General features: G+C 49.6%; 222 protein-coding genes, 9 tRNA genes, 3 rRNA genes, 1 other RNA gene, 4 pseudogenes, 5 riboswitches and 2 other annotated features (2 of these 246 only partly in view). Of the genes and pseudogenes, 40 read left to right on the top strand and 199 right to left on the bottom strand.

Annotation, left to right across the window (positions count from 1 at the left end; all coding sequences use genetic code 11):
- The 17 genes from secE to gltX all read right to left on the bottom strand — a co-directional run.
- Positions 1-176: the 5' portion of a preprotein translocase subunit SecE gene (gene secE / locus DESRU_RS01500; protein ID WP_013840358.1), read on the bottom strand. 178 nt of this gene lie to the left of the window's left edge; the window shows 176 of its 354 coding nt (coding positions 1-176); it begins with the start codon at positions 174-176; its stop codon lies off the left edge, out of view.
- A gap of 105 nt (positions 177-281) precedes the next feature.
- Positions 282-431, bottom strand: coding sequence for a 50S ribosomal protein L33 (gene rpmG / locus DESRU_RS01495; RefSeq protein WP_013840357.1), 150 nt, complete (start codon positions 429-431; stop codon positions 282-284).
- 414 nt (positions 432-845) lie between these two features.
- A complete protein-coding gene (tuf, locus tag DESRU_RS01490) occupies positions 846-2,048 on the bottom strand; it encodes an elongation factor Tu (protein WP_013840356.1) in 1,203 nt (400 codons plus the stop codon).
- Between the two features lie 462 nt (positions 2,049-2,510).
- A tRNA-Met gene (locus tag DESRU_RS01485) sits at positions 2,511-2,587 on the bottom strand.
- Between the two features lie 7 nt (positions 2,588-2,594).
- Positions 2,595-2,670: transfer RNA gene (locus DESRU_RS01480), tRNA-Thr, on the bottom strand.
- 3 nt (positions 2,671-2,673) lie between these two features.
- Positions 2,674-2,749, bottom strand: a tRNA-Met gene (locus DESRU_RS01475).
- A gap of 75 nt (positions 2,750-2,824) precedes the next feature.
- Positions 2,825-2,910 (bottom strand) — tRNA-Tyr (locus DESRU_RS01470).
- 9 nt (positions 2,911-2,919) lie between these two features.
- Positions 2,920-2,995, bottom strand: a tRNA-Thr gene (locus DESRU_RS01465).
- Between the two features lie 198 nt (positions 2,996-3,193).
- Positions 3,194-3,844, bottom strand: a complete 651-nt coding sequence (sigH, locus tag DESRU_RS01460; RefSeq protein WP_013840355.1) for an RNA polymerase sporulation sigma factor SigH — start codon at positions 3,842-3,844, stop codon at positions 3,194-3,196.
- A 195-nt stretch (positions 3,845-4,039) separates the two neighbouring features.
- On the bottom strand, positions 4,040-4,552 hold the full coding sequence (locus tag DESRU_RS01455; RefSeq protein WP_041275519.1) for an NYN domain-containing protein: 513 nt from the start codon (positions 4,550-4,552) through the stop codon (positions 4,040-4,042).
- 8 nt (positions 4,553-4,560) lie between these two features.
- Positions 4,561-5,292: a 23S rRNA (guanosine(2251)-2'-O)-methyltransferase RlmB gene (gene rlmB, locus DESRU_RS01450; protein WP_187290601.1), complete on the bottom strand. Its 732-nt coding sequence runs from the start codon at positions 5,290-5,292 to the stop codon at positions 4,561-4,563.
- A gap of 247 nt (positions 5,293-5,539) precedes the next feature.
- Positions 5,540-5,704 (bottom strand): hypothetical protein, encoded by a 165-nt coding sequence (locus DESRU_RS01445; RefSeq protein WP_013840352.1) that lies wholly within the window; start codon positions 5,702-5,704, stop codon positions 5,540-5,542.
- Between the two features lie 6 nt (positions 5,705-5,710).
- Positions 5,711-6,460: an FAD-dependent thymidylate synthase gene (gene thyX / locus DESRU_RS01440; protein ID WP_041275255.1), complete on the bottom strand. Its 750-nt coding sequence runs from the start codon at positions 6,458-6,460 to the stop codon at positions 5,711-5,713.
- 211 nt (positions 6,461-6,671) lie between these two features.
- Positions 6,672-7,082 (bottom strand): Mini-ribonuclease 3, encoded by a 411-nt coding sequence (locus tag DESRU_RS01435; RefSeq protein ID WP_013840350.1) that lies wholly within the window; start codon positions 7,080-7,082, stop codon positions 6,672-6,674.
- Positions 7,083-7,085: 3 nt separating this feature from the next.
- The gene (gene cysS / locus DESRU_RS01430) at positions 7,086-8,546 is read right to left on the bottom strand and encodes a cysteine--tRNA ligase (protein ID WP_013840349.1); all 1,461 of its coding nucleotides are present in this window, start codon (positions 8,544-8,546) and stop codon (positions 7,086-7,088) included.
- A gap of 1 nt (position 8,547) precedes the next feature.
- Positions 8,548-9,234 (bottom strand): serine O-acetyltransferase, encoded by a 687-nt coding sequence (gene cysE / locus DESRU_RS01425; RefSeq protein WP_013840348.1) that lies wholly within the window; start codon positions 9,232-9,234, stop codon positions 8,548-8,550.
- A gap of 151 nt (positions 9,235-9,385) precedes the next feature.
- Complete coding sequence (gltX, locus tag DESRU_RS01420) at positions 9,386-10,834, bottom strand: glutamate--tRNA ligase (protein WP_013840347.1); 1,449 nt, start codon at positions 10,832-10,834, stop codon at positions 9,386-9,388.
- Positions 10,835-11,054: 220 nt separating this feature from the next.
- Here gltX and DESRU_RS01415 point away from each other — a divergent pair, with 220 nt between their 5' ends.
- On the top strand, positions 11,055-11,387 hold the full coding sequence (locus tag DESRU_RS01415; RefSeq protein WP_013840346.1) for a hypothetical protein: 333 nt from the start codon (positions 11,055-11,057) through the stop codon (positions 11,385-11,387).
- A gap of 230 nt (positions 11,388-11,617) precedes the next feature.
- On the opposite strand, the gene DESRU_RS01410 is transcribed toward DESRU_RS01415, so the two are convergent.
- The 5 genes from DESRU_RS01410 to DESRU_RS01390 form a co-directional block, all read right to left on the bottom strand.
- Entirely contained in the window at positions 11,618-13,315 is a 1,698-nt protein-coding gene (locus DESRU_RS01410; RefSeq protein WP_013840345.1) for a glutamine--tRNA ligase/YqeY domain fusion protein, read from the bottom strand.
- Between the two features lie 124 nt (positions 13,316-13,439).
- Positions 13,440-13,916 carry a 2-C-methyl-D-erythritol 2,4-cyclodiphosphate synthase gene (ispF, locus tag DESRU_RS01405; protein ID WP_013840344.1) on the bottom strand — a complete coding sequence of 159 codons (477 nt, stop codon included), beginning with the start codon at positions 13,914-13,916 and terminating at the stop codon, positions 13,440-13,442.
- A 70-nt stretch (positions 13,917-13,986) separates the two neighbouring features.
- Positions 13,987-14,682, bottom strand: a complete 696-nt coding sequence (gene ispD, locus DESRU_RS01400) for a 2-C-methyl-D-erythritol 4-phosphate cytidylyltransferase (protein WP_013840343.1) — start codon at positions 14,680-14,682, stop codon at positions 13,987-13,989.
- A complete protein-coding gene (locus tag DESRU_RS01395) occupies positions 14,675-15,814 on the bottom strand; it encodes a PIN/TRAM domain-containing protein (RefSeq protein WP_013840342.1) in 1,140 nt (379 codons plus the stop codon). The genes ispD and DESRU_RS01395 overlap by 8 nt, the downstream gene beginning before the upstream one ends.
- Positions 15,815-15,931: 117 nt before the next feature.
- A complete protein-coding gene (locus tag DESRU_RS01390; RefSeq protein ID WP_013840341.1) occupies positions 15,932-16,408 on the bottom strand; it encodes a CarD family transcriptional regulator in 477 nt (158 codons plus the stop codon).
- A 191-nt stretch (positions 16,409-16,599) separates the two neighbouring features.
- Between DESRU_RS01390 and DESRU_RS01385 the strand changes: the two genes are divergently transcribed.
- A complete protein-coding gene (locus tag DESRU_RS01385) occupies positions 16,600-16,995 on the top strand; it encodes a nucleoside triphosphate pyrophosphohydrolase family protein (protein WP_013840340.1) in 396 nt (131 codons plus the stop codon).
- Positions 16,996-17,065: 70 nt separating this feature from the next.
- On the opposite strand, the gene disA is transcribed toward DESRU_RS01385, so the two are convergent.
- The 19 genes from disA to DESRU_RS01290 all read right to left on the bottom strand — a co-directional run bounded on the left by disA (position 17,066) and on the right by DESRU_RS01290 (position 40,151).
- Positions 17,066-18,151: a DNA integrity scanning diadenylate cyclase DisA gene (gene disA / locus DESRU_RS01380; RefSeq protein WP_013840339.1), complete on the bottom strand. Its 1,086-nt coding sequence runs from the start codon at positions 18,149-18,151 to the stop codon at positions 17,066-17,068.
- 11 nt (positions 18,152-18,162) lie between these two features.
- A complete protein-coding gene (gene radA / locus DESRU_RS01375) occupies positions 18,163-19,515 on the bottom strand; it encodes a DNA repair protein RadA (RefSeq protein ID WP_013840338.1) in 1,353 nt (450 codons plus the stop codon).
- 211 nt (positions 19,516-19,726) lie between these two features.
- Positions 19,727-22,174 carry an ATP-dependent Clp protease ATP-binding subunit gene (locus DESRU_RS01370; protein WP_013840337.1) on the bottom strand — a complete coding sequence of 816 codons (2,448 nt, stop codon included), beginning with the start codon at positions 22,172-22,174 and terminating at the stop codon, positions 19,727-19,729.
- A gap of 11 nt (positions 22,175-22,185) precedes the next feature.
- Positions 22,186-23,256 (bottom strand): protein arginine kinase, encoded by a 1,071-nt coding sequence (locus tag DESRU_RS01365; RefSeq protein ID WP_013840336.1) that lies wholly within the window; start codon positions 23,254-23,256, stop codon positions 22,186-22,188.
- 12 nt (positions 23,257-23,268) lie between these two features.
- Positions 23,269-23,781, bottom strand: a complete 513-nt coding sequence (locus DESRU_RS01360; RefSeq protein WP_013840335.1) for a UvrB/UvrC motif-containing protein — start codon at positions 23,779-23,781, stop codon at positions 23,269-23,271.
- Between the two features lie 21 nt (positions 23,782-23,802).
- Positions 23,803-24,267: a CtsR family transcriptional regulator gene (locus DESRU_RS01355; protein WP_013840334.1), complete on the bottom strand. Its 465-nt coding sequence runs from the start codon at positions 24,265-24,267 to the stop codon at positions 23,803-23,805.
- A gap of 464 nt (positions 24,268-24,731) precedes the next feature.
- Positions 24,732-27,332: an ATP-dependent chaperone ClpB gene (gene clpB / locus DESRU_RS01350; protein WP_013840333.1), complete on the bottom strand. Its 2,601-nt coding sequence runs from the start codon at positions 27,330-27,332 to the stop codon at positions 24,732-24,734.
- A 30-nt stretch (positions 27,333-27,362) separates the two neighbouring features.
- Positions 27,363-27,662, bottom strand: a complete 300-nt coding sequence (locus DESRU_RS01345) for a chaperone modulator CbpM (RefSeq protein ID WP_013840332.1) — start codon at positions 27,660-27,662, stop codon at positions 27,363-27,365.
- Between the two features lie 2 nt (positions 27,663-27,664).
- Positions 27,665-28,663 carry a DnaJ C-terminal domain-containing protein gene (locus tag DESRU_RS01340; protein ID WP_013840331.1) on the bottom strand — a complete coding sequence of 333 codons (999 nt, stop codon included), beginning with the start codon at positions 28,661-28,663 and terminating at the stop codon, positions 27,665-27,667.
- Between the two features lie 35 nt (positions 28,664-28,698).
- Complete coding sequence (gene dnaK, locus DESRU_RS01335; RefSeq protein ID WP_013840330.1) at positions 28,699-30,582, bottom strand: molecular chaperone DnaK; 1,884 nt, start codon at positions 30,580-30,582, stop codon at positions 28,699-28,701.
- A 445-nt stretch (positions 30,583-31,027) separates the two neighbouring features.
- Positions 31,028-31,102: transfer RNA gene (locus DESRU_RS01330), tRNA-Asn, on the bottom strand.
- Positions 31,103-31,120: 18 nt separating this feature from the next.
- Positions 31,121-31,237, bottom strand: a 5S ribosomal RNA gene (gene rrf, locus DESRU_RS01325).
- 59 nt (positions 31,238-31,296) lie between these two features.
- Positions 31,297-34,235: ribosomal RNA gene (locus tag DESRU_RS01320) — 23S ribosomal RNA — on the bottom strand.
- A gap of 108 nt (positions 34,236-34,343) precedes the next feature.
- Positions 34,344-34,419: transfer RNA gene (locus DESRU_RS01315), tRNA-Ala, on the bottom strand.
- A gap of 122 nt (positions 34,420-34,541) precedes the next feature.
- A tRNA-Ile gene (locus DESRU_RS01310) sits at positions 34,542-34,618 on the bottom strand.
- Between the two features lie 246 nt (positions 34,619-34,864).
- Positions 34,865-36,394 (bottom strand): 16S ribosomal RNA (locus DESRU_RS01305).
- Together the 16S, 23S and 5S rRNA genes with 3 tRNA genes alongside form the textbook arrangement of a ribosomal RNA operon.
- 464 nt (positions 36,395-36,858) lie before the next feature.
- On the bottom strand, positions 36,859-38,385 hold the full coding sequence (gene lysS / locus DESRU_RS01300) for a lysine--tRNA ligase (protein WP_013840329.1): 1,527 nt from the start codon (positions 38,383-38,385) through the stop codon (positions 36,859-36,861).
- Positions 38,386-38,408: 23 nt separating this feature from the next.
- Entirely contained in the window at positions 38,409-38,882 is a 474-nt protein-coding gene (gene greA / locus DESRU_RS01295; RefSeq protein ID WP_013840328.1) for a transcription elongation factor GreA, read from the bottom strand.
- Positions 38,883-39,077: 195 nt separating this feature from the next.
- A complete protein-coding gene (locus DESRU_RS01290) occupies positions 39,078-40,151 on the bottom strand; it encodes a shikimate 5-dehydrogenase (protein ID WP_013840327.1) in 1,074 nt (357 codons plus the stop codon).
- On the opposite strand from DESRU_RS01290, the gene DESRU_RS20670 reads away from it, so the two are divergent.
- Positions 40,125-40,364: a hypothetical protein gene (locus DESRU_RS20670; protein ID WP_187290600.1), complete on the top strand. Its 240-nt coding sequence runs from the start codon at positions 40,125-40,127 to the stop codon at positions 40,362-40,364. The genes DESRU_RS01290 and DESRU_RS20670 overlap by 27 nt on opposite strands.
- Here DESRU_RS20670 and dusB read toward each other — a convergent pair.
- Together dusB and DESRU_RS01280 are read right to left on the bottom strand one after the other, a co-directional pair.
- On the bottom strand, positions 40,344-41,303 hold the full coding sequence (dusB, locus tag DESRU_RS01285; protein ID WP_013840326.1) for a tRNA dihydrouridine synthase DusB: 960 nt from the start codon (positions 41,301-41,303) through the stop codon (positions 40,344-40,346). The genes DESRU_RS20670 and dusB overlap by 21 nt on opposite strands.
- Positions 41,294-42,091 (bottom strand): type III pantothenate kinase, encoded by a 798-nt coding sequence (locus DESRU_RS01280; RefSeq protein WP_013840325.1) that lies wholly within the window; start codon positions 42,089-42,091, stop codon positions 41,294-41,296. The genes dusB and DESRU_RS01280 overlap by 10 nt, the downstream gene beginning before the upstream one ends.
- A gap of 224 nt (positions 42,092-42,315) precedes the next feature.
- Here DESRU_RS01280 and DESRU_RS01275 point away from each other — a divergent pair, with 224 nt between their 5' ends.
- The 3 genes and pseudogenes from DESRU_RS01275 to ablB all read left to right on the top strand — a co-directional run bounded on the left by DESRU_RS01275 (position 42,316) and on the right by ablB (position 45,607).
- Entirely contained in the window at positions 42,316-42,972 is a 657-nt protein-coding gene (locus DESRU_RS01275; protein WP_013840324.1) for a nitrite/sulfite reductase domain-containing protein, read from the top strand.
- A gap of 234 nt (positions 42,973-43,206) precedes the next feature.
- Positions 43,207-43,348: riboswitch (cyclic di-AMP (ydaO/yuaA leader) on the top strand.
- A gap of 174 nt (positions 43,349-43,522) precedes the next feature.
- Positions 43,523-44,762: pseudogene (gene kamA, locus DESRU_RS01270) on the top strand (lysine 2,3-aminomutase).
- 2 nt (positions 44,763-44,764) lie between these two features.
- Positions 44,765-45,607: a putative beta-lysine N-acetyltransferase gene (gene ablB, locus DESRU_RS01265; protein ID WP_013840323.1), complete on the top strand. Its 843-nt coding sequence runs from the start codon at positions 44,765-44,767 to the stop codon at positions 45,605-45,607.
- A 30-nt stretch (positions 45,608-45,637) separates the two neighbouring features.
- Here ablB and DESRU_RS01260 read toward each other — a convergent pair whose 3' ends face one another.
- From DESRU_RS01260 to DESRU_RS01250, 3 genes are all read right to left on the bottom strand, one after another.
- Positions 45,638-46,213 (bottom strand): biotin transporter BioY, encoded by a 576-nt coding sequence (locus DESRU_RS01260; protein WP_013840322.1) that lies wholly within the window; start codon positions 46,211-46,213, stop codon positions 45,638-45,640.
- Between the two features lie 74 nt (positions 46,214-46,287).
- Positions 46,288-47,274 (bottom strand): biotin--[acetyl-CoA-carboxylase] ligase, encoded by a 987-nt coding sequence (locus tag DESRU_RS01255; protein ID WP_013840321.1) that lies wholly within the window; start codon positions 47,272-47,274, stop codon positions 46,288-46,290.
- Between the two features lie 316 nt (positions 47,275-47,590).
- On the bottom strand, positions 47,591-47,983 hold the full coding sequence (locus tag DESRU_RS01250) for a hypothetical protein (RefSeq protein WP_013840320.1): 393 nt from the start codon (positions 47,981-47,983) through the stop codon (positions 47,591-47,593).
- A 177-nt stretch (positions 47,984-48,160) separates the two neighbouring features.
- On the opposite strand from DESRU_RS01250, the gene bioB reads away from it, so the two are divergent.
- Complete coding sequence (gene bioB, locus DESRU_RS01245) at positions 48,161-49,135, top strand: biotin synthase BioB (RefSeq protein ID WP_013840319.1); 975 nt, start codon at positions 48,161-48,163, stop codon at positions 49,133-49,135.
- Between the two features lie 19 nt (positions 49,136-49,154).
- Here the strand turns inward: bioB and nadC are convergent, their stop codons facing one another.
- From nadC to DESRU_RS01210, 7 genes are all read right to left on the bottom strand, one after another.
- Positions 49,155-50,036 (bottom strand): carboxylating nicotinate-nucleotide diphosphorylase, encoded by an 882-nt coding sequence (nadC, locus tag DESRU_RS01240; protein WP_013840318.1) that lies wholly within the window; start codon positions 50,034-50,036, stop codon positions 49,155-49,157.
- 13 nt (positions 50,037-50,049) lie between these two features.
- The gene (gene nadB, locus DESRU_RS01235; protein ID WP_013840317.1) at positions 50,050-51,633 is read right to left on the bottom strand and encodes an L-aspartate oxidase; all 1,584 of its coding nucleotides are present in this window, start codon (positions 51,631-51,633) and stop codon (positions 50,050-50,052) included.
- Positions 51,634-51,683: 50 nt separating this feature from the next.
- Entirely contained in the window at positions 51,684-52,607 is a 924-nt protein-coding gene (gene nadA, locus DESRU_RS01230; RefSeq protein ID WP_013840316.1) for a quinolinate synthase NadA, read from the bottom strand.
- Between the two features lie 108 nt (positions 52,608-52,715).
- Positions 52,716-53,099, bottom strand: coding sequence for an aspartate 1-decarboxylase (gene panD, locus DESRU_RS01225; protein ID WP_013840315.1), 384 nt, complete (start codon positions 53,097-53,099; stop codon positions 52,716-52,718).
- Between the two features lie 2 nt (positions 53,100-53,101).
- A complete protein-coding gene (gene panC, locus DESRU_RS01220; RefSeq protein ID WP_013840314.1) occupies positions 53,102-53,947 on the bottom strand; it encodes a pantoate--beta-alanine ligase in 846 nt (281 codons plus the stop codon).
- Positions 53,948-53,958: 11 nt separating this feature from the next.
- The gene (gene panB / locus DESRU_RS01215) at positions 53,959-54,756 is read right to left on the bottom strand and encodes a 3-methyl-2-oxobutanoate hydroxymethyltransferase (protein ID WP_238446340.1); all 798 of its coding nucleotides are present in this window, start codon (positions 54,754-54,756) and stop codon (positions 53,959-53,961) included.
- A complete protein-coding gene (locus DESRU_RS01210) occupies positions 54,644-55,675 on the bottom strand; it encodes a Rossmann-like and DUF2520 domain-containing protein (protein WP_013840312.1) in 1,032 nt (343 codons plus the stop codon). Before DESRU_RS01210 ends, panB begins: the two co-directional genes overlap by 113 nt.
- A 378-nt stretch (positions 55,676-56,053) precedes the next feature.
- On the opposite strand from DESRU_RS01210, the gene DESRU_RS01205 reads away from it, so the two are divergent.
- Both DESRU_RS01205 and DESRU_RS01200 read left to right on the top strand, forming a co-directional pair.
- On the top strand, positions 56,054-56,563 hold the full coding sequence (locus DESRU_RS01205) for a DUF1648 domain-containing protein (RefSeq protein WP_013840311.1): 510 nt from the start codon (positions 56,054-56,056) through the stop codon (positions 56,561-56,563).
- 47 nt (positions 56,564-56,610) lie between these two features.
- Positions 56,611-58,071 (top strand): CCA tRNA nucleotidyltransferase, encoded by a 1,461-nt coding sequence (locus DESRU_RS01200; RefSeq protein WP_013840310.1) that lies wholly within the window; start codon positions 56,611-56,613, stop codon positions 58,069-58,071.
- A gap of 513 nt (positions 58,072-58,584) precedes the next feature.
- On the opposite strand, the gene folK is transcribed toward DESRU_RS01200, so the two are convergent.
- The 3 genes from folK to folP are packed head-to-tail and all read right to left on the bottom strand — an operon-like array spanning position 58,585 to position 60,642.
- Positions 58,585-59,088 (bottom strand): 2-amino-4-hydroxy-6-hydroxymethyldihydropteridine diphosphokinase, encoded by a 504-nt coding sequence (gene folK / locus DESRU_RS01195; protein ID WP_013840309.1) that lies wholly within the window; start codon positions 59,086-59,088, stop codon positions 58,585-58,587.
- Between the two features lie 5 nt (positions 59,089-59,093).
- Positions 59,094-59,459, bottom strand: a complete 366-nt coding sequence (gene folB, locus DESRU_RS01190; RefSeq protein ID WP_013840308.1) for a dihydroneopterin aldolase — start codon at positions 59,457-59,459, stop codon at positions 59,094-59,096.
- Complete coding sequence (gene folP, locus DESRU_RS01185; RefSeq protein WP_013840307.1) at positions 59,449-60,642, bottom strand: dihydropteroate synthase; 1,194 nt, start codon at positions 60,640-60,642, stop codon at positions 59,449-59,451. The genes folB and folP overlap by 11 nt, the downstream gene beginning before the upstream one ends.
- A gap of 147 nt (positions 60,643-60,789) precedes the next feature.
- Between folP and DESRU_RS01180 the strand changes: the two genes are divergently transcribed.
- The gene (locus DESRU_RS01180; RefSeq protein WP_238446338.1) at positions 60,790-62,616 is read left to right on the top strand and encodes an HMA2 domain-containing protein; all 1,827 of its coding nucleotides are present in this window, start codon (positions 60,790-60,792) and stop codon (positions 62,614-62,616) included.
- Between the two features lie 58 nt (positions 62,617-62,674).
- Here the strand turns inward: DESRU_RS01180 and DESRU_RS01175 are convergent, their stop codons facing one another.
- The gene (locus DESRU_RS01175) at positions 62,675-63,154 is read right to left on the bottom strand and encodes a hypothetical protein (RefSeq protein WP_238446337.1); all 480 of its coding nucleotides are present in this window, start codon (positions 63,152-63,154) and stop codon (positions 62,675-62,677) included.
- 66 nt (positions 63,155-63,220) lie between these two features.
- Between DESRU_RS01175 and DESRU_RS01170 the strand changes: the two genes are divergently transcribed.
- From DESRU_RS01170 to DESRU_RS01160, 3 genes are read left to right on the top strand one after another with little or no spacing between them, the layout of a single operon-like run.
- Complete coding sequence (locus DESRU_RS01170) at positions 63,221-63,979, top strand: hypothetical protein (protein WP_238446410.1); 759 nt, start codon at positions 63,221-63,223, stop codon at positions 63,977-63,979.
- Entirely contained in the window at positions 63,976-64,461 is a 486-nt protein-coding gene (locus DESRU_RS01165; protein WP_013840303.1) for a CBO0543 family protein, read from the top strand. Before DESRU_RS01170 ends, DESRU_RS01165 begins: the two co-directional genes overlap by 4 nt.
- Before the next feature lie 19 nt (positions 64,462-64,480).
- On the top strand, positions 64,481-65,062 hold the full coding sequence (locus tag DESRU_RS01160) for a CBO0543 family protein (protein WP_013840302.1): 582 nt from the start codon (positions 64,481-64,483) through the stop codon (positions 65,060-65,062).
- A gap of 23 nt (positions 65,063-65,085) precedes the next feature.
- On the opposite strand, the gene DESRU_RS01155 is transcribed toward DESRU_RS01160, so the two are convergent.
- The 5 genes from DESRU_RS01155 to DESRU_RS01135 all read right to left on the bottom strand — a co-directional run bounded on the left by DESRU_RS01155 (position 65,086) and on the right by DESRU_RS01135 (position 68,096).
- Positions 65,086-65,607 (bottom strand): nitroreductase family protein, encoded by a 522-nt coding sequence (locus DESRU_RS01155; protein WP_013840301.1) that lies wholly within the window; start codon positions 65,605-65,607, stop codon positions 65,086-65,088.
- 68 nt (positions 65,608-65,675) lie between these two features.
- Entirely contained in the window at positions 65,676-66,089 is a 414-nt protein-coding gene (locus DESRU_RS01150; protein ID WP_013840300.1) for a PaaI family thioesterase, read from the bottom strand.
- 5 nt (positions 66,090-66,094) lie between these two features.
- Positions 66,095-66,907: an ATP-dependent sacrificial sulfur transferase LarE gene (gene larE, locus DESRU_RS01145; RefSeq protein ID WP_013840299.1), complete on the bottom strand. Its 813-nt coding sequence runs from the start codon at positions 66,905-66,907 to the stop codon at positions 66,095-66,097.
- Positions 66,908-67,078: 171 nt separating this feature from the next.
- Positions 67,079-67,648: a cyclase family protein gene (locus DESRU_RS01140; protein ID WP_013840298.1), complete on the bottom strand. Its 570-nt coding sequence runs from the start codon at positions 67,646-67,648 to the stop codon at positions 67,079-67,081.
- Entirely contained in the window at positions 67,638-68,096 is a 459-nt protein-coding gene (locus DESRU_RS01135; protein ID WP_013840297.1) for a MarR family transcriptional regulator, read from the bottom strand. Before DESRU_RS01135 ends, DESRU_RS01140 begins: the two co-directional genes overlap by 11 nt.
- 216 nt (positions 68,097-68,312) lie before the next feature.
- Here DESRU_RS01135 and DESRU_RS21590 point away from each other — a divergent pair.
- From DESRU_RS21590 to DESRU_RS01115, 6 genes and pseudogenes are all read left to right on the top strand, one after another.
- Positions 68,313-68,792: pseudogene (locus tag DESRU_RS21590) on the top strand (IS110 family transposase); the annotation flags it as partial.
- A gap of 377 nt (positions 68,793-69,169) precedes the next feature.
- Positions 69,170-69,361: pseudogene (locus DESRU_RS21585) on the top strand (IS110 family transposase); the annotation flags it as partial.
- A gap of 57 nt (positions 69,362-69,418) precedes the next feature.
- Positions 69,419-69,541: a hypothetical protein gene (locus DESRU_RS21580; protein ID WP_337998881.1), complete on the top strand. Its 123-nt coding sequence runs from the start codon at positions 69,419-69,421 to the stop codon at positions 69,539-69,541.
- A gap of 309 nt (positions 69,542-69,850) precedes the next feature.
- Complete coding sequence (locus DESRU_RS01125) at positions 69,851-70,330, top strand: PH domain-containing protein (RefSeq protein ID WP_013840296.1); 480 nt, start codon at positions 69,851-69,853, stop codon at positions 70,328-70,330.
- Positions 70,320-71,801: a PH domain-containing protein gene (locus DESRU_RS01120; protein WP_013840295.1), complete on the top strand. Its 1,482-nt coding sequence runs from the start codon at positions 70,320-70,322 to the stop codon at positions 71,799-71,801. The genes DESRU_RS01125 and DESRU_RS01120 overlap by 11 nt, the downstream gene beginning before the upstream one ends.
- Positions 71,802-71,832: 31 nt before the next feature.
- On the top strand, positions 71,833-72,792 hold the full coding sequence (locus tag DESRU_RS01115; RefSeq protein WP_013840294.1) for a transporter substrate-binding domain-containing protein: 960 nt from the start codon (positions 71,833-71,835) through the stop codon (positions 72,790-72,792).
- 88 nt (positions 72,793-72,880) lie between these two features.
- Here the strand turns inward: DESRU_RS01115 and DESRU_RS01110 are convergent, their stop codons facing one another.
- From DESRU_RS01110 to DESRU_RS00915, 38 genes are all read right to left on the bottom strand, one after another.
- Positions 72,881-73,714, bottom strand: coding sequence for an FAD/NAD(P)-binding protein (locus tag DESRU_RS01110; RefSeq protein WP_013840291.1), 834 nt, complete (start codon positions 73,712-73,714; stop codon positions 72,881-72,883).
- A gap of 22 nt (positions 73,715-73,736) precedes the next feature.
- A complete protein-coding gene (locus DESRU_RS01105; protein ID WP_013840290.1) occupies positions 73,737-74,741 on the bottom strand; it encodes a 4Fe-4S dicluster domain-containing protein in 1,005 nt (334 codons plus the stop codon).
- A gap of 17 nt (positions 74,742-74,758) precedes the next feature.
- Positions 74,759-75,703, bottom strand: a complete 945-nt coding sequence (locus tag DESRU_RS01100; RefSeq protein ID WP_013840289.1) for a 4Fe-4S dicluster domain-containing protein — start codon at positions 75,701-75,703, stop codon at positions 74,759-74,761.
- A gap of 13 nt (positions 75,704-75,716) precedes the next feature.
- Complete coding sequence (locus DESRU_RS21210) at positions 75,717-76,139, bottom strand: hydrogenase iron-sulfur subunit (RefSeq protein WP_013840288.1); 423 nt, start codon at positions 76,137-76,139, stop codon at positions 75,717-75,719.
- A 233-nt stretch (positions 76,140-76,372) separates the two neighbouring features.
- The gene (locus tag DESRU_RS01085) at positions 76,373-79,402 is read right to left on the bottom strand and encodes an FAD-dependent oxidoreductase (RefSeq protein ID WP_013840293.1); all 3,030 of its coding nucleotides are present in this window, start codon (positions 79,400-79,402) and stop codon (positions 76,373-76,375) included.
- A gap of 173 nt (positions 79,403-79,575) precedes the next feature.
- Positions 79,576-80,847: a (Fe-S)-binding protein gene (locus DESRU_RS01080; protein WP_013840292.1), complete on the bottom strand. Its 1,272-nt coding sequence runs from the start codon at positions 80,845-80,847 to the stop codon at positions 79,576-79,578.
- A 41-nt stretch (positions 80,848-80,888) separates the two neighbouring features.
- Positions 80,889-81,722 (bottom strand): FAD/NAD(P)-binding protein, encoded by an 834-nt coding sequence (locus DESRU_RS01075; RefSeq protein WP_013840291.1) that lies wholly within the window; start codon positions 81,720-81,722, stop codon positions 80,889-80,891.
- Between the two features lie 22 nt (positions 81,723-81,744).
- Positions 81,745-82,749: a 4Fe-4S dicluster domain-containing protein gene (locus DESRU_RS01070; protein ID WP_013840290.1), complete on the bottom strand. Its 1,005-nt coding sequence runs from the start codon at positions 82,747-82,749 to the stop codon at positions 81,745-81,747.
- Positions 82,750-82,766: 17 nt separating this feature from the next.
- Positions 82,767-83,711 carry a 4Fe-4S dicluster domain-containing protein gene (locus tag DESRU_RS01065; RefSeq protein ID WP_013840289.1) on the bottom strand — a complete coding sequence of 315 codons (945 nt, stop codon included), beginning with the start codon at positions 83,709-83,711 and terminating at the stop codon, positions 82,767-82,769.
- A 13-nt stretch (positions 83,712-83,724) separates the two neighbouring features.
- Positions 83,725-84,147 (bottom strand): hydrogenase iron-sulfur subunit, encoded by a 423-nt coding sequence (locus DESRU_RS21205; protein ID WP_013840288.1) that lies wholly within the window; start codon positions 84,145-84,147, stop codon positions 83,725-83,727.
- Between the two features lie 233 nt (positions 84,148-84,380).
- Positions 84,381-87,410: an FAD-dependent oxidoreductase gene (locus DESRU_RS01050; RefSeq protein WP_013840286.1), complete on the bottom strand. Its 3,030-nt coding sequence runs from the start codon at positions 87,408-87,410 to the stop codon at positions 84,381-84,383.
- 635 nt (positions 87,411-88,045) lie between these two features.
- A complete protein-coding gene (locus DESRU_RS01045) occupies positions 88,046-88,267 on the bottom strand; it encodes a hypothetical protein (protein ID WP_041275253.1) in 222 nt (73 codons plus the stop codon).
- A 201-nt stretch (positions 88,268-88,468) separates the two neighbouring features.
- Positions 88,469-88,981, bottom strand: coding sequence for a type 1 glutamine amidotransferase domain-containing protein (locus DESRU_RS01040; protein WP_013840284.1), 513 nt, complete (start codon positions 88,979-88,981; stop codon positions 88,469-88,471).
- Between the two features lie 77 nt (positions 88,982-89,058).
- Complete coding sequence (locus DESRU_RS01035; protein ID WP_013840283.1) at positions 89,059-90,279, bottom strand: MFS transporter; 1,221 nt, start codon at positions 90,277-90,279, stop codon at positions 89,059-89,061.
- A gap of 230 nt (positions 90,280-90,509) precedes the next feature.
- On the bottom strand, positions 90,510-92,213 hold the full coding sequence (locus tag DESRU_RS01030) for a formate--tetrahydrofolate ligase (RefSeq protein WP_013840282.1): 1,704 nt from the start codon (positions 92,211-92,213) through the stop codon (positions 90,510-90,512).
- Positions 92,214-92,309: 96 nt separating this feature from the next.
- Positions 92,310-92,714, bottom strand: coding sequence for a thioesterase family protein (locus DESRU_RS01025; protein ID WP_013840281.1), 405 nt, complete (start codon positions 92,712-92,714; stop codon positions 92,310-92,312).
- A 97-nt stretch (positions 92,715-92,811) separates the two neighbouring features.
- Positions 92,812-93,261 (bottom strand): nucleoside-diphosphate kinase, encoded by a 450-nt coding sequence (ndk, locus tag DESRU_RS01020; RefSeq protein ID WP_013840280.1) that lies wholly within the window; start codon positions 93,259-93,261, stop codon positions 92,812-92,814.
- 55 nt (positions 93,262-93,316) lie between these two features.
- Positions 93,317-95,143, bottom strand: coding sequence for an ATP-dependent zinc metalloprotease FtsH (gene ftsH / locus DESRU_RS01015; protein ID WP_013840279.1), 1,827 nt, complete (start codon positions 95,141-95,143; stop codon positions 93,317-93,319).
- A 77-nt stretch (positions 95,144-95,220) separates the two neighbouring features.
- On the bottom strand, positions 95,221-96,645 hold the full coding sequence (gene tilS / locus DESRU_RS01010; protein ID WP_013840278.1) for a tRNA lysidine(34) synthetase TilS: 1,425 nt from the start codon (positions 96,643-96,645) through the stop codon (positions 95,221-95,223).
- 279 nt (positions 96,646-96,924) lie between these two features.
- Complete coding sequence (gene spoIIE, locus DESRU_RS01005; RefSeq protein ID WP_238446336.1) at positions 96,925-99,396, bottom strand: stage II sporulation protein E; 2,472 nt, start codon at positions 99,394-99,396, stop codon at positions 96,925-96,927.
- A gap of 77 nt (positions 99,397-99,473) precedes the next feature.
- On the bottom strand, positions 99,474-100,364 hold the full coding sequence (locus DESRU_RS01000; protein WP_013840276.1) for a Ppx/GppA phosphatase family protein: 891 nt from the start codon (positions 100,362-100,364) through the stop codon (positions 99,474-99,476).
- Positions 100,365-100,698: 334 nt separating this feature from the next.
- Entirely contained in the window at positions 100,699-101,097 is a 399-nt protein-coding gene (locus tag DESRU_RS00995; RefSeq protein ID WP_013840275.1) for a S1 RNA-binding domain-containing protein, read from the bottom strand.
- An 87-nt stretch (positions 101,098-101,184) separates the two neighbouring features.
- On the bottom strand, positions 101,185-101,631 hold the full coding sequence (locus DESRU_RS00990) for an FtsB family cell division protein (protein WP_013840274.1): 447 nt from the start codon (positions 101,629-101,631) through the stop codon (positions 101,185-101,187).
- Positions 101,628-101,864: a helix-turn-helix transcriptional regulator gene (locus tag DESRU_RS00985; protein ID WP_013840273.1), complete on the bottom strand. Its 237-nt coding sequence runs from the start codon at positions 101,862-101,864 to the stop codon at positions 101,628-101,630. The genes DESRU_RS00990 and DESRU_RS00985 overlap by 4 nt, the downstream gene beginning before the upstream one ends.
- A 163-nt stretch (positions 101,865-102,027) precedes the next feature.
- Positions 102,028-102,600 (bottom strand): spore cortex biosynthesis protein YabQ, encoded by a 573-nt coding sequence (yabQ, locus tag DESRU_RS00980; protein ID WP_238446335.1) that lies wholly within the window; start codon positions 102,598-102,600, stop codon positions 102,028-102,030.
- A gap of 6 nt (positions 102,601-102,606) precedes the next feature.
- The gene (gene yabP, locus DESRU_RS00975) at positions 102,607-102,891 is read right to left on the bottom strand and encodes a sporulation protein YabP (RefSeq protein ID WP_013840271.1); all 285 of its coding nucleotides are present in this window, start codon (positions 102,889-102,891) and stop codon (positions 102,607-102,609) included.
- A gap of 170 nt (positions 102,892-103,061) precedes the next feature.
- Positions 103,062-103,577, bottom strand: coding sequence for a hypothetical protein (locus DESRU_RS00970; protein WP_013840270.1), 516 nt, complete (start codon positions 103,575-103,577; stop codon positions 103,062-103,064).
- On the bottom strand, positions 103,577-104,836 hold the full coding sequence (locus DESRU_RS00965) for an HD domain-containing protein (RefSeq protein ID WP_013840269.1): 1,260 nt from the start codon (positions 104,834-104,836) through the stop codon (positions 103,577-103,579). The genes DESRU_RS00970 and DESRU_RS00965 overlap by 1 nt, the downstream gene beginning before the upstream one ends.
- 346 nt (positions 104,837-105,182) lie before the next feature.
- A complete protein-coding gene (locus DESRU_RS00960) occupies positions 105,183-106,130 on the bottom strand; it encodes a SpoIID/LytB domain-containing protein (protein ID WP_013840268.1) in 948 nt (315 codons plus the stop codon).
- Between the two features lie 115 nt (positions 106,131-106,245).
- A complete protein-coding gene (locus DESRU_RS00955) occupies positions 106,246-106,488 on the bottom strand; it encodes an RNA-binding S4 domain-containing protein (RefSeq protein ID WP_013840267.1) in 243 nt (80 codons plus the stop codon).
- Positions 106,489-106,517: 29 nt separating this feature from the next.
- Positions 106,518-106,844 carry an HU family DNA-binding protein gene (locus tag DESRU_RS00950; RefSeq protein ID WP_187290635.1) on the bottom strand — a complete coding sequence of 109 codons (327 nt, stop codon included), beginning with the start codon at positions 106,842-106,844 and terminating at the stop codon, positions 106,518-106,520.
- Between the two features lie 90 nt (positions 106,845-106,934).
- Positions 106,935-108,461 (bottom strand): bifunctional methyltransferase/pyrophosphohydrolase YabN, encoded by a 1,527-nt coding sequence (gene yabN, locus DESRU_RS00945; protein ID WP_013840265.1) that lies wholly within the window; start codon positions 108,459-108,461, stop codon positions 106,935-106,937.
- A gap of 308 nt (positions 108,462-108,769) precedes the next feature.
- Positions 108,770-109,330, bottom strand: coding sequence for a stage V sporulation protein T (gene spoVT / locus DESRU_RS00940; protein WP_013840264.1), 561 nt, complete (start codon positions 109,328-109,330; stop codon positions 108,770-108,772).
- Between the two features lie 132 nt (positions 109,331-109,462).
- Positions 109,463-110,488, bottom strand: a complete 1,026-nt coding sequence (locus DESRU_RS00935) for a peptidylprolyl isomerase (RefSeq protein WP_013840263.1) — start codon at positions 110,486-110,488, stop codon at positions 109,463-109,465.
- Between the two features lie 63 nt (positions 110,489-110,551).
- Entirely contained in the window at positions 110,552-114,061 is a 3,510-nt protein-coding gene (mfd, locus tag DESRU_RS00930; RefSeq protein ID WP_013840262.1) for a transcription-repair coupling factor, read from the bottom strand.
- A 230-nt stretch (positions 114,062-114,291) separates the two neighbouring features.
- A complete protein-coding gene (locus tag DESRU_RS00925; protein WP_013840261.1) occupies positions 114,292-114,699 on the bottom strand; it encodes a hypothetical protein in 408 nt (135 codons plus the stop codon).
- 251 nt (positions 114,700-114,950) lie between these two features.
- Positions 114,951-115,514: an aminoacyl-tRNA hydrolase gene (gene pth / locus DESRU_RS00920; protein ID WP_013840260.1), complete on the bottom strand. Its 564-nt coding sequence runs from the start codon at positions 115,512-115,514 to the stop codon at positions 114,951-114,953.
- A gap of 61 nt (positions 115,515-115,575) precedes the next feature.
- Positions 115,576-116,214, bottom strand: coding sequence for a 50S ribosomal protein L25/general stress protein Ctc (locus DESRU_RS00915; RefSeq protein WP_013840259.1), 639 nt, complete (start codon positions 116,212-116,214; stop codon positions 115,576-115,578).
- 214 nt (positions 116,215-116,428) lie between these two features.
- On the opposite strand from DESRU_RS00915, the gene DESRU_RS00910 reads away from it, so the two are divergent.
- Entirely contained in the window at positions 116,429-117,376 is a 948-nt protein-coding gene (locus DESRU_RS00910; RefSeq protein ID WP_013840258.1) for a PRC-barrel domain-containing protein, read from the top strand.
- Between the two features lie 91 nt (positions 117,377-117,467).
- Here the strand turns inward: DESRU_RS00910 and DESRU_RS20490 are convergent, their stop codons facing one another.
- From DESRU_RS20490 to ispE, 14 genes are all read right to left on the bottom strand, one after another.
- Entirely contained in the window at positions 117,468-117,647 is a 180-nt protein-coding gene (locus DESRU_RS20490) for a hypothetical protein (protein ID WP_013840257.1), read from the bottom strand.
- A gap of 396 nt (positions 117,648-118,043) precedes the next feature.
- The gene (locus DESRU_RS00905; RefSeq protein ID WP_013840256.1) at positions 118,044-118,463 is read right to left on the bottom strand and encodes a ferritin family protein; all 420 of its coding nucleotides are present in this window, start codon (positions 118,461-118,463) and stop codon (positions 118,044-118,046) included.
- Positions 118,464-118,551: 88 nt separating this feature from the next.
- Entirely contained in the window at positions 118,552-118,797 is a 246-nt protein-coding gene (locus DESRU_RS00900) for a hypothetical protein (RefSeq protein ID WP_013840255.1), read from the bottom strand.
- A 176-nt stretch (positions 118,798-118,973) separates the two neighbouring features.
- Positions 118,974-119,714, bottom strand: coding sequence for a UPF0280 family protein (locus DESRU_RS00895; protein ID WP_013840254.1), 741 nt, complete (start codon positions 119,712-119,714; stop codon positions 118,974-118,976).
- A gap of 1 nt (position 119,715) precedes the next feature.
- Positions 119,716-120,117: an NIL domain-containing protein gene (locus DESRU_RS00890; RefSeq protein WP_013840253.1), complete on the bottom strand. Its 402-nt coding sequence runs from the start codon at positions 120,115-120,117 to the stop codon at positions 119,716-119,718.
- Positions 120,118-120,137: 20 nt separating this feature from the next.
- Positions 120,138-121,337: a homocysteine biosynthesis protein gene (locus tag DESRU_RS00885; RefSeq protein WP_013840252.1), complete on the bottom strand. Its 1,200-nt coding sequence runs from the start codon at positions 121,335-121,337 to the stop codon at positions 120,138-120,140.
- 88 nt (positions 121,338-121,425) lie between these two features.
- A riboswitch (SAM riboswitch) is annotated at positions 121,426-121,538 on the bottom strand.
- A 96-nt stretch (positions 121,539-121,634) separates the two neighbouring features.
- The gene (locus DESRU_RS00880; protein WP_013840251.1) at positions 121,635-121,847 is read right to left on the bottom strand and encodes a hypothetical protein; all 213 of its coding nucleotides are present in this window, start codon (positions 121,845-121,847) and stop codon (positions 121,635-121,637) included.
- Between the two features lie 835 nt (positions 121,848-122,682).
- Entirely contained in the window at positions 122,683-123,630 is a 948-nt protein-coding gene (locus DESRU_RS00870) for a ribose-phosphate diphosphokinase (protein WP_013840250.1), read from the bottom strand.
- Positions 123,631-123,745: 115 nt separating this feature from the next.
- Positions 123,746-125,110, bottom strand: a complete 1,365-nt coding sequence (gene glmU / locus DESRU_RS00865) for a bifunctional UDP-N-acetylglucosamine diphosphorylase/glucosamine-1-phosphate N-acetyltransferase GlmU (RefSeq protein WP_013840249.1) — start codon at positions 125,108-125,110, stop codon at positions 123,746-123,748.
- A gap of 272 nt (positions 125,111-125,382) precedes the next feature.
- Entirely contained in the window at positions 125,383-125,637 is a 255-nt protein-coding gene (gene spoVG, locus DESRU_RS00860) for a septation regulator SpoVG (RefSeq protein WP_013840248.1), read from the bottom strand.
- A 115-nt stretch (positions 125,638-125,752) separates the two neighbouring features.
- Positions 125,753-126,967 (bottom strand): threonine ammonia-lyase, encoded by a 1,215-nt coding sequence (ilvA, locus tag DESRU_RS00855; RefSeq protein ID WP_013840247.1) that lies wholly within the window; start codon positions 126,965-126,967, stop codon positions 125,753-125,755.
- A 32-nt stretch (positions 126,968-126,999) separates the two neighbouring features.
- On the bottom strand, positions 127,000-127,782 hold the full coding sequence (locus DESRU_RS00850; RefSeq protein ID WP_013840246.1) for an NTP transferase domain-containing protein: 783 nt from the start codon (positions 127,780-127,782) through the stop codon (positions 127,000-127,002).
- Positions 127,775-128,467 carry a GntR family transcriptional regulator gene (locus DESRU_RS00845; protein WP_013840245.1) on the bottom strand — a complete coding sequence of 231 codons (693 nt, stop codon included), beginning with the start codon at positions 128,465-128,467 and terminating at the stop codon, positions 127,775-127,777. Before DESRU_RS00845 ends, DESRU_RS00850 begins: the two co-directional genes overlap by 8 nt.
- Positions 128,468-128,549: 82 nt before the next feature.
- Positions 128,550-129,407: a 4-(cytidine 5'-diphospho)-2-C-methyl-D-erythritol kinase gene (ispE, locus tag DESRU_RS00840; RefSeq protein ID WP_013840244.1), complete on the bottom strand. Its 858-nt coding sequence runs from the start codon at positions 129,405-129,407 to the stop codon at positions 128,550-128,552.
- A 197-nt stretch (positions 129,408-129,604) separates the two neighbouring features.
- Between ispE and DESRU_RS00835 the strand changes: the two genes are divergently transcribed.
- Positions 129,605-130,180: a L,D-transpeptidase family protein gene (locus tag DESRU_RS00835; RefSeq protein WP_013840243.1), complete on the top strand. Its 576-nt coding sequence runs from the start codon at positions 129,605-129,607 to the stop codon at positions 130,178-130,180.
- A gap of 157 nt (positions 130,181-130,337) precedes the next feature.
- On the opposite strand, the gene DESRU_RS00830 is transcribed toward DESRU_RS00835, so the two are convergent.
- The 18 genes and pseudogenes from DESRU_RS00830 to DESRU_RS21685 form a co-directional block, all read right to left on the bottom strand.
- Positions 130,338-130,784: a DMT family transporter gene (locus DESRU_RS00830; RefSeq protein ID WP_013840242.1), complete on the bottom strand. Its 447-nt coding sequence runs from the start codon at positions 130,782-130,784 to the stop codon at positions 130,338-130,340.
- A gap of 148 nt (positions 130,785-130,932) precedes the next feature.
- A complete protein-coding gene (locus tag DESRU_RS00825; RefSeq protein ID WP_238446333.1) occupies positions 130,933-131,184 on the bottom strand; it encodes a heavy-metal-associated domain-containing protein in 252 nt (83 codons plus the stop codon).
- A gap of 149 nt (positions 131,185-131,333) precedes the next feature.
- The gene (locus DESRU_RS00820; protein WP_013840240.1) at positions 131,334-132,416 is read right to left on the bottom strand and encodes a S8 family peptidase; all 1,083 of its coding nucleotides are present in this window, start codon (positions 132,414-132,416) and stop codon (positions 131,334-131,336) included.
- 36 nt (positions 132,417-132,452) lie between these two features.
- Positions 132,453-132,989, bottom strand: a complete 537-nt coding sequence (locus DESRU_RS00815; protein WP_420536356.1) for a hypothetical protein — start codon at positions 132,987-132,989, stop codon at positions 132,453-132,455.
- Between the two features lie 99 nt (positions 132,990-133,088).
- On the bottom strand, positions 133,089-133,316 hold the full coding sequence (locus DESRU_RS00810; protein WP_013840238.1) for a hypothetical protein: 228 nt from the start codon (positions 133,314-133,316) through the stop codon (positions 133,089-133,091).
- 192 nt (positions 133,317-133,508) lie between these two features.
- A complete protein-coding gene (locus DESRU_RS00805) occupies positions 133,509-133,808 on the bottom strand; it encodes a YbaB/EbfC family nucleoid-associated protein (protein ID WP_013840237.1) in 300 nt (99 codons plus the stop codon).
- 14 nt (positions 133,809-133,822) lie between these two features.
- Positions 133,823-134,137, bottom strand: a complete 315-nt coding sequence (locus DESRU_RS00800) for a YbaB/EbfC family nucleoid-associated protein (RefSeq protein WP_238446332.1) — start codon at positions 134,135-134,137, stop codon at positions 133,823-133,825.
- A 6-nt stretch (positions 134,138-134,143) separates the two neighbouring features.
- Positions 134,144-134,851 (bottom strand): hypothetical protein, encoded by a 708-nt coding sequence (locus tag DESRU_RS00795; RefSeq protein ID WP_013840235.1) that lies wholly within the window; start codon positions 134,849-134,851, stop codon positions 134,144-134,146.
- 151 nt (positions 134,852-135,002) lie between these two features.
- Positions 135,003-136,055, bottom strand: a complete 1,053-nt coding sequence (locus DESRU_RS00790) for a DUF3794 domain-containing protein (RefSeq protein ID WP_013840234.1) — start codon at positions 136,053-136,055, stop codon at positions 135,003-135,005.
- A 28-nt stretch (positions 136,056-136,083) separates the two neighbouring features.
- Complete coding sequence (locus DESRU_RS00785; protein WP_013840233.1) at positions 136,084-137,721, bottom strand: DUF3794 and LysM peptidoglycan-binding domain-containing protein; 1,638 nt, start codon at positions 137,719-137,721, stop codon at positions 136,084-136,086.
- A 190-nt stretch (positions 137,722-137,911) separates the two neighbouring features.
- Positions 137,912-138,859 (bottom strand): CAP domain-containing protein, encoded by a 948-nt coding sequence (locus DESRU_RS00780; protein ID WP_013840232.1) that lies wholly within the window; start codon positions 138,857-138,859, stop codon positions 137,912-137,914.
- A gap of 3 nt (positions 138,860-138,862) precedes the next feature.
- Positions 138,863-139,000, bottom strand: a riboswitch (cyclic di-AMP (ydaO/yuaA leader).
- Positions 139,001-139,206: 206 nt separating this feature from the next.
- Complete coding sequence (locus tag DESRU_RS00775) at positions 139,207-140,211, bottom strand: chymotrypsin family serine protease (RefSeq protein ID WP_013840231.1); 1,005 nt, start codon at positions 140,209-140,211, stop codon at positions 139,207-139,209.
- Positions 140,212-140,276: 65 nt separating this feature from the next.
- On the bottom strand, positions 140,277-141,194 hold the full coding sequence (gene yabG / locus DESRU_RS00770) for a sporulation peptidase YabG (RefSeq protein WP_013840230.1): 918 nt from the start codon (positions 141,192-141,194) through the stop codon (positions 140,277-140,279).
- Positions 141,195-141,873: 679 nt separating this feature from the next.
- Positions 141,874-142,961: pseudogene (locus DESRU_RS00765) on the bottom strand (metal ABC transporter permease); the annotation flags it as partial.
- A complete protein-coding gene (locus DESRU_RS00760; RefSeq protein WP_013840227.1) occupies positions 142,945-143,868 on the bottom strand; it encodes a metal ABC transporter permease in 924 nt (307 codons plus the stop codon). The gene DESRU_RS00760 and the pseudogene DESRU_RS00765, both read right to left, overlap by 17 nt.
- Position 143,869: 1 nt before the next feature.
- Positions 143,870-144,622: a metal ABC transporter ATP-binding protein gene (locus DESRU_RS00755; RefSeq protein ID WP_013840226.1), complete on the bottom strand. Its 753-nt coding sequence runs from the start codon at positions 144,620-144,622 to the stop codon at positions 143,870-143,872.
- Between the two features lie 15 nt (positions 144,623-144,637).
- On the bottom strand, positions 144,638-145,579 hold the full coding sequence (locus tag DESRU_RS00750; RefSeq protein WP_013840225.1) for a metal ABC transporter solute-binding protein, Zn/Mn family: 942 nt from the start codon (positions 145,577-145,579) through the stop codon (positions 144,638-144,640).
- Between the two features lie 35 nt (positions 145,580-145,614).
- On the bottom strand, positions 145,615-145,749 hold the full coding sequence (locus DESRU_RS21685; protein WP_420536357.1) for a FeoA family protein: 135 nt from the start codon (positions 145,747-145,749) through the stop codon (positions 145,615-145,617).
- Positions 145,750-145,893: 144 nt separating this feature from the next.
- On the opposite strand from DESRU_RS21685, the gene DESRU_RS00745 reads away from it, so the two are divergent.
- Positions 145,894-146,391 carry a metal-dependent transcriptional regulator gene (locus DESRU_RS00745; RefSeq protein ID WP_013840224.1) on the top strand — a complete coding sequence of 166 codons (498 nt, stop codon included), beginning with the start codon at positions 145,894-145,896 and terminating at the stop codon, positions 146,389-146,391.
- Positions 146,392-146,997: 606 nt separating this feature from the next.
- On the opposite strand, the gene DESRU_RS00740 is transcribed toward DESRU_RS00745, so the two are convergent.
- The 17 genes from DESRU_RS00740 to DESRU_RS21410 form a co-directional block, all read right to left on the bottom strand.
- Positions 146,998-147,468 (bottom strand): ribonuclease H-like YkuK family protein, encoded by a 471-nt coding sequence (locus DESRU_RS00740; protein ID WP_013840223.1) that lies wholly within the window; start codon positions 147,466-147,468, stop codon positions 146,998-147,000.
- 230 nt (positions 147,469-147,698) lie between these two features.
- Complete coding sequence (rsmA, locus tag DESRU_RS00735) at positions 147,699-148,577, bottom strand: 16S rRNA (adenine(1518)-N(6)/adenine(1519)-N(6))-dimethyltransferase RsmA (protein ID WP_013840222.1); 879 nt, start codon at positions 148,575-148,577, stop codon at positions 147,699-147,701.
- Between the two features lie 274 nt (positions 148,578-148,851).
- Positions 148,852-149,499 carry a thiamine phosphate synthase gene (gene thiE, locus DESRU_RS00730; protein WP_041275251.1) on the bottom strand — a complete coding sequence of 216 codons (648 nt, stop codon included), beginning with the start codon at positions 149,497-149,499 and terminating at the stop codon, positions 148,852-148,854.
- A 5-nt stretch (positions 149,500-149,504) separates the two neighbouring features.
- Positions 149,505-150,125, bottom strand: a complete 621-nt coding sequence (gene thiF / locus DESRU_RS00725; protein ID WP_041275250.1) for a sulfur carrier protein ThiS adenylyltransferase ThiF — start codon at positions 150,123-150,125, stop codon at positions 149,505-149,507.
- Between the two features lie 8 nt (positions 150,126-150,133).
- Positions 150,134-151,234: a 2-iminoacetate synthase ThiH gene (thiH, locus tag DESRU_RS00720; protein ID WP_041275511.1), complete on the bottom strand. Its 1,101-nt coding sequence runs from the start codon at positions 151,232-151,234 to the stop codon at positions 150,134-150,136.
- 10 nt (positions 151,235-151,244) lie between these two features.
- On the bottom strand, positions 151,245-152,018 hold the full coding sequence (locus DESRU_RS00715; RefSeq protein ID WP_041275510.1) for a thiazole synthase: 774 nt from the start codon (positions 152,016-152,018) through the stop codon (positions 151,245-151,247).
- A gap of 4 nt (positions 152,019-152,022) precedes the next feature.
- On the bottom strand, positions 152,023-152,223 hold the full coding sequence (gene thiS / locus DESRU_RS00710; RefSeq protein WP_013840217.1) for a sulfur carrier protein ThiS: 201 nt from the start codon (positions 152,221-152,223) through the stop codon (positions 152,023-152,025).
- Complete coding sequence (locus DESRU_RS00705) at positions 152,207-152,857, bottom strand: MtnX-like HAD-IB family phosphatase (RefSeq protein WP_013840216.1); 651 nt, start codon at positions 152,855-152,857, stop codon at positions 152,207-152,209. Before DESRU_RS00705 ends, thiS begins: the two co-directional genes overlap by 17 nt.
- 20 nt (positions 152,858-152,877) lie before the next feature.
- Positions 152,878-154,176 (bottom strand): phosphomethylpyrimidine synthase ThiC, encoded by a 1,299-nt coding sequence (thiC, locus tag DESRU_RS00700; RefSeq protein WP_013840215.1) that lies wholly within the window; start codon positions 154,174-154,176, stop codon positions 152,878-152,880.
- 39 nt (positions 154,177-154,215) lie between these two features.
- Positions 154,216-155,031, bottom strand: a complete 816-nt coding sequence (thiD, locus tag DESRU_RS00695; RefSeq protein WP_013840214.1) for a bifunctional hydroxymethylpyrimidine kinase/phosphomethylpyrimidine kinase — start codon at positions 155,029-155,031, stop codon at positions 154,216-154,218.
- Between the two features lie 93 nt (positions 155,032-155,124).
- Positions 155,125-155,222: riboswitch (TPP riboswitch) on the bottom strand.
- A 27-nt stretch (positions 155,223-155,249) separates the two neighbouring features.
- Complete coding sequence (locus DESRU_RS00690; RefSeq protein ID WP_013840213.1) at positions 155,250-156,011, bottom strand: ABC transporter ATP-binding protein; 762 nt, start codon at positions 156,009-156,011, stop codon at positions 155,250-155,252.
- A complete protein-coding gene (locus tag DESRU_RS00685) occupies positions 156,008-157,006 on the bottom strand; it encodes an ABC transporter substrate-binding protein (RefSeq protein WP_013840212.1) in 999 nt (332 codons plus the stop codon). The genes DESRU_RS00690 and DESRU_RS00685 overlap by 4 nt, the downstream gene beginning before the upstream one ends.
- Positions 157,007-157,008: 2 nt before the next feature.
- The gene (locus DESRU_RS00680; RefSeq protein WP_013840211.1) at positions 157,009-157,767 is read right to left on the bottom strand and encodes an ABC transporter permease; all 759 of its coding nucleotides are present in this window, start codon (positions 157,765-157,767) and stop codon (positions 157,009-157,011) included.
- 28 nt (positions 157,768-157,795) lie between these two features.
- Positions 157,796-158,083, bottom strand: coding sequence for a thiamine-binding protein (locus DESRU_RS00675; protein WP_013840210.1), 288 nt, complete (start codon positions 158,081-158,083; stop codon positions 157,796-157,798).
- On the bottom strand, positions 158,065-158,736 hold the full coding sequence (locus DESRU_RS00670) for a thiamine diphosphokinase (protein ID WP_013840209.1): 672 nt from the start codon (positions 158,734-158,736) through the stop codon (positions 158,065-158,067). Before DESRU_RS00670 ends, DESRU_RS00675 begins: the two co-directional genes overlap by 19 nt.
- Before the next feature lie 87 nt (positions 158,737-158,823).
- A riboswitch (TPP riboswitch) is annotated at positions 158,824-158,927 on the bottom strand.
- A 69-nt stretch (positions 158,928-158,996) separates the two neighbouring features.
- Positions 158,997-159,929, bottom strand: a complete 933-nt coding sequence (locus tag DESRU_RS21415; RefSeq protein WP_013840208.1) for a 3D domain-containing protein — start codon at positions 159,927-159,929, stop codon at positions 158,997-158,999.
- A gap of 144 nt (positions 159,930-160,073) precedes the next feature.
- Positions 160,074-160,907, bottom strand: a complete 834-nt coding sequence (locus DESRU_RS21410) for a 3D domain-containing protein (RefSeq protein ID WP_013840207.1) — start codon at positions 160,905-160,907, stop codon at positions 160,074-160,076.
- 211 nt (positions 160,908-161,118) lie between these two features.
- On the opposite strand from DESRU_RS21410, the gene DESRU_RS00655 reads away from it, so the two are divergent.
- Entirely contained in the window at positions 161,119-162,123 is a 1,005-nt protein-coding gene (locus DESRU_RS00655; RefSeq protein WP_013840206.1) for a DUF3794 domain-containing protein, read from the top strand.
- Between the two features lie 78 nt (positions 162,124-162,201).
- Here the strand turns inward: DESRU_RS00655 and DESRU_RS00650 are convergent, their stop codons facing one another.
- The 5 genes from DESRU_RS00650 to DESRU_RS20110 form a co-directional block, all read right to left on the bottom strand.
- On the bottom strand, positions 162,202-162,852 hold the full coding sequence (locus tag DESRU_RS00650) for a cyclase family protein (RefSeq protein ID WP_013840205.1): 651 nt from the start codon (positions 162,850-162,852) through the stop codon (positions 162,202-162,204).
- 161 nt (positions 162,853-163,013) lie between these two features.
- The gene (cobO, locus tag DESRU_RS00645) at positions 163,014-163,544 is read right to left on the bottom strand and encodes a cob(I)yrinic acid a,c-diamide adenosyltransferase (protein ID WP_013840204.1); all 531 of its coding nucleotides are present in this window, start codon (positions 163,542-163,544) and stop codon (positions 163,014-163,016) included.
- Positions 163,537-164,319, bottom strand: coding sequence for a TatD family hydrolase (locus DESRU_RS00640; RefSeq protein ID WP_013840203.1), 783 nt, complete (start codon positions 164,317-164,319; stop codon positions 163,537-163,539). Before DESRU_RS00640 ends, cobO begins: the two co-directional genes overlap by 8 nt.
- 203 nt (positions 164,320-164,522) lie before the next feature.
- Positions 164,523-166,073, bottom strand: a complete 1,551-nt coding sequence (metG, locus tag DESRU_RS00635) for a methionine--tRNA ligase (RefSeq protein WP_013840202.1) — start codon at positions 166,071-166,073, stop codon at positions 164,523-164,525.
- A gap of 39 nt (positions 166,074-166,112) precedes the next feature.
- Positions 166,113-166,361, bottom strand: a binding site (T-box leader).
- A gap of 72 nt (positions 166,362-166,433) precedes the next feature.
- A protein-coding gene (locus DESRU_RS20110; RefSeq protein ID WP_143758727.1) for an IS3 family transposase occupies positions 166,434-167,782 on the bottom strand; the annotation gives its coding sequence in 2 pieces (ribosomal slippage) (positions 166,434-167,329 and positions 167,329-167,782; 1,350 coding nt in all).
- 197 nt (positions 167,783-167,979) lie between these two features.
- Between DESRU_RS20110 and DESRU_RS00615 the strand changes: the two genes are divergently transcribed.
- Entirely contained in the window at positions 167,980-168,234 is a 255-nt protein-coding gene (locus DESRU_RS00615; protein ID WP_013840199.1) for an AbrB/MazE/SpoVT family DNA-binding domain-containing protein, read from the top strand.
- A gap of 70 nt (positions 168,235-168,304) precedes the next feature.
- Here the strand turns inward: DESRU_RS00615 and rsmI are convergent, their stop codons facing one another.
- From rsmI to DESRU_RS00585, 6 genes are read right to left on the bottom strand one after another with little or no spacing between them, the layout of a single operon-like run.
- Complete coding sequence (gene rsmI, locus DESRU_RS00610) at positions 168,305-169,201, bottom strand: 16S rRNA (cytidine(1402)-2'-O)-methyltransferase (protein ID WP_013840198.1); 897 nt, start codon at positions 169,199-169,201, stop codon at positions 168,305-168,307.
- Complete coding sequence (locus tag DESRU_RS00605) at positions 169,188-169,499, bottom strand: initiation-control protein YabA (RefSeq protein WP_013840197.1); 312 nt, start codon at positions 169,497-169,499, stop codon at positions 169,188-169,190. Before DESRU_RS00605 ends, rsmI begins: the two co-directional genes overlap by 14 nt.
- A complete protein-coding gene (locus tag DESRU_RS00600; RefSeq protein ID WP_013840196.1) occupies positions 169,474-170,322 on the bottom strand; it encodes a PSP1 domain-containing protein in 849 nt (282 codons plus the stop codon). Before DESRU_RS00600 ends, DESRU_RS00605 begins: the two co-directional genes overlap by 26 nt.
- A complete protein-coding gene (gene holB / locus DESRU_RS00595; RefSeq protein ID WP_013840195.1) occupies positions 170,312-171,319 on the bottom strand; it encodes a DNA polymerase III subunit delta' in 1,008 nt (335 codons plus the stop codon). The genes DESRU_RS00600 and holB overlap by 11 nt, the downstream gene beginning before the upstream one ends.
- Entirely contained in the window at positions 171,312-171,935 is a 624-nt protein-coding gene (gene tmk / locus DESRU_RS00590; RefSeq protein WP_013840194.1) for a dTMP kinase, read from the bottom strand. The genes holB and tmk overlap by 8 nt, the downstream gene beginning before the upstream one ends.
- A 33-nt stretch (positions 171,936-171,968) precedes the next feature.
- Positions 171,969-173,426 carry an aminotransferase class I/II-fold pyridoxal phosphate-dependent enzyme gene (locus DESRU_RS00585; protein ID WP_420794896.1) on the bottom strand — a complete coding sequence of 486 codons (1,458 nt, stop codon included), beginning with the start codon at positions 173,424-173,426 and terminating at the stop codon, positions 171,969-171,971.
- A 150-nt stretch (positions 173,427-173,576) separates the two neighbouring features.
- Between DESRU_RS00585 and DESRU_RS00580 the strand changes: the two genes are divergently transcribed.
- Complete coding sequence (locus DESRU_RS00580; protein ID WP_013840192.1) at positions 173,577-173,846, top strand: hypothetical protein; 270 nt, start codon at positions 173,577-173,579, stop codon at positions 173,844-173,846.
- Here the strand turns inward: DESRU_RS00580 and DESRU_RS00575 are convergent.
- Entirely contained in the window at positions 173,801-173,989 is a 189-nt protein-coding gene (locus DESRU_RS00575; RefSeq protein ID WP_013840191.1) for a sigma factor G inhibitor Gin, read from the bottom strand. The two genes, DESRU_RS00580 and DESRU_RS00575, sit on opposite strands and share 46 nt — an antisense overlap.
- A gap of 251 nt (positions 173,990-174,240) precedes the next feature.
- Here DESRU_RS00575 and DESRU_RS00570 point away from each other — a divergent pair, with 251 nt between their 5' ends.
- Genes DESRU_RS00570 through DESRU_RS00550 form a run of 5 tightly spaced genes read left to right on the top strand, consistent with a single transcriptional unit; the run spans position 174,241 to position 179,599 of the window.
- The gene (locus tag DESRU_RS00570; RefSeq protein ID WP_013840190.1) at positions 174,241-175,350 is read left to right on the top strand and encodes a GerAB/ArcD/ProY family transporter; all 1,110 of its coding nucleotides are present in this window, start codon (positions 174,241-174,243) and stop codon (positions 175,348-175,350) included.
- Positions 175,351-176,976, top strand: a complete 1,626-nt coding sequence (locus DESRU_RS00565) for a spore germination protein (protein ID WP_013840189.1) — start codon at positions 175,351-175,353, stop codon at positions 176,974-176,976. It abuts the gene before it with no gap.
- Between the two features lie 3 nt (positions 176,977-176,979).
- Positions 176,980-178,200: a Ger(x)C family spore germination protein gene (locus tag DESRU_RS00560; RefSeq protein ID WP_013840188.1), complete on the top strand. Its 1,221-nt coding sequence runs from the start codon at positions 176,980-176,982 to the stop codon at positions 178,198-178,200.
- Positions 178,201-178,213: 13 nt separating this feature from the next.
- Complete coding sequence (locus tag DESRU_RS00555) at positions 178,214-178,459, top strand: hypothetical protein (protein ID WP_013840187.1); 246 nt, start codon at positions 178,214-178,216, stop codon at positions 178,457-178,459.
- A gap of 54 nt (positions 178,460-178,513) precedes the next feature.
- Positions 178,514-179,599 carry a GerAB/ArcD/ProY family transporter gene (locus tag DESRU_RS00550; RefSeq protein ID WP_013840186.1) on the top strand — a complete coding sequence of 362 codons (1,086 nt, stop codon included), beginning with the start codon at positions 178,514-178,516 and terminating at the stop codon, positions 179,597-179,599.
- Positions 179,600-179,697: 98 nt separating this feature from the next.
- Here DESRU_RS00550 and DESRU_RS00545 read toward each other — a convergent pair whose 3' ends face one another.
- From DESRU_RS00545 to dnaX, 9 genes are all read right to left on the bottom strand, one after another.
- Entirely contained in the window at positions 179,698-179,949 is a 252-nt protein-coding gene (locus tag DESRU_RS00545) for a 4Fe-4S dicluster domain-containing protein (RefSeq protein ID WP_013840185.1), read from the bottom strand.
- 15 nt (positions 179,950-179,964) lie between these two features.
- On the bottom strand, positions 179,965-180,531 hold the full coding sequence (locus DESRU_RS00540; RefSeq protein ID WP_013840184.1) for a 2-oxoacid:acceptor oxidoreductase family protein: 567 nt from the start codon (positions 180,529-180,531) through the stop codon (positions 179,965-179,967).
- Positions 180,524-181,297, bottom strand: coding sequence for a thiamine pyrophosphate-dependent enzyme (locus DESRU_RS00535; RefSeq protein ID WP_013840183.1), 774 nt, complete (start codon positions 181,295-181,297; stop codon positions 180,524-180,526). Before DESRU_RS00535 ends, DESRU_RS00540 begins: the two co-directional genes overlap by 8 nt.
- A 33-nt stretch (positions 181,298-181,330) precedes the next feature.
- Entirely contained in the window at positions 181,331-182,416 is a 1,086-nt protein-coding gene (locus DESRU_RS00530; RefSeq protein ID WP_013840182.1) for a pyruvate flavodoxin/ferredoxin oxidoreductase, read from the bottom strand.
- Positions 182,417-182,494: 78 nt separating this feature from the next.
- Complete coding sequence (locus DESRU_RS00525) at positions 182,495-183,166, bottom strand: P-loop NTPase family protein (RefSeq protein ID WP_013840181.1); 672 nt, start codon at positions 183,164-183,166, stop codon at positions 182,495-182,497.
- 296 nt (positions 183,167-183,462) lie between these two features.
- Positions 183,463-183,726 (bottom strand): pro-sigmaK processing inhibitor BofA family protein, encoded by a 264-nt coding sequence (locus tag DESRU_RS00520; RefSeq protein WP_013840180.1) that lies wholly within the window; start codon positions 183,724-183,726, stop codon positions 183,463-183,465.
- Between the two features lie 261 nt (positions 183,727-183,987).
- Positions 183,988-184,593: a recombination mediator RecR gene (gene recR, locus DESRU_RS00515; protein WP_013840179.1), complete on the bottom strand. Its 606-nt coding sequence runs from the start codon at positions 184,591-184,593 to the stop codon at positions 183,988-183,990.
- Between the two features lie 238 nt (positions 184,594-184,831).
- Positions 184,832-185,149, bottom strand: a complete 318-nt coding sequence (locus DESRU_RS00510) for a YbaB/EbfC family nucleoid-associated protein (protein WP_013840178.1) — start codon at positions 185,147-185,149, stop codon at positions 184,832-184,834.
- Between the two features lie 25 nt (positions 185,150-185,174).
- Positions 185,175-186,818, bottom strand: a complete 1,644-nt coding sequence (gene dnaX / locus DESRU_RS00505) for a DNA polymerase III subunit gamma/tau (protein ID WP_013840177.1) — start codon at positions 186,816-186,818, stop codon at positions 185,175-185,177.
- Between the two features lie 233 nt (positions 186,819-187,051).
- Between dnaX and DESRU_RS00500 the strand changes: the two genes are divergently transcribed.
- Positions 187,052-188,188 (top strand): DUF362 domain-containing protein, encoded by a 1,137-nt coding sequence (locus DESRU_RS00500; protein WP_013840176.1) that lies wholly within the window; start codon positions 187,052-187,054, stop codon positions 188,186-188,188.
- Positions 188,189-188,235: 47 nt separating this feature from the next.
- Here the strand turns inward: DESRU_RS00500 and DESRU_RS00495 are convergent, their stop codons facing one another.
- From DESRU_RS00495 to DESRU_RS00490, 3 genes are all read right to left on the bottom strand, one after another.
- Positions 188,236-189,906, bottom strand: coding sequence for a nucleoside kinase (locus tag DESRU_RS00495; protein WP_013840175.1), 1,671 nt, complete (start codon positions 189,904-189,906; stop codon positions 188,236-188,238).
- 148 nt (positions 189,907-190,054) lie between these two features.
- Positions 190,055-190,319: signal recognition particle sRNA large type (gene ffs, locus DESRU_RS20105), an RNA gene on the bottom strand.
- A gap of 20 nt (positions 190,320-190,339) precedes the next feature.
- Positions 190,340-190,431, bottom strand: a tRNA-Ser gene (locus tag DESRU_RS00490).
- Between the two features lie 269 nt (positions 190,432-190,700).
- On the opposite strand from DESRU_RS00490, the gene DESRU_RS00485 reads away from it, so the two are divergent.
- Positions 190,701-193,175: a sigma 54-interacting transcriptional regulator gene (locus DESRU_RS00485; RefSeq protein ID WP_013840174.1), complete on the top strand. Its 2,475-nt coding sequence runs from the start codon at positions 190,701-190,703 to the stop codon at positions 193,173-193,175.
- A 1-nt stretch (position 193,176) separates the two neighbouring features.
- Here DESRU_RS00485 and DESRU_RS00480 read toward each other — a convergent pair whose 3' ends face one another.
- From DESRU_RS00480 to DESRU_RS00435, 10 genes are all read right to left on the bottom strand, one after another.
- Positions 193,177-194,076, bottom strand: coding sequence for an alpha/beta fold hydrolase (locus tag DESRU_RS00480; RefSeq protein WP_013840173.1), 900 nt, complete (start codon positions 194,074-194,076; stop codon positions 193,177-193,179).
- A gap of 137 nt (positions 194,077-194,213) precedes the next feature.
- Positions 194,214-195,119, bottom strand: a complete 906-nt coding sequence (locus DESRU_RS00475) for an NAD(P)-dependent oxidoreductase (protein WP_143758725.1) — start codon at positions 195,117-195,119, stop codon at positions 194,214-194,216.
- A gap of 22 nt (positions 195,120-195,141) precedes the next feature.
- A complete protein-coding gene (locus tag DESRU_RS00470; protein ID WP_013840171.1) occupies positions 195,142-196,575 on the bottom strand; it encodes an MFS transporter in 1,434 nt (477 codons plus the stop codon).
- Positions 196,576-196,715: 140 nt separating this feature from the next.
- Positions 196,716-197,876, bottom strand: a complete 1,161-nt coding sequence (locus tag DESRU_RS00465; protein WP_013840170.1) for a UxaA family hydrolase — start codon at positions 197,874-197,876, stop codon at positions 196,716-196,718.
- 8 nt (positions 197,877-197,884) lie between these two features.
- The gene (locus DESRU_RS00460) at positions 197,885-198,163 is read right to left on the bottom strand and encodes a UxaA family hydrolase (RefSeq protein WP_013840169.1); all 279 of its coding nucleotides are present in this window, start codon (positions 198,161-198,163) and stop codon (positions 197,885-197,887) included.
- 132 nt (positions 198,164-198,295) lie between these two features.
- On the bottom strand, positions 198,296-199,357 hold the full coding sequence (locus DESRU_RS00455) for an Ldh family oxidoreductase (protein ID WP_013840168.1): 1,062 nt from the start codon (positions 199,355-199,357) through the stop codon (positions 198,296-198,298).
- 25 nt (positions 199,358-199,382) lie between these two features.
- A complete protein-coding gene (locus tag DESRU_RS00450) occupies positions 199,383-200,327 on the bottom strand; it encodes a hydroxyacid dehydrogenase (protein WP_013840167.1) in 945 nt (314 codons plus the stop codon).
- A 572-nt stretch (positions 200,328-200,899) separates the two neighbouring features.
- Positions 200,900-202,321 (bottom strand): aldehyde dehydrogenase family protein, encoded by a 1,422-nt coding sequence (locus DESRU_RS00445; RefSeq protein ID WP_013840166.1) that lies wholly within the window; start codon positions 202,319-202,321, stop codon positions 200,900-200,902.
- A 61-nt stretch (positions 202,322-202,382) separates the two neighbouring features.
- On the bottom strand, positions 202,383-203,561 hold the full coding sequence (locus DESRU_RS00440; protein ID WP_013840165.1) for an iron-containing alcohol dehydrogenase: 1,179 nt from the start codon (positions 203,559-203,561) through the stop codon (positions 202,383-202,385).
- 387 nt (positions 203,562-203,948) lie between these two features.
- A complete protein-coding gene (locus DESRU_RS00435) occupies positions 203,949-205,352 on the bottom strand; it encodes a sigma-54 interaction domain-containing protein (protein WP_013840164.1) in 1,404 nt (467 codons plus the stop codon).
- 328 nt (positions 205,353-205,680) lie between these two features.
- Here DESRU_RS00435 and DESRU_RS00430 point away from each other — a divergent pair, with 328 nt between their 5' ends.
- The 7 genes from DESRU_RS00430 to lepB all read left to right on the top strand — a co-directional run bounded on the left by DESRU_RS00430 (position 205,681) and on the right by lepB (position 214,115).
- Entirely contained in the window at positions 205,681-207,897 is a 2,217-nt protein-coding gene (locus tag DESRU_RS00430) for a HelD family protein (protein ID WP_013840163.1), read from the top strand.
- A gap of 128 nt (positions 207,898-208,025) precedes the next feature.
- Positions 208,026-209,471, top strand: coding sequence for a DASS family sodium-coupled anion symporter (locus tag DESRU_RS00425; RefSeq protein ID WP_013840162.1), 1,446 nt, complete (start codon positions 208,026-208,028; stop codon positions 209,469-209,471).
- Between the two features lie 293 nt (positions 209,472-209,764).
- The gene (locus DESRU_RS00420) at positions 209,765-210,571 is read left to right on the top strand and encodes an electron transfer flavoprotein subunit beta/FixA family protein (RefSeq protein WP_013840161.1); all 807 of its coding nucleotides are present in this window, start codon (positions 209,765-209,767) and stop codon (positions 210,569-210,571) included.
- A gap of 15 nt (positions 210,572-210,586) precedes the next feature.
- Positions 210,587-211,888 (top strand): electron transfer flavoprotein subunit alpha, encoded by a 1,302-nt coding sequence (locus tag DESRU_RS00415; RefSeq protein ID WP_013840160.1) that lies wholly within the window; start codon positions 210,587-210,589, stop codon positions 211,886-211,888.
- Positions 211,881-213,176: an FAD-dependent oxidoreductase gene (locus DESRU_RS00410; protein ID WP_013840159.1), complete on the top strand. Its 1,296-nt coding sequence runs from the start codon at positions 211,881-211,883 to the stop codon at positions 213,174-213,176. Before DESRU_RS00415 ends, DESRU_RS00410 begins: the two co-directional genes overlap by 8 nt.
- Positions 213,176-213,496 carry a ferredoxin family protein gene (locus DESRU_RS00405; RefSeq protein WP_013840158.1) on the top strand — a complete coding sequence of 107 codons (321 nt, stop codon included), beginning with the start codon at positions 213,176-213,178 and terminating at the stop codon, positions 213,494-213,496. Before DESRU_RS00410 ends, DESRU_RS00405 begins: the two co-directional genes overlap by 1 nt.
- Positions 213,497-213,581: 85 nt before the next feature.
- A complete protein-coding gene (gene lepB / locus DESRU_RS00400) occupies positions 213,582-214,115 on the top strand; it encodes a signal peptidase I (protein WP_013840157.1) in 534 nt (177 codons plus the stop codon).
- Positions 214,116-214,189: 74 nt separating this feature from the next.
- Here lepB and DESRU_RS00395 read toward each other — a convergent pair whose 3' ends face one another.
- The 16 genes from DESRU_RS00395 to DESRU_RS00320 all read right to left on the bottom strand — a co-directional run bounded on the left by DESRU_RS00395 (position 214,190) and on the right by DESRU_RS00320 (position 230,054).
- On the bottom strand, positions 214,190-214,753 hold the full coding sequence (locus tag DESRU_RS00395) for an HD-GYP domain-containing protein (protein ID WP_013840156.1): 564 nt from the start codon (positions 214,751-214,753) through the stop codon (positions 214,190-214,192).
- Positions 214,754-214,847: 94 nt separating this feature from the next.
- On the bottom strand, positions 214,848-216,404 hold the full coding sequence (locus DESRU_RS00390; RefSeq protein ID WP_013840155.1) for a HAMP domain-containing methyl-accepting chemotaxis protein: 1,557 nt from the start codon (positions 216,402-216,404) through the stop codon (positions 214,848-214,850).
- 18 nt (positions 216,405-216,422) lie between these two features.
- Entirely contained in the window at positions 216,423-216,836 is a 414-nt protein-coding gene (locus DESRU_RS00385; RefSeq protein WP_013840154.1) for a chemotaxis protein CheW, read from the bottom strand.
- 105 nt (positions 216,837-216,941) lie between these two features.
- Positions 216,942-217,157, bottom strand: a complete 216-nt coding sequence (locus tag DESRU_RS00380) for a hypothetical protein (protein ID WP_041275248.1) — start codon at positions 217,155-217,157, stop codon at positions 216,942-216,944.
- A gap of 199 nt (positions 217,158-217,356) precedes the next feature.
- Complete coding sequence (locus tag DESRU_RS00375) at positions 217,357-218,799, bottom strand: sigma-54-dependent transcriptional regulator (RefSeq protein ID WP_013840152.1); 1,443 nt, start codon at positions 218,797-218,799, stop codon at positions 217,357-217,359.
- A 125-nt stretch (positions 218,800-218,924) separates the two neighbouring features.
- Positions 218,925-219,149: a hypothetical protein gene (locus DESRU_RS00370; RefSeq protein WP_041275247.1), complete on the bottom strand. Its 225-nt coding sequence runs from the start codon at positions 219,147-219,149 to the stop codon at positions 218,925-218,927.
- Between the two features lie 12 nt (positions 219,150-219,161).
- Complete coding sequence (locus tag DESRU_RS00365) at positions 219,162-220,154, bottom strand: oxidoreductase (protein ID WP_013840151.1); 993 nt, start codon at positions 220,152-220,154, stop codon at positions 219,162-219,164.
- A gap of 379 nt (positions 220,155-220,533) precedes the next feature.
- Positions 220,534-221,511: an alpha-ketoacid dehydrogenase subunit beta gene (locus DESRU_RS00360; protein ID WP_013840150.1), complete on the bottom strand. Its 978-nt coding sequence runs from the start codon at positions 221,509-221,511 to the stop codon at positions 220,534-220,536.
- A 26-nt stretch (positions 221,512-221,537) separates the two neighbouring features.
- Complete coding sequence (locus DESRU_RS00355) at positions 221,538-222,494, bottom strand: thiamine pyrophosphate-dependent dehydrogenase E1 component subunit alpha (protein ID WP_013840149.1); 957 nt, start codon at positions 222,492-222,494, stop codon at positions 221,538-221,540.
- A gap of 167 nt (positions 222,495-222,661) precedes the next feature.
- Positions 222,662-222,994 (bottom strand): arsenate reductase family protein, encoded by a 333-nt coding sequence (locus tag DESRU_RS00350; protein ID WP_013840148.1) that lies wholly within the window; start codon positions 222,992-222,994, stop codon positions 222,662-222,664.
- Positions 222,995-223,035: 41 nt separating this feature from the next.
- Positions 223,036-224,649 (bottom strand): ABC-F family ATP-binding cassette domain-containing protein, encoded by a 1,614-nt coding sequence (locus DESRU_RS00345; protein ID WP_013840147.1) that lies wholly within the window; start codon positions 224,647-224,649, stop codon positions 223,036-223,038.
- A gap of 165 nt (positions 224,650-224,814) precedes the next feature.
- Positions 224,815-225,276, bottom strand: a complete 462-nt coding sequence (locus tag DESRU_RS00340; protein ID WP_013840146.1) for a GyrI-like domain-containing protein — start codon at positions 225,274-225,276, stop codon at positions 224,815-224,817.
- A gap of 66 nt (positions 225,277-225,342) precedes the next feature.
- Positions 225,343-226,275: a helix-turn-helix transcriptional regulator gene (locus tag DESRU_RS00335; RefSeq protein ID WP_013840145.1), complete on the bottom strand. Its 933-nt coding sequence runs from the start codon at positions 226,273-226,275 to the stop codon at positions 225,343-225,345.
- A 64-nt stretch (positions 226,276-226,339) separates the two neighbouring features.
- A complete protein-coding gene (locus tag DESRU_RS00330; protein WP_013840144.1) occupies positions 226,340-227,845 on the bottom strand; it encodes a 2-isopropylmalate synthase in 1,506 nt (501 codons plus the stop codon).
- A gap of 118 nt (positions 227,846-227,963) precedes the next feature.
- Positions 227,964-228,216 (bottom strand) — a binding site (T-box leader).
- 39 nt (positions 228,217-228,255) lie between these two features.
- Positions 228,256-229,179 (bottom strand): DMT family transporter, encoded by a 924-nt coding sequence (locus DESRU_RS00325; RefSeq protein WP_013840143.1) that lies wholly within the window; start codon positions 229,177-229,179, stop codon positions 228,256-228,258.
- Positions 229,180-229,226: 47 nt separating this feature from the next.
- The gene (locus DESRU_RS00320; protein ID WP_013840142.1) at positions 229,227-230,054 is read right to left on the bottom strand and encodes an AraC family transcriptional regulator; all 828 of its coding nucleotides are present in this window, start codon (positions 230,052-230,054) and stop codon (positions 229,227-229,229) included.
- A 282-nt stretch (positions 230,055-230,336) separates the two neighbouring features.
- Here DESRU_RS00320 and DESRU_RS00315 point away from each other — a divergent pair, with 282 nt between their 5' ends.
- On the top strand, positions 230,337-230,686 hold the 5' end (the start) of the coding sequence (locus DESRU_RS00315) for an MFS transporter (RefSeq protein WP_013840141.1). Its footprint extends 853 nt past the window's final position; only the first 350 of its 1,203 coding nucleotides appear in the window; the start codon lies at positions 230,337-230,339; its stop codon lies off the right edge, out of view.

Below are 230,686 nucleotides of genomic sequence, written 5' to 3'. Positions count from 1 at the left end.
CCAGCCCGTTCCGCAAAGGATACCTTTTGCGCCTTTGCAGGCTGGCTTTTGGCCACAGCCTTTGCAGCTTCCCTAGGGGCCGTTTCCTTTTTATTATCAGCCCCGCTGGTTTCTTTGGTTGCCGCTATTTCCTTGGCAGCGCTAACCGCTTTAACCTGTTTTTTCTGCACAGCCATCCGAAACGCCACATCCTTACTTTTTATGTTTCACCAGTAGTGCCTCAAATAAAACCCCTCATGGAATGCGGCTCAGGTCACAACATACGGGGTTAAGGGCCCAATCTATCTGGTTTCTTTATGAACTGTATGAGTATGACACCACTTACAATATTTTTTAAGCTCAATCCGGTTGGAATCGTTCTTTTTATTTTTGTTTGTGGTGTAGTTGCGCCGTTTGCATTCGGTGCAAGCCAAAGTTACGCCCACACGCATTGTTGACACCTCCCTAAAAACTAAAGAAAACTTGGCTTCCGCCAAGTCTTGGGCCAAGACCGAAGCCTCGTTGCCCTTATACTGTCACCTTGAAATTTTTGACAGCATAAAAAAGACTTGAACCGACTATGTCCTCTTAATATACCTTAACAAATTTATCACAAGTGATGTTGTATGTCAATAGCTTATGTGACGGAGTCATCCATAACAGTATTTTGTCTCAAATATTGGTTTTTAATACCATTTGCAATTAAACCCACTTTAATAATGATTCTTGTCTTTAACTATTACGCAAGGCTTTCCAATATTGACTTGGTGTCATCATATAAAAAGGGGGCAAGCTGAAAACTCACCCCCTGGTCAAATCTCTACCCTTTTGCAATTAAACCCGCCAAGCGGAACACTAAGTTAAAATTACTCCCGGATACCGGTTACCACGCCGGCGCCTACGGTACGTCCGCCTTCACGAATGGCAAAGCGCAGTCCTTCTTCAATGGCGATGGGGGTAATCAGGTCGATGTCCACTTTGATGTTATCTCCGGGCATTACCATTTCCACGCCTTCCGGCAGGGTTACGATACCCGTCACATCCGTGGTACGGAAGTAGAACTGTGGACGATAGCCGTTAAAGAACGGGGTGTGACGTCCACCTTCTTCTTTGGTCAGCACATACACTTCCGCACTGAATTTGGTGTGCGGTTTGATGCTGCCGGGCTTCGCCAATACCTGGCCACGCTCGATTTCTTTGCGGTCTACACCACGCAGCAGCGCTCCAATATTATCACCGGCCTGAGCATAATCCAGCAGTTTCCGGAACATTTCCACGCCCGTTACTACCGTCTTCCGAGGTTTGTCGCTCAGTCCTACGATTTCAATTTCATCCTGTACTTTTACTTGACCCCGTTCTACACGGCCGGTGGCTACCGTACCACGTCCGGTAATGGAGAACACGTCTTCCACCGGCATCAGGAACGGCTTATCCACGGCACGTTCAGGGGTGGGAATGTAAGCATCTACATTATCCATCAGTTCCCACACTTTGCCGCACCATTCGCACTCCCGTTTGCCGCATCCGCATTCCAATGCTTTTAATCCGGAACCTGCCACGATGGGTGTGTCGTCCCCGGGGAACTCGTAGGAGTTCAGCAGTTCTCTTACTTCCATGTCTACCAGTTCCAGCAGTTCCGCGTCGTCCACCATGTCGGATTTGTTCAGGAAGACTACGATATAGGGAACCCCTACCTGACGGGACAGCAGGATGTGCTCACGGGTCTGGGGCATCGGGCCGTCTGCGGCGGATACTACCAGAATCGCTCCGTCCATCTGGGCTGCTCCGGTGATCATGTTCTTAACATAGTCGGCGTGGCCCGGGCAGTCCACGTGGGCATAGTGACGGTTGCCGGTTTCGTATTCAACGTGGGCGGTGTTAATGGTAATACCCCGTTCACGTTCTTCCGGTGCGTTGTCAATTTCGTCGTAACGTTTTACGGATGCGCCGCCGGCGGTGGACAGCACCACGGTAATTGCTGCGGTCAGGGTGGTTTTGCCGTGGTCAACGTGACCGATGGTTCCAATGTTTACGTGGGGTTTATTCCGTTCAAATTTTGCCTTAGCCATGGAAAATTTCTCCTCCTCCATCAATTTCAAGGTTTGCTAAAAATAGCCGTCATTCCCTACAGTTATTTCACATTGATGCCAATTCTATACCTGTCAACAATTCATAGGAACGATTCGATAAGAAATGGAAAAATCCTGCTTTTATTGGGGATTTTCTTCTTAGTTCCGTTGTTGGCTTTAGCCTTATGCCGCATTTCTCCTTGGTCCTGTTGTTAGCCTGACGGGCATTCCTTGGAGGTCTCGTTGTTACGTAGTATGAATGCACTTTCTTTTAGAACCCAAGCCCAAAGGAAATACTTAAATACGAACAACAAGACCTTAGAGAAAAACAGTATAAGGCTACTAGCAACAGGGCCCCGGATAATTTCAGTATAAGGCAAACAACAGAGCCTCAAAGCAATGCAGTATTAGGCTGCAGTGGCTAAATACAAAAAAACCAGTCCCCTCGGACTGGATGCTGTTTGGTAGCGGCGACTGGATTTGAACCAGTGACCCCACGGGTATGAACCGAGTGCTCTGACCAACTGAGCTACGCCGCCAAAATTTTGGAGCTGCTAACCGGGATTGAACCGGTGACCTTATCCTTACCAAGGATACGCTCTACCTACTGAGCTATAGCAGCATTTGGTTGCGGGAGGGGGACTTGAACCCCCGACCTTCGGGTTATGAGCCCGACGAGCTACCAACTGCTCTATCCCGCGTCAACATAAAATATTATATCACAGGCAAAAGTTCATGAGCAACTAAAATATTATTCCGCCTGCGAAGGGGTGAACTGGTGGAGGGAGAAGGATTCGAACCTTCGAAGTCGTCAGACGGCAGATTTACAGTCTGCTCCCTTTGGCCGCTCGGGAATCCCTCCGTATATAAATGGAGCCGACGATGGGACTCGAACCCGCAACCTGCTGATTACAAGTCAGCTGCTCTACCAATTGAGCTACGTCGGCACAGAATTCGGATCAAACCGCGCAAGAGATATAATAACAGATAAGCATGTTACTGTCAACCATTCACCAAAAGTATTGTCTGGAAATGTTACAGATTTTTAACTTTAAATTTTTTATATTAAATAAAGGTAAATAATATGCCCTTGTAGAATTATTGGCATTAAAATAACCCCGGGGGTCCCGGGGTTGGCTGGCAGATTATACTTCTCGTTTTTCCAGGTATCTCTCAAGCTTTCGTTTGACCCTTTGCAGCGCATTATCAATGGACTTGACATGGCGCTTCAGATCTTCGGCAATTTCCTGGTAGGACTTCCCTTCCAGGTAGGACATTAAAACTTTCCATTCCAGGGAGCTTAGAATTTCACCCATTTTTTCTTCAATGTCGTCAAATTCTTCCCTGCTGATAATCAGTTCCTCAGGGTCGGTAATTTTAGAACCGGAGATTACATCCAGCAGGGTACGATCCGAATCCTCGTCGTAAATGGGTTTGTTTAATGAGACATAAGAATTTAAAGGGATATGCTTTTGCCGGGTGGCGGTTTTGATGGCGGTAATGATTTGCCGGGTGATACATAGTTCCGCAAAAGCCCGGAAGGAAGATAATTTGTCCATTCTAAAATCACGAATGGCTTTATATAAACCGATCATGCCTTCCTGGATAATATCTTCTCTATCTGCGCCGATCAGAAAATACGAGCGGGCTTTGGCACGCACAAAGTTTTTATACTTGTTAATCAAGTACTCCAGGGCCGCATCGTCACCTTCACGAGCAAACTCGACGACATCTTCATCAACCATTACCTGGTAGCCTCCGGAAACTTCCCTTTGTGCATTTGAATTCAAATCCATCGCCCCCGCTTCTTTATCACTAAGCAACTACAAAAAAGAAAAACGACATATCCGTTAATATCACCGGGGTCTGTTTACCCATTGGTTAAATAGTTAATTATTTAAAAAAAGAACGTTCTTAGAGAGTTCCATGAATCATTATATCTTATGTTAAAAAGACTCGTCAAGGTAAAAAAAGTCCAACCCGGACAGGCATCAGTTCTTCCCGCGACGCCATTTTTCCATAATTATCCTGATTTCTCGAGGCAATTTGTCCTCCAGATAGCCTTCTGTGGGATTTTCTTTGTTATAATTCTCCTGTTGCTGTCGATTTATCTGTACGATTTGCTCTCTAAACTCTTTCGGTGTTACCCGAAAAGCCCCGCGGCCAAAAATAATTCTTTGTTCATCCCAATCGGAGGTTACCACATAGACGGTTCCCAGCTTGCCCAAATCCCCCACCAATCTTTCAATCAACGAGTCAGCGGTTTCTCCCTCTTGGGTGTAAAACACCTCAACGCCATGAATAAACTCCGCATGCTCAATGCCGCTTTTAACCAAGTGGGCATCGAAAATCACTTTCACCCGGGCTCCGCTGAAGGCAGCAAAATTGGCTAGGATGTCAATCAGTCTATCCCTGCAATGGTCCAGCCCGCCGGCTTTGATTCCTTCAAAATCCGGCCAGGCGTGAATAACATTATATCCATCCACTACATAAAAATCTTGCACGGACAAACCTACCCTCTCTGGCGTACGACCTCATACACCAATAATGCAGCTGCCACCGAGGCATTTAAGGAGCCTACTTGTCCCAGCATGGGCAGACGGACCAGCATATCGCATCTTTCCTTAAGCAATCTGCCCAGTCCCTTTCCTTCCCCGCCAATCACCAGCAGCAGAGGACCGGTTAATTTAGCCTGCCAAAACAGGTCCGGGCCGTCCATCTCCGCCCCCACAACCCAAAGCCCTTGCTCCTTTAACGAACGAATGGTTTGATCCAGATTGGTTACCCGAGCCACCGGTACATACTCCACCGCTCCTGCGGAAGCTTTGGCCACCGTTGCCGTTAAAGCGACGGATCTGCGCTGAGGGATGATTACCCCGTGCACACCGGCCGCATCACAGGTACGCAGAATCGCCCCCAGGTTATGAGGATCGTTTATTTCATCCAGCATCACCATAAAGGGCTCCTGACCCTTTGACCGGGCAGCACTCAGAATATCCTCCACTTCCACATACTGCTTGGCCGCAGCATAAGCGACAATACCCTGGTGAGGTACGCCGGTTTGTAATTTATCCAGGTACGCCCGGTCAACCGTTTGGATGGGAATGCCTGCTTCCCGGACCATCCTAGTAATTTCTCCCAAAGGTCCGGAAGGGGTTCCTTTGGCCATAATCACCTTATTGATGGGACGCCCTGCCCGAAGTGCTTCACGAACCGGGTTGCGCCCGGCAATGATTTCGCTCACCAGATCGCCTCCTGCTAGTCTTATACTGCCTTTCTCTGAGGTCCCGTTATTAGCCTTATGCTGAAATTCCCCGGGGTCCTGACTTATACTGTTTTGTTTTAGGGTCTTGTTGTTCGTATTTAAGCATTCCTTAGGCTTGGGTTCTAAAAGAAGTGCATTCACACTAACAACGAGACCCCTAAGGAATGCCTGTTAGGCTAACCACAGGACCTAACAGAAATGCAGCATAAGGCTAAATATCCCTAGCCTACAGCTTGGACACCAGATACTTTAAATAAAAGGTTGCAATAACCCCGGCCACAGCAGCAGCCATGCCCAGGAAAATAAGAAGTCTTTTGCGGATAAACACTCCCGTAACCCCTAAAATAAGGGCGACTCCCCAAAGGGTTAAAATCACCAAAGGAAGATTCATATAGGATCACTCTCCGGATTTTATCATCCCGAACTTTTTACGGACCTCAGGCATTTTACCACAGCTAAGCTTTCCTTCCGGGCAGGGACCGGATAAACAACTGGGGCCGGCGTCCCTGAAAATAGTGGGAGCCGCTTCTTTTACCAGCTTCAGCATTTGCTCCGCCAGATTGCGAATTTCCCACTGCGCTCGATTGCAACAACGCAAATCAAAAAAGTGACGCAATTCCCGGGCATTCATGGTTACCACCAGCTTGGTTTCCGCAGCATTGGGCAGTACAAAACGGGCATCCTCATAAGCAACCCTGCCCCCGCCCAGCTTCTGCACCCAACCGTCATACCAGGCTTGAATCCGGGTCATTTGACTTTCAAACTCCGCCACAGCTTCCGGTCCCAGTTGAAGAATGGTCTCCGGAATAATATAATCAAAAATTCCCTGTTTATTCTGCGCTCGCGTTTCACCTACATAACGCTGGGACTGCACACTGAAGCTGGCGATGCGGTGCCGGGTGAGCTGGGCCAGTAGACTCCTGGATACTCCTTCAACACCAAAGGTAAAGGAAATATGCTCAATGGTGGTATAATGTCCCATATCCATCAGTTTTTTAATAAATTGCTGCTGATCCGAATGGATGACATCCTCTGCCAGATCATCAATGCCGGAAGGTGAATAGCACAGCCTGGCAGCCATGGCCACCAGTTTCTCCGGTTCCGGTGTATGCTGTAATAATCGAACTTTCAATGTTGCTTTGGCCACATAACTCTCTCCCTCTAACCTAATAGGCATTCTTCGGATCTTGTTGCTAGACTCATAGGCTGTCTTTAGGGTCCTGTTGTTCGTCTTATCGGTTGTGCCCTTGGTCTTGGTTACCATTACAAACAACAGGACCCTAAAGTATTACCCGCAAGGCTACCAACTGGACCTATGAGCTATTACCCTTAAGTCCAGCAACTAGAGTACCCTTTAGCTACTGACGGCTTATTTCATTCACAGCCATGCTGATGATTTCCCGAACTCTCTCATGACGTTCTTTAAAATATAAATATCCGATCAGGGCTTCCAGGGCTGTGGCATGGCGGTATTCCAGCACACAGGCCCCCTTGGGCGGAGTTCCCGACTTGGCATTTCTGCCCCGGCGCACCACAGCCATTTCTTCTTCGGAAAGTTTATCCTCCAGAGAAAACAACGCCTTGGCCTGGGCCCCGGCACGCACATACTTCACGGCCGTCCGGTGCAGTTGGTTCACTTTAACCATGCCCCGCTGTACTAAATATTCCCTGACCGCCAGTTCATAAACCGCATCCCCAATATAAGCCAGCACCAGGCTTGGACTCTCTTCGGGCTTTATCCCCCGGGGTTCTAAAGATTGGTTATCCAAATCCTACACCTGCTTTTTCCAACGAACTCCCTGGGGAGTGTCTTCCAGGATAATCCCCAGTTCCTTTAAACCGTCGCGAATGGTGTCTGCAGTGGACCAGTCCTTTTTACTGCGGGCCTCCTGCCTGATTTTAATAATCAGTTGCACCAGTCCTTCGGTCAATCCGTCATCCTCGCCGGAAGTTTCCAGGACTAATTTGCCGCTGACCGGATCTTCTTTCAATACTCCTAAAACCCGGTTAAACTCTTTCACCAAATCATGGGCCTGCTCCATGGCCAGCACGGCTTCCGGGGAAATTTTATCGCCCATTCCGTTCACCAAAATATTAATTTCTTTGGCTAATTCAAAAAATACCGAGATCGCCAGGGCGGTATTGAAATCGTCATCCATGGCTTTTTCAAATTCCAGCCGCAGCAGGGTCAGCTTCTCGTGAAAGGAGCTTCCTGCGCCGGCCTCTTCTTCACCGGAAGCAGGCCGTTCCATGGCTTCATAAAGAAGGCGGAGGGCGGTTTTAATTCGTTCAAGCCCGCGTCCGGCCACCGCCAGCTTCTCATCATCAAAATCCAGAGGACTGCGATAATGGGTTGAAAGCAAAAACCACCTGATCACATCCGGGGGGAACTTATCTAAAATCTCCCTGACCAAGAAGAAATTCCCCAGGGATTTAGACATTTTCTCCTGATTCACAGTGATAAATCCGTTGTGCATCCAATAGCGGGCAAAGGGTTGTTTACAGGCAGCCTCGGACTGGGCGATTTCATTTTCATGATGGGGAAAGATTAAATCAAACCCCCCGCCATGGATATCAAATCCGCTGCCAAGATATTTTCCGGCCATGGCCGAGCATTCAATATGCCAGCCGGGGCGTCCGTTGCCCCAGGGGCTTTGCCAGCTGGGTTCTTCCGGTTTAGCCGCTTTCCACAGGGCAAAATCCATGGGGTCCTTTTTCCTGGGATCCACTTCAACCCTGGCTCCCGCCTGCATATCTTCCAGACTTCGTCCGGACAATTTGCCGTAGCCGGGAAAACTACGCACAGAAAAATAAACGTCCCCCTCCACCTCATAGGCATGGCCCCGCTCCTGAAGCAGCTTGATTAAGTTGATAATTTCTTTAATATGTTCGGAAACCTTCGGATACCGGTCCGCCCGGAGTACATTCAACGCGTCGCCATCCACAAAGAATTCATTAATATATTTTTTGGCCAGGGCCAGGGGATCCAGGTTTTCTTTCTTGGCCCGGTTAATAATTTTATCGTCCACATCCGTAAAGTTTTGAATGTAATAAACCTTATAGCCTTTATACATAAAATACCGGCGGACCGTGTCAAAAAACACCAGTGGCCGGGCATTTCCCAAATGAATAAAGTTATAGGTGGTTGGACCGCAGACATACATTTTGACCTGCCCCGGCTCACCGGGAATAAACTCTTCCTTTAATCGGGTCAGCGTGTTGTAAATTTCCATTTTAATCTCCTCGGCCCCCTCCGCTCTCTCGGTGTAAAATATCCTCTGCCGGTTCCAGTTGCTTTACCCGTTGCTCCAGTTTTTCGATGGTGTTCTGCATCTGTGCCAACATATCGGCAATGGGATCCGGCAGTTGGTCATGGCGCAAGTCCTGAACCGGCGATACTTTTTGACCGTCCCGAATCACAATTCTGCCGGGAACGCCCACCACGGTGCAATTGGGCGGAACCGGTTTCAGCACAACCGATCCGGCCCCAATTTTAACATTCTCGCCCACTTGAAAGGATCCCAGCACCTTGGCGCCGGAACTGATGACCACATTGTTGCCGATGGTGGGGTGGCGTTTACCCTTTTCTTTACCCGTCCCACCCAAGGTAACTCCCTGATAGATGGTTACGTTGTCGCCAATCTCGGCGGTTTCCCCGATCACCACACCGGACCCGTGGTCAATAAAGAGACCTTCACCAATCTTGGCCCCGGGGTGGATTTCAATCCCTGTAAGCCATCTGGAAATTTGTGAGAGAAAACGGGCTGTAACAAAAAATTTCTTTTTATACAGGGCATGGGCTACCCGGTGAAACAGGATCGCGTGAAGGCCCGGATAACATAGCAATACCTCAATAACACTTTTTGCCGCAGGATCCCGTTCAAAAACGGCATGAATCTCTCTCTTTATCCGGCCAAACACGCGGTCGCCTCCTTTTTGCTAGTACGGCATTTCTTTGTGTCGTTAGTCTTTGGGGTCATCCTCTGAGGTCCTGTTGCTAGTATGTGATTTACAGGACCCAAGGAAATGCAGCATTAGGCTAGCAACAGGACCCCCAAAAATACCCTTGAGGCTAACGACTAGACGCCCTCAACCGGGCAATGGTACGTTCTTTCCCGAAGATTGGTATGATCTGGTGCAGTTCCGGTCCGTGAATTTTTCCGGTAAGGGCAACCCGTACAGGCATAAAGATCATTTTCCCCTTCAGGCCGGTTTGCTTGCCAACGGCTTTTAATAAAGCCTTGACCGACGCTTCGGTAAGCTCCTCCGCTTCTTCTACCAGTTTAATAGTTGTATTCATAACCAAAGGAATATGTTCCTCTGTAAGAACTTGTTTGGCCTCTTCATCCACCGGCGGCACCTGGTCTTTGAAGAAGATGTCAACATGCAGGGTTATTTCCTGCATATAAGAGATATATTTGCTGGCGATGGCCACCACCTGTGTTAACCATTCCAGTTTTTCAGGCCCAACTTCTCCTTGCAAATATCCCGCTTCTTTTAAATAAGGAATGGCCATTTGCGCCAACCGGTCAACGGGACATTGGCGAATGTAATTGCCGTTCAGCCAGTTGAGTTTATCTAAATCAAATACCGCCGGGCTTTTGGATACTTTATCCAGTGAAAACAATTCAATCATTTGTTGGGTGGTAAAAATTTCTTCCTCTCCACCCGGCGACCATCCCAATAAGCCCAGAAAGTTAACCAGGGCCTCCGGCAGATAACCTAACTGCTGATACTGTTCAATGGAGGTGGCCCCGTGGCGCTTACTCATCTTTGAGCGATCCTTGCCCAGGATAAGAGAAATATGGGCAAACTCAGGGGTTTTCCAGCCCAGGGCTTCATAGATTAACAACTGCCTTGGCGTATTGGACAAATGTTCCTCCGCCCGGACCACGTGGGTAATTTCCATATGGTGGTCATCCACCACCACAGCAAAATTATAAGTGGGAATATTGTCGGATTTCATGATAATGAAATCTCCGATGCCGTTGCAGTCAAATTCCACCTGACCCCGAACCCGGTCATTAACGGTAACAATTTTATTTTCGGGTACCCTAAAACGGAGGACCGGCCTTCTGCCCTCTGCTTCAAGCTTTGCCCGGTCCTCCGGGCAAAGTTCCCGGCAGCGTCCCAGGTACCTGGGCAACTCCCCTTTAGCCATCAGCATTTCCCGCTCGGCGGCCAGATCCTCTTCACTGCAATAGCAAGGATAGGCATGCCCTTGTTCCAACAATTTGCGGGCTAAACCCCTGTAAATTTCCAATCGCTCCGTTTGCCGGTAGGGAGCGTTAGGTCCTCCTACCTGGATGCCTTCATCCCAGTCCATGCCCAGCCAACGCAGGGCATTTAAAATATTCTCTTCCGATTCCCTGGAGGATCTCTCCAGATCGGTATCTTCTATTCTGACCACAAATTGACCCCCGTGGTGCCGGGCAAAAAGCCAGTTAAAAAGGGCTGATCTGGCCCCTCCAATATGTAAAGGCCCCGTTGGACTCGGGGCGAACCGGACCCGTACAGACAAGAATATTTCCTCCTCCAACGATTTATTATCTAGATGGATATTATACCATTTTTGAGTAAAGGCACACAACTTTTTGCAAATTTGCTACCATCTCCCGACATTTACCACTGACAAAAATAAATCATTCTAGTATAATGTTGAGTACAAAGGATTGTGAATTTAGTATCAATCTGAGATCCTTTATTTGGCTGTAAAGATATCATCTGGAAGGAGACTTTTTATGTCCGGACCGAAATTAGCCGATTTAATTGACGAGTATAATGAAATCAAAGGAACCATCCGTTATAAACTCAGCGATAAAAGATTGTTTGACAAAACCATTCCCCAGATTGTTTTATGTGAAAAGTCTGTGGGCCGCTCCCATTTTTCCCTCATTCGTACTGAAGATTTTGAGCTTATTTTCACCTATCAAAACGGTAAAAAGATCCACCGGTCTACGTTGGATCTCAACACCTATCACCCGGTTTATGATACTATTCTCTTTTTAAATTGGGGACCGGATTACTGCGAACTTTACTGGGATGTGGCTCCCGGTTGCTGCGAAAACTTTTAAGCAGGCAAGAAAAACGGGACTCCTTCCATCGGGAAGGGGTCCCGTTTTAAATAGAACGCGGATTTAACGGATTACACGGATTTCAATTTTTAATTAATTCAAATTGAGGAGTTTTTAAAATGGAAAATTATCTTTTGAGATTTATTTTAAATTTTGAACTTTCAATTAGCAAAAAATCCGTGTAAATCCGCGTTCTATTGTTTTTAAATAAGGTTTCCGTCTTTACACCCCTAGCCCTTTTGCATTTTGGCCCAGGAATCCTTTAGGGAAACAATTCGGTTGAACACCAGCGCTCCATCCCTGGAATCAACGGGATCCACATTAAAGTAACCCTGTCTCAGGAACTGGTACCGGCTGCCCGGCAGCGCACCGGCCAGGCTTGGTTCAAGCCAGCAGGAAGTCAGTTTGTCCAAAGAATGGGGATTAAGGTGAGCTTTAAAATCAACGCCGTCTTTCTCTTCATCGGGATTTTCCTTGATAAAGAGGCGGTCATAAAGGCGCACCTCCGCTGGAAGAGCATGGGCGGCGGAAACCCAGTGCAATGTCCCCTTCACCTTGCGCGTCTGTCCGGCAGAACCGCTGCGGGTGTCCGGGTCATAGGTACAGTGCAATTCCATGAGCTCACCGGTTTGCTCGTTTTTAACCACACGCTCGCATTTAATAATATAAGCATGTTTTAAACGAACCTCCGATCCCGGCGACAGGCGGAAGAATTTTTTCGGCGGATTTTCCATAAAGTCTTCCTGTTCAATATAAAGTACCCGGGAAAAGGGTAGCTGACGGGACCCCAACTCGGAATTTTCGGAACTGTATTCCGCTTCCAGCCACTCTACCTGATCTTCGGGATAGTTATCAATAATCACTTTGAGGGGTCTGAGAACAGCCATGACCCGGGGCGCCCGGAAGTTTAAGTCTTCCCTCAGACAGTGTTCCAGCAGGGCGATATCCACCGTACTCACGGCTTTGGCCACCCCGATACGCTCGCAAAAATCCCGGATGGATTCCGGCGTGTAGCCCCGTCTTCTCAAGCCGGATATGGTGGGCATGCGGGGATCATCCCAGCCGGTTACATAGCCCTGTTCCACCAATTCCCGGAGTTTGCGCTTGCTCATAACCGTATAGTTCAGATTCAAACGGGCAAATTCAATCTGCCGGGGCCGCGGATTAAAATTCAAGGCATCCAGAACCCAGTCATATAAAGGACGATGATCCTCAAATTCACAGGTGCAGATGGAATGAGTAATTCCCTCAATGGCATCCGAGAGGGGATGGGCGTAATCATACATGGGATAGATACACCAGTTGTCACCGGTCCGGTGATGGCTTGCCTTCATAATCCGATAAAGGACCGGATCCCGCATATTTAAATTGGGAGAAGCCATATCGATTTTGGCTCTTAAAACTCTGGAGCCTTCCTCAAATTCTCCCGTCCGCATCCGTTCAAATAATTGCAGGTTTTCTTCAACAGAACGGTTGCGATGAGGGCTCTCGATGCCGGGTCGGGTTAAAGTCCCCCGGTATTCGCGTATTTCATCGGCGTTCAGATCACAAACATAGGCCTTGCCGGCCTTGATTAACTGAACAGCGTAGCCGTAGAGTTTTTCAAAATAATCCGAAGCGTAAAAAAGCCTGTCATCCCAGCTAAAACCGAGCCATCGGACATCTTCTTGAATAGATTCTACATATTCCACATCTTCTTTGCTGGGATTGGTATCATCGAAACGCAAATTACACAATCCCCTGTACTCAGCGGCTAAACCAAAATTCAGACAAATGGACTTGGCATGCCCAATATGCAGGTAGCCGTTGGGCTCGGGTGGAAAACGAGTATGAACCTGGCCTGCATGCTTGTTATTTTCCAGGTCTTCATCAATGATGCTTTGAATAAAATTAGATGGCAAAGCAGCTTTGGTGGTTGTGGTTGTCATATTTCCGGCTCCTCTTAATCAAGTTGATCCTAATAAGGTTGGTAAGAGATCCTATTTCAACAAATTCTCCAAAAAATCCTCTTTATTACACTTTGCCCAAAAATAGCATAATGTATTAGGCCCTTTAAGAAATCTTCCGCAGGGTGCAGACAGCGTAAGCCCCCATGCCTTCGCCGCGCCCGGCGAATCCCAGGTTTTCGGTAGTGGTTGCCTTCACATTGATATTTTCCAGTTCTGTCCCCAGCACCCTGGCCAAATTTTCCCTCATGGCCGGAATATAGGAAGCCAGCTTGGGGGCCTGAGCCACTACCACGGCATCTAAATTGTTCACTTCATAATTTGCGGAACCAAGTTTTTCCTTAACCCGGGCCAAAAGCTCCAGACTGGAGATCCCTTTATATCGGGCATCGCTGTCGGGAAAATGCCGGCCGATATCTCCCAGGGCCGCCGCTCCCAGCAGAGCATCCATAATGGCGTGAATGAGTACGTCTGCGTCTGAATGCCCCAGCAGCCCCTGTTCCCAGGGGATGGCTACACCGCCCAAAATCAGGCTTCGCCCCGGTACCAGCTTATGTACGTCATATCCTATACCGATTCGCAAGGGTCAAAACTCTCCTTTTTAGTGCAAACTTTAACTGCCGCCCAGGCAGAAGGGCATTTTGCCTCTATATTTATCCCCTGCGGCGGGATAAAAAGGCCTCGGCCAGCACCAGATCCTCGGGCGTAGTGATCTTAATGTTTTCGTAGCTGCCCGCCACCAGCTTCACCGGCCCGCCCAGAAATTCCACCAGAGCGCAGTCATCCGTGGCCAGCAGCCCTGCCTCTCTGGCCTTTCGGTGAGCCTCCATAATGATCCCGTAGCGAAAAACCTGAGGCGTCTGTACTGCCCACAGGGACTCCCGGGGTGGCGTGCTCTGCACCCAGCCCCGGCAATCCACAACCTTAACGGTATCCTTGAGGGGTACGGCCAGGGCCGCTGCCCCCACTTCCCGGGCCGCTTCAATCACCCGGCTTATTTCTCCGGGCTGAACCAAGGGTCTGGCCCCGTCATGAATCAGCACCAGTTGGGTCTCCCCGGGCAGAAAGGAAAGACCGTTATAAACAGAAGATTGGCGGTGGTCGCCTCCGGGCACCACCGCCATCACCTTTGAAAATGCTTTGCCCGCCAAAATATAATCCCGGCAATAGGCTTCTTCACCGGGTCCCACCACCAGAACAATTCCCTGAATTTCCGGATTGTCCTCCATGGCACGGATGGTACGGGCCAGGATGGGCATATTCCCCAGCATTAAATATTGTTTTTTTATACCCGAACCCATACGGCTACCAATGCCAGCCGCAGGAATTACCGCCATGATATTACCCAATCATGTTCACTCCACTGATCATATGTCCTGCTTCCGCACGTTTGTCGGAATTCTTGGGCTTGGCGAAAATCATGCGGCCGGCCGCTGTCTGCAGGACACTGGTAACCAGAACGCTGACGGTCTGACCGATAAATCGCCGGCCGCCGTCCACCACAATCATGGTGCCGTCGTCCAGATAAGCAACTCCTTGGCCCATTTCTTTACCGTCCTTCACCACGGTAACCGTCATTTCTTCCCCGGGGAGCACCACCGGTTTAATGGCGTTGGCCAATTCATTGATATTCAGCACTTTAACACCCTGTAATTCGGCAACCTTATTTAAGTTGTAATCGTTGGTGACGATCTTGGCCCCCAGCTTCTGGCCCAGTTTCACCAGTTTGGCATCCACTTCCTGGATATCGTCCAAACCTTTCACGTTTTCATAAATCTGAACTTTGATTTCGGCTGATTTTTTCATGGCATTTAAAATATCCAGCCCCCGGCGGCCCCGGTTCCTTTTCAAAAGGTCCGCGGAGTCTGCGATATGGCGGAGTTCGTCCACCACGAAAACGGGCACCAGCAGGGTCCCCTCAATGAAACCGCTTTGGCATAATTCGGCAATTCGCCCGTCAATAATGACACTGGTGTCCAAAACCTTGAGGATTTCTTTTTTGGTTTCTGTTTTAGCCAGCTTTTCTTTCCCAAAACGCGGCAGGCTGGAAAACAAAGCCACAATGTCTTCCCTTTTCTTAACGGCCACCGATAGACCGAGATAGCCTAATAAAAATGTTCCTGCCAGCCAGATGATTTTACCTACCAGTCCCATGGTGGATAAAATCGATCCCAATAAATTTGCAATTATAAGTCCAAAGATAAGTCCTAAAGAACCCATGATCAGGTCCTGAGTGGGAGTTTTGGCCAGATATTGATCCACCACCGTGGTTAACGCCAATCCCCCTTTGATCAGCCAAGGGGCGGCTAACACACCCACCAGAACCCCTACCAGCACGCCCAGGGCGATCATCCCCAGTTCCAGCTGCGGCAAAGCGGCAGGCACCGTTATCAAACGGTTGGTGACAATATAAAGTCCTACCCAGAAGCCTGTACTGCCAAAAAGCAAAACAATTAGCCCATAAAGCGTCTTACGAATCATCTGTTTCACCTCCCTTCCCTCCTATTCACCGGTACTGTAATTATAAATTAAGCAATTTTTTGGTTCAATAACAAAAAAGGACGAATCTTAGGGTAAAATCTCAAAAACACCCGACATTTACGCAAAAACTTCATCAATAAGAGATCGGGCGGTATCTTCTTCTAATTCAGCGGCCAGTACCATTTCACTGATCAAAATTTGTCTGGCGTTTTCAAGCATTTTCCGTTCTCCGGAAGATAAACCCTTTTCTTTGTCCCGGGTTAAGAGGTTGCGCACCACCTCTGCCACCTCAAAAATATCACCGCTTTTAATTTTTTCCAGATTGGCACGATAGCGCCGGTTCCAGTTGGTGGACATCACCGTGGTTTGCCCCTGCAAAACCCCGATAACGGTTTTAATTTCCTCCGGATCAATAATTTCTCTCAGGCCAACGTCCCCGGAATTATTGATGGGAATCATTACTTTCATATCCCCAATGGGCAAACGCAAAATATAATACTGTCTTTTCTCACCCAATACCTCTTTTTCCTCGATGGCCTCGATGACTCCGGCTCCGTGCATAGGGTACACAACTTTGTCCCCGATTTTAAACAAGGCCAACCCTCCCTAAGGATATGTTATAAAAAGTATAGCATAAAACACATTTACTGTCAAAAAACATATATTTTAGCACAGCCATATACCTCTGTCAATAACCATTTTATTACATATTGGGCCGTTTGACAAAGACCCTTCCGGGTAGCTATAATTGCTGTAACGGAGAGTTAAAAGGAGTGGTCCGGCAAATGAAAGACTTGCTTTGCGATCAGTTTCAAAATACCGTTTCAGAAATGATGCTTTGCCACAGAAGTATTTTGGATGTATTGGCCAAGGTCCAGGAATCCGGCGCCAGAGTCCAGCGGTCGGTGGTGCAGTCAGTAACCTCCTGTGGATGCCAGAAAATTAACGCCAATAAAAAATCCATTCCCGAGGATGCTACTCTGGTGGACCTGAAAAGTCTTTTGGATTCCCACCTTTCCGGCGAACTTTGCAGTCATTGCCGGGAGAACATTGAAACAGAGATTGGTCGTTCCCTGTTCTATATGACCGCCCTCTGCAATCTGCTTGATTTAAACCTGTACGATATTTTCATCAAAGAACACAAACAACTTGAAATTCTAAGGGGGTATACGCTGACATAAATTGATTTAAAAACCAAATTCTCAGTTTTTTCATACAAATAATTCAGGGCGTGGCTTAAGCCACGCCTTTTTACTGTTTGCTATACCTGTCTTTGAGCAGCATTTCCCGGTAGCGCAGCAGACCCTCCCGAATGGAGCGGGCCCGGGCTTCCCCGATTCCTTCCACTTCATCCAGCTCCGGAATGGAAGCGGAGAGAATGGTTTTTAGGTTTTGGAACGTCAGCACCAGATTCTCAATAACGGGCAGCGGCAACCGGGGGATTTTCTTCAACACACGATAGCCCCGGGGAAAAACACCCTGATCCAGCACACTGGCACTGCCCGGGTAGCCCAAAGCCCTGGCAATTAAAACCAGATCCAGCAGATCTTCCGCCGGCCAACTGCCGATGACTTTCAAAATACTCTCGGGGGTTTTTTCGCCCAGGGTGGTGGCGTAATCCTGAATAACCATGAGTCCCTCTTCTTCAACGGAAGCCACCAACTCTTCCATCTGCATGGCAATCAGGCGCCCCTCCACCCCCAGTTCGCTGATGTACCGATCGATTTCTTTTTTGACCCGCAAAACCATCTCAATCCTTTGGATGGAACGGGTTACATCATACAGGGTAACCACTTCCTGCAGCTCCAGCACCGACAGCTCATGGATCACTTTGTCGGAAACAGACCGATATTTCTCCAAGGTCTGCACCGCCTGGTTGGCCTTGGCCAAAATCACGCCGATATCCCGCAGGAAATACTTTAACGTTCCCTTATAGATGGTGATAATTCCCCTGCGCTGGGATATGGAAATAACCGGAGCGTCGCATTGCTTCGCCACCCGTTCGGCGGTTCTATGACGGATTCCCGTTTCGCTGGAGGGAATAATCAGGTCCGGAATCAACTGGGTGTTGGCGGCAATAATTTTACGACAATCTTCACTTAAAATAATGGCGCCGTCCATCTTAGCCAGTTCGTAAAGCCCCGCCGGAGTGAAGTCCGCATTAATGGCAAAGCCGCCCTCCGCCAACTCCATGACTTCAGAGCTGTCTCCAACAACAATCAGAGCTCCTGTTTTAGCCCGCAAAATATTCTCAAGTCCTTCTCTCAAGGGGGTACCCGGAGCCACCGTTCTTAACAACCTGAGCAGCCGATCTTCAACCTTCTCGTCTTTTACCATGTTACCACCTCTTACCGCCCTAGGGCAGCCTCCACAGCTTCGTGAATGGATTGAACCTCTATATAATTTATTATACCCAGGGAGTCCCTTTGATGTTTCCAAAGGGGTCCCAGACAACTGCTAAATCCCAATTTGGCAGCTTCCTGAAGTCGCTTTTCCAAACCGCTTACAGCCCTAATTTCACCGGTTAGACCTACTTCTCCCAAAACCACCAGCCGGTCCTGCACCGGTCTTTCCCTGAAACTGGAGGCGATGGCCAGGGCAATGGCTAAATCCACTGCGGGTTCGTCCAGTTTGACGCCCCCCATGGCACTAACATAGGCATCATGGGCCGCCAGCCGGAGTCCTACCCTGCGTTCCAGAACAGCCATAATTAAAGCCACCCGGTTGGGGTCCACTCCCGCCGTCATCCTTCTTGGCGTCCCAAAACCACTGGCACATACCAGCGCCTGTATCTCCACCAAAAGAGGCCTGGTTCCTTCCAGGCTGGGAACAATCACCGATCCCGCCACTCCCCGGGAACTCTGACCCATAAATAACGCCGAGGGATTGCTCACTTCTATCAGTCCAAAATCCCGCATTTCAAAGATACCCAGCTCATGGGCCGAGCCAAAACGGTTCTTTACGGTGCGCAGAATCCGGAAGGACTGGTGCCGGTCCCCTTCAAAATAAAGCACCGTATCCACCATATGCTCCAGCACCCTGGGTCCGGCCAGGGTCCCTTCTTTAGTAACATGCCCAACCAGAAAAACCGGGATACTTGTACCCTTGGCCACTCTCATCAAAACCCCGGTACATTCCCTAACCTGGGCGACACTTCCGGGCGTTGAGGAAATCTCCGGCTGAAAGGCGGTTTGAATGGAGTCCAGAACCACCGCCGCAGGGGATAATTCATGAATATGCCGTTCCACTACCGAAATATCCGTCTCTGCCATCAGTAATATATTGGGATGCAAAGCATTAATCCGTTGCGCCCTCATTTTAATCTGCCGGGCGGATTCTTCGCCGGAAACGTAAAGCACGGTGCCAACCTTTTCAGCCAGGGCAGCAGCGGCCTGCAGCAGCAGGGTGGATTTGCCGATACCCGGATCCCCGCCAACCAGCACCAGGGAACCGGGTACCAGACCCCCGCCAAGAGCCCGGTCCAGTTCCTTCAACCCGGTGGCGTATCGTTCCTCCTCCGTGGCTGCCACATCGGTCACGGGAATCGGAGCCGAAAGGGGGGATAAGCGTACTGTTTTAGCCGGGGAGACCATTTTCTCCTCCACCAGGGAGTTCCATTCGCCGCAGCCCGGACAGCGCCCCATCCACCGGGCGGTCTGATGTCCGCACTGCTGGCAAGCATAGGTTGTTTTGTTGCGCAAAAAATAACCTCCAAAATAGAAAACCAGGTTCATACGCTTTATTAATTTTCATCAAACAAACTTAACAATATGTACCTAGTTGACATTCGATACCCAATATGTATTTTCCTGCCTAACAAATTGATAATATTCCACAATATGTCATTTTTTAGACTTTATTCCGGGTATCCCCGGAGAGGCGGCAAAACATGCTGCCTCTCCCAATGGATGGTTACTTCACAGGGTTAAAGGTAAATTCACCTTCCTGAACATCCACCGCCACCTTATCCCCTTTTTGGAAGGTGCCGCGGAGTAATTCTTCGGACAAACGGTCTTCCACTTTGCGCTGAATCTCCCGGCGCAGCGGTCTGGCCCCGAATTCCTCACTGTAGCCTGTTTCAGCCAGCCGCTCCCGGGCCGCTTCGGAAAACTCCAGGTATACTTCCGGATCTTCCATCCGCTTGGTAACTTCTTTCAGCATTAAGTTGACAATCTCCTTAATGTGCTCCCGGCTTAAGGAGTGGAAGACAATGCTTTCATCAATGCGGTTTAAAAATTCCGGCCGGAATGTTCGTTTCAGGGCTTCTTCCACCCGTTCCTTCATCTTTTCATATTCCGCCCGGGATTGATCCGCCGATGCGGCAAAACCCACCTTCCCGGTAGCCTTCAGAGTGGAAAGCCCAATGTTGGAGGTCATAATAATGACCGTATTGCGCATATCCACCACGCGCCCCTTGGAATCGGTCAACCGCCCGTCTTCCAGCACCTGCAGCAAAATATTAAATACATCCGGGTGGGCCTTTTCAATTTCGTCCAGCAGCACCACGGAATAGGGTTTCCTGCGAACGGCCTCCGTCAATTGGCCTCCTTCATCGTACCCCACATACCCCGGAGGCGCTCCTACCAGTCGAGAAACAGCATGCTTTTCCATATATTCGGACATATCAATGCGAACTAAAGCATCTTCGTCACCAAAAAGGGCTTCCGCCAACGCCCTGGCCAGCTCGGTTTTACCCACGCCGGTAGGACCCAGAAAGATAAAGGAACCTACCGGACGCTTCGGGTCCTTCAGGCCCGCCCGGGCCCTGCGCACCGCTCTGGCTACCGCTTTTACCGCCTCGTCCTGGCCAATCACCCGCTGGTGTAAGGCCTCTTCCAGGTTCAGCAGCCGCTGGGACTCCTCCTGGGCTAATTTTTTTACCGGCACACCGGTCCAGGCAGCTACAATATGGGCAATATCCTCCTCGGAAACAATCAATCCGTCGCCACCCTTGGCCTGGTTCCAGCTCTCCCGGGCCTGATTTAATTGCAAAGTCAGCTTTTGTTCACGGTCCCGCAGTTCTGCGGCTTTTTCAAACTCCTGATTATTGATGGCCGCTTCCTTTTCCTTGCGCACTTCCACCAGCAGCTTTTCTTTGTCCTTTAGGTCCGGAGGTGTGGTAAAGGCTTTAATGCGAACCCGGGAGGCGGACTCATCAATTAAATCAATGGCCTTATCCGGCAGAAAGCGATCGGTAATGTAGCGGTCCGACAATCTGGCGGCGGCTTCCAGGGCCTCATTGGTAATATTGACCCGGTGGTGCGCCTCGTATTTATCCCGGATGCCCTTTAAGATCTGGATGGTTTCCTCCACCGTGGGTTCATCCACCTGAATGGGCTGAAAGCGGCGTTCCAGTGCCGAATCCTTTTCAATATACTTGCGGTATTCATCCAGGGTGGTGGCCCCGATGGTTTGAATTTCGCCCCGGGCCAGGGCCGGTTTTAAGATATTGGCCGCATCAATGGCCCCTTCTGCCGCCCCGGCACCGATTAAGGTATGCAGTTCATCAATAAACACAATAATATTTCCGGCCTGCCGGATCTCTTCCATAACCTTTTTCAGCCGGTCTTCAAACTCGCCCCGATATTTGGTGCCGGCCACCATACCGGCCAGATCAAGGGTCACCACCCGGCGGTTTAATAAGATCTCCGGTACGCTGCCCTCGATAATTTTCTGGGCCAGCCCTTCGGCGATGGCGGTTTTACCCACACCGGGCTCCCCGATCAGGACAGGATTGTTCTTGGTCCGGCGGGACAACACCTGGATAACCCGCTCGATTTCCTTGCCCCGGCCCACCACCGGATCCAGTTTATCTTCCTTGGCCAGGGAGGTTAAGTCCCGGCTGAACTGATCCAGACTCACCGTCTTACATCCGCCGGAGGGACAATGATGGCCCGGACCGCCCTGGGGCTGTCCGCCGCCGGGGGAGCCTCCCATCATGCTGATAACCTGCTGGCGGGCCCGTTCCATGTCCGCTCCCAGGGAGATTAATACCTGAGCCGCCACGCCTTCCCCCTCACGAATCAATCCAAGCAGAATATGTTCGGTGCCCACATAATTATGATTCAGGCTGCGGGCTTCTTCCACCGCCAGTTCCAGTACCCTCTTGGCCCGGGCTGTGGCCGGGATTTCCGCCGGAACCGCTTGATCTCCCACGCCCACTACCTGCTCCACCGCCTGGGCAACCCGGTCGGCGCTGATCCCCATTTGCTCCAGCGCCCTGGCGGCAAAACCTTGATCCTCGCGAATCAATCCCAGCAGAATATGTTCGGTCCCAATTAAGGGGTATTTTAATCTCCTGGCTTCTTCCTGGGCCAGAATGAGAACATTTTTCGCACTTTCTGTAAATCGGTGAAACATAAAACCTCCTCCTATCTGCTTAAACTTTGCAGTCTTTCACGAATTAATTTGGCCCTGTAGATATCCCTTTGATGGGGATTGATTTCCTTATCGTTGAGCCGGTTCAAGAAAGCCGGCCGGGTCATAATAATTAATTCTGTAATCAGCCCCGGCGGTACGCCGGGAATAATTTCCAGGTCCACCCCCAGCCTTAAATCCGAGAACAAGGACATGGCTTCGCTGGAAGTGATGAGTCTGGCATAACGCAGCAGCCCGTAGGCCCGCCAAACCCGGTCTTCAATATGATGCCTTTGCTCCTTGTGCAGGGCCTGCCTGGCCGCCCGCTCCTGGCTTACCAATTGAGCCGCCACCATCAGCAGGTTATCAATAATCTCTTCCTCGGTCAGTCCCAGGGTAACCTGGTTGGATACCTGAAACAGGTTTCCGGTGGCCTGGGTTCCCTCGCCATATAATCCCCGCACCGTCAATCCCAGCTTGGATAAAGAGGTCAGAACACTGCTGATTTGCTGGGTCATTACCAGAGCAGGCAGGTGCAGCATGACTGAAGCCCGTAAACCGGTGCCTACATTGGTGGGGCAGGAAGTCAGGTAACCCTTCTCTTCACAAAAGGCATAGTCTAATATTTGTTCCATTCCGTCATCCACCTGATTGGCGATGTCCCAGCATTCTTTGAGCTGCAGCCCCGGCAAAAGGCATTGTATGCGCAGATGGTCTTCCTCATTGACCATAATGCTTACCACTTCATCATCCCGCAGCACAACCGCTTTCTTTTCGGGCTGTTCCAGCAGGGCCGGACTGATTAAATGCTTCTCCACTAGTATTTGCCTTTCGGTGGGGGATAATTCCGTCATGCGGGACAGTTCCATTCCCCCCGGAGCATCCTTAAAGGGACTGTGTTCCACAACAGAGTTCACCGCATAAACAACCTTTTCGGCATCCTCTGTGCCCAGAAGATGGGGGAAAGGCTGATCAACGATGTTGCGTGCCAGGCGGATCCTGCTGCTGATCACTACATCACTGTCCGGTCCTGAAGCATCCAGCCACTTGCTATAGGGATTACTTACGGTTTCCTTTATACCCACTTTCCTCACCCCTTATAGAAGTTGTTGTTCCAGCTCTTTAATGCGATCCCGCAAGGAAGCGGCTTTTTCAAACTCTTCCTGCTTGACGGCATCCTGAAGCAAACTTTTCAGTGTTCTGATTTCTTTGCTGATCAAGGCCTTGCCGCCGTTTCTCCGGGGGACTTTTCCCGTGTGGGTATGATTGCCGTGAATGCGCTTCAGCAAAGGGTTAATCCCCTCGCCAAATTGAGTATAGCACTCACTGCAGCCAAAAAGGCCTTTTTGCGCCACCTGGCTCTCGGTAACCCCGCACTTTTCACAATGAAGGCCGGGCATGGAAGATGGCTTTACAGACTTTCCGCCAAATTGGTGGTTAATTAAACCCGCCAGGAAATCATGAAGATTCAGTTGCGGCGCAAAACCGAAACTCTCGGCTTGAAGCTCTGCCGCACAGGCAGGACAAAGGTTCATTTGTTTTTTCGTATTGTTAACCACCTGGGTCAGATGAACCTGAGCAGGCCTTTTTTGACACCGGTCACATAGCATGGGTAAAACCTCCCTCTTTTCTCAGTCTTCTCTAAAAACCGCAGCCAGCATGGCTTTCAGCAAATCCGCCCGCAGGTTATCCCGCCAGGGCAGTTCCAGCCGGAGGCTGTTCCGGTCCATGGCGGATCTGAAAATTCTTGCTTCCCTGGGAGTAATAAATTCTTCCTCGGCCAATCGTTTAATAATGGCCTCCGCCTGGGATTGATTGATGTCATTGCCTACTAAGCGATAGATCTGAACCGCCGCATTGTCATGGCGGTCCAAAGGGATTTTGATAATGCGGATATAGCCCCCGCCGCCCCTGCGGCTTTCCACCACATAGCCGTTATCCGTGGTGAACCGGGTGGATAAGACGTAGTTTATCTGCGATGGAACACATTTAAACTGGGAAGCCAGCTCATTACGCTGAAGTTCTACATAATCATAGGGGCTGTCTTTCAGCAGTGCTTTAATATGCAGTTCAATAAGTTCCGAAATATTTGCCATCGAGCATCAACCACCTCACATCTGATTTGCTGGTATCATGAAAAAAGATCTGTTAAAGCATATAGAGGCAAGAAAAAGTCAATGTTTTTGACTTTGCCTAACCTTAACATAATTATATCATTTGGACGGCAATTTTAAACCTAGTATAGGAGGTTTTTCCGCCCATATGGGGCCATTACTCTAATTTTTCGAGCTAATCATTGGCGCTTTCTTACATTTATAGCGGGTCCCGGTCTATTTTAAGCTGCTGCGTGGAAGGGAGTATGGCAACTAGGGCGCCAAAAGAATAGGCAGATAACACAACGGCAATGGCTAATAGAATAGAACGCGGATTTTTTAAATAAATTAAAAAAATCCGTGATAATCAGTGGAAATCCGTGTTCTATTATTTTTAGAAAAATAAGGAGCTGCGCATTAGAACCTTCCGGGTTCTTTTTGCATCAGCCCCTTCTAGGGGGACCCATTTATTTACCGCTATTTATTTGTATCTGCCCTTGATCCACACCAACCTCCACCTGGGCCCCGGGCTTAATCTCTCCTTTGACTATCATCCGGCTTAGAGGGGTTTCAACTTCCTGTTGAATTAGCCTTTTTAGCGGCCGGGCGCCGAAGCTGGGTTCATAACCTTTGTTGGCCAGGTAGACCAAAGCATTCTCGGTCCAGGTCAGCTCCATATGGGCTGTATTTTTTAACCGGTTGGCCAGCCCTTTCAGCAGCAAAGCCGTAATTTTCCGCATGTGGCCTGGTTCCAGCCCATGGAAAACCACCGTTTCATCCACCCGGTTCAAAAACTCCGGACGGAAGTGCTTTTGCAGCAGCGCCATTACCGTGGCCTTCATTTTCTCGTCGTCCCTGCTGCCGCTCTTTTGGAAGTCCAGAATTTCATGGCTGCCGATATTGGAGGTCATGATAATCACGGTATTTTTAAAGTTAATGGTCCGCCCCTGTCCGTCCGTAAGCCTGCCGTCATCCAAAATTTGCAGCATCACGTTAAAGACATCATGGTGGGCCTTTTCAATTTCATCGAACAGGATCACCGAGTAAGGCCGGCGGCGGACCGCTTCAGTCAACTGGCCGCCCTCATCGTAGCCCACATAACCGGGCGGAGCCCCGATAAGCCTTGATACCGTATGCTTTTCCATGTACTCGGACATATCAATACGGATGATGTTGCGCTCGTCATCAAAGAGAGCTTGGGCCAAGGCCCGGGCCAACTCCGTTTTGCCCACGCCGGTGGGTCCCAGGAAGATAAAGCTGCCGATGGGCCGGTTGGGGTCCTTGATGCCGGCCCGGGCCCGCAGCACGGCGTCGGCCACCGCCTGCACCGCCTGGTCCTGCCCGATGACCCGCTGGTGGAGCACTTCATCCAGATGGATCAGCTTTTCCCTTTCTCCTTCCAGCAGCTTGCTTAAGGGAACCCCGGTCCAGCGGCTGACCACCCGGGCAATATCCTCCTCATCCACTTCTTCTTTTAGCAGCATGGCATTTTTTTGTTTGCCGGCCAGCAATTCTTCTTCGGATTTCAGTCTGCGTTCAAGATCCGGCAGCTTGCCGTAACTGAGTTCGGCCATGCGGTTTAAATCATAGTCCCGCTCGGCCTTTTCAATTTCCAGCTTGGTGTTTTCAATTTCTTTTTTTAGCTGGCGTACCCGGGAAATGGCCTGCTTTTCCACCTGCCACTGGGTACGCATCACATCGGCCTCGGCTTTCAGTTCGGCCAGTTGTTCCTGCAATTTTTCCAGGCGTTCCTGGGACAGGGCGTCCTTTTCTTTTTTCAGGGCGGCTTCTTCAATTTCCAGTCGCATCACCCGGCGGGTAATTTCATCCAAGGTGGTGGGCATGCTGTCAATCTCGGTACGCAGCCGGGCGGCGGCCTCATCCATTAAATCAATAGCTTTATCCGGCAGAAAACGATCGGAAATATAGCGGTCGGAAAGGGTGGCCGCAGCCACCAGGGCGCTGTCCTGAATGCGCACGCCGTGGTGCACTTCATAACGCTCCTTCAGCCCCCGCAGAATGGAAATGGTATCCTCAATGGAAGGGGGGTTTACCAGAACCGGCTGGAACCGGCGCTCCAGGGCGGCATCCTTTTCCACGTGTTTGCGGTATTCATCCAAGGTGGTAGCCCCAATGGCCCGCAGTTCGCCTCTGGCCAGCATGGGTTTCAATAAATTGCCGGCATCCATGGCTCCTTCAGCGGCCCCGGCCCCCACCACCGTATGCAGCTCGTCGATAAAGAGAATGATGCGGCCTTCGGATTTCTGGACTTCCTTCAGCACCGCTTTCAACCGTTCTTCAAATTCACCCCGGTATTTGGCCCCGGCAATCAGGGCCCCCATATCCAAAGCAATGACCAGTTTATTTTTTAAACCCTCGGGTACATCCCCGGCCACAATACGGCGGGCTAGACCTTCCACAATGGCGGTTTTCCCCACACCGGGTTCGCCAATGAGCACCGGATTATTCTTGGTGCGCCGGGAGAGAATTTCAATGGTCCGGCGAATTTCATCATCCCGGCCAATGACCGGGTCCAGTTTGCCGTCCCGGGCCAATTGCGTCAGATCACGCCCGTACTTTTCCAGAGCCTCATAGGTTTCCTCGGGATTTTCACTGGTAACCTGCTGATTTCCCCGAATGCTTTTTAAGGAATTCAACAAGATCTCCCGGGTTAAACCCACCCGGCGAAAAATTTCTTTCAGTTCCTGTTCCCCTTCATCCACCAGGGCAATTAAAAGATGTTCCACACTAACATATTGGTCTTTCATCTCCCGGGCTTCCTTTTCAGCCTGGGAAAAAACCCGGGCCAGTCCGGTGCCCAGTCTGAGGGAACCTTCATAACCATGTACCGCCGGACTCCGGCGTAAAAGGTCTTCCACCAGGTTCTGCAGGGTGGCCGCAGAAACCCCGGCATGCTCCAGGAAGCGGGGAGCCATCCCCCCCTCCTGGGTCAGCAAAGCAGCCAGCAGGTGCTTGCCGTTTATTTCTTGCTGATGCCGCTGGGCGGCTAAATTTTGCGCTGCGGAAACAGCCTCCCTTGATTTTTGGGTATAGCGGTTAAAATCCATCGGTTAACCCCGGGAATCAGGCCGGGGTGTTCACCTCCTTCTAAGTCGTTCTACCTCTTGCTGTAAGCTCTCTATACGATCCAACAGATCTGCAATGATGCTGGCCCCGGGCAAATTAACCCCCAGGGTCTGGCGTAATCTTAACACTTTATACAACCTTCGGACCTCGTCCGCTCTCAGGCGATCGTCAACCACCTCGACAATCCCCAGTTCTGCCAGCCGCCGCACCACCTCGGGGTGGATCCCCAGGCTTTGTATCTGGACCCAACCGGCTTCATCCTGGGAATAAAGGGGGTGGCGGTAAATCTGCAAATAATATTTACGAACCATCGTCACACCCCTTTCCTTAAATCAGCCAGTTTGGTGTACAGTTCTTTTTCCTGCTCTGTCAAATGAGCGGGCAGATCAATGACCACCTTGACGTACTGGTCGCCCCGTCCGCCCTGCTTTCTGGGCCAGCCTTTGCCGCGCAGACGCAGCTTTTTACCGTTGTTCATCATGGGCGGGATTTTTACAATCACCGGTCCGTCCAGGGTGGCTGCGGTCACTTTATCCCCCAGCACCGCCTGATCCGGCGTTACGGTCACCTGGGATTCCAGGTGATCTCCCTGCAGGAGGAATTGCTCATGGGGCAAAAGTTTGACCTTGAGATAAAGATCTCCGGGATTTCCTCCGGCCAAACCGTCCCCCCCTTGGCCTTTTAAACGAATCCGGCTGCCGTCCTGGATGCCCGGCGGAATTTTTACCTCCAGGGTTTTCTGGCTGGAGGTGCTGCCGGTGCCGCCGCAATAACTGCAGAGGCCCCGCTCCTGCCGTCCTGCGCCGTGACAGGCGGCACAGATTTCCCGGGAAGTAAGCTGGATGGTTTTCTCGCCGCCCCGGTACGCTTCTTCCAGGGTTAGGGGTAATTCGCTTTCCACATCCTGGCCGCGCAGATTCCCCCGTCTTGTTCCGGCCCGGGCTGTTCTGGCGCCGCCAAAAAGTGTCTCAAAAAAATCGCTGAAACCGCTTTCACAGCCGAAATCCCCGTTATCGGAGGCGTAGTAATGAAATCCCTCCATATCCGGCGGTGTCTGCCATTCCTGGCCATTGCGCCAGTTGCTTCCCAAGCGGTCATATTTGGCCCTTTTCTCCGGATCGCTCAATACTTCATAGGCCTCATTGATTTCCTTAAATTTTTCTTCAGCGGCCTGTTTGTCTGATCCTGTATGCAAATCCGGATGATGCTTCCGCGCCAGCTTTCTGTAAGCGGTTTTAATTTCCTTTTCACCGGCGCTTCGCTCAACACCCAGTACCTCGTAGTAATCCCGGTAGGTTGCCATGGGATTCATTCACCCCCCTCCGAACCTCCACTGTCCGATACCCGTTATTTTTCCTCATATTCAACATCAACCACATCATCCGGCTTCTGTTCCGGCTGCCCGCCGCCGCAACCACCGGAAGAGCAGGTGGATTGCTGGCCGTAGGCCGTCAGGGAAGCCGCCGCCTGCTGCAAATCACCGGACAGCGAGCGGATGCGGTCCACATCGGCGTTATCTTTTAGTACCGTCTTCAAGTCGGTCAGCAGTTGTTCAATGCGTGCCTTTTCGTGGACCGGAAGCTTGTCGGCTACTTCCTTCAACTGTCTTTCCACCTGATAAACCAGGGCGTCCGCGTCATTACGGACTTCCGCCTCCTGACGGCGTTTCTTATCCTCTGCCGCATTGGCTTCGGCATCCCGGACCATGCGGTCGATCTCCGTTTTATCCAGACTGGTGGAACCGGAAATGGTTACGCTTTGTTCTTTACCGGAAGCATTATCCTTGGCACTTACCTTTAAAATGCCGTTAGCGTCAATGTCAAAGGTAACTTCAATCTGGGGAATGCCCCGGGGAGCGGCGGGAATTCCCTCCAGTTTAAACTGTCCCAGGGATCGGTTATCCCGGGCCATCTCCCGTTCGCCCTGCAGGACATGAATATCCACTGCCGGCTGGTTATCTTCGGCCGTACTGAAAACCTGGCTCCGGCGTACCGGAATGGTGGTATTGCGCTCAATCAGTTTAGACATCACGCCGCCCAGGGTTTCTACGCCCAGGGAAAGGGGCGTTACATCCAGCAAGACAACATCCTTTACTTCCCCGGCCAGCACTCCCGCCTGGATGGCGGCGCCCACTGCCACTACCTCATCGGGATTCACTCCCTGGTGCGGCTCTTTGCCGCCGGTTAATTGTTTTACCAGCTTTTGTACGGCGGGTATGCGGGTGGATCCGCCCACCAGAATGACTTCGTCAATGTCCTTTTCAGTTAGTTTGGCGTCGGCCAGGGCGGCCATTACCGGTCCGCGGCAGCGCTCCACCAGTTCATGGGTCAAGTCATCGAATTTGGCCCGGGTCAGCTTGATTTCCAGATGTTTGGGTCCCGAAGCATCGGCCGTAATGAAGGGCAGGCTGATTTGGGTTTCCATTACACTGGAAAGTTCCGTCTTCGCCTTTTCCGCCGCCTCGGTAAGACGCTGCAGGGACTGTTTATCCAAACGCAGGTCAATGGCATAATCCTTTTTAAATTCCTCTGCCAGCCAGTCCACAACGGCTTTGTCAAAGTTGTCTCCCCCCAGGTGCGTGTCACCGTTGGTGGCTTTCACTTCAAAGACGCCGTCACCCACTTCCAGAATTGATACGTCAAAGGTTCCGCCACCCAGGTCGAACACCAGAACCGTTTCGTTGGTCTTTTTATCCAGGCCGTAGGCCAGGGCGGCGGCAGTGGGTTCGTTAATAATGCGCAAAACGTTTAAACCGGCAATTTTCCCTGCGTCCTTAGTGGCCTGGCGCTGGGCGTCATTAAAATAAGCCGGAACAGTAATCACAGCATCGGAGATTTTCTCCCCCAGATATTTGGAGGCATCCTCCACCAGCTTTTTAAGAATCATAGCAGATATTTCTTCCGGGGCATAATGCTTGCCCCCGACATCAAAGCGAACAACATCATTGGGGCCGGGAACCACTTTATAAGGCACCAATGTTCTTTCATCCGCCACTTCGGAGTAACGGCGGCCGATAAAACGTTTGATGGAATAGAGTGTCTTATCCGGGTTTAAAGCCCCCTGCCGTTTGGCCACCTGCCCCACCAGGCGTTCTCCGCCCTCCCGGAAAGCAGCCACCGAGGGAGTGGTACGGGATCCTTCGGCGTTTACAATTACCGCAGGCCTTCCTCCTTCCATCACGGCTACAACGGAATTGGTGGTACCTAGATCAATGCCCACTGTTTTGCTCATCTTTGCTTCCTCCTTAAAATAAAATAGTATTAAAAAATTAAGAAATTCCTCATTAAAATGAGAATCTAATTTCCGTAAGAGCATTATTGCTATATAATGTAAAATAAAATAATTAAACAAAAATAATCATTAAATTAAAAATTTATTAAATCTTTCATTAGATTCATCTCATCCCATGATGCTTTGGTTTTTAATTTAACCAAAAAATTCTTAATTGATTTTAGACCTTTCCTGACCTTAAACCCATTTTATGTCTAATTTACTAAACAAGCAATGGTCAGTAATGGTCAAATTAAATTATTTCTAGCATTTTTCTTTCAATCTCTGTATGTAGATTTTATTTCCTTTTAATTTCTCATCCTTTGAAAATAGCGATACTCCATAACTTCTTTTAAAAAACACAAAAGACCTCTGCAATAATTTGCAGAGGTCTTTTGTGTTTTATTGGCTCCCCGAGTAGGACTCGAACCTACAACCTACCGGTTAACAGCCGGTTGCTCCACCATTGAGCTATCGAGGATCAATGTATTTAAAAATATTCTGGCGACGACCTACTCTCCCAGGGGCGTGAGCCCCAAGTACCATCGGCCCTGGAGGACTTAACTGCTGTGTTCGGGATGGGAACAGGTGTATCCCCTCCGGTATCGTCACCAGAAACCTATTGACTTATTCATTCCCTGAAAACTAAACAGCGCTTTTCGTAAAGGTCGTTTCTAGGTCAAGTCCTCGATCGATTAGTACCGGTCGGCTCAAAACATTACTGCCCTTACACCCCCGGCCTATCTACCATGTCGTCTTCATGGGATCTTACCTCTTTCAAGTGGGAAACCTCATCTTGAAGCGGGCTTCGCGCTTAGATGCTTTCAGCGCTTATCCCTTCCGAACTTAGTTACCCAGCATTACCGTTGGCACGATAGCTGGTACACCAGCGGTCCGTCCATCCCGGTCCTCTCGTACTAGGGACAGCTCTTCTCAAGTTTCCTGCGCCTGCGACGGATAGGGACCGAACTGTCTCACGACGTTCTGAACCCAGCTCACGTACCGCTTTAATGGGCGAACAGCCCAACCCTTGGGACCTACTTCAGCCCCAGGATGCGATGAGCCGACATCGAGGTGCCAAACCTCCCCGTCGATGTGGACTCTTGGGGGAGATAAGCCTGTTATCCCCGGGGTAGCTTTTATCCGTTGAGCGACGGCCCTTCCACTCGGCACCGCCGGATCACTAAGCCCTACTTTCGTACCAGCTCGACTTGTGGGTCTCGCTGTCAAGCTCCCTTTTGCCTTTACACTCTAACGCGCGATTTCCTTCCGCGCTGAGGGAACCTTTGGGCGCCTCCGTTACTCTTTGGGAGGCGACCGCCCCAGTCAAACTGCCCACCTGACACGGTCCTTTTACCAGCTTCATGGTATCAAGTTAGAATTTCAATATCTAAAGGGTGGTATCCCAACGGCGACTCCATACATACTAGCGTACATACTTCTCAGTCTCCCACCTATCCTGTACATCAAATACCAAAACCCAATGTCAAGCTACAGTAAAGCTCCACGGGGTCTTTCTGTCCTGTCGCAGGTAGACGGCATCTTCACCGTCATTACAATTTCACCGAGCCCCTCGTTGAGACAGTGCCCAAATCGTTACGCCTTTCGTGCGGGTCAGAACTTACCTGACAAGGAATTTCGCTACCTTAGGACCGTTATAGTTACGGCCGCCGTTTACTGGGGCTTCAGTTCTCAGCTTCGACTTGCGTCTAACTCTTCCCCTTAACCTTCCAGCACCGGGCAGGCGTCAGCCCCTATACGTCAGCTTTCGCTTTAGCAGGGACCTGTGTTTTTGGTAAACAGTCGCTTGGGCCTTTTCTCTGCGGCCTCTTCTCGCTCCAAATGTGCATTTTTCACGATACCGAGGCACCCCTTTTCCCGAAGTTACGGGGTCATTTTGCCGAGTTCCTTAACGAGGGTTCTCTCGCGCGCCTTAGGATTTTCACCCCACCTACCTGTGTCGGTTTACGGTACGGGCACCTACAAACCTCGTTAGAAGCTTTTCTTGGCAGTTTGGGATCCGCTGCTTCGCTACTTGTTTTCGCTCCCCTTCACTCCTCGGGCTTCCCGTAAGACGGATTTGCCTATCTTACACCCTACAAGCTTGGACCGGCTTTTCCAGCCGCCGGCTCAACGTACCCTCCTGCGTCACTCCATCCTCAAACGGTCTTAGGTGGTATCGGATTCTCAACCGATTGTCCATCGCCTACGCCTTGCGGCCTCGGCTTAGGTCCCGACTTACTCTGGGCGGACGAACCTTCCCCAGAAATCCTTAGGTTTTCGGCGGGCAGGATTCTCACCTGCCTTTTCGCTTACTCATACCGGCATTCTCACTTCTTATCAATCCACAGCTCCTTACGGTACTGCTTCCACTCGATAAGAACGCTCCCCTACCACTGTCTTTCGACAATCCAAAGCTTCGGTGCCAGGCTTAGCCCCGTTTCATTTTCGGCGCAGGGCCACTTGACCAGTGAGCTATTACGCACTCTTTCAATGGTGGCTGCTTCTAAGCCAACATCCTGGTTGTCTGTGCAACCCCACATCCTTTTCCACTTAGCCTGTCTTGGGGACCTTAGCTGTTGGTCTGGGCTGTTTCCCTTTTGACTACGAATCTTAGCACCCGCAGTCTGACTCCCGGAGTCTTAGTTATTGCGGCATTCGGAGTTTGATTGGGTTCGGTAACCCGTGAAGGCCCCTAGCCCATTCAGTGCTCTACCTCCGCAATCCATCCTCCGAGGCTAGCCCTAAAGCTATTTCGGGGAGAACCAGCTATCTCCTGGTTCGATTGGCATTTCACCCCTACCCACATCTCATCCGCCTCCTTTTCAACGAAGGTCGGTTCGAGCCTCCACTTTATTTTACTAAAGCTTCACTCTGGACATGGGTAGATCACCAGGTTTCGGGTCTACTCCAACGTACTTTCGCCCTTTTAAGACTCGCTTTCGCTTCGGCTCCGGCTTTCCTGCCTTAACCTGCACGTTGGATGTAACTCGCCGGTCCGTTCTACAAAAAGTACGCCGTCACACTTTTAACGTGCTCCGACAGTTTGTAGGCATACGGTTTCAGGTTCTTTTTCACTCCCCTCCCGGGGTGCTTTTCACCTTTCCCTCACGGTACTGGTTCACTATCGGTCGCTTAGGGTATTTAGCCTTGGGGGGTGGTCCCCCCGGATTCCCACAGGGTTTCTCGTGTCCTGCGGTACTTGGGATGTCCTCTGCAATTTTCGTCCTTTCGTCTACAGGGGTTTTACCTTCTGTGCCCTGCCTTTCCAGGCAGCTTCAACTAGGACTAGCAATCACTTGATGAGGATCCCTCAACCCCAGTGAACCGAAGTTCACTGGTTTAGGCTCGCCCCTGTTCGCTCGCCGCTACTTGGGGGTTCGATGTTTCTTTCTTTTCCTCCGGGTACTTAGATGTTTCAGTTCCCCGGGTGCCCTCCTCTGTGCCTATGGATTCAGCACAGGGTGACGGAGGTTTGCTCCGCCGGGTTGCCCCATTCGGGTATCCACGGATCAACGCCTGCTTGCGGCTTCCCGTGGCTTTTCGCAGCTTACCGCGCCCTTCTTCGGCCCTTAGCGCCTAGGCATCCACCGTATGCCCTTTCTTTCTTGACCTACTTCCTTCGCTCGGTTACTTTCATAACCTGCAAAATTGTTTTTCTACGACGCTTTACTTCTTTCGCTGTTTAGTTTTCAAGGAACGATCTTACAAAATTTAAAAATTGGTGGAGACAAGCGGGATCGAACCGCTGACCCCCTGCTTGCAAGGCAGGTGCTCTCCCAGCTGAGCTATGCCCCCACGTTGTATCGTGATAAGCTTCGCCTGGCTGTCTGCTTCCTCCTTCGTGTGCTCACGTATTTATATACGCTCCGCGCACTCTCTCGGTCGCTTCCTTACCATGCTCGCTTCTGACGATCCAATGGTGGGACTAGGTGGACTCGAACCACCGACCTCACGCTTATCAGGCGTGCGCTCTAACCGGCTGAGCTATAGTCCCCGGTTTTCTTTTTTGTTTGATGAGATACTTAAAATCAACCGGTATTTCCTGGTTGATTTCAGGTCTCTCAAAACTAAACAGTCGGATGATGAACGATCGACCAGAGTACGCGCGTCTCGCGATAAGCTTCGCCCTGCTTCGTCAGCTGCTTCGCTCGTGTGCTCACGTATTCCTATACGCTCCGCGCACTCCCTCGCAGCTTCCTTGCTTGGCTCGCTTCTCCCAAGCCGCTTACGTTCTCCTTAGAAAGGAGGTGATCCAGCCGCACCTTCCGATACGGCTACCTTGTTACGACTTCACCCCAATCACCAACCCCACCTTCGACGGCTCTCTCCTTGCGGTTAAGTCACCGGCTTCGGGTGTTGTCAGCTTTCGTGGTGTGACGGGCGGTGTGTACAAGGCCCGGGAACGTATTCACCGCAGTATGCTGACCTGCGATTACTAGCGATTCCGACTTCATGTAGTCGAGTTGCAGACTACAATCCGAACTGGGACCGGCTTTCTCAGATTTGCTTCACTTCACAGCTTCGCTTCCGTCTGTACCGGCCATTGTAGTACGTGTGTAGCCCAGGACATAAGGGGCATGATGATTTGACGTCATCCCCACCTTCCTCCGTTTTGTCAACGGCAGTCACATTCGAGTTCCCGACATTACTCGCTGGCAACGAATGTTAGGGGTTGCGCTCGTTGCGGGACTTAACCCAACATCTCACGACACGAGCTGACGACAACCATGCACCACCTGTCTCTCTGTTACCCCGAAGGGCAAGGAGTATATCTCTATACTTTTCAGAGGATGTCAAGCCCTGGTAAGGTTCTTCGCGTTGCGTCGAATTAAACCACATACTCCACCGCTTGTGCGGGCCCCCGTCAATTCCTTTGAGTTTCAGTCTTGCGACCGTACTCCCCAGGCGGAGTGCTTATTGTGTTAACTACGGCACTGGGGGGGTCGATACCCCCAACACCTAGCACTCATCGTTTACGGCGTGGACTACCAGGGTATCTAATCCTGTTCGCTCCCCACGCTTTCGCGCCTCAGTGTCAGTTACAGTCCAGAGAGCCGCCTTCGCCACTGGTATTCCTCCCAATATCTACGCATTTCACCGCTACACTGGGAATTCTGCTCCCCTCTCCTGCACTCAAGTCCACCAGTATCAGAGGCCTCACGGGGTTAAGCCCCGCACTTTCACCTCTAACTTAATGCACCACCTACGCGCCCTTTACGCCCAGTAATTCCGGACAACGCTCGCCCCCTACGTTTTACCGCGGCTGCTGGCACGTAGTTAGCCGGGGCTTCCTCTCAAGGTACCGTCATTTTGTTCTTCCCTTAAGACAGAGGTTTACAACCCGAAAGCCTTCTTCCCTCACGCGGCGTTGCTCCGTCAGGCTTTCGCCCATTGCGGAAGATTCCCCACTGCTGCCTCCCGTAGGAGTCTGGGCCGTGTCTCAGTCCCAGTGTGGCCGTTCGCCCTCTCAGGCCGGCTACCCATCGTCGCCTTGGGGGTCCGTTACACCTCCAACTAGCTAATGGGACGCGGATCCATCGGTTAGCGATAAATCTTTCCTCCTTAGAACATGCGTTCCTAGGAGCGTATCCGGTATTAGCAGTCGTTTCCAACTGTTATCCCGGTCTATCCGGCAGGTTATCCACGCGTTACTCACCCGTCCGCCACTAAGTTTAAAAATCACTAGGTTTCATTTTAAACTCCGTTCGACTTGCATGTGTTAAGCACGCCGCCAGCGTTCGTCCTGAGCCAGGATCAAACTCTCCATAAAATATCCTAAAATATTTTCAAGAGTTGATTTGCTCTTGTGTTCTGAATTACTCGCTAGCGTTTTCACGCTTTGACGAGGATTGTTTTTGGTCCGCCTACTCTCGGGTTCTCACCCGACTTTGGCTTCCCGCTTTTCATCCATCATCGTTCTGTTTAGTTTTCAAAGACCGGTTTGCGGGCTTAAAGTGCCCTCGGTTCAAAATGTTACCATAATGTAAAAACACTGTCAAGGATGATTTAATATTGTTTTTTTGTCTCGCACAGTGTCATTTATACCGGAATTGTATTGTATCACGGTATATTGTATCTTGTCTAGTGTAAATTTATTACTAATTATTCCCGATTAATAACCGCCGGGCGCAAAAAATATAATAGCACTCCCGGCGGTTCCTGTCAAAGGTATTTATCATTTCTTTTGTACTTTCAGAAAGTATAAAAATTCTATTGATGAAAGTATAGGAAAAACTAATCTCTGGGTCTCATTAAAGGGAACAGGATAACATCCCGGATGGAAGAGGAATTGGTCAACAGCATTACCAGACGGTCGATGCCGATGCCCAGTCCACCAGCCGGAGGCATGCCGTATTCCAGTGCCTGAATGTAGTCCTCGTCATACATTTGCGCTTCGTCATCTCCGGCATTCCGTTTTTCCACCTGAGCCAGAAAGCGGCCCTTTTGGTCAATGGGATCATTCAGCTCCGAGAAAGCATTGGCCATTTCCCGACCATAAATGAAAAGCTCAAAACGATAGGTTAGCTCCGGCTGCTCTTTCTGGCGTTTAGCCAATGGTGAAATATCCACCGGGTAATCTATAATAAAGGTCGGTTGGATCAGTTTGTCCTCAACCTTTTCTTCAAAAACTACATTTAAAATATCTCCCCAGGATGCACCGGGCTCAATATCCAGATTCAGTTTTTTTGCTGCTTGGTAGGCTGCGTCGGCATCTTTTAATTGGGTAAAATCCAAGCCGGAGTACTCTTTGACAATCTCCAGCATGGGAACCCGTCTCCAGGGCTTGGCCAGACAAAGGGTTACCCCTTCATATTCCACCGTGGTGGTGCCCAGCACCTCTTGAGCCACCTGGGAAATAAGATCTTCCGTAAGATCCATCATTACTTCATAATCGGCATAGGCCTGATACAGTTCAATGGTAGTGAACTCCGGATTGTGTTTGGTAGAGATTCCTTCATTTCTAAAATTGCGGTTAATCTCATACACTTTATCAAAACCGCCTACCAGCAGACGTTTTAAATAAAGTTCCGGGGCAATTCTCATGTAAAGCTTCATATCCAGGGTATTGTGATACGTCGTAAACGGCCGGGCGCTGGCCCCCCCGGCAATGGGGTGCATCATGGGGGTTTCTACCTCCAGGAAACCCTTTTCATCCAGGTAGTTGCGAATGGAGCGGACCACTTTGCTTCTGGTAATAAAGGCTTGTTTCACCTCCGGGTTTACGATCAGGTCCACGTATCTTTGACGGTAACGGAGATCCACATCCTTAAGCCCGTGCCATTTCTCCGGCAGGGGTCTCAGGGATTTGGACAATATTTTATAGCTGTCGATATGTAGCGTAATTTCTCCTTTGCGGGTTCTAAAGACCTTTCCCGAACAGCCAATAATATCACCAATGTCCAGTTTTTCAAAACAGGCATATTCCTCCGGCCCCAGTTCATCCAGGCGTACATAGATTTGGATGTTTCCGGAACTGTCCTGCAGGTTGGCAAAGCTGGCTTTACCCATGACTCGTTTGGCCATGATCCGTCCGGCCAATACGGCGGGTTGTCCATCCATGGCCTCAAAGTGTTGGATGATATCCGCTGCATAATGGGTCCGCTGGAATTTTTCCCCATAGGGTTCGATTCCCTGATTGGCCAGTTCATGAAGCTTTTCCCGCCGGACCTTCATTAGTTCATTGAGGTCTTCCGCAACACTTTGACCGGCCTCTATTTCACTAGAGGCCGGTATTTGTCTCTTTTGATTGTCTTCGGTCATTTCTAAAAAACCCCCAAACGCTCCTACTTAATATCTACAATTTCATATTTTAAAACACCGGCGGGAACGGTTACTTCAACAACACTCCCTTTGGGCTGGCCCAAAATCGCCTTTCCTACCGGAGACTCATTGGAAATTTTATTATTGTCGGGGTCTGCTTCCACTGAGCCAACAATGGTGTACTCCAACTCGTCACCAAACTCCAGGTCCTTTAATAATATCCTGGAACCCAGGGAAACCATTTCATTTCCTAAATTTTCATCATCGATAATTTTAGCATTCCGAAGCATTTTCTCTAAGGTTAAGATTCGACCCTCAATAAATGCCTGTTCATTTTTAGCGTCTTCATATTCCGAGTTCTCACTAATATCCCCAAATTCAATGGCTTGTTTAATTCTCTCCGCCACCTGGCGTCTCTTGACGGTTTTCAACTGCTCCAACTCGTCCTCCAGTTGCTTTAAACCAACCACGGTAAGCATTACATCTTTCTCTTTCATCTAACTTTCTCCTATCTCTAAGTCAAATTTTTCATTTATCCAGTCTTCATTTACAAGGAGGCTAACTACAGTTAAAGCACTGCAAATGGCACATACCAGATTGCAGTGCTTGCCGTTCTAGGCGTTTATTCCTGTACATTATAAAAATCCCGGTAGTTTTTGTCAAGGATACATTTGAACATTCCAAAGAGGTTGTTAGGATACCTTGATCATGGCCTTCTGCCGGATACGATGAATCTCCTCCTCGGTAACGGGCTTTTCAAAACTTCGCCAGCCTGCCAGTTTAAAGCCGTGCTTCCGGCCCAGTTTATGCATTTCTTCCACTTGTTTTAAGGTAAGATCCCGGCCCAGGGTATAGCTTTCCAGTCTTCCTTCCAGGGCCAAAATCATGGTTTCCGCCATGCAGGCGTAAGCAGTCCGGGGTGGGAAACCAAAATTAAAATTAAAATTTACATCACCGGGAACTTCTACCAGTCCTCCTTCAATCACCAGCACATCATCTCTTTTCTCTACCACCCGGCGGGAAACATCCCTCGGCCGGGCAACATCACAAATGACCGCCCCGGCTTTTAAATCCTCCGGCTCAATAATGGCATCCGCCGAACTGGTCACCGTTATCACCAGATCTGCGGTCCGCAGGATGGATTTAATATTGGAGGTGACATTGGCAGCCAGACCTGTTTCAAACAGAATGCGATCCGCTAAAACATGCAGCTTGGCCTCATTTCTACCAATCAAAGTTAAGTGGTTGACATCCCTGGCCAGGGATAACGCACAAACACTGCCGATGGACCCGGTGGCTCCAACCACAACAATCCGGGCTTTTTTTAAATCATGTCCCATCAGTATGGCTGCTTTTTTGGCCCCTTCCAGCGTGGTAGCCACGGTATAGCTGTTCCCAGTTGTTACCGGAATATTCAGGTTCTTAGCAATGGTGATCCCGGCATCCCCGATGACCTTGGTAAAGGCCCCTAGTCCCACCACCTGAGCCCCCAGTTTCTCTGCCAGCCGGGCTGTTTGTATAATTTTGTTTAATACAAAAGGAGTGGGAAGAGACATCATTTGCCTGGCCGTCAGTAGGCAGGAAACAAAAAATCCTTCGGTGGCGGCGCTGGGAGACTGTATTCCGGTAATGGGTGATATTTTTACAGGAGGAAGTATTTTTAAAGTTCTTTCCAGCAGGGTATCCGGCATATACCTGGCAAAATGAAATTTTCTGGCCACATCACTGCAATCCAGCGGATGAATGATAAAAGCAAAACGGTTCATTCTGTCTCCCCTTCTTCCCGTTTCGTTAATATACCCATAACAGCATATGCCTTGGGGGAGATATTCATTATTCTTTTAGTGGAAGAATGGCAAAATATTATAGATATGGCAACTCTTAAAATAACAAAAATAAAAAGCGAGCATTTAACTCGCCAAAGATTTTGCTGTAAAGAAGAAGTCTGTTTTTCAATTCTAGTCCAGCAGGGAGTTTAAAATATTCTCAATTTCCTTTTGGGTGGTGGATTTATTGATGTTCTCCCGGATGCGGGCCGCCCCACGAATGCCTTTGGTATACCAGGCCGCGTGTTTTCTCATTTCACAAACAGCCACCCGTTCCCCCTTGGATTCCACCATTAACTCCATATGCCGGATGGCAGTGGCAATCCGTTCCTGGGCCGAGGGCGGGGACAGTTCGGCACCGGTTTTCAAAAAATGAAGGACCTCCCGGAACAACCAGGGATTGCCCATGGCGGCCCGGCCGATCATAATACCGTCGCACCCGGTTTCCTGCAGCATGCGGGCAGCGTCTTCAGGGGTCCAAATGTCCCCATTGCCGATGACCGGCACCTTTACCGCTTCCTTTACTTCTTTAATAATATGCCAGTCGGCTTTACCGCTGTAGAATTGATTCCTGGTCCGCCCATGAACAGCTACCGCAGAGGCTCCGGCTTCCACCACCAGCCGGGCAAATTCAACGGCATTGACGGAATCGGCATCCCAGCCTTTACGCATTTTTACGGTAACAGGAAGGCCCGGAACAGCCGCCACCACCGCTTCAACAATTCGGGCTGCCAGCTCAGGCTTTTTCATCAGGGCGCAGCCTTCCTGGTTCCTCACAATTTTGGGCGTAGGACAACCCATATTAATGTCCACCATGCTGGCTCCCCGCTCCGCCACTAAAACAGCGGCCCGCCCCATGGTCTCCGGGTTAGAACCAAAAATCTGTACGCTCAGAGGGGGCTGCTCATCCCGGAAATCCAGCATGCGGTAGGTTCTTGGATTGGCGTAAATCAGCGCCAGGTCGCTGATCATTTCGGTCACTACCAGTCCACACCCGTTCTCCCGGGCCAGGATGCGGAAGGCCCTGTCGGTAACCCCGGCCATGGGAGCAGAAACAATCCTGTTGGCCAATTTTATGCTGCCTATTTGCATGACTGCCCCCCGGAAACCGGGTGATTTTGATTTCTTTCATAGATCATTCTTAGTCCTGTCAAAGTGAGGGATGGATTGATTTTATCAATTACGGTGGTTTCCGGGGCAATCACTTTGGCCAGTCCTCCCGTAGCAACAACCTGGGTTTCCGGCCCCAGTTCCTGCTTCATGCGTCTTACCATGATTTCCACCTGTCCGGCAAAGCCAAAAACAATCCCCGACTGCATGGCGCTGATGGTGTTTCTCCCAATCACTCCCGGGGGCTTGTTTAATTCCACTCGCGGCAGCTTGGCAGCCTTGTTGAACAGCGCCTCGGTGGAAATACCGATGCCCGGTGCAATGGCCCCTCCGAGATATTCCCCTTTAGCGGTTACACAGCAAAAAGTGGTGGCTGTCCCAAAATCAACGATAATTAAAGGGCCGCCGTAAAGAGAGTACCCCGCCACAGCGTTCACAATGCGGTCCGCTCCCAATTCCCGGGGATTATCTAATTTAATGGAAATTCCTGTTTTAATTCCCGGTCCCACTAAAACAGGATTCAGGTTAAAAAACTTTTCGATCATGGATTCAATCAGGCTGTTTACCGGGGGTACCACGGAAGAAATCACCACTCCGGTCACCGCCTTCATATTCAGTCCGGACAAGCCAAAGAGCTCTTTCAACAGGACTCCGTATTCATCGGCGGTGCGGTTGCGATCGGTAGACAGGCGCCAGTTGGCCGCCAGGATTTTATCGTTAAAGACGCCAAAAACAATGTTGGTATTGCCGATATCTATGGCCAGTATCAAGGTTCGCTTCCTCCCTTGAGTCTCATGGAATTACTTTTAGTCAAAAGCAATTCTACCAGATTTAATTGGAAAAGTACAACCGTATCACCCCTGCATCCATCGTTTCACTCTGCATCCGGCAGTGCAAATTTTCTTTTTCTTCGGACTTTATGGATTAGGGCAGGGACAAAAATGGAGCCTGTCGAATAAATGTAAATTTACTACTTCTTCAGGAGGAATATACGATGACCCACTCCCCCAAAGGAGCCATTTTACAGCGCGACGGAACCTACGCTATCGTGCCGAAAACCACGGCGGGCCTGCTGAATGCAGAAATCCTCAGGAAATTAGCCGATGTGGTGGAGAAATACCAAATTCCCGTGGTCAAGCTGACCGCTTCCCAACGGATTGCTCTGGTGGGAATCAAGGGTGAAGATGTAGACAATCTCTGGACTGATTTGGGTATGGACCCGGCTCCTGCCACCGGACTCTGTGTACGAAGTGTCCAAGCTTGTCCCGGAATCAGTTTCTGTAAATACGGAAAGCAGGATTCTCTGGCTCTGGCCACCCTGTTGGACCGGAATTTTAGCGGGATGATTTTGCCTAACAAGTTTAAAATAGGAATCTCCGGCTGTCCCCTAAACTGTGCCGAAGCCTGGATGAGGGACCTGGGCGCCTTTGGCAAACCCAAGGGTTTCAGTGTGGTGATCGGCGGCAACTCCGGTTCGGTTCCTCATATCGGGCAATTGCTGGCAGAGGACCTAACCATGGATGAAGTGGTTGCCCTTTCCCAAAGGCTAATTAATTTTTATAAGGAAAACGCCAAAACCGGTGAACGAATGTTCAAGTTTGTAGAGCGACTGGGTTTAGAGGAAATCAGAAGGGCCGTACAGGCTTCATAAAAGATACCGCATCATAAAAAGTCCTGCCCTGGCAGGGCTTTTTATGTGAATAAAGGTAAGAAATAGAATCCATGGGATTGTATTTCCCATTAGCCGGCGTATTGGCAAATATTTTTTAGCATTTGTCGCCTTCACCGTGCCATATCCCTTCTTATCCCATGAAACGCCCTATTAACATCTTTTATAAGGTTATAATAATTCAGGCAATTGATGATAAAATAAACTATAAAATGAATATGGCTTTCGCTTAATCTCTCTTTTTGAGAGAGCGGGGGAACCAATCAATTGGGGTTAATACAGTGTGCTCACACTGTTAGGGTTATACTTTTCAATCCGAACCCGTCAGCTAACTTCGTAGGCGTAGAAAAGTTAAGCAATACAGCCGGATTTTTGGCTATTTTGTTATACATTTTTATGCCCTTCTCCCCTGGATAATATTTCCGGGGATTTTTTATTTCTTACGATATGTTGCCGGGGCAACCCTTATTTCCGGTTCAAAGTCATTCGATAAACCCATTTTTATTCAACAATTTATACAAGGGGGAATTTTGTGAGGGAAAAACCCGAGATTTTAGAGAAATGGAATGTTACGGAAGAACAGTGGAACGACTGGCGCTGGCAGATCAGCAATCGCATAACAGATGCCCAAAAATTATCCCGGTTTATTCGCCTCTCCAAGGAGCAAATGGAGGGAATCACAGTCTGTCTAAAAAAATTCAGGATGGCCATTACTCCTTACTATCTGAGTCTGATTAACCCTACGGAACGATACTGTCCTATTGCTTTGCAGTCTATTCCGAATCCCAAGGAACTGGTCTATACCAGAGGTGACATGAGGGACCCTTTGCACGAAGACGTGGATTCGCCTGTTCCCGGTTTAACACACCGCTATCCCGATAGAGTTTTGCTATTAGTTACGGACTGTTGTTCTATGTACTGCCGTCACTGCACCCGCCGGAGGATGGCCGGTCAGCATGATCAATCACTGCCCAAAGACCAATTGGACCGAGCCTTCAACTATATTCGCAATAAGCCCGCCATTCGGGATGTGGTTATTTCCGGCGGCGACCCTTTCACACTTACCGATAAGCAATTGGAGTACATTCTAAAGAAACTTCGCTCCATAGAAACTTCGCTCCATTAAACATGTGGAAATTATCCGTCTGGGCACCCGAACCCCGGTGGTGCTTCCCCAGCGAATCACCCCGGAACTGTGCTCAATGCTGGAAAAATATCATCCGGTTTGGGTTAACACTCACTTTAATCATCCGTCGGAAATTACTCCCGAGGCTACCGAGGCTGTGGCCCGTTTGGCCAAAGCCGGTATCCCCGTTAATAACCAGTCTGTTCTACTCCGGGGTATTAACGACCGTCCGGACATCATGAAGAGATTGGTGCAGAATTTACTAAAGATCCGCGTCCGGCCTTATTATCTCTACCAGTGTGACCTTTCGGAGGGGATTGGACACTTCCGGACCCCGGTCAGTGCCGGCATAGAAATTATTGAATCCCTGCGTGGCCATACCTCCGGTCTGTCCATTCCAACCTATGTAATTGATGCGCCGGGCGGCGGCGGAAAAATTCCCCTTGGCCCTAATTACCTGCTGTCCCAGGGTAAAGGAAAAATCGTTCTGAGAAATTTTGAGGGCAATATCTATCTGTATACCGAACCCGGCCAGGAGGAAGAGAAATATTCGTCCGCCAAGCTGGGAGTTGCCGGCTTAATGCAGAGTGGAGCGATCACCCTAAAGCCGGACGATGAAATAATTACCGTTGGAGGGAGCAGATAATCATGGAACCGGTCTCCAGACATAAAGACGAATTTTCCGTAGACGCCCTAGTGGATAAAGAAAACCTCCGAATCTGGATCCAGGACTATCGAGTCAAAGATCCTTTACTTTTTAGCCAATATCTAACCCGGTGGGCTAAAGAAGAAAGCTTGGAGAAAATTATTCTTCCTGCCCGGGAAGAAGACTTAAAAAGCTTTCAGGAAAATGGCTTTGTACTGGAAGGCGTTATTGAGGCTTACTATCCCGATTCGAAAGGCTATTTTCTATCGGCCTACCCCTGCATCCGTCGGGGAAAATCATTATTTCTTCAGGAAGAACAGGCCATGTTAAAAAAAATATTGTCCCAACCCAGGCTCACTAAAGGTTGTTTACCTGAAGAATTCCTTTTGCGCCGGGCCACAAAACAGGATATTAACCGGATGGCCGACCTGTTCCGTCAAGTGTTTGCCACTTACCCGACTCCGATATATACCCCCCGTTACCTGAATTGTGCCATGGAAAAAGGGGATCTCTATATGGTCGTTTATCATGGCCAGCAGCTTGTGGGTGCGGCTGCAGCAGAAATTGACCGGGATTACGGTCGAACCGAACTGACCAATTGCGCCACTCATCCGGATTACCGGGGCTTAGGCTTAAATACGCTTCTCCTGAAAGAACTTGAGCAGTGCTGTCTGAACCGGCATCCCCGTTGCCTTTACAGCCTGGCCCGGTCCTCCTCTTATGGGATGAATTTGATTCTCCATCGTCTGGGCTATCGGTTTCAAGGTACCTTGATTAATAATTGCCATATTGCCGGCAGGTTTGAAAATATGAATCTTTGGGTAAAGCCAGGTCTCAGGATCTGAGAGATAAAAACAGCTCAAACAGGCGACTGTCTATTTATACTTCGACGAATACCTAGGCAAACGCCGGTGAATCGCCCTGGCCAGCAGTCCCACAACCACCGCTTTCAGCAGATCCCACACAAAAAAAGGAATAAAGCCGATTTTCAGCACGGCCATAATAGAAGTTGCTTTCCCCAGATAAAAATTTAAGGTGCCGTAAATATAGGGCAGTCCGATCAGGTAAATCACTGCCATTCCCGCCAGGGAGGCTATAATATACCGGTATAGGCTGGCCGGCCCGCGGTTTTCCAAAAGCCGGCCCGCAATATAGGCCGCCGGTACCTGCGCCAGTAAGAATCCAAAGGTTGGCTTTAGCAGGTACATAACCCCCCCAAAGGGTTCAGTGGCAAAAACCGGCAGGCCTGCCAGCCCCAGCAGCAGATAAACCACCATACTCAAAGCCCCGGTTCTGGCCCCCAGCAGTACGCCCGCCAGTACCGCCACCAGGGGCTGCAGGCTAAAGGGCACTACGGCATAAACAAAGGGAATCCGGGTAACAACCGTAACCACCACCATGAATGCCGCCATTAACCCCGCCAAAACCATTTCTCTATGTGTAAATTTCAAAGCAATCTCTCCCTTTGTTAACTTTATTATGATTACAGGTTTACATTTACGGCATATTTTTAAAGCCCGTCCATTTAATGATGTCCGGGCCGCAGGGAAACTTCCCCCGAATGGAAGATTTTTCTGCTGCCATCCGCCAGCCTTAACACCAAGGCCCCATGAGCATCAATATCCTCCATCAACCCCTGCCAAACCTCGTGCAGCCCACTGACCTGTACCGGAGATTCCAGCCAAAGGGCGTTTTCCTTCCACAGGGTCCTTACCGGAGCAAAGCCCTGCTCTTGCCACAGGTCATACAAAAAATCCAACTGCTCCAAAATGGCCCCCAGCAATTTTGACCGGCTTATTTTTCTTCCAGTAAACGCCCTGAGAGAAATGGCTGAATGGATCAATTCTCCCAAATCTTCAGATCGCTGGTTGACATTGACCCCGATGCCAAGCACCAGATATTTTACCTGATCCGCTTCCGCCGCCATTTCGGCCAGAATGCCGCACACTTTTAAGCCTTGGAGGTAAACATCGTTGGGCCATTTAACCCCTGCGGGCACTCCCAGTTCTTGCTTCAGGGCATTGACCACGGCAACCGCTCCCAGCATGGTTAGCTGGGATACTTCCATGGGATTGACCTTGGGATAAAGGATAATAGAAAAAGACAGCCCTGCACCGGACGGGGCTCTCCATACCCGCCCCAACCGGCCTTTGCCGGAGGTTTGCTCTTCAGCCAACACCGTCGTCCCTTCCTTCGCCCCAAGGCGCGCCAGTTCCTTGGCTGCATCATTGGTTGAGGAAACCGATTTAAAGTAGCGGGCTTCCCGGCCAATGATTTTAGACTTCAAACCCGTCTGCCACTCGGAAGGGGCCAGAATATCCGGTGAGGAAATCAACCGGTAACCCGACCGGGGTTTTGCTTCAATCTCATAACCATCCCGCCTTAAGGCCTCGATATTCTTCCAGATGGCTGTCCGGGAAACGTTCAAGTGCCGGCAAATCAGCTCACCGGAAACAGGATCCGGCCGTTCAGACCGGAGTAAATGAAGGATTTTTTGTTTAGCATCCAGCATTTTATGTCACCCCTTGGCATTTTATACCATACCGCGCCCCTTTGTCAACTTTTAAGCCATACGAAGTTAACATTATCCTCTTTAAGAAGGGAGTACGGCAAAATTACTTTTTATTAGCGGGCGGATAACCCAGCCAACAACCGCTAATTAAAAGTACGGAGGTTTTACGGATTTGCGCGGGATTTTATTTAAAGAAGACTAGATCCATGTAAATCCGTGCAAATCCGTAAAATCCGTGTTCTATTCTTTTTATTTTTACTAAATAAGGGGCTGCGCATAGGAACCTTTCCGGTTCTTTTGCATCAGCCCCCTGTTTCTAGGAAACCCAAGGTCTGGTATAAAATTTTGAATTGGTAACCCGGAAACGAATCTCCGCAGCACGCCAGGGTTTCTCGCAAAAATGAGGGGCCTTGCCGCCATGGGCATGCACAGCGTTGGCCTTTTCATTAAGCCCCTTTCTCTTGGGTTTTAGCATTTTACCGGCAGTGCCGGAACTGTCTCTTCGAATGAAGGTACCGGCAGCCGCTTTTCTCTCTTTTTCTTCCTTCATGTTGAGAGCGGCTTTCATATTTGGGCACTGCTTATGCTTACCGCTGGCACAAAACTTGTGCCACCAACTATCCGATATGATTAAGGTATTTGAGCTAAAACCGTAGTTTAGCAAAGCATTGCAACCATTTGCGCCCTTGGCATGGGGACATGTAGCCATTGTCAACCCCTCCTGAGCAATCTTTTATTACCATCATAGAATAAAAGAAAAAAAAGGATATAGTCCAATGGCACGATTTTTAAGGGACTTTGGTCCTGGTAAGGATTGACTTCTCTCCTTCAGTAGTGTTATTGTTAACTGGTCTTTATAATTTGGTTGACAATATGGAGGTGCCTTATGTTTGATCAAATACAGAAACGCTTACTAAACCAGGCCGAGTTAAGTTTTGCAGAGGCCCTTTATTTATCCCGCTTAGAGGGCCGGAATTTTCACCGTTTACTGGCTTTATCCGGTCAGATCACCGGACAGCGGCACCAGGAAACCATCGACCTCTGTTCCATTATCAATGCCAAGTCAGGCGGGTGTTCTGAAGACTGCGCTTTTTGCGCCCAAGCTGCCCGCTACCAAACAGAGATTATCCATTACGAATTATTAAGCCCCGAGGTTATTCTCTCCACCGCCCGCCGGGTTGAAGCCATGGGGATCAACCGTTTCTCCCTGGTGACCAGCGGTAAGGCCTTGAGCGCCCGGGAATTTGACCGGATCATTGATATTTACCGGCTGTTAAAAAAACAAACCCGCTTAAAGCTGTGTGCTTCCCTGGGTTTGTTGGATTATTCCCGCTGCTGCCGTTTAAAAGAGGCCGGGGTGACCACCTACCACCACAATTTAGAAACCGCTAAAAGTTATTTTGCCCGGATTTGTACCAGCCATTCCTATGAAGAACGGGTGGCCACCATTCGTGCGGCTCAAAAGGCCGGACTCCGGGTCTGCAGTGGAGGCATTATCTCCGCCGGTGAAACCATGGAGCAAAGAATTGAATTGGCCTATGAGCTAAAAGACCTTCAGGTGGATTCTGTGCCCGTCAATATTCTTAACCCTATCCCCGGCACACCGCTGGAGAAACAGGAAATGATCTCCGTCCGGGAGATCATCATAACTCTCAGTCTCTTTCGTTTGATTCTGCCCAACGTAACCCTGCGCTTTGCCGGCGGCAGGAAGGAAGCGCTGGGAGAATTGCGCAGCCTTGGTTTTCTGGCGGGAATAAACGGTGCCATTGTGGGCGATTTTCTCACCACTCCGGGCGATCAAATCAGCCGGGACATTGCATTAATTAGAGACCTGGGATTAAAAATTGCTCCCCAGTCATAATAAGCCCCTAAAAGTACCATTAATTTTTATGGCACCCAGCTCCGTTGTCTTTGTGGATTTTAATCTCCCCGATATCCAGACTGATGTCCAGGGACTTAATGGAATGAGTCAGGGCCCCGATGGAAACCAGATCCACTCCGGCCTTGGCCGCCGCAACAATGGTTTCCTCATTAATTCCTCCGGAGGCCTCCACCAGGGCGCGGCCGTCCACCAGCTTGACCGCTTCCCGCATGGTGGCCTGATCCATGTTGTCCAGCATGATAATATCCACTCTGGCCTCCAGGGCCTCGCTCACCCCGGCCAGGTCTTCAACCTCCACCTCAATCTTAATGGTATGGGGCACGTTGTGTCTGGCCGCCAGCACTGCCTGAGTGATGCCGCCCGCCACCTTGATATGATTGTCCTTAATTAATACCGCGTCATAAAGTCCGTAGCGATGGTTAAACCCCCCACCCACCCGGACGGCATATTTCTCCAGCATACGTAATCCCGGCGTGGTTTTCCGGGTGTCCACCACCCGGACGGGATAAAGCTTTACTTTTTCCACCAGGGCCGCGGTACGGGTGGCAATACCACTCATGCGCTGGAGAAAATTTAAGGCCAGCCGTTCCCCTGTCAGAATGGCCCGGGCGTCTCCCTCCACCTCTGCCACCACCGTACCCGGTTCCACCCAGGTGCCGTCCTGGATCCGATGGTGAAAGTGAACCTCCGGGGACATCTGACGAAAAACTTCCTCCGCTACGGCCAGACCGGCCAGCACACCGGGTTCTTTTACATAAATCATGCCTTTGGCCCGGGAGCCGATGGGTACCGTGCTGTTGGTGGTAATATCCCCTGTGCCGATATCCTCGGCTAAGCCTATTTCAATGATCTTCTTTAGTTCAATCTTGTTTAGCTCCATGGAGTCCTCCATTTTAACGCTTCAACAGAAGATGTTTCTGCCAGCGTTCCGATGTCTCCGGGTAGTCCAGACGGAAATGACCTCCCCGGCTCTCTGTCCGCATCATGGCTGCCTCGGTGATTAATTCCCCCACTTCCAGCATGTTGCGGGTTTCCATCTGAGAAGTTTCTCTCACTTCGTGATTTCGCAAATGGGCCCAGCGATCAAAAAAAGCCAGGGCCTCTGCCAATCTCAGGGCCGTTCTCAGGGGGCCCACCTTTTCACCCATAATCAGTTGTAGTTTTTGGCGCAGTTCTTTAAAGTTGATCTCCGGGGTGGGCAACAACTGGTTACAGCTAAAATGAGGCTTCTCCCTAGAGCCGCTTTCCAATACATAGGCCGCCCGTTGCACAATGCGCCCTCCGGAAACCAGACCATCCAGTAAGGAGTTGCTGGCCAGCCGGTTGGCCCCGTGGACACCCAGGCAACTGGCCTCCCCACAGGCAAACAAGTGTTTAATACTGGTTTCTCCCCATAGGTCGGTTTTTACCCCGCCCATCATATAGTGGGCCGCAGGCGCTACAGGAATTAATTCCCGGGTGATGTCCAACCCATATTTAGCACAGGTCAGCGTAATGGTGGGAAAGCGTTCCTTTATTTTTTCAGGCTCCAGGTGGGTAACATCCAAAAACACGGAATCCGCCCCGGTTTTGGCCATCTCGGCTAAAATAGCCCGGGAAACGATATCTCTGGGCGCCAGTTCCGCCATGCCATGGTACTGAGGCATAAACCGTTCGCCCCGGGAGTTGCGCAGGATGGCCCCTTCGCCCCGAACCGCCTCGGAAATAAGAAACCGGGGAGCCCCGGGCAATACGAGAGAAGTGGGATGAAACTGGATGAATTCCATATCCATGACTTCCACTCCGGCCCGAAAAGCCAGGGCAATTCCATCGGCCGTAGCTACTTCCGGATTGGTGGTATAGTTGTACAACCGTCCGGACCCACCGGTGGCCAAAACCACCACCCGGCCTCTGAAGATGCGAAATTCTCCGGAGGTCTGATCCAGGGCCAGAACCCCGTAACAGGTGCCGTCCCTTACCAGCAAATCCACCACATATTGATTTTCTAAAACGTCCACATTGGGAATGCCCACTACATTTTGGCTTAGGGCCCGCAGAATTTCCGCCCCCGTGGCATCCCCCTGGGCATGCAGGATTCTGTCCTGGCTATGGCAGCCTTCCCGGGTAAAACACAGCCCGTCAACATTGCGGTCAAAACTGGCGCCCATGTCAATAAGCTCTCTGACTCTTTCAGGGCCCTCGGTGACAAGAATCCGCACCGCCGCCTCATCGCAGAGGCCGGCGCCGGCAATAAGGGTATCCTGCAGGTGCAGTTCCGGTGAATCATGCTGCCCCAGGGCGGCTGCAATGCCCCCCTGGGCGCGGTCGGTGTTGCTTTCGGCAACGCTCCGTTTGGTGAGCAGGGTTACCTGCGCCCCTGTATTGGCGGCTGCCCAGGCTGTGTATAACCCGGCAATCCCCCCGCCAATGATTAAATATTCTGCTTCCTCCTGGGGTAGTTCCCGGGAATTGAAATTCACCAGGTATTTGCTAACCAAGACAACCCCTCCTACATCCCCGCATCATCCATTGATCGGTCCGGTTCTTGCTATTTCACCGCCAGCATCCGCTCTAAGCAAGCCAGTGCCTTCTCTCTAATTTCCTGAGGCACGGTAATTTGTGGTTGCATGATTTCCAAAGCCCTTTTTACTTTATCCAGGGTGGTGGCCTTCATATTCGGGCAAACCAGTCTTTTGGTGGCCAGGTAAAATTCCTTGCCGGGACACTGCTTGTACAATTGATGTAAAATACCGGATTCGGTGCCCACAATGTATTCCTTGGCCTCATTTTCCCGGGCAAATTTAATCAGACCGGTGGTGCTGGACACGTAGTCCGCCAGAGCCACCACTTCAGGCCGGCATTCGGGGTGGATCAGCACCAGGGCCTCCGGATGCTCCTCCTTGGCCCGCAGCACTTCTTCCGGCGTAACCCAGTCGTGAGTATTGCACCACCCTTCCCAAAGAGTCATGGGACGGCCGGTTTTGGAGGCTACGTACATGCCTAGGTTTTTGTCCGGAATAAAAATAATTTCTTTGTCCTGCGGGATGGACTGCACAATCTTAACCGCATTGGCCGAGGTACAGCAAATATCGCACTCCGCCTTTACCTCCGCCGAGGTGTTGACATAAGCCACCACCACCGCTTCGGGAAGCTGTTGTTTTTTAATCCGCAGTTCTTCCGCCGTAACCATATCCGCCATGGGACACCCGGCGTTTTCCTCGGGCAGGAGAATGACCTTATCCGGGGATAGGATGGCTGCGCTTTCAGCCATAAAATGAACCCCACAGAAAACAATAACGTCCGCATCGGTGGCGGCAGCTTTGCGGGATAATTCCAGGGAATCTCCGATAATATCCGCTACCTCCTGAACCTCCGGCCGTTGGTATACGTGGGCTAATATAATAGCATTCCGTTCCTTTTTCAATTTTTGAATTTCTTCGGTAAGTTGTCTTATCTTGTCGGCAACCAACATTTCATCCACTCCTTGTTCGAACAAAAAGCGACAGCAAAATAACCAGAAAGTTTATGCACTTGTAGAAATTCTATCCAGTGAGGGGAAAATTGTCAATACAATCAGTCCCTAACCGCATACTCCGTGACATTCCTGATGAATCACCCGGGTTATTTGATTGTGCTCATCCACCATGACCACTTTGGGTCTTAAGGTGCGCGCTTCCTTCTCGTCCACCATGGTATAGGCAATGATAATCACCGTGTCTCCCGGCTGCACCTGCCGGGCCGCCGCACCGTTAAGGCAAATGGTTCCGGAACCCGGTTCCCCCTCAATCACATAGGTTTCCAACCGGGCCCCGTTATGGTTGTTTACCACTTGAACCTTCTCATGAGCCAGAATGCCGGCGGCCTCCATCAGTTCTTTATCAATGGTAATACTGCCCATATAATTTAAATTTGCCTCGGTTACCGTAGCTTTATGTATTTTCGATTTAAACATAAACAACAGCATTTCTATGCCTCCAGAACAACATTGTCAATGAGCCGGGTCTTGCCAAAGCGGACGGCCAGAGCCAGCAGAGCCCGGCCGGAAAGTTCCGCTAAGCCGCTTAAATGGGGCAGGGAGCGGATCTCCACATAATCAATGTCCGCCAGGGGTTCCGAGGTAATTTCTTTGATAATCCGCTCCTTTAAGCGGTTGGTATCCCGCTCCCCGGAGCGTACCAAATCCAGAGCCAGATTTAAACTGCGGTGCAGTACCAGGGCGGCGGATCGTTCTTCCGGCGAGAGATAAACATTGCGGGAACTGAGAGCCAAACCGTCTTCTTCCCGAACAATGGGCACATCAATGATCTGGACACTCATATTTAAATCTTCAACCATTCGTTTTATAACCAGCACCTGCTGGAAATCCTTTTGTCCAAAAAAAGCCATATCCGGACGTACGATGTTAAATAATTTGCTTACCACCGTGGCCACACCTCGGAAATGCCCCGGCCTTGAGGCCCCGCAAAGGCATTGGCTGACGCCGCTGACATCCACGTAGCTGCTGAATCCGGCGGGATACATCTCCGCCGCCTCCGGGGCAAAAACAGCATCAACCCCGGCACCGGCCAGCAGGCCGGCATCCCTTTGCAGGTCCCGGGGATAGGTTTGGTAATCCTCATGGGGTCCAAATTGAGTAGGATTAACAAAAATACTGACCACCAGAACCTCGCAGCGGCGTCTGGCCTCCTGCACCAGGGACAGATGTCCCTGGTGCAGGTAGCCCATGGTGGGCACCAAGCCCACGGTTTTTCCCTCCGCCCGTACGGCATTGATCAGTGAACGGATTTCTTCAATGGTTTTGCACAGTCTCATGAATACCTCACCTAATAAATCTTTTTCAATTCTTCTTCAGCCATATTAAAAACATGCTGAGGCTCGGGGAAAACCCTGCCTTTTACTTCATCCTTATAAGCGGCACAAGCCTGGATGATTTGTTCTTTTAAATTGGCATATTGTTTAACAAATTTGGGTGTAAAATCGGAAAACATACCCAGTAAATCATTAATGACCAAGACCTGTCCGTCGCAGCGGCCGCCCGCTCCAATCCCAATGGTGGGAATGGATAGCGCTTCGGTAAGGACCCCGGCCAATTGCTGGGGAATGCACTCCAGGACAATGGCAAAAGCCCCGGCCTGTTCCAGTGCTTTGGCATCCTCCAGGAGCTTCCGAGCTGCTTCCCCGTCTTTTCCCTGAACCTTAAATCCGCCCAGTTGGTGGACCGATTGAGGGGTCAAACCCAGATGTCCCATTACCGGAATGCCTGCGGCGGTAATGGCCCGAACGGTCTCCGCCACCTCCCGGCCTCCTTCCAGCTTAACGGCCTGGGCTAATCCCTCCTGCATTAAACGGCCCGCATTGCGTACACTTTCCTCTTTAGAAATGTGATAGGATAAAAAAGGCAGATCCCCAATGACCATAGCCCTTTTAGCTCCCCGGGTCACCGCCCTTAGGTGATGGATAATATCCTCCATGGTTACCGGCACGGTGGAATCGTAACCCAGGACGACGTTACCGAGGGAGTCCCCCACCAGAATGGCGTCGATACCGGAAGCATCGACCAACGTGGCTGTTGGATAATCGTAAGCGGTCAACATGGCTATGGGCTGGCCTTCCTGTTTCATACGCCGGAAGTCGGCAGTGGTTACCCTTTTGGTCATTTTGTTCTACCTCCAGAAAAATATTACTGAGAGTCGTTCCCTCGTTGGGTGTAATGCTGCCGTTTTCAACAGCCACCCCCACGGTATAAAGACCCAGGTGGCTATAAGCCTGGTGGGCCCGCCAATTCATCTTTTTAAGTGCCTTCATATGATTTTTCAGGGTATTGCCGTCTCCCCTAGCCACCGGACCGGTAAGGGCAGCCCCAGGCCCGGTCCGGGCAATATTGTTTAGTGTACCCTGAATCAGGGGAAACAAAGCATCCAGCGCCTGCCTTTCATCCAGCCCCAGCTTTTGATAAATACTGGTACTTAAATGAATCAGTGAAACCAAATAATTGGAAGCCACCACGGCAGCCGCGTGGTAAAGGGGTTTATCTTCCGCTTTGATGACAAAGTACTGACCCTGCAGTTCCCGAACCAGTTCCATGGCCAGCTTTACAGCAGGTTCATCCCCCTCCAGGGCAAAACAAGACCCCGGTAAATTCTCTTTAGCGCTTTCAATGCTGGCAAAGGACTGCAGAGGGTGGATGGAAACCGCCCAGGCCCCCTGCCTGCGTACCGGTTCCAAAATGCTGCTGTCCAAGGCGCCGCTGGTGTGTACAACCATCTGACCGGGTCTGCACCCTCCCCGGCGGGCAATCTTTTCCGCTGTGGGGTTAATTTCACGATCGGTGGTGGTAATAAATACCCAGTCAGCCGCCCTAGCCGCGTCACCGGGGCATTGAAAAACCACTGTTTGCAGTTGTCCGGCCAACTTCCGGGCCGATGCCTGGGAACGGCTGAAAACTCCTGCGGGTTTAAAACCCCGCTCCTTTAACAGCAGCGCCAGGGCACTGCCTACTTTTCCCGCCCCAATAATGGCAAAGGAAGGCCTGAGATTCATGTTGATCCTCCCGATGGTATTCATCATTTTGACTTCTTGCCTTTAAAAAATACAAAAAACCTCCCGAGGGGTCGAAAGGTTTAAAACACCAATACACCTCCCGTCTCGGTCCATCCGGCTCCAAGCGGAATCCTTAAAAATTAAATTTTGATGCGACCTTTGGTGCAGTTCCCCGGAGGGATACTACCCGAAACCATAATAACACTCTTTGGGTCGTCTAACAACTATATCCGCATATAGTTTGAATTTTCATAAATTCCGTTGAAAGACAGAAAATATTTCCGTGATATAATAAAAGGATGAAAGTAACCGGACCCTGCCCCACACCGGTAACAAGGTCCACTTTACCATGCTTAATAAACAAAGAAAGGTGCCATTATGCGAAATATTCCTTTAACCCACCGTTTAGCTGTACCTGCTGTTTTTGTTCTAGTGACCCTTTATATGGCCGTGGCCAATTATCCGACCCTGCCGGAAAAAATCCCCACTCATTTTAATGGTTCCGGATTTCCGGACGCCTGGGGTAACTTGTCCTTTTCTAATTTTTTTAGTTTACCCTTTTTGCAGGTGGTTCTCTACGTTGTTCTGGCGGGCCTTACCTGGGTTTTTACCAAACGCGGTGATATCCGGAATATCATTAATCTACCGGGTAAAGACAAACTGACCGGAGAGCAATTGGAAAAAATCAGAAGAGTCATTATCAACGGAATGTCCCTGTTAAACCTGTTTACCTGCGCCATGTTATTTTACATCCAACTGGGCACCATTAAAATTGTTCGGTCCCAGTGGGCCGGACTGGGTCCGGCGTCCTGGCTTTTTGCGGTTTTAATTGTAGGCACCTGTGCCTGGATGCTGTATAGGATTTTTACTCTGCGCAAACAATCTTAGGGTGCTGTTTTATCTTGTTGACAGCTTAAGCATACGGTGGTGGTGTTATGTGGAACCTTCTTAGGGAAATTGCTGGTCAGGCGGCCGCCATGGAGGAAGAAATCTATCTGGTTGGCGGTGCCCTGAGGGACCTGCTGCTGGGACAAAATCCCGAAGATTTTGATCTGTCCCTGGCCGGCGGCAGCCGCTGCCTGGCCGAAAAAATTGCGCAGCAATACCGGGCCACCTTGATTCCCCTGGACCAAGGGCGGGAAACCTTAAGGGTGGTGCTCAGTCCGGAAATTCACCTGGATTTCTGCCTGTTTAAAGGCCAAAATATTCTTGAAGATTTGCAGCACCGGGACTTTACGATCAATGCCCTGGCCCTTAATCTCTCAGCCTTGCCGTTAGACAACACCGGAGCCTGGCCGCCGGCCAACTGGCAGTCACTCATCCTCGATCCTACCGGCGGCCGGGAGGATCTAAACCGGGGATTGCTGCGGGTTACCCATGCTGAGGCCATGACCGACGACCCCCTGCGGGTTCTCCGGGGCATCCGGCTGGCTGCCCTTTTTAATCTGGCTATTTCTCCGGAGACAATCCGCTTGATGAAACGGGGAACCCCGCTGCTTGGCTCTGTGGCCGGAGAGCGGATTTGGCAGGAGCTTTCCAGGATACTGGCCTTGCCCCGCGTCTATCCCCTGGTGGAGTTTATGGACCGGGAGCTGGAGCTATGGCATCATCTGATTCCCTGCCGAGTTCCCATGGAGGAAACCCGGCAAAACCGCTATCACACGGAAAATGTTTGGCGGCACTGCCTGCGAACCCTGGAATGCCTGGAACAGGTTCTGCAGGAACTGCCCCTTTGGCTTGAGGAGGGGCAGGAAATCGTTCATTTCCTGCAAAAACCTCTGGCCGGAGAACGGAATCGTTTGCAGGTACTCAAACTGGCCGCCTTGATTCATGATATCGGCAAACCGGACACCGCCTGTCTGCACAAGGATGGAGGAATTTCTTTTCATGGCCACCCGGAGGCGGGATTACCCTACGCCGCAGATCTGGCGGGCCGCTTGAAATGGTCCAATGCCGAAAAGCAATATCTCCTGAGTTTGATTTTATATCACATGAGGCCCCTCCAGCTTTATGCCCAGCAAAACGTTTCAAATCTGGCCCTTTACCGGCTGGGGCAAACGCTGGGGGAAAATGGGCCGGATGTTTTTATCTTATCTCTGGCGGACGTAACCGCAACCCATACCGCCGGGGAACGCTTGGGGGAACTGGCAACTTATCGGAACTTTATCCTAGGGCTCATAGGGCGTTATAACCGAGAGAAAAATCTCTACAACGGTAAACTTCTCTCCGGAAAAGACTTGCTCGGCCTGGGAATTCCGGAGGGCCCTCTGGTGGGAAAGCTATTGGCGCAATTGGCCGAGGAACAGGTTAAAGGCACCGTAAAGGATGTAAGTTCGGCCAAGCAGTGGGTACTCGATACTTTTCGGACAGGAGCGGGGGAAAAACAAGATAACTGATTTTAGCATTTATATAACGGTCCCTAAAAAAGTATTAGCCCCTACCTGCCTTGCAGATAAGGGCTAACGCTTCTCTTGGGATTTTTGTTCCATACTTCCACTCCCATCATTTTGAATTTTCTTCATTAGCGGGCTACGTATACATAGCGGAATGCATAGTCTGCATATTCTAAAAAGCTTTTTACCATTTTTCTCATTTTTCTTCCCCCTTTTGTTTGTGTTTTTTGTTTTGTGTTATCTTCTATCTAAAGCTTACTCCTGTTGGAGCGAAAAGTAAATGACTTTGTTCTTAACTTTTTATTGCATTATCTTGTGATTGCTCCATTTTTCTCAAGAACTTGTTTTGCGCTTCTTGCCTCCGGTTAACATAAAAAAACACCCGGTCCCCAGTTATAGCAGGGTCTACCAGGTGTTATCCTTTAAGTTCATCTGTCTTCATGCTTGCCTTTAAATTTGCTGCAAAACAAAAGTTTGTTAAAAAAAACATTTATAAATCTTATTTTTAAAGCAGTATTACGACTGTTTTAATGGAAAAGAGGACTGTTGTTTTTTGATTTTCTGATCCAGTCCGGCCTGAGCCGCCCAATCTTTCGCTTTTTGCTGGCCCAAAAACCGCTCCGGACAAAGTTCTGCCAGAGGAACCAGCACAAAAGCCCTTTCCGTCATCCGAGGATGGGGAACTTGCAAATCCGGATGATTCACTTCTTCCTGTCCGTAAAGCAGCAAATCCAGGTCGATGGTTCGGGGTCCCCACCTTTCCTGGCGGATTCTCCCCAACTGCTTTTCAATGGTCAACAGCACTTCCAGAAGTTCCAGAGGGGGCAGGTCGGTGTCCAATTCCGCCACCGTATTCAAATACCAGTTCTGTTGCGTATTGCCCCAGGGTTCCGATTCATAGAGGGAGGCGACCCGTAAAAAGCGAATGCTCGGAGTTCGGGATAATCGTTCCAGAGCGGTTTGGATATACCTTTGTTTGTCACCCAGGTTGCTGCCCAGGCCAATATATACCCGTGCCATATTTTTTATTTCCTCTCCCGTTGGATTTCCACCGCCATATACCGGAAATCCCCGTTGATGGGGGCTCCGGGTTTTTTGAGCAAAACCTTAACCTCGGCAACCTGCTCATACTGATCCAAAACCTGCCGGCCAATGTCCTCGGCAACCGCCTCCAGAAGCTTGCGGGATCTCCCGGTCACCACCTGCCTCACCGCCTCAAACACATCGGCATAACTTACGGTCAGTGCCGGATCGTCCGCTTCCCCGGCAGGCTTCAGGTTTAGGTATAATTCAAGATCCACTTCAAAGCGCTGGCCCAATTGCTGCTCCTCTTCCAGCACGCCGTGGTACCCGTAAAACTTCATACCGGACAAAATAATTTTATCCCTCATGGGGGTTCCCCCTTAAAATGGCATCGCTCATCCTGGCCACCCTGACGGTTTCTTTTACATCGTGCACCCGGACAATGTTGGCTCCGCAGGCAATCCCCAGGGCCGCCGTAGCAACCGTTCCTTCCACCCGCTCATCCACAGGCAGATGCAGGGTTTTGGCAATCACAGATTTTCGGGATGTCCCCAGGAGAACAGGACAGCCCAGAACAGCCAGTTCCCGCAGTCTTCTTAAAACCTCAAGATTTTGCTGATAGCTTTTGTTAAAGCCAATCCCCGGATCAAGGATGAGGTTTTTCCTGGGTATTCCCGCTTCCTCAGCCCTTTCAATACCTTGTCCAAGAACCTTCATGGTCTCTATCATCACATCTCCGGTTATGGCCTGACGGCCATTGTACATGAGTACCAGGGGGGCCCGGTAGTGGGACACTACGCCGGCCAAATCCGGATCTCCGGTTAAGGCCCACTGGTCATTAATCATATGGGCCCCCCGCTCCAAGGCTTCCTTAGCCGTTGGGGCACGCCAGGTATCGATACTGATGGGAACGGCGATTTCCTGTACCAACTTCTCCAGCACCGGCAGCACCCTGCGCAGCTCTTCCTCAAGGGGCACTTCCTGGTGTCCGGGCCGGGTGGAGATACCCCCCAGGTCAATCAGATCCGCCCCGTCTTCCACCATCTTGTGAGCTTGTTCCAAAGCCGCTGCAGGGTCCAGATAGCGCCCCCCGTCCGAAAAGGAGTCGGGAGTGGCATTTAAAATTCCCATCACCAGCGTCCGGCCGCCCACTTCCAGCTCTTTGCCCCGGCAGTCCAAAATATACTTCTCTTGGACTTCCAGGTTATGGAGTACTTCCGTCAATCGATCCGCCAGTTTGGCCAATCCGAAAGGCTGCATGCTCAGCTTGCCAATAAAGGACCGGTATTGTTTTACGGTACCCATCAACAGCACATCGGTGGTCTCCACCGAAGAACTGACCACGCCCCGGGAAACCGCCGCATCCCCGCCTTTAGCCAGCATCTCCTGCTTTACAATGTTGGCCTGTTTTAAGTTTAGGCCCGTAAGCTTGATTACCCTATGCACTGCCTTGGGTGCCATTAACTGCGTCCCCAGCCGGTCGCTGCCCACCGCGTCGATCTCCATCCTGGCCTGCTCCAGGTTGTCTATGTATTTCACTGTTATTTCCATCTTTATTTCTATCTCCTCTTACTTTGACTACGGTCCTAACGTTTTTAGTATACCATTTTTGGACAAGATTCCATGAATAAATTGTTCTTTTGTATGCGGCGACAAAGGTTTACTGGCAATATCTACAATGCTTATTTAGGTCAAAGGGTGGCAATCTATAAAGGATCGAAGAAAGGCACTCAGGTGAAAGCGATGCATATTTTACCCGGCAGGATAAGAATACGATTTCCTGTACTTAAAAAGAATCCATGGCTGGCGGAGGATTTAAACGCTTATTTAAGCTCTTTGCCGGGAGTCGCCTCGGTACAGATTAGCTCCCTGACGGGCAGTTGCCTGATTTATTTTACCGGGAAGACCTCCGCCCAAGAACTGGAAAAAGCGATCCAAAAATACCTTGAAGAGTATTCGGTCATTCCCCGCAATAAACCTAAAGGCCAAAAAGGAAAACCCCAGCCCCCGGTACATGCGGGCCTAAAACAGGTTTTGGCCGGTGGGGCCATATTGACGCTCTTTTGGGGTCTGCCCCCCACGGGAACGACCATGCCCCGCAGCCTTTCCCTGCCAGTTTCTTCTGCGGCGGTGATTACAACCGGTTACCCGGTTTTCAAAAGCGCCCTGGGCTATTTTGGTCAGCACAAAAAGCCCAATTATGAGTTTGTACTGGGGCTGGTCAGTCTGGTAAGCACCTTGACCGGACGGGGTTACCTGGGCCTTTTGACCATGTGGCTGGCAACCCTGGGAAGTTATTTGCAAAAACAGATCTTACGGACGGCAAGTTATTCCTTCAGCAATATCCTAATGAATAAAGGCACCCGGATTGCCCTTTGGGAAGAAGGCCGGATCCGTCCGGTATTGCCTGGAGACATTCTCCCGGGGGATGTTACCCTGTTTAAAGCCGGGGATTGTATCCAGGTGGAGGGCGAAGTCCTCTCCGGCAGGGCTAAAGGTCTTCCCAATGAAGAATTCCATGCCGGCCAGCAGTTGGAAGCAGGGGCCCACTTAACGGAAGGTCAACTGCTGGTGAAGGTTCACCGGGTGGTGGAGGATACCTCTTTGGCCCGGCTGGCGGATATACTGGACGATGCCGTAGAAAAACCGGAAACAGGAAATCATCTGGCCATTTCTTATGCCGAAAGGCTGCTTCCGGTCACCCTGTTTACCACCCTGCTGGTTTTCCTGCTAACCCGTAATTTCCAGCGCACCGCCTCGGTTCTGTTGGCCGGTGCTCCCGGCCCGGCGGGTCTTGCTGCGCCTACGGCTTTATCCGCTGCCACAGGAATGGCCGCCGGTATGGGCATTGCCGTAAAGGATCCCATGGCCCTGGAAGCCTTGAGTCATGTGGATCTGGTGATCTTCGACGAACAGCTTTCCCTGGAAGCGGGGAAACTCCCCTTACTGATAAAGGCCCTGGAAGAAGAAGGGTATAAAGTGGAGGATTTTGATCCCCGTCATATCCATGAAGACGCCTCTTTTAACCGGACCACGAAAAAAGAGCTTTTCGCTTTAAGCACTGTGGAAAAATTACATCAAAGGGGCCTGCGAGTAGCCTGGATCAGCGGTCCTGAAAAACCCGTTTTTATAAAAAATGCCGATGTAAATATCCTGTTTTTAACAGGCAGGGAGAAACAACTTTCCCGGGCCCAAATTATTTGTTATAAAAATGACCCCAGGCAGGTATACAGAGTCATTGATCTCAGCAGACAGACACTGCATACCATTCAACAAAACGTCTTTATGGTACAAGGGATTAATCTGCTGGGCCAAACCCTCGGTGCCTTGGGCATCATCGGATCGGTGCCGGCCTTGGGAATGAACCTGTTATCCACGCTCATGGTGGTTCTTCATTCCGGTCACTCCTTATTGGGAATGCCTTATTATAAGCCCCCTGCCCGCTCAAAGGGTACCATTCAAGGTCTGATGGTGGATAAAGGAAAGTGTTTTGCCGGTGGAAAAGAAAGGATGGCTAAGGAATAGTATTTTAGAAAGGATTAAGTAGCGTTCCAGGCACTGCCCTGATGTTTTTGCCAGGGGATTACCCCGCACTGGGCCATCTTCCCAGGGCGGTGGCCTGGTGTTCTTTTAATATTTTTTCCGCTTGCAGGACCTCATCTTCATTTTGGCAGCCTACGGCCACAATGATTTCTCCGCCGGGGCCCTCTTGGCCAAGCTCATGTTTTTTCTTAACCAGTTTGTCCAGTAGATAGCCAACTCCTGCCCCGGACGCCATTCCTATAAGCCCCAGGGCCACGGGACCGATGGCAACCACCGAACCATAAATCACTCCGAACACCATACCGATGGAAGCAGCCATGGCCATGCCGTCCATCAAACTCATGCCGTCCGCTCTGTACATGGTATCCAGAATGGTTTGTTTCCCGGGAGCGGTGGGATCTAAAATTACCACCTTCAGCTTATCGGCGGTAAAACCTTTTTCTTTTAAATTGTTAAGTCCCAGCTCCAGGGCCAAGGAAGGCCGGAACAGCCCGCATACGTATACCATATCATCACCCATTTCCCTTAGGATAAACAAAAACTTCCCGGGTTATTCTAGCTATAGGAAGGGGATGAGCACTCTTTGGTGCAAAAAGCTTATCACCGTTTGCAGAAGATGGCTTTGTCCGATAACAACATTGCCATTCTGCACAATAAGAATCCCTGGCTTCCCATGTGGTGGTCCGCCGCCCTGCCTGGCTTGGGACATCTCTGCCAGGGATTTTATATCCGGGGAATCATCTTGATGTCCTGGGAAATCCTGCTTAATTTTAAAGGTCATATTAATTTGGCTATTTTGTATACCTTTACGGGAGATTTTACCCGGGCAACCCAAGTGTTGGAGCCGAGATGGGCCATTTTTTACGGTGTTGTATTTTGTTTCGCCATCTACGACGCCTATCGCAACAGTGTGGAAGTGAATATGCTGGCCCGGTTGGAACGAAAGCAGCATCAGCATCAGTACCTAATGATGAAAATGTCTACCTATGGAGTCAATTTTTTATCCAAAGCCAACCCCTGGGTAGCCGCCGTCTGGTCCATCATGCTAACGGGATTCGGACACATCTATAATAACAAAATTTTTAAAGCATTAATTTTGCTGGGCTGGACTATAGCCATTATGTATTTTGCCAATTTGAACGGGGCGATCATCCAAACCTTTCTGGGAGAATTTGAGCGAGCCAAACAAACCATTGATTATCAGTGGCTGCTCTTCTTTCCTTCCATTTATATTTTTGGCATCTGGGATGCCTATAACGATTCCACCGAAATGAGCAAAGTATTTAACAATGTCCAAAAAAGCTATTTGAAAAAAATATATGGCCAAGGCAGGAAAATTACATGAATGTGAGCTTGGAAAACATCATCATGCTGGTATCGGCTCTGGTTACTTTACTGCTGCTGCTCTTTGCGGTAAACTGGCGTTATTTTCGGGATGTGGTGGTTGTCTTTTTATTTAAAGCCGTTTTTGACTTAACCGTAGGCTCAATGGTTGAAAAGGCCAATTGCATCGACTATCCGGTACGGCTGTGGCCCCAATACTTTGATACACCGGTGCTGTTTGAAGTATGGACCTTTCCCGTCCTCTGTGTTTTATACAACCAAATTACCCGGGAGCGCGGCTTCGGCCCCATCCTTTATTATGCCGTACTGTTCAGCGCCGGCATTGCCGCCATTGAATATCCCATCATGATTTATACGGAACTAATTAAATATAACCATTGGACCTGGTTCTTGAACTTTTGGGCTCTTTTTGCTACATTTCTGGCCTCCAGGGCCTTTATGGCCTTTTTCCGCTGGGGCTGTAACCATTTTAGACCTTATTAATTGAAAATGGGGGGGTTTTATGGCCAATAGCTATCCATCCTTTGAAGAAATTATTGAGGCTCAAAACAAGGTCATTCAAATGCAGTATCAGCAGTGGATTCATCACGATTTATTCAGCCTGCAATTCTGGCTGCTTTTAATAATATTACTGTTGCCGTGGTTTATATGGTGGAAAGTTGTCGATAAAAAAAGACTATTTGATATCCTCCTGTATGGACTGATTATAGTTACCGTGGCAACTTTTTTGGACGAACTGGGAACTCAGCTAAACCTTTGGGAATACAAATACGATATTGAACCGCTCTTCCCCAGAATGATTCCCGTTAATTTTACCGTAATGCCCGTCTCTTATATGTTGCTATACCAATATTTTAGAGATTGGAAATCCTTTATTAAAGCTCATATCGTGCTGGCTGCGGGCTTTTCTTTTATTGCAGAACCCCTCATGGTGTGGCTGGATATTTACAAGCTTTACCATTGGGAGCATTTTTACTCCTTTCCCCTTTACATTATTCTGGCTGCCTCCATTCGTCGGCTGACACAATTTCTCATGAGGCAACAAATCCAGGCCAAAGAAAAAACTCCCGGCCAAGGGAGTTAAGGGGATTTAAGCGAATCTCCAGATTAATGAATTACTTTTACCACCTCATTGGCATTGCGCCGGGGAACCGGAACCGGATTCTCGTCGGAATATCCCACGGCAATAATGGCCTCCGGGCGCAGATCCCCGCCCAATTGCAGGATTTGGGAAATTTTATCTTCCTCAAAGGCTCCTACCCAACAGGTAGCCAGACCATAACCCGTGGCAGCCAGCAGCATATTCTCGATGGCAGCGCCAATATCTTGATACTGGTACTTTTGCCCCAATTGTCCGTATACGTCCTGGGATTTCCCCTGTTCCAGGACCACCACAATATTGACCGGAGCCTCGGCAATAAAATTCTGGTTTCGGCAGGCCGACGCCAGTGACCTCCTGGTCTCTTCTCCATACACAATCATGAGCTGCCACGGCTGCAGGTTTCCCGCACTGGGGGCCCTGAGGGCGGCTTCCACCAGCCTGCCAACCGTTGCTTCGGATACCGGGTCACCATTAAAAGAACGTACACTTCTTCTTTGCTCGATGGCTTCGATAACATCCTTGGTCAATGGCTTCTCCTCCTTGACAGTACTTCTAAATAAAGTATTTCCAAGGAAAATAGAATCATGTGTTTTAGTTAATCTTCCAAATGTCTGTTGTGTATGACAAAAAACACCCCGGTGGACTGGGCCAATACCTGACTGTCCCGGGTAATAATACATTCTGTTGCCACCAGCGTATTCCCCTGATGAGTTACCTTCCCCCGGGCCACAATCCTTTCTCCCAGGTTCCCAGGGTTTATAAAATTTGTATTTAAAGTAACCGTTACCCCTATTTTACCCAGGGTACGAACAGCAACCCCCATGGCAATGTCCGCCATGGAGGAAAGGACACCCCCGTGTAAAGTGCCATGGGGATTCAGGTGCATGGGCCGAACTTTCACCTCAATCACCGCAGCTCCCGGTTCCATTTCTTTAATCTCAATATTTAACATCCTGGCAAAAGGATTGTTATTGGCAAAATCCATGATTCGTTGTTTTTCTTGTAGCATCTTTTTCACCTGTCCTCACCAATAAGCCGGTTTAAGCTGCCGCTGGCAAAGCCCGACAGGTTCAAGGTCACTTCCTTAAACCCCAGGTCTTTTAATTTTCCAGCAATTTCCCCGGCGCTCTCTGCTAATTGGGCAAACTGTTCCCTGGCTACTTCCAGGCGGGCTTCCTTTGCAAAATGCCGGACTCGCACCGGGGAAAAACCCTCAAGCCGGAGAAATTCCTCCGCAGCCTCCACCCGGCGCAGCTTCTCGTCGGTAATTTCCTCGCCATAGGGAATCCTTGAGGCCAGACAGGGCGACGAAGGTTTATCCCAGGTGGCCAGTCCCAGTTGCCAAGAAAGCTTGCGGATTTCTTCTTTGGTAAAACCCGCCTCCATTAAAGGGCTGACAATCCCCAATTCTTTCGCTGCCCTCATACCCGGCCGGAAGTCCTTCAGATCATCCACATTGGAACCGTCCAGGATCCAAGGGATGCTATTGCCGCGGGCAATCTCCTTTAATTCCGAGAACCGGCACCGTTTGCAGTGATAACATCTTTCCGGCGTATTCTGCACAAATTCCTTAAACTCCATTTCCCCGGAATCGATTATTTCATGCCGAACACCCAATTGCCGGGCCAACCGCTCCGCATCCTCAATCTCCTGCCGGGTGGAAGTGGGTGAAATAGCGGTTACGGCCAGGACCTGATCTCCTAATTCCTTCACGGCCACAGCCAGCAGCAGGGAGCTGTCTGTTCCCCCGGAATAAGCCACCAGAACTCTTTGGTAATGTTTTAAAAGTCCCTTAAGCTGCTTATATTTTTCTTGCAGTTGCTCCATCGGATCCTCCTGAAAGTCTTCTTTCAACGAATGTAGGATTTAACCTACCATGCAATATTATACCGGTGGTGGCGGCGATTTCCTAGACTTTCCTCTAAAGCAAGGGGCCGGGCGCTACTTGACAATCTTTAGAGAATTTTTCAAGTAACATCCGGCCTCCCATTCAGCCATTTAAATTTTTGCCACCACCCGGCAGGGCAGTCCGCTTAACCCTTCAATACTTAAGGGCAGGCAGTAAACCGTAAAGGGTTTGCCTGCGGCATTGGCCAGCAGAACATCTAAACGATCCAGATTTTCAATTACAAAAACCTGATGATCCGCACAATGCTGATCTGCCTGGGGGTGTTTAGCGCCTCTTTTAATTCCCGACGCATCAATGCCGATGATGCTAATCTTCTTCCCCAGCAGAAAATCAATGAGTTCGTCGGACAGTTCCGGCGAGTTCCCTTTAAAATACTTTTCCGTGCCATAGCCCGCTTCTTTTAAAAAACCGGTCTTAAAAATGACAAAATCATTTTCCGCAATTTCCTGTTGCAGATCCTCTATAGTAATTTCCCGCTCCCGGACATGACTTACATCCACGATCTTACCCTTTCTTTCAAAATACTCTAAGGGAAATTGCTTATCCATTACGTCAAAGTGGGTTCCCAGATGACCCATCTCAAAAAGGCCTTTTATCCTTTCCATTATATTGGCGGGCACACTGTCTTTACTGATTTTATAAGTTAGATCAATGTTCATTCTCCGTCTCCCTTTCCATCATCTCTTTAAAGGCTTCATTTAAATCCGTTAAGAACAATAAGAGCGTCTCTTGATCCTCATACCGGGCTAATAACTTCTTGAACCCTTCTTCCAGCTTTTGATGTTCATGATGGTGCTTTAAACAAATTTCTTTCCCTTGATCGTTTAATTTAAAATAAATTTCTTTCTTATTCTCCGGTTTCTGATATTTCTCTATAACCCCCTTTTGTAAAAGTTTTTTAGTTAATTTGCTCACAGCCCCCCGGGTTAATTCCATGCCTTCAGACAGCTTGGTCACATTGGCCTCTTCAATCCTGCTGATCTGTTCAATACAATGGACTTCCGAAACACTGATGTCCCCAAAATTTCTGCCCAGATGCTTGCTTAACAACTCCCCTTTTTCAAATACTTTTATCAGGATAGCGTATATTGCATCCATACGGTTCATGTGATCACCTTGTATAATGGAGTCCGGAAAGGGTCTCCATTACCTTTCTCCCGAATATGGGTTAAAATGTTGTCTGCGCTGTGGATTGGTTTGATCACCTACAGCGGTACGCCCGACTGGTTATACCTTAGAGGCTACAACCACAGCTTCATGCTCATTTGTTTATTGGTTGGATAGCGCATTGGACGCTTCATATCGGACAAGGATACATTCAGCATGAAGTGCGTGGACACACAGCGCCAAAATCAATCAATGGGAGATGATTCTTTGATCTACGTGGGTATCGATGTAGCGTCCCGGAAACACGACTGCTGCATCCTGAATCGCGATGGCTCCGCCCTCTTTGAAAACTTCACCTTTACCAATGACCGCAACGGTTTTGAGACGCTGATAAGCAACATCGTTTCCTTAAAATCGGCTTCCGGATCTCTAAACGTAAAAATAGGGCTGGAATCCACCGGCCATTTCAGCACGAATCTCACAAACTTTCTCATTGGACAGGGGTTTGAAGTCACTACCTTCAATCCCCTCCATGTCAATCTATACCGTAAGGCACAGACTCTGAGAAAAACCAAGACCGACAAGTCGGATGCAAGATTCCTGGCTGCCATGCTCTTCTCCGATGACACCAAGCCCTATTCTCCCGCATCATATCATATCTCCGAGCTGAAAGTACTAACCCGGCACCGGTTTCGTCTGCTTTCTATACGCTCTAAACTGAAAACGTCCTATAACCGGCAGCTTACGATCCTCCTTCCGGAGCTTCATACGGCCGTCTGGTCCATCCATCAGAATTCTTGTCTTGCCCTCCTCAGCCAGTTCCCCTCCGCTCAGGCCATCGCCCAATGTCATTTGACTCGCCTTACGAGCCTCCTTGCAGAAGCCTCACAAGGAAGGTATGGCAGAGAGAAGGCGATCCAGATTCGTGAGCTTGCCAAGGTTTCTATCGGTTCCTGCTCTCCTGCGCTCAGCTTCGAGCTGGTCCAGACGATTCAAACCGTCCGTTTTCTCCAGACTCAGATCTCTGCCATCGATGCCCGTATCAGGGAGGTTATGGTGGCGCTTGATTCCCCATTCTCACGGTACCGGGCATATCTTATACCCTTGGAGCCATCATCCTGGCCGAGGTCGGCGACATTACTCGCTTTGCCACTCCGGCTAAGCTCCTTGCTTTTGCCGGTCTGGACCCTTCTACTTATCAGTCCGGTAAGTTCTCCGCCAATTCCACTCCGATGGTCAAGCGCGGTTCCTCTTATCTCCGCTGGGCTTTAATAAACGCCGCTAGACTTATTGCCATGCGCGACCCCACCTTCAAGTCTTATATGGCGAAGAAAAAATCCGAGGGTAAGCATCAATTTCTCGCTTTGAGCCATGTCGGCAAAAAACTTGTTCGTGTGATCTTCAGTCTGCTTAAAAACAACTCCATTTTTATCCCTCAGGCCTAACCATTCCTTTCTCTTTTTGCTGCCGGATATCCCGACAGTTTGCTTAAGCATGCCTTTTTTCGCTACTACTTTTTTACTTCCTTCTCTTATTTTTCTCTTGACTTCATATAGTTGGTCTCTTTTTGTTTACCAGGCAACAAAATCATTATACTCTTTTTTTGTTGCCTGGTAAACAAAATTCATTATGTTTTACCTGTAAAAAATTTGGCAAGGGGTTGTACATTTTTATATAATGATTTAAACGCCGCCTGCCAATTCTTTTAACGCCTTAACCAAGACACAAATCAATTTATTGTTTAGGAGAAACCTATGATTAATTGCCCCAAGAACCAACTGGACCCCCGGGCCAAATATGTCTTTCGTTGGGAAGGCGCCTTCTTTTCACTGCTAGGACTGGCCTTAACCATCCTGTTAATCATTGGCCATTACCAATGGCGCCTGCCCCTATGGCTGGCAAGGATTGCCGCTAGCGGCACCCTTTTGTGCAGCATCTATTTAATCGGCTTTAAACCGGATTTACTCCTGCAGCGCTGGCTCTATGAAATTAAAGAAGATGAAATTCACTTACAGCGGGGAATTCTTTTTCATGAAAGAACCGTTATTCCCATGATACGGGTGCAGCATGTGGATACCAAGCAGGGGCCTCTTTTACGGGCTTACAAACTGACTTCGGTTACCTTTAGTACAGCGGCGGGATCCCATGAAATCCCCGCCCTGTCCAATGAAGCGGCGGAGCAGGTACGGGATCAAATTGCAGCCTTTGCCAAGGTGTCAGAAGATGACTTATAGACGCTTAAGCCCGGTTACCATTTTGCTGTTTACCATCACCGCCATCAAAAACTGGCTTATTCCCCTGGCGCTGGTCTTTATTTCCCAAGTGCTGAAAAAAGAAGGGGATTGGGCCTATCCGCTGTACATAGGGGCTGTTTTCCTGGCGGTTGTTGTCCCCTTTGCCACCCTTAAATGGCTGCGCTACCGCTATAAAATCGTCGATGGACAGTTTACGGTGGAGCACGGAGTTCTGGTGCGGCAAAAAAAATCCATTGCCGTTCAACGCATTCAAACCATTGATTTTACAGAAGAACTGCTGCATCGACTCTTTGGGGTGGTGCGGGTACAAATTCAAACCGCCGGGGGTCAAAAGCCGGAAGTTGTATTAGAGGCTGTTTCACGGGAGGAAGTCAATCGCTTAAAGACATTGCTGGGTTCCGGCTCTCCTATCGGGGAAACCCCGGACGCCGGAAACCCCATACCGGCAGGAATCACCAGCCCTGCCTGGAAGACAGAAGAACCCTCTTATCGCTTGTCCACCGGCAGGCTGTTATTAACCGGACTAACCACCAACGGCATCGGACTGGGTTTGGCCTTGGTTACCCCGATCTACAGCAGGCTGGAGGATTTCCTCACCGCGGGGCAGTTAGAAGCTTTATTTTCCCGCGTTTCCGGAGCTGCCACCCTATTGCTTCTGATGGCAGGGGCCATGGTAACCATCTTAATTTTATCCACCGCCATGTCCGTGTTCCGCTTTGCCCACTTTACCGTTGTCCGCAAGGAAGATTACTTAATTATTACCCGGGGGTTGCTGGAAAGGCGTCAGGTTACTCTGCCCCTGCAGCGCATCCAGTCCATCCGGGTGACGGAAGAGCTGCTCTGGCAGCCCTTGGGTTATGCCTCCATCCATGTAAATACGGTGGGCTATGGCCATCAGTCCGGTGAAACCACGCTGCTTTTTCCGTTAATGCATAAAAAAGAAATTGCCGCCTTTTTGCAAAATATGGCCCCCCATCTAGCCTTTGACCCATTTATTAATATGGAAAGACTGCCCAAAACCGCTCTTCCGGGGTATCTACTGCCCAATGCCGCAGCTTTTACCCTTTTGCCTGCTTTAGCTGCTTATTTTACTGTCTGGGGCTGGCTGGGCTTCATCCTTAGCGGTTATTCTTTAATGAACGGCTTCTGGCGGCATAAAGACGCGGGCTGGCGCCGTCAGGACTCCCTGCTGGTGCTTTGTTACCGCCATATTAACCGGCACAGGGTGCTGATACCCATCAACCGCATTCAATCCTACACCTTGGAAAGCACGCCCCTGCAGCGCCGGAAGGGCCTGACCCTATTTGAGGTGGTGGTGGCGTCCGCCTCCGGAGGCACATCCTATGGGATTAAAGGAATGCCCTACCCCTCGGCCATGGCCCTTTTCCAATGGCTAAACCAATTTTATTCGACAAAATCAGATAAAGGAATTTTGGATAATAAGGGTTAATATAGGATTTTAAATAAAGGAGGTGTACAGTGTGAAAAAAAATATTCTCATTCTTTTGCTGGGTATTCTAATGGGGTCTTTGATCTTTGGCACAATGGGCTTTGCCTTAGGAACAGAAGCCCAAATTTCGGTAAACTTTCTGCCCACCAAATACTTTTTTGACGGAGTAGAGAAAACGCCGCCGGAAGGCCAGCCAAGCTTTATCTACAACGACACGACCTACGTACCCCTGCGCTTTATGGCGGAATCCCTAGGGCAGCCGGTTCGCTGGGATGGCGACAGCGGTACCGTCTTTGTGGGAACAAAGGACAGCGGCAAGCAGAAAATAACCGTTGGCACCGATCCAACCTTTCCCCCTTTTGAAATTCAGGAACCCAACGGCGGCTTAACAGGTTTTGACATTGACTTGATGAAGGCGATCTGCCAGGCCGCGGGATTGGAAGTGGAATACAAAAATGTTTCCTTTGACGGGCTGATTCCGGCTTTACAAGCCGGGCAAGTTGACGCCGTCATTTCCGCCATGACCGTTACTGAAGAGAGAAAAAAGGTCCTCAATTTTTCCGACCCTTACTTTGAATCCGGTCTGGTGATTGCCGTACGGTCCGACGACAACGGCCGTTACAATTTAGCAGACCTCAAGGGTAAAGCCGTGGGGGTACAATCGGGAACCACGGCCAGCGCTTATGCGGAAGAAAACTCGGACAAGGTTCATCATTTTTCAACATTGGATTTAGCTCTTACAGAACTGGAAAGCGGGCGTCTTGATGCAGTCATTATGGATTATCCCATGATTGCTCAATATATCCATCAGGGAAACTCGAACATTAAAATAGTCGGTGAAAAATTGTTTCCAGAAAAATACGGCATTGCCACTGCCAAAGAAAACACCTGGCTGACGGACAAGATCAATAGCGGCCTGCAGACCATCAAGGAAAACGGGGAATATGCAAAAATCTATAAGAAATGGTTTGGGGAAGAACCTCCCATTTAAATTTACAGACAAGCATAACAAAGCGGCCGGAATGTTCCGGCCGCTTTGTTATGCTTGTCTTACTTAAAAGCAATTTAAAGTTCGGTTTCTAATACTCATTGGGCAGGCAGTCCAACTGCGCCTTGGTAAATACCGGGCCGTCCTTGCAAACATACTTGCTGCCCACATTGCAGCGGCCGCACATGCCAATACCGCACTTCATCCGGTTCTCCAAACTCATAATGATCCGTTCCGGCGTAAAACCGCATTCCTCCAACACCGGCATGGTGAACTTGATCATCACCGGCGGTCCGCAGATAATGGCGTAGTCCGTCTTGGGCGCCACTTCCTTGGTCACTGTGGGGATAAAGCCCACTCGGCCTCCCCAGCCTTCCGCCTCCCGGTCAATGGTGGTAATCAGGTTGATGTCGCTCCGGGCATCCCACTCCGCCAGTTCATCCTTGTACAGCAGCAGCCCCGGGTTCCGGGCTCCGTAGATCACCGTCAGGTCTCCGTAATCTCCCCGGTTGGCCGGGTTCAGGATGTATTGGATGGTGGAACGCAGGGTGGTAAAGGCAAAGCCCCCGCCAATAATGGTCAGACTCTTGCCCTTCAACTGCTCCAGGGGGTAGCTGTTCCCCAAGGGCCCCCGCACACCCACCACGGCTCCTTCTTCCAGCATGTGCAGGGCGGTGGAGACTACGCCCACTTTGGCCACCGAGAATTTCAGGATGCCTTTCTCAGTGGGAGAGGACGCAATGCCAAAGGGCGCTTCCCCTTTGCCGTAAACCATCACTTCCGCAAATTGTCCCGGCTGGTATTGAAAGTTTTCCGCATCTTGTTCATTGGCAAATTCCAGGGTAAAGGTGTGTATGAGTTTGTCGGTTGTTTCGGTAAAGTTCTTCGCCAGTTTCATCGGCAGCGGCAGATAGGGGTTTCTCATTTCTTTTCCAACCTCGCTTCCGCTAGTCCAGTGCCCGGATGTCTGCCAGCGCTTGGCGGATATCCAGGTTCACAGGACAGTTTTTGATGCACCTACCGCAGCCAACGCAGGCGGTGGCATTGTACCGGTCTACAAAGTAGTTGAATTTATGCATTAGCCGCTGTCTCCAACGGGCTTTGCCCCCGGTCCTCGGGTTGTGTCCCGAACCGTGCAGGGTAAACAGCGGGAACATACAGGCGTCCCAGTTCCTCACCCGGCAGCCGTTGCAGTCGGTGGCTTCATCCGCAATGTCAAAGCAGTGGCAGGTGGGACACAGGTAGGTGCAGGCCCCGCAGCCAATGCATTTTTCGTGCAGGCTCTCCCAGAAGGGATGTTCAAACATCCCCGCCAGTTTTTCGCTGATGCCTTCCAGCACCACGCCATGGTCCGCTTTCACTTCCCTCTGCAGTTTGGCCGCCGCTTCTTTGGCTTCTGTTCCGGCGGCTTTCAGTTCCAGTTTGCTCAGCAGGGCGTTGCCCTTTTCGCTGACGCCTTCCACCAGGTAGGCTTCCCCAATGTCGGTCAGGAAGATATCGCTTCCTTCTTTGGCAAAGGGACCGCTGTTCATGTTGCTGCAGAAACAGGTGCTTCCCGGTTCGTTGCAGCCCAGTCCCACAATCAGGGTGTTCCCCCGCCGGGTCAGGTAGTAGATGTCTTCGTACTGGTCGTTTTTAAATACGTTGTCCAGCAGCACCAGGGATTTGACGTCGCAGGGGTGCAGGCCAAATACAATGGTGTCCGTGGCGTCAACGCCGTCTTCCATCCTTACTCCTTCAGCGCTCACTGTATAGCGATACAGTTCTTCGGACTGAGGGAAAAGGATTTCTTTGCCCGGCTTTTTGGTGTTGGCAAAGCCCAGGCAGGCCTCTTCCCCGTTTTCTATGACGCTGAATTCAATCAGTCCGTCTTTGTTCACCGGGGCCAGCACCCGGTATTCTTTTGCCAGTTGGGTCAGCAGGCTCGCAATTTCGCTTTTGCTTACGATCATCCTTTTTCACCTCGTTCCTATAGCATGAAGTCTTCATTATCTTCAAATTTGTGGGTGTTCAGGGCCGGCGGGTCTTCCAGGTTGACCCCGGCTTCCGCACCGAACAGTTCTTTGACGTCTTTAACCATTTTGCGGTTCAGGATGGAGAGTTTGATGCCCATGGGGCAGGCTCTCTCGCAGGCTCCGCAGTCCACGCAGCGTCCCGCCAGATGGAGCACCCGCACCACTTGGAACAGGGCGTTGTCGTCTACGCTCTTGGCGCTTTTGCCAATCCAGGCCGGCGCTCCGCAGTCCACAAAGCATTCGCTGCAGTAGCACATGGGACAGGCCTGGCGGCAGGCGTAGCAGCGGATGCATTTTTGCATTTCTTTGGCGATGAAGGCGGATCTTTCTTCTTCGCTTAAGGCTTCAAAGGCTTCGATGTCCCCGTAGTCCGCTTCTTTGGCCGGCACCGCTTCGCCCATCAGTTGGTCAAAGATCACCGGGGTGTTGTATTGGCAGGTCTGGCAGGAACCAAACAAGACGTCGGCTTTAGCCACCGTCTTTTCCAGGCCCTTCCCCTTCAGCACCAGTTCTTCTCCCGTATCAATCACTTCCAGGAGGTCCCGTCCCTCCAGGATTTGGTCGATTTGTTTCCGGTCCACCATGCCTTCGCAAGGTACACCCAGGATGGTCAGGTTGTCTTTGTTGATCTGACCTTCTTTTATCAGGCCCACGATGGCCCGCACGTCACAGCCCTTGGCCACCACCGCCACTTTTTCTCCGCGCTTGCGCACGAAGTTGGCCAGGTTGTTTTCGCAGGTGGCGCTCCATATCAGGTTTTCCGCCTGTTCCGGGGTTCTAGCAAAGTATGGGGTGCTGCGGAGGGGCAGGCTACCTTCAGCAAATCCCACCACCAGATCGACTTTTTTTTCTGCCAGCAGGTTTTTGGCGGCTTCTCGTATCTTTTCGCTTATGTTCATTTTCCCTCTCACCTCACTCCGCTTTCTGGAATATGCCCTTGTTCGGGCCCAAGGCCTTTACTTTGCCCGTCAGGCCGGTGATCATTTCGGCAAAACGCGCCCCTTCGGACGCCGATACCCAGGTGAAGTTCACCCGGTCTTTTTCCACGCCCATGTAGTTTAACAGGTTTTTCATCAGTGCAAATTTACGCCGGGCCACCAGGTTGCCACTAACATAGTGGCAGTCTCCGGGGTGTCAGCCGGAGGTCAGGATGGCATCCGCTCCGGAGCGCAGTGCGCTGATCACAAACAGCGGGTTGATGCGTCCCGAGCAGGGGACCCGCACCACCCGGATGTTGGGGGGATATTGCAGTCGGCCCACCCCTGCCAGGTCTGCTCCCGCGTAGCTGCACCAGTTGCATAGAAACGCGACTATTTTAGGTTCTTTTTCGCTCATTTTCTTCCCTCCTGCTAGCGAGTGCTGCATTTTTTCGTGCCCTCTGTATTTCTTTTCGGTCTAGCCTCATCTTGCATTTCTTTTAGGTCCTGTTGTTCGTCTATTTCTGTATTCCTTTCAGGTCCTGTTGATCCTCGCATTTCCTCCAGGTCATCGTTGGTCCTACGAACAACCGGACCCGAAAGAAATGCCCACAAGTCTAGCAACAGGACCCCCAAGGAATACCTCTTCATTTAGCAGCTCATCGCCTGCACCATAGCCACAATCTGTTCGTTGCTGCAGCCTTTCACGTTGATGGCTCCGCAGCGGCAGGAGGACGCACAGGCGCCGCACCCTTTGCACAAAGCCGGGTTGACTTCCGCCGCCGTGGTACCTCTTTCGTCCGTCACCAGGGTCGCTGCCTTGGCCGGGCATACTTCCACGCACACGCCGCAGGCCATGCATTTGCGTTTGTTCACAAAGGCCGCCTTGCCGTCCGCTTCGATGTTGGCTTTGGCCAGGGCTGTGGCTGCCCGGCCCGCCGCCGCTTTCCCCTGGGCGATGTTTTCTTCCAGGTTTTTGGGCCCGTGGGCCAGCCCGCACATGAATACGCCATCGGTTCCAAAGTCCACCGGACGCAGTTTCAGGTGCGCTTCCAGGAAGAAGCCGTCCGCATTCAGCGGCACTTTAAACAGTTTGGACAGTCCCCGGTTGTCTCCCGCTACGATGGCGCTGGCCAGTCCAATGACGTCCGCATAAACTTCCACCGGCCGGTTCAGCACATGGTCCATGAAGGTTACTTTGGTTCCCGTGGCCGTTTCTTCTACCACCGGTTTTTGGTCGGTGCTGTAGCGTACAAAGATGACGCCCTTCCGCCGCGCTTCGGTGTACAGGTCTTCAAAGTAGCCGTAGGTCCGAATATCACGGTACAGGATGAAGATGTTGGCCAAGGGTTTGGCTTCTTTGATCTTCAGCGCCAGTTTCACCGCTTTGGTGCAGCAGATCCGGCTGCAGTAGGGACGATCGTCGTCCCGGCTGCCCACGCACTGGATGAAGACGTAGTTGTTGGAGTTCTTCAGTTGGCCCTGGGCCAGCATGTTTTCTACATCCAGCAGGGTGTGCACCCGGCTGTTGTGTCCGTAGAGGTATTCTTCCGGTTTGTATTCTGCCGCTCCGGTGGCGATGACGGCCACCCCGTGTTTGATGGCTTCTCCGTTGCTCAGTTGGGTTTCGTAGTTCCCCATGAAGCCGTGGACATCCGCCACTTCCACGCCGGTATAGACTTTAATGTTTGGATGGCCGGTTATCTGGTCAATCAGTTGTTTCAGGTAGGCCTGCACGTCTTCACCGCTCATGCCGTGGTGAATTCTTCGGGCAATGCCCCCCAGTTCCACTTCTTTTTCCACCAGGTGCACCGGGTAGCCCTGGTCCGCCAGGTTCAGCGCCGCGGTCATTCCCGCCACGCCTCCGCCCACCACCAACGCTTCGTGGTTCATGGGCAGGCTCACCGGCTGCACCGGTTCCAGCAGCGCTCCTTTGCTTACCGCCATTTTAACCAGGTCTTTGGCCTTTTGGGTGGCGGCTTCCGGTTCGCTCTGGTGTACCCAGGAGCAGTGGTCCCGGATGTTGGCCATCTCAAAAAGGTGCGGGTTCAATCCCGCTTCTTTCAGGGTTTCCTGGAACATCGGTTCGTGGGTCCGCGGGCTGCAGGAGGCCACAATGATGCGGTTTAGGCCGTTTTCTTCGATGGCTTCTTTAATTTGCGCGCTGGCATCCTGGGAGCAGGCATACAGTTTATCGGTGGCATACACCACCCCGGGCAGGGTTTTGGCATATTCCGCCACCGAGGGTACGTCCACCACGCTGCCAATGTTGATGCCGCAGTGGCACACAAACACACCCGTCCGTACAATTTCTCCACTGACGTCTTTTTGCGCCGGGTATTCTTTGGTCTGGGTCAGGCTGCCTCTGGCTTCCGCCAGCAGTTTTTGCACTTCTCCCGCCGCCGCGCTGGCCTGCATTACGGTCTCCGGAATGTCCCGGGGGCCGCTGAAGGCGCCTGCCACGTAAATCCCCGGACGGCTGGTGGCTACGCCCGTCAGTTGCGGTACGTCCGCAAAGTTGTAGCTGTTCAGTTCAACCCCCAGGTCCTTGGCCAGTTCCACTGCTTTTCTGTCCGGCTCAAGACCCACCGACAGGACCACCATGTCGTATTCTTCGCTCACTACGCTGCCGTCTTCCAGGGCGTAGCGGATGATCACGTTGTCCCCTTCTCCAGGATCCAATCCGTAGACTCGGCTCCGCACAAAGTTCACTCCATATTGTTTTTTGGAGCGTTCGTAGTATCTTTCAAATTCTTTCCCGTAGGTTCTCATGTCCATGTAGAAGATGCTGGCGCCCAGGTCGTAGTCCGCATGTTCTTTCGCGATCACCGATTGTTTGATCGCGTACATACAGCATACCGAGGAGCAGTAGCCATGCCCGATCCGGCAGTTCCGGGAGCCCACGCACTGGATCCAGGCGATTTTCTGAGGCTCTTTATGGTCGCTGGGACGCACCAGGTGGCCGCCGTAGGGGCCCGAGGCGCTCAAGATCCGTTCAAATTCCAGGGAGGTCACTACGTTTTTCAGTTCCCCATATTTGTACAGTCCCAGTTGGCTCGGGTCAAAGGTTTCAAAGCCCGGTGACAGCAGGACCGAGCCAATTTCGATTTCCATTTCTTCATCCTGCATATGGTGGTTGATGGCTCCCGCCTGGCATGCTTTCAGGCATTTGCCGCATAGTTTTTCGTTGTTCAGGTTTTTGAATTTCAGGCATTTGTTGTTGTCAATGGCATAGGCATTGGGGAAGGCCTGGGCGTATAGTTTGTAGATCGCTTTTCTTTTCCCCAGTCCCTGGTTGAATTCTTCGTCCACTTTTACCGGGCAGGCTTCCGCACAGCTACCGCAGCCCGTACATTTCCCCGGGTCTACATAGCGCGCTTTGGTTCGGATGGTGGCTTTGAAGTTCCCCGGTTCCCCTTCCAGTTTCACCAGTTCGGAGTTGGTCAGGGTTTTGATATTCAGGTGTCTCCCGCAGTCCACCAGTTTGGGAGACAGGATGCACATGGAGCAGTCGTTGGTGGGGAAGGTTTTGTCCAGCATCGGCATGGTTCCGCCAATGGCCGGTTTCTTTTCTACCAGGTACACGTAGTATCCTGATTCCGCCAGGTCCAGTGACGCCTGGATCCCTGCGATCCCCGATCCTACTACCAGTACCGCTCCTATTTGATTGGTTGTACTCATGTTCGCACCTCACATCCATGTTGCAATATTCCAGCAAATTTAATTAGGAGTTTCCCCCAATACGACAGACTAACCCTGGTGCTACGGATTAAAAACCCGTAGCCAGGGTTGTCTCGTAGATTATATCTAGTTTAGCACAAAAGTTAAACTATTTTTAGCGCAATTTTTAATTTTTACTCTTCTTCCTGCTTCTTCGGTGCCCAGTCAGGTAAGATAAGGGCGTTCACCAGCAGCGGGGTAATGTGGGTGCACTTCCAGCCCTTTTTATATTCCTTGTTCATGTCGTTGAACTGGTCAATGCAGTTGTGGCAAGGAATAGCAACCACTTTGGCCTCGGTGGCGTCCACTTGTTCAATCTTCCGTTTGGCCTTGGCCATTCTCTCCGCCTTGAATTCCGGCATGGCCATGCCGCCACCGCCGGCACCGCAGCAATAGTTATACTGCCGGTTGGGGTACATTTCGCGGAAATCGCTGCAGATGGCCTTCATGACATTGCGGTTGGCTTCCAAAACACCGGACTTACGCACCAGGTTACAGGGATCATGCACCGTGCAGGGTTCCGGGTTTTTGCTGGGATCCACCTTGATGGTGCCGTTCTTAATCCACTCATCATAAACTTCCAGAATACTGATGATGGGGAATTCCGGGCCATCCCAGAATTTCTCGTAAAACAAGCGGGTGGATTTGTAGGCGTGACCACACTCGGTAACCACGATCTTCTTAACTCCCAGACGAACCGCCTCTTCAAAGAAGGGACGCTGGATTTCACAGAAGTCGTCGTTTTTCCCGCTGAACAGGGCCAGGTTGGTGCAGTCCCAACGATGCTCGCCCAGGGTGTAATCCGCCTTGGCATAGTAGAATACTTTCAGGATTTCCTGTAATTCGTGGGAATAGTACTTAATTTCCCGGGCGTTTAGACCAAAAATAAATTCAGCGCCCTTTTTGCCCACCGTTACTTTATAATTGGGATCGCCCAGTTCTTCCTGAAGTTCCTCTTCAATCCACTCAATGGTTTCCTTATATTCATCCTGGGGCACATCCATTTGGTTTCCGGAATGAATATGCTCATTTACCACTTTGTCCATAAAGCCCGGGGTTGGAATGCCAAACTGCCCCCTCATGCCCCGGGTAATAATACCAAAATTGACTCCCATGGGGCATTCCACGGTGCAGCGCTCACACACATTGCAATTCCAGATAAAGGGGTCTTTAAGGGCTTCTTCCCGCATGCCCAGCACCAGCTTGCGCAGAAATTTACGAGGATCGTTATTATTAATAACATCCGAATAAGGGCAGCCGGCTGTACACATGCCGCAGGCCAAACACTGGGTCCAGTCAATATTTTTAAGCTTTTCCATTACTTCATCCCGGAATTTGGGATCCATTTTGGCAAAATCAATGGTCTCCGGGCTGGCTGCTGTTTCAGCATTAACATTCTCAGACATATTTAATTCCTCCCCTTTTAAGTCGGTTACAGGGCCGTTCTTTAATACTCATTGGGCAGGCAGTCCAACTGCGCCTTGGTAAATACCGGGCCGTCCTTGCAAACATACTTGCTGCCCACATTGCAGCGGCCGCACATGCCAATACCGCACTTCATCCGGTTCTCCAAACTCATAATGATCCGTTCCGGCGTAAAACCGCATTCCTCCAACACCGGCATGGTGAACTTGATCATCACCGGCGGTCCGCAGATAATGGCGTAGTCCGTCTTGGGCGCCACTTCCTTGGTCACTGTGGGGATAAAGCCCACTCGGCCTCCCCAGCCTTCCGCCTCCCGGTCAATGGTGGTAATCAGGTTGATGTCGCTCCGGGCATCCCACTCCGCCAGTTCATCCTTGTACAGCAGCAGCCCCGGGTTCCGGGCTCCGTAGATCACCGTCAGGTCTCCGTAATCTCCCCGGTTGGCCGGGTTCAGGATGTATTGGATGGTGGAACGCAGGGTGGTAAAGGCAAAGCCCCCGCCAATAATGGTCAGACTCTTGCCCTTCAACTGCTCCAGGGGGTAGCTGTTCCCCAAGGGCCCCCGCACACCCACCACGGCTCCTTCTTCCAGCATGTGCAGGGCGGTGGAGACTACGCCCACTTTGGCCACCGAGAATTTCAGGATGCCTTTCTCAGTGGGAGAGGACGCAATGCCAAAGGGCGCTTCCCCTTTGCCGTAAACCATCACTTCCGCAAATTGTCCCGGCTGGTATTGAAAGTTTTCCGCATCTTGTTCATTGGCAAATTCCAGGGTAAAGGTGTGTATGAGTTTGTCGGTTGTTTCGGTAAAGTTCTTCGCCAGTTTCATCGGCAGCGGCAGATAGGGGTTTCTCATTTCTTTTCCAACCTCGCTTCCGCTAGTCCAGTGCCCGGATGTCTGCCAGCGCTTGGCGGATATCCAGGTTCACAGGACAGTTTTTGATGCACCTACCGCAGCCAACGCAGGCGGTGGCATTGTACCGGTCTACAAAGTAGTTGAATTTATGCATTAGCCGCTGTCTCCAACGGGCTTTGCCCCCGGTCCTCGGGTTGTGTCCCGAACCGTGCAGGGTAAACAGCGGGAACATACAGGCGTCCCAGTTCCTCACCCGGCAGCCGTTGCAGTCGGTGGCTTCATCCGCAATGTCAAAGCAGTGGCAGGTGGGACACAGGTAGGTGCAGGCCCCGCAGCCAATGCATTTTTCGTGCAGGCTCTCCCAGAAGGGATGTTCAAACATCCCCGCCAGTTTTTCGCTGATGCCTTCCAGCACCACGCCATGGTCCGCTTTCACTTCCCTCTGCAGTTTGGCCGCCGCTTCTTTGGCTTCTGTTCCGGCGGCTTTCAGTTCCAGTTTGCTCAGCAGGGCGTTGCCCTTTTCGCTGACGCCTTCCACCAGGTAGGCTTCCCCAATGTCGGTCAGGAAGATATCGCTTCCTTCTTTGGCAAAGGGACCGCTGTTCATGTTGCTGCAGAAACAGGTGCTTCCCGGTTCGTTGCAGCCCAGTCCCACAATCAGGGTGTTCCCCCGCCGGGTCAGGTAGTAGATGTCTTCGTACTGGTCGTTTTTAAATACGTTGTCCAGCAGCACCAGGGATTTGACGTCGCAGGGGTGCAGGCCAAATACAATGGTGTCCGTGGCGTCAACGCCGTCTTCCATCCTTACTCCTTCAGCGCTCACTGTATAGCGATACAGTTCTTCGGACTGAGGGAAAAGGATTTCTTTGCCCGGCTTTTTGGTGTTGGCAAAGCCCAGGCAGGCCTCTTCCCCGTTTTCTATGACGCTGAATTCAATCAGTCCGTCTTTGTTCACCGGGGCCAGCACCCGGTATTCTTTTGCCAGTTGGGTCAGCAGGCTCGCAATTTCGCTTTTGCTTACGATCATCCTTTTTCACCTCGTTCCTATAGCATGAAGTCTTCATTATCTTCAAATTTGTGGGTGTTCAGGGCCGGCGGGTCTTCCAGGTTGACCCCGGCTTCCGCACCGAACAGTTCTTTGACGTCTTTAACCATTTTGCGGTTCAGGATGGAGAGTTTGATGCCCATGGGGCAGGCTCTCTCGCAGGCTCCGCAGTCCACGCAGCGTCCCGCCAGATGGAGCACCCGCACCACTTGGAACAGGGCGTTGTCGTCTACGCTCTTGGCGCTTTTGCCAATCCAGGCCGGCGCTCCGCAGTCCACAAAGCATTCGCTGCAGTAGCACATGGGACAGGCCTGGCGGCAGGCGTAGCAGCGGATGCATTTTTGCATTTCTTTGGCGATGAAGGCGGATCTTTCTTCTTCGCTTAAGGCTTCAAAGGCTTCGATGTCCCCGTAGTCCGCTTCTTTGGCCGGCACCGCTTCGCCCATCAGTTGGTCAAAGATCACCGGGGTGTTGTATTGGCAGGTCTGGCAGGAACCAAACAAGACGTCGGCTTTAGCCACCGTCTTTTCCAGGCCCTTCCCCTTCAGCACCAGTTCTTCTCCCGTATCAATCACTTCCAGGAGGTCCCGTCCCTCCAGGATTTGGTCGATTTGTTTCCGGTCCACCATGCCTTCGCAAGGTACACCCAGGATGGTCAGGTTGTCTTTGTTGATCTGACCTTCTTTTATCAGGCCCACGATGGCCCGCACGTCACAGCCCTTGGCCACCACCGCCACTTTTTCTCCGCGCTTGCGCACGAAGTTGGCCAGGTTGTTTTCGCAGGTGGCGCTCCATATCAGGTTTTCCGCCTGTTCCGGGGTTCTAGCAAAGTATGGGGTGCTGCGGAGGGGCAGGCTACCTTCAGCAAATCCCACCACCAGATCGACTTTTTTTTCTGCCAGCAGGTTTTTGGCGGCTTCTCGTATCTTTTCGCTTATGTTCATTTTCCCTCTCACCTCACTCCGCTTTCTGGAATATGCCCTTGTTCGGGCCCAAGGCCTTTACTTTGCCCGTCAGGCCGGTGATCATTTCGGCAAAACGCGCCCCTTCGGACGCCGATACCCAGGTGAAGTTCACCCGGTCTTTTTCCACGCCCATGTAGTTTAACAGGTTTTTCATCAGTGCAAATTTACGCCGGGCCACCAGGTTGCCACTAACATAGTGGCAGTCTCCGGGGTGTCAGCCGGAGGTCAGGATGGCATCCGCTCCGGAGCGCAGTGCGCTGATCACAAACAGCGGGTTGATGCGTCCCGAGCAGGGGACCCGCACCACCCGGATGTTGGGGGGATATTGCAGTCGGCCCACCCCTGCCAGGTCTGCTCCCGCGTAGCTGCACCAGTTGCATAGAAACGCGACTATTTTAGGTTCTTTTTCGCTCATTTTCTTCCCTCCTGCTAGCGAGTGCTGCATTTTTTCGTGCCCTCTGTATTTCTTTTCGGTCTAGCCTCATCTTGCATTTCTTTTAGGTCCTGTTGTTCGTCTATTTCTGTATTCCTTTCAGGTCCTGTTGATCCTCGCATTTCCTCCAGGTCATCGTTGGTCCTACGAACAACCGGACCCGAAAGAAATGCCCACAAGTCTAGCAACAGGACCCCCAAGGAATACCTCTTCATTTAGCAGCTCATCGCCTGCACCATAGCCACAATCTGTTCGTTGCTGCAGCCTTTCACGTTGATGGCTCCGCAGCGGCAGGAGGACGCACAGGCGCCGCACCCTTTGCACAAAGCCGGGTTGACTTCCGCCGCCGTGGTACCTCTTTCGTCCGTCACCAGGGTCGCTGCCTTGGCCGGGCATACTTCCACGCACACGCCGCAGGCCATGCATTTGCGTTTGTTCACAAAGGCCGCCTTGCCGTCCGCTTCGATGTTGGCTTTGGCCAGGGCTGTGGCTGCCCGGCCCGCCGCCGCTTTCCCCTGGGCGATGTTTTCTTCCAGGTTTTTGGGCCCGTGGGCCAGCCCGCACATGAATACGCCATCGGTTCCAAAGTCCACCGGACGCAGTTTCAGGTGCGCTTCCAGGAAGAAGCCGTCCGCATTCAGCGGCACTTTAAACAGTTTGGACAGTCCCCGGTTGTCTCCCGCTACGATGGCGCTGGCCAGTCCAATGACGTCCGCATAAACTTCCACCGGCCGGTTCAGCACATGGTCCATGAAGGTTACTTTGGTTCCCGTGGCCGTTTCTTCTACCACCGGTTTTTGGTCGGTGCTGTAGCGTACAAAGATGACGCCCTTCCGCCGCGCTTCGGTGTACAGGTCTTCAAAGTAGCCGTAGGTCCGAATATCACGGTACAGGATGAAGATGTTGGCCAAGGGTTTGGCTTCTTTGATCTTCAGCGCCAGTTTCACCGCTTTGGTGCAGCAGATCCGGCTGCAGTAGGGACGATCGTCGTCCCGGCTGCCCACGCACTGGATGAAGACGTAGTTGTTGGAGTTCTTCAGTTGGCCCTGGGCCAGCATGTTTTCTACATCCAGCAGGGTGTGCACCCGGCTGTTGTGTCCGTAGAGGTATTCTTCCGGTTTGTATTCTGCCGCTCCGGTGGCGATGACGGCCACCCCGTGTTTGATGGCTTCTCCGTTGCTCAGTTGGGTTTCGTAGTTCCCCATGAAGCCGTGGACATCCGCCACTTCCACGCCGGTATAGACTTTAATGTTTGGATGGCCGGTTATCTGGTCAATCAGTTGTTTCAGGTAGGCCTGCACGTCTTCACCGCTCATGCCGTGGTGAATTCTTCGGGCAATGCCCCCCAGTTCCACTTCTTTTTCCACCAGGTGCACCGGGTAGCCCTGGTCCGCCAGGTTCAGCGCCGCGGTCATTCCCGCCACGCCTCCGCCCACCACCAACGCTTCGTGGTTCATGGGCAGGCTCACCGGCTGCACCGGTTCCAGCAGCGCTCCTTTGCTTACCGCCATTTTAACCAGGTCTTTGGCCTTTTGGGTGGCGGCTTCCGGTTCGCTCTGGTGTACCCAGGAGCAGTGGTCCCGGATGTTGGCCATCTCAAAAAGGTGCGGGTTCAATCCCGCTTCTTTCAGGGTTTCCTGGAACATCGGTTCGTGGGTCCGCGGGCTGCAGGAGGCCACAATGATGCGGTTTAGGCCGTTTTCTTCGATGGCTTCTTTAATTTGCGCGCTGGCATCCTGGGAGCAGGCATACAGTTTATCGGTGGCATACACCACCCCGGGCAGGGTTTTGGCATATTCCGCCACCGAGGGTACGTCCACCACGCTGCCAATGTTGATGCCGCAGTGGCACACAAACACACCCGTCCGTACAATTTCTCCACTGACGTCTTTTTGCGCCGGGTATTCTTTGGTCTGGGTCAGGCTGCCTCTGGCTTCCGCCAGCAGTTTTTGCACTTCTCCCGCCGCCGCGCTGGCCTGCATTACGGTCTCCGGAATGTCCCGGGGGCCGCTGAAGGCGCCTGCCACGTAAATCCCCGGACGGCTGGTGGCTACGCCCGTCAGTTGCGGTACGTCCGCAAAGTTGTAGCTGTTCAGTTCAACCCCCAGGTCCTTGGCCAGTTCCACTGCTTTTCTGTCCGGCTCAAGACCCACCGACAGGACCACCATGTCGTATTCTTCGCTCACTACGCTGCCGTCTTCCAGGGCGTAGCGGATGATCACGTTGTCCCCTTCTCCAGGATCCAATCCGTAGACTCGGCTCCGCACAAAGTTCACTCCATATTGTTTTTTGGAGCGTTCGTAGTATCTTTCAAATTCTTTCCCGTAGGTTCTCATGTCCATGTAGAAGATGCTGGCGCCCAGGTCGTAGTCCGCATGTTCTTTCGCGATCACCGATTGTTTGATCGCGTACATACAGCATACCGAGGAGCAGTAGCCATGCCCGATCCGGCAGTTCCGGGAGCCCACGCACTGGATCCAGGCGATTTTCTGAGGCTCTTTATGGTCGCTGGGACGCACCAGGTGGCCGCCGTAGGGGCCCGAGGCGCTCAAGATCCGTTCAAATTCCAGGGAGGTCACTACGTTTTTCAGTTCCCCATATTTGTACAGTCCCAGTTGGCTCGGGTCAAAGGTTTCAAAGCCCGGTGACAGCAGGACCGAGCCAATTTCGATTTCCATTTCTTCATCCTGCATATGGTGGTTGATGGCTCCCGCCTGGCATGCTTTCAGGCATTTGCCGCATAGTTTTTCGTTGTTCAGGTTTTTGAATTTCAGGCATTTGTTGTTGTCAATGGCATAGGCATTGGGGAAGGCCTGGGCGTACAGTTTGTAGACCGCTTTTCTTTTCCCCAGTCCCTGGTTGAATTCTTCGTCCACTTTTACCGGGCAGGCTTCCGCACAGCTGCCGCAGCCCGTACATTTCCCCGGGTCTACATAGCGCGCTTTGGTTCGGATGGTGGCTTTGAAGTTCCCCGGTTCCCCTTCCAGTTTCACCAGTTCGGAGTTGGTCAGGGTTTTGATATTCAGGTGTCTCCCGCAGTCCACCAGTTTGGGAGACAGGATGCACATGGAGCAGTCGTTGGTGGGGAAGGTTTTGTCCAGCATCGGCATGGTTCCGCCAATGGCCGGTTTCTTTTCTACCAGGTACACGTAGTATCCTGATTCCGCCAGGTCCAGTGACGCCTGGATCCCTGCGATCCCCGATCCTACTACCAGTACCGCTCCTATTTGATTCGCCTTTGTCATCTCTGCATTACACCATCCTCCTATTTCGACTTGTCGGGGGAAGAAAAACCCCCAGAAGTACACTTAACCCCTAAAAGGGGCAATGGGCAAAATTTTACAAAACTCAATTCAACCAATTGGTCAGGTGAATAAGCTTTCCGGTGTTCACCTCCACATACCATTTTACTGCTGCTATAAAAGTCTTTAGCTTGTACCTATATTAACAAGAAAAGAGATAAAACTTTTATGCTAAGGGGATAAAATGAATCCATTCCAACAAATTGTCTTTTGGGCGACACCTCAGCGTAACGAATATACTATTTATGGTGTAATCAGGTTGGTTTGCCATTTTGGCAGCAAATTGTTCAATTTAGGATAGGTCTTAGGACAAGCCGGTAAAAAAATCAGCAAATACGGCCTCTTTCTCTTTATGGCTAGTATATAATCTATGCCAACTAGTGTCAATTCTTTTGATTTAATTTCAATAATTATAGATATTCTAATGCTCGGGTTTGATTTATGCAAATCATTTTAAAATTGTTTTTTTCGCTCTGACTATTTGTCTCAATTGGTGGAAAATTCTATATATATTTCTTAAAAAGAAAATCCCTTCTGGATTTACAAAAAGGGACTTTCCGGCTTATTTTATTTTTATGTTACCCCTTTTCTCCCATACCCATTTTGCGGTCGTTTTTATTGGTCATATTGTTGGGTGGCGTCTTAAAAGGGTTATTTTTGATCTGCTGCTGGCTGGCCGCCATCTCCTTGGCGCTGATTTCATCCTCGCTCTGGCCTTTCACCAATTCCCCCTGGCTGGTCACCATTTGCTCCTGTAGTGTTCCTTCTTGCAAGGAATGTTTCTTTTGATGAAGCGTCACCACAAACACCTCCATGTATTATTTATCTTAGCTTTCCCCAAACCAGGCGGTGAATATGGCATGGCCACCGGAAAATCCCCACATGATGATATAAGTTTATGAAAGAACACTTTAAAAACTTTAAAAAGAAATAGATGTATCCAAGTTTGGAGTACACCTATCCGACCTTTCTATTCAACCTTTGATCTTGCCAGTGCCGACTTATGCCAAGTTCTTCAGAATTTCCTGGCAGAAAGCCGGTAGATCATCGGGCACCCTGGAGGTAATTAGATTGCCGTCCACCACCACTTCTTGGTCCAGGTATTCGGCCCCGGCATTCACCAGGTCGTCTTTAATCATGATGCAACCGGTGGCTTTTTTCCCTTTGACCACTCCCGCTGAAATCAACACCCAGCCGGCATGGCAAATGGAGGCCACCAGCTTACCGTCATTAAATAGTTCTTGAACAATCTTTAACATGGCCGGGTCTATTCTCATCTTATCCGGAGCATATCCCCCGGGAATGATCACTCCTGCCAATTCTTCCGTTTTTACCGCGCTGGATACAACATCGGGTTTAACCGGCATGCCAAATTTACTCTTAAAGGTTTCCTGCTTGCCGGTTCCCACCACCACCACTTCAAAACCGGCTTCTTTCATGCGGTAGTAAGGATACCAAAACTCCAGATCGTTGTAGACTTCTTCCACAAAAAGGGCAATCTTTCTTTTAGACATGGCGATCAACCTCCTTTTTTCCATTCTACCATATTTTAACCGGCATAGAGTCCTTTTATTTCCATTATATACCGGCTTTATTGTTTTCCCCCGGCCATTTGAAAGCTCTCCGGCAGCCCCTTTAGTTTCAATAAGGCCAGCGGCCCGATGAGAGCGCCACATCCCAGGGCAGCAAAGGCCAGTCCCCAGGAATGGGTGGTGTCCAACAACAGGCCAAAAACAAGGGGAGAGATAATGGTCACCGCAAACCCCATGACCGACTGGATGCCCAGGGCCAGTCCGGTAAGATCTTCATCCACCAATTCCGTAATGGCCGTTGAATAAACGGGGCTGTCCCCGATGACTAAGAAACCGTATAAAACAGCCCATAGCCCGGCGGCCCAAAGGGACCATGGACCCACCCAGCCAATGGTAAAAGAGCAAAAGATACTTCCCAAAAGAAAGATTAAAATGATATTGATGCGCCCATGCCGGTCCGATAAAGCCCCTCCTACCCAGGTGGCAATGCTGCCGATGATGATGCTGAATCCGCCAATGATATTGCCGTACATTTGGGCGTCCTTGGCCGGAAAGCCCTGCAGCCCAACCATGGCTACCATAAAGGGACCAATCCACGGCCACATGGCATGGAGTTCCCACATATGGCCCAGGTAACTGGCATTAACTGCCATACTGGGTGGCCGGGTAACTTTGCGCACCAATTCCCAGGTTAATTTATTTTTCACTGTCCTTACCGGTATCGGCCCCAGCCGGTAAACCAGAAAAGCTCCCAGCAAGGCACCCAAGGAAGTGAGGATGATTAACAAGTCCCAGGACAGCACCTTTGCCAGCATCCCGGATAAAAGTAAGGAAGTACCGGTTCCCACCACCAGGGAACTGACATAAATGCCGATGGCTTTTCCTCTCTGTTCCAGTGGAAAAATTTCAGCCAACAGCTTCATGCCGGGAACATAGACCCCGCCCATACCTATGCCCGCAACAATCCGGAAAAAGAGCGCACTGTAAAACCCTTCGGCCCAAAGAGCGAATAATATGCTGGCCAACCCGGTCAGCAGCGAGCCGGCAATAAATAGTTTCTGGGGGTTGTGATTGTCACTTAAAAAGCTAAAAAAGAAAACCGCTATGACGTAACCCAGTTGAAACATGGAGACAATCATGCCGGCCTGAAAGTTGCTCAGCATCCATGCCTCTTTTAATGGGGCAAGTACGGCTGAAAAATTATACCATATCTGCATCACTAAAAATTCCGCTAAACAAAAGGTCCATAGTATCCGTCTGAGCCGACCGGCTTCCTTCATCTTGGATAAACTCCCTTAATGCGCTAATGACTTCTATTTTTTATACGATGGATTCAATCATCCCAAGTCATGACGACATCATTACCAGTTGACATTATCCTATACCCCTATTTCTTTTTTGTCAATTGGTTATTAACCCTCTTAACCAATTACATTTTAAAACAATTTAAAAAGCCGCTGACTTTAAACTGATCAGCGGCTTTTTTACCCAGAGGGTTATTTTATTCTGATTAAAATAAACCTACGGTACGACCGTAGTCATCAATATCAACCTTGTGTGCGGCCGGCTTGGAGCCCAGTCCGGGCATGGTCCGCATGGCACCGGCCAGGGGATAGAGGAACCCTGCCCCTACCGAAGCACGGATATCCCGGATGGGAAAAATATAATTTTCAGGCAGGCCTTTCATGTTGGGATCGTGACTGATGGAAAGGTGGGTTTTAGCCATGCAAATGGGCAGATGGCCCAAGCCCAATGCTTCAAATTGTTTTATTTTCCGCTCGGCTAGAGGTTCGTAAACAACACCGTCGGCATTATAAATCCTTTTGGCCAATACCTCGATCTTTTCCTTGATATTAAGGTCGTCCGGATAGAGAAGCTGAAAATCCGCCGGCTTTTCACAAGCCGCTGCCACAGCCTCGGCCAATTCCACCGCTCCTGCCCCGCCATCGGCCCAAACGGTGATGGGATAGGCTCCCAGGGCCCCGGCTTCCAGGGCCATCTTCCGGACTAGAGCCACCTCCGCATCGGTATCCGGCGTAAACCGGTTGATGGATACAACCACCGGAATGCCGTAGCTGCTGGCAATGTTAATGTGATGAATAAGATTGGCACACCCCTTTTCCAGGGCGGCTAAATTCTCTTTGGTTAATTCTTCGGGCAGGGGACGTCCGGCCACCACATTACCGAGACCGCCATGCATTTTTAAAGCACGGATGGTGCAGGTAAGCACCACACAACTGGGTCTTAACCCGGACTGGCGGCACTTGATATCCATAAACTTCTCCATCCCCAGGTCCGACCCGAAGCCGCTCTCGGTGACCACATAGTCCGCCAGCCGCAGGGCAATTTTATCCGCCAGAACCGAACTTTGTCCATGGGCAATGTTAGCAAAGGGACCGGCGTGCATAATGCAGGCTTGACCTTCCAGGGTTTGCACCAAATTGGGTTTAATGGCCTCTTTCATCATTACGGTCATGGCCCCGGCTGCTTTCAGGTCTTCGGCGGTAACCGGGTTGCCGTCGTAGGTATAAGCCACAATCATCCGGCCCAGTCTCATGCGGAGATCCGGTAAACTATCGGCCAAAGCCAGCACCGCCATCACTTCCGATGCCACCGCCATATCAAAGCCGGTTTGCCGGGGGTAACCGTTTTCTTTGCCTCCCAGGCCCACCACAATATCCCGGAGGGCCCGGTCATTGGTATCCAGCACGCGGTTCCACATCACCGTCATGGGGTCAATATGCAAAGGATTGCCCAGCAAAATGGAAGTGTCAATCATGGCGGCCAACAGGTTGTTGGCCGCCTCCACGGCGTGAATATCACCGGTAAAGTGAATATTGATATCTTCCATGGGGACCACCTGGGAATATCCGCCGCCGGCCGCACCGCCCTTAATGCCAAAAACCGGTCCCATGGAGGGCTGACGCAGGGTGGTAATTACTTTTTTGCCGATTTTGCCCAGGCCCTGGGTCAGTCCGATGGTGGTAACGGTTTTACCTTCACCCAAAGGGGTCGGCGTAATGGCCGTAATATCAATGAGCTTTCCCTGGGGACGGTCATTAAATTTTCTCAACACATCCAAATTGATTTTGGCCTTGTATTTTCCGTATAAATCAATGTCATCTTCGCTTAAACCAATGCTTTTAGCAATTTCCGTTATGGGTTTCATTTGATGAGCCTGGGCAATCTCCAGGTCGCTGGGTACATATTTCATCAGGAATAAAAACCCCCTATTCTCCTCTAATCCTTATTAATCCGGAACAAGAGGGTTTCTCCCCCCCTGAACCAACGGCAGAGTTACGGCCAGCCTTTACTCCTTAGCCTTGGCTTTGCTCTCTGCTTTTTGTATGAACTTGTCCTTTACAATCACAAATCTTTCATGAACTCCCGCGCCAATGGGGCCGCTTTCATCAAAGGCTTCCACCCGAAAAACCAGCCGCTTCCCGTCAATTTCCATTAATTCGGCCTTTGCCTTGACTCCCAGCCCCAGGGGTGTGGCCGCCGTATGCTTGATATTCACCAGCGTGCCCACGGTGGTTTGTCCTTCCGGCAAATAGGAATCCGCCAGTTCCAGGGCCGCCTTCTCCATCAAGCCAATCATGGCCGGGGTTGCAAAAACATTGACCCCGCCGCTGCCATAGGCAATGGCTGTGTTTGTTTCATCTACGATTGTTTCTACTTCCCGGGTCAAGCCCGGTTTTAATTCCGTTGTCATGCACAGGCCCCCTTATGGTTTTATTTACATAAAAATGCAGACATTCACTTCTTATATTTTAAAAGAAAAAACTCCAGTTTAAAACTGGAGAAGTTTCTTACTCGTAAATCCAGGAATCCACTGCGCGACCATAGTCTACCAATTCCTCCGGCCGGAAAAAGATGGCGATTTCCCGCTGAGCACTTTCAACCGAATCGGAGCCATGGATAATATTGCGTCCCACATCAATGCCAAAGGTTGCACGGATGGTGCCGGGTGCAGCTTTAAGGGGGTTGGTGGCCCCCATCATTTCCCGGGCGGTGGCCACCGCTTCTTTTCCTTCAATGACCATGGCCACTACCGGACCGGAAGTGATAAAGTCAACCAATCCTTGAAAGAAAGGTTTGCCGGCATGTTCCCCATAATGCTTTTCAGCCACTTCCCGGGGGATCTGCATCATTTTTAATCCAACAATTTTGTAGCCCCTCTGTTCAAAGCGGCTGATGATTTGACCCACCTGCCCCCGCTGTACGCCGTCCGGTTTCACCATTAAATAGGTCCGTTCCATTCTTGTTACTTCCTCCCATATAAAAACATTGTGCCACAGACTCTTTCTTGGCAAACTATTGATCCGCAGGCTTTTCTAAACCGGCATCCTGCATAATTTGCGCAAATTCTTCCGCTTCCAGGGTCTCTTTTTCCATTAACTTCTGGGCGATGAGATCCAGTGTGGCCCGGTGCTGGACCAGAAGATCCTTGGCCTTGCCGTAAGACCGGTCAATCATCTTGCGCACTTCCTGGTCAATGGCAAAAGCCACTTCCTCGGAATAGTTTCGGTCCCGGGAGATATCCCGGCCCAGGAAAGGCGTCTCCTGCTTGTGTCCCAGGGTTAGGGGCCCTAGCGCGTCGCTCATGCCGTATTCCATAATCATTTTACGGATGATGCCGGTGGCCCGCTCCAGGTCATTTTGCGCACCGGTACTAATCTCTTTAAGCACCACATCCTCCGCCACCCGGCCGCCCAGGAGCATGACAACCTGATCCAGCAGCATGGACCGGGTCATATAGTAGCGGTCCTCCTTGGGCAGCAGCAGGGTATAGCCCCCTGCCCGGCCCCGGGGAATGATGGAAACCTTGTGCACCGGATCGGTATTGGGCAAAAGATAGCCCATCAGGGCATGCCCCGCTTCATGATAGGATACCAGCCGCTTTTCCTTATCGGAAATCACTTTGGATTTCTTTTCCGGTCCGGCAATGACTCTTTCGATGGAATTTTCCAGTTCGCTCATGCTGACTTTTTTCTTGCCAAAACGGGCGGCCAGCAAAGCCGCTTCATTGATTAAGTTTGATAAATCCGCTCCGGTAAAACCGGGGGTTCGACGGGCCAGTACACTCATGTCCACATCTTCATCCAGGGGCTTGCCCTTGGCATGAACTTTGAGAATTTCTTCCCGGCCTTTAACATCGGGAGCGTCCACCACAATTTGCCGGTCAAAGCGTCCCGGACGCAGCAAGGCCGGGTCTAAAATATCGGGACGGTTGGTGGCGGCCACAATGATAATTCCTTCATTGGGACTGAAGCCATCCATTTCCACCAGCAACTGGTTCAGGGTTTGTTCCCGTTCATCATGGCCGCCGCCCAAGCCGGCGCCCCTTTGCCGGCCCACGGCATCAATTTCGTCGATAAATACAATACAGGGAGCATTTTTCTTGGCCTGCTCAAACAAATCGCGCACTCTGGAGGCGCCAACCCCGACAAACATCTCCACAAAATCGGAACCGGAGATGGAAAAGAAGGGAACGTCGGCTTCTCCGGCAACAGCCCGTGCCAGCAGCGTTTTGCCCGTACCAGGCGGTCCAAAGAGCAGCACTCCTTTGGGGATCTTGGCGCCAATTTCGTTGAACTTTTTGGGATTTTTGAGGAAATCCACAATCTCAACCAGTTCTTCCTTGACTTCATCGGCCCCGGCCACATCCTCAAAGGTGACTTTTTTCTTTTCGTCCGTATGTAATTTAGCCCGGCTTTTACCAAAGGACATTACCCGGTTGCCGCCGCCCTGGGTTTGCTGCATCATAAAAAAGAACAGCAGTACAAAAATCAGAATGGGAAGAAGAGTGGTCAACAGCCCGGTCCACCAGGAAGGTTCCGGCGGGAGGCTCTGATTATACTGTACATTTTTTTCCGCAAGCTTCGGGAGCAAGGTCTCGTCCTGAACGGACCCATTGGTCTGAAAGTCCCTTCCGTCTTTGAATTTACCTTTAATGATGTTGGTAAGCTTGTCGGTTGTAATATCCACACTCTGTATTTTATTTTGATCCAGAGCCGTTATAAACTCATCATACCGCAGTGGAACGATGGTCGTCTGTTTTTCTCCTGTAAACTGGATTAAAAATATAATCACCAGCACAATCAAAAGGTAGATGCTAAGGTTTTTAATAACCTTATTCAAAAATGCCACTCCTCCCTGAAAAAGCCCAAAGCTTCAAGATAATGAATATTTTACCACAACCACAGGGTGTTATCAATTTACGTATTATTACTATTCCCATTTTCCAGACTCAGTAGAATTACTTTCCGGGTGGCGGCGGTTATCTCTATGCCGGCAGCCATTCTAACTCCGGCTGCCCATAGGATTCGACCGGTACTTTCTTCAATCACCAACGGAATTCTATCGCGCAAGCCTCTGGGCACCTTGCGGTCAATGAATAACTTTTTTAGCTTTACTTCCTTCCCTAATCCAAAAGGCACCAGCACGTCTCCTTGGCGCCGGGATCGGACCATCAGGGGCAGGGTAATTCTTTCGTAGTCCAGTGCAATGGTTCCAGAAGACAGCTCCCGGAGGTCCGGGGGTACTTCCTGTCTGTCAACCACGCTGACCACAATACAAGCTCCAGCTTCCGGCAATTCTGTTCTCCCGGGGACCTTCAGGGAGCGCAAAAAAGGTTGGGGGGGAGCAAGAACGTCCCCCTTAAACAGGGTAACGGTTTGTAAACTCATCTTTGCCTTTACTCCGCAAGGCAGCTCAAGAATTTTTTCCGGGCCGCCTTTTTCCAAACGTTCCAGAATATCTTCCACATGGTCAAAGGTAAGATCCTGCCGGTTGCCCTGGATTTCTTCCCAGGCCAGCCGGATCATTCTTCTGGCTAAAGCCCTGGTCTGCAGGGATAGGGCTTGACGGTCCAACACCACCTGCCCCGGTCTGCAGGAAGCTTGAATCTGCCGGTAGGCCTGCCGGGACAGTTGTTCCAAAAATTCATGTTCATCCCGGAGCTGCCCCGCCATACGGGCCAGCACCGGCACAATCCCGGGGCAGTACTCTTCTTCCAAAAGGGGAAGCAGCCGGTTACGGATTTTATTGCGCAGATAAATACTCTTTAAATTGGATGGGTCCAGACGGGTGGCAAGCTGATGTTCGCGGCAGTACTCCTCAATCTCCCTGCGTCTGACCGCTAAAAGAGGTCGGATATAAAGATTTTCCCGCATGGGCGCCATCCCCGCCAGCCCTTGCAAACCGGAACCCCGAAAAAGGTTCATTAAAACCGATTCCGCTTGGTCGTCGGCATGGTGACCCAGAGCCAATTTATTGGCTCCGGTGGCCCGCAAAACTTCGCGAAAAAAACAGTAGCGAACCTCCCTGGCCGCTACCTGTGCGGAAAGGTTTCTTTCCCGGCCATAGGCCGGAACATCCAGCGCTCTGACTGTACAGGGCAGGTTCCAGCGTTCAGCCAAGTCCCGGACAAAGGAAGCATCCCCCTTTGCTTCCTCCCCTCTGAACATATGATTTAGATGAGCCACATGCAATTGGATATTCAGTTCCTCCCGCAAAGAAAACAACAGATGTAACAGTGCAACGGAATCCGGCCCGCCGGATACCCCGACCAACACCAAGTCACCGGAAGCCAACAGGTGGTGCCGGGTAATCTCCGAGCGGACTTTATCCAGTAAGCCCATAAAAAAGGTCTCCCTCAACTACCATTGATAACAAGTTAGGATTCAACGCTTTACCAAAAATCTCCTTCAAAACCGGTGAATATTCCCTTTAAATGATTTAACTTTATCTTTTCCGGCTTTTCCCCATAAAAAACCCCGGTTTGCACAAATCCCCCAGCTTTATTTCTGCTTGTGCCCTTCAAAAGTCCCGGCATCTTTCTTTCTCAACGTTTATACTTCATTATTCTATGCGCCGCAAACAAAATTAAAACAGCCCGGCTGCAGCAGGCTGTTCATGTTCTAGGAATCTGACTTTTCCAGCCGGGCGGTAATTACGGTCATATCATCCGGTATGCCTCCGCCGGCAGCCTGCCGGGCCTGATGCAGTATGGCTTCGGCCATTCCCTGGGCATTTACGGCCCTTAACTCCTGGAGTAAACAAGTCATCCACTGATCCTTTTCCAGATGCCCTGAATAAGCATCCAAAATTCCGTCGGTAACCATGACCAGCCAGTCGCCCTCTTCTAAAACCCGGTTCACCGAAGTGAATTGGATATTTTCCAGCACTCCTACCGGAAGCGCGTTGGCTTTTACGATGCCAACCCTTTTCCCCCGGGCTAAATAACTAGGCACTGCGCCGATTTTAAGAAAAGTTCCGTTCCCGGTATAAAGGTCCAGCACCACCAAATCAACAGTGGAAAAAGTTTCTTCCGTGGATCGCAGCATCATAATGGAGTTTACGGTTCTTACGGCCAGATCTTGACCAAAGCCGGACTCCAGCAGGTGTTCCAGCAGGGAGACCACCGTGCCGCTTTCTTTGGCTGCCTTGGGGCCGGTGCCCATACCGTCCGACAGGAGCAAGGCCACTCTGCCCTCTTTTAACTCAATGATCGAGTAACTGTCTCCGGAAATCGGATGACCATCTTTGCCCAGCTTGGCCACCCCAATATCCAACCGGTACTTTAAGGCCGGGTAGAGTTTAAAGGTACACAGGTCTTCCCCTTCCTTAAGCTGGCATTTGGTGCTGGCCACGTTAAAGGCTCGCCCCACCACTTTGGAAACAACCGGCGCAATGGTAAACCGGCACTCCATTTCTCCCCGGCAGGCTTCTTTGACAATGCCAACCTCCATCAAACCGTCTTCCTTGTGCAGTGTATATAAATCCTCTATGTCAATCCCTAGTTTTTGAAAGCGATACTTTAGGGCTTCGTCAATTTCCCCGTCCAGCTCCACATCCAGTTCCAGCTCCCCCGAAAGGCTTTCCATGATTTGAGAGACTCCCTTGAGCTGTTCCGACACCAGTTCCCGGCTTTCCAGCAGGCGTTGCTGCCAATAGCGGTTTACTTTATAGGTCTCGTATAAACAAGTAATGGTAATGCACATTTCCTTTAGCCGGGCGCAGCGTTTCTTTAAGTCGTCGGAAAGATCCTCCACGCTGATTTTCCCCTGGATCTCAACCACTGACAATATATCCAGCAGATTTTGATAGGTGCGGTAGTAATCCCGTTCCCAGCAGGTCCGGTAAAGGGCGCAGCCTTCGCAGACTTTTTTACTCACTTCCGCAAACAATTGCTGCAGCCCCTGTTCTTCCTGTGACTTTTGGACGGTGGAAGAAACCTGTTCAAAACTTCTGGATAATTCGGAGAACACCGAAGACCAATCTTTGATCCGGTTAACGGTTAGTTCCCTCAACCGGCTCTCCTGGATGGGCGTGGGAACCGGCGCCTCTTTGCTGCTTCCGGGCAGGTGCTCTTTAATCTTTTCTTGCACAACGGCAGGCACCAGTAAAAACAGTACGGTGGCAATGGCCGTCTCCGCAAGGACGGTTTTCAGGTTTCCGTAATCCGAGACGTAGACCGACAAGAGGATGTTGCCCAGCAGAAAACCCACTGCCACGGCAAGTTTACCGAAGGAACGGGCCGCCCCCGCCAGTAAGCCGGCAAAGGAGAAGGCTCCGATAATGACCGGCGATACCACAAAGGCAAAGCCCGGAATAACCCCCACAATGGCGCCGGAGGCCGCCCCGATGCCGGCTCCTCCGGTTAAGGCGCCCAGCAGGATCACCAGGCGGCTCATAACCCCCCGTAAAGTAACAAACTGGTATTCCAGGTTGGCGGTTCCGGCAATAATGCCGGCCATTAAAACCATAAAGCAAAAGGCCGTTTCCCCGGACAGGGTCTTCCGGACGGCTCCTCTGGCAAAGGGTTCCAGGCATTGCAGAAAAATAAAAGTCAGAACTCCGGCAAAAAAAGACTCAAAGGTAGCGGTTATATAAGAATAAAGGGCAGGTCCGTGAACCGTAATAAAAACAACTCTTACCGCAAGGGTCACCACCGTCACTAAACCCGGCACCACCAGCAGGGGGCGGTTGATTTGGGATTTTATGGAGGACATAGCCAGGAAGGCAGCAGCCACCACCGCCACGGAACTCCAAAAAGCAAAGCCTTCGGTTACCGTAAACAAGCCTACCATTACTGCCGCAGCCACCAGAGGGAGGGGCTCAAACAACCAGGCCGCCGCACAGGTAAAGGCCACCCCGAAAGGAGACAACTCTCCCAGCAATAAAACCCTGCCTAAAAAAAATCCCACTAAACTAAGAATGAAGGCTTCTTTGGTCAGTGTCTTTGCCACCCAGGCCAGGGAAAAGGTCCTGCCGCCGAATTCCGTCTTCTGGGAGGGAGTACCAATGAAGCGAGGCGTCTTTCTTTTTCCCGGCCCCCGGCCGGACCTGTGGTAGGTGTAAATATCAACGCGATCAAACAACAATCCCACCCCTTACTTTCTCACTTGGCTCCATTATAGTACAGAGGTGGGGAAATGATTGTCACTATTGGTAACTTATTCCATTTTTATTCCGACAGCGATCGAGCTAATTTTATAACCAGTCCATGCAAGATATCTGCTTCCGAAACTCTCAGGCCGGGTAAATTCAAGCCTTGTAGGACAATCTCAATAATTTTGACTCCGGCTAAAATGATGTCGGCCCGCTGAGGCTGCAATCCCTTAATTTTTTTCCTTCCCTGGGGACCGGCTGCTGCCAGAACCGCATACAGCCTTTCAATTTCCGCTAAAGGAAGGTAGCTGCCGTGCACCAACTCCGGTTGATATTGCTCCAATTGCAGGGACATGGCCGCCAGGCTGGTGGCTGTCCCGCCTACGGCCACCAGGGATAAATCTTTGGCCGCCTGTTCTCTGATTCTTTGCAGGGTGTCCGCCAGCATTGCGGTGATTTGTCCGGGGGAATGTCCTCCCTCGGTCATACGGACCGCTCCCACCGGGCAACTGACGTATTGGATCCCCTGCTTCTCCGGCCAAATCATTTCGGTACTTCCGCCCCCAACATCCAGCACCAAGGTTGACTCCGAGCAGCCCGACAGTCCTGAGAGAACCCCCCGGTAGCTGGCGGCAGCCTCTTCCATCCCCGATAATACAAGCACTTGCAAACCGGTTCTCTGCTTCACCCTTTGCAGAAACTCTTCTTTATTCACAGCATCCCGAACGGCACTGGTGGCAGCCGTAATGATTCCCTTTGCCCCAAAGACATGGATCTGTTCTAAAAATTGCTCCAAGGCAAGAAGGGTGCGTTCCATGGCCTCCGGCAGCAGACTGCCCCCGTTAATTCCCTGCCCCAGGCGGGTTGTGATTAGGTCTGTTTTTACCGCAGCAACCCTCTCCCCTTCAACCTCGGCCAGTAACAACCGGGTGGAGTTGGTTCCTATATCAATTCCGGCAAGACGCATGGATATCTCCTTTCGGCCCCCAGGTAAAATTCGTATCGTAGTGTAGGTAATGCTTATGGGTCTAAAGGAACGCGGATTTAACGGATCAGACGGATTGACACGGATTTTATGCTTCTCTTATACAACAATCTCAAGGAAATCTGTAAAGAACGAATTGAAAATGGAAAAATATTTGCTCTTAACTTTGTCCATTTCATTTTCAATTATATTGAAATCCGCGCTAATCCGCGTAATCCGTTAAATCCGCGTTCTATTATCTAAATAAGCCCCAAGCTATTCCCAAAGGAATACAAATAAGCATTCCCCTTAAAGGAATGCTTACAAAGTTCAATTATTAAAACCTTGAATTGCCACGGCCTCCCCTTTTGGAATCCGTGTGCCGCTTTAATTCTGACAAACGTTCATCACTGTCTTTGATAAAACGGGCCAGTTTGTCTTCAAAGGATGGTTCAAATTTGGGTTTACGGGGCCCCCGGAAAGACCCGCCGGGATTTGCAGAGGGGTTGGCCTGCTTTAAGGATAAACCAATCTTTCCCTTAGGATCTACAGAAATAATCTTTACTTTCACTTTGTCGTTTACCTTAAGGAACTCGTTAATATCCTTAACATAAACCGCAGCTACTTCTGAAATATGAACAAGTCCTGTTTGACCGCCGGGCAATTCCACAAACGCACCAAAATTCGTAATCCCTGTAATAACCCCTTCTACGATGCTACCTTGCTCCAAAGCCATAAAAATACAAGTGCCTCCTTAATGGCAAACAACATTACTTATTTAAAATTATATGGTAATCACCCAAGAGGTGTCAATAACATAGCACTAGTCATATATGTTCTTATCTCTTACATTGAAGGGATTTTCCTGTTTATTTGTCTCCGGTGTCTTTGGCATCTCCTGGGATCCGGCAGCTTCAGGGCTTTGGGTGGGCACCACCAGGGTCTCTCCCGGCTTAACTAGGCCAAGTTGTTCTCTTGCTACCTGCTCCACATAGGCATCCGACTTTATTTTTTTGATTTCTTCCCGTAACGCGGTATTCTTCTGCTTTAGCTCTTCCATCTGGCCTTGAATGGTTTCTACATTGGTCTGCATGGCATGCAGGTAACTGATCTGGCTTCCCAGGGAAAAAATCATATATCCTACCACTGCTAGGCAGACAAATAAAATCAGCCGGGTACCTCCACGGTTCCTCCGATGCTTGGGAGCTGGTTCCTTATTTTTCTGGTGCAGCTTTAATTCTGCCACCTTCCCTTTATCCGCGGAAATCATTTACCCAGTTCCTCCTCGTCCTCGGGTTCAAATAATCCGAGGCTATTACCCGGTATCACAATTACAACCTGGTATCCTTTGGCCCTTGCCCGGTTAAAAAGCGTCGCCACGGAACTCGGACTTAATTTTAATTGTTTGGCTATCCGCTCGGTGGAATAACCCATTTCTTTCAAGGTAACCACTTGCCGTTCTCGAAAACTAAGTTTTTCGGCACCTCGAATTTCTACCTGCAACGGACTTCAACCCCTGGTTCGTTCAGCACTTATTCCTATTATGGACAAAGCAATTACAAAGCAATTACATTATACCCACAAATTTACTACAACGCCAGTAGATTTCCTGCTAAAGAGGTACAAACTTTTCTGCAAAAAAAGACAAAACAGGACCTTGGTCCTGTTATTCCCGGTCTTTATATTCAAAAATGGGGAAAATAGAGGCAATTCGATTTCTTAGCTTTTGTTTTAACCGTCTTACCGGTTTCCCGATCAGTCTGCCGGTCACTTTATTCAACACTTTGGCGGTCCAGCCCAGAGGTACGGCCACCATCAGGTATAGGATTCGAAAAGGCAGGCATAGGGCCTTCCAAATCAATGCCAATAACATTAAAAGCCATAATCCTAACTGGCGAATGGCCCGAAAAAACAAATTCAACAGAGAAGTTGTGCTGCGGCTGAAGAAGTTCAGATATAGGATCACGCCCAGGGCTAATCCCAGGAATACATATAATCGAACCTCTCCCCAGTTGCCCAGAAGCAATAAAATGAAAACAACCCCGGTTAAAATAAGCCAGAAAAAGATGTCTCCAAGGGCGGTTCCAAACCGCCGGAGCCTTAATGTTCCCCTGGTCACTTTATAAAGATCGTAACAAAATCCTGCTACCATACCGATTAAAATGGTCAACGCAAAATAGTAAAACTGATCCAGCAAGGGAACCAAACCATGCACCACCCTCCACGCCAGTTCAGGCAAACCCGGTTATTTCAGCAAACGGTTCATTATTCCTTTGCCTCTGGACTTGCCTCCCTTGGCATTGCGGCCTTCGATATAGGCAATCCCGTGAATATATCCTTCCACCACCAGATTTCCCTCGTCAAGATTAAGATGAGTAATGTGCATTCCTTCGCCCTTTAACTGTAAAAAACCCATATTCGTATCCAGGGTAATTTCACTTTCATCAAAACTCCCTACATGCTGGACCCCATCCAAGGTTAATTTTTTTCTTTCATCAATGGTCAAAAAATGTTTTCCCTTGCCTTCCACAATACCCCTCCGTTCCCAGCCAACTTGCAAATTCAGTAATATATATGCCTGTAGGATTAGGGGTATTCCTTTTATCCTCTGCACTTTACAGGGATTCAAGGAGTAAAAAAATAGTTAGGCTTCTCGGTTGGAGAAGCCTAACTTCATTCCAGTGGATTATTAAAACTTCATTAGTTTATATATTTCATTTTTTTGAGTGTTTCAAAAGCTTTTTCAATTTCTGCTTTAGTAAATTTATCGTGTTTAATTTTTATAACTTCGTCAACAACCTTATCTTTAGAATAATCATCAGAAAACTGTTTTAATGAATTGGCAATAAAGTGAGTTGTCGACCACAATTCTAATGTTTTTGGATCTTCGGGCAGATTATTAATAACTTCATCAATGATGTATGCATAAAGATTAATATACTCTTGATTTTTTTTTATAATTTCATCCGCTCTATTGCCTGAGGTAATGCTAAATCCTATTCCTTTCTCTTGCATGTTTATAGCGCCCAGAAGTTCTAAATTATCTGACTGGTAATCCAGTTCAGAGGAATAAGGTCCATAATGATGTATTCTGAAATTTAAAGTTGTGGGAACTCCCTTGGCATCTAAGAAGTACATGTATTTCTGAAATGCTTTTTTTCCATGAACAGTACCCTTTTTTTTAACAAGATAAGCAACTAGTGACGGTAAACTCATTAGTTTCCACCTCCTTTTAAAATTACATATCTCATATCAGCATAATCTTTTACCTCTTTGGCATTTTCCTCGTCAGTATAAACTCGAAAGATATAAATCGGTTCTTCTAATTTTGCAACTATAGGTGCTTTATCCCTAAAGGAAAAAGCTTCTGTGGCACTTTGATTACTTAACACATGGATGGTTGGTGTCCCGTCAATATCAAATTTAATCGGTGCCTTTTGATATTGGTCTACAATTACTTGACTTGATTTATATCGTGACTCTAGTTCGTCCTTTATCCGGGTTTGGTAAGCCCTTTCTTCTTTTAATGGCCTTGGATCTGTTTCCCAAACACATTTTAGATGCTTTCTATTCAAAAACCTCTCTGCCCAAAGACTTGAAGAATTCTTGGCTTCTTGTAAAACGGCATCATCATCCCATAGTATAAATTTTTCTGGGTTAGTAGGCAACCTCTTTTTGCCATTTTTTTCTAACAATAAATCTTTTAATAAATTCACCATAATTTTATCATATATTCTTCTCGTCCTATGCAGATAAACTTGAGCAAACATAAAATACCGGGCTAAGATAAGACCTTCAACCGCTTGTACCCCATCATGATCTACCCCGACTATCCATCCCCCGTCTTTTGGAAAGAGGTTAAGTACATTCAAAACTCTATCTAGATCATAATATCCATATTTTACCCCTGTAAATAACGAGTCTCTTAGAAGATAATCCATCTTGTCAGAATCTAATTCAGAACTAAAAATATTTGTTATTAACTGTTCTTCTTTTGTAAAAACTTGCCCCATAATCATGGCCGCAATATCTTTGGACCCAAAACCGTGCTCTCTACCTATTTTGTCAATGATTTGGCCAATTTCCGTTTCTGTAATCATTTTTGCCGCCATGCCTTCGTGCCCCTTTAGGGCGGCATCGAAGAGATCATCTGAAACATGAGAAAACGGAGCATGACCTAGATCATGTAGCAATGATGCCAATCTTAGCATTTGTTTGTATTTTTCTTTTTCAGCAGAACTCCATCTCAAAACGGTTCCACGCTTTTCCACTAACTTATCAAAAATCAAAGAAGATATGTGCATAACTCCTAGAGAATGGGGAAAGCGGGTATGTTCCGCAGCAGGATATAATAAATAAGTAGTCCCTAACTGTCTAATCCTGCGAAGCCTTTGGAAATACCTTGTATCAATTATTTTTCTTTCATCACAGCTAACACTAATAAATCCATGGATAGGATCTCTAATCTCAGGCATAAGAAACCCCCATTTTATTGGAAACCGGTAAATTATTTCAATATTCTATGAATTATTTTATTATCCTGTTTTTCTCATCTATTATTTTTATGCTGCGTAAGCCATATATGATTAAAAACTCCCCATTACCAGATAACTTTTTGTTAAAAAGAGGCATCTCTTCTTTATGTTCTCGACATTAGGATTCATCCTAAATCATATTGCGTTTGCTGATATTTCCACTACCAATACGCATTTTTTGAAATCCACCCAATGAAGACAGAATGGTAAAGCAAATACTTTTGAGAGACAAATAACGGAACCCAAAGGAATATCCTTTAGACAAAAAAACGGCCCGAAGGCCGCTTTATTTATAAAGCTTTTGTATTTCGATGTCCTTAAAGTAAAATTTAATAATTTCCTGGGGTGATTTGCCTTGCAGAGCCATATTTCTGGCGCCCCACTGGGACATTCCCACCCCATGGCCGTATCCCTTACCGGTTAGCACCAGATTGCCCCCTTCCACTGCCACGTTGGTCAAAAACATGGAGCGAATTTCCGTGCTGCCGGCTGCCAACCGGAAGGCAGGACCTCCTACCTGAGTATTATTGATGCTGAGTTTCATGGTGCGTCCCGAAGGCCCTTTCTGGGCAATGGCGGCGGAATTGAGGGGGCCGGAATCCTGCCCGGATATGCTTTTAACCGCTTCCCGGACTTTTTCGCCGGGGATAGTGGCGGTCCATTGTTTGATCTCCGGTAACGTGTTTTCCAGGGACATGGGGTCGTCGATATTGGCTCGGATGTAAGGAGTCTGAGTCTTCTGGTAAGCTAATCCCTCCAGGGCACTGGCTGTCTTGCCCCCGTTGCTGGCGGAAAACCAGGCCTTGACATAGTCGCCGTTGTAGGTGATGACCTGTCCTCTGGTCTTCTGTACCGCTTTTTTTACATTTTCATTAATGCGGGAAGGGTCATAGGCTTGTGATTCTTCCACACTGGTGGAAACATCGGTGCCGTGAAGTTCTTTCACTCGTCCGGATTCTATGTTTTCCATGGTAAAAGTCCGGGCCAGGATCGCTTGTGCCGCCAGGGCATCCACAGGCCAGGTGGGTTCCATTTCAGCGGCAACCACCGCCGTAACATACTCTTCCATCAGTATATTTTTCTTCTGTCCGGTTTCATTATCATACAGGGAAATGGTCGGCTCCTCTTTTAAAGACTTTGGCGCGGGTTTTCTTTCGGGTTCTCTGGCGCAACCAACCACCGTGATGGCTGCCACTAAGATTAAGATGAAAAAAAGACGGCCTAGGGTTTTCATGTCCATTCCTCCATTTTCTTTTTGTTATTTTTTCACCTTAATCTAAAAATATAAGTCCTTAAAAAAATAACAGGGTACTTTCTAAAATTAGAAAGTACCCTCAACCATCCTGTTGTTATTCAAGAATTTTATAAAGACGATCCGCTTCCTTTGCAGGTATGGTCTCTTTAATCTCCAAAATTTCAAAAATAACTTTTCTTGAACCGAAATTCAGCTCAACCCTGTCTCCTGGCTTTACCTCCAACCCCGCCTTGGCCACCCTACCGTTCACCGTGGCATGACCGCTATCGCAGACTTCCTTGGCCAGGGTTCGACGTTTTATCACCCGGGCAACTTTGAGAAACTTGTCCAGTCTCAACGGGAATTTCTCCGGTTCTGCCTTAAAGACTACTCAACGGACAGGTTAGCCACTGCATCTTTTAATACTTTGCCGGGCTTAAACACAGGAACTCTGGTAGCAGGAATTTGGATGGTCTCCCCGGTCTGGGGGTTACGACCTTCACGAGCTTTACGGGGTTTGGATTCAAAAGTACCAAAACCCACCAACTGGATCTTGTCGCCTTTGGCCAGTGCTTCCTCAACACTGCTTAATACCGCAGATACTGCTTTTTCAGCATCTTTCTTGGTCAATTCGGTTTTTTCTGCTACGGCAGAAATTAGTTCAGCCTTGTTCAAATAAGGACCCTCCTTGGTTTCAGAGTAACTATTTGCTATTTCGCTATATTCTTTAGTTTTCCTCCTAAAAAGGAAATTTTATCTAAAAAATTTTGTAAAAATAGGTATTTTCTTCAGAGTAAAGACTTTTTATGGAAATATCTTCGCTTCTTCCCACCACTGGTCCATTTGTTCCAGGGTCAATTGGGACAATTCTTGCCCGGCTTTGGCAGCCTGCTGCTCAATGTAATGAAACCTTTTGATAAATTTATTGGTGGTTTTCGTTAATGCCCCCTCTGACTCTACTCCCAGCAGCCTTGCCAGATTTACCACCGCAAAGAGCAGGTCTCCCAGTTCCTCCGCTACTTCTGGAGCTTGTTCCTTGGCTAATGCCTCCAGAACCTCATTTAATTCTTCTTTTATCTTATCCACAGCACCGTGATAGTCCGGCCAATCAAAACCCACCCGGGCGGCTTTAACCTGAATCTTTTCCGCCCGCATTAAAGCGGGCAACTCCCGGGGTATATTGGCCAGATAGGACTTCTCCCCAACGGCGGCACCCTTTTCCTGGGCTTTAATCTTATCCCAGTTAATCAAAACTTCCTGACTATTGTTTACCTGGGTGGTGCCAAATACATGGGGATGTCTTCTCAACATCTTCTCGGTTATGGATTGTATCACCTCATTCATGTCAAACTGCTTATTTTCCCTAGCGATCTGCGCATGAAAGACGATCTGTAATAATAAGTCTCCCAATTCTTCACATATTTTATACATTTGCCCTTCATCTAAGGCATCAATCACTTCATACGTCTCTTCAATGAGATATTGCTTTAAGGTTTCATGGGTTTGCTCTCGGTCCCAGGGGCAGCCCCTTTCCGACCGTAAAACGCCCATCACTTCCACCAAAGGATCCAGGGGAAAAGAACAGTCGTATACCGCATCCACACCCGCTCCCTCAATTTCATCATCCAAAGCCCCCTGATCTCTGGCGGGAATTTCTTTCAAAGGCTCTATATAGATGCTGGTAAGATGATCAATCCACTCCAGGCGATCCAATTGGTATAAGGGAATTCTTTCAACCCTTTCCTCTCCCGGAACACCGGCTGCCCTTACAACGGTGATCTCATGCTCATCAGGATAATGCTCTAAAAGGGTGAGCTTGGCTTCACCTGCCGTAATCCGGTCATAAACCTGTGTGAGAACGGTTCCCATCCTTGGATCCGGGTGTTGTTCATCCAGCCGCAGGGCATCAATCACATGCAAGCCCCGGCAAAGGTCTAAGCGCAGGGTAGACGAAAGGGCATCCAGAAAGCTCATGGCCGGCAGAACGTTTACCTTTACATTCCCTTGCCCGGCTCTTTCCAGGATTAAGCGAACGGACTCCTCGGCCACCATGGGATGTCCCGGCACAGCATAAACCAGCGGACCTCCCTGGGCGGCCTCCAGAATTTCCTCGGCAATTCTTTCATAAACCTTTTCAAAAGTATCCGCCTGATGATAATAATGATCCATGGTGGCGTATTTTATTCCTGCTTGCCGCAACCATTCCACCGTAGGATGAATGGCCGTCCGGAAATAAACCGGAACACCCGATTTCAGGTGTTCCCAGACCTGCAACGGGAGCATTCCCGGATCCCCCGGACCCAACCCCGCAATGATAATCAGCTTGTCCATCTCAATCTCCCTCCGATTCTGCTTAAGGGTATTCCTTATCTTGTTCGGTCCGAAGAAGGATTTCTTTAAGGTCCCGTTATTACACTCAAGGGCATTCCTTTCAGGTTCCGTTCTCCGCCTTAAAAGTATTCCTCCGAGGTCCTGTTGTTCGTGTGCATGGATTTCTTTTTGGGTCCAAAACAATACTGAGAGAAAGGCGTGGATACGAACCACAGGACCCACAGAAATACCCTTGAGGCGAAGGACGGGACCCCAAAGAAAAACTTGTTAGCGCATAAAAAAGGGGCCTGATAGGCCCACTCTTTTGTCTACTGCTCCATCTGTTTAGCCAGAAAGCCTGCAGCGGTTTCGGCCAGTTTAAGTTCCATCTCTCCCATCTTCATGTCTGGATCTTTGGAGGCTAGGATTACTGCGCCGATAGGGTCTCCTTCGGAAATAATCGGAGCAATCACCTCTGAGGAATATTTGCATTCACCGTCTTCGGTAATGCCACATTCCTTACAATGAGGATCGTTACCCGGATTATTAATGATAACCGCTTTCCGGTCTTCCATAACTTTTTCTACGTTAGGTCCGATCGGTTTATTAATAAATTCTTTTTTCGGAGCCCCAGCTACAGCAATAATTGTATCCCGGTCGGCGATGCAGGCAATATGCCCCAAAGCCTCATATAATGAATCGGCATACTCTTTGGCAAAATCTCCCAACTCCCCGATGGGTGAGTATTTTTTAAGTATTACCTCGCCTTCCCGGTCAACAAAAATTTCAAGGGGGTCTCCTTCACGAATCCGTAAGGTCCTTCTTATTTCTTTAGGGATAACCACTCGACCTAAATCGTCAATACGACGAACGATTCCCGTTGCCTTCATAAGAGTTTCCTTCCCTCCTTTTTCTGCATAATCTACGCGGATTAACTTTCACTGATAGTATATAACAGCAGGGAAGGTGTTATTCATTATTTTCCAACCTGAGCAATTAATTTTCGGCTTTTGGTTTTTCCACTATTTTTTTGACGAATCGCCTGTTTTTGGGGCTATTTTGTTCTCTATCTTAGCCTTTTTCTTCAGCTCGTCCATGAATTGGGAAAATTTGGTTTGTTTTGTTTGGCTTTCTAATTGAGTGGCAATATCCCCTTTAACCTCTTCCAAGGTTTTTTGAGTGGCAGGCTCTATTTTTTCCAGCTTAATAATGTGGTAACCATATTGGCTTTTTACCGGTTCTTTTGTAATCTCACCGGGTTTCAATGCCGCCGCAGCCTGCTCAAAGGCCGGGTCGGTGGTTCCTGCACCCTTATCAATGGTATAGCTGCCGCCACTGTCACGGCTGCCCAAATCATCGGATTTTTCCCGGGCCACTGCGGCAAAATCACGCCCCTGCTGGGTCACCTCGGCCAGTGCCAGCTTGGCTGCCTGCAAAGCTTCTGCATCGGTCCGTTTGGGCGTGTTGGCATCCTTGCTGTCAATGGCAAATAGGATATGCTTTACATCCAACTTTTCCGGTGTACCGAATACTTCTTTATGCTCATTGTAATATTGGGTAATCTCTTCATCGGTAGGTTTCTTGACGTCGGCGGTCACCTTATCATAAAGTTTCTGGGAAGCATCCTCAAGAATTAACTGCTCTCTTAAATCGTCTTCGGTTAATTTATATTGTTCCAGAACCTTTTTAAAGTCCTCTTCTTTGGTAAAGCCCTTTTTGATTTCCGCCATTTTTTTATCTACTTCTTCTTTAGAAAGGACCAGTTTCTCTTTCTCCGCTTCCTGCAGCAACAAGGCCCGGGTAATCATATCCTCCAGTACGCTTTGCTCCAGTTGGGACTTCATCTCTTTATTTTCATTGGTGGTTAAATCCAAACCCTGTTGTTTATAGTTCTCGATTTGTAAATTTACCTGTTTGTCCAACTGCGGCCGGGTGATCTCCTCGCCGTTAACTACGGCAACAACATTGGCTTTGTTATTTGCACAACCCGTTAAAAGGATCACAAGGCTTAACAAGACGAAGAAACCGGAACGAAAATTTTTATACACTGCAAAAAATCCCCCTTATACATGATATGGCCATTATACAACTTATCCAGATAGACCGGCAAGCTATTTCAGTCGGTCCAGAAACTTATGAAGCTGATCCAGTTTTCTTAAATCCACAAGCCCCTTGTCCTTACTGGACAGTTTAATTTCAAAACCATCCGCAGAATGATGATATTTCACATTGTTTTTGTATTTTTCGCTGACAGACACCAGTTTTTCCCCATCCAAGGGCGCCACCGGGTCAAAAACTATTCTGTAAAAACCCTGGCCCCGGCCAATGCTTTTGATGCGTAACTTTTTACCGATTATTTTCAAGCAGGTAATCTTTAACAAGCACTGAACGCTTTCCGGCAAATCGCCATAACGATCCACCAATTCCTCATGCAGGTCTTCCACTTCAGAAGCTTCCGCCAAGGCGGCCAGCCGCCGGTATAATTCCACCTTCTGATTGGTATCCGGAACATAAGCGTCCGGAATGTAGGCTTCCACCGGCAGTTCAATGACGGTGTCAATGACCGGTTCCGTTTTCTCACCCCGGGCTTCCTGTACCGCTTCTTCCAGCAGCCGGCAATAAAGATCAAAGCCCACCTCGGCAATATGCCCGTGCTGTTCCGCCCCCAAAATGTTCCCGGCTCCTCTGATTTCCAGGTCGCGCATGGCGATCTTAAAGCCCGAACCAAATTCGGTAAATTCCCGGATGGCGGAAAGTCTTCTTTCACTGATCTCCGTAAGCACCTTATCCCGCCGAAACAAAAAATAGGCGTAGGCCAGCCGGTTGGTCCGGCCTACCCGGCCCCGGAGCTGGTATAATTGAGCCAGGCCAAAGTGGTCGGCATCTTTCACAATAAGCGTGTTTACATTGGAAATATCCAGACCGGTTTCCACAATGGTGGTACATACCAGAACATCATAAGTGTTGTCCATGAATTCCAGCATCACCTGCTCCAGTTCGTCCTCTTTCATCTGCCCATGGGCCACGGCAATCCGGGCTTCGGGCACCAAATCCTGCAGCCAGCCTGCCACCCGGTCCAAATCCACAACCCGGTTATGTACAAAATAAACCTGCCCGCCCCGATTCAGCTCCCGCCGGATGGCCTCTCGAATGAGGGCCGGGTCTTCCTCCAATACATAGGTTTGCACCGGGAAACGTTCTTCGGGCGGGGTTTCCAGCAGGCTGGTATCCCGCACCCCCACCAGAGACATGTGCAGGGTCCGGGGAATGGGTGTGGCGGTCAGGGTCAAGACATCCACATTCTTGCGCAGCCGTTTCAGTCTTTCCTTATGACCTACGCCGAAACGCTGCTCCTCATCCACCACCAGCAGCCCCAGATCCTTAAACAAAATATCCTCCTGCACCAGCCGGTGGGTGCCGATGACGATATCCACCTCCCGGGTTGCCAGCCCTGCCAGTATCAGCCGTTGTTCTTTGAGCGTACGAAAACGGGAGAGCATCTCGATGCGCACGGGATAGTTGGCGAATCTCTCCCGAAAGGTATTATAATGCTGCTGGGCCAAAATGGTGGTGGGAACCAGCACCGCCACCTGTTTATTATCCATAACCGCTTTAAAAGCCGCCCGCAGGGCCACCTCTGTCTTGCCATAACCCACATCCCCGCAAAGAAGCCGGTCCATGGGACGATCCTTTTCCATATCCCGTTTTACTTCACTGATGGCCCGGACTTGGTCCGGCGTTTCCTCGTAAGGGAATAATGATTCAAATTCAGCCTGCCAGGGAGTATCCGGCAAAAACCGGTAGCCTTTTACCGTTTGGCGTGAAGCATAAAGCTCCAGCAATTCCTGGGCCATATCCCGGACCGCTTCCCGCACTTTGGCTTTGGCCTTGGACCACTCGGTGCCGCCCAGCCGGGAAAGCTTGGGATGATCTGCTTCCGCTCCTAAATATTTTTGTAAAAACCCCACCTGATCCGTGGGTACGTAAAGCTTATCTTCCCCGGCATACTGCAACTGCAGGTAATCCTTCTGTATTCCTCCGATGTCCAGGGTCATAAGCCCCAGGTAGCGGCCGATGCCGTGGTTAACGTGCACCACATAATCCCCGGTTTTTAGATCCGCCAGGGGCTCCATCTTGGCGTCGGGCTTGATACGGTGTTTACGGACCTTTTTCCTTTGCCCGAAGATTTCCGCATCGGTTACCACCGCTAAACGGGCCGAGACCAGTTCAAAGCCGCTGGCCAGTTGTCCCACGGTAATCACCACATTGCCGTCCCGGACCTCATTGTCTAATTGCTTTACGTAAAAGGCATCAATTTTGGCGTCCTTTAAAAGATGCAATAAATTGAAGGCTCTATCTTCGGAAGAAACCAGCAAGACCACGGCATAGGAGCGGCGGCGCCAGTGCCGAATTTCATCGGCCAGCACTTCCAAATGACCCAGAAAGCTATGCATGGCCTTGGCCGGGAAATTGACTACATTAGAAGCTTTAACATACTGCGGGTTTCTAGGCAGAAAGGAACAGTAAATACCCTGGCAGTCTTCCAGGGAGGACCGTAAGGTGTGCCAATCCAGGTAGCTGTTAAAATGCCCCGGCAAAACTTTGCCTTTTCCCATCAGGTCCGTATAGGTTTCGTTTCTCTCCTTGAGCAGGGTGTCCGCCACTTCTTTAAGACGGATGGGATCATCTACCAGGACCAGGGGCTTCCGGGCAAAATAATCCAGTAAGGTAACCGGCTCCGGGTAGAAAAAAGCCTGCAGGGATTCCATGCCGTCAAAGGGGATCCGATTGCGAATTTGTTCCAGCACAACGGCGCCCTGAGAAGACAACTGGTGAACCGCATCCACCGAACCGGATCGCTGCAATTTTTTTAATTGATTTTTACTTTCATTCTCGTAATTCTGCTCGCCCCGTTGCCATGCTTCCGGGGTTACCACCAGTTCCCGGCAGGGAGGAATGCTCAAAGCGGTAAGTTTATCCAGTGAACGTTGGTTGGCCACTTCAAAGTGACGGATGGAGTCCACTTCATCATCAAAGAACTCAATGCGAACCGGGTGGACTGCCGTCATGGAATACAAGTCGATAATTCCCCCTCGGCTGGAGAACTGGCCCCTTCCTTCCACCAAGTCAACCCGTTGATAACCCATTTCTACCAGATTTAGCCGGAGCTTTTCCAGATCCACCCGCTGCCCCAAGGCCAGTTCAACCCTGGCCCGGCTAAAAATTTCCGGAGGCACCAACCTGCGAAAAAGAGCCTCCAGGGAAGCGACAATCACCAGGGATTCTCCCTTTACCAGTTGTTCCAGGACCTTTAAGCGCTGGGACAATACCTCGTTACTGTGAGCTAAAACCCGGTAAGGCAACATCTGCCAGGCCGGAAAAGGCTGCACACAAATGCCCGGCAGCAGCGTTGTGAGATCCTCTACCAGGGTTCCCACCTCAGCTTCTCCCGGGGTTACAATTAAAAGGGACCGGCCGGTTTTAGCCAGACCGGCGAACAAATAGCTTCGTTGAGATCCCGCCAGACCAAAGACAAGCTGTTGGGCGCATCCGCGGTCAAGGCCTTGCAGCAGGTTCTGGTATTCAGTTGTAAGTTCCAGGGGCCGTAATAATCCCTTCATGAGTCCACCTTTCTAAGTCGCATTACAACAAACCTTAACCGGAAAGACGGTCAAGGTTTGTTGTGTTATGTAAACTAAAAATCGCGTATACATTATGCAAATGAATTCAGCCCGGTAGGAAATGGGGGTGGTGTAACCCCTTCGTTCCACCAGGCAATTTAAATTTATTTAATAAAAAATAGCTGTACCTTGTTTTTAATTTACATCATATCCCAGTTTTTTACTTCCAGTCAAGACCCGGGCTTATTTCTATTGACCGCCACAACCACCCCATTCCAGGCAGCATGGGCAAGATAAGCCAGGGCTAGAGACGGTACAAGGCCAAATTGGCCGTAAATCCAAACCGTGAGTAAACCAAACAAGCTATGGGCAGCCAGAGCGGCACATCCCGGTGCCAATCCCGCGACGCCGCGTCTGATGATTTCCACTAAGGCCTCCAATAAACCAAAAAAAACATGGGTCCATAAAATGGAGGTTTCCAGTATGACTGCGGTTAAAGTTTTAACGGTTTCCTCCACCAGAGGGGTGAGCAAAGCGATTCCCCGGTTTCCCGCAGCCGGCAGGATGAGCCCGTTGGCCAGCCAAGCCAAACCGGCCGCCAGCAAGGCCGCAGCCAAGGAAAAAATAATTTCGGGCATGAAGTACCTCGTTGTACTGATTCTGATTTTCTTGGGGGTCTCGTTACTAGATTCAGAAGAATTCCTCAAGGGTCCAGTTGCCAGACTTAAGGGTAACCTCATAGGTCCTGTAGAAGAATAAACACAGATAACACAGCCCTCTGCAGACCCACAAAGAAATACTTACCAGGCTAACAACAGGACCTAACAGGAATACAGAATAAGGCTAGCAACCGGACCCTTAAGCAATACCCATAAGTCTAAGGAACCCGTCAGCCCAATACCCGATTATACTGATTCATGGCCTCCACGGGGCCTTCCAGAACCCAGATTTTGGCCGCTTTTACTGCCGCCTCAATGGCTGGTTGGATCTGTTGCAGCTCCTGATCGTCAAATTTTCCTAGAACGTGATCTACAGCACCGTGTTCCGGTCGGCCGATGCCTACCCTCATGCGGGAAAAATCCTGGGTACCTGTTAAATCCATGATGGATTTTAGCCCCTTCTGTCCTCCGGCACCACCGTTCATGCGGATGCGCAGCCTTCCCGGGGGTAAATCCATATCGTCGGAAATGACCAGAAGGTCCTCAGGCAATAATTTATACCAGTTCATCAAGGCCACTACGGCCTGACCGCTCAAGTTCATATAGGTCTGGGGTTTGGCTAAAATAACCTTTTCACTGCCAATATTCACCTGGCCAACCAATGCCTTATGCTGGTTCTTCTCAACGGTTGCACCCAATTCCCTGGCCAAGGCGTCGATCACCATAAAACCAATATTATGCCGGGTCTGGGCGTACTGTCCTCCGGGATTGCCAAGCCCCACGATTAATTTCATCGGTATTACCTCCTTAACGAAGGTATTGTACCCCAGTGTCCGCAAGGAGGCAATAGTTTCTTTAAGATTGTTCTTTTTCCAAGGTCTTGGATTCAGCCTCTTCCTCCGGTTCAGGCGCAACCTCCGGCTGACCTTCAGGCTCGGAAGCTCTGGCCGCAGCCACACTCACAACGGTACTGCGGGGATGATCCAATATTTTGATCTCGGAAGCCACGTTAAGATCACATACCGTCAAGGCATCTCCGATTTCTAAATCACTTATGTCCACTTTGATGGCATCGGGAATTTGTGACGGCAGACATTCCACTTCCGCACTGCGCAATTCCTGCTGAATGACGCCTCCCAGAGCCACACCCTTGGAAGTCCCCACCAGTTGAATGGGCACCACGGTACGAATTTTTGAATCCTCGGATATCTGTTGAAAATCCACATGTTGAATGTCATGACGAAGGGGGTCTACCTGCAGATTTTTAACCATCACCGTCTGCTTACCGCCGTTCACCTTCATGCTGATCAAGGTATTCCGGCCGGTAGTTGAATTTAGAATCTTTTTTAATTCCTTGCCGTCTACACTGATAGACAGAGAATCCACATGTTTCCCGTAAACCACAGCGGGAATTTCCCCCGCTTCCCTGATTTCCCTCAGGCTGGAGCGGCTGTGTCCTTTTCTGAGATTCGCGTCTAATATTGCATCTGCCATGAGTTTTTCCTCCCAAATTCAGTCATCAAAATCTTTAACTGGATCAATCTTGCGTTTTCCCTAGCGCTGCCGGGATGCCCCGGTTTATTTAAGCAAAACGGTCCCTCGGCAGCCGGGTTTTCTTTAGTATTATTGCCTAAAATTGGTCATATCAAACAAGGCGCCGGCATAAAAATGATTACAAAGAGTATGCAAATAAAGGGGGCCTTTTAAGGTGCGCAAGAGTAAAAAGTTTATTGGTATGCCCGTGATCAGTCTTGCCGAAGGCCAACAAATAGGCACCGTCAGGGGCCTGGTGGTAGACCCCGTCCGCCAGAGAATCGCGGCCCTGATTATAGAGCAAAAAGGTTGGTTTAAAGAGCAAAAATTTGCTCCTTACGGAAAAGTGCACAGTATCGGAAATGACGCCATTACCATCGATCAAACGGGTCATGTGGAAAAAGGCAACAGTTTACCGGAAATTTTAACCCTGTATAAGGACAAGATTAATCTTATCGGCTGCAAAGTTTTGGCGGAAAACGGTACTCAATTGGGCATGGTGGATGAGTATTTTGTGGAAGAAAGAACCGGCGCCATCGCCGGATTGGAACTGTCGGGAAGCTTGCTGAACAGTTTAATTTCGGGAAGAGTGTTCCTGGATATTGGTTTTGTGCGCACCCTGGGCAAAGAGCTGGTGGTAGCCTCCAACGAAGCCATTGTAAGTACGGTTAAAATTGATGGGGGACTTCAGGAAACAGTAAAGAATCTGAGACAAAACACCAGTCAATTCTTGGAAAGCGCTGTTCAAAAAACCAAAGAAATCAGCAGTAAAACCAAAGAAGAACTTGAAAGTAAGACCAAGGAATTGGGTGAACGAACCAAGGATTTGGGCGGTAACATAAAGGAACAATTGGACAAAGTTCGGGGCAACAAAGAACCGGAAATCCTTGAAGGGAACAGCCAAATAGAAGAGCTGCCCCCGGAAGGCTCACCGGATCCGGAAATCCCTGCCACCCGCGCTGCGCTTACGGAAGACCGGGTGGAAGTAAAGGATCTGCCCCAGGAGGTTGCCTTAACCCGGGAGGAATATCTTCTTCCTTTAGAGCCAGTGGAGGATAAGGAAGAAATGGTTAATCCGGAGCAAGCAAACGAAGAACCTCAGGCGGATAAAAAAGAAATATAAGGCCAAACCCCATGAAAAAAGCGCCGCATGCCTGATATCAAGGCCGTCGGCGCCTTTTTCGGTTTAGCTTGTAAGGATGCCTGCATTTTCTCTAACGAGCCTTTCCCGGGTAATTCTTTTCCAGAATTTGATCCAAAACCGGTTTTTGCCGCGGTGTCCCTTTCATTGCCTCAATGCTTTCCATGAAATAGTTAGGATTTTCCATCACCCTTTCCATAACCCCTTTGGTCATGGGATGGCTGCTTTTGGTATGCTGGGTAAACATCATCATGAACCCCTCCTTTTTATAGTTATTCTTTTACGGGTATTATAATTTAATTTGTGAAATAATGCACCATCTATTCATCAATGTCAAAATAGGAAATAAATACTGATAAATTGAGTTGTTTATAAACCGACAGGCTAACGAACTTTTATTGGAACGCTTCTCCTGATATCCAACTCAATCCTATAGAAAGGGTTATAAAAATAAAAAGATGTGCAAAAGAAACAGCATGCACAGTCCTTTGTTTAAAACATAATAGAACACGGATTTTACGGAATCCGTATGATCCGTTCAATCCGTGTTCTATTCTTAAAAATCGGTTGTTCGTTGTTTATCCGCCTGTTCTTTGGCCCCTCGATGATTTTGCGGCACTCCCTTGCTTATTCTTTATGCTGAAGTCTCTTAAAAATCATCCATCATGGCCGCCACCGCAGCACCATGATGATCTTCCTCCCTGGCCATACGCTCAAAAATAAACTGTTTATCCGGGCTGGCCTTAAAAATATCCGCCATTTGACGGTACATTTTAGCAGCCGCTCCTTCCCGCTGCACCGCGATGGTCAAAACTTCCTTGGGCGTCATCTCAGGGTTGAGTTCACCGGCTTCCTCAAATCCGTCAAAATAGACTTGTTCATTAATGGGCTCGCCGGATTTTAGCCACAGCAGATAATCTAAATGATCTTTTTCGTCCTGGGACAGCTTCAGTAAAACTTGACTAGTTTCTGAATTTTTAGCCTTTTCTGCCATTTCTTTATAAAACTTGAAGCTGCTTTCCTCCGATTTAATGGCCACATCCAAAATATCGTTAACTGTAAGTTCCATACGATCTCCTCCTCTGATTTCCCTTAACTTTATTTTAGAGCACGGGATAAAGTGCCGCCATAACAAGTTCCTGTCAAATTCCTTACTTTTATTTTGTACAGCCCTTCTTTTGCCCCCGGTTAAACTTATGGGCGGAAAACTGCATCAGGTAGCCACAGGCATTGCATAAAGATACCACCACCGGAAGCCCCCTTTCCTGGTTGATGCCATAGGTGCCGTCGGGCTTGCGCACCAGTTCATTAAGGGCAAAAATCTGGGGTTCTGTGTTTTGGCTTTCGTCGTTCATAATCATGACCATTTCTTCTTCACAAAGGGGGCAAACAGGCTTTTTCAATTTCTAACACCTACCTATACTTATTTTTCTCATTTTACACTAAAAATGGTATAAAGGAAACGTGGTTTCTGCCAATTCCTAGCATAGGCGAAAAATCCTGTTTAATCTATCATTTCTTTTTTTATATATTCTAAAAACAAAATAATAAGACCGGAAAGTCCGGTCTTATTATTTCTTTACATGGGAACCAATTTTATTTGCCCCCAGGCTGCCAGTTTTTCTCCTTTGATGGCAATGGCTCCGGCAATCCCGGGGATGCTTGCGGCAAAATCCACCGCCCCCTGCACATCCTCTTCGCTCTGCACCCGGTTACCTGCGGCGGTGGCCACGGCATCCGCCAAGGAGGTACAGGAAGCTAAAATAATAACCGCATCGGACTGGCCAAAACTCAAAGAGTGTCCCACTGTACCGGAAGACGTACAGATTCCCAGGGGAGTCTGCCGGCCTTGGACCTCCAGTGCAATCTTGTGGGTAAAAGGAGAGGGTCCGGCAAAGATCCCCACCCGGCGGGTACCGGAGGATTTCAGGAAGATATCTCCTCCATTCTCTACAATGACGTCCCGGGAATGCCTGGCTAATTCCCTCCCCACTTTTTGAGAAAAGGCCCCGGCCACCGCCGCCATGGGACCGACCCCCGCCAACTGAGCCGCTTTGGCCATCTCCACCGCCAGCTCCGGCGCCCCCGGCAGTAACCGGTGAGGCACCAGGGTGGTTTTGAATTCGGGGTCCCTTTGAATATATTCCTCTAATAATAAGCGCTGTTCTTTTACCAGACGTTCCACCCATTGAACCAGTTCCGGTGAAAAACGCTCCCGTCTCACACCGATATCCAGGTCGGTCTCTTTAATCATCACCTGAAAATGGATTAAATCCACCTGCCGGTGCAGGTCACGGTATGTCCGTTCGGTATAATCCAAGTTAAATCCTAACCTCCATGGCCCTGACCGGGCAAACCTTTAAGCATTGCAAACAAACCACACATTTATCGCCATCAAATTGCACTTCCATGGACGGACGTTCCATATACAGGGCGCCGGCCGGACAGTGACTGGTACAGGCGCCGCACATAGTGCAACGCTCGTTATTGCGCACCACTTCCTGGGTTAAAGGGTGCACAGTAATTCCCTGACTGCGCAGGTATTCAATGCCGTCTTCATACCGCTCTCCTACCAGATCCAAAACCATGGTTCCTTCCAGATGCGGATTAATCTTCGCCTTTATAATGTTAACCACCAAGTCATAATCTTTAACCAAATGGTAAATAATAGGTTGGTCCGAAGTACTGGAACCAAACCGGAGAACAATTTTATGAGGCGCCATAAGCCGTTTGCTCCTTCCCTTTACTTAATCTCCAGGGTTTTTGCCATAATCCCGGCATCGGGTCCGGGAAGCAATTGAACCGGTTCTCCCAGTAAAAAGTCTCCCTTTTGTATCCATTCCTTCAAGGTGCGGGCAATCTCCCTGGCTTTCGGGTAACTGGAAAGGGGCACCGTGGGAATCTCTTGACCTTGTACGGTAATTTTACCGGATTTCAGTTGAGCATAGCTCACCAGCCCAAGGTTGCCGCCAACCCGGTTGGGGTAGTTATCGCTGTAATCCACCACCGGGGCATGCAGTTCTTCATCGGATAAGGCAGCAAAACGAAGAATCTCTTCATTTAAAATGGGGATGGGAATCCCTAAACCAACGGTGAGGGTGGCTCCGTATCCCTGGTAGCTGGTACCTCTAAGCCACTGGGGTTTCATTTGTTTTAAATCTCCCAGTACAGAGAGAGTGCCGCCGGCAGAGCCCACAATATTCCCTTCAGCATCCTTTAACCATCCCGGGAAGTGCTGGGTGCCGTTCCAGACCACATAGCCAATACCGCCCCCCAGGAAGATGCGGGTGCCAATGCCAATGGTGGCAAAGTTAGGATCTTTCATCAAGGGGCTTAATTGTCCGGAAGTGGAATAGGTTGCATTGCCTAGCCGGGGTTTTAACGTACCCATATAAGTATAAATAGTCTTTTCGCTTAAGTTTACCGCGCAGTTATAATTCTGATAGGCGTTGCGCGGGTTAAATAAAATGGCTTCATTCATGTCATCCAAGGTAATGGTTGTTTCAATTTCCTTGCGCGGATAGCAATCGGTACCATAGGACAGCGCCTTCAGCTTTACCGGCTTATGGCTTACCAGATCTTCAATGACATGGCCGCCGCCATAGCGGAACTCTCCGGGAAAGTTATTATTGGCCGGATCATCTTCGGGTATCTCGGTAACGCCAATATAGGCATCCACAGCGGCAATGCCGGTATAGGCCGGAACATTATTGAGGGATACTTTTTGCATTCTCATACGGGGAGAAGAGTGACCAAAGTTTAAAAAAGCACCGGAAGAACACATGGGCCCAAAGGTTCCTGTGGTGACCACATCCACTTCAGCCGCTGTTTTCGCCAGACCCTGTTCCCGGACTTTGCCAATGACTTCCTCCGCGGTTAAAACCACCGCTTTACCTGCCCTGATGCGGGCATTAATTTCCGCATAGGTACGTTCAACACTCATTTTTGTCCTCCTTTCGTGCTCCTTGCCCCACCAATCATGAAAGCCTCTCCTTAACAGAAGAGGCTTCGCTAATCATCGCGTTGCACACCTCTTATCTGCCAGAAGATGATCATCTCCTGCAGGAATTAGCACCTGTCCGGGATATTTCCGGATGGTTGCCGGGTTTCATAGGGCCAGTCCCTCCACCTCTCAGGATAAGAGCACAGATATAAAATTGATGACATTAGTTTACCAATCTACCCGTTAACTGTCAACCATATTAAAAAAATTCATCCGCTAAACTTAAAAAGTAAAATGCTAGGCTGTACTGCTGCGAAACAACATCTCAATGACTCCAGGCCCTTTATCCTTGTGCAGTTCAAAAAATTTGGCCAGGCGGTTTAATTCGTCCGCATCCATAATGATGCGATAACCGGTGGGAAATTTAACCCAAAAAACTTTCCCTTCCTGCATATCGGTAACCTCCAGGCCATTATTTTTTAAATAATTGGCATCTTGACTATCCTTCATCCATTTCCCTCCCGCAATGATCATAAAAATTCAGTTTAAAAATAAGGGGCTTACCATAACTGAACACCAGTATATCTCGGATTCCAGGCACGCCTTGTGGCTCCTTATCTATTTTTACGGGAGCTGAAGCAGGCCTTCTGTGCCGGTAATTATTTACCCTTGAAACCTATGCTTTTCCGGTGGCCTTCCGTCCTAGGCCAAAGCCCGGTTCCTTCTCTAGCAGACCGTCTGGCCGTTCAAGTCGCCTACTCAGAAAAAGGAAAAAATAACAGGGTACTCCTTCGAACCCTGGTCTTTTCCTTTTTAGGTATGTTTGTTGCTCAGTTCATGCACACCCGGAACATTTTCGACCTTGAAAAAATTTCTGGATATGTATAAACAAAATCAAATTCACACACCCTAACTAAAAAAACACTGGGGGTGACCGCCACGAACAACCAGGATGAATCCCGCCCCGATCTCTTGGAAACAGGAGTCAACAGCGGCTCCTATTCACCGGAGGAACCGGAGGGAGAATTAAACGTTGATTTCTACCGGAATTGGTCTATCCATTGGTAATCCCGGCCCCTTATACTTTAAGTTTACTCAATTCTGGTCCGCTGGAACAGCCTTTTGTCACCGGGACCAAAGAAACACGACAATAGTCCCCGTCAACCCAGGACTATTGTCGCACTCAAAATGGATTAACTCCATTATAGCAGTTTTGGGTTTAATTAAAATAATACAAGTTTTACCAGTCCCAAGCCAACATCTCCATTAAAATACCCGTAATTCCGGCAACTCCCGGAAATTACGGGTTATTTTAATGCTCTTAGTAGCAAAAGCCGGGCTTTGCTTATGAAAACAGCTTGCTCACCGACAGGTCCTCGTGAATACGAATAATGGCCTCTCCCAGCAGCGGCGCCACGGAAAGTACTTTTATTTTATCAATCATTTTCTCCGGCGGCAAGGGAATGGTATTGGTAACTACAACCTCTTTAATGACCGATTCTTGCAAACGTTGGATGGCAGGGCCTGATAAAACGGCATGGGTACAGCAAACACGAATTTCCTTGGCCCCCCGTTCCATCAGCGCGGCGGCTCCTTTGGTAATGGTGCCCGCCGTATCGATGATATCGTCAATCATAATGACGGTTTTTCCTTTTATGCTGCCGATAACATTGGTGACCTCCGCCACATTGGGTTCCGGCCGGCGCTTATCGATAATGGCCAGGGGCGCTCCAATCCGTTCCGCCAGATCCCTGGCACGGGTAACCCCGCCGATATCCGGGGAGACCACCACCACATCGTCCTTTAAATTTTGATGAAAATACTCCGCCAGGATGGGAACCCCGGGTAAATGGTCCACCGGAATATCAAAAAAGCCCTGAATCTGTCCTGCGTGAAGATCCATGGTAATCATTCTGCGGCAGCCGCTGGCAATGATAATATTGGCTACCAGCTTTGCGGTAATGGGCGCCCGGGCCCTGGTTTTACGATCCTGGCGGGCGTAACCGTAATAGGGCACCACAGCGGTAATCCGCCGGGCAGAAGCGCGCCGGAGGGCGTCCACCATAATTAAAAGTTCCATCAGATGTTCATTCACCGGAGTGGAGGTCGGTTGAATAATAAAGGCGTCTGCTCCCCTTACGCTTTCCTCCACTTCCGCCCGAATTTCACCGTCACTGAATCTGGACACTTTCGAGGCACCCATGGCCACCCCAAGATATTGGCATATTTCCCGGGCCAAATCGGGATTGGCATTCCCTGCAAAAATTTTTAATCTCTTGCTTCCGGAAGACATCAATTTACCCCCAAACTTTAATTAGCTTTCAGCTTTGGGCTGTCAGCCTTCTGTTCTCTCCGTTTAATTAAAGCTCACCGCTGCCTGTCCAATGGCAGATATTGCCGGTTCCCTGTTAGGAACGCCTTTTCTTTGCCCAGTCCGCCACATTGGTTTGCCGTTCCCGGGCTACCCCCAAGGCATCCGCAGGCACATCTTTGGTAAGCGTTGAACCTGCTGCCACCACCGCGTTTTTCCCTACTTTGATGGGAGCGACCAAATTGGTATTACTGCCAATGAAGACCCCGTCTTCAAGGATGGTTTGATATTTATTTTTACCATCATAGTTACAGGTAATGGTTCCCGCTCCCACATTGACTTTTTCGCCAATGACGGCATCTCCCACATAACTTAAATGAGGGATCTTACTTTCATTGCCAATGGTGGATTTTTTAATTTCTACAAAATCACCCACTTTAGCCCTTTCGCCAATCTTTGTGTCTGGGCGAATATAGGCGTAGGGACCCACCACCGTGGAACTGCCAATTTGGCTCCCGGCCAACACCGAGTATTGGATCTCAACCCCGTTGCCGATGACGCAGTCGGTAATGTGACTGCCCGGGCCAATGGTACAGCCGCTGCCAATCACGGTATTTCCCTGCAGGAAGGTAAAGGGCAACAGTACACAGTCCCGGCCCACCCGAACCCCCGCATCAACATAGGTATTGCCGGGGTCGATAATGGTGACACCTTCCGCCATCAGCCCTTCCAGCACCCGACGGCGGAGAATTCCTTCCGCCCTGGACAACTGGATGCGGTCATTAATCCCCAGAATTTCACGGTTATCCTTTAAAGACACCGCTTTAACCGGCAGTGTCTGGCGGACAAAGATTTCAATAATATCCGTCAGGTAATATTCCCCCTGAGCATTGGCGGGGGATATTTCTTTTAGTGCTTGAAACAGACCGGAGACTTGGAAACAATAAACTCCGGTGTTAATTTCCTTTACCTTTAGCTCCTCGGGAGTTGCGTCCTTTTGCTCAACAATCCGGCACACATTGCTGTCGGGAGTCCGGATCACCCGGCCATATCCGGTGGGGTCCTCCATCTCGGCAGTCAGCAGTGTTGCCGCAGCCCCGGTTTCCTGATGGGCTTGCGCCAGTCTGGCCAGAGTATCCGCCCGCAATAGGGGCGTATCTCCACAAACCACCAGAAGATTACCGGAGAAATCCGCCAATTCTCCTTCCGCCTGCAGTAAGGCATGGGCTGTACCCAGTTGTTCTTCTTGCAGCACCACCCTGGCCCGGTTCCCTACAAAGTCTGCAACCTGTTTAAAGCCAAAACCGGCCACAACCACCGTTCGAGTCACTCCGGCTTGAGCAACCGCTCCCAACACCTGACCCAGCATGGGTTGTCCGCAAATAGGATGCAATACTTTGGGTAAATCGGATTTCATCCGTGTCCCTTTACCTGCCGCCAGGACCACCGCAGCAAGCTCCATCCGGCCCCCTCCTTATCACTAGAGTATATCCATGTTGTAGGATGAAAGATCTGAAACGGAAGACCTCCTCCTTCCACAGGGTTTTAAGGAAGCTCCCTTTTCTTACTAAATATAGCATATCCTCGAAGGGGAAAAGTCTTTCCACCAAGCTTAATTTTTCCACGGAAAAAGATCATTTCCTCTTTGTTCGACAAAATTAGTAAAAACAAAGAAAATTCCGACATAAAAAGGGAGCATTCGCTCCCTCATTTTCTCTATTGGATTGACTTAACTTAAATCGCTTCTTGGTAAGCTTGCAGGACTGCGCTTTGGATAATTTCTCTGGCAGAAGAAGTAATGGGATGGGCAATGTCTCGGAACTCACCATCGGGGGTTTTTCTACTGGGCATAGCCACAAAAAGTCCGTTCTGACCTTCAACCACTTTTACGTCATGGATTACAAAGGCATCATCCAGGGTGACAGATACAATGGCTTTCATCTTTCCTTCCTGGAGCACTTTTCGTACCCTAACATCAGTTACGTGCAAATCTTCACCACCTTCCGCTGTTACCAAATTATGTTAGCCTAGATATTCTTCAGCGAAAGGCAAATTCCTTCTTATTTCAAAACTTTCTTTTAATTTATTCAAAAAAAATTTACTACTATTTCAAGATATCCGCCACATAACCTATCTGGTGCATTTCTTCGACAATTTGTTCAATATGTTGAGAATTTCTCGTTTCCAAAGCAATTTCTACTTCTGCCTGTTTTAAGGGAACGTTGGGTTTGATCCGGTCATGGGCAATGGAGATCACGTTGGCCCCGGAAGCAGCCACCGTTGAAAGAAGTTTTTGCAACGCCCCCGGCCGGTCGGATATCATAGTACGCAGGCGCAGATAACGACCGGCTTTCACCAGCCCCCGCTCAATGATGATTGATATCACATTCACATCAATATTCCCACCACTTAAAATAACCGCAACCTTTTTTCCCATTAAGTCACATTTTTTATGGATTAAAGCCGCCATACCAACCGCCCCGGCACCCTCCACCATCAGTTTAGAACGCTCCAGCAGCATCAGGATAGACCAGGCAATCTCCTCATCATCCACGGCAATAATTTGGTCCACATATTTTTGTACCATGGCAAAGGTAAGGTCTCCGGGACGCCGTACCGCGATCCCGTCCGCAATGGTCTGAGCCGAATTTAATTCCTGAATTTTCCCCGCCCGGCAGGCCTCCAGCATGCTGGGAGCACCGGCAGCCTGGACCCCGATGATTTGCACTCCCGGCCTTTGCTCTTTAATGGCGCAGGCTACACCGGAGATCAGTCCTCCGCCCCCAATGGGCACCACAACCGCATCCACATCCGGCAGGTCTTGCAAAAGCTCCAGCCCAATGGTACCCTGCCCGGCGATGACCAGAGGGTCATTAAAGGCATGAACAAAGATTGCTCCGGTTTTTTCCCGAATTTCCTGGGCTGCGGCAAAGGCTTCATCATAAACCTGGCCCCGCAGTACAACTTCGGCTCCGTAGGCCCGGGTGGCTTCGATTTTGGTAATGGGCGCTCCTTCCGGCATGACAATGGTGGAGGAAAGGCCTGCCCTGGAAGAGGCAAAGGCTACTCCCTGGGCATGATTTCCTGCCGAGGCAGCCACCACGCCGCCGGGGGATCTCCCCAGAGTGGCAATTTTATTGTAAGCCCCCCGCAGTTTAAAGGAACCGGTTTTTTGCAGGTTCTCCAATTTGCAAAAAACCTTGCAGCAACTTACTTCGCTGAAGGTTTCAGAGGGCTCCAGGGGCGTATGTCTGCTGACTCCCTGCAATCTTCTGCGGGCATGCAAAATATCTTGTAAGGTTACCGGGATTTGGGCCACGTCTAACTGCTCCTTTGATGATTCAGAAAGTTTCAAGTGGATTTACAAACATCCCCCGGGGCGCTCTGTGGCAGTTCACCATCCAGTATCCGCCTGGCCAGCAGTAAATCACTGGGTTTATCCACATCCACCCCAATTTCCGGGCAGCGGCAAATCACAGCCCTGCCGTCAATTCCCAGCAGGGTGGAAGCCCTGTGCTGCGCCTCCAAAAGAGAAAGGGCCCTGAAAAGGAATTTAAACAGAGGTCCGATTCCCACCCGCCGGGCCAGAGCCAGGGGATGCTTACGCAAATTTACCAGTTCCTGGCCCACTCCCATGCACTTCTGCACCGCCTCCGGGTTGACCAGAAATAAATTGCCGCTGGTGAAAATTCCCTCGGTAAACCGGACATAGGTCCGGCGGACTTCCGGAAACTTTTCCTCCACAGCCTCCCGGGGAACCAGTGGAAAATAAAGGTCCGCTTGCCGGTCACCACAGAGCCCGATGAATTCGTCCACAGCGCCGGGAGTCAGCAGCGGGATGTCGGAAGTTACCAACAAAAAGGGGCGATCCATCCGAGCACTGCCCAGCCGGACATTTTCCATTACCGTCTGGCCGGAGGGGATCAGTTCCAGTCCCGGTGGTAAAACAGCCGCTAAATCCGGTGGTCCCACCACCAGTACCCGACCCACTTTTCCGGCCTGAAGCAAAGCCTGAGTCACATAGTTCACCATGCTGGAGGATCCTATTTTAATCTGAGCCTCGTATTGGACATCGCTGCAGGATTGCAGCAACCCGTTATTTTTGCTGCCGGCTAAAACCAGCGCATCAATCATGTTCCTTTTTTTCCCCCTTCAGGGAGTTAAGCATAATGTTTTCTGCATTATAAATATGTTCTCTGGCCAAGGTCTGGGCCAATTCCACATTCCGCTCGGCAATGGCATCCACAATTTGCCGGTGCTCTTCAATGGCATCTTTACTTCGCCCGGGCTGTGACAGGGAAACCGTACGCACCCGCTGGATGATTTCCCGCAAGTGGGTGATAATGGTCAACAGCCGTTCGTTGCGGCTGGCTTTATATAAGAGATCATGAAAATCCGTATCGGTTTCCACAATGCCGTCAATGTTTTGCTGATTGGTTTGCTCGGAATAGGCCACCAGGGATCGCTCCAGGTTTTCAATTTCTTCACTGGTGCTTCGTTCGGCCGCCAGCCCGGCTGCCAGCGCTTCCAAAGAAGCTCTGACCTCAAAGACGTCGGTAATATCTTTCAGGGAAATTCCGGCTACATAGGCCCCTTTACGGGGAATCATAACCACAAAACCCTCCAGCTCCAACTTCCGGATGGCCTCCCGCACCGGGGTACGACTGACTCCCATTTCCTCGGCCAATTGAATCTCCATTAATCTTTCCCCCGGCTCTAATTTCCCGTTAATAATGGCCTCCCGCAGGGTTTCAAAAACGATTTCCCTTAAGGGCTTATAAGCGTCTAATTTAATGGGAACTAGTCTGGATTCCGCCATGTTTCCGCCTCCTTATTGCAAATGGTTTATGGTTTATGGTTTATCTTTTCCTGATATTTCTTTTTACGCTTGGTATAAAAATTTATTCCGGCCTTTTCATCTCGGTAATTATAACCTGACCTTCCAGGTCTCCCAATTTTGAAGCAATTTCTCCGGCCCGTTGCTTGTCCCGGGTTAACCCGAAGACCGTCGGGCCGCTGCCGGACATTAAAGCCCCTTGGCAACCGGTCTGTACAAGCTTCTCTTTAATTGTTTGCAGTTGGGGGAAAAGCTCCAGGGTAACACTTTCCAATACATTGCATAACCCTCCGGCCAGTTCATCCAAATGCCCTTTGGCCAGGGCCTGAACCATGGCGGCAGTATCGGGCCGGGGGCCAAGACGGTCTAAATTCAGTCCCTGATAGATCTTTGCCGTAGGAACCCCAAAGGGGGGCTTTACCAAAATAACTCCAAAGGAAGGTGCCGGAGACAAAGGCTCCAGAATTTCACCAATCCCCCGGGCCAACATGGTTCCTCCGGCCAGGCAAAAGGGTACGTCCGCTCCCAGTTGAACCGCCAGATCCATTAATTGTTTCCGGCTGAGTTGTAAACTCCATAGTTGATTAAGACCAACCAAAGTGGCAGCGGCATCGGTGGAACCACCGGCCAGTCCGGCTGCCACCGGAATCTCTTTATGTAGGTGGATGACCGCGCCTTTTCGCTCTCCGGTTGCTTTCTGTAACAGGCGGGCCGCCCGCAGAATCAGGTTATCTTCCCCGGCATCGATGGCCAATCCGGATGAAGTAAGAGAAATGTCCTTTTCTGCGGGCCAAAAATCCAGACGATCATGAAGCTGGATTTGCTGCATAATCATTTCCACTTCATGGTAACCATCCGGACGACGGGAGCATACATCCAGGGTCAGGTTTATTTTAGCATGGGCCAGAAGGCTCAACCCCACGTTGAATTCCTCCTAAACTGTAATAAATGGTAATTCCCTGCCGGCGGAAAAAAACCTTTTTCCTGGAAATAATTTGTTTGGGGAAAATCTATTAGCATATTATTGGCACCTCCGGCTTAAAAAATACGGTCCGAAGATACCCGAACCCCTTCTTTTGTCATAGTATGAAGTAATACTCCAGCAAGGAGGGAGAAACATTGAAGCCAATCCCCGTCTACAGAGCAGGTGCGGAAATTACGATTGATCCCGCCACACGTCAGTTAAGTTTCTATGTAGATGATCAACTGCAAAAAAACTACCCCGTGGGCGTAGGCAAATATGCCACACCCACTCCGGCCGGAGATTTTAAGATCATTAACAAAGTAACCAATCCCGGAGGAGTGCTGGGAACCCGTTGGATGGGACTGAATATTCCCGGGGGCAATTACGGCATTCACGGCAACAACAACCCATCCTCCATCGGCAAATTCGTTTCCCTGGGTTGCATTCGCATGCATAACGCCAGTGTGGAGGAACTCTTTACCCAGATTTCCGTCGGCACACCGGTGCGCATCCTGGCCGTGCCCGGCTATAATCAAAAGGCGGTGGTTTCCCCCGGCAGCGGCGGGGAAGGTCCTCCCCTGGATCACACGGTCTATTACGTGCGCCCCGGAGATACCCTCTGGAAGCTGGCCCAGCAATTTAACGTCACCGTGGACGCCCTTATCTCCGCCAATAACCTGCTGGATCCGGATCATCTATCCGTGGGGCAGGCCATTACCATTCCAACCTAGAGCCTTCTAGCCTCAAGGGGATTTCTTTAGGGTCCTGTTGTTAGACTTATATGTATTCCTTTGAGGTCCAGTGGTAGAAACCCGTGGTTTTTTACAGGACCTCCGAGCATTGCCCTTAAGACTAGCAACAGGACCCTAAGAAGCCCATAAGGCTAACCTACTTTTTAAGCAACAAAAAGGCTCCCCCGGCCATCAGGAAGGTTCCTGCCAGGTGATACCAGTTAAAGGGAATCCGGTTCATGCCGAAAAGACCCAAATGATCCACCACGGCAGCGGTCAATACTTGTCCGACAATAATGGCGGTGGTGGCCGGCGCCACTCCCACCACCGGCATGGTGCGGGCCACCATGTAAATGATTAATACACTGAGCACGCCTCCCAGATAGGTATACCAGGGTGCGCTGGCCCATTTAGCCAAATCGCAGGTCCCTAAGCGGCAGACAAATACCAAAATGCCCACAACAACAGTTCCTACCGCGTGAACAATAAAGGTGGTTTCCCATAATCCCACGATTTTGCCCAGGGCTGAATTAAGGGCTCCTTGCAGGGCCATGGTTAAACCCGATCCAGCCGCAATAACTAAAGCCAATAATTTACCGTGCATAAGCAACCTCCAGCTTAAAAGCAGGCCTCGGCCTGCTTTTATCTACTATCAATATATCAATGTAAGGATGAAAGCATCGTGCAATAAAGTCCCTCACCCTCAACCCAATTTGACGAAGAGCGGTTTTCTTTATTCATCCCATTGGGAATTATGCCAGTACCTCATGCCCCAGGGACCGCAGAATCCCCCGTAGGTAATCGGTGTGGATAGCTTGCGGATCGAAGTCAATGGACACCATGCCTTCATCCAGGTTAACGATCACCTTGTCAACTCCGTCCAGTTCGGAAAGATAGGTTTCAATCTCTTGCTTATCATGCTGACCGCCTTGCAACCCGCCGATCTTAAAGGTCTGCGTGCGATTCTTGCTGTTTTCCGTCTTTGGCCCGGTCAAAACTGTCACCTCCTGATTTCTTTCCTATTTTTTACGGTAATCCGGGCCATTATACACGAATAATCAACCCCCGCCGGATTTAATTTGCTGTCCCGACCGGGGTGATCAATCCTCTGTTTTCAATTCCTTTTGCTCCCAGGGAAGATATTTATGCTTCATCAACCGGAAAGACCCTGCACCTGAAGTTTTTTTGTTGGCACTCTATGTGGTACCGCCAACCTTTCCTTTAATCTCCGGTACAGTTTTCCTACTCCCTTCCCTGGATGATCTGCCTTTAATAAGGCGGCTAAGCCGCTAATATAGGCCCCGGCCATGGAATTGCCTGTTAGGCAGGCATAAGTACCCCACCGGTAGGTAGAAACAACGCTGTTGCCGGGCCCTGCAAAATCAATTCCGGATTCATCCTGATTTAAGCCTGCCATCGGAGGGTCCGCCCCGATGGATTTAACACCCACCGTCTCCTCAAACACGGCAGGGTAACTTGCTTCCCCAACCAATTCATTATTGGCGGCAGCCACCACCAGAAGCCCTTGTTCCCGGGCATACCGCAGGGCTTCTTTTAGTGCGCCACTGTACGAATCCAATACAAAGCTCATATTTACTATATTGATCTTATTTTTAACGCACCAATGTATTGCCGAAATTACATGGTAAACGGTTCCCTCGCCCCTTTGATCCAACACCTTGGCCGCATAAAGCTGGGCTTCAGGCGCCATCCCCACAATGCCTTGGCCGCGATCGGCAGCCGCGATGATTCCTGCCACATGGGTTCCATGGCCGTTATCATCGGCGAAGGCTTTGCCGGGATAAATAAAATTCATACCGCCCTTGAGGTTCGGTAATAAATCCGGGTGCTGTCCGTCAATTCCGGTATCCATCACCGCCACACGGACTCCCTGACCCTTGGTCCTGGGCCAAAATTCCGGGGCCTCAAGGATCCGAATCCCCTGGGGTATATATTGATTGCCTTCAGGCCAGGAATGGTAAAAGGGAACCACTTCATAAGAATTTAATTTTATTTTAAAATTTTTTTCTACCGCTGCGACCCCGCCGGTGGCCATGATCTCTTCATCGGATATACTTGGCGGTAAACTGCAAAGTATGCCGTTAACCGCAGGCAGGGGGTGAATCTCCGTTGCCCCCATCCAATCCATTAAAAACCGGTGCGGTGGAGCCGGCTCACCACGGTTGAAACGCAGCTTAAAAAGGATTATTCTTTTTCTGGCGGGTAGATTAACCATCGCTTCATCCCCTTGGGTCCTTGCCTGCCACCTTCTTTAATTTTCTAATTTTTCCTCCTGCTTGCTGGGTGCCGGCTCGTTGTTATCGCTGTGGACCAAACCCCGCAGGATTGATCCCAGTGGATTTAATACGCTACTGAGGTCAACCGATTCTGGTGCCGTTTTGGCTCCCTGCCGATTGCCGGATTTAACCGTTTCCGTAATGGAATCAAACATAACCGACAAACCGCCGGCAACAATATCCAATACTTTTCCCGTTACTTTTGCTCCTTTAATAATCTTGCGGAGGGTCTCTTGAACATTGGTATCTTCCTCTTGGCTGGCGGCATCCGGGGGTTGATTCAATCTTTCCAAGGCAGTATTTAATTTTGTTATTTTATCGCCCAGTTGCTGCTCTGCACTCTGTTGCAGTTCTACCCTGGCAAGCACCTCCACCAGCCGGTCTATATTGCTCAGCGCACCGGAAACCTGGTCCAGTTCACCGCTTTTCTTTGAGTAAATCCCCTCCACCTTGGATACCAGTTCTTCCATGTTGCTGACGAGCCGGTTGCTGGATCCTTCAGCCACTGTCATCAACTCCTTTGTTTAGCTGGCTCTTACTCTAGTGTTCTAGTCCGGAAAGGGCTACACAAGGGTGCAGCCCTTCCCTTGCAAAGTAACCAAAATTTGTGACTAGAAGCAATCCCCAATGCCGCCGTCGAACAGTACAGCGCAGAGCAAGAGGACGATTAAGGCCAGTATGATGATGGCTGCCAGAAGTGCGGCATTGATAATGCCCAGTAAAAACAGGGCTACTCCAAGGGCTACCAATGCCAAAAACACGATAATGCAGCTAGTGGTAGTAACGGTTTGCCTAAAACCTCCGCAATTCTCTTTAACGCTTTCAAGTACGTTAGACATCCAAATTCCTCCTTATTGAAATCCATGAACGATGTCCCGGGACCGTTCTTACATTAAATTATGAGAAAAGGATTCTTTGTGTTACAGCGTATGAGACAAATTTTGCTCCCGGAAGCAGAAAAAGGACGGCATTTCCAGCTATCCTTTTTCTATCCAGGCTTTTCAACTTCAAAATTATAAAAAATTTAAAATTTAAAACATACCGGGCAGGCTTGATAAGTCAAATCCGGTTATTTTTTGAACCTCTTCCTTGGCTTGTGCCTTACTTTTTTCCTGGGCTTGTTTAAAAGCCTCAATAATTAATTGCTCCAGGGATTCCGGGTTATATTGATCCAATTGATCGGCATTAAAACGAACCCCCAGCACATGCTGCTGACAATTCATTATAATCCTTACCATGCCATTTCCGGCGCTTCCTTCAACGGTCATTTTTTTTAACTGCTCCTGAAGATTTTGCACCTGCCCCAAAACTTTTGACATACTCCCTAACATCTTAACACCCCCGTTTATCCTTGAAATAAGTTGGGGAGATTGGCCACATTAATTCCGGTTAATTTGGAAATCTCCTGTTGAATGCGGTTTCTGGTCTCAGTCTGAACCTTGCTTAAGCCTTCGGTGACCAAATCTTCCAGCCTGGCGATGTCTTCAGTATTGATTACCTCAGGAGCAATCTTAACTCCCAGCAAATGCTGAGAGCCATCCATGGCTACGGAAACAGCCCCTTCACCCACACTGATCTCCACGGTAATCCCCTTTAGGGACGCTTGCAAATTCTGCACCTGAGAAATTATCCCGCCAAAATTACCTAACAACGGAAACACTCCCCCTTAATTTGATGTCGGCACGCCTAATCTGGGGTCCCATTTGATGGTACCCCGGGGCCCGGTCTGAGGTTCTTTTCTACCGGTTTCTTTTACCGGACCCGACTTTTCTTCGGTCCGTCCTGGTCTCTCTTCTCCCCTGTGGCCGGCAGCTTCTTCTCGGTGCCGCGGAACCTCCGACGGACGTCCTGGTCCAGGGAAACTGCCCATTAAATTCGCCAGCATGCCCATCAGAGCCGCCGGATTGCCGCCTCCCGGCCCGCCGCCTCCCATCATCCCGGCCAGTGCCCCCAGCAAGGCCGGGTCTAAACCGGGCTTTCCTCCCGCTTCCCCTGTACCTGCTCCTCTGGGAAGGCCGCCCATCATGCCGGCCAGGGCTGCCAGCAGGGCCGGATCAAGGCCACCCATGCCCCCCCGCTGTCCGGAGGCCACTCCTGCTCCCGGGGCATCCGGTACGCCCAGCATCTTGCCGATTTGAGCAGCCAAATCGCCGGTTCCCTGCGTTACCTCTCCTTCCGGCAGCAGGCGGTTCATGCAGTTCACAATACCCAGCAAATTCATCAAGGCCAGCGTAATCATGGTGTGGTTCTGATCTGTCCCATATCGGGTTTGGTGATCCAGCAGCTTAAACAAAGCATCCTCCAGTCCCCCGGACATCCCCTGACCCGTAGGTACGGCCGGAATCATGGCTTCTTCCTTCTTCGCCTTTTCCACCTGGTTCCCCCCTTAAAGTCAAAAAACTAACAATATCATAGTATGAAGGACCGATCAAATTAGTTACTTAGGATTTTTGATCCTTCCCAGAGAATAAAAAAAGCAAGCTGCCCGGGCTTCGGACAGCTAATAGGTCTAGCGAATGCTTCTCTTAGCTCATGCACATGACGGAAACATCATCAATGAGTACGGCGGACCCGTTGGGGGGCTGCACATTATTGGGCTCGAACAGGAAGGATACCAGGGCAAGAGCAGTGCCCTCCGGCGCAGTAACATTCTGCGCGCAAATCTGCTGCCAGCCATTGCTTAATTCGGTGCCGGTACGGGTCACCGTAGACCCGGCCAGGCGGTTTCCATTGGCATCAAAAAAGACCAGTTCAGCCGTCAGTGTAAACTGATTGGCTTGGGTTCCAATTTGAGCCTCGGGAGCAACCGATCTGGCCCAGAAGCACATCCGGTAATTCAAACCGGCCCGGGCAAAAGTAGCATTAATGGTCTGGCTCAAGTTTGCACTTTCCTGGCGGTTATCGCCCAGTTGGGCCGAGTAAGTACCGGTGTGGGCTGTGTCGGACCGGACTACATTGCTGGCGCTCCAGGCCACCGGCGTGTTATCTCCCAACCAGTTTTCCAGACTGGGATCCGCTACCAGCTCGGTGCCGCAAATCTGATCCGGAGACGGGCAAACGCGGATAAATACCTGTTGGTCTTCGGTAATCTTTAAAACAAAGGAAATGGTGGCCACCTGCTGAATACGGGAAGCCCTCGGCAGCTCAAAATCAACGTTTACATCCACATTGCGGAAGTCAATGTCCACGTTGCCGGGATTGCTAACCGGCAGTGGCGGATTTAAAACAATATTTTTGGTAAAGGGAATATCTTCGGCCATATGACGGACATCATCATCTTTGTTGACATAATAAATCTGTTTATGGATTTCACCATGAATGGTGATACTGCGAATGAAGCTGGGTCCGCACTGGGGCTCTCCAAAATGGATGGTGGCCTTAGGGCTGTTGCAACCCACCTCGGTGGTGAAGTGGGGATCTGCTTCCAAATCCCGCACCACCACATCAATATGATCCACTTTTCTAGCCACTTCTTCCAGGCATGTTACGTTATCCACAGAAATGGATCCTGGGACGTCGGCTAAAACAATGGGCAGCTTCACAAGAACGCAATCGAGTGGAAGAGTACCGTTAGGCATTTTTATACCTCCTTATAGGTTTATATAATTAACCCTTGGCAGCGCAAGGAATTTTGATTACCTGCCCCACGGTTAATTGGTTAACATTGGTAATCTCGGGATTGGCTCTTCTAATGGCACTGACGGTGGTGCCATAACGCTGGGCCAGTTTGCTCAGGGTATCTCCCTGCTGGATGGTGTAATTAAAGACCGTTCCGGGCACGCACGCTTCAGGCTCCTCCGTAGGAGCAGGAGTAGGTTCCGGCAGGCTTACACCGGTCACAATTTCCCGCCGCACCGTTTCGGTAACCCTGGCGCAAATTTCCAGAACCGCTTCGATCAGCAGGTCGCAACCGTCCATCTTAGCATTGGTCCATTCCACGTTTATATCAAAGTCTACATTGTCATCAGGGCGGGCGCCGGGAACGTCAATGAAGGTCTTGAAAGTAACCTTCCGGTGAATCATGTGGACGGCCTGATCCTTCTTCACCGAGGTATAAATCACCTGGAACTCGATGGTGCCCCGGACCAGCACTTTATCCTGGATAACGTCACTGTCCTTGATAACGATGTCGCCAATCTTAATATCCCGGACTTTGTCAACATCCGGCTTATGATGCGGCGGTTCTTTGAAATCCCGGATAACCACCTGTTTGCATTCTTCGCCCACCAGGCTCTCCATGGCCAGGGTAGCGGTTTTTAGGGATTCAGCGCCTTTCACTTCGGTAATTACACTCACTTCCCGGTTTTCAACCACCCGGGCGGTGACATTTAAGACAATGGTGGGAGACAGCAGGCATGCATTGTCTTCATCCTCTTCAACAAAGCAACTCTCCACCATGACGTCTACTTTGGCGATCATGCCCTGCTCGGCGCCTTCAATTTCAATAAAATCAGTAAAATTAAAGGTATTCTCAAAGGTATGGACTTTCTGGTCGTCTTTCATGGCGGTGTAAAGGCACTCCAGTTCCACTTCACCGTCAATGATTACTTTATTGCGGATAATTTTAACATTGGTGATTTCAACATCGCACATGCAGCGCAGGACCTTTTCAACATCGGGCTTGCGTTCCGGAATTTCAAATTCGTCATCAATCAATACTTGTTTGGAGCCACTGCCTACCAATTGCTCCAGATTCATTTGTTCGGACTCGCATTCAAACCCCTCCGGGCATTCAACCAGGGCATCCACTTCACGGGTTTCGGTGATCCTGGCCGTAACCATAATTACTGCCGCTACATCCCAATCCGCGGCGCACTTGGGATTTCTGGTCAGGCTCACATCCTCTACCACAATGTCAACTTCCTTGTTCATGCCGGGACGGGCGCCTTCAACATCCACAAAATCCACAAAATCGATTTCGTCATGAAAGGTGTGTACAGACTGGTCATCTTTAAAGGCAGAATACATCACTCTCAGTTTAAGGGTTCCTTCAACAATAACCTTATCGGGAATAACCTCAACCTTCCTCAGCTTAACCTTGGTGTCAATGGCAAGGATCTCTTCAATTTCGGGTTTTTCCTCTGGTACGGAGAGGGTTCCACGAACTATGGTTTGCTCGGTATTTTCAGCGATTACCTCTTCCACGGTCAGCCTTTCTGTTCTTAACGGTTCGGTCGTGGTTCCGGCTCTCTCGTAGGCGCGTGTTTTACGGTACCGCGTCTTAGGCTGCCTCTTCATGGCCATTTATCATAGCCTCCTTTCAGAATATCTCCTTAATATATATATTGGTTTGGCTGGAGAAATGTGCTGAAAATGTGGTCAATCCTCAAGAAAATGAAAAAAAACAGGAGGAAATATATCCTCCTGCTGCCTTATTCTGGTATTTTGTTCATTATCCAGGCTTTATTCCAAGGACACGGTTTGTCCCGAAACGTTATCTGCGGGCAAATTCCTGCACCCAGATATAACCATAACCATTATAACTCTGGTAAACTCCCACACCAATTTCATTATAATTGGCATTTAAAATGTTCGCCCGGTGACCGGAGCTGTTCATCCAGTCGGTCATGACCTGCTGGGCGGTCTTCTGTCCCATGGCAATATTTTCGCCGGCGGCCGTGTAACTAATTCCCTGCTGGCGCATCATGTCAAAGGGGGAACCGTAAGTGGGAGAAGTGTGAGAAAAATATTTTTTATTGTACATATCCTGAGCCTTTAACTGAGCTACAGCGGTTAAGTCCTGCTTGGCCACCACCGGTTTAAGTCCCTGTTTGGCCCGTTCCGCGTTGACCAGATCCACTACCTGCTGCTGCAACTGGTTCATGCTGGCATCCGAGGAACCGGAGCCTTCATTTGGTTCCCCATCCCCAGGTGTAGGAGTGGGGGTCGGCGTGGGCGTAGGCTTCGGCGTTGCGGGCTTACTGCTTCCCTTGGTGGCCAGTAGTTGAACACAAAGCTTGCCACTGGTGGTGTTGACCATGGCCACACCCACGCAGTCGTACTTGGCGTTTAAAACCGAGCTGTTGCCATAGCAAGTTAGTTGCTTATCAACCATGGCCTTTACATCGCTACCGCGGACAACGGTTTGTCCAAGGGATTTGTAACCTCCGTTTTTAGCTACCTGATACAGGTTTGCGGTGCTGGGAATCTGGCCGGTCTTCTGGTAGGCGCTTAAGAGTTGGGCTGCCTGAGCACATAGCTGGGAATCGTACTGCAGGGCCGGAAGTCCCGCTTTAGACCGATTCGCATTCACCAGGGCAACCATTTGCTGGCCATCCTTGTCTACAGCCAAAGCCGCTTGGGGGCTAGCCATGGATACCAGAAAGGCGAGCGTGAACAAGGTCGCAAGAAACATGGAAACTCTTTTTAAACGAAACTGCACTTTCTTTCTCCTCCTTTTTGCCTCCGGAGTTAGCTGACGGGTTCGGGCAAGGATAACCCTACCTAAAAAATAAAAGGATTCACCCCCAAATGGCTGGTTCCTCCGTACCCGGGACCTCCCGGGATTCGGCATGAATTTTACCCTTCCGGCAGAACCGGAAGGCCTGTCCTAAATATACAAAAAAATGGATTTTCTTACAAAAACCGTATGACATGCCAATCATTGAATCAATTAGATTCTATAGGCAATGATCAAAGTTTCTGGATAAATTCTCATGATTGATCATCTATACCATTATTTACTATGGAACAAAACCCCGGGATTTTCGTCCCCGGGGTTGGTCTAGCTTATAACTCCACATTTAATTTTTCCAGTACCCGTTGAATAGGGTTAAATACCGTCACTTTATCAGAACCTGCAAACAGCAGACCAACGGCCCGGTTGCCTTCCGTCAGCACCAGGGACCCGCTGTCTCCGCCCTGGGACTTCATATTGGTCACCACCTGGCCGCTAAAATGAGCGGTGCTTTCATCGTCCAGTTTTACCTCCAGCGTAGCACCTACGGCAGTAACGGTCCCCTTGGTGATACCGGTGGTTCTGCCGCTTTTTACAACCGGCATGCCGGGTCTGGCTTCAGCCAACCCTTCAATTCGCCCAATCCCCAGAACTTCTTCAAAGATAACATTCTCGCGAACCGGCCGGGCCACGGCACAGTCAACCAAATTTTCCGCCCTGCCGCGCTTAAAAAATCTTAAATCATAATTGGGTCGAAGGGTATGCACCAAAATATTGGCCAACCGGGCCGCAACGTTGGCTACCGGACAGGTGGCTAGAGATTCTCCCTTTTGCAGGGGAATGTACCGGAGCAAAGTGGCAATCCGGTTATCTTTGGTGCCGCCATCATATTCCCCGGGCTGTAAAATGGGATCTCCCACAGCGGCCCGGCCGTCATTGCCATTGGAGGCATTGGCTAAAATATGATTATTGGAAAGAATTAATTTTTCCCCGGTATCCCGGTCCCGCACCACGGCCCCAAAGGTACCGGCGGTAATGCGGTAATGGCCGATACTGACCCCGGGTTGGGCCGGTCGAATGACCTGGGTGCGTTCACTCAACAAGCGGACTTCGCCAATTTCGATGACGTCTGTTTCCAGGCCGTTAATTTTATAAGGTACAAGATTTTCCCTGCTGAGATTCTCAGAAGTCTCTTTCTTTTTAACAAATACAATAATGGCGGGCCTTTCCGTCCGTTCCAAGCCCACATGCTTGTAACCAACACCCACGCCTACAACATTATTCATGCCCAGCAGCCTCCACCGGGCACGTTCAACGGTCTTTAAATGCTTATCCATAAAGGAAATCCCTCCCTATAAACTCCTAAATCATCATATGCGGAGGAATTCAAAGGGCTACTCATTTAATAGTTTGTTTTAGGAACACCCAGGCGGTGTTTACCCCGGGTTTCCAGCCCCCCAATTCCATCAAATCCGGTAATGGTACTGGAGATAATCTCCCGAATGGCAATAGGATCATGGATGGAGGTATAAGCAATTTTCTCCACCACAAAGACCGGATCAAAGGCATGAATCAATACTCTTTTGGGGGAGCTGGCAAAGTTTGATCCGGAGCTGAGAATGGCCTCATAGCAAGATTGGCAGGCCCCGGCAAAGATCACCAGATCGTCTTTGCTTTTTTCAAAGGTGCGGGCAATTTTTACCGCCTCAATAAAATACTTGGTATTATGATAATTGTTAATATCCGTTAAATCTTTGGCCCCTTTTTTTAAACCGTCATGCCCGGTAAGTACCAGGATATCCGGGTAGTGTTTTTGCAGCAGCTCTTTGACCCTTTTGGGCTGTTCTTCTTCTTTTACTGCGTAACCATAGGCAGGAATAGAAAGATTTCGGTATGTGGTCATACACAAATCCAGGTAATCTTTATCTCCGTCTAAATGCAGTACACTACCGGGCACATCAAAACCCTCAATCTCATCTGTCTCCTGCTGCCCCTCGACTCTGCCGGTGCGCGACAAAAAACAGTGGCCATCGGTACACCGTTTAATCCGGTGGCCCCTTTCCTCTACCCGGCGCTTCATGACCCGGTCCATAATTTCGGCGTTTTTGCGAAGTGTTTGGGTCCAATAAGTAGCGACATCCTTGGCGTCAATCTTTTGTAAGTCATCCACAGGAGAACTGGCGAATAATCTTATATCCAAACCTTTTATAACAGCATAATCCCGCCCGTCATCGCCACGGTATATATCGGTAACTTTAAAAAACAAATCATTTTCATAGGATTTTCGGGCAACAATATCACCCTCCTGTATCTTTGACACCGTACCCCCCCCTTTTTAGGTTTGCTTCATCTTATGTCGGGGGCTACAGGGTTGTGAGTAATCCTTTAAGGACCTGGAATTTTTTAGAATGCCGTCGGTAAATTGGCAATAAGAGTAGGCGGGGTCCAGGGCTTTATTAATTTATAAAATGTTTTCCACTAGACGTACAGGTTTAGGTTGATAGGTTCCGTTCAGGAGTTGTTCTCTAAATTTCAGGCCAGTGATCTTTCAGCAATGGCCAAAGGGATTCTATGGTCATTCCATCTATATCAGTCGCACCTTTATTAGACTGGACTCGGTGTAATGCATAGTACATATTGTCCTTTGCTATCACCCGTTCCATTAGTTTTGTACAACTTTCTTCGCGGGTCGTTTCGCTGGCTTGCATTGGTGAAAAACTCGGCATTTCTTCGGTCCCTGGGCGCAGGAAAGCCGCTGACTTCCTTTAGATTCATCTCGCGACGGACACCCTTACCTTAGGCTACGGTTATCGCTATCTTCGCCGTTCGGAATTTTCACCCTATAGATAACGCCCATGCCGGCGCGCATAAAAAAGGCTGACCGGAAATACGGCCAGCCGCTTTTTCATATTAACTATGTTTTTTTCCATCAAATCGCTTTCAGCCTGCCGTGCAAATGTAAACGCCGATTCACCCCGAGAATAATCACTATCGTTGCAGACCTTTGTTAGACGGCCTTGATCGGTCAGTTTGACCACGCCATCCTCAAACTCTATACAATTTTCTTTTTGCAAGAGGACTATGACATTCTTCGTAAAGGCGGTATCCCAGCGCAATGAGTCTGTATGTCGTCAATCCCGGCTCTAGTTGCTTCGTCCTCACTGTCTTCATAGTTGTAAAGATGGAACAGGATTGTCATTTTTGCAAACTGTATTTTCTGGTTTCTTCGCCTGCGCAAGGCACTGATAAGTCCTCTGTGCGGGGCAAAAACAAATACCAGCAAGAAAGCAATTCCCGTCATCACTGCCATGCTGCCGGCAATGGATACATCCAACAACGCTGCGGTGTGGTAACCCAATATACCATTGGCGGCTCCAATTAGCCCGCTTAAAATGAGCATCCATTTCAAATCGTCGGTGAGCAGGTAAGCCGTTACCGGCGGGCCGATCATAAACGTCACCACCAGTATGGAACCGACCGCTTGGAACGTTCCCACCGCGGTGAGTGAAACCAGCGTCATCAACCCGTAATGCACCAGTCCCGGCATGAAACCCAATACGGCGGCAAGCAAGGGATCGAAGGTTACAATTTTCAGCTCCTTGAAAAAGATGATAATGGCCGCTAGATTGATGAATAAAAGTGTACCCGTCGTGTAGATGGCCCTTGCTCCAATGTCCACGCCCGCCACCACCATCCGGTCGAATGGCGCGAAGGCAAGCTCACCCAGGAGTACTGAATCCGTGTCCAAATGTACCGAGCCTGCGTAGCGTGTAATGAGTATAATAGCGATGGAAAAGAGCAGCGGAAACACGATGCCCATGGCGGCGTCCTCGGCCAAAAGCCGCGTGCGGACCAGCATTTCTGTCAACCAAACGGTCACAACGCCCATTAGCGCCGCACCGAGTATCAGTAATGGGGAGGACAGTTCATGCGTTATGAAAAACGCCAATACGATCCCGAGCAATATGGTGTGGGTGATAGAGTCGGCCATCATGGACATCCTGCGTAGCACCAAGAACACGCCGGGAAGCGCGCAGGCCACCGCCACAATTACGGCAATGAGCTGTATTTCAAGGTGTGGGGAAATTTGACACGCCTCCTTCCATCCTTAATAGAAGCCTGTTCTTCCTACGCTGATACAGCTTGTGCAGAATACCCCTTCCCGGAGCAAAGAGAACACTCATAACTACAATCACGCTAACGCATACCACGATCGCCGGACCTGTGGGAAGCTTTGGAACCATGGAACTAGCGGCAGTTCCCGCTACGCCGGAAACCATGCCGAAAACGGCGGAAAGTAAGGTCATCGTCCATAGCTTGTTTGTCCACTGGCGCGCAGCCACAGCCGGTGCGATGAGCATCGCGCTCATGAGAATGACACCCACCGTCTGGAGCCCGATGATGATGGCCAGCACAATCATGAACGACAGCAGCAGGTTCAGCTTCTTGGGCGAGAAGCCGAGGTTCTGGGCAAAATCACTGTCAAAGGTAAGGAGCTTGAATTCCTTCCAAAAGAGGATCACAAACGCCAGCAGGATTGCGCCGCAGACAGCCATCATAACAATGTCCCGCTGTAGCAGTGTGGATGCCTGCCCGAAGATAAACCGTTTGAGTCCCGCCTGATTGGAATTGGGGATCTTCTGCACATAGGTCAGAAGCACCAGCCCAAGCCCGAAGAACACCGACATAACCAATGCAAGGGCACTGTCGAACTTGATGCGCGTGTACTGGATGATACCGACAATAAAGAACGTGGCCAGCAATCCAGAAATAAGAGCCCCCAGCAATAGAACCTCCGTATTTTTGCTGCCAAGCAGAATAAAAGCTATGACGACACCTGGCAGTGCGGAGTGGGAGACCCCGTCTCCCAAAAGGCTTTGCTTGCGCAGGACGGAAAAGCAACCTAACACGCCGCTGATCAGCCCCAAAAGGGCGGCGCCTAGGGCTACCGTCTGAAAAGTGTAGTCACTAAGTAGAGTAATCATCGTGCTCATATCACACCACGCTCCTTAGAAGCGTACCGGTACTCCGATATGTTTTTTTCAGATTTTCCTCGTGAAAAACTTCGTTGACCGTCCCACTGGCGACTACCCTTATGTTAATCAGTGTGACCCAGTCAAAATAATCCTCCACCGTCTGAAGGTCATGGTGCACTACCACAACAGTCTTTCCTTGCTCTTTCAGCTCTTTTAAGAGCAGAACGATGGCTTTTTCCGTCTGTGCGTCCACCCCCTTAAACGGTTCATCCATGAAGTAAATCTCCGCTGCCTGTGCCAGAGTCCGGGCGAGAAACACCCGCTGCTGCTGGCCTCCGGAAAGCTGACTGATCTGTCGTGAGGCATATTCCTCCATGCCGACCTTTTTCAATGTCTGCCGGGCCAGCTCCATATCCGCCTTGCGGGTACGCCTGATCCACCCGAGCTTGCCGTAGGTTCCCATCAGCACCACGTCAAGTACCGTTGCGGGAAAGTCCCAGTCCACACTGCCGCTTTGCGGAACGTAGCCAATGTGGTTTTTCAGCGAGCGTACGTCTTCACCGTTTATAAAGCGTACCGCTCCAGAAACAGGCGTTAACAGCCCCAGCATCGCCTTAATCAACGTTGTCTTGCCCGCTCCGTTTGGTCCGATCACCGCCATCAGCTTTCCTTTGGGAATTTTCAAGTCAATATCCCATAAAACTGGTTTCGCATTATAGGCAACGGTGAGGTCTTCCACCTCCACTGCGTAGTTTTGTGATTTGAAATCCATAACTCATCCCTCCCGTCATTTTAGGGCGTCCACAATAGTGTCTATGTTAGCCTTAACGGTAAGGATATAGCTTTCGGCACCGGAACCCTCTCCGCCCAGTGAGTCGGAATACAGCTCGCCGCCGATGGCCACGTCAAAGTCCTTCGCTTTCACCGCCGCCTGAAGCGCCCGGATCGTCTTTGGTGAAACTGAGGATTCCACGAAGATTGCCTTAATCTGCCGCTCCACGATAAAGTCCGCAAGCGCACTTACGTCAGCCGTGCCTGCCTCGGCGTCGGTGCTGATGCCTTGAAGGCCGCGTACCTCGAAGCCATATGCCTTACCGAAGTAATTAAACGCGTCGTGCGCCGTGACCAGCACCCGCTGTTCTTCCGGCACCTCCGAAGCCCGTTCGCGGATGTATGTATCCGCCTCATCCAATTCCTTAATATAGTCTTCCAAGTTCGCTTCATAATCGGACGCATGGTCGGGGTCTGCCTTGGACAATCCGTCGGCGACAATTTTGGCTGCATCCTTCCAGAGCGCCACGTCAAACCAGATATGCGGATCATGCAATGGACCGCCGCCGCCATCCCATTCCAAAAGCTTGGATTTGTCTAGCCCATCTTCAATGCAGATGACTGCATGCCCTTTCCCATCCAAAGATTCAAAGACTTCACCCATCTTTCCTTCCAGATGCAGTCCATTATACACGACAATATCCGACTGTTGCATCAGCGTCATATCGCCTGCGCTGGCCTGATACAGGTGAGGGTCAATACCAGGCCCCATCAAGCCACTGACGGAGACGTGCTCCGCACCAATAATGTCAGATAAATCTGCCAGCATAGTGGTGGTAGCTACTACATTCAGAGTATCTTTCTCTGAATCCGGCTTTGTCGCGGGTTGTGAGCAACCAGTAATTAATAATACTAAACCTAGCATTATTCCAAACAAGACTTTCATTTTTTGATTCATAACAATCCTCCTAACTAAAATTTTATATTATTTTGTTATGGCCGGGATGCCTGATCCACATAGATTTGACTGGCGGCCTTATAACTGATTTGAATCTGTTTCCCGTCAAAGCCAATTATCGTGGGGCTCTTATCCCTTCCAATAGAAATAACCGTCACAGTGCTGCCGATTTCAATTCCTAACCTCTAAACATAATCACTCACATCTATTTGTGTTAGGGACGGGAAATAACGTTTCCTTTGACTAATGTATGAATCATAAGGTGAAAGTGTTACAAATATACTAAAACATACAGTTAAAAAGGATCTGATGAAATGGATGAGAAACAAAACTCTGAGTATCGCACAATACGAGGCTATCAAATGGCTAACCAGCGGAAAAATGAACTCACACCGGCTATGGAGGATTATCTGGAGATGGCTTTCAAGCTCTGCATAGAAAACGGCTATACTCGTGTAGGAAGGCTTTCAGAGCAGTTAAATGTACGCCCGTCCTCCGCCTCAAAGATGATATCCAAGCTTGTCGAACTCGGATATCTGGAATACGATCCTTATGAAAGCATTCTTTTGACCGGAAAAGGCCGGACCGTAGGCACTTATCTTCTGCACCGCCATGATACGCTGGAGCAATTTTTTAGGCTGATCGGCAATACCAATCCCTTGGAGGAAGTCGAGCTGATTGAGCATTCGCTTACTTCCTCCACCGTATCGCAAATCAATAATTTGCTGCATTTCTTTGCACAAAATCCCAATATTTGCAAAGAATACGAGTTATTTAAAAAAAACGATAATCCTCACTTCTGCCCCCGATAATATCCGTAGATTTTCGAGAAAAATGTACAACCCTGCTACTGCTCTCCCGGCTCAGTAGCCATCAGCCTACAGATCCTGGTATGCACACGAATTGGTCGGCATGGTGCGCGCTGCATGGCTCTGCAATAGGTCGTCCACATTCTGCATAATTCCTGTACAAAAAGCGCCATACTTTCTGACACGCTTCCGGAGCGTGAACAGGAAGTTGGCGCTGTACTATGGTGGAACAGTAAATAGATTTCATAATAACAATGAAGGGATTCTCCACAGGAGTATAGGAAACCGAAACGTCTAATCCGCCATGTGTGGCATTCGCGGCCAGATAAAAAGACCTATGCGTTGCGTAGTCAAATCCTTAAACGAGTCTTTGCAGGCTATAGAGAAATATGCCAAGCGCTATACTCCCGATCGGGTCAGGTTAGCAATTAGGTCTGGCTTAAATTTGCTGCCATGAATCCCAAAAAACTGGCTATGCAGAAGTTTAAATCTTCTTCTTTCTCTCTTCTCTTCACTTCTTTCTCTTTGTATATCAAAAACCCCGTTTCTTTCGCTTGAAACGGGGTTCTTTAACAGCCTGAAACTCTTACCGGGTTGGTAAGAGTTTTTTTATTTGGTATATTTATCGGCTACACTGGAAGCAGCAAAGGAATCCGGTTTTATTTTGGCCTCAAAGCCGCTGCCGGTAACCATTCCCACCACTTCACGAATCAGGTCTTTGGTTTCACCATGGCGTCCCACATCAATATGGATTTCTACATTCAAGTGCTCCAGGCCGCTCTGGGATAGATATTCCGTAATCTTAGCCCCTTCTTCAAGGCTCATGGTGGTTTCGTAGAATATCTTCTGACGCAGGCTTTTGATCTTACGCTCTGTACTTTTACGGTAAAAAAACCGGGCCCCCTTACCCATACGGTGAATAATGACCGCGGTAACAAAACAAGTCTCCCGCCGGACCTGAGAGTCGGTTCCCACGACAATTTTATAGGAAGAACAGGGGAGCCCTTTAATGTATTCCAGGATATCTTCCATCATTTCTTCAAAACTCATTTGTCCTTTCGTTGGGCTTATAAATGTCATAAAAGCCTCCGTCACTTAGGTCTAAAGGGCCTTCTTTTATGGTCCAGCCTCATGAGAAATCCTTTTGGTCCTGTCTTTAGCCTAATGGGTTTCTTGGTGGGCCTGTTGCTGGAATCAGCGCATTCTTTCCAGAAAAGAACAGGACCTGAGAGAAAGCAATATAAAACGAACAACTAGACCCTTAAAGAAAGCCTGTTAGGCGAACAACGGGACGCAAAAGAAAATCAGGATTAGTACCAACGACTAAACGCGTTGGCCAATTGGGCGAACTCCTCCAGGGACAGGGTTTCACCCCTGCGGGCAGGATCCAGACCGGCTCGGCCTAAGACCTCCGTCCAGATTTGTTTGTCTGCTAAACCTGAACCGGCCAAAGCATTCAGCAAAGTCTTTCTTCGCTGGCCAAAGGCAGCCCGGACTACTTTAAAAAAGGTCTCTTCATGGTCCAGGGCCACCGGCGGCGCCGGTCTCCGGGTCAGCCGGATTACCGTGGACTCTACCTCCGGAGCAGGGTAAAAGACGGTTTTGGGAACCCTGGCCACCACTTCAGGCTGGGTAAAATACTGCACCAGAACGCTGAGACTGCCGTAGTCTTTTCCTCCCGGAGGAGCCTTTAAACGATCAGCCACCTCTTTTTGCATCATCACCACCATGCATTCCAGATTGAAGCCCCCGGTTAACAGATGGATCAATAAAGGGGTGGTAATGTAGTAAGGCAAATTGGCCACCAGTTTATACGCTCTGGCCCTGGAACCAAAAATGCCTCCGGTTTTTTCCGAAGCCAACCGGTCAAAATCCAGCTTCAGCGCATCCCCATGAATCACTTCAGCCCCGGCGGAATCCGCCAGGGTCTCTTTTAGTATCGGAAGCAAGTTCCGGTCAATCTCTACCGCCAGTACTTTTCCGGCCGAACGGGCTAGCCTGCGGGTTAATACCCCTAACCCGGGCCCAATCTCAAAGGCCAGATCCTGCTCGGAAAGGTTGGCGGCCTGAACAATTTTATCAATAATGTTGGCGTCCATTAAAAAATTCTGCCCCAGGGCTTTACGGACTTTAAAACCGTGGGCGTTGATAATTTCCCGAACAGCCGCCGGTGAAGTTAGTTCCCGCAAATGAATCCTTCGATCCTTTCCTTACTCATATTTTATACTTCTATTATAACCACTATGTCTAGGGAACCGCCAGTTAAATTAACATAATGATTTACAATAAAATCCAAAATTTGCAAAACAATAGAACCCGGATTTTATAGATTTTACAGATTCTTGCGGATTTTAAAATCTTTTTATCCGCGTAAATCCGTATCATCCGTTCAATCCGCGTTCTATTCCTAAAGCCAGAACCGATCTAAGGAAGATCAAATCATGGTAGATTCTCTGCCCAATATCAACCCATCATGGCCTGCCGCAAAGCTTGAACCTTCGCCGCAATATCCGGTGATCCTACGATTTCCGCCACCAGGGCAACGCAGCGGGCGCCCCGGGCGGTTACCTGATGAATATTATATTCTTTGATTCCCCCGATGGCTACAAAGGGCAGCGGGATGTTCCTGGCCACATATTCCAAATACTCCAACCCCACCGGATCGCAGACATCCTTCTTGGTCTTGGTGGCAAAGATAGGACCCACGCCAAGGTAATCCACCCCGGCACCCAGGGCGGCCCGGGCTTCTTCCGGCGAGTGGGTGGAAAGGCCGATCAACATCTCTTTTCCCACCAGTTCCCGGACCTTTTCCGGCGGCAGATCATCCTGGCCAATATGAACTCCGTCCGCTCCCACCAGCAGGGCCAGATCAATATGATCATTAACAATAAAGGTCACCCCGGCCTGGCGGGTTAACTCCCTGATTTTTAAACATTCCAGGTATTTTTCCCGGGTCTTCTTTTCCTTCTCCCGGTACTGGATCACTTGAATCCCGGCTTCAATCATTTTTTCCACCACCTGGAGGTTGCTTCTGCCCAGGGAATATTCCTCCGCTGTGATCCCGTAAAGATCCGCCGTCAACAGATGATGCAAATTTTTCTCCCCAGCCATGATTTTCACTGCCCTTTCTTATGGTTTAAAAAGTACTGCAGGACCACATCCGCCTGCTTGGCTGCCGCCACCACCACCCCGGGGGCCATGGCGGGGCAGTCCGCAGTGACCTCCGATACTCCATCCCCCACCAGGAAAAAATGTTCTTTTATTTTTTGAATCCCAATGCCGTCGCTTCTGCCCCACCCGGCCAGTCCGGAAGCAGCCACCAGCAATTTCGGGGCGGATAAATAGGCCTCCACCACCATTTTTTTAAACTCCGGTCGATCCAAGGCCTCAATCACCGCCTGACAATCCCGGAATAAATCCTTTACATTTTTGGTTGTAATTTTTTCAGCATGAGTTTCAATGTGCAGATGGGGATTAATTCTTAATAAGTTTTCTTTTAAGGCTTCCACTTTAAGCTTCCCCACCTGATCCAGGAAAAAGAACTGCCGGTTCAGATTGCCGTACTCAACCCGGTCGAAATCCACCAGCTTTAAATTTCTAAAACCGCTGCGCACTAAAAATTGGGCGCAATTGGAGCCCAGCCCCCCGGCTCCGGCGATTCCAAGCTTCACCTGTTGCAGCCGGGTCAGCGCTTCCGGCCCCAGGGTCAAGGTCAGCGCCCGCTCAAAGTCATTCATCTCCCTGCTCACAGCGTCTGCCAGTCCTTGAAAACCGGCTGGTAGCCCTGCCGGTACAGCATGTCAACCATGGCCGGCACATCCCGCTCATCGGAAATGGCAAACTGGCTGGCAGCCTCCGGCTGGCAGCGCCCGCCCACCGCCGTGCAAGAACCGGCGGACATTTTGGTAATTCCCAAAGGCAGCAGGTGATCCCTTAAAAAGGCCGACTCCCGGGTGGAAAGGGAAATCCCTCCCCTGGGCATGAATAGACGATAGGCCAGGATATACTGAACCAGATTTTTATCCCGGACCTTCTCCACCGGTTCAAAATCTCCCCCGTGGGGACGCATGCGCGGCGGCGAGATGCTTACTTCCAGGTGACCGTATTTATTTTGCAGATAACTGGCGTGAAGCCCTGTGAAGAAGGCCTCGCTGCGCCAGTCATGAAGACCCAGCAGGGCCCCCACGTTCACCGTGCGCACGCCGGCCCGGCAGGCTCTTTCCGGGGCATCCAGCCGGAAGGCATAATTTTTCTTGGGGCCCGCCGGATGCAGCCGGTCGTAAACCGCCGGATGGTAAACTTCCTGGTAAAGGGTCAAACCGTCCACCCCGGCGTCGACCAATTCCCGGTACTCCTCTTCTTCCAGGGGATAGATCTCTATGCCAATGGAAGAAAAATATTTTTTAAGCACCCCTACGCAATCCTTTATATAGGAAACTGGAGAGTGCTTACGGGATTCCCCGGTGAGAATCAGCACATGCTTCAGCCCGGTGGCGGCAATGAGCTGCGCCTCCGCCGCCACCTCTTCCAGGGTTAACCGGGTTCTCGGAATGGCGTTATGGACTGCAAAGCCGCAGTAAACACAACGGTTGACGCAATGGTTGGCCAGATAAATGGGTGTATATAACAAAATGGATCGGCCAAAATGCCGCACCGTCAGCCCATGGGCCCTCCGGGCCATTTCTTCCAGATGGGCCTCCGCCGCCGGGGATAGGAGGGCCAGATAGTCCAGTTCCGATAGACGGTCTTTTTGAATGATTCTCTGAATGTCTCCATCCCCGAGACTGCGAAAGTAATCTGCAAAGGCAAAGTCCTGGTACTGCCGGTACTTCTCAAAAAAGCTCATTTCATTCACCTTATTCCTCTCGCAAAAATCCCGTTAGCGGTGAAGAAGCGCTGGCGTATTGTTGGGTTGCCCCGGTACCGGCCAGATAGGCTGCGCGTCCCGCAGCCACGGCCAGACCAAAGGCCCGGGCCATGGCCACAGGATCCCGGGCAGAGGCAATGGCGGTATTCACCAGCACCGCGGCTGCGCCCATTTCCATGGCTTCCGCCGCCTCGGAGGGCCGGCCGATTCCGGCATCCACAATTACGGGCAGGGATATTTCTTCAATTAAAATGCGGATTAACTCTTTGGTTTTAAGTCCCCGGTTGCTTCCGATGGGCGCTCCCAGGGGCATTACCGCGGCCGCGCCGGCCCGTGCCAGTTCTCTGGCCGCCATTAAATCCGGGCTCATGTAGGGCAGTACCACAAAACCCTCGGCAGCCAGAATTTCCGTAGCCTTAATGGTCTCATAATTATCCGGCAGAAGATATTTGTTGTCCGAAATGACCTCAATCTTGACCCAGTCACCGCAGCCCGCAGCCCTGCCCAGGCGGGCAATGCGAACCGCCTCCTGGGCGGTTCGGGCCCCGGAAGTGTTGGGCATTAGCAGGCACTCCTTGGGAATCAGCTGCAGGACGTTTTCCTCTGCAAAATCCGTATCCACACGGCGCATGGCCACTGTGACCACCTGGGCGCCGGAAGCCTCCAGCACTTTGGGAATGAAACGATTGGAGGGGAACTTTCCTGAACCAAGAAAAAGCCGGCTGGTCAATGGACGTCCCCCGATCACCAGATCATCTTTCACGGGCTTAACCTCCTCCAACAAATCTTAACACCTCCAGGGTATCGTTTTCTTTTAACACAATTTGAGCCCAATTCTCCTGTTTAACTAGTTCGTTGTTGTATTCAACGATCACCGTATCCGGATTGAGTCCTTTCTCCAGAATGAATTGACCAAGGGTCAATTCTTCCTTCACGGTAAGGGTTTTTCCATTAAACCGGATGTCCATGTTCAGCCTCTCCTCTCAGCCACTGTAAAACCTCTCCCAGGGTTTCATAGGGGTGGGCCGGAATCTGGTTTTCCAGGCAATACTTCAATAAATTTTTTTTAGCAAAGACCTTACTGCAGGACTCTGCGGCACAGAAATCCGAATAACCGTCTCCCACAAAAATCTTCCGGGCGCCCGGCTGACCCAGGCGTTCCACCAGCTTTTGTTTACAGGTTCCGCACCGGCCGCACCGGGGATTATAGTGAGGCGCCATGACCCGGTACTGGCCGTCAAAGGACAACCCGTTGCAAAAACAAGATATTTTTATTCCTTCCCGCTGCAGTACCCCCTGAATGATGGGTTCATACCCATCGCTCAAAATATAGGCGGGGTAATTCTCCTGCTCACAGAAACGGAGCAATTCTTTCAAATGAGGGTCTACCTTCACCTCCTGCACCAACCGCTTTAGAACCTCGGGAGTTACCTGCATTTGCCGGAAGGACTGCCGGGCACATTCCATGGTGGAAATTTCCTTGCGTTCCCAGCGCCGGTTCAATTCCAGACATTCCGCATTGCCGTAGCGCTCCATCAGCATATCGCAGGTATCCTGCTCGGTAATGGTGCCGTCAAAATCCAGAAAAAGAATGGTTTCCATACGTTCTCCTCCGGCTTCTTTTAACAGTATTCCGGTTGCTTTCCCATATACTGGGCCACAATTTTCATGGCGCAGAAATCGCCGCACATGGTGCAGGCCTCATGACCTCCGGGATTGCGCTCCCGCCTTAGTCTGGCTGCCTTTTGCGGGTCCAGGGCCAGTTCAATTTGTTTTTCCCAATTCAAGGCCTTCCGGGCCCGGGCCATCTCCCGGTCCCACTCCATGGCTCCGGGGATGCCTTTAACCAGATCCGCGGCATGGGCCGCCAGGCGTGAGGCCATAATTCCTTCCCGCACATCCTCCAGGGTAGGTAAACCCAGGTGTTCCGAAGGCGTAACATAGCAGAGGAAATCCGCCCCGGCCGCTGCCGCCACCGTCCCGCCGATAGCGGCGGTAATATGATCATAGCCCGGAGCAATATCGGTAACCAGAGGGCCCAGGACATAAAAGGGAGCCCCTTTGCAGAGGGTCTTCTGCACCTGTACGTTGGCGGCGATTTGATCCAAAGGAACATGCCCCGGCCCCTCCACCATGGCCTGAACCCCCCGTTCCCTGGCCCGGTCCACCAACTCGCCCAAAACAATCAGTTCCTGAATTTGCGCCCTGTCGGTGGCATCCGCCAGGCAACCCGGACGCAGGCCGTCTCCAAGGCTGAGGGTTACATCGTACTGCAGGCAAAGATCCAGCAGCCGGTCGTATTGTTCATAGAGAGGATTTTCCTGGCCGTGATGCAGCATCCACCCGGTCAGAAAGGAACCTCCCCGGCTGACAATGTCCGTAATGCGGGACTGATTTTTAATGCGCTCCAAAATCCCCAGGGTAACGCCGCAATGAACCGTAATAAAATCAACGCCGTCGGAGCAATGCCGTTCAATGACCTCAAAAAGATCATCCGCCGACATTTCAATCATGCTGCCCCGTTTCTCCCGGTTTTCCAGAAAAGCCTGGTAGATGGGCACCGTGCCAACGGCTATGGTGCTCTCTTCAAGAATACGGCGGCGGCCCCGGTCAATCTCCCCTCCGGTGCTTAAATCCATCACCGCATCGGCTTTGGCCTCCAGCACCCCCTTTAGTTTCTCCAATTCCCTGTCAATATCCGGAAAACTGGTGGAAGTTCCAATGTTGGCGTTTACCTTGGTTCTCAGTCCTTTGCCGAATCCGGCGGGGTCCAGGCTTTTGTGGTTGATGTTGGCGGGAATAACAATGGTTCCTGCGGCCACCCCCTCCCGGATAAATTCCGGCGTTACTTTTTCTTTTTCAGCTACCCGGCGCATGGCCGGCGTAATCTCGCCCGCTTTGGCTGCCAGCATTTGTGTCATTCTTTGTTCCTCCAATTTTTTCAATTTTTAAATGCTTTCTTATTCTTCATCCAAATGCAACCCGGCTCTTTGGTACAGCTCATAAAAATGGTGAGTTGGACCGGCCCCCTGCCCCAGTTCCAGGGAATGGGCAATGGCGTTGTGGATGTATTCCTTGGCCCTGCCCACCGCCTGCACCAGGGGGTAGCCCCGCCCCAGCAGGGCGGCAATGGCCGAGGAAAAGGTGCAACCGGTGCCGTGGGTATTCCGGGTAAAGTGCCGGGGCCCTCTAAATAAAACAAATTCGTCCCCGTTGTACAGTACATCCACCGCCTCCTCTCCTTCCAGATGTCCTCCTTTAAGCATCACATTGGCGGCCCCTAAGCTGTGGATCTGCCTGGCCGCCTCTTTCATTTCCTCCAGTCCTCCAATGGGGCGGTTAATAATGGCTTCCGCCTCCGGGATGTTGGGCGTAACCACCTCAGCCAGGGGGAACAGTTCTTGGGCCAGGGCGTCGCAGGCCGCCGGTTGCAGTAATTTATGTTTGCTTTTGGATACCATCACCGGGTCCACCACCACATGAACCGCTCCTTTTTCTTTTAAGCACCCGGCAATGGTATGGATAATGGCTGCGCTGGAAACCATACCGATTTTAACCCCGTGCACCGGGATATCCTCGTAAATACACCGGATCTGGGCGGCCACCATTTCCACGTCCAGTTCCCGGACCATAAAAACCCCGGTGGTATTTTGGGCGGTCACGGCGGTAATCACGCTCATGCCATAGGTTCCCAGCGCGCTGAAGGTCTTCAAGTCTGCTTGAATACCGGCTCCGCCGCAGGAATCGGAACCGGCGATGGTTAACAAATTTTTCATAAGTCCCCCTTGTAAAATTTTATAAAAAGGCAAATGACCAACAATTTTTATAAAAAGAAAAGGCGTACCCCAAAAACAGGTACACCCATCCTACAACGATGAAAAGTTGCTCCCTACGCCGGCATTATCCGGGTCAGGTCAAAGGGTCTGGTCTTAACCACTCTCAGCAAGGTGCTCCCCTGTTCTTATTATTCATTTGTATCGGCATGGTAAAGGGCTTAACCCTTGGCTTCCAATGCTCCCAGAATCTTACGCTTCATTTCCATAAACAAGGCTTCCGCGGTAAAGGCGGGTTTTCTAGGCCGGGGCAACGGAACCCGGATTTCTTCCTTAACCTGTCCGGGCCTGGAGCTAAGTACATAGACACGGTCCGATAAATAAAGGGCCTCCTCAATATCGTGGGTTACAAAAAGCACCGAATAACGAAATTTCTCCCAAATCTCCAGCAGCCAGCTTTGCATCTGAAAACGGGTAATGGCATCCAAGGCGCCAAAGGGTTCGTCCAGCAGCAAAATATCTTTATGAGGGAGAATGGTCCGCAGCAGGGCCGCCCGCTGTCTCATGCCTCCGGATAATTGAAAGGGATAGCTGCGCTCAAAACCCTCCAGGCCAAATAACGGCAGCAGTTCCCTGGCCCTGGCCGCCGCTTCCTTGCGGGGCACGCCCTCGATCTCCAGACCCAGAATTACATTGTCCATAAGACTGCGCCAGGGAAAAAGCAAATCCTTCTGAGGCATGTAGGCCAAAAACCGGCCCGGTTGGTCCGGGCACTGGTCGTTGATTCGTATCTGCCCCTCCGCCAGGCGCTCCAAACCGCAGATTAAATTCAGCACCGTGCTTTTTCCACAGCCGCTGGGTCCCAGCAGGCTTACAAATTCTCCGGCCCCAACCCGGATATCAAGCTGGTCTAAAACCTGCAGGTAGCCCTGTTCCGTAGCATAGCCCCAGGAAACACCCCTTAATTCCAGCTTGTTCTTCATTGGGGTAAAAACTGGTTGGTAAAGGCCTTATCCACATCCACCGCCTGGGGCAGCAATTTCTGCTGCAGCATCCAGTCCGCATAACGCTGCCAGATTTCTTTCTTTTGCTCTCCCCAGCGAGGTGCATCGGCCTGATACTGATCCGCCAGCCACTGCTGGCTCTTTAGAGCCAGCTCCCGGTTGGTCTCCGGGGCGTTTTGCAGCAGCACTTCAGCGGCTTCCTGGGGATGTTCGATGCAATAGCCGTAGCCTTGGGCCACAGCGGCCATAAACTTTTGGGCTAACTCCGGTTTTTCGGCAATCAGTTTTTCATTGGTAATTAGTACCGGGGTGTAATAATCCAGGGCCGGATGTAAGTCTTTCAGCAGCATAAAATTGAGAGGAATATTTCTTCTCTCTGCCTCCAGACCGTCCCAACCATAGTAGATCCAGGCAAAATCAATGTCCCGCTGAATAGCGGTAAAGAAATCCGTGGTCCCGATGTTGATGTTTTTAATTTGAGCGGCATCCCCGTTATCCTGGTCCAGCACCGCCGCCAGCACCGCTTCCTCGGTGGGAGAGCCCCAGCCGCCGTAACGCTTGCCTTCCAAATCCTTGGGTCTTTGGATATGGAGTTCCTTTTTGGAAGCAAAACCGGAAGTATTATGCTGGATCACCGCGGCGATGGATACCACTGGAATTCCATTGGCCCGGGCCATGGTCACATCCTCCTGGTAACTGACACCGAACTGGGCCTTGCCGGTGGCTACCAGTTGGGAAGTTCCTCCTTCGGAAGGCTGGATGATTTCCACCTCAAGCCCCTGTTCTTTAAAATATCCTTTATCCTTGGCCACATATAAACCGGTGTGGTTGGTATTAGGCACCCAGTCCAACATCACCGTAACCTTTTCCAGTTTCTTTTCATCCTGGGCCTTGGATTCCGGGGCCGGTTCTTTGGCACAGCCCAGGGATACCAGAAATAAAAAGGTGGTTAGGAGCAGCCCGATCTTCTTCAAAATTATTTTCTCCCTTCCTTATGCCAGGGCATGATCATCCTGGCCAGTAATTCAATTAAGACAAAAACCCCCAGACTCAGGACAGAAATAATGACCACCGCAGCCAGCACCCCGTCCGTTTGATAGGAACGGGTTGCCCGGGTCATATAAACACCCAGCCCTTTGCTGGCTCCCAGCCATTCCCCAATCACCGCCCCCATAATGCTGTAGGCAGCGGATATCTTTAAGCCGGAGAAAAAGGACGGCAGGGCCGCCGGCAGCTTTACCTTGGTAAATATCTGTCCCCTGCGTGCCCCCATAACCCGCATGAGATTAATCATCTCCCGGTCCACTCCGGCCATGGCCTCCACCACACTGACCACCACCGGAAAGAAGCAGACCAGGGCAACCACAATGACCTTGGGCAGCATTTCATAACCAAACCAGATAATAAACAACGGGGCAATGGATATGATGGGAATGGTTTGGGACACCACCAGCAGCGGATACAGCGCCCTGCGCAGGGCGGCTGAAAAATCCATCAGCCAAGCCAGCAGCAGGGCGGCCGCAACGGCCAGCAGCAGCCCGGCTCCGGCTTCCAGCAGGGTTTGTCCGGTATGCTCCGCCAGCAGCGCCCTGGACTGCCACAACGTTTGCAGAACCTGGCTGGGTGCTGGCAGCAGCCACCGGGCAACGGCATAGAAGCGCACCATTCCTTCCCAGACAACCAGGGTCAGCAATAAAAACAGCAGAGGCCAAAGCAGGTTCTTTAATGTTTTCATAAACACCCTCGGCTTCATGGTACAGGGTTTACCTGTATTTGCCGATTTTCTCCTCCATGGTCACTCCGCTGGGGCAGTAGTCAATTTTTATGATGGTCATCACTCGGCTGGCTCCAGCCTCTACGCAAGCCTGCTGAGCTTCCTTGACAATCTCCAGCAGCGGTTCCAGTTCCCCTTCCATGGTGGTTTCCATGGGTCCCACCTCATATTTCACCCCGGACTTCCGCACCACCTCAATGGCTTTATCCACCACGGCATAAGTGCACTCATCCGCCACTTTGGGAATCACCTGAAAACTCACATTGATAACGGGCATTCCCCTTCCTCCTTGCGATTCATTTCGATCACCAGTAAAATTCCTTCCTTAACGGTTATACTGACCTCCGGACCAGTTACTTCATTGCTGACACCATAGGGCTTGCCCAATTCAAATACTGCGTCCGTAAGGGGCCATTTCACTCCTCTGGAGGTAATTCCGGTTACCCGGGTGGTCAGGGGCAGAATGGACAGGATGGTATCCGGGTTGCCCGGAAGACGGACCGGGTTTTCCGGGGTCGCCAGGGTAAGGCGGTGCCCCTTGGCCAGCATTTGTACCTTAACCCCCTGCCGAACCACCGGCACCAGCATCTGAATGGCAGCCAGCGTGTGATCCAGACGCCCGCCGGAGCACCCCAGTAAAACAATGGAGGTGGCTCCCCGCTTCACAGCCTCCATCAGAGCCAGCTCGGTATCCATTTCATCCTTTTCCTTGGGATACTTAATCAATTCCACGTCCTGGGCCGCCAATTGCTCAAGCTCTTCCGGCCGGGCCGAATCCATATCCCCAACCACCACCTGGGGCACAATGCCCAAGGCCAGGGCATGCCGGGTCCCGCCGTCGGCACAAATGGTTAAAGGACTGCCGACAAACAAACTGCGGTATTTTTCATAATCTTCCATTTCACCGTTAGCTAAAATAATACACTGCATGGCGCACCTCTCCGGTTGCTTCCTTTTCTGCTTACTTTACCTAATAAAAATATCCCTTATACAAAAAACACACCGTGAAGACGGTGTGTCTAAGAAGCACTACACTCCCCACGCGGGCATTATCCCGATCTGGTTAAGGGTCAGGTGCGTAAAGCCCTTTCTCAGCCCCATTGGCTCCCCTGGTAAAAGCTATTTATTTTAGCTGATTATACTATAGGCTGCTGTTTTTAAAATGTCAATACCGTTATCCCACAAATGTCTTATTCTAAAACATAGACTCGGGTTTTTCTGGCGCCCCAGCTCAGAGCCTGATTCTGAGTCTCAAAAAAAAGATCAATGCGGTTGCCTTTAATCATCCCCCCGGTATCCAGGGCCACGGCCCTGCCATAGCCTTCGATGTACAGCCTGGTTCCCAGAGGAACCACCCGGGGATCAACCGCTGCCACTCCCGGGCCGGGATTTCTGCCGGAAGCAGTCTTGTAACCGGTATAGGTGTAGCCTGTGGCCAGCATGTCGTAAGCCTGGCTAAACCGGAGGGACTGTCCTCCACGGCTGACGGAAGACTGGACCCCCACCTGGATAATACAATCTACGGGTTCCTTCTGAATCTCTTTAGAGACACAGGTCCGTGATACCTCAATGCCGTCTTCATATTGTAATTCCCAGATTTGAAGCTCTGTCCCGGCTTGACCTTCACTTATTTTTTTGCTGAAGCCCTTGGGCATTTCAGGGTTGGAAATATATTTTGTGGCAAAAGGCAGGGATACTTCCTGGGTTTCTCTCTTTACCAGCACCCGTGTTACTTTAATGTCCATATCCCTTTCCAGAGTAGCGGACCGTGCCGGATGAACCACATCCTGGGAGTTCATTTTTATGCCCTGCTGCTCCAGTACCTCCTGAACCGTCCTTCCGGTGCTTTTAATAGTGGTCCTTTTGCCGTCTACCGTGAGGTGAACCGTCACCTGCCCCAAAATCCGATCCTGGATATAGCCCGATACACGGGCAAGGGTTTGTCCCCCGTCAATTTCTTTAGTCCAGACCGCGTATCCAAGAGCCAGCCCGGTCATGCTTAACAGTAAGAATATTCCCAGCATTCCTGCCAAAAAGGCTTTTTTGCAGGACTCCCTTTTATGTTTAAGATCTACAGTGCAGGACTTTGAACGGGGAGGCCATTCTACCGGACACCAATCCATCCTAAAACCTCCTTATTAAAGGGTATACGATCTCAATTCTTCCTCTTCAGGGTGTGATCCTCCTGTAAAATTCATACAAATTCCCCTGCACAACAACAAGGGGCGGCATATTAAACGCCGTCCCTTGACCTTCATTTTCAGCTTTTATTCTAAAATGTGTACTTTGACTTGGCGCTTTCCCCAGGAAAGCGCCTCTTGCCGGGTTTCAAAAAAAACGTCGATGCGGTTGCCCTTTATGTCGCCGCCGGTGTCCATGGCCACGGCCGGGCCATAGTTTTCGACATATAATTTGGTTCCCAGGGGAATGACCCTAGGATCCACCGATACCACTCCCCGGTAAGGCTTTACTCCCGTTGCGGTCCGGTAGCCCGTATGGGTATAAGCGGTGGAGTAGGCTTGAATAATCCGTTTATATTTCCCGGAAGAAAGCTCTTCCAGGTTCTCGGTTCTGGTCATGTTCCGTGATGGAACAATGGGAGGGCCATAGGCAACAATCATGGGTTCAGGTTTTTTAAGGACTTGTTTTTTTACCAATTGCCGCTGCTTCTCCTGATTGTCCCAATAAACCACTTTGTAATAATGTCTTACCATTCCGGTCTTTCCCTGTTTGATCACCTTCTGTTCCCCGGGAAAAAGATTCCGGTCTTCTCTTTTCTCCAAGGCAAACTGAGTTACTTGATGATTGGTAAACTCCTTTATCTTGACCCTGGTTACGGTAATCTTTTCTCCGTCCCTCAGTCTGGATGAGGGTGAAGGGTGGACCCTATCGGTTCCGCTTAGCGTTACATTGGCCAAGGCCAGGGCATCGGTCACCGTGCCCCGTAACTGAAACACCATATACTCCTTGCCGTCCGCCTGAATACGGATTTGTTTTCCCAAGGCCAGAGACCCGGCCAGAAAAGCAATACACAGGCAAATTAACCCTAAGAGGAGCCGACAGGTCCGGTCGTGCAAAATATTCTTGATGCCTAAATTCATTGCTCATCCCCCTTTCGTAAACTGTGCCTTCCAAAAATATATTCAGGGGGATGGAAAATATAACTAAAAATAATGACAACCTTTGTCGCTGGATGGATTATCCAGAGAACAAAATAAACTGGACTGGCCTCATTTGGATAACCCAGGAATATACTATACCACACAATCTTTGGTGGATTTAAGAACCACCTTGGAAAAAGGAGGTATAGACATGCCTAACGGCCTAAATTGTCAGTTAGTTAAGCTCCCGGTGGTAATCGCTGAGCAGATGGCCTCAATCACGGTGGAGAATGTCATCTGCCCGGAAGAGCAGGCAAAAAAGATAGACCATATCGATGTGGTAGTCCGGGATTTGGAGGCAGATCCCCATTTTACCACCGAGACCGGCTGCAACAGTCCCAAGGCCACCATCCACTTCGGGGAACCCCAATGTGGCCCCCGGTTTATCCGCAGCATTACCATCCATGGCGAAATTCACAAGCAAATCTTTTATGTGAATAAGCATGATGATGTCCGTCACATGTCTGAAGATTTCCCTTTCAGCAAAAACATTCAGTTGCATCCGCCCCTTGAAGTAACGGACCCCGGCAACACTGAGATTGATTTTCGCAATGTAGATGTTTCCATCGACTTTGATCTCCCCCGCCCAAACAGGCTCCAGCAGGTGGTGACCGTCTCCTTTCTGTTGAAGATCGTTGAGCAGCGACAGTTTTTCGTGGAGATATGCGATGTTAGCGGCGCTACCCTGGGCATTCAGGACGAAAGCTTTGAAGATTGGATCAACAACACTCCGGCCCTATGGGAAAGTCAAAACGTTTGTCCCAACCCCAACGGCAGAACCGGTCAGGCTGCGGCACTGGGATGCTGCCCCACCCTCTCGGCTTCCCTCTCCCGCAATGTAGAGGGTCTAACCGGGGGTACCACCTATGAGATGACTTTCTGGGCCAGGAACAGCGAGGTTCCCAGGGATCGTCCCTGCGGTTATACATTGGAAGCCAGGATTAGTTTTAGGGACACCCTGGGTAATATTCTGAATACCGCCCAGCAGATGATCTCCTCCGAGCAGTTGAGCACCAGCTACCGCCAGTTACGGCTGACGGGCACAGCCCCGGCAGGGACCGTTTCAGCCAACATTGCCTTTGTCTTTACTTCTCAGCCCTGGAATACCTGCTCCGCCCTTATTGATGATGTAAGCTTTGGTATCACCAACGCCTAAAGAGGAGGAACCGCTTCCGGTTCCTCCTCTCACCTTTGTAATGATTCAATTAAAACCGCCGTCATCCCCGGGCCTTCTTTACGGATGGACTACCGCCAGCGCCCGGACCGGAGCCCCGTCCGCTCCTGCAATCTTTAAGGGCGGGCAGCACAGGATAAATTCCCGGCCGATCAGCAAATGTAAATTGACCAGATTTTCAATAATCAATATTTCATTGCCCAGCAGTGTACGGTGAACCGGCAAGGACGATACTCCTTCCACCGGATCAACAGAAATGGCATCCACACCCACGGCCTTCAAATTTTGCTGGGCCAGCCACCGGGCCGCCTCCTGGGATAAAACCGGAAACCCGCTGAAATAGCCTTGGGTACCCCATAATTTTTCCCAGCCGGTATAAAACAAAAGAAAGGCGGCTTTTTTTATTCTTGCTTCATGGGGGAGCAAATCCTTCTTTTCAATGTTCCTTTTACAGCCGGACACATCCAAGGCCAGCGCCCTTCCATAAAAGTAACCGGGATCGTAAACGTCCAGCGTTTTCCCCAGGCTAAACAGATGAGCGGGGCTGTCCATATGGGTGCCGGTGTGAGAGTACAGGGTCAGCAGAGTTTCTTTAAAACCATCCTTCTCCAGGGTACAGGCTTCGGCTATCCGTGGCGGTTCTGTTCCCGGATACACCGGCATATCCGGTGCAACGGCATGGGTCAAATCAATGATTCTCAGGCCAAACACCTCTCTTAGCCTAACGGGTATTCCTTAGGGGTCCGGTTGCTGGACTTAAAAGCATTCCCCCGGGTCCTGTTTACTGGACCCTAAAGGAATACCTTAAAGGCCAGCAGCAGGACCCAAGAATTCATCCCGTAAGGCAACGACCCCATAGCAAGAACCGTAAGCTAGAATTCAATCCCCTTCTGAGCGTCAATGCCTTGCTGGAAGGGGTGTTTTATTTCTTTCATCTCCGTCACCAGATCCGCCCGCTCAATGACTTCCGGAGGGGCATCCCGGCCTGTCAGCACAAGATGCAGGGTCTCCGGTTTTCTCTCCAGCAAGTTGATTACATCCTGCAAGGGGATCAGTTGATATTTAAGGGCATACAAAATTTCATCCAGGATCAGCAGTTGATACTGCCCGGACAGCATGGCCTTCTCCACTTTGTCCAGCGCCTCCCTGGCTGCCTGCTGCTGGCGGGCCACTGCCTGGGGGTCCTTGAAATCAATAAAGCCCAACCCCAAGGGCCTGATTTCCAGACCCGGCTGCATTTGACGGGCAGCCAGATGCTCTCCGCAGGTGCGGCTCTTGATAAATTGAAGTATCAGTACCTTCATTTCATGGCCCCAAGCCCTTAGGCCCAACCCCAGGGCCGCGGTGGTTTTGCCCTTGCCGTTGCCGGTAAAAACCAGGATTAAGCCCCGTTCTTTATTCATTTAGCAGCACCCCCGGCAGCTTGAACAACGCCAGTGTATTGGCTGCGGTAATCCTGCCCAGTTCTTCCGGCGCTATCCCCCTTAATTGGGCAATTTGTTCCGCCACGTGACGGACATAGGTCGGTTGATTGCGTTTGCCCCGGAAGGGAACCGGCGTCAGATAGGGACAATCGGTCTCCACCAGCAGCCGGTCCAGGGGAACCCGTTGAGCAATATCCTTCAGTTTTCCGGCATTGGCAAAAGTCACCGGTCCGGCCAGGGAGATGTATAAACCCATTTTCAAACAAGCCTGGGCCACTTCCCAACTGGCCGAAAAGCAATGCAGTACTCCGGACGCCGGAAAAGGCTGGCCCTCCTGTAAAATTTGCAGAACATCCCCGTGGGCATCCCGGTTGTGGATAATAAAGGGCAGGTTCAACTCTCCGGCCAAGGCCAGTTGTTCCTTAAAAATTTTCTGTTGAACTTCTCTGGGAGACAGATCATAGTAGTAATCCAGGCCAATCTCCCCAATGGCCACCACTTTGGGATGCCGGGACATTTCCCGCAATTGGTCCAGATAATTTTCCGGTGCGTCCTTGGCATCGTGGGGATGGACGCCCACAGCGGCATAAATAAAGGGATATGCATCGGCCAGAGCTATGGAACGACGGGAAGAAGCCAGATCATAACCGACATTCAACACGGCTTTTAGCTCTTGGCCGCAGCGGGCAATGACCTGTTCCCGGTCTTCATTAAACCGCTCGTTATCCAGGTGGGCATGGGAATCAATCAGCATCTTTAGCACTCCTTTTAGGTCCCTGTTCAGCCTAGGAGGCATTACTTAGGGGTCCAGTTGTTAGCCTAATGGGCTTTCTTTAAGGTCTAGTAATATTGCAGTATCTCAGGAATACTCTTTTAAAACGAACAACAGGACCCAATAGAATCCTCATCAGGCTGACAACAAGACTAAAAAAGAAACCCCCGAGGCCGCCCCCAAAGTTAATCCAGTTCCAGACTCTTTAAATCAATGCGGGGGAACAGTACGTCGCCCCGCTTGACGGTGGTTCCCGCCGGCAGGAGGCCCCAGCTCAGACTATTCCATGCTTGCAGTTCCGGTTTGTCTTGAATCCCCAGTTGCGGCCAAACCCGGCCGGGCAGGCCAGGCATAAAGGGAGTGGCCATAATGGTGGCCAGGCGCAGAACTTCAGCCACATTATATAAAACCGTGTTCAGCCTTTCCGTCTGACCATTCTTGGCTAAAGACCAGGGAGCCGTTTCTTCCAGATACTTATTGGCCCGGCTGACCACCTGCCAAATGGCCCCCAGGGCATTGGAAATTTCGCTCTTATTCATGTATTCTTCCACCAGTTGAGGGGTGGTCCTGGCCAGATCAATTAATTCGGCATCCGGTCCTTCGGGAGCCCCGGGAGCCTGCAGTACACCCTGCTGATATTTCTCCATCATGGTGGCGGAGCGGGACAGCAGGTTGCCGTAATCATTGGCCAGGTCGGTGTTAACACGCTTTACCAGGGCTTCCTCGGAGTAAACACAGTCGGAGCCAAAGGGCAGTTCCCGCAGGAGGAAATAACGCACGGCATCCACCCCGTATTTATCCATCAGCACGTGGGGGTCCACCACATTGCCCTTGGATTTGGACATTTTGCCGCTATCCAGCAGCAGCCAGCCATGACCAATCACCTTCTTGGGCAGGGGCAGGGCCAGGGCCATCAGCATAATGGGCCAAATGATGGTATGAAAACGCACAATATCTTTGGCCATCAGGTGGATATCCGCCGGCCAGAATTTGCGGTAGAGGCTGTCATCCTCGGTACCGTAACCCAAAGCGGAGATATAGTTGGTTAAAGCGTCCACCCATACGTAAACCACATGTTTGGGATCAAAGGGGACTTTGATGCCCCAGTCAAAAGTAGTCCGGGAGACACACAGATCTTCCAAGCCCTGCTTTACAAAGCTGACCATTTCGTTGCGCCGGGAAACCGGCTGAATAAAATCCGGATGCTCGTCAATAAACTGGAGCCAGCGCTCGGCATATTTGGACTGGCGGAAAAAATAGCTTTCCTCCCGGACCTTTTCCACCTCCCGCTGGCAGTCGGGACATTTTCCTTCCGCCAGTTGATATTCGGTAAAAAAGGTTTCGCAGGGGGTACAGTACCAGCCCTCGTATTCGGCCTTATAGATGTCGCCCTGATCATAAAGCTGCTGGAAAAACTGTTGAACCACCTTGTGGTGGCGCGGGTCGGTGGTGCGGATAAAATCATTATAACTGATGCCCAGACGCTCCCATAGTTTTTTGAATCCCAGCACAATATTGTCCACGTATTCCTTGGGGGACTGGCCTTTAGCCCGGGCCGCCCGTTCGATTTTCTGACCGTGTTCATCGGACCCGGTCAGGAACCAAACCTCATGGCCGGTAAGACGCTTATAGCGGGCAATGGTGTCAGCGGCCACCGTGGTGTAGGCATGGCCGATGTGCAGATTATCGCTGGGGTAGTAAATGGGTGTGGTGATATAAAATGGAGGTTTTGTCAAGTGATTTCTTCCCTTCTAAAAAATAATAACCCCGCCCCTGGCAGGGGCGGGGTAAATCCCGCGGTACCACCCTGATTTGCCGTTCCTTTGCAGTAAACGGCCTCAGCAAGTGTAAAACACTTAAAAGCGCGTAACGGTGCCCTACCGTCCGGCCCTACAGCAAGCCTTCCCTTGCTTCGAACCGGCGGCTCCGGAGCCATGTTCGAACGGTCCTCCCTGCAGGGCTTGCACCTGTTCCCCGCTCTCTAAAAGGTTCTTCCGCCTACTCATCCCCATCATAGCCTTTGCTACTTCGATTGTATCCAACAATCAAGCACCTGTCAAGTTTTCTGAACTGAACCCGAAATGTTGGACAGATAATTAAGCAACTCTGGAGGACTGGATCCTGTATTGAACAGGACTCAGTCCTTTCAGTTTGCACTTAATCCTTTGATTATTATAGTAATCTATGTAATCTTCGAGCTCCTTTCGGAAATGTTCTACTGAATCGAAGTCTTGAAGATAGAGTAATTCTGATTTTAAAAGACCAAAAAAGTTCTCCATTACTGAATTATCTAAGCAGTTACCCTTGCGTGACATGCTCTGGATAATTCCTTTTTTGTTAAGCCTATTTTGATAGTTTCTCATCTGGTACTGCCAGCCCTGATCTGAATGGAAGATAAGGTTTGTGTTGTCAGGAATCTTTGAGAATGCCTTATCCAGCATATCTATTATCTGATGGAAGGTCGGCCTGTCTGATATGTTGTAGCTGATGATTTCTCCGTTAAATAAATCAAGGATCGGAGAGAGGTACAGCTTTGTTCCAAATAGGGAGAACTCAGTAATGTCAGTAACCCATTTCTGATTCGGTTTATCTGCCTTGAAATCACGTTGCAGAATATTGGGGGCTACTTTACCCAACTTTTTTTTATAGGCGCGATACTTGCGTATTCGCACCTGGCACTTGATGTTGCATTGCCCCATCAGCTTTAAGACCGTCTTATGGTTAATACGGTACCCTCTATTATGCAGTTCAAGGGTGATTCTCCGGTAGCCGTATCTGCCTTTATGAGCGTGGTATATTTCTTGGATTACAGCTTTGATTTCTTCGTATTTATCAGGCCTGTCCATAGCTTTTAGATAGTAGTAGAAGGTACTCCGGGGCAGGCTGGCAAACTTGAGTAATGCCATCAGGTTAAATTCCTGCCTTAGTTCGTTGATGGCAGCCGCTTTTTCCCACTTTCGCGGGCGATTCTTTCCTGAACTAAGGCATTTAATTTTTTTAGGTAAGCATTCTCCATGCGTAACTGAGCATTTTCAGCTTCCAGCTCTTGCTCTCTAGTCAGATTCCGCTTAAGTTTCTCAGATTTCTTTGGCATTTTAGGGGGCCTGCCTTTCTTGGTGGCTTGCAGACCTGCCGAACCCATTTCTAAATATCGCTTTTCCCATTGATACAGAGTACCTTCGTTAGGAATTTCTAATTCGGCAGCTGCTTGTCTATAGGATAAGTGATGCTGCCAGCGATATTCAATAGCGGAGATCTTAAATTCTTGTGAGTAATGCTGTTTTTTTAATAACAGTTGTTCAATACCACCATGTTCATAAATTGAAACCCATCGCTGTAAGTTCTTTTTGGGAATACCATGTGCTCTTGCTACAACAGTTATGGATTGTCCTGATTCGACTTCCATTACAAGCCTAAGCTGAAACTCATCGCTGTATTTTGTCATTAGAAAAGTGCACCTCCAAGTGTTAGTTTTTTTCTCCAACATTTGGGGTGCACTTCATTCCCGAATATGGTGCTTTTTATACATATTATGAATAAAATTAAAAGTAAAATATTGACTGTTCCGGTTAGTACTGGTATGATTTATATGTAGCAAATTCTGGTATATTGTCGAATGTTAAGTCAGGGAGGGGAAGCGGATTGAAATCCACAGGTATTGTTCGTAAGGTGGACGAGCTGGGTCGGGTGGTAATCCCCATTGAGTTGCGCCGTACTCTGGGCATAGATGAAAAAGACGCCCTGGAAATCTACGTTGACAACGAAAAAATCATTCTGCGCAAATATGAACCAGCGTGTGTTTTCTGCGGTAATGCTTCCGATGTGCAGCATTACAAAGGAAAAATGGTCTGCCGCGAGTGCGCCATCGCCATGGGTGAAAGTGTAAAAGTTGTATAGCATAATACATAAATGAGAGACAAGCGTCTCTCATTTTATTTTCCGCCGTCTTTATAAAACCTTGTTTAAATTAAGAGCCTGGAGGAAACTCCGGGCTTCTTTGTTCTCCGGTATCATGGACCAGGGCATACACTTCCCGCTTAGGCACTCCCCGCAGCCGGGCCACCTCCTTGATAGCCTCCCTGCGCTCCCGGCCCTCCTTCTCCAACAGGGTCACGTGATCCAGCACCGACAGTTCCAGCCAGGGTTCCCGGAACTCCCATTCATTCCGTTCTTCTTCCGGCAAGCCGGCCACCACCAGGGTGATCTCTCCTCGGGGTTGATTTTCTGCAAAATGGGCCAGCACCTCAGACAGGGTGCCCCTTTTAATTTCTTCATGCACTTTTGTCAGCTCCCGGGCCACCGCGCAGGGGCGTTCCCCCCATTGGGCCAGCATCTCTTTAAGGCTGTCTACCAGCCGGTGGGGAGATTCGTAAAAAATCAGGGTGCGGTGCTCCCTTTTTAAAGCCTGCAGTTGCTTGCGCCGGGTTTTTCGCTGGTTGGAAAGAAAACCCTCAAAGGCAAACTTGTGGGTCGGCAGGCCGGAAATGATCAAAGCGGCAATCCCCGCCGAAGGCCCTGGAACCGGGACCACGTCAATCTCCTCGGCCACGGCCTGTTTAACCAATTCTGCTCCCGGGTCTGAGATGCCGGGCATGCCGGCGTCCGAGACCAGGGCAACGGCTTCCCCTTGCCTCAAACGTTGCAGCAGGTGTTCCCCTTTGCCCTCACCACTGTGAGAATGATAACTGGTCAAGGGCGTGTGGATATCAAAATGACTGAGCAGTTTCCGGGTATGGCGGGTATCCTCCGCTGCAATGATGCTCGCTTCTTTTAAAATACGCAAGGCCCGGAGCGTAATATCCTCCAGATTTCCCAGGGGGGTTGCGCAGAGATACAGGGTTCCCCGTTCTTTAAGCACCGTCATTCTGATCTCCTCTGCTCATGAGGGCATAGCAAAAGATGCATTCTCCTTCTCTGCCCTTGCCAAAATACAAGTTGCAAATATGGAATCCCTTGTCATACAAGTCCCACAGATTGCGGGCACCGGGTCGATTCCGACCCGCTCCCTCATTTTCTTCCGCATATAAGCCGGCCACTTCCTGTCTTAGACGGCTATTTTCATCTTCCAGTTCCCTTACTTCCTGTTTCAGGCGGTCCACCTCATCGCAAATCTGACGAAGGGCCTGTTCCAAACGATTAATCCTGCCGGGCAGGGCAGCCACAGTTGCATTCACCTCGGCCTTGCTTAATTTTTAACTCATTCAGGGGATATTCGCGAATGGCTTTACTTTCATGCAGTTCAATACTCACGGTTTTCCGGAATATATTGATGGTTACGATCTTCCCTTCCCCGTCCGGGGACATGACCAGGGTGCCGATTTCCGGATACCCGGCCTTGGCCTCTTCATAAACATCGTTTTCATATTTCAGACAACACATTAATCGACCGCAGATGCCGGATATTTTAGTCGGATTAAGGGATAAATTTTGTTCCTTGGCCATGCGAATGGAAACCGGGGCAAAATCCGCCAGCCAGGAGGCGCAGCACAATTCCCTGCCGCAACAACCCAGCCCTCCTACCATTTTAGCCTCATCCCGCACCCCAATCTGGCGTAATTCAATCCGGGTGCGGAAAACTGCAGCCAGATCCTTGACCAATTCCCGGAAATCAATGCGCCCTTCAGCCGTAAAGTAAAAAATAATTTTATTGCCGTCAAAGGTCTGCTCCACACTGATTAATTTCATGGGCAGTTCGTGGGCAACAATTTTCTCCACCGCAATGTGAAAGGCTTTTTTCTCTTTTTCCCGGTTGGCCTGGACCTGCTGGTCATCCTCTGCGGTGGCCTTGCGCAGGACCTGCTTTAAAGGAGCCACCACTTCCTCATCCGGGACTTCCTTGGGGGCCACCACCACTTCGCCATATTCAACGCCCCGGGTGGTTTCAACCACCACATGGTCTCCCTGCTTCAGTTCAATGCCGTCCGGGTCAAAATAATAAACCTTGCCTGCTGTTTTAAAGCGTACACCAACGACTTTAACGGACATTATAAGATCCTCCGTAGGAGTGAATTTTTAACATCAATACTTCCAAGGCCAGCCTTGTATTGGCGTTTCCTTCGATATGATCCTTCGCTTGCTTTATATCCTCCAGTATTGCCACCAATCCCGCCGGAGCATAACAGGCGGACTGACGGCCTAACTTGTCCAGCACATCCCGGTTTATTAAAAGTCCCGGGTCGGATGTATAATGATAAACCAGCAGGTCCCGAAACCACAGGAGCATCAGCCCCAGACCCTCCAAAGCCGCCGCCCGGTCGGAGGATAATTCCTCCGCCATGCTCAAGGCTTGAGCCTTCTGCATTTCGGGAAATCTTTGCACCATCTCCAACACCCGGTTCCGGACGTCCCAGCTCTCGCTTCCGTCGGCCAGCCGCACCGCCAGGCCCAGGCTGCCGCCGGTTAGAGCGGCCAGTTTATCCGCCTGTTGCGGGTCCAAATGACAAAGTTTCAACAAACCCTCTGCCACTTCCCTTTGACTCAGGGGTCGCAAGGCCAACTGCTGGCAGCGTGATAAAATGGTCGGCAGAAGGGCCTGGGGCTGATGGGTCAACAACAGGAAAACCGTTTCCCCCACCGGTTCCTCCAGGGTTTTTAAAAAACAGTTGGCGGCTTCCGTGGTCATGGCTTCCACCATTTCCATAAGAATCACCTGCCTCCGGGACTGGTAAGGTTTAAATTGCACCTGCCGCTGCAATTCCCTGATCTGCTCAATTTTTATGGATGCCCCGGATGGCCGCAATCGATGCAAATCCGGATGATTGCCGCCGGACTGCTGCCGGCAGGAACGGCACAAACCGCAAGCATCACCATCCCGGGGCTCATCACACAACAGGGAGCCGGCAAAGCGCTCCGCCACCGTTCCCTTGCCAATCCTCGGCGGCCCCATAAACAAGTAAGCGTGAGCCACCCGGTCCCGCTGCACCGCATGCTTCAGCGTCCGAATCATTTCCTGGTGCCCGATGATATCACTGAGCTTATACACCCATCATTCCACCCATCACTGAGCAAATTTCCTCGTGCAATGTTTCAATGCTTCGCCGTGCATCCAAAACAACATAACTTTGATTTTGCCGGGCTAAAGCTAGGTAGCCGGTCCAAACCCGGCGATGAAAATCCATGGCTTCATTCTCCAGCCGGTCGGCCGACTTGGTTCTTCTTGAGCGGGCCAGACCTTCTTCCGGCGGCAGGCTCAATAGAAAGGTTATATGAGGCTGCAAGCCCCCGGTCCCCAGCTCATTAATTTTCTTTAGAAATTCAATATCCAGCCCCCGGCCATAACCCTGGTAGGCCAGACTGGAGTCAATATAACGGTCACAGAGCACCACGGTTCCCTGTTCCAATGCGGGCCGGATCACCTGGGCCACCAATTGGGCCCGGGCCGCCGCGTAAAGCAAAGACTCCGTGTGCCCCTGCATTTCCTGGAAAACCGGGTCCAGTAAAAACTCCCGTATTTTTTCTCCCACCGGAGTTCCCCCGGGTTCCCGGGTGGCGCAGGTAGGAATCTGCCGGGCCGTCAGATATTTATTTAAGAGATCCAGTTGGGTGGATTTTCCCGACCCGTCCACACCTTCAAATACGATAAACAATCCCTTGGACATAAACCCTCCACGCTAAATTATATCATTCTCCACTCATACCTCAAGAATCACCTTTAACCCGCTGTCCTCCAGCCCATGACAGGGATAGCCCTTCTGCCGGACTTCCTGCAGGTATTCCAAAATATCCTTGGTAATTTCCTCTCCCGGACAAAGAGCCGGTATTCCCGGCGGATAAACCGCTACGGTGGCGGCGCTTATGCTGCCCAGACTTTGTTCCAGAGGAATTGTTACCGAGGGCCTGAGCCAGGCCTCCCGGGGGGTTAAATGGCTTACCGGTTCCGGCAGCATGAACGTCTCGGGGTAAAACCGGGACACGGTTTGCGTCTGGGACCGGGTCAGCTCTTCTATTCCATGCATTAGCCTGCGGCAATCCTCCCAGGTGGTGCCTAGGGAAATCACCGCCACCACACAGGCAATATCCGCCATCTCCACAAAAACGCCATATTTTTGCTCTAGTTGTTGGGATACCTGATACCCTGAAAAACCCAGGTCCTGTAAAGAAAAGGTCAACCGGGTTCGGTCAAAATACCTGGCTCCGTCCCCATCCAGATACGCCTGGTTCAAAACCTTTACCCCTTTTAGTTTTTCCAGACGTTCCCGGCACCAAAGGGCTTTTTCCAGGGCTTTGCCCATCAGTTCTTCCCCCTTCAGAGCCAGTTGTCTGCGGGCCAGGTCCAGGGAAGCCATCAATAAATAGGACGGGCTGCTGCTCTGCACCATGCGCAGCGCCTCTGCCAGCCGCTTCCTATCCAGATAAGGCCCCTGGATGTGCAGGAGGGAGGACTGGGTCAGGGAGCCGCCCATTTTATGCATACTTTGCACCACGGCATCCGCCCCGCAGGAAAGGGCATCCGGGGGTAAATTCCGGTGAAATTTCAGGTGGGAGCCATGGGCCTCATCCACCAACAGGGGCACATTGTTTTCTCTGCAGCAATCCGCCACCTTCGGCAAATCTCCGGCAATCCCGTAGTAGGTGGGATGAACCGCCATCACTGCCTTGATGCCCTGCTCCTTTTTAAATTTATTTTTAATTTGCCAAACATCCGGTCCGTTGGAACAAAAAAAATCTTTCATGATCCGGGGATAGTAATAAACGGGCGCTGCCCCGGATAATACCAGACCCGAGAAGATGGATTTATGTGCATTACGGGGAACAATAATTTTATCACCCTGATGACAACAGGCCAGCATTAAAGCCAGCAGCCCGCCACTGGTACCATTCACTAAAAAAAAACTTTTTTCCGCACCATACAGTTCCGCTGCTAATTTCTGAGCTTCGGCAATGGCCTGCCGGGGATCATGCAAATCGTCCAGTCCGGGAATCTCTGTAAGATCCAGTTGAAAGATTCCTGTTCCCGCCAAATTTAAAAATTCCGTAGGAATGGCCTGTCCACTCCGGTGACCCGGAATATGCAGTTGGGCCGACCCGGCAAATTTCTGCTTCAGCAACGACTCCCATAAAGGAGCATTTTTTTGCTCCAACCCAACCACATCCTAAAAATAATTAACAACTTATTTTATCATATACAAAAATTAACTGCCAATTAATTACTAACTTATTTTCCATTCCTTTAACCTTATAGACTGTGTTTAAGAGGGGAAAATTAAAATAAAGGGATGGGCAGAGAAAGGAGCAGCAGAATGCCTAAATCAAAGGGTCCTCAAATCGACGAAAAAGCCCTGTCTAAAAAATACCGCACCAGTGTGACCCGCCTGATCCGGGCATGGAAAAGCGGTCGCAGCGACATGGAAATTGCCGCCCGGGCCGGGATTGATTTAACCACACTCAGACAAATAAAAACGGACATCGAGCTGGCTCACCGCAAGTTAAGATTGGATAAAAAGAAAGAGGCCCTGGCGAAAAGTCAGGCCTCGTTACAACGCCAGATTTTTTTAAGACCGCTTTTATAAAGGTCATATTCGGGATCATCCCAGGCAAGGTTGGCAATTTTATTTTCACAGGCTTCGCAGATATAGCTTCCCAAAAGAGTGATGCCGGTGTTGTTTTCAGGTACAGACTTCCGGCATAAAGCACAATTTAAAAATTTTTCCATACCAACCCCCCTTTTATCTCCAGTGTTCCCTAAAAATCGAGCTATTAAAACATTCTCTAAGCTAAGTATATGATCCTGCAGGGTAATTGGTGAAGTGAAACCTTTTTATACCGGCGCGAAAAGCAGCCGGTATTTTTATTCGTATGCCTGATCCAATACAACCTGCATTCTTGTACATGTTTTCTTTATTGGGAGAAAATACTAGAAGTATTGATAAGCAGCTTTTTTAGAGCTTATGGGAGGATGGTTTTTTGAAAAACTGGAAAATTTCTGAGTGGCAGGCCATGGGGTATCTGGTCATGATTGTATTTGCCACCTCCATTCTTTTTGTACCGGGTTTAGTGGCCAAGGGAGCAGGTATGGCCTCCTGGCTGGCTCTGGTAATCGCTCTGGCGGTTGGGTCGTTAATTGCCCTGGTTTCCACCTCTCTGGGCCTTCGCTATCCGGAAAAGACCATCATTGAATACGCTGTGGATATACTGGGCTTCCCCTTGGGAAAGCTGGTAAGCCTCCTGTTTATTTTTTACTTTATTTATGTAGCCTATTACGTTTTGAGGCAATTCCAGGCATTGATGTCCGCGGCTTACATGCCCGAAACCCCACCGGTAGTTTTCCTGGTGCTGCTTACCCTGCTTTCCTGTGCGGCTTTGTACCTGGGGTTGGAGGTAATTGTCCGGGCCAACAGCTTAATTCTTTTTTTCAACTTGTTTGCCATTCTTATTATTTTTTTTGTTTTTGTGGGGACAGTAGATTGGTATAACCTTAAACCGGACTTTTCCAAAGGGGTTGGTCCCATTGTTACCGGTTCTCTGTCACCGTCCAGCTGGCTCGGGGAAACGGCGGTAATTTTAATGCTGATCCCTTTTATCCAGCGGAAATCTGCTGTCCGGAGGGTTACCCTATATGCCATTCTCCTGCTGTTTTTCCTGCTGGAAATGGTCATCATCACCGTAGTAGGCAGCCTTGGTGCGGACCGGACCAGCCGGCTGGTTTTTCCGTTATTTACTTTGCTGTCGCAGCCTCCCCATTTTGTACAGGAACTGATTTTTCAGCCCAGCGCTTTATTCATGGCCGTCTGGATTTCCGGCATGCTAATGAAATTAACCACCTTCTTCTTTGCCGGAGTGTATGGATTGGCCCAATGGTTCGGCCTAACCAGCTATCGCTGCCTGGTCCTGCCGGCAGGAGCCCTAATCGTGGTGCTGGCTTTTATATCCTGGCCTAATACGGAAAAACTGCTGGAATTTTCCCAGTATACTTTCCCGGTTTCCATCCTTTTTATCAATCTGGGTCTTCCCTTGTTATTATACCTTCTCTCCCTGTTCCGCCACGGCTTAAATCGTTCAAAGGGGGCTGCATAGATGGATCTTTTAGAAAAGTTGAAATGGATCATGTTACAAAGGCAAATCCGGAAGAATCGCCCGAGGCCCTATCACCCTCAACCGACACAAAGGGATATTTATACCCAAGAGGAACTGGCGTCTACAGAAATCGTCCCCTCCCTGCAGAAAAATCTGGATCAGATGACCCGGATTCTGGGTAAAAATGTTGATTTCGTAAAAAGAACTTTCTTTCTGGGCCAGGAGCAACCCCTGGAGGCTGCCGTGATTTATATAGATAACCTGATTGACCCTCCCCTTTTAGACCGGGAGATCATGAGCCCCCTGCTGGAACCCCCTCTGAATCAGCGTTCCGGTGTTCATTTACTCAAGGTCTTAACCGAGGGGGGGCTAATCTCCCGGGCCGAAATAAAACAATATACTGCCTTTGATGACATCATTTCCAGCCTGCTGACGGGTGAAGTGATTTTATTGGTGGATAGTTTTCCCCGTGCTTTTGCCATAAGCTGCAAAGGCTATAAAATGAGAGATATTCCCCAGCCCTCCCTGGAGAACTCTGTAAGGGGTCCCCGGGACGCCTTCATTGAAGGGCTGCCTGTTAACATCGGCCTGATCCGCAAGCGGCTGGCCTCTCCCAATCTGGTAGTGGAAACTTTAAAAATCGGTAAAGTCAGTAATACCACCGTAGCCCTGCTGTATATAAAAACCATTGCCTCCGAAGGTCTGGTGGCGGAAGTGCGGAAGCGGCTGGAAAGAATTGATATCGACGTGGTCCTGGAAAGCGGTTATTTGGAACACTTTATTAAGGACAGCCCTTATTCTCCCTTTCCCCAGATGCTCGTAACCGAAAGACCGGACCGGGTGGTGGGAAATCTGGCGGAAGGAAAAGTGGCCGTTCTCACCGATAATACCCCGCTGGCTTTGGTGGTTCCCGGGGAACTGCTGTCTTTACTGCAGCATCCGGAGGATTATTACGTCAACTTTTACTTTGCCACCCTGATCCGGTGGCTGCGATATCTGGCTTTTTTAGCCGCCTTGACGCTGCCGTCCCTATACATTGCCATCACCAACTTCCACCAGGAAATGATCCCCACCACTCTGTTTATCAGTATTGCTGCGGCCCGTCAGGGAGTACCCTTTCCGGCTTTCCTGGAAGCCCTGCTGATGGAAGCAGCCTTTGAAACACTGCGGGAAGCGGGTATCCGCCTGCCGGGGCCCATAGGCCAGGCCGTCAGCATCGTAGGGGCCCTGGTCATCGGTCAGGCAGCCGTCCAGGCCAACATTGTATCTCCCTTGATGGTTATCGTGGTGGCCTTCACCGGCATTGCCACCTTCACCATCCCTCAGTACAATTTTGGCATTACCATTCGCATGCTGCGCTTTCCTTTAATGATTTCCGCAGCTTTCCTGGGACTATTTGGTGTGATGATCGGCCTGTTAGCCATTCTGCTTCATTTATGTTCTCTAAGAAGTTTTGGGGTTCCTTATTTAAGCCCTCTGGCGCCCTTTAATTGGCAGGGTTTAAAAGACACCTTGATTGTGGCTCCTCACTGGACCCGATCCAAACGACCGGCAGAGCTGGTACAGCAGAACAACCAATTGATGGGCCGAAATCTTAAACCAAGGCCGCCTGGGAAAAAGGAGTAGGGGGTGGGATCCTTGAGAAGAAAGTTTCTCCAGCTGCTTGGTATCCTTCTGCTTTCTTTCAGCCTGGCAGGCTGCTGGGATTTGCGGGAAGCGGAAGAGACCGGCATTGTGGTGGGTATGGGCATTGATCAAAAAGAGGATGGGACCATCGTCGTCATTGCTCAAACGGTAAAGCCCCAAACTCCCGGGGCCGGCGGGGGAGTTACGGGAAGAACCAACCAGGGAGTGGATACCTTTCAAAATTGGTACAGTACCGGGGAAACTGTTTATGACGCTGTGCTGAATCTTACGCTCAAGTCTCCCAATGTTTTTTTCTGGTCTCATAATCAGGTCTTCATTATTTCTGAAAAACTAGCCAAAAAAGGTTTGGCGGATGTGCTGGACTTTATCGAAAGGGATCCGGAATTTAAGCAAAATGCCTGGATCCTGATCGCCAAAGAGGGCTTGCCGGAAATACTGGAATCCAGTAACAATGCCGGTCAGCCCCCATCCCAGGTGCTCTCGGATATCATCAACATCCGCAACCGCAATGCCAAATACGCCATATCCAGCCTGGGTGATTTCCTGCAGCAGCTTGGCAGTCCCAATACTCAGCCCTACACGGCGGGGGTTACCTTTACCAAGAGCTTGATGAAAGATCCGGACAGCGTATTTTTACCGGGTCAGGAACCCGCACCGGCCAAAGAGTTAACCCTTTCAGACACCGCTGTGTTCAACCGGGATAAACTGGCGGGCTGGTTTAACCCGGTTGAAAGCCGGGGATTGCTCTGGATTCAGGGAAAAGTCAGACAGGGCCTGCTTATCTTAAATCTGCAAAATCAAAGAGTATCGGTGGAAATAACCAAAAGCAGCAGTAAATTTAAGTCTGAAGTGAGAGAAGGGCATCTGATTATGAAGGTAGAGGTTAAGGTTCAGGGTAATCTTACAGAAATGGCCCCCGGCATAGAGCTGAATGAAAAACAGGTTAAGAAAATCGAATCCCTGATGGCAAAAGAGGTAAAAGAACAAATCAACGGAGCAGTAACCCGGGCCCAGGAACTGAATACCGATGTTTTAGGCTTTGCCGGGGCCGTCCACCGGGATTATCCCGAAGCCTGGAACCGGGAGCTTTCTAAACAGTGGCCGGAAACCTTTAAAGAGCTGGAAGTGGACGTGGCGGTGGAAAGTCACATCAATGGTGTGGGATTAATCATCAATTCAGTAAATCCCCAAAAAATCAAGTAATCGGAGGAAGCTCATGGCTTTAACCGTTATTTTAATTACCCTGGCCTATATCCTGATTATTGTACTGGAAGTTCCCCGGCTGCTGGCACAAAAAAAGTGGCGGGAGTTAACCGCCTTTTCCCTTCTGCTGCTGCCGGCTATTGTTTATAGTTACGGCATGGCCTTTGATGTGAATTTACCCAATCCCACCCAGCTGATTGAGGGGATCTTTAAACCTCTGGCCTTGCAGTTGGAAAAGATATTGGGTACCGCCCTATAGGTAGCTCTTTTATAAATCACCACCGGAAAAAATCTTTTGCTAAGGAAGATCGTCTTGGACAAAGAATTCATCTCGGCCAAACACGGAACCTATTTAACCCTGGGATATGTGGTAGGTACCGCCCTGTTACTGTCTCCCACCGCCACCATTTTGACGGCTAAACAAGACGCCTGGCTGGCACCGCTGCTGGCGGCTATTCCGGGCTTGCTCCTCATTGCCCTGCTTACCTCTTTGAACAGGATGTATCCCGGCCAGTCCCTGATACAATACAGCAGCTCCATTCTGGGCTGGCCGGGTAAGCTGTTGGGCCTGCTTATCCTCTGGTTCACTTTCCATCTGGGAGCATTGGTATTAAGAAACATTTTAACCTTCGTATCTTCCATTATGCTTTTTCAAACCCCGCCGACGGTTATTCTTATTTTTACCGTGGCTTTAACCGCTTATGGCGTTAAATTAGGCATCGAAACCCTGGCCCGGGCCTTTAAAATTTTAATTTTCTTGGTGGTCATCGGCTTTTCCATCGTACATATCTACAGCATGCTGTTTGCAAATTATTCCAATCTTTTGCCGGTTTTGAGCCGGGGATTTAAGCCCATTCTGCACTCGGCGGTTAATTTTACCGCTTTCCCCGTGGGTGAAATTATTGTGTTCAGCCTGCTGATCTTTCATATTCATAAACCGCAGCAAGTAGGTCCGTCCCTTACAGCCGGCCTCCTGGCCGGGATCCTGGTTTTAGTTCTCTCCATTGAACGGGCTATTGTTACGCTGGACCCGGAACGCTCCTCCCGGGCCATTTTTACCACTATAACGGGTCTCAGTTCCGCCCCCGGCGGAAGGCTGTTGATGCCCATCATGGCGCTAAATACCTTTGTCTTTTCCATCTGTAAATTTTTCATTTGCTACTACGGTTTTGTTCTGGGTACTTCCCACTGGTTCAAACTATCCGATTATAAGCCCCTGATACTGCCGGCGGGAGCATTATTCATTTTATTTGCCCTTTATTTACATAGCAACGCCATAGAAGAATTCACCTTTGCCGCGACCATCTGGCCGGTATACGCCCTTCCCATTCAATTTGGCGTTCCCCTGCTGCTTTGGCTGGTTGCCATCCTTAAAAACGCCCTAAAATCCCAGCGTTAGGCAGCAAAGAAAGCAAATCCTCTGCAAAAATCATCATGACTACCCCGGCACATAATAAAGACACCCCCGTTTGGGGGTGTCTTGGTTATGTTACAAAACTATGCTTCTTTGGCTACTTTCTTTTTATTAACCAGGATGGCTGTATCTGGGCAAACCATCTGGCAGATACCACAGGCGATGCACTCGTCGTTGGCCTCTACCGAGGGGGTTCCATATACACCCAGCACTTTGGACCAGGCAATACACTTCTTGGGGCATTTTTGAATGCACAGTCCACAGCCTTTGCACAGACCGGGGAACAGCGTCCAATCACCCTTGGTTAGCTCTAGGGTACGGCCTTTGAATTCCATGATTTTCCCCCCTAATTACTTGTTCATGAGTTCCATGCCGCGGTCAATGGCCTTAAAGTTCAGTTCGCGCAGCTTGGGATCTTGCTCAAATTTATAGCCAAGTTTCTTTTCAATGGCCTTTTTGGCGGCTTCAGCCGGAACCACATTGGTGGCGGCCACTACGGCACCCATGATGATCACGTTAAATACCCGGGGGTGCAGTTCGTTCTTAGCAATCTCCAGAGCGGGAATGGCCAATACCCTCTTGGCTTCGCCTTCCTTGGGCAGGTCCTCTTCCACACCTTCAATGCTGGTATCATAAACATATACGGTTTCAGGGCCCACATATTGCTTGCAGCGACGGACAGCGCGGTCACTGAGGGCAATCAAAATGTCGGCTTTATCAAATTTGGGAGCTCCAATGGGCTGGTCGCCAATTTGCAGGTAAGCGATGGATACACCGCCCCGCTGTTCAACACCAAAGTTAGGAATGTACAGCGCCTCGCGTCCTTCCGCGTTGGCAGCCGCGGCAATAATTTCCGCTACGGATTGAACACCCTGGCCACCTTCACCGGCCAAGCAGATTTTTGTAGCTTTAGCCATTCTGCTGAGCCTCCTTCTTTGCCTCAAAGGGGTTTTTCTTTTCTCCAACCTTAAAGTACTGGGTCATTTCCTTCTCTACAAAGGCCCAGGTCTTTTGGGCATTGGTCCGCCAGTTGGTGGGGCAGGAGGCCAAGGCTTCCACAAAGGAAAAACCGTTCCCCTGCATCTGATTTTCCAAAGCCTTTTTAATATAGCTTTTTAACTGCCGTAAATTGGCAACGCTGCCCCGGGCCACATAGGCGCCGTCACCGGTGATGGCCGAGATCATTTCCGGTCCTTGGGTGGGCATACCGGTTGCCTGTGCATCGCGACCGTAGGGAGCGGTCTCTACCTTTTGGCCGGGCATGGTGCAAGGGGACATCTGGCCGCCGGTCATAGCATACACCGTATTGTTGGCCAGAAGAACGGTAACTTTTTCGTTACGGGCGGCAGCGTTTACGATACCGCCGACACCGATAGCGTAGCCGCCGCCGTCACCCATATAGGCAATGCAGATGAGATCGGGGTTGGCCCGTTTAATACCGGTCATTACCGGGGTGGTCCGCCCATGGTGGGTCTGCACGCTGTCACAGTTGAAGAAATCCCAGGACAGCAAAGAACAGCCGATGTCACAGCCAAATACAACTCTATCCTGAATACCCAGTTCATCAATGGCCTCGCCCAGGCACTTGAGCACCTGACCATGACCGCAACCGGGACAGAATTTATGAGGTTTACTTTCTACACGCCAGCTTTTGGGCATAGCGGGTTGTGGGTTCACAGACATGTTGAAACCTCCCTCCTTATTTGCAAAAAATTCTTAGAGCACCTCTTTAACTTTGGCCACAATTTGTTCGGTGGTAATCCCCACGCCGGGCTTGAAATAGGGCACGATTTCGGCGGTGGCACCGTAAATGGCATCCTTCACCAGTTTGGCCAACTGGCCCTGGGCGGATTCAGCAATTAACAGTTTTCTGTTGCCGGTGGCTAAAGCCTTAAGCTGCTCCGCAGGGAAGGGACGAAGGGTGATGGGCCGGAAATAGCCGACTTTCAGCCCCTCTGCTCTTAGTTCTTTAACGGCATCACGCACACCACGGAAAACAACACCGTGGCCAATCACGATCAGGTCCGCATCCTCGGTGAATTCCTCTGCGTATTCCACAACTTCCGGAGTCATTTTTTCATAATCAGCAAAATGCTGTTGGAGTACTTCATAAAGTTCTTCTTCAACGTTATAGGTATTGCGGTAATGCCCGGGTTCGCGGTCTACACCGGGAGTTCCGGGTTTGCCCACGTATTTTTCGGTGGGAACCATTTCAATGCCTCTTTCGGCGGGATCGTAAAGGGTTACGGATTCACGCATTTTAGCCTGGTAGCCGTCGCCCAGTACAAAGGTAGGGAAACGATACTTCCAGGCAGTGTTAAAGGCCTTAATGGTGTAATCAAACAATTCCTGGTGATTACTAGGGGAGTAAACCACCCGCATCCCTTCACCATTACCACCGTATGTAGTGAGGGTTACTTCCTGTTGGGAGTAAATAACGGTCGCTGTGGACGGGCCGCCACGCTGTTGGACAACCACCACGCTGGGGAGTCTCATGGCTTCAGCCATGGACATGGGTTCCTGCATCAGTGTGTTACCAGGGCCCGCGGTGGCAGTAAAGGCCCTAAGACCGGCCAGCACTCCGCCAACGGTGGTAAAACCCGCAGACAGTTCATCTTCGGTTTGCAGGAATTTGCGGTCAAATTTGGGAGCTTGGCGGGTCCAGTAGTGCATGATTTCGTTTTGAGGAGTAATGGGATAGCCATACATAATCTCGGCATTGGCTGCCAGGGCTGCCCAGGCAACTACCTCGTTACCCGTCATGAACGCCCGCTTTTCTCCGGTAATCGGTTTTTCGGACATGAGAAAAACCACACCTCCTAAGTTAATAGATTCCTTTGGAGCAACTTTGAAGCCTACATTTATAATGGTCTGGTTGTCCTACCAAAACGTATGCGGCATGTAACGAACCAGGGGTCGTACGGGATATCCCATACAATCCTGTGCTCCCAGTTGCCGGGCTACTTCTTGGTCTGCGGTGGTGGCTACCACAGGGATTCCCAGAATATTAGAAACCTCGCTTACCATCCGCGCACCCTCTTGAACAACTTCCGGCGTTGTCTCATCCCCCAGGTGCGTATTGTTTATGAGCGCGTGAATAGGTTCCAGTTCTTTTATGTAATCAAGAATTTCTTGGACGGTTGATGTCATGGGTCTTTTGGCATTGATTACAGCGATAATCTTTAATTCCGGGGTTTCTTCCACCCCTTCCAAAAGGTTCAGGGTTTTTGCTCCTTCAATACCATACCCAATATCTAGAATCACATCCCCCTCCCGGTATAATGCCCACCGGGATTCCGGTTTAATGGTATTGCCGGCTTCTCCTAAGCCCATGGTTTCCCTTGTTTCCCAGGCGATGACGCTCATCCCGGCATCCTCAAGCTGTTTTTTAATGGGACGCAGGGTATAACAGGGTTCCACAATGTCCAGGTCTACCAAGTTCACCTTGCGACCTAAGCTGGCCAATTCCAGAGCACGGTTTACAGCCACTTCACTTTTTCCACTGGCATATTCACCCACATAGGCCTCAACAATTCTCTTCGAAATGGTCATCCCCCCTGTTTCTGCGGTATTAGTTTGTCCATTTCAGAAAATTCCTAAAAGCTCTATAAAAAGCAAGAACCGGGACATTACGCCATATCCCGAGCTCTTCTTACTAGTATAATCTCTAAAATTTATTAAGTCAACAATTAGTTAACCCTATTTAACAGGCCAACTAACCGTTCAAGTCCTTTTTTCGACATTTCGCGGAAAAATTATTTACAACATTAAATCATTGCGTTCAGATTTGTTTTTCGGCCAACTGCCTCTAGGGAAAGTAAAAGGTCAAATTTAATGCTTTAGAGGTTTTAAAGCACCATATAGTTTGCCAGTACCAACAATACAACCCCCGGAATCTGCAATATACCTGCCGTTAACAAAGTAACCGGATTAATGGCAATATGCAGGCCCAAACCACCGCAGGCTACATTGACCAGCGCCAGTAAAAGGCCGCCCACCAGCAGGGATATTCCCACTCTACCAATTAAAACCAGGGGCCGGGCAAAGATTGTCCCAAACAGGTACAGGCCCAACAGCCCCAGCAGGCTTAAGATGATGGTCTTTGTTTCCATATAAACACCCCCGTTTGCTAAAGGGTGGTTTTTTCAGGTCGGCCGTTGGCTTTATTGGTATTCCTTAACAGTCCAGTTGCTAGCCTTAAAAGTCTTCTTCTCGGGTCCTGCAGCTTATTGATACAGGACCTCATAGCAGTACCATTAAGTCTAATAACTAGACCCTAAAGAAATGCCCGTTAGGCTAACCGCCCCAAAGAAAAACCCCACTACATATATAGCGGGGTTGGACAAACTTTATGACTATTTATTTGGAAAATTTTAGGAACCGAATTCTCCACGGCCTTCCAGTGCCTTGTTCAAGGTCATGGCGTCGGCATACTCCAGATCGGAGCCAACGGGAATCCCATGAGCAATGCGGGTTACTTTAATTCCCAGGGGTTTGATCAATCGGGCCAGATAAAGGGCGGTGGTTTCTCCCTCCACATCGGAGTTGGCGGCCAGAATGACCTCTTCCACCTCTCCTTCCTGCAGGCGTCCTAATAATTCCTTCACCGTGACATCCTCAGGTCCGACACCTTCCATGGGTGAAATGGCGCCGTGGAGCACATGATATAAACCTCGATAACCCCGGGCCTTCTCCATGGCAATGACATCCCTGGGCTCTTCCACCACGCAGAGCAACTTGCGATTTCGGCTGGTATCCCGGCAGACATGACAGGGATCTTCATCCGTAAGGTTGCAGCAATGGGAACAGCGCTTGATGGACTGGCGCACTTCCACCAGGGTTTTAGCCAAACTTTGAGCCATTTCCGGAGAAGAATTCAATACATGAAAAGCCAGCCTTTGGGCTGTTTTAGGACCAATGCCTGGAAGTTTGGCAAACTCATTTACCAGCCTGGCCACCGGACCGGAGTAGTAAAGCATGGTTATCCTTCCTTTGGTGGAGTCTTTCAAGCAGTCCTTTAGGGTCCGGCCTGTGAGGTGCTTCCTTTGGGTCCTGTCGCTAGCCTTATAAGTGTTCTTAAAGGGTCCTGTAAAGGATCCCGAAGTACAAGGCCGGCAACAAGACTCAAAAAGAAATGCCCATGAGTCTAACAACAGGACCCCAAAGACATGCCTATAAGTCTAACAACGGAACCAAAAAACCATACCCCGAAGCCTTTTAGAACAGCCCCGGTATATTCAGTCCGCCGGTAAGTTTGCTCATTTCCTTGGAGACCATCTCCTGGGACTTGCGCAGGGATTCATTCACTGCGGCCAAAATTAAGTCCTGCAGCATTTCAACGTCCTCGGGGTCCACCGCTTCCGGCTTAATGGCAATGCTAACGATCTCCTGTTTACCATTGGCCACCACTTTCACCGCACCGCCCCCGGCGGTGCTTTCAACGGTGCGGGAACTCAACTCTTCCTGCATTTTAGCCATATCCTGCTGCATCTTTTGAACCTGCTTCATCATTTTGTTCATATTTCCACCCATCATATCACTAAATCCTCCTTATATATGCTCAACCCGTTGATTCCGGGTCATTCTCAAGGGTTACCAGGTCTTCCCCAAAAAGCCGGACCGCCTCCAGGTAAATGGGATCGTCCTTAGGATTAGAGGTCGGCCGGGGCACCTGCTTTTTTCCCTGCACACAGCGTACCTCCCAGGGAGTCCCAAAATGTTTGGAGAGTAGCCATTCCAGATATTTTCTGGACTCAGGTTTATCTGCTGTTGCATAATCAATAAATTCTTCAAAATAAAGGGTTAAGGTGTTGCCTTTGGCCTCTATTTGAGGTTCATTTTTATTTAAGACGCTCCACAGCCTCATTTTCCCACCATCCCGTATGCCCTTTAACAGGGCGGGCCAAGCCTGGCGTATGATCTCGATGCCCGTATCCTTTACCGGGGCTGCGGGACTTTCTTTTACCGGCAGTTCAACCGTCTTTTCTTTCTCCGGCGGGCCGGCAGTCCCTACCTTGGCTATAGGGCTCTCTTTTCTTGGCCCAGGGGCCTGGGTTTCTTGGTCCAAGTCCTTCCGCGGCAGGGAGGCAATTTCCACCGCTCCACTTTCCAGCCGGTGTTCCAACTGGGCCACCCGCCGGGCCAAAGCCTCTACAGAGGTGCTTACCTCCGGCCGGGCTGCTTTAACCAAAGCCAGCTCCAACACCAGAACCGGCTGGGAACTCCACTTCATTTCCTGTTCCGCCTGGACCAGCACCTGCAGCAAGTGAAACAAGGTCTGCTCCTGCAGAGAGCCGGCCGGACTCTTTTGATCCAAACCTTCCAGCAGCAATCCCCGCAGATGGGAAGTCAGTTCCCTGGCAAAAAGCCGCAAATCCTTTCCCCGATCATTTATTTCAGCCAGCAGTTCAAGGGCCAAAGACGCCTTTCCCTCAGCCAAATGCCGCACCATGCGGGCCAGTACTTCCTGCTGCACCGTTCCCAGGATGCTGTGAATGTCTGCGGCGGAAACCTTTTCTTCCGCAAAGGCCGCCCCCTGATCCAAAATACTCAGGGCATCCCGCAAGCCTCCTTCCGCCGCCTCGGCAATCAGCCGAAGAGCCTCTTCTTCCACTTCAATACCGGCGCCGGCAGCCACTTCTTTTAGCCTTCCCAGCATCTCCTGGGTTTTAATGCGGCGAAAATCAAAACGCTGGCAGCGGGAAAGAATGGTTACCGGAACCTTATGGGCTTCGGTGGTGGCCAGTACAAAAACCACATGGGCCGGAGGTTCTTCCAGGGTTTTTAATAAAGCATTAAAAGCCTGGTCCGTGAGCATATGAACCTCATCAATGATATATACTTTTCTGCGACCGGTGGCCGGAGCAAATTTAACTTTCTCCCGCAAATCCCGAATTTCATCGATGCCACGATTGGAGGCAGCATCGATTTCAATCACATCCACCGACGTGCCTTCATTAACGGCCCGACAATTGTCACACTCATTGCAGGGTTCTCCCAGGTCATTGTTCAGGCAGTTTAAGGCCTTGGCCAGCACTTTGGCCGTGGTGGTTTTCCCGGTTCCCCTGGGGCCGCAAAATAAATAAGCATGAGCAACCTTCCCGTTGACCAGGGCATTTTGCAAGGTCCGGGTTATGTGCTGCTGGCCCACCAGTTCATGAAAGGTTTGGGGACGCCATGTACGGTACAAAGCTTTATACGTCAAAACAGAAACACCCCATTGTTATTCTTCCATATTGTTTCGCCTTTTAATACTTATTTCCTTTAAGAGAAACTATTTCCATTTAAAAAACCAGGAAATATCCGACTTTGGGAGAATCCATTTCTATCGCCGGAAACGGCGGGTCATAATAAAAGGAAGGTTTAGAATAACTGCGGCTCTCTGCCGCTGCCAGCTCTTTATTTGTACACCATAACCCGAGAAGGGAGATTGCATTCTTGACTGAAAACAACCGGGTCGCTGTTGCCCATTGTGACAGCTATGCACTACCAGCCATTGACCGGGCTTTAGAAGGATTACTGATCTCCTTGGGCCCTGTGGAAAAATGGATCCAACCGGGCCAGCGGGTGGCCGTAAAACCCAATTTAATCGCCAAAAAAAAGCCTGAGGAAGCCGCCACCACCCACCCTTTACTGGTGGAAGCCGTGGTGCGTATGGTGCAAAGGGCCGGCGGAAAACCATTTATTGTGGACTCTCCCGGCGGGCCTTCCAGCAAGGGATTGCTTAACGCCGTTTACCGGACTACGGGCATGTCGGAAGTGGCCGCCCGCACCGGCTGCGACCTTTGCCTTGACACCACCGAACTGGTGCTGGCCCATCCCCGGGGCAGGGTCATTAAGCAACTGACCGTTCTCAAAGTACTGGCCGAAGCGGATGTTATTATCGGCCTGCCAAAATTAAAAACCCACTGCATGACCCGGTACACCGGGGCCGTAAAGTTAATGTATGGGGCCATACCCGGCTTGAAAAAGGCGGAATATCACTTCAACCTGCAGCGCTTGGAAGACTTCACCCAGCTTTTAATCGATATCAACACCCTGCTAAAACCAACCTTGGTCATTATGGATGCCATCGTGGGCATGGAAGGAGACGGGCCAACGGCGGGAACTCCCAGAAAGGCGGGACTTTTACTGGCCTCCCCCAATCCCTATGCCCTGGATTATGTAGGTTCGGGTTTCATCGGCATTCATCCGGAATCCCTTCCGTTAATCCGGTTAGCCATGGAACAGGGCCTCTGTCCACCTCCTGAACAGTTGGAACTGGCGGGAGACCCTCTGCCAACCCTTACTTCACCTTTTCAATTGCCGGGCCATAGGCAAATCGATTTTGATATTCCCGGCCCCCTAAAAAGGGTTATCGGCCGGCTGCAGCCAAAACCCATTTTCAGCCCCGAGCTATGCCTGGGCTGCGGCGAATGCCAGCGCTGCTGCCCCGCCGGGGCCATTACCATGGCCGACGGCCAGCCCCGGTTAAACCTTAATCAATGCATTCGCTGCTTCTGCTGCCAGGAACTCTGCCCCCACAAAGCGGTCCGGGTTCGCCAGAACTGGCTGGGCAAAAAGCTGCTGCGCTAAATAATTCAACACCCTCAAGCAGAGCTTGAGGGTGTTTCTTTTCTTCTTTATCTCACGGTCCCCACGAAGCAACTGCCCCCGATAAATTCCCGTACAATGGAATTTAACGGAATTTCATCCACAGCCATGGGTGAGAAAAAGTTTAAAAAGCTCAATAGTCTTCTGGCTTCGGCATATTCGGCAGAATCCGGTGTGATTCCCTGCAGCAGCGGTTCGGCGGACCCTTTTAAAACGGCCAGTTCATAGGCCAAAGCGGAGTTAAACATCACGTCGGCGCTTTCCTGGAAGGGAAAAATATTTTTCTCCTCACCTCGGCGAACCGACGGCCACATACTAATGGTTTCAGCCGCGGAACGTCCCCGGCAACGATGATCTCGTACAATGCGCCGGATTTTTCTTAAATCCGTAGTGGGAATTCGGTTTTGATTATCAATATTAATCTGGGTTAAGGCACTGACATAGATTTTAAATTTTCTGCCCTTGGGAATGGAGCTGGTTAAGACATCGTTTAACCCGTGAATTCCTTCTACAATCACCATATCCGAAGGAGCCAGCCTTAATTTCTCTCCGTGATATTCCCGCTTGCCGGTTTTAAAATTAAAGTAAGGGAGCTTAATTTCCTCACCCTGGATTAATTTAATTAAATGATCGTTAAATAAAGCACTATCAATGGCCTTAATGCTTTCAAAATCGTAGTTGCCCTGCTCATCCCTGGGCGTAAGCTCCCGGTCCACAAAATAATCGTCCAGGGAAATGGCCACCGGCCGGATGCCATTGACCTGCAGTTGAGTGGATAACCGCTGGGCAAAGGTGGTTTTCCCGGAGGAGGACGGCCCTGCAATTAAAACAATGCGGATGCGGTCAATATTTTCGGTAATTTGATCGGCAATCCGGGCAATTTGCTTCTCGTGATAGGCTTCACATACCCGGATTAAGTTGCCCACATCTCCCTTGGTAACCATGTCGTTCAACGTTACCACGTTATTTACCTTAATAATGTTAGCCCACTTCTTGGCTTCGTAGTGAACATTGGCCAACTTTCCTTGCTCGATATAGGGTGGAATTTCCATGGGATTTTCCTTTTTGGGTAATTCCAGAATAAATCCGGGTAGATAGAACCGCAGTCTGAAATTCTTCAGAAATCCGCTGCTGGGCACTAAAGGCCCGTAACAAAAGTCATAGTAGCCGCCGCAGGAGTAAATGGCCACTTCATCCTGAGGCAGGTAGCGGAGCAGACTGATCTTCTCGGTCTGACCGGATTCGGTGAACAACCGCTCAGCGTCCTCTTTACTGATTTTTTTGCGAACCATGGGCTCATCGGCCTCAATGATATAACGCATTTGCCGCTCAATTCTGGCAACATCCCGGTCCTTTATGGGCCTGCTATAGGAAACATCGCCATAGACGCCGTTCCCCAGGGTATGCTGAATGATGGCCGTACCTCCCGGCAGAGCCTCGGATACCGCCCGCATCAGAACCATAATGACGCTGCGGTGGTAGATCCTTATCCCATCCTCGGAAGACAGGTCGATATATTCAACTTGGCAGTCCCGGTCCAAGGGCGTTCTCAAATCTTTAAGGCGATGATTGATCATGGCCGCAACCACAGGGTATTTCCTGGCTCCCCCGTTCTTTTTCAGCAGTTCCTGCACCGGTGTACCCTGGTCGATTTCGTACGTTTCTTCCCTTTCCACACAAACCTTAATTAAATTTTCCATTTGTACACCTCCTCGTTCGTTAGCTAACTGAATCCATTATATTTTATTTTCACAATTTTTAAAAACCCTTGTTTGCTGGCCTATCGACTTCAAAAACCAAAAAACCTGCAATAATTGCAGGTTTCAACACATTCTATAAAATTAGAGACCGTGCACCCACCTTCGAATGATCACTTCCGGGCGAAACCATCGCAGGTTGCTCAGACCAGGTTGCCTCACGGCACCCGCAGGGATTCCCTTAGTGCTGCTTCCGTCAGGACCTGACACGGTTCGAGAGCCTACGCTGCGCAAGACCCGGTCATCAACGCCCCTTACAATGGCCAGACCCCACAAGTCATACCCTAGGGCAGGAATTCAACCCAGCTACAGCGGATTGCTGGTACAGGGCACCGCTACCTCCCCGTCTAGCACGGTCATAGACTAACATTTTTTGTGGCGGAGAGGGCGGGATTCGAACCCGCGAATGAGTTGCCCCATTACATGATTTCCAGTCATGCGCCTTCGACCGGACTCGGCCACCTCTCCAGAAAAATTTTCTCTTGTTTTTACAGACTACATGTTAGATTATATTCATTTATGTTTCACAAGTCAAGAGCCAAATAAGACTTGTCCCTTAACTATAACATCTTTTTTATCAACCCTTCAAGGGATCCTGCACATCCTTTTTTCGACATTTTCTGTGATTGAGCCAATAAAGGAAATGAATTATCCTGAAAAGGAACCACCTCCTTTGGCTATTGCTTCTCCGCCTTTGATCAATACCTGAAACAAAATCATAAACCCGGAGGATTGTCATGGTTATGTTAAAACAAACCAATTCAAACATCCTCTATCCTTTATTAAAAAATCTGAGCCTGTTTAAGGGCATTTCCGACCACCTTTTACTGGACATCAGCAGCCATTGCAGCTTAAAGACCCTGCGCCCTCAGGATCTTATGATATCCCAGGGGGAAATCCTCGACAAGTTTTTTATTGTTTTTTCAGGGGAATTAGAGGTCTACACTCAGGATGAGCATGGAGAAAAAATCATTTTGGACCGACTTTCTCCCGGAGACTATTATGGGGAAATTTGCCTTCTTACCAGGGAAGCCTCTCCGGTTTGCATTAGTACCGCCAAAAAAAGTCAGATTATTGTCTTTAAAGACCGTGGTTTTGAAAATCTCATCCAATGGGTTCCTGAATTAAACCACAAAGTGATTAAAACCCTCTCTTCTCAGCTAATCAAGGTAAACGATGAAATTTTCGCTGCCAGGAACAAGGAGCTGTCCCTGGCCAGTTTCATTATTCATTCCAGAAACGATTGGCATGAACTGGTGGGTCAGAGCAAGTTTACCAAAATATTGCGGCATAAAATTGATGAAATCGCCAGGCACAATGAGCCCGTCTTAATCCTGGGAGAAAAGGGAACAGGTAAAATTCTGGCGGCCAATCTCATTCACACCTACGGAATGAGGAACGAAAAGCCCTTTATTGTAGTGGAGTGCGAAGAGCTTACAAAGGATGAGGAAGGAAATAAATTACTGGGTCCGCTGGCCAAAATGGAAAGATTGACCGATGGCTTCAGTTATATGGACTTAGCCCAGGGGGGCACCCTGTTCCTGAACGACATCGAGCTGCTCCCCAAAGGCGCTTTGCTGCGGTTGATAGACTATGTGAACCGATCCAGGGAAGTAAGAATTCTCATGGCCTCCACCGTCAGTAACCCCACCCGGTATATTGAAAAAAAATTTCCGGGCGTTGTGTGCAATTCACTGTTCCGCGACCTCCTCTATCTGGAACCCCTGCGAAACCGGAAAAGAGATATTCCTGAATTACTAAATCACTTTGTGACGTTAAAGGGTAAAAAATATGAAAAGGAAGGTCTTTCCCTTTCCCAGGCCGCCACTGAAAAACTGCTGTACCACGATTACCAGCAGGCCAACATCCGCGAGTTGGAAGAAATCATTGACCGGGCCGTGCTGTTAACAAGCACTTCTGTTATCGAAGCGGAAACCATTATTCTTGGTGAAGTAATCAAGAGTCATCCCGGGTATAATCTTCTCCAGTGGGGCTTTCTGAAAAATTTAATTCATCATAAAATCTGGCCGCAAAGGGCTCAACAAGGAATGACCCTGATCTTTATCGGCATTCTTTTCTTTGCCTTTACCGGAAACAATACCAACCTCTGGATCAATACCTTCACCTGGAAATTCATGGGCCCCATGATTATTTTGGCCTCCCTGCTGCTGGCCAGGATTTCCTGCTCCATCTGTCCCTTTGCTTTTTTAGCTTGCAAGGCTCAGGAAATAAAGTGTTACGCCAAACCGGTGCCAGCCTTTATCAGTAAAAATTACTACTTATTTTTTTCCTTCCTTTTTAGCCTGATTTTCTGGTATGAAGAATTTTTTGATATAAAGGATGTTCCTTATTTAACAGGCCTCTTGCTGCTGGCCATTTCAGCCGCAGCCATCGCCTGCGGGCTGCTCTTCCGGGGTCAAATCTGGTGCCGCTACCTGTGTCCCCTGGGAGCCATCTTCGCCGTTTGTTCCACCTTATCACCGGTTGAACTGCGGGCTAAAACAGACATCTGCCAGAACCAATGTCAAACCTTCAATTGTTATAAAGGGGATACGGGAACCGGCTGTCCCATGCTGCAGCATGCCGCTTACCTGGACAGTAATATGAATTGCAAGCTGTGCTTTAAATGTGTTCTGAACTGCCCCAACGATTCCATTAAATTTAGCCTGCGGCCCCCGGGCAGGGAAATCTGGCGTCTCTCCAATGTGCACGGGGGAATGGCTGCTCTGGTTTTATTTTTCGGCTTGATGCTGCTGCCCCTATGCCTGCTGCCGGAAATAAAAAATACCTATCCCCAGCATTGGAAATGGGTATTTAATCTCTCTTATTGGACGCTGTTTTTACTCTTGGCCGCTTTTGTTGTTTTCTTTTTAAAGAAGAGAGTGATGGCCAAAAATTTTGTTTCCTACCTGCGCATGTCCTTGGCTTTCATCCCACTCATTACCGGAAGTCATATTTCCTACCAGTTGGGCACCAAATTCAGCCCTTTAAAAAACTACCTGGTCCAATTATCCAGCCTTAAAACAAGCAGCCCCCTGCTGACAACCACCGCCTGTTACTTTCTGCAAGCCCACTTTATGGTCATCGGATTGTTGTTTACAGAGTATTGCCTGACCAAGATCTCCCCTAAAGTCAAAAACAAATGGCTTAATGCCGCGGCCTTTTTTCTGGCTCTGGGGTATTTTGCCTTGGTCATGCTGCTGCTGGTTTAATTCATCGGACACCGGTATTTTGCAAAAACTCCTTGATTTGTTTAAGAATTTCTTCCGGTTTTTCCTCGGTTAAAAAGTGCCCCGCCCCAGGCAGGCGCAAAGTAATTCCGTGGTTGGGCAGCAGCCTTTCCAGGTCATGGATGATCCACGGGGGAAAAGACGGATCTTTCATCCCCCATATGATCTGGGTGGGAACCTGCCAACCCGCCAATGACCGTCCGGTTTTATACAGCATTTGATAAACGGGATCGGATTTCCAGATGGGTATCTGCCTTACGGTAACCAACTGAGCTTTACGATCCCGCCAGCCCCTGTAAGGAGCTGCGAATCCCCGGCGGATCTCTTTGGAGAAGAACTGCCTCCCCCAAAAGGCCGCAGGCATAACCACCCTCTGCAAAAAGTTGAGGCCCTGCACCAACCCTTCACCCAACCCCGGAAGCCGCAGGGGCCACAATACAAGGTAGGACCAGGGAATCCTGTAGCGGTTTCCGCCCAGCACCTCGGGCACCGTCCCGCTTGTGTTCATGAGGACCAGCCGCTTTACCCGTTCTTTGTTTTCAGCCGCCCAGCTCAGGCCAATAATCCCGCCGATGTCATGCCCCATCAGGGTTATCTCCTGAAGCCCCAGCTTATCCACAAACCGGGACAGCCTCTGCTGTTGAGCCGCCAGGCCGTAATCCGCTCCGGTTGGTTTATCCGATAAGCCGAAGCCCAAAAAATCGGGAACCACACAGCGGTAATTCCTGCTTAACTCCGGCAAAAAAAGCCTCCACAAATAGCCCCAGGTGGGGTTCCCGTGCAGCAGCAGAATCGGCTCCCCTTCTCCTTCATCCAGATAATGCAGGTTGTATCCCAGCACCTTAAGATATCGGGACGGATAGGTAAAATCCCCCGGCATCATCAGCAGTCACCTGCCTCGTTACGAATCTTGCCTATATCATACCGGGCAAGGAGAATTTTAGGAATAGATAAAAATCATAAGCCTTAAAAAAATGAACCCCCTTGCCAAAATGGCAAAGAGGGTTATTGAAATCACAACTACAAAACTTTATAAACTGCGTTGCAGTCTTCGTTGGCAAAACCTTGGGCTTCCGCAATTTCGTAGAATTTCTTGGCCAGCTTGGTGAATCTGGCATCATAACCCCAGTCATCGGCCATGTCACAACCCAGCCGGACATCCTTCAAAGCCAGACTGACACCGAAACGGTTGCCAAAGTCGTTGTTTAAGATCCAAGGCCCGCGAACCTGTAACTGGAAGGAGTTCGCCCCGGTATCGGCCAGCAGTTCCTGAAGCTGCTTAGGCTCAATACCGGCCTTTTCACCGATGCGCAAACCTTCAGCCAGCACAGCCAGATTGGTCATGCCGATCATATTGCTGATTAATTTAAAGGCGTAGGCCTGTTCCGCCCCGCCAAGATAATAAACGGGATTGCCCACGATCTTTAAAGTATCCAGCATTTTTTCATATACTTCCTTTTTACCACCGGCGAAGATGGGCTGTTCCGCCTTCTCGGCCTGGGCCGGACCTTTTCCCAAAGGGCAGGCCAGGAAACCAATCCCTTTACTCTCTGCAGCCTCCGCTAATTTTCTAGCGGTTTTGGGGTCGATGGTACTTACATCAATATAGGTGGCCCCAGCCTTCATTTTGCTCAGCAGCCCTTCTTCTCCCAGCATGGTCCCCTCAATGTGTTTAGGCAGGGGCAGACTGGTAAATACCACATCGCAACCGGCCAGTTCCGCAGCACCTTGGGCTGCTTTCCCGGTAGTCCCCACAGCCAGGGTTTTTTTAATGGCTTCCGGGTTTAAATCAAATACCGTTACATCTTTTCCTGCACGAATGAGGTTGCGGGCTAACCCTCCCCCCATAAGACCTAATCCAATATATCCGTATTTCATTGAGGACACCCCTTTTTGTCGAGAATTAAGAGAAACAGATTCAGTCATTACGTAATCTACTTTCCGCGCACTAAAGATTAACTCCTGCACTCATGCCTTGGGTTTTGGCCGCTTGTTCATCTTGCAAAGCTTCCGACTCAACATCTTGACCGGTATGATCCCATTTAATGGCCAGGATGGACAGTAAACCGATAGCCGGTACCAGGGCCAGGAACAACAGGGTTTTTTGCAAACCAACAGCCGCCAGTACCAGGGGGAAGAAATAGAAGCCGGTAATACTGCCTACCCGTACCATGGTCTGTCCCCAACCGGAACCCAAGCCCCGGATGCTGGCCGGAAAGGATAGGGTCGCCACTGCCATTCCCTGGGCGCCCGGTCCGAAAGAGTGCCCGAAGATAAACAGGCCGATGACCAAGGCTTGCATAAGCACCGACATATGTTGTTCAAATAACCCGATGATCAGCAGGCAAGAGCAGGCAATGCTATAGCCAATGATGCACATTTTTCTGGAACCGAACTTATCTGTAATATAAGCCTGCCAGGTCCCGCCTACAATGCCGAAACAATTAAATACGATGGAGCCAACAATGGCCCAGAGGAATTCCTTACCGAAAATCATGGCGGCAATCACCGGCAGGTAGAAACCCACTGCAAAGTATTCCATACTCTGGGTCATGGCCACAATGGTGGCCATCAGGGTTCTCAGCCTGTAGCGCTTGGTGAATAAAGCCCCGTAGGATAGATTGGGTTTATGTTCTTCCTTGACCGGTTCCAGGTCTTCGGGTTTGCAATCCAATACCACTTTTACTTCATAGGTTCTTTCAATAATCCGTGCCGCTTCCTTTATACCCACATGGTTCAGAGCCCAAAGGGGGCTTTCTTCCATGAAATACTTCCGCATGATTAGAACCACGATGGCCGGCACCGCTCCGAAACCAACCGCCCATCTCCACAGATGGGGACCGGCTCCCAGGAAGTAAAAGGGAAGCACAATTAAGAAAGAGGCAGATGCCGCAACATACCACATGCCTTGCCAGAGGTTGACCCACTTGCCCTTGCCCTTCATGGAGCTAAACTCGGCAATATAACTTAAAGCCACCGGGAAATCCAGACCAACGCCGATACCCATCAAAAACCGACATAACATTAATACTTCCACATTGGGAGCAAAGGCCGCAACCAGGGCGGAAACCACAAAGAACCAGAGGTCGGCATAAAACATTTTCTGCCTTCCCAGTTTATCAACAAAGTAACCGCCAAAAATTGCCCCCAGCAGGGCGCCAAAAGCCATGGAGGCCGTTAAATTCCCCATTTGCACAGCACTTAAACCAAATTGCTCTTTTAACTGCACCGCCCCAATACCCAGGCTGGTAAAGTCATAGGCATCGATAAAGATGCCGCCCAAGGCGGTAAAAATCACAATAGAGGCATTCTTGGCCGGACCCGCATTATTTAGAAAGTTAATAATATCTTGTTTCCCGCGCACAATAATCTCTTGGGACATAGCCACACCTTCTTTCTTGCAACTTTTTGTAGCTTTTCTATTCATTTTGTACTAAAATGATTTTTGTATTTTACTCTCATATTTCTTTTCTAAGGGGCGGGAATTTATCCAGTCCCTCTTTTTATCTGTGACTTTATGGATTAAGCGGAACGATAGAGCTTGGTCAAAACAAACTCCTTATGACCCAGGGTTTCCGCATTGGTCATCCGGCCGTTCAAAGTGCGGATCATGATGTCCATCAGCGCATCCGCCGCTCCGTCCAGATCCATTTCACCCCGCAGAATGCCGCTCAGATCTACGTCAATGTGCTCCGACATGGTGGATACCGTGATGGGGTTCGCCGAAACCTTAATCACCGGCAAAATGGGGTTCCCCACAATGTTGCCTTGGCCGGTGGGGAAGAAGTGGCATACCGCTCCCGCGGCTGCCATCAGGGTTAAGCATTCAGCTGCTGCCGAGGAGGTATCCATAAAGTGCAGGCCTTTCTTGGTCGGTGCTTCCGCCGGAGCCAGCACACCCTGTACTTTCGCTACTTTACCGATCTTCTGAATGTTGCCCAAGGCTTTTTCTTCAATGGTGGTTAAGCCCCCGGCAATGTTCCCCTGGGTGGGCTGAGTACCGCACAGATCCACACCCTGGTCCAAAATGAACTGGTTGTAAGCCGTCCAGGTCTTCATGAACTCTTCCCTGATTTCCGGCGTCGCGCAACGATCCGCTACCAGATGCTCCCCGCCGGTCACTTCCGAAGTTTCCCCGAAGAACAAGGTCAGGCCCATGGGGTCCAGACGGTCGTACAGACGGCCAATGGAGGGGTTGGCTGCCAGGCCGGAAGTGGTATCCGACTCACCGCATTTCGTGGAAATGGTCAGTTCATCAATGCTGCACTCCACCCTTTGCAGTCCGGTGGCATACTGAACGAATTCCTTGGCTTTCCAGGAAGCCTGCTCCACGGTTTTAAAATCCCCGTTGCGCTCAATTGAGAAGCCCGCCACCGGCTTGCCGGTCTTAGCAATGCCTTCCACAATCAGATTGGTCCAGTTGGGTTCAATGCCGATGACCACGACCGCCGCTACGTTGGGGTTGCAGCCGGTGCCGATCAAAGTACGGAAATGCAGCTCTAAATCTTCACCAAACTGCAGACGGCCGTAGGGATGGGGCAGGGCCATGGTGCCCTGGACATGCTTGGCCACCGCTTCACAAGCAGCGTTAGAAATATCGTCCACAGGTAAAATGATCACATGATTGCGGCAGCCTACGGCGCCGTTCTCACGGCGATAGCCATAAAAAGTGGGGATAGACATGATTGGGTTTACCACCTTTCCGTTTTTAAATTATGGGTGTGCACATGCTCACCCTTTTTAATGGCCTGTACGGTTTTACCGATGGGCACGTGATACTTGATTACCCTTTCACCGGCAGCGATATCTTTCAGGGCGATTTTGTGGCCCAGGGGAATATCACTGATAGACTGAATCTCAATGGTCTTGTCCGAGTCCTGAACTTTCCCGGTGACTGCTTCGCCGGCTTTAATGTCGGCTACGGCTACACCAACCATGTCTGCCAGGTCGTGTACTAGGAACTTAATCAACTTAACTCCTCCTTTTTCTCTACTCTTGTACCAAAAGCTGATTGGGGTTATCGTCCTTGCTTTAAAAGGAATTTTTATAAACCACCTCCCAGAAAATTGTTTGCTGCCCAGTTGATTATAAAATATAAAGTATTAGGTATTACCACTTGTTGTAAACGAACCCAGGGGCATGACACCAACTTCCCCGGCCAATTGGTTCAGCTCTGCCAGCAACGGATCCGGAACAGGAATGCCCTCCCGTTTACGCCGCTTGGCTTTCATAGCTCTCCTTTCGCCGGGAATAAAAATTTCCTCAACCCCTTCTGCTTTGGGTGTTTCCTTAATTTCCGTAATCATTTGCAGCATCCGGTTAAGGAAAAATCCCAGCGGCATAAATTTAGCCACATCCAGGGCAACAAAGAAATGTCCGATATCCACCGGCTGGGTGCTTTCGTCGTAAATCCACCCCACATTTTTACCAAAGGCGGATCCACTGATAATTCCCGCCATCACTTCAACCGCCAGGGCTAATGCATAGCCCTTGGGTCCGGCCATGGGAAGCACCGCTCCCTCCAGGGCGGCTTTGGCATCGGTGGTGGGTTTTCCTTCCTTGTCAATGGCCCATCCTTCGGGGATGGGCTGGCCTTGTTTGGCTGCCAGAATAATGTGGCCCCTGGCCACGATGCTGGAGGACATATCCACCACCACCGGCTGTTCTTTGCCGGGGAAGCCAAAGGCTATGGGGTTGGTCCCGAAATAGGCTTCCTTGCCGCCCCAAGGCGGGATCCCGGAAGGAGTGTTGGTAAAAGCCAAACCCACCATGCCCGCAGCGGCTGCCTGTTTACAAAAATAGGAGGAAGCCCCGTAATGGTTGCTGTGTTTAACCGCCACGGCACCCACACCGGCCTCTTGGGCCAGACGAATGGCCACCTCCATGGCCCTTACGCCCACCACTTGCCCCAAGCCGTTGTCGCCATCCACCGTAGCTGCCGCCGGTGCGGTTTGATTAACTTTAATTGCCGCCTTGGCATTAATGCGCCCCTTTTGAATCCGGCTTACATAGATGGGCAGCCGGCTGATGCCGTGGGTATCCAGCCCTTCCAAACTGGTATCCACCAGAACATCCGCCGCAATATCGGCTTCTGCCTGGGGCACGCCCACTGCTTGCAGCAAATTGGAGCAAAATTCGGTCAACTGTAACGCAGTAAAATTCATTGATTTTTCCTCCGTTCTTCCGCCCTTATCTTACGATGCACAGAGAACCCTGTCCACACAATACCTTGACACATTCCCGGGCCACCAGTTCGGACGTTCGCACCTGGGCTTCCTCGGTCAGTCCGGCAATATGAGGCGTCACCATCAGGTTATCCAGCTCCAGCAGTTGGTTGCCCTCAGGCGGTTCCTTGGACAGCACATCCAGGGCGGCTCCGGCAATAATATTGGATTTAAGGGCTTCATAAAGATCGCTTTCGTTAATGACACCACCCCGGGCTGTGTTTATAATGAAAGTGGTCTTTTTCATGGTCTTGAGACTTTCCCTGTTGATCAAGTTCCTGGTTTGATCATTTAGCGGCACATGCAGGCTGACATAATCCGCTTCGGCCAAGACTTTTTCTAAAGAAGTCATATTGACACCAATGTCGGTGCAGGCCAGTTCGTAGGGCGGCAGGAAGGGATCATAACCAATGACCTTCATTCCAAAGGCCTTGGCCCGGGAAGCCAGCCGGGCGCCAATTTCCCCCACACCGATGAGACCCAGGGTTTTGCCGTAAATTTCTTCCCGGGTAAAGAGCTTACGGTCCCAGTTCCCTTGCTTAACATCCTGAGACGCCTTTTCCAGGGGGCGGGAAAAGGAAAACATGGCGGCAAAAACATATTCAACCACCGAGATGGCATTGGCATTCCGGGCAAAGACCACTTTAACGCCGGCTTCCCGGGCAGCGGCCAGTTCAATGTTATCCAGACCCACGCCCAAGCGGCCTACCACTTTGAGCTTGGGGGCTTGGGCCAGCAGTTCTCCGGTCACTCTGGTCTGGTTTCTTACAATCAGGGCGTCGGCATCCGTTAAGAGTGAAGGCAACTGCTCATTCTTCTTCCACAGATTGGGATCGTAAATGACTTCACCCATTTCCTTTAATATCTCGATTCCTTCGTTCCAGATCAATTCGGTTATGACAAATTTCATTGATTATTCACCTGCTTTTATTTATTAGCCCTTTCAGCAACCAATTAAATTATCTCAAAATTTAATTAATCTGTTAATTCTGAACTTACCGGTGAAACATCCTCTTATGCTATGGGCCAGACCGTCCGCCCTGCTTCCTTCCCCTCCGATAAGTGAACTATAGTACTTATATAGCAAGAACTGTGCCAAAGTATAAATCCAGACAAATTGCATTTTTTCGACTTCTTGATTCTAAAAATATTGCAATTTTGCAATTATAGGTTACTTTTTTCTCGTTTTATGTCGTTTCTCGGACAATCCCCCTCTTGCAGAATTGCAATTTATTTGCGCAGATGCAATAAATTTTGCTTTATTCAGAAATGTCTCAGCTTAAAAGAAGGTTGTTTTTCAAGAAAAAATTTAATTTTCTTTCATTTCATGAACTACATTTCCCAAATTCTTGAGTTCAGGATGGTGGTCCTATAGAAAGAGAAACCTGTGGTATAAACCACAGGTTTGATCACAGGTCCTGATCATAGAGGGATTTATGGAGAATTTAGGGACATAAAAGCTACTAAAAGAAATCTTAGTCGTTACATCTTTAAGACCACAATTTTTTCCTTGGTCATTTCTTCGATTACATACCGGGGGCCTTCCTTGCCGATACCACTTTCCTTCCAACCTCCATAGGGCATGAGATCGGCGCGGAAAGTAGAAACATCATTAATGATGACACCGCCGGCTTCCAGCTCCTCAGCGCAACGGGTGGCGATATCCAGGGAATTTGTAAAAATAGCCGCCTGCAAACCGTAACATGAATCATTAGCCAGGGCGATGGCTTCGTCGATGGTATCGTAAGACACAATATTAAAGACCGGAGCAAAAACTTCGTTACAACTGCATTTCATTTGCGGCTTAACGTTGGCTAAAACTGTCGGCTCTAAAAAGGGTCCTTTGCGCTGCCCCCCTGCCAAGAGTTTGGCCCCTTCAGCCACCGCCTCTTGAATCCAGGCTTCAGCCCTTACCGCCTCTTTTTCACTGATCATGGGGCCAATATCGGTGGCAGGATCCAGAGGATCTCCAATTTTTAAGGTTTGGGCCAGAGCCGCTGCCTGCTTGCAGAATTCATCGTAAATGGGAGCATGAACATAAACCCGTTGTACGGAAATGCACAACTGGCCGGCATTGGCAAAGGCAGACCGCGTGCATGCGTCAACGGCCGCCGCCAAATCAGCATCGCCGTGAACCAGGGTAGGGGAATTAGAACCAAGCTCCAAAGAAATGGGTCTAAAACCCACGGCAGTTTTTAGTTTCATTCCTACCGCCGCACTACCGGTAAAGCTGTAAAATGCGATTCGTTGGTCCTTGGCCAGGGCATCGCCCACCACCGGGCCGGACCCCATCACCATGTTTAAGTACCCGGCCGGCAAACCTGCTTCCGCCATGATCTCACAGAGTTTTGCACCGATAATGGGAGTGGCGCTGGCAGGCTTGTACACAACAGCGTTCCCGGCAGCAATGGCCGGACCCACTTTATGGCAGGTTAAGTTGGCCGGTACATTAAATGGAGTAATGGCACAAACAATGCCCAGGGGTACCCGCGTGGTCCAGGCGCGGCGGTTTTCATTTCCGGGAGAACCGGCAATGGGAACAATTTCTCCCTGTACACGCTTACTTTCCTCCGCGGAAATCAACAGAGTTTGGGCTGCCCGGGCTACTTCGCCCTTTGCTTCTTTTAGCGTTTTGCCTACTTCCTGGCTGATGGTTAGAGCTAAGTCCTCCTGTCTTTCCATCATTAATTCGCTGGCTCTTTTTAAAATTTCATAACGGCGGTAAGGAGCTAACTTTTTGGTTTTAAAAGCATTCTCAGCGGCAGCAATGGCCGCATCCACTTCCTTGGCACCGGCGACATAATACTCCGCCACCGTCTCTCCTGTGGCTTTATTCAATACTTTTTCCTTTTGATTGGTGCTTACCCATTCACCATTAATAAATAATCGAACCTCAGCAACCATTTTATATGGCCTCCTTTGTATAAATTACCCGGGGCCAAAGCCCCAGGCCTATGCACCCAGATTAAATACTTTCCCTATATAGTTTGATCATGTCCATTAGGTTTGTTTCCCGCGGATTCGTTTTATAAATACCGCTGCCGATGGCATCCCGGGACATCTGCACGATTTGCTTCTCCGTAATCTCCATCTCTCTTAATCCAGCGGGCAGGCCAATGTCCTTGACCAGCTTTCTCACGGCTACGGCAGCCTTTAAAGAGGCTTCCGGCGCCGGCAGGCCCGAAACATTCTCCCCAAAGCATCCGGCAATTTCTATAAATTTATCCGGACAGGCCATGGTGTTAAATTCCATCACCGCCGGCAGCAGAACTGCACAAGCAATGCCATGCAGGATATTAAAGTGTCCGTCAAGGGAATTGGCCATGGCATAAACATTGCCCAATCCCGAATTAGACGAACCCAAAGCAGCATACAAGCAAGCCATTTGCATGCCGGTGGCAGCTTCTAAATCTCTGCGGTTAGCCACAAATCTGCGTAAATATTTGGCGGCCAACTGAACTCCCTTAAAATTTAATAAATCGGTTAACTCCGAGCTGCCCAGGGATACGTAGCCCTCGATGGCATGGGTCAGGGTAACCATCCCGGTAGCCGCCGCAATGGCGGCAGGCAAGGTTTGCAGCATCAGAGGATCAACAATGGCTACCCGGGGCGATTGTCCTGCACCACTGACAGAAATTTTGCAATTTCTTACCCGGTCGGTTATGACCGCTGTGCTGAGAATTTCCGCTCCGGTACCTGCCGCCGTGGGTACCGAAACAATATTTGGCGGAGCGCAGGGGTATTTGTCAACTCCCGCGTAGGTGCCAATGGGTCCGGGATTGTTCACCATAATACCGATGGCCTTGGCCGTGTCCATGGCGCTGCCGCCGCCCACCGCCAGCAAAATATCACATTCTTCGTTCCGGTAAACCTGTAACCCCTTTTCCACAATATCAATGGCGGGATTGGTTTCAACTTCATCAAATACAACATAGGCCAGGCTTTCTTTACTTAGGGATTCCAGGATATCCACCAGCAAACCCGCATTCACAATGCCCTTATCGGTACTGATGAAAACAACCTTGCCTCCCAGGGACTTCACCTCCGTCCCAACCGTTTTCCTGGCATCAACACCACTGATAATTTTGGTCGGGGCTGTAAAGGAACAAATCTGCAGGGTTATACCGACTCCCCCCTCCCCCAAAAGTGAACTATAGTACTAATATAGCAAGAACTATGCCAAGGCATAAATACAGATAAATTAGACTTTTTTCACTTCTTTATCCTAAATAATTTGCATCTTTGCAATCAAAAATTACTTTTTATTGCATTGTGTCGTTTCCTAGATAGATTGTCCATTGCAAAATTGCAAATTCCCTTGCACAGATGCAATTAATTTTACTCTTATTCAGAAATTTTCCTGGTTGAAACGAACATTGTTTTATAAAAACTAGTTTCTTGCCATTCATGAACTACATTTCTCAAAGGATTAAATTTATGCCACAAGTGGATCTATACAGCTCGGTTAAAACAAAAAAGAAAAAGCCTAATATTGAAATCGGGCTTTCTCTCTTTTAAACTACAAGATAAATTATATTAGATTGTATTTTTTTAATTTCCTAAAAATAGTGGAATGATTTACATGAAACAATTTGGCCAAGGTAGTAGTTTTGCCATGGGTATTTAAGGCATTTTCCAAAAGATTTCTTTCAAACTCATCCATGATCTCACTGAGGGGTTTCTCTTCTATATTCAGGGGATGGGGTTGGAATAAGCTGTTTTTATTTTGGTTTGTCAGCAAATAACTGGGTAAATCCTGCAACTGCAGGATTTCTTCATCTCTTGTTACGATCAAGCCCTGAATCAAATTCTCCATTTCCCGCACGTTTCCAGGCCAGGGATAGGATTTGAGCATTTGTTTCGCTTCCTGGGAAAAAATCATTTTCTTTTTATATTTGGTATTAAATTTATCTAAGAAATAATCAATGAGCGGTATAATCTCCTCCATTCTTTCCCTCAGCGGGGGTATTTCCAGCACAGCCACATGCAACCGGTAATACAGGTCGCTTCTAAAGTTGCCCTCCTTGATGGCTGCCTCCAAGTTCCTGTTGGTAGCCGCCACAAAACGCACATCTACTTTTTTTACTTTGGTCGAACCAATCCGCATGACTTCTTGATCCTGCAAAACACGCAACAATTTTGCCTGCATGGAAAGGGGCAGTTCTCCGATCTCATCCAGGAAGAGGGTCCCCTTGTCGGCCAATTCAAAATATCCCGGTTTTCCCTTGGAACTGGCTCCGGAAAAGGCCCCCGGGTCGTAGCCGAAGAGTTCGGATTCAATCAGATTCTCCGGAATGGTGGCACAGTTAATTTTAAAGAACGGCTCATCCCTCCGGCTGCTGTGTTCGTGAATTTTTTTGGCAAAGACATCTTTCCCAACACCGGTCTCCCCTAAAATCAAAACCGTCGTGTCTGTCTGAGATATCCGTTTTAACAAATCCATTAATTTTATCATTTTAGGGCTTTCAATCACCGCATGGGTCTGTCCAAAGTTTTTCGTGCGCAGGTATTGCGCTTCGTGATGATATTTTTGAATGAGCTCCCGCTGGACCGATATTTCATCTTTTAACTGAGAAAGAACGGTAACATCCCGGACATAGGTGACCACGTAAGCCACCTTTCCTCCCTCATCGAATACCGGATGCCCGTTGATAACAACCTTTCGCCCTGTTTTATTTAACTGAACTGAGGTCTGGGGCTTTCCCGTCTTAACCACAATGGGGTTTAGAGGAGAATCAAAAACCCCCGCCTTCTCCAAATCCGTAACCTTACGTCCCAAAAGTTCTTCCTTCTTTAAACCGGTAAGTTTTTCATACATATCGTTAACTTTTATAGTAACCCCACGGGAATCCGTAATATAGATACCATCATAAAAAACATCTAATATTTTATCAAAAAATATTTCTAAGTTTTTGGGTGCACCACCAGTATCCATAATAACGACTTCCTTTATCTTTTATTTATTCTCCTTAAGGCTCCATAAAGCAGAATTGGCGCCAAAGATTCTATTATATTTTTATATTAAGCATAACATTCCCGTCAAGCCAATGGACCCGTTGGTTATCTTATAATCCATTTTAGCAAATTGCTTAAAAATAATAAAAGGCAACACATGGGTTGCCTAAAAATTTCTTTACACAAAGAAGTTTTTTGTATATAATTAATTATTGTGCACAACTATCCTATTTTATAATTTTATTATAATTAGTTTACCACAATCTTAGGCCTGTGTCAATAAACTTTTAAAAAATAGGGGGGCTCCAATGAACGGGGAAAAGCAAAAGGAATTGGCTTATCTCGAAGAAACCATTGCCGTGATTCAAAAAGAACGGGCTAAAGAACTGGCAAAGCAATCCAAGCAAAAGAAAAAAGTAATTGACGCCAGAAGGGATATGTGGGAAAATGCCGCTCCTTTTTCCGGTGACTTTGCCCTGCTTACGGAAATGAATCAATGTCTTCTTCAGGTGAATCAGGAGACCGCCGGTTATCAGAACACCGTGAAGCAAATCGAGGATTATAATAGCATCATAGATACTCCTTATTTCGGCAGGTTTGATTTCGCGGAGGAAAGCTGCGGCCCTGGGGAAAAGATTTATATTGGCCTTCATACCGTGACCGATTCCCAAACACACCAGGTTTATGTGTATGACTGGCGGGCACCCATTGCCAGCATTTTTTACCGGTATGAACCGGGCCGCGCGGCCTACAACGCTCCGGCCGGGTTAATTCACGGAGACCTCTTGTTAAAGCGTCAATATAAAATCAGGAACTCTAAACTGATCTATTTTTTTGACTGCAACAGGATGATCAATGACGAAATGCTTCAAGAAATATTAAGCTGCAATGCCTCCGTGAAAATGAAAAATATTGTGGAAACCATTCAAAAAGAGCAAGACCTCATTATCCGGAATAGGGACCACGACCTTTTAATGGTACAGGGTGTGGCGGGCAGCGGTAAAACTTCCATTGCCCTGCACCGCATTGCCTTTTTACTCTATGACGGTTTAAAGTCAAAATTGGCTTCACATAACATTATGATTATTTCTCCCAATCCGATCTTTAGCAGATATATTTCCGATGTCCTGCCGGGCCTTGGAGAAGAAAACGTAGAACAAGCGACCTTTGAAGATATTGCAGCAAGAGTTTTTGCCGACAGGTTTAGGATAGAAACCCGGGCCATGCAGCTTGAATCTATGATTTATTCCTGCCGCACGAACCAAGGGAACGCCAGGAGGCAAAGCGCAGATTTCAAAGGTTCAAAAACCTTCGTCAAGATCCTTGACCGATTGCTCCGGCATTATGCCCGCCACATGATTCCCTTTGCCGATGTCTATTACGACGGTCTTATTCTGGAAACCAGGCAACAGTTGAAAAACCGTTTTCTAAACAACAAAACCGGCATACCCATGGCCAAACAACTTCAACGGATAGAAAATTGGATTTGGCAAAAGGTTCACCCGCTGCAAAAGAAACGACTTAAAAAAATTGAAAAAATTGTAGCCAGCAGTGAAGGACATGATTTGGAAATCAGGTCCTTCAGCCGATTGATGTCCATTAAGGAAGCAGCCTCTTTCCGGAAGCGGCTTCATAAATTTACCAGGGTGGATTACCTGCATCTGTATGAAAGACTCTTTGACCAGCCCAAACTTTTCTTTAAACTCTCCCAGGGGCTTGACCTCCCGGAGAATATTGAACAGATTCTTTCTAGTACCAGGGAGGGCCTGCAAAGAGGGCAGGTGCATTATGAAGATGGCGCTCCCCTTCTGTATCTAAAATTGCGCATGGAGGGGCACAATCTATTTCCGGAGATTCAACAAGTGGTCATCGACGAAGCCCAGGATTATGCTCCTCTGCAATACGAAGTTTTTAAACTGTTATTTCCGGAAGCAAAATATACGGTTTTGGGAGATATTCGGCAAACCATCGAAAAAGAAGCCGATCCCTCCCTGTATGATGATATTTCAGCCATACTGGATAAAGAAAAGAGTATCACCCTGCAATTAAATAAAGCCTACCGGTCTTCTTATGAAATTAATACTTTTGCCCAAAGGCTGTTGGGCCTAGAGCAGAATCGTTTTTTTGAACGTCACGACAAAGAGCCCTTGATTGTACCGAACAAAACGGAGCAATCCATGGACCGGGCCATTCGCCGTGCTGCTTCGGACTTCCTTGGACAAGGTTTTGAATCTGTGGCCATTCTATGCAAAACCCAGCGAGAGGCGGAACGAGTTTATCACAAATTAAAGGAATGGATACCTGTTAAACTCATCCATCCCCAGGAAGGAAAGGTGGAAAAGGGTCTTTCAGTCATTGCTTCTTATATCTCCAAAGGTCTGGAATTTGATGTGGTCATGGTGTACGGTGCAAACAAAGGCAATTACTCCAGTGATCTGGACAAAAAGCTATTATATGTTGCTTGCACCAGAGCACTCCACCGCTTGGCCATTTATTACACCGGAGAGAAATGTCCCTTTATTTAAAGCTTAATTTTCCGTTCCATAAATAGGTGTTTAAAGCCCCCCTAACAAGGTAACGATAAGATAAAGTTACCCGTGAATTAAGGTAAAAATCATTTCTTACAGCAAAATCTCATGGGGGGTATTCTTAAATGGCTCATAGTACTACAAATGGCAACGGCTTTAGATTGTCTTGGGACAGTCGCTTTATCCGAATCGTTATACCAATTCTCTTTGCGGCTTTATTTTTTATCCTGCCTTCTCCTCAGGGGCTTTCTCCCCAGGCCTGGAAACTATTCGGTATCTTTGTAGGCACCATCTTAATGCTGATGTTGCAGGGATTACCGGAACCCAGCGCCATTTTTGTCGGTGTAGCATCCGCCGGGCTGATGGTGGTGCCGTTAAAGGATGTGCTGGTGGGCTATACCGACAGCACGGTGTGGTTAATCGTAACAGCCATTATGATGAGTATCGGTTTTAAGAAGAGCGGGCTGGCCAGGAGAATTGGCCTGATATTGATTAAAGCCTTTGGCAAAAGCAGCCTGGGTTTAGGTTATGTATTTAGTTTTATGGATTTGTTATTGGCTACCTCCATTCCTGCTGCACCTGCCCGGGGCGGCGGTTTGGTCTATCCCCTTTGCCAGGGGGTCTTTGATGTGGTGGATTCAAAACCGGATCAAAACCCCCGGCGCCTGGGCTCCTACCTGACGGTTCTGCTGTATATGATCAGCATGACCACCGGCAGCTTGTTTATCACCGGCATGGGCCCCAATGTTTTAAGCACCAAACTGGCCGACCAGATTCTGGGCATTCAAATTAGTTGGCCCCTCTGGACTATGGCTGCCCTGCCGGGTTTCATTGCTTTCTTGTTCATTCCCTGGGTGGTTTATCGAATTTATCCGCCGGAGATGCATTCTGTGGAAGGAGTCCGCCGTATGGCCAGAGGTGAGTTAGAGGAACTGGGACCGGTGGATTGGAAGGAAATGGTGGTTGCGGCTACTTTTTTACTTGCCCTGGGTTTATGGGCCACCAGTACCATCAGCAAAATTGATGTCGCTATCGTGGCCTTTCTGGGCGTTACCATTATGACTCTGTTTAATATTATTCAATGGAAAGATATTGTGGAAACCAAAGAAACATGGTCTATTTTAATTTGGTTCGGCGGCATCATCGGCCTCTCCAGTGCTCTGGATAAAGTGGACTTTTTTAAATGGCTGACGCTGCAGATGGAGCAATCCTTGCCCATCGGGGGTACCAATGTATTTATTGCTTTTATCATTATTGCCCTGGTGGCCATTTTACCTCATTATGTCTTTCCCTCTCTGGTGGGTTACGTGGCCGCCTTTGCTCCGGTATTGTTCAGCTTTGTTGCCGTGACCGGCGTGCCCAAATACCCGGCATTTTTCCTGATCGCCTATTTAATGGTGGTTTCCTCCACCCTCACTCACTACGGTAACGGTCTTGGACCGCTTTTGTTCGGAACAGGCTATGTCGATAAAAAGACCTGGTGGAAGATCGGTTTTGTGGTAACCGCTTTAACAACCATCCTTTATCTAACCGTCGGATTATTCTACTGGAAGTTAATTGGTCTATGGTAAAGGCAGATTGATTTCTTTAAAGGGAAAACCTTTTTCAGGTCTCTCCCTTTTTACTTTAACTTAAGATTTATTTCATGTTTTTGTCATGATCTAAAAAGAGTTATTCATTATAATGGTTCGTATATGGATATTTGACCTGCTGCATTGCCAGTCAGAAATTGAAAGAGCTGGAAGAACTAACTCATATACCTGCAAATCCAGGATTGTTATACTTTTATATGAGGGTTCTTTTAATTGAAAGTGAATGAAAGGCTTCTCCTTTCTAAACCGACATTTATTGAGAGGTGATTCTTTTGCATATTCTTGTTTGTGTCAAACAGGTGCCGGATACAACCGAAGTTCGGATCGACCCTGAAACCAACACCTTAGACCGGTCCAGCGCACCGGCCATCATGAATCCCTATGACAGCCATGCGGTGGAGGAAGCGGTACGCATCAAGGAACGCTTTGGAGGGAAGGTCACCGTGATTTCCATGGGACCGCCCAATGCAGTGGAGGTTATCCAGCGATGTATTGCCCTGGGAGCCGATGAAGGATATTTATTAAGCGACCGGGCCTTTGCCGGTTCCGATACTTTGGCCACAAGTTATATTTTGGCCCGGGGAATACAGAAAGTTTGTGAGCAGGAGCCTTTTGATTTAATTTTTTGCGGCAAACAAGCCATTGATGGCGATACCGCCCAAGTGGGTCCCGGTATTGCCCGGCGGTTGGGCATGCCCCAGTTAACTTACGTGCAAACCGTGGCGGCCCTGGACCCCCGGGCAAGAGAAATCAAGGTGCACCGGAAGCTGGATGAAGCCTATGAGGTGGTAACGGCAAAACTGCCTTGCCTTCTTACGGTGGAGAAGGAGATCAACGAATTAAGGTATTCTTCTCTTCCCAACATGCTGCGGGCCGCCCGCTATCAGCCCCGCATTCTGCAAGCGGTTGACCTGGAGGCAGATCCCTCCATGATGGGCCTAAAGGGTTCCCCTACTTCCGTGACCAAAATTTTTGCCCCTTCCCAGCGAAACCGGGGAGAGATTTTGCAGGGCGATGAGCAAAGCATGGTCAACCAGTTAATGGCGAAACTGTCCCAGAGAATGACTCAGAATAATTAAGCCGAGGTGGTTAAAATGGCGGTTCGTGTATCATCTGCTTGTATTGGTTGTCAGGCCTGTATCCCGGCCTGCCCCTATGAAGCGCTTTATATAAACGAAGAAGGCTTATGCCAGGTGATTGAAGAAAAATGTGTTGCCTGCGGCCAATGCGTTGAAGTTTGTCCTGTAAGCGCACTGAGCCTTCCGGAAATGGCCCATGAGGCAAAGGAAGATTTAACCACCCTTGCCGGGGCGGAGGCTGCCGTGCTGTCCGGCGACCTGGGCCGTTACCAGGGGGTATGGGTTTTTATTGAGCAAAGAGAAGGGCAGATTATGCCGGTATCTTTGGAATTGCTTGGCGCCGGGCGTCAACTGGCGCAAAAGCTCGGGGTGGAACTGGCCGGTGTTCTTTTAGGACATCAGGTGTGCGGTTTGGCCAATAAGGTCTATGAATGCGGCGCCGATAAGGTTTATCTTGTGGATAACCCGGCCCTCCGCTACTACCGCACAGAAACCTATATGCAGGTTTTTGTGGATCTGGCCAAGGAATACCTGCCGGAGATTATTTTAATGGGTGCCACCACCACCGGACGGGATTTAGCCGGAGCGGTTGCTACAGAGTTAAGGACCGGGCTTACTGCGGATTGCACCGGTTTGGATATTGATCTGCAACAACGTCTGCTGCTGGCCACCCGTCCGGCCTTTGGCGGCAATATTATGGCCACCATTGTCTCCAAGGCGCACCGCCCCCAAATGGCCACCGTTCGACCCAAGGTCATGCGGATGCCCGCCCTGGCGCCCGGCCGGCAGGGTGCGCTGGTTCAGAAGGAAGTCAGCCTGAAGGAAGAGGACCTGCTGACCCGGGTGCTGGAAATTGTGCAAGAGCAGGGCGAACAGGTTAACCTGCAGGAAGCGGAAATTATTGTGGCCGGCGGCCGGGGGCTGGGAGACCGGGACGGTTTTCAAAAGATTTGCTTTGGACTGGCGGAGGCTCTGGGCGGCCGGGTTGGAGCGTCCCGGGCGGCGGTGGAAGCCGGCTGGATTGACCATAAATACCAGGTGGGACAAACGGGCGTTACCGTAGCTCCTAAAATATATTTTGCCTTGGGCATTTCCGGAGCTATTCAACATCTGGTGGGAATTCGCGGGGCGGATGTCATCATCGCCATTAACACCGATCCCAACGCTCCGATTTTTAAGGAATGCACCTACGGCCTGGTAGGGGATGTTTTTAAACTGGTGCCCCTGCTAACGGAACCTTTAAAAGAACTATTGACACAGAATAAAGCTGATTTGCAAAAACAGCTTCAAGGTCAGGGGGGAATCAACTGTGCCTGAAAAATTTGATGTGATTGTGGTTGGTGCCGGCGTTGGCGGCCTAGCCGCTGCTTATAAACTGGCCCAGGCCGGTTTGTCCGTTGTGGTTATTGAACGGGGGGATTATCCCGGAGCTAAAAACGTCATGGGCGGAGTTCTTTACCGGTCCATGATGGAAGAATTAATCCCGGAATTTTGGAAAGAAGCCCCCTTGCAAAGGCCGGTGGTGGATCAGCGCTTCTGGCTGATGGATGAAGAGTCGGCGGTTACCACCGGATATAAGGGGCAGGCCTGGGCCAGGGAACCTTACAATTGCTTTACCGTGTTCCGGGGCCAGTTTGATCAGTGGTTTGCCCGCAAATGCACCGAAGCGGGAGCCGTCATCATTAATGAAACCGTCGTTGAATCCTGCATTGTGGAAAAAGACCGGGTGGTGGGTGTCAGAACCAGCCGTCCCGAAGGAGACCTTTACGCCAATGTAGTGGTGCTGGCCGACGGCGTCAATTCCCTATTAAGCAAACAGTTGGGTTTTCATCAAGAATGGAAGCCCCAGGAAGTGGCCCTGGCGGTGATGGAAGAATTGAAATTGCCCGCTGAAGTCATTGAAGACCGGTTTAATCTTGAACCGGGCATGGGCGCCACCATTGAGATTTTTGGCGGCGGCACCCTGGGCCTGGTGGGCACCGCTTTTATCTACACCAATAAAGAACATCTCTCCATCGGGGTGGGCGCACTGTTATCCCAAGTCAGGCAGAGCAAGGTACGCCCCTATGATCTGCTGGAGAATTTAAAAAGGCACCCTTTGGTCCGCCCGTTAATCCGAAATGGAGAACCGGTGGAATATTATGCCCATTTAATTCCCGAGGGAGGCTATAACGCCATTCCCAAACTGGTGGGCCCTGGCGTGGTGGTGGTAGGAGACGCCGCCCAACTGGTAAACGGCATTCACCGGGAAGGCAGCAATTTAGCCATGACTTCCGGCCGCCTGGCTGCCGAGGCCATTGTGGAGGCCCATGACACCGGCAACTTTACCGCCCAGGGCTTATCCTCCTACGAAAAGAACCTGCGCAACAGTTATGTCATCCAGGACTTAAAGAAATACAAGAATGCTTCTCATTTATTTGAAACAAATCCCCAATATTTCAACGAATATATTCCGGTCAGCAACATGGCGCTGCAGGAAATGTTAACGGTGGATGGCCTCAGCAAACAGGGCAAACAAAAATTAATTTTAAAACGCCTCTTAAGTGAAAATTCTCTGTTCTCCTTAGGTAAAGACCTTTATCAAGCTTGGAAGGCGATGAGATAATGAAGGATAAATTAATAAAAAAATTAAAAGATTTGGATACGGAAATTAACATTGACGACAAATTGTATTTGAATCGCTGGAAACCGGATCAGACCTCTCATCTGGAAATCATCGACGAAGCGATCTGTGCCGAAAAATGCTCCGGCAAGGATTGTACCCTGTTTTGCCCGGCCAAAGTTTATGAGTGGCGGGAAAACCGGATCTCCGTGGGTTATGAGGGATGTTTGGAATGTGGCGCTTGCAGAATCGGCTGCCCCTACGAGAACATTCGGTGGCGCTATCCCAGAGGTGGGTATGGGGTTCAATTTAGGCTGGCTTAAGCAACCGGGAAAATTAGCTGCTGGCAAAAACAGCCTCTTGCCGGAAGCCGTTGCAGGTTTTTAACAAACCGATAGGAGTGTAAATATGACCTCTGTTACAAGAAAGAACCTATTGGAGTGGGCCGGCACCATTGTGGTAGCCATTGTATTATCCTTAGTGATCCGTTCCTATGTGGCCGAGGCCAGATGGATCCCCAGCGAATCGATGCTCCCCACCTTAAAGGTGGGAGATCATCTGATGACCGACAAAATTTCTTATCAGTTTAAATCAATCCAACGGGGAGATATTGTGGTTTTCACCCCTCCTGCCGAGGCCCATATCGAAGAGGAAGCCCTTATCAAAAGAGTGATTGGGTTACCGGGGGATACCGTTTCCATCCAAGAAAGAACGGTCTACATCAACGGCAAACCATTAAAGGAACCCTATCTCTTAGAAAAACCCCGGGAGGATTTAAAACCCTTCACTGTTCCCGAAGATCATGTGTTTGTCATGGGGGATAATCGTAACAACAGCTACGACAGTAGATTTTGGGGCCCTCTGCCAACCGATAATATCATTGGCCGGGCAATGTTTCTTTATTACCCTTTCAATCATTTAAAGGTTCTTACCCGTGGGTAGATTGGTACCATGGGAAAAACCCGCCAATTTTAAAATACTCCCTTGAGGTCAAGGGAGTATTTTAAGTCTAGCGGCTATTCTTTAAACAAATCTACAAAGATTCTTACTAACTCCGGATCGAATTGGGTGCCGGAACAATGGATTAATTCCTGTAAAGCCTGCTCTACACTTATTTGTTCCCGGTAAACCCTGGTAGAAGTCATGGTGTCAAAGGCATCCGCAATACTGATCATTCTTGCCGTCAGGGGAATATCGTAACCCATGAGCCCGCAGGGATAGCCCTTTCCGTCAAAACGTTCATGATGATATAAAACAATCTCTTTAAAGGGCATTAAGGATGGATTTTCTTTAATGAGATGATATCCCATTACCGGATGCCGCTTTATGAGTTCCCACTCCTTTGGGGTTAGTTCTCCGGGCTTACAAAGAATTTCCTTGGCAATTTTACTTTTCCCGATGTCGTGAAGCAAAGCAGCTAAAAAGACCTGGCAGCTATATTGGTTTCCCATGGCCACAGCAATAGCACTGGCGTAATGGGCTACTTTATAACAATGATCCCTAGTATCCATATCTAAATCTAAATAGGCTAACGAGCTGAGATCTGTAATACCCAAAAAGGTTGTTTGTTTTTTTAACATCAAGGAAGCCCCTTTATAAAGAAATGAACCCTCGGGTGTCCAGCAAGCGGAAGCAGGCTGCCGGCCCAATATCCACTGATTTTAATCCTGGAAATTAAAGTTTAACAGCAATGGCATCTAATTCCGCTACTAAACCTGCTAAAGTCTGAGTAGCCGATGATATTTCCTCGGTACTGGCTGTTTGTTCTTCCACCGCTGCAGCAACATTTTGTACCGCGGACGATACTTCCTCCACCGCGCTGATAACCCCCTGTACGGAGTCGGTCATATCCTTGGCCGCCCCGGCTGCGGACAAAATATCCCCTTCCAAACCATCCACGGCCAGGGTGATCTTACCAAACTTATCCTTTACTTCTTCCAGCACCCGGGCTCCTTTTTCCACCTGATTTACACTTAAAACCATGCTCTGGACTGCTTCCTGGGATTTACTTTGGATGGTGGTGATTAAACCATAAATGTCCTTGGTGGCCTCTGCGGACTGCTCGGCGAGCTTTCTTACTTCTTCAGCCACCACCGCAAAACCCCGGCCGTGTTCACCGGCCCGTGCTGCTTCTATGGCTGCGTTCAAAGCCAGTAAATTGGTTTGGTCGGCAATCTTAGTAATTAATTCAATAATTTGGTTAATCCTGCCCGCGTCTTCTCCCAAGCCGCGAACCACCTTTTCACTCCCGGCAGCGGAATGTTGAATGGCCTGCATCTGTTCAAAGATATCCCGGAGCCCCTTGTCCCCCTCCTTGGCATAGCCCGAGGTTTGCACCGAGGTTTCAGAAATACGTTGAATATTATGGTTAACTAACTCCACTTTATTAGAAATATTTTGGGCATTGACATTTACCTCTTCCATGGAGGCGGCCACTTCGTTGGTGGTGGAAGCCGATTCGGTTGCTCCGGCCGCAACATTTTCCGAGTTGGCGGATAACTCGGTGGTCAAAGTATCCACATTGCGGGATTTTTCCTGTATTTGCGCCGCAATTTCTTTGAGATTTTTAAAGATTACCACGGCAATGATAAAACTAACCAGGACAGTTATGATAACAATGATGGTGGCAATCATAATGCTTCTCTGGGCAGCCACTGAAGTCTCTTTACTACCATTGACTAAATTATTTAATTGACGTTCGGACAATTTCATTCCATCCGTATTTAGTTTGCTGACATACCCTCTATTGTCTGAAAAATATTTTAGCACTTGTTCTTCAGCCGCCGTTCGTTCCTCTCCCTGGGCCGCCTCCCGGGTCTGGATCAATGAAATCATCTGTTCCGTAAAAATTTCGTACTCTTCCAGATCTTTTACAACCGCTTGATGCATCTGTCTTCCTTCATCCGTTGTTAATAAAGGAAGAATTGCTTCTAATTCTTCCTTTGTCCGGGCCATTGATTCTTGGATGGTTTTAATTTCGTCCTCTTCTCCAAACAGCATATAAGCCCGCACACTGGCTGCAGAACGGTTGAAATTACTCATTAACGATTCGGTCTTGGCATAAGCAAAGGCTTTTTTCTCAATAAGCTCCGTATAGCTGTTATCGCTCCTTTTAATGGTTGCGATTAAAAATAAAGAGGTTCCGATAATTAGCAGCAACACCAATCCAATACCCCAAATAAATTTAGAGCGCAGGGTTTTGTTCATCATGAAGTTTGTATTTTTAAGCAATTTTGCACCCCCGAATATTTATGCTATTTGGTCTAGATTTAACATTAACCACAAGTGTTCTTTTTTCTTAATAATTCCCCTGATAAAAGAGGTATCCGCGGAAGCAACGGCCTTCATTTCTTCCATTTCCTCCAGGGTATATGTACCTACTTCCAAAACCCGGTCGACAATTAAACCTACCTTTTTTTTATTCGACTCTACTACAATAATCCGGGTTTCATTACTTTCCGCCTGTTCAGACAATCTCAGCAGATGAGCGGTGTTGATAATTGGAATCAATTCGTTGCGCAGATTAATAATTCCCTTGGCCTTGTCATTCTCCTCATTGACCGGGGTTACTTCCACCATACGCATGATTTCCTGCGTTTTCAGAATATCAACACAATAACGTATATCCCCCAACTCAAAGACGATCACCTGGTTCGTGGACATTTGTTAATACCTCCTTTCTTATAAAGACCTGACCAACACAGCTTTTTCACCCCCTTCAAATGACCGTCAATCATCACGGCCTTATCCGCAAAGGTTGATTTTCCTTTACTTCATCCCAGGCCTTAAAGAGAAGAGTACATCAATAGCCCTGTTAATCTTTCTGGCTTCATCAATCAGTTCCAGATACCGGTTGATTGCGGGATGGTCCGGCTTTTCCTCGGACAAAAGTTGCAAATTACTGATGATAACGGTAAGCGAATCTTTGATCATGGGTATGTACTCCTGAGCCAATTCCCTCTGCACCCTTTCATGGTTATGCATTTATCTCACCCCATTCAGTTCAAATCCATTGTTTCTAACAGCAAAATAAATGCCAAACCTTTAAGAATTAAAAAAAAGCTTTATAAAAGGCCGGAGATGCTTGAATTCGGCTATAAATAAAAAAATAAAGCTATTATAGCTTTATTTTCAAAAGGCAATTTTCGACATATAAATAGTTTTATTTCTCAAAACAATACATTTATTGTTTAATTTTGCGATATAATGTTGCTCTGCTGATCCCCAGGGCCCTGGCGGCTAAAGTAACATTGCCGTTATAATATTCTATGGTTCTTTCAATGTATTCTTTTTCCACATCCTGCAGCAGTCTGGGATGAAAGGAGGATTTGCCTTCCAGTTGGGGGTTGTTCAACCCATTTAAACTATGAATGATACCCTTTAGCCTTTGAATTTTAAATTTTTGTGGTGAAAAATTACTTTGATTCTGGCCATTCTGCCTGCTAAAGCTATTAATAATGTCTTTTGGTAAATGTTTAATGTCAATGACCCCGGAGACATCTTTTAAAACAATTTTTTGAATAATGCTGTATAGCTCCCGAACATTGCCATACCAGGGATAACATTGTAGTACATGTAAAGCCAGTTCGGTAAAAAGAGGGGGGGTGGGATGATTATAGTTAGCGGCAACTTTTTCGGCAAAATGCTTGACGAATTCGATAATATCCTCGCTTCTTTGTCTCAGCGGGATTAAATCCAACCGTACCACATTTAAACGATAATATAGATCCTTTCTAAATTTACGGCTTCTTACCAGGTTCTCGATGTTGGCATTGGTGGCAGTAATAATTCTTACGTCGGTCTTGATGGGTTTTTCACCACCCAAACGCAAAAATTCACCGGTTTCTAGTACTCTAAGCAACTTTACCTGGATGGCCTGGCTGGCTTCAGACAATTCATCTAAAAAGAGTGTTCCCTTATTGGCTAATTCAAAGATACCTTTTCGGGTTCCGTTGGACCCGGTAAAAGCTCCCTTTTCATGACCAAACAATTCACTTTCCAGCAGACTTTCATGCAGGGCGCCGCAGTTTATGGGCACAAAAAGATTGTTTTTCCTGTCGCTGGCGGCATGAATAAATCTGGCCAGCACATCTTTTCCAGTCCCTGTTTCACCGGAAATCAATACATTTACTTTTTTATTGGCGATTTTATAGGCCGTGGTGATTACTTTTCGCATCTCTTTGCTGTTGCCAATCACCATGCCCACGGTATCCGCACAACTCCGTATGCTTTCAAACTCGGTATGATTTGACTCTTTCTCTCCGAAATCACCAACGCTTTGAACGATCCTCCGCACCTTTTCCAGCGACTCAAAGGGCTTCTCCAGATAATCGTAAGCCCCCAATTGAATGGCCCGTATTGCCGTTTCAATCGAGCCATAACCGGTCATAATGATACAACGGCATTCTGGCTGAACATTTTTGATATACTGGAGTAAATCCAATCCTGTAGTATCCCGCAGCTTAAAATTTATCATGGCCACCTTAAAATTTTTTTGCGCTAATTTTAGGTAGGCGGACTTGGCATCATCTACCGCGGTAACCCGGTATACCTGACTTCCCAGAATCCTTTTAAAAAGAGTTTGGATTTGCCGTTCACCATCAACAATTAGTACGTTTACATTCATACCTTCCCTCCCAGGGCAAACAGCCCATACGTAGGGATTTTATAAGTTTAAATATGTACAGAACCTTTATCATATTAAAAACATAGCTGCTACCAATTGGCAGCAGCTTTTCTTTCTGCTTAACACTAAAATAAGTGTCCTTCTAATGTCCTGCAAATACCCATTTCCCCTTCGCTAGCCCCAAAACCACCGGATCCCATGTGGTAAACTTTACCTTTACTGATAATCCTTTTAATATTATAAAAATAATCCCTAAAAAAGTCTATCATTGTTTCTTTTTGACGTATCTCAAGTATCTCTTTGGAAGAAATTGCTTTTCCAGTCTGCTCAAGGGGTCTTTTATCTTTCACCGGGCACTGCCTTTAACGAAGACTTTCTACCGCACCTTTGGCCCATTGGGAATCGTTCAGTATGGCCCTGCCCGCACCAATCAAATCGGCCTTTCCTTCGGCCAGTAACCGCTCGGCAACCCGAACCTCGGTAATACCACCCGTAAGAATGACCGGAATGGGCACCACCTTTTTAATGGCTTCTGTCAATGGTGCAAAATAACCTTGCCCCGTAAGTCCCGGCACATTATAGCCGGAGAAACCGCCGGAAATATCCAGTATGGTGATCCCCGCCTTGGCAAATTCTTTGGCAGCAATCTGGCTGTCTTCAAGGGTGGTCCCACCGGCCATAAAATCCGAAGCCCCTAACCTCAGCAAAAGGGGAAAATCTTCCCCCACCGCCGCCCGCACGGCTTCAATCACTTGCAGGTGAATACGGATGCGGTTATGAATATCCCCGCCATACTCATCCGAACGCCGATTGGTCAGCGGGGATAAAAATTGGTTCAGCAGATAACCATGGGCGGAGTGGATTTCAACCCCGTCAAACCCGGTTTCTTTGGCACGCCGGGCGGCATTTTGAAAGGCTTCAATAATCTCTGCAATTTCCTGCCGGGTGAGTTCACGAGGCCTATCCCCCCTGCGTGGATTGGCCACTGCCGAGGGAGCTACCGGAGTGGTTCCGATCACCTCTTCAAGGGCAGCACTTCCGGCATGGTTAAGCTGCATCATAGTCTTGGAGCCATTGCCGTGAATCACCTTGGCCAGTTTCTTTAACCCTTCAACCATGCCATCCTCCGCAACGGAAAGTTGCTTTATACTGGCTTTTCCCTCCGGTTTTATAAAACTATGTTCAATGATGATGAGTGAAATATATCCTCCCTCGGATTTTTCAGCATAGTAGTCCAGAATCTCCTGGCTCACTTTCCCATCCGGTTCAGCCTTGGCCGTAGCCATGGGCGGCATCACCAGACGATTGGTTAATGCCAGGGTACCCACTTGTAATGGCTTAAGTAAATAGGACATAGCGATTCTCCTCCAAACTTTTTTAATTCCTTAAAAAAATAACCGGCTGTTACTGGGGATTATATCACCTATCGACTAAAATGTATTCGGAAAAACCGGGATCCATGAAATTACTTTTAAAAAGTAATTGGAGGAATCATCCTTTTATTATTTTAAAAAATTACCATCTTATGTCTCATGATAGATTGGTGCACTTCTGCCGCGGCAAGGGGATCCTTGCCCACTGCTCACGGAAAAAACATTTTTGCAGGGAATAGCCAAGGACTCTCACCAGTGATGGTGAGAGTCCTTTCTCCCTTGTTCGGATTTCCCCCTAATCCAGGCCTATGGCGGCCCAAAATAAGGTTGGTTTGTGATGCCCTGAATGTTTTCGTCTAAATTAAACCATGTCCTTGATTACCTCAACAACGGTATTTTCATTGGGGATATAAAACTGCTCCAAAGGCTTGCTGTAAGGAACCGGAATATCCGGAGGCGCAATCCTCTTTACCGGCGCCTTAAGATGCATAAAGGCCTTTTCCGCCACCAGAGCCGCGATCTCTGCACCAAACCCGCCGGTTCGGGTGGCTTCGTGTAACACCACCAGGCAGCCGGTTTTGGCCACGGATTTTAAAATGGTCTCTTCATCCAGGGGAACCAGTGTCCTTAAGTCCACAATTTCTACGCTGATCCCTTCCTTTTCCAATTGACCGGCTGCTTTAAAAGCAACGCCCAGCATCTTAGACCAGGTAACCAGGGTAACATCCCGGCCCGGCTTCTTGACCTCGGCCAGGCCAATGGGAATGGTGTATTCCTCCTCCGGCACGGGTCCCGGCACAAAATATAAAACCATATCTTCAATAAAGATGACTGGGTTATCCTCCCGGATGGCAGACTTCAGCAGCCCTTTGGCATCCGCAGGGGTCCCGGGCATAACCACCTTAAGACCCGGACAATGGGCCAGCCATGCCTCCAGATTATGGGAGTGCTGGCAGCCGGCTCCGATCCCCGCTCCGGACTTCATGCGCACCACCAGCGGAAACTGGCTCTTTCCCCCGGAAAGATAACGCAGCTTGGCTGCATGATTGACAATTTGATCGGAAGCAATGGTGAAGAAGGGATTAAACATGATCTCCACCACCGGCCGCAAACCCATTACGGAGGCGCCTACCGCCAAACCGGCTATGGCCGCCTCGGAAACCGGTGTATCCTTTACCCGCCGGTGACCAAACTCTTCCAGCAGACCAAAGGTGGGAAATTTAGGGTTACTGTGAATCCCCACACCCACTCCTTCTCCGGCCACAAAAACCTGCTCATCCCGGCGCATCTCTTCCTGCAAGGCTTGCTTTACCGCTTCACCCATGGTTATTTGTAGCATAAGTTTAACCTCCCAAGATTATTTACCTAGGCAAACACATCTTCCAAGGCCTCGGTAACATCCGGCCAGGGACTTTCCTCGGCAAACTGTACCGACTGATCAACCTGCCGCTTCACTTCAGCGTCCATCTGCTCCCAGGCGGCTTCCGTCAAAACGCCCTCTTGTAACAGTGCTTCTTTTAACTGTTTAACCGGGCACCGCAGCTTCCATTGCGCAATTTCCTCCCGGGGCTGATAAGCCTGATGATCGGTGGTGCTGTGACCGCCCCAGCGATAGGTTTTGCATTCTATGAGGACCGGTCCCGCTCCCGCCAGACATCTCTCTTTGGCCCGTAAAGCAGCCTGGTATACCTCCATCACATCATTGCCGTCCACAATCTCAGAAGCCATGCCATAGGCCCCGGCCCGTTCCGCCAAATCTTTAATCCGGGTGTGCTCCTCCAGCCGCTGGGCCCCGGAGTACAGGTTATTCTCACAAAGAAAGATTACCGGCAAATTCCACAGGGCGGCTAAATTCAACGCTTCGTGAAAACTTCCCTCATCCGCCGCCCCGTTGCCGAAATAGCAAACCGTCACAAAATCTTTGTTCTCATATTGGGCGGCGAAAGCGGTTCCTACGGCAATGGGAATGCCGCCTCCCACCACCGTGGTGGTGCACAGGGCGTTTACTTCCGGAACCGCGATATGCAGGGTACCGCTTTTCCCCTTGTTATAGCCTGTGGTCTTGCCAAATATTTCGGCCATAATGAGGTCCGGCTCCGCTCCTTTGGCAATTAAATGACCGTGACTGCGGTGATTGCTGATGATCACATCCTGGGCCTCCAGAGCCGCGCTCACTCCCGCCGCCACCGCCTCCTGGCCGGTGCAGACGATCATCATGCCGTGGAGTTTTCCCGGTTCCCTGCTCAAGTCTTCCAATTTTTCTTCAAACCTGCGAATCAGCAGCATGGTTCGAAGCAGCTCTAATTTATTGGGACCTTCCATGAGCAAACCACCTCCTAGATTTTTCTAAATAATTCCCTACCGATTGAATAAGTCCTGTTCGTTTGGATAGAAAATTTTTTACTTTCAAAAAATAATAAAAAGATTCCCGGCCCTGATCAGGTGGGAATCTTTTTATTATAGGACGATCTCTTTCAGCAAACCCGTCGTTACACCCACTTCTGCCAGATTTCCGGACAATAGCCAAGGGTGGCTTGAGAACCGTTGCGGACAATGGGGGTTTTTAACAGCAATGGATGAGCCAGCAGCATTTCTTCCGTATCATGAACAATATATTTGAGATTGCGTTTGGCATACTCTTTTCCGTTCGTGTCCATCAGATTTTCCAGACCCAGTACGGATCCAACCCGGTTCAGCTCGCCTTTGCTCAAACCGCGAACTTTCAAATCAACAAAATGATAAGGGATGGCCCGTTCTTTAAAGAAGCGTTCTGCCTTGCGGGTATTTTGGCACCCTTTGGTGCCGAATATCTGAATGTTCATCCGGCCACCTCATTTTCTCAAAAATGGTCCGTTTCCTGGGATTATTGATATAGCGTTTCCAATTGCTTTTTAACCTCTTCGCTGCACAGATAATCGTCATAGCTCATCTGCCGGTCCACCAGGCCGCCGGGCGTGATTTCAATGATCCGGTTGGCCACGGTCTGGATAAACTGATGATCCTGGGACACAAACAGAATATTCCCGGTAAAATTCATCAGGCCGTTGTTCAACGCGGTAATGGATTCCAGATCCAGGTGGTTGGTGGGTTCGTCCAGCAGAAGCACGTTGGCCCCACTGAGCATCATCCGGGAAATCATGCAGCGTACCTTCTCCCCTCCGGAGAGCACCTTGGCTCCCTTCTGGGTCTCCTCGCCGGAAAAAAGCATGCGCCCCAGAAAACCCCGGACAAAGGATTCTTCCTGGTCCGGAGAATACTGCCGCAGCCAGTCCACCAGATTTAAATCCACATCAAAATAGGTGGAATTATCTTTGGGAAAATAGGCCTGGGAGGTGGATACGCCCCACTTAAATTCCCCGCTATCCGGGACCAGTTCGCCCATTAATACTTTAAACAAGGTGGTTTTAGCCAGGCCGTTGGGACCGACAAAAGCAATCTTGTCCCCTTTATTCAGGGTAAAGCTTACATCCTTTAACACCGCTTCCCCATCCATGTGAACCGTCAGGTTTTCTACGCTCAGCAACTGGTCCCCGGCCTCCCGGTCCGGCTTGAAATCAATATAAGGATACTTCCGGGAGGAAGGTTTAATATCCTCCAGCGTCAATTTTTCCAGTTGTCTTTTCCTGGAGGTGGCTTGTTTGGCTTTGGAGGCGTTGGAACTAAATCGTTCAATAAACCGCTGTAGATCTTTAATTTTTTCTTCTTTCTTCTTATTGGCCTCCTTGGCCATTTTTAAGGCCAATTGGCTGGATTCATACCAAAAGTCATAGTTACCCACATACAATTGGATATTGCCAAAATCAATATCCGCAATATGGGTACATACCTTATTTAAAAAGTGGCGGTCGTGAGAAACCACAATCACTGTATTCTCAAAATGATACAAGAAATCCTCCAGCCAGAGAATGGCCTCCAGATCCAGGTGGTTGGTCGGTTCATCCAACAACATAATATCGGGATTGCCAAACAAAGCCCGGGCCAGTAAAACCTTAACCTTCTCTCCGCCGCTTAATTCCTTCATCTTCTTGGTGTGAAGCTCTTCCTTGATGCCTAAGCCATTTAACAGCCGGGCGGCCTCCGGTTCCGCCTCCCAGCCGTTTAACTCGGCAAACTCACATTCAAGTTCAGAAGCCCTCATGCCATCCGCTTCGGAGAAATCGGGCTTAGCATAAAGAGCATCTTTTTCTTCCATAATCTCATAAAGCCGGGCATGTCCCATCATCACCACTTTAAGTACTTCCAGTTGGTCAAATTCAAAGTGATCCTGCTTTAGGACGGTAATTCGCTCTCCCGGAGTTACCGCCACTTCTCCCGCACTGGCTTCAATTTCTCCGGCCAAAATCTTTAAAAAAGTAGATTTGCCCGAGCCGTTGGCGCCGATTAAACCGTAACAGTTGCCCGGAGTAAATTTTATATTAACATCCTCAAATAAGGAGCGCTTGCCAAAGCGAAGGGATAATCCATTTGTACTAATCATTTGTGCATGTCCTCTTTCATCATTTTTTGCAGATCAACAAGTTTATATTATATCATAAGCAGTCCGGTAAAGCTGCCCGATCCCTTTAATTTTTACATAAAGAGCATAAAAACCAAGGATTCCCGCCGTTCTGCGGGAATCCTTGGTCATTGCTGTGTATTTATTTTAACCTTTCAGCGGAAAAGCAATCTTTGTCAGAAGCTCACTCTCCGGGGTTTCCCGGGGATCATTGAGGTAGAATTCATAGGCCGCACCGGTTGGCAGCAAACCCTTCTCCTGGATCCACTGCATCAGTGCCTGATAGGCGGGTTCTATCTGACGGTAAGGTCCTTGATAGAGGCAGGTGGCCTGCTTTCCGGCCGGGATTTCACTAGGCTGAATTTCATTCCGCCCGGTTAGTGCTTTGGCCACCGGAAAGCCAATTTCCAGATCCAGGTCCTGCATGTCCATATTGTAATAGGCCGCAAAGGGCGGGCCTGCGGGCTGCTCCCCGATCTCAGCCAAATACCGGAGAACGGTTAAATAAGCCTGGCCCAACACCTGGGGCAGATTTTCCACCGCACTTCTGGTTCGGATGGAAAGCACCGGCTGAGACGGTTGATCCGACAGTTCGCATGGGTAGTTCATGGCATTGACTCCCTTCATTTTTCTCCCATTATACTACCCCAAACATGACAACAGGCCGTCATGTTTCTAAACATATTTTTTCAGTATTCCCCGGGCCTGGTCCGCCAGAATCTTCCTCAGCCTGGATGGCCGGATCACCTCTACACCGGTGCCGAAACTGAGCAAAAACCCATAGAGCCAGTTATTCTCCGGCAGGGAAATTTCAATCCGGATCCTGCCATCTTCCAGTTGAACTAAATTCCCCGCAAACCACTCCTCCACAACCGCCTCCATTTCCTTGTCAAAAACCAGCTCCAACTCAACCATGCCCCCGGGGCTCGACCATTCCTCCTCCCAGGGAAATGGCTGCAGCGATACCTCCTGGGGCTGGAACCGGGTTTCTAAAATATTTATCTCCTTCATTCTTGACAATTTGAAGAGGCGAAATTCCCCCCGCAGCAGGCACCAGGCGTACAGGTACCAGTTTTGCCCTTTGAGCACGAGAGAATAGGGTTGGACCCGGCGCAAGGTCTTTGCGCCGGATGAATCGGTGTATTTTAACTCAACTTCCGTTAAGTTTTCTATGGCTTTACGCAGGATGCCGACTTTTTCCGCCAGAGTCCTATTTCCTCCCCAAGGAGATAAGTCAATGAAAAGTTGATTGGTTTTGGCATCGAGAAATTTAGCCTGGGCCGGGGATAAGGTATTTTTCAGCTTTTCCTGCAAAATTTCATGGCCAATATCGGGAACCGACATGCCAATCCCTTTGAGCATGGTAATGATGGCGGCCATCTCATGGGAGGTCAAAATACTTTTGTCCAGACGATAGCCTTCCGCAAGGCCGATTCCTCCCTTTGCCCCCTGATAAGTAACAATAGGGATCCCGGCCAGGTTTATGGCCTCCACATCGCGAAGGATGGTCCTGACGGAAACCTCAAACATTTCCGCCAGTTCCTTCGCCTGTACCCGCTGCCGCCTGAGCAAAATCACCAGGATAGAAATCAACCGTTCAAGCTTCATTGCAGGCCCTCCACCATGCAGGGATTTAGTAAAATCCTTCCGCTATGCCAAATCCGGCCATGGATCAATCAATGGCTTTAATTTTCGATAAGGCATTGACATAAGCCTTGGCCGTTGCTTCAATCACATCCGGGCTAACCCCCCGGCCGATCACCAAACCGGATTCACCGTAACGCACCTTTACAATGGCGTTGCCCAGGGCTTCGCTGCCCCGGCTGACGGAACTTAAATTGTAGTCCTCCAGTTTGACGGTAATTCCGGTAATCCGTTCGATGGCCTTAAAAACGGCATCCACCGGCCCGTTGCCGTAGGCTGCGTCGGTCAGAATCTGATCGTTCATTGCTAAGGATACCGTGGCTGTGGCCGTAGCCGCCCCATTGGTGGCTACGGAGATATTTTTTATGGAGATGCTGTTGCGCTCCTTTTCAGTATATCCCATCAGGGCATGCAGGTCCTCGTCGAAAACTTCTTTTTTCTGATCCGCCAACTGCAAAAACTCTTTATAAACGGTTTCCACATCATATTGTTCGGGGCTGTAACCCAACTCCTCCAGACGATGCTTGAGGGCATGCCTGCCGGACCGGGCACTTAAAACAATTTTATTTCTCAATATACCCACTGTTTCCGGATCAATAATTTCGTAGGTCCTTTTTTCTTTTAAAACACCGTCCTGGTGAATGCCTGAGGCGTGCATAAAGGCGTTGGCCCCAACAATGGCTTTGTGACTGGGAACCGGTACGCCGGTAATGCCGGATACCAGTCTGCTGGTTGCGGCAATCTCCTTGGTTTTTACCCCCAGCTCTACTCCGTAAAGACTGGGCTGGGAGTAAACGGCCATCATCACTTCCTCCAGGGCGGTGTTCCCGGCCCTTTCTCCGATTCCGTTGATGGTGCCTTCCACCTGGCTTGCTCCCGCCTTTACGGCGGCCAAGGTGTTGGCCGTGGCCATGCCCAGATCATTGTGGCAGTGGGTGCTGATGATGGCGGAGTCAATGTTCTTAACGTTCTTCGTCAAAAAGGAAATCAACTCCCCATACTGCCAGGGAGTAACATACCCCACGGTATCCGGAATGTTAACCACCGTTGCTCCCGCCTCAATGACTTTTTCTAAAATTTTGGCCAAAAAGGCCGGTTCGCTTCGGGAAGCGTCTTCCGCGTAAAATTCAACATCACTGACGTATTTTTTGGCATGTTTTACAGCAGCTACGGCCGCTTCAACCACCTGTTCGGGAGAGAGCCGCAGCTTTTTCTCCATATGCACCGGGGATACGGCAATGCCCGTATGAATTCTGGGCTGCTCCGCATCCCGCAAGGCTTCGGCGCAAGCATCGATGTCCTTGGCCACCGCCCGGGTAAGGCCGCAGATAACAGCCCCCTTGATTTCCCGGGCAATGGTTTTTACCGAATTCATGTCCCCGGGGGATGAGGCGGGAAAGCCCGCTTCAATCACATCAACACCCAACCGGACCAATTGTCTGGCGATTTCCAGCTTCTCATGGGTGTTTAAGGTGATGCCCAGGGACTGTTCTCCATCCCTGAGGGTGGTATCGAATATATAGAGCTTGCGCATTTTTAAATTCCTCCTTGGTATTATGAAAATCCCTTTTCAAGTTTAGCCTGGTAAGGTCACTAAGGTCCGCTTCCATGCCAACACCACCCCCTTACAAATATAAAAACCCTTCGCCTCAAATTGAGACGAAGGGTTCCTCCGCGGTACCACTCAATGTAACGACACAAGTCGTTCCCTTAATAGAATACGGGATTTAAAATCCGATATTCCCTTCCTTTTATCGGTGGAAGATTCCGTCCGAGCCTACTGCTAACTCCTTCGGTCGGCAACTCAAGGGGGAGTTCATCGCCCTGCCTTCGACCGCCTTCGCACCAACCGGCGGCTCTCTGAACCAGCAGTAAACGCTTACTAGTCCCTGTCATCGTTTTAAATCATATTTTAAAAAATGTTACCAGAATCATCAGCCTCTGTCAACGGTCAAAGGCTACATTATTTTCCGCCTTTACTTTGACATCGCTTTTACGCTGGGACAGATAAAGTCCCAACAAGGTAAGTCCCGCTCCCAGAAGCGCCATGCCGGTGATGGGTTCCTGCAGCACCCAAGCCGATGTAACCATGGTAATCACCGGCACCAAGTAAATATAGGCGCTGGTGGTTACCGCACCTAAAACCCCCACGGACCAGTTCCAGGTTACAAAACACAGGGCGGAAGCCCCAAAGCCCAGGAAAAGGATGTTAAACCAATTGGCTGGAGCTGCAAATCGGGCCATCTGCCAATGAAAATCAGAAAAGAACAGCGCCGGCAGCATAAAAAACAGTCCGTACAGAAAAACCTTGCGGGTGCAATGGATAATATGGTATTGAAAGGCACTGATCTTTTTCATTAAAACCGAATAAACCGCCCAGACCACCGCTGCCAGAGTGGCTAAAAAATCTCCCAGAGGATTTAGATTAAGGACGTAATTTCCGTTCAAAACCACCAGGCTTATGCCCATCATGGCCGCCCCGAAGCCCACAAAAAAACACAGTTGCAGTCTTTCGTCGTCTAATAAACGATGGGCCAGCAGCGCCGTAAAAATTGGGGCAATGGAAACAATAATGCCCGCATTGGAGGCCAGCGTATAAGTAAGAGCAATGTTCTCCAGCAGGAAATACAAGGTTACCCCGCATAAACCGGCTGCGGCAAAAAGCAGTTCCTGCTTCCAGTTTTGCGGTTTTAAAATATGCGGATAAATCATAAGCAAGGCCACATAGCCAAGGGTAAAGCGAAAGAACAATATTTCCACTGGGGTAAAATCTCTTAACAGAATTTTGGTTGAGATAAAGGTAGTTCCCCAAATGATCACGGTAGCCAGTGCTAATAAATGGGCGGTAGTTACTTTACGGTTTTCCATCGGTCAATCCTTCCTCAAATTTGACAGCGGGCAGCCAATCTTGGCGGCTATTTATCTCTGTCTTCGCAAAAAATTTTTTGATACTGTTTTGGTGTTAGCCCGATCAATCGCTTAAAAAAATGGTTAAAGTGTCCTTGGTCGCTAAAACCCGTTTGAAAAGCCGCTTCAATGGGCTTAACCCCTTGTTCCAATAGAATCTTGGCATTATTTACGCGGATGGTTTCCAGATAACTGTAAGGGGAAATGCCTTTTTGTTTGGTAAAAGACCTCAACAAATAGTATTTACTTAATCCGGTTAAGGCGCTGAGATGATCAAGGGAGATATTTTGGGCGTAGTTTGCCTCTAAATATTGACAGACTGCTTTTATCTCGGATCTTGGTTCCTTTAGTCCATTGGCATATTCCAAATCGGAATACTCCCTTACCAATTCTTCAATTAAAAATAAAAATAATTCTTCTTTTTTAAAGTCCCTTTCTTCCTGAGCAATGCTGAGATGCAGTTCCCGCAGGCAGGTGGAAAGGCCGCTGCCATAATGTACGGACTGGGTAAAATAAGGCAGTGTGTCCCTGCCGGTTATCTCTAAAACCGCCCTTTTCATGGGCTCCGGTTTTACATTAATGCAGCGGAAATCCAAGGTCTTCCCGTCGATTTGTTCACAGGCGTGGCTGTCGCCGGGATTAAAAAGCACCAAATCTCCCGGATTGATAATGAATTCTTTATCTTTGCAGGCCAGATACCTCTGTCCGCTTTCGATAAAACCAATGGTATAGTGGTCGTGAAAATGCGTGGGAAATTTCTGCATAATTCCTTTAAAATGATACGCTTCAATATTTAAATCCGGGTCCAGATAGATAGTGCGGATTTCGTTTAGCATCAGAAAATGGCTCCTATCCATTGACGTTATCCTAATCCTATCATAAATACCCCGGGGGTTCTTGTATGATATTGCTCTTCCAAAGCGAAAAAGATAACGGGAAGGGTTCTGTTGTCATGACAACTCTTTGCTGCTATAATAAGCCCGGGCATGAAAGAAGCGTAGCCTTCCATTTTCATGCTTACTATACAAAATGGCAGCCGTTACCGCTTTAATGATTTAATAAAATTATGACAGAAACCATTTTGGTTTCTTTTACAGAAAAGAGAGTGTATAGAGACAATGTTGCAACAAACGAATATTGGCAAACTAAATAAAATGCTGGTTATGATCATGGCGGTGGCCAGCGGCGTGACCGTAGCCAATCTGTATTACATACAACCATTGCTTGCTAAAATTGCCTCAAGCTTTCAGGTGACTCAGGTCAGCGTAGGTTTTGCGGCGATGCTTACCCAGGCCGGTTATGCCCTGGGCATGTTGTTTTTATTACCCTTGGCGGATATCCGGGAAAAAAGACGACTAATCATCACCCTGTTGCTTTGTTCCGCCTGTTCCCTGATGCTTATGTTCTTCTCTTTTAATATAACCCTGCTGGCCTTGGCTTCCTTTGCGGTGGGTTTCACCTCGGTGGT

Origin of the sequence: Desulforamulus ruminis DSM 2154 (assembly GCF_000215085.1) — a bacterium.
In the GTDB taxonomy this organism is placed as follows: Bacteria; Bacillota; Desulfotomaculia; order Desulfotomaculales; family Desulfotomaculaceae; genus Desulfotomaculum; species Desulfotomaculum ruminis.
Note: the sequence above shows the minus strand (reverse complement) of the source record. Positions and strands in the feature narration are given on the sequence as shown.

Bases quoted from the DNA above. Each gene is read 5' to 3' on its own strand.
- rpmG (WP_013840357.1), bottom strand. From the start codon at position 431: ATGCGTGTGGGCGTAACTTTGGCTTGCACCGAATGCAAACGGCGCAAC.
- tuf (WP_013840356.1), bottom strand. From the start codon at position 2,048: ATGGCTAAGGCAAAATTTGAACGGAATAAACCCCACGTAAACATTGGA.
- sigH (WP_013840355.1), bottom strand. From the start codon at position 3,844: ATGGATTTGAATTCAAATGCACAAAGGGAAGTTTCCGGAGGCTACCAG.
- DESRU_RS01445 (WP_013840352.1), bottom strand. From the start codon at position 5,704: ATGAATCTTCCTTTGGTGATTTTAACCCTTTGGGGAGTCGCCCTTATT.
- cysS (WP_013840349.1), bottom strand. From the start codon at position 8,546: ATGGAAATTTACAACACGCTGACCCGATTAAAGGAAGAGTTTATTCCC.
- DESRU_RS01415 (WP_013840346.1), top strand. From the start codon at position 11,055: ATGTCCGGACCGAAATTAGCCGATTTAATTGACGAGTATAATGAAATC.
- DESRU_RS01410 (WP_013840345.1), bottom strand. From the start codon at position 13,315: ATGACAACCACAACCACCAAAGCTGCTTTGCCATCTAATTTTATTCAA.
- DESRU_RS01395 (WP_013840342.1), bottom strand. From the start codon at position 15,814: ATGATTCGTAAGACGCTTTATGGGCTAATTGTTTTGCTTTTTGGCAGT.
- DESRU_RS01385 (WP_013840340.1), top strand. From the start codon at position 16,600: ATGAAAGACTTGCTTTGCGATCAGTTTCAAAATACCGTTTCAGAAATG.
- disA (WP_013840339.1), bottom strand. From the start codon at position 18,151: ATGGTAAAAGACGAGAAGGTTGAAGATCGGCTGCTCAGGTTGTTAAGA.
- DESRU_RS01370 (WP_013840337.1), bottom strand. From the start codon at position 22,174: ATGTTTCACCGATTTACAGAAAGTGCGAAAAATGTTCTCATTCTGGCC.
- DESRU_RS01360 (WP_013840335.1), bottom strand. From the start codon at position 23,781: ATGCTATGTGACCGGTGTCAAAAAAGGCCTGCTCAGGTTCATCTGACC.
- DESRU_RS01355 (WP_013840334.1), bottom strand. From the start codon at position 24,267: ATGGCAAATATTTCGGAACTTATTGAACTGCATATTAAAGCACTGCTG.
- clpB (WP_013840333.1), bottom strand. From the start codon at position 27,332: ATGGATTTTAACCGCTATACCCAAAAATCAAGGGAGGCTGTTTCCGCA.
- DESRU_RS01345 (WP_013840332.1), bottom strand. From the start codon at position 27,662: ATGGTTCGTAAATATTATTTGCAGATTTACCGCCACCCCCTTTATTCC.
- DESRU_RS01340 (WP_013840331.1), bottom strand. From the start codon at position 28,663: ATGAATCCCATGGCAACCTACCGGGATTACTACGAGGTACTGGGTGTT.
- dnaK (WP_013840330.1), bottom strand. From the start codon at position 30,582: ATGAGCAAAACAGTGGGCATTGATCTAGGTACCACCAATTCCGTTGTA.
- lysS (WP_013840329.1), bottom strand. From the start codon at position 38,385: ATGACCGAAGACAATCAAAAGAGACAAATACCGGCCTCTAGTGAAATA.
- greA (WP_013840328.1), bottom strand. From the start codon at position 38,882: ATGAAAGAGAAAGATGTAATGCTTACCGTGGTTGGTTTAAAGCAACTG.
- DESRU_RS20670 (WP_187290600.1), top strand. From the start codon at position 40,125: ATGAATGATAAAAGCAAAACGGTTCATTCTGTCTCCCCTTCTTCCCGT.
- DESRU_RS01290 (WP_013840327.1), bottom strand. From the start codon at position 40,151: ATGAACCGTTTTGCTTTTATCATTCATCCGCTGGATTGCAGTGATGTG.
- dusB (WP_013840326.1), bottom strand. From the start codon at position 41,303: ATGCAAATAGGCAGCATAAAATTGGCCAACAGGATTGTTTCTGCTCCC.
- DESRU_RS01275 (WP_013840324.1), top strand. From the start codon at position 42,316: ATGACCCACTCCCCCAAAGGAGCCATTTTACAGCGCGACGGAACCTAC.
- ablB (WP_013840323.1), top strand. From the start codon at position 44,765: ATGGAACCGGTCTCCAGACATAAAGACGAATTTTCCGTAGACGCCCTA.
- DESRU_RS01255 (WP_013840321.1), bottom strand. From the start codon at position 47,274: ATGCTGGATGCTAAACAAAAAATCCTTCATTTACTCCGGTCTGAACGG.
- DESRU_RS01250 (WP_013840320.1), bottom strand. From the start codon at position 47,983: ATGGCTACATGTCCCCATGCCAAGGGCGCAAATGGTTGCAATGCTTTG.
- bioB (WP_013840319.1), top strand. From the start codon at position 48,161: ATGTTTGATCAAATACAGAAACGCTTACTAAACCAGGCCGAGTTAAGT.
- nadC (WP_013840318.1), bottom strand. From the start codon at position 50,036: ATGGAGCTAAACAAGATTGAACTAAAGAAGATCATTGAAATAGGCTTA.
- nadA (WP_013840316.1), bottom strand. From the start codon at position 52,607: ATGTTGGTTGCCGACAAGATAAGACAACTTACCGAAGAAATTCAAAAA.
- panD (WP_013840315.1), bottom strand. From the start codon at position 53,099: ATGCTGTTGTTTATGTTTAAATCGAAAATACATAAAGCTACGGTAACC.
- panC (WP_013840314.1), bottom strand. From the start codon at position 53,947: ATGAGACTGTGCAAAACCATTGAAGAAATCCGTTCACTGATCAATGCC.
- panB (WP_238446340.1), bottom strand. From the start codon at position 54,756: ATGAAACAGGAAGGCCAGCCCATAGCCATGTTGACCGCTTACGATTAT.
- DESRU_RS01210 (WP_013840312.1), bottom strand. From the start codon at position 55,675: ATGAATCTCAGGCCTTCCTTTGCCATTATTGGGGCGGGAAAAGTAGGC.
- DESRU_RS01205 (WP_013840311.1), top strand. From the start codon at position 56,054: ATGCGAAATATTCCTTTAACCCACCGTTTAGCTGTACCTGCTGTTTTT.
- DESRU_RS01200 (WP_013840310.1), top strand. From the start codon at position 56,611: ATGTGGAACCTTCTTAGGGAAATTGCTGGTCAGGCGGCCGCCATGGAG.
- folK (WP_013840309.1), bottom strand. From the start codon at position 59,088: ATGGCACGGGTATATATTGGCCTGGGCAGCAACCTGGGTGACAAACAA.
- folB (WP_013840308.1), bottom strand. From the start codon at position 59,459: ATGAGGGATAAAATTATTTTGTCCGGTATGAAGTTTTACGGGTACCAC.
- folP (WP_013840307.1), bottom strand. From the start codon at position 60,642: ATGGAAATAACAGTGAAATACATAGACAACCTGGAGCAGGCCAGGATG.
- DESRU_RS01175 (WP_238446337.1), bottom strand. From the start codon at position 63,154: ATGGGTGATGATATGGTATACGTATGCGGGCTGTTCCGGCCTTCCTTG.
- DESRU_RS01165 (WP_013840303.1), top strand. From the start codon at position 63,976: ATGAATGTGAGCTTGGAAAACATCATCATGCTGGTATCGGCTCTGGTT.
- DESRU_RS01160 (WP_013840302.1), top strand. From the start codon at position 64,481: ATGGCCAATAGCTATCCATCCTTTGAAGAAATTATTGAGGCTCAAAAC.
- DESRU_RS01150 (WP_013840300.1), bottom strand. From the start codon at position 66,089: ATGCTACAAGAAAAACAACGAATCATGGATTTTGCCAATAACAATCCT.
- larE (WP_013840299.1), bottom strand. From the start codon at position 66,907: ATGGAGCAACTGCAAGAAAAATATAAGCAGCTTAAGGGACTTTTAAAA.
- DESRU_RS01140 (WP_013840298.1), bottom strand. From the start codon at position 67,648: ATGAACATTGATCTAACTTATAAAATCAGTAAAGACAGTGTGCCCGCC.
- DESRU_RS01135 (WP_013840297.1), bottom strand. From the start codon at position 68,096: ATGAACCGTATGGATGCAATATACGCTATCCTGATAAAAGTATTTGAA.
- DESRU_RS21580 (WP_337998881.1), top strand. From the start codon at position 69,419: ATGGCGAAGAAAAAATCCGAGGGTAAGCATCAATTTCTCGCTTTGAGC.
- DESRU_RS01125 (WP_013840296.1), top strand. From the start codon at position 69,851: ATGATTAATTGCCCCAAGAACCAACTGGACCCCCGGGCCAAATATGTC.
- DESRU_RS01120 (WP_013840295.1), top strand. From the start codon at position 70,320: ATGACTTATAGACGCTTAAGCCCGGTTACCATTTTGCTGTTTACCATC.
- DESRU_RS01110 (WP_013840291.1), bottom strand. From the start codon at position 73,714: ATGAGAAACCCCTATCTGCCGCTGCCGATGAAACTGGCGAAGAACTTT.
- DESRU_RS01105 (WP_013840290.1), bottom strand. From the start codon at position 74,741: ATGATCGTAAGCAAAAGCGAAATTGCGAGCCTGCTGACCCAACTGGCA.
- DESRU_RS01100 (WP_013840289.1), bottom strand. From the start codon at position 75,703: ATGAACATAAGCGAAAAGATACGAGAAGCCGCCAAAAACCTGCTGGCA.
- DESRU_RS01085 (WP_013840293.1), bottom strand. From the start codon at position 79,402: ATGAGTACAACCAATCAAATAGGAGCGGTACTGGTAGTAGGATCGGGG.
- DESRU_RS01080 (WP_013840292.1), bottom strand. From the start codon at position 80,847: ATGTCTGAGAATGTTAATGCTGAAACAGCAGCCAGCCCGGAGACCATT.
- DESRU_RS01075 (WP_013840291.1), bottom strand. From the start codon at position 81,722: ATGAGAAACCCCTATCTGCCGCTGCCGATGAAACTGGCGAAGAACTTT.
- DESRU_RS01070 (WP_013840290.1), bottom strand. From the start codon at position 82,749: ATGATCGTAAGCAAAAGCGAAATTGCGAGCCTGCTGACCCAACTGGCA.
- DESRU_RS01065 (WP_013840289.1), bottom strand. From the start codon at position 83,711: ATGAACATAAGCGAAAAGATACGAGAAGCCGCCAAAAACCTGCTGGCA.
- DESRU_RS01050 (WP_013840286.1), bottom strand. From the start codon at position 87,410: ATGACAAAGGCGAATCAAATAGGAGCGGTACTGGTAGTAGGATCGGGG.
- DESRU_RS01040 (WP_013840284.1), bottom strand. From the start codon at position 88,981: ATGTCTAAAAGAAAGATTGCCCTTTTTGTGGAAGAAGTCTACAACGAT.
- DESRU_RS01035 (WP_013840283.1), bottom strand. From the start codon at position 90,279: ATGAAGGAAGCCGGTCGGCTCAGACGGATACTATGGACCTTTTGTTTA.
- DESRU_RS01030 (WP_013840282.1), bottom strand. From the start codon at position 92,213: ATGAAATATGTACCCAGCGACCTGGAGATTGCCCAGGCTCATCAAATG.
- DESRU_RS01025 (WP_013840281.1), bottom strand. From the start codon at position 92,714: ATGACAACGGAATTAAAACCGGGCTTGACCCGGGAAGTAGAAACAATC.
- ndk (WP_013840280.1), bottom strand. From the start codon at position 93,261: ATGGAACGGACCTATTTAATGGTGAAACCGGACGGCGTACAGCGGGGG.
- tilS (WP_013840278.1), bottom strand. From the start codon at position 96,645: ATGGGCTTACTGGATAAAGTCCGCTCGGAGATTACCCGGCACCACCTG.
- DESRU_RS01000 (WP_013840276.1), bottom strand. From the start codon at position 100,364: ATGCGTCTTGCCGGAATTGATATAGGAACCAACTCCACCCGGTTGTTA.
- DESRU_RS00995 (WP_013840275.1), bottom strand. From the start codon at position 101,097: ATGGCTTTGGAGCAAGGTAGCATCGTAGAAGGGGTTATTACAGGGATT.
- DESRU_RS00990 (WP_013840274.1), bottom strand. From the start codon at position 101,631: ATGATTTCCGCGGATAAAGGGAAGGTGGCAGAATTAAAGCTGCACCAG.
- DESRU_RS00970 (WP_013840270.1), bottom strand. From the start codon at position 103,577: ATGAGTTTACCGTCACTAGTTGCTTATCTTGTTAAAAAAAAGGGTACT.
- DESRU_RS00965 (WP_013840269.1), bottom strand. From the start codon at position 104,836: ATGCCTGAGATTAGAGATCCTATCCATGGATTTATTAGTGTTAGCTGT.
- DESRU_RS00960 (WP_013840268.1), bottom strand. From the start codon at position 106,130: ATGAAAACCCTAGGCCGTCTTTTTTTCATCTTAATCTTAGTGGCAGCC.
- yabN (WP_013840265.1), bottom strand. From the start codon at position 108,461: ATGGACAAGCTGATTATCATTGCGGGGTTGGGTCCGGGGGATCCGGGA.
- spoVT (WP_013840264.1), bottom strand. From the start codon at position 109,330: ATGAAGGCAACGGGAATCGTTCGTCGTATTGACGATTTAGGTCGAGTG.
- mfd (WP_013840262.1), bottom strand. From the start codon at position 114,061: ATGAAGGGATTATTACGGCCCCTGGAACTTACAACTGAATACCAGAAC.
- DESRU_RS00925 (WP_013840261.1), bottom strand. From the start codon at position 114,699: ATGCCCGAAATTATTTTTTCCTTGGCTGCGGCCTTGCTGGCGGCCGGT.
- pth (WP_013840260.1), bottom strand. From the start codon at position 115,514: ATGAAATTAATCGTGGGGCTTGGCAATCCCGGAGGACAGTACGCCCAG.
- DESRU_RS00915 (WP_013840259.1), bottom strand. From the start codon at position 116,214: ATGGCAGATGCAATATTAGACGCGAATCTCAGAAAAGGACACAGCCGC.
- DESRU_RS20490 (WP_013840257.1), bottom strand. From the start codon at position 117,647: ATGATGATGTTTACCCAGCATACCAAAAGCAGCCATCCCATGACCAAA.
- DESRU_RS00905 (WP_013840256.1), bottom strand. From the start codon at position 118,463: ATGGAACTTACAGTTAACGATATTTTGGATGTGGCCATTAAATCGGAG.
- DESRU_RS00890 (WP_013840253.1), bottom strand. From the start codon at position 120,117: ATGGCGCCTCATAAAATTGTTCTCCGGTTTGGTTCCAGTACTTCGGAC.
- DESRU_RS00885 (WP_013840252.1), bottom strand. From the start codon at position 121,337: ATGAGTGTTGAACGTACCTATGCGGAAATTAATGCCCGCATCAGGGCA.
- DESRU_RS00880 (WP_013840251.1), bottom strand. From the start codon at position 121,847: ATGAAGGATAGTCAAGATGCCAATTATTTAAAAAATAATGGCCTGGAG.
- DESRU_RS00870 (WP_013840250.1), bottom strand. From the start codon at position 123,630: ATGTCTTCCGGAAGCAAGAGATTAAAAATTTTTGCAGGGAATGCCAAT.
- glmU (WP_013840249.1), bottom strand. From the start codon at position 125,110: ATGGAGCTTGCTGCGGTGGTCCTGGCGGCAGGTAAAGGGACACGGATG.
- DESRU_RS00850 (WP_013840246.1), bottom strand. From the start codon at position 127,782: ATGATTGATGCGCTGGTTTTAGCCGGCAGCAAAAATAACGGGTTGCTG.
- DESRU_RS00845 (WP_013840245.1), bottom strand. From the start codon at position 128,467: ATGGCGGAATCCAGACTAGTTCCCATTAAATTAGACGCTTATAAGCCC.
- DESRU_RS00830 (WP_013840242.1), bottom strand. From the start codon at position 130,784: ATGCACGGTAAATTATTGGCTTTAGTTATTGCGGCTGGATCGGGTTTA.
- DESRU_RS00820 (WP_013840240.1), bottom strand. From the start codon at position 132,416: ATGGTTAATCTACCCGCCAGAAAAAGAATAATCCTTTTTAAGCTGCGT.
- DESRU_RS00815 (WP_420536356.1), bottom strand. From the start codon at position 132,989: ATGACAGTGGCTGAAGGATCCAGCAACCGGCTCGTCAGCAACATGGAA.
- DESRU_RS00810 (WP_013840238.1), bottom strand. From the start codon at position 133,316: ATGTCTAACGTACTTGAAAGCGTTAAAGAGAATTGCGGAGGTTTTAGG.
- DESRU_RS00805 (WP_013840237.1), bottom strand. From the start codon at position 133,808: ATGTTAGGGAGTATGTCAAAAGTTTTGGGGCAGGTGCAAAATCTTCAG.
- DESRU_RS00790 (WP_013840234.1), bottom strand. From the start codon at position 136,055: ATGCCTAACGGTACTCTTCCACTCGATTGCGTTCTTGTGAAGCTGCCC.
- DESRU_RS00785 (WP_013840233.1), bottom strand. From the start codon at position 137,721: ATGGCCATGAAGAGGCAGCCTAAGACGCGGTACCGTAAAACACGCGCC.
- DESRU_RS00775 (WP_013840231.1), bottom strand. From the start codon at position 140,211: ATGGATAAGCATTTAAAGACCGTTGAACGTGCCCGGTGGAGGCTGCTG.
- DESRU_RS00760 (WP_013840227.1), bottom strand. From the start codon at position 143,868: ATGAGCACGATGATTACTCTACTTAGTGACTACACTTTTCAGACGGTA.
- DESRU_RS00755 (WP_013840226.1), bottom strand. From the start codon at position 144,622: ATGGATTTCAAATCACAAAACTACGCAGTGGAGGTGGAAGACCTCACC.
- DESRU_RS00750 (WP_013840225.1), bottom strand. From the start codon at position 145,579: ATGAATCAAAAAATGAAAGTCTTGTTTGGAATAATGCTAGGTTTAGTA.
- DESRU_RS00745 (WP_013840224.1), top strand. From the start codon at position 145,894: ATGGATGAGAAACAAAACTCTGAGTATCGCACAATACGAGGCTATCAA.
- DESRU_RS00740 (WP_013840223.1), bottom strand. From the start codon at position 147,468: ATGACATTTATAAGCCCAACGAAAGGACAAATGAGTTTTGAAGAAATG.
- thiE (WP_041275251.1), bottom strand. From the start codon at position 149,499: ATGGCTGGGGAGAAAAATTTGCATCATCTGTTGACGGCGGATCTTTAC.
- thiF (WP_041275250.1), bottom strand. From the start codon at position 150,125: ATGAATGACTTTGAGCGGGCGCTGACCTTGACCCTGGGGCCGGAAGCG.
- thiH (WP_041275511.1), bottom strand. From the start codon at position 151,234: ATGAGCTTTTTTGAGAAGTACCGGCAGTACCAGGACTTTGCCTTTGCA.
- thiS (WP_013840217.1), bottom strand. From the start codon at position 152,223: ATGGACATCCGGTTTAATGGAAAAACCCTTACCGTGAAGGAAGAATTG.
- DESRU_RS00705 (WP_013840216.1), bottom strand. From the start codon at position 152,857: ATGGAAACCATTCTTTTTCTGGATTTTGACGGCACCATTACCGAGCAG.
- thiC (WP_013840215.1), bottom strand. From the start codon at position 154,176: ATGACACAAATGCTGGCAGCCAAAGCGGGCGAGATTACGCCGGCCATG.
- thiD (WP_013840214.1), bottom strand. From the start codon at position 155,031: ATGAAAAATTTGTTAACCATCGCCGGTTCCGATTCCTGCGGCGGAGCC.
- DESRU_RS00690 (WP_013840213.1), bottom strand. From the start codon at position 156,011: ATGAAGAACAAGCTGGAATTAAGGGGTGTTTCCTGGGGCTATGCTACG.
- DESRU_RS00680 (WP_013840211.1), bottom strand. From the start codon at position 157,767: ATGAAAACATTAAAGAACCTGCTTTGGCCTCTGCTGTTTTTATTGCTG.
- DESRU_RS00675 (WP_013840210.1), bottom strand. From the start codon at position 158,083: ATGCCCGTTATCAATGTGAGTTTTCAGGTGATTCCCAAAGTGGCGGAT.
- DESRU_RS00670 (WP_013840209.1), bottom strand. From the start codon at position 158,736: ATGCAGTGTATTATTTTAGCTAACGGTGAAATGGAAGATTATGAAAAA.
- DESRU_RS21415 (WP_013840208.1), bottom strand. From the start codon at position 159,929: ATGGATTGGTGTCCGGTAGAATGGCCTCCCCGTTCAAAGTCCTGCACT.
- DESRU_RS21410 (WP_013840207.1), bottom strand. From the start codon at position 160,907: ATGAATTTAGGCATCAAGAATATTTTGCACGACCGGACCTGTCGGCTC.
- DESRU_RS00655 (WP_013840206.1), top strand. From the start codon at position 161,119: ATGCCTAACGGCCTAAATTGTCAGTTAGTTAAGCTCCCGGTGGTAATC.
- cobO (WP_013840204.1), bottom strand. From the start codon at position 163,544: ATGAATAAAGAACGGGGCTTAATCCTGGTTTTTACCGGCAACGGCAAG.
- DESRU_RS00640 (WP_013840203.1), bottom strand. From the start codon at position 164,319: ATGCTGATTGATTCCCATGCCCACCTGGATAACGAGCGGTTTAATGAA.
- rsmI (WP_013840198.1), bottom strand. From the start codon at position 169,201: ATGACGGTGCTTAAAGAACGGGGAACCCTGTATCTCTGCGCAACCCCC.
- DESRU_RS00600 (WP_013840196.1), bottom strand. From the start codon at position 170,322: ATGTCCGTTAAAGTCGTTGGTGTACGCTTTAAAACAGCAGGCAAGGTT.
- tmk (WP_013840194.1), bottom strand. From the start codon at position 171,935: ATGTCCAAGGGATTGTTTATCGTATTTGAAGGTGTGGACGGGTCGGGA.
- DESRU_RS00580 (WP_013840192.1), top strand. From the start codon at position 173,577: ATGCCTAAATCAAAGGGTCCTCAAATCGACGAAAAAGCCCTGTCTAAA.
- DESRU_RS00575 (WP_013840191.1), bottom strand. From the start codon at position 173,989: ATGGAAAAATTTTTAAATTGTGCTTTATGCCGGAAGTCTGTACCTGAA.
- DESRU_RS00565 (WP_013840189.1), top strand. From the start codon at position 175,351: ATGGATCTTTTAGAAAAGTTGAAATGGATCATGTTACAAAGGCAAATC.
- DESRU_RS00555 (WP_013840187.1), top strand. From the start codon at position 178,214: ATGGCTTTAACCGTTATTTTAATTACCCTGGCCTATATCCTGATTATT.
- DESRU_RS00545 (WP_013840185.1), bottom strand. From the start codon at position 179,949: ATGGAATTCAAAGGCCGTACCCTAGAGCTAACCAAGGGTGATTGGACG.
- DESRU_RS00540 (WP_013840184.1), bottom strand. From the start codon at position 180,531: ATGGCTAAAGCTACAAAAATCTGCTTGGCCGGTGAAGGTGGCCAGGGT.
- DESRU_RS00535 (WP_013840183.1), bottom strand. From the start codon at position 181,297: ATGTCTGTGAACCCACAACCCGCTATGCCCAAAAGCTGGCGTGTAGAA.
- DESRU_RS00530 (WP_013840182.1), bottom strand. From the start codon at position 182,416: ATGTCCGAAAAACCGATTACCGGAGAAAAGCGGGCGTTCATGACGGGT.
- DESRU_RS00525 (WP_013840181.1), bottom strand. From the start codon at position 183,166: ATGACCATTTCGAAGAGAATTGTTGAGGCCTATGTGGGTGAATATGCC.
- DESRU_RS00520 (WP_013840180.1), bottom strand. From the start codon at position 183,726: ATGGAAACAAAGACCATCATCTTAAGCCTGCTGGGGCTGTTGGGCCTG.
- recR (WP_013840179.1), bottom strand. From the start codon at position 184,593: ATGCTTTACTACTCCGGTCCGGTGGCCAGGCTGGTAAATGAGTTTGCC.
- DESRU_RS00510 (WP_013840178.1), bottom strand. From the start codon at position 185,149: ATGATGGGTGGAAATATGAACAAAATGATGAAGCAGGTTCAAAAGATG.
- DESRU_RS00495 (WP_013840175.1), bottom strand. From the start codon at position 189,906: ATGGAAAATTTAATTAAGGTTTGTGTGGAAAGGGAAGAAACGTACGAA.
- DESRU_RS00485 (WP_013840174.1), top strand. From the start codon at position 190,701: ATGGTTATGTTAAAACAAACCAATTCAAACATCCTCTATCCTTTATTA.
- DESRU_RS00480 (WP_013840173.1), bottom strand. From the start codon at position 194,076: ATGATGCCGGGGGATTTTACCTATCCGTCCCGATATCTTAAGGTGCTG.
- DESRU_RS00475 (WP_143758725.1), bottom strand. From the start codon at position 195,119: ATGACTGAATCTGTTTCTCTTAATTCTCGACAAAAAGGGGTGTCCTCA.
- DESRU_RS00470 (WP_013840171.1), bottom strand. From the start codon at position 196,575: ATGTCCCAAGAGATTATTGTGCGCGGGAAACAAGATATTATTAACTTT.
- DESRU_RS00465 (WP_013840170.1), bottom strand. From the start codon at position 197,876: ATGTCTATCCCCACTTTTTATGGCTATCGCCGTGAGAACGGCGCCGTA.
- DESRU_RS00455 (WP_013840168.1), bottom strand. From the start codon at position 199,357: ATGAATTTTACTGCGTTACAGTTGACCGAATTTTGCTCCAATTTGCTG.
- DESRU_RS00450 (WP_013840167.1), bottom strand. From the start codon at position 200,327: ATGAAATTTGTCATAACCGAATTGATCTGGAACGAAGGAATCGAGATA.
- DESRU_RS00445 (WP_013840166.1), bottom strand. From the start codon at position 202,321: ATGGTTGCTGAGGTTCGATTATTTATTAATGGTGAATGGGTAAGCACC.
- DESRU_RS00435 (WP_013840164.1), bottom strand. From the start codon at position 205,352: ATGGATACTGGTGGTGCACCCAAAAACTTAGAAATATTTTTTGATAAA.
- DESRU_RS00430 (WP_013840163.1), top strand. From the start codon at position 205,681: ATGAACGGGGAAAAGCAAAAGGAATTGGCTTATCTCGAAGAAACCATT.
- DESRU_RS00425 (WP_013840162.1), top strand. From the start codon at position 208,026: ATGGCTCATAGTACTACAAATGGCAACGGCTTTAGATTGTCTTGGGAC.
- DESRU_RS00415 (WP_013840160.1), top strand. From the start codon at position 210,587: ATGGCGGTTCGTGTATCATCTGCTTGTATTGGTTGTCAGGCCTGTATC.
- DESRU_RS00405 (WP_013840158.1), top strand. From the start codon at position 213,176: ATGAAGGATAAATTAATAAAAAAATTAAAAGATTTGGATACGGAAATT.
- lepB (WP_013840157.1), top strand. From the start codon at position 213,582: ATGACCTCTGTTACAAGAAAGAACCTATTGGAGTGGGCCGGCACCATT.
- DESRU_RS00395 (WP_013840156.1), bottom strand. From the start codon at position 214,753: ATGTTAAAAAAACAAACAACCTTTTTGGGTATTACAGATCTCAGCTCG.
- DESRU_RS00385 (WP_013840154.1), bottom strand. From the start codon at position 216,836: ATGTCCACGAACCAGGTGATCGTCTTTGAGTTGGGGGATATACGTTAT.
- DESRU_RS00380 (WP_041275248.1), bottom strand. From the start codon at position 217,157: ATGCATAACCATGAAAGGGTGCAGAGGGAATTGGCTCAGGAGTACATA.
- DESRU_RS00375 (WP_013840152.1), bottom strand. From the start codon at position 218,799: ATGAATGTAAACGTACTAATTGTTGATGGTGAACGGCAAATCCAAACT.
- DESRU_RS00365 (WP_013840151.1), bottom strand. From the start codon at position 220,154: ATGTCCTATTTACTTAAGCCATTACAAGTGGGTACCCTGGCATTAACC.
- DESRU_RS00360 (WP_013840150.1), bottom strand. From the start codon at position 221,511: ATGCTACAAATAACCATGGGTGAAGCGGTAAAGCAAGCCTTGCAGGAA.
- DESRU_RS00355 (WP_013840149.1), bottom strand. From the start codon at position 222,494: ATGGAAGGTCCCAATAAATTAGAGCTGCTTCGAACCATGCTGCTGATT.
- DESRU_RS00350 (WP_013840148.1), bottom strand. From the start codon at position 222,994: ATGAACATTCAGATATTCGGCACCAAAGGGTGCCAAAATACCCGCAAG.
- DESRU_RS00345 (WP_013840147.1), bottom strand. From the start codon at position 224,649: ATGATTAGTACAAATGGATTATCCCTTCGCTTTGGCAAGCGCTCCTTA.
- DESRU_RS00340 (WP_013840146.1), bottom strand. From the start codon at position 225,276: ATGAACTACCCATGCGAACTGTCGGATCAACCGTCTCAGCCGGTGCTT.
- DESRU_RS00335 (WP_013840145.1), bottom strand. From the start codon at position 226,275: ATGAAGCTTGAACGGTTGATTTCTATCCTGGTGATTTTGCTCAGGCGG.
- DESRU_RS00330 (WP_013840144.1), bottom strand. From the start codon at position 227,845: ATGCGCAAGCTCTATATATTCGATACCACCCTCAGGGATGGAGAACAG.
- DESRU_RS00325 (WP_013840143.1), bottom strand. From the start codon at position 229,179: ATGGAAAACCGTAAAGTAACTACCGCCCATTTATTAGCACTGGCTACC.
- DESRU_RS00320 (WP_013840142.1), bottom strand. From the start codon at position 230,054: ATGCTAAACGAAATCCGCACTATCTATCTGGACCCGGATTTAAATATT.